The 226,687-nt window shown below is 61.3% G+C and carries 212 protein-coding genes and 1 riboswitch (2 of these 213 only partly in view); of the genes, 99 read left to right on the forward strand and 113 right to left on the reverse strand.

Annotated elements, in window-relative coordinates; translation table 11 throughout:
* A protein-coding gene (locus MUM_RS0104495) for an anti-sigma factor domain-containing protein (protein ID WP_010167486.1) crosses the window boundary here: on the forward strand, window positions 1–126 show its 3' end. It extends 333 nt beyond the left edge of the window; the window shows 126 of its 459 coding nt (coding positions 334–459); its start codon lies off the left edge, out of view; it ends in the stop codon at window positions 124–126.
* Window positions 127–192: 66 nt separating this feature from the next.
* Here MUM_RS0104495 and fdhA read toward each other — a convergent pair whose 3' ends face one another.
* The 8 genes from fdhA to MUM_RS0104535 form a co-directional block, all read right to left on the reverse strand.
* The gene (gene fdhA / locus MUM_RS0104500; protein WP_010167488.1) at window positions 193–1,392 is read right to left on the reverse strand and encodes a formaldehyde dehydrogenase, glutathione-independent; all 1,200 of its coding nucleotides are present in this window, start codon (window positions 1,390–1,392) and stop codon (window positions 193–195) included.
* A 183-nt stretch (window positions 1,393–1,575) separates the two neighbouring features.
* Window positions 1,576–2,433, reverse strand: a complete 858-nt coding sequence (gene purU, locus MUM_RS0104505; protein WP_003209192.1) for a formyltetrahydrofolate deformylase — start codon at window positions 2,431–2,433, stop codon at window positions 1,576–1,578.
* Between the two features lie 122 nt (window positions 2,434–2,555).
* A complete protein-coding gene (locus tag MUM_RS0104510) occupies window positions 2,556–3,188 on the reverse strand; it encodes a sarcosine oxidase subunit gamma (RefSeq protein WP_010167492.1) in 633 nt (210 codons plus the stop codon).
* Window positions 3,189–3,328: 140 nt separating this feature from the next.
* A complete protein-coding gene (locus MUM_RS0104515) occupies window positions 3,329–6,346 on the reverse strand; it encodes a sarcosine oxidase subunit alpha (RefSeq protein ID WP_010167493.1) in 3,018 nt (1,005 codons plus the stop codon).
* Window positions 6,343–6,645, reverse strand: coding sequence for a sarcosine oxidase subunit delta (locus tag MUM_RS0104520; protein ID WP_010167494.1), 303 nt, complete (start codon window positions 6,643–6,645; stop codon window positions 6,343–6,345). The genes MUM_RS0104515 and MUM_RS0104520 overlap by 4 nt, the downstream gene beginning before the upstream one ends.
* A gap of 15 nt (window positions 6,646–6,660) precedes the next feature.
* A complete protein-coding gene (locus MUM_RS0104525; RefSeq protein ID WP_003209185.1) occupies window positions 6,661–7,911 on the reverse strand; it encodes a sarcosine oxidase subunit beta in 1,251 nt (416 codons plus the stop codon).
* Window positions 7,912–7,933: 22 nt separating this feature from the next.
* On the reverse strand, window positions 7,934–9,187 hold the full coding sequence (locus MUM_RS0104530) for a serine hydroxymethyltransferase (protein ID WP_010167495.1): 1,254 nt from the start codon (window positions 9,185–9,187) through the stop codon (window positions 7,934–7,936).
* 256 nt (window positions 9,188–9,443) lie between these two features.
* On the reverse strand, window positions 9,444–10,172 hold the full coding sequence (locus tag MUM_RS0104535; RefSeq protein ID WP_010167497.1) for a TraX family protein: 729 nt from the start codon (window positions 10,170–10,172) through the stop codon (window positions 9,444–9,446).
* A 90-nt stretch (window positions 10,173–10,262) separates the two neighbouring features.
* On the opposite strand from MUM_RS0104535, the gene MUM_RS0104540 reads away from it, so the two are divergent.
* Window positions 10,263–11,303 (forward strand): threonine aldolase family protein, encoded by a 1,041-nt coding sequence (locus MUM_RS0104540; protein WP_010167499.1) that lies wholly within the window; start codon window positions 10,263–10,265, stop codon window positions 11,301–11,303.
* 194 nt (window positions 11,304–11,497) lie between these two features.
* Window positions 11,498–11,698, forward strand: a complete 201-nt coding sequence (locus MUM_RS0104545; RefSeq protein ID WP_010167501.1) for a hypothetical protein — start codon at window positions 11,498–11,500, stop codon at window positions 11,696–11,698.
* 47 nt (window positions 11,699–11,745) lie between these two features.
* Here MUM_RS0104545 and gbcB read toward each other — a convergent pair whose 3' ends face one another.
* Window positions 11,746–12,846, reverse strand: coding sequence for a glycine-betaine demethylase subunit GbcB (gbcB, locus tag MUM_RS0104550; RefSeq protein WP_010167504.1), 1,101 nt, complete (start codon window positions 12,844–12,846; stop codon window positions 11,746–11,748).
* A 283-nt stretch (window positions 12,847–13,129) separates the two neighbouring features.
* Here gbcB and gbcA point away from each other — a divergent pair, with 283 nt between their 5' ends.
* Complete coding sequence (gene gbcA / locus MUM_RS0104555; protein WP_003216945.1) at window positions 13,130–14,425, forward strand: glycine-betaine demethylase subunit GbcA; 1,296 nt, start codon at window positions 13,130–13,132, stop codon at window positions 14,423–14,425.
* Window positions 14,426–15,192: 767 nt separating this feature from the next.
* On the opposite strand, the gene etfB is transcribed toward gbcA, so the two are convergent.
* The 6 genes from etfB to MUM_RS0104585 all read right to left on the reverse strand — a co-directional run bounded on the left by etfB (window position 15,193) and on the right by MUM_RS0104585 (window position 22,983).
* Window positions 15,193–15,963, reverse strand: coding sequence for an electron transfer flavoprotein subunit beta (etfB, locus tag MUM_RS0104560; protein ID WP_010167509.1), 771 nt, complete (start codon window positions 15,961–15,963; stop codon window positions 15,193–15,195).
* A gap of 10 nt (window positions 15,964–15,973) precedes the next feature.
* The gene (gene etfA, locus MUM_RS0104565; protein WP_010167511.1) at window positions 15,974–17,194 is read right to left on the reverse strand and encodes an electron transfer flavoprotein subunit alpha; all 1,221 of its coding nucleotides are present in this window, start codon (window positions 17,192–17,194) and stop codon (window positions 15,974–15,976) included.
* Window positions 17,191–19,134 (reverse strand): dimethylglycine demethylation protein DgcB, encoded by a 1,944-nt coding sequence (gene dgcB / locus MUM_RS0104570; protein ID WP_010167513.1) that lies wholly within the window; start codon window positions 19,132–19,134, stop codon window positions 17,191–17,193. Before dgcB ends, etfA begins: the two co-directional genes overlap by 4 nt.
* Before the next feature lie 185 nt (window positions 19,135–19,319).
* Complete coding sequence (dgcA, locus tag MUM_RS0104575) at window positions 19,320–21,380, reverse strand: dimethylglycine demethylation protein DgcA (protein ID WP_010167515.1); 2,061 nt, start codon at window positions 21,378–21,380, stop codon at window positions 19,320–19,322.
* A gap of 15 nt (window positions 21,381–21,395) precedes the next feature.
* Window positions 21,396–21,926, reverse strand: a complete 531-nt coding sequence (locus tag MUM_RS0104580; RefSeq protein ID WP_005792152.1) for a DUF5943 domain-containing protein — start codon at window positions 21,924–21,926, stop codon at window positions 21,396–21,398.
* Window positions 21,927–22,005: 79 nt separating this feature from the next.
* Window positions 22,006–22,983, reverse strand: a complete 978-nt coding sequence (locus MUM_RS0104585) for a dipeptidase (protein ID WP_005792153.1) — start codon at window positions 22,981–22,983, stop codon at window positions 22,006–22,008.
* A gap of 219 nt (window positions 22,984–23,202) precedes the next feature.
* Here MUM_RS0104585 and MUM_RS0104590 point away from each other — a divergent pair, with 219 nt between their 5' ends.
* The 3 genes from MUM_RS0104590 (at window position 23,203) to MUM_RS1000000133980 (ending at window position 27,561) form a co-directional block, all read left to right on the forward strand.
* The gene (locus MUM_RS0104590) at window positions 23,203–23,604 is read left to right on the forward strand and encodes a lysozyme inhibitor LprI family protein (protein ID WP_010167522.1); all 402 of its coding nucleotides are present in this window, start codon (window positions 23,203–23,205) and stop codon (window positions 23,602–23,604) included.
* A gap of 42 nt (window positions 23,605–23,646) precedes the next feature.
* Window positions 23,647–24,063 (forward strand): DUF3010 family protein, encoded by a 417-nt coding sequence (locus MUM_RS0104595; protein ID WP_010167524.1) that lies wholly within the window; start codon window positions 23,647–23,649, stop codon window positions 24,061–24,063.
* A 765-nt stretch (window positions 24,064–24,828) separates the two neighbouring features.
* Window positions 24,829–27,561 (forward strand): hypothetical protein, encoded by a 2,733-nt coding sequence (locus tag MUM_RS1000000133980; protein ID WP_141629470.1) that lies wholly within the window; start codon window positions 24,829–24,831, stop codon window positions 27,559–27,561.
* A gap of 37 nt (window positions 27,562–27,598) precedes the next feature.
* On the opposite strand, the gene MUM_RS0104600 is transcribed toward MUM_RS1000000133980, so the two are convergent.
* On the reverse strand, window positions 27,599–28,588 hold the full coding sequence (locus MUM_RS0104600) for a GlxA family transcriptional regulator (RefSeq protein WP_010167528.1): 990 nt from the start codon (window positions 28,586–28,588) through the stop codon (window positions 27,599–27,601).
* Window positions 28,589–28,781: 193 nt separating this feature from the next.
* Here MUM_RS0104600 and MUM_RS0104605 point away from each other — a divergent pair, with 193 nt between their 5' ends.
* The 6 genes from MUM_RS0104605 to MUM_RS0104630 all read left to right on the forward strand — a co-directional run bounded on the left by MUM_RS0104605 (window position 28,782) and on the right by MUM_RS0104630 (window position 34,184).
* Entirely contained in the window at window positions 28,782–29,726 is a 945-nt protein-coding gene (locus MUM_RS0104605; RefSeq protein WP_010167531.1) for a choline ABC transporter substrate-binding protein, read from the forward strand.
* Between the two features lie 74 nt (window positions 29,727–29,800).
* Complete coding sequence (locus tag MUM_RS0104610) at window positions 29,801–30,688, forward strand: 3-keto-5-aminohexanoate cleavage protein (RefSeq protein ID WP_010167533.1); 888 nt, start codon at window positions 29,801–29,803, stop codon at window positions 30,686–30,688.
* 142 nt (window positions 30,689–30,830) lie between these two features.
* Entirely contained in the window at window positions 30,831–31,796 is a 966-nt protein-coding gene (locus tag MUM_RS0104615) for an L-carnitine dehydrogenase (protein WP_010167535.1), read from the forward strand.
* Window positions 31,797–31,914: 118 nt separating this feature from the next.
* Window positions 31,915–32,391 carry a thioesterase family protein gene (locus MUM_RS0104620; RefSeq protein ID WP_010167537.1) on the forward strand — a complete coding sequence of 159 codons (477 nt, stop codon included), beginning with the start codon at window positions 31,915–31,917 and terminating at the stop codon, window positions 32,389–32,391.
* Between the two features lie 9 nt (window positions 32,392–32,400).
* Window positions 32,401–33,561 (forward strand): gamma-butyrobetaine dioxygenase, encoded by a 1,161-nt coding sequence (locus tag MUM_RS0104625; protein ID WP_010167539.1) that lies wholly within the window; start codon window positions 32,401–32,403, stop codon window positions 33,559–33,561.
* 359 nt (window positions 33,562–33,920) lie between these two features.
* Window positions 33,921–34,184: a hypothetical protein gene (locus MUM_RS0104630; RefSeq protein ID WP_003216918.1), complete on the forward strand. Its 264-nt coding sequence runs from the start codon at window positions 33,921–33,923 to the stop codon at window positions 34,182–34,184.
* 135 nt (window positions 34,185–34,319) lie between these two features.
* Here MUM_RS0104630 and MUM_RS0104635 read toward each other — a convergent pair whose 3' ends face one another.
* Both MUM_RS0104635 and MUM_RS0104640 read right to left on the reverse strand, forming a co-directional pair.
* Window positions 34,320–35,423 carry a GlxA family transcriptional regulator gene (locus MUM_RS0104635; RefSeq protein ID WP_003216915.1) on the reverse strand — a complete coding sequence of 368 codons (1,104 nt, stop codon included), beginning with the start codon at window positions 35,421–35,423 and terminating at the stop codon, window positions 34,320–34,322.
* A gap of 547 nt (window positions 35,424–35,970) precedes the next feature.
* A complete protein-coding gene (locus MUM_RS0104640) occupies window positions 35,971–37,347 on the reverse strand; it encodes an L-serine ammonia-lyase (protein ID WP_010167542.1) in 1,377 nt (458 codons plus the stop codon).
* Window positions 37,348–37,784: 437 nt separating this feature from the next.
* On the opposite strand from MUM_RS0104640, the gene MUM_RS0104645 reads away from it, so the two are divergent.
* The 3 genes from MUM_RS0104645 (at window position 37,785) to choV (ending at window position 40,821) form a co-directional block, all read left to right on the forward strand.
* Window positions 37,785–38,732, forward strand: a complete 948-nt coding sequence (locus MUM_RS0104645; protein ID WP_010167544.1) for a choline ABC transporter substrate-binding protein — start codon at window positions 37,785–37,787, stop codon at window positions 38,730–38,732.
* A 68-nt stretch (window positions 38,733–38,800) separates the two neighbouring features.
* On the forward strand, window positions 38,801–39,646 hold the full coding sequence (gene choW / locus MUM_RS0104650; protein WP_010167546.1) for a choline ABC transporter permease subunit: 846 nt from the start codon (window positions 38,801–38,803) through the stop codon (window positions 39,644–39,646).
* Window positions 39,643–40,821, forward strand: coding sequence for a choline ABC transporter ATP-binding protein (gene choV / locus MUM_RS0104655; protein WP_010167547.1), 1,179 nt, complete (start codon window positions 39,643–39,645; stop codon window positions 40,819–40,821). Before choW ends, choV begins: the two co-directional genes overlap by 4 nt.
* A 156-nt stretch (window positions 40,822–40,977) precedes the next feature.
* Here choV and MUM_RS0104660 read toward each other — a convergent pair whose 3' ends face one another.
* Window positions 40,978–42,912: a BCCT family transporter gene (locus MUM_RS0104660; protein ID WP_238535520.1), complete on the reverse strand. Its 1,935-nt coding sequence runs from the start codon at window positions 42,910–42,912 to the stop codon at window positions 40,978–40,980.
* Window positions 42,913–43,288: 376 nt separating this feature from the next.
* Here MUM_RS0104660 and betI point away from each other — a divergent pair, with 376 nt between their 5' ends.
* The 9 genes from betI (at window position 43,289) to MUM_RS0104705 (ending at window position 55,741) form a co-directional block, all read left to right on the forward strand.
* Window positions 43,289–43,882, forward strand: a complete 594-nt coding sequence (gene betI, locus MUM_RS0104665) for a transcriptional regulator BetI (RefSeq protein ID WP_010167549.1) — start codon at window positions 43,289–43,291, stop codon at window positions 43,880–43,882.
* Between the two features lie 109 nt (window positions 43,883–43,991).
* A complete protein-coding gene (betB, locus tag MUM_RS0104670) occupies window positions 43,992–45,464 on the forward strand; it encodes a betaine-aldehyde dehydrogenase (RefSeq protein ID WP_010167550.1) in 1,473 nt (490 codons plus the stop codon).
* Window positions 45,465–45,594: 130 nt separating this feature from the next.
* Complete coding sequence (gene betA / locus MUM_RS0104675; protein ID WP_010167551.1) at window positions 45,595–47,298, forward strand: choline dehydrogenase; 1,704 nt, start codon at window positions 45,595–45,597, stop codon at window positions 47,296–47,298.
* Window positions 47,299–47,487: 189 nt separating this feature from the next.
* Window positions 47,488–48,930: a TldD/PmbA family protein gene (locus MUM_RS0104680; protein WP_010167552.1), complete on the forward strand. Its 1,443-nt coding sequence runs from the start codon at window positions 47,488–47,490 to the stop codon at window positions 48,928–48,930.
* Window positions 48,930–50,246, forward strand: coding sequence for a TldD/PmbA family protein (locus tag MUM_RS0104685; protein WP_010167553.1), 1,317 nt, complete (start codon window positions 48,930–48,932; stop codon window positions 50,244–50,246). Before MUM_RS0104680 ends, MUM_RS0104685 begins: the two co-directional genes overlap by 1 nt.
* A 329-nt stretch (window positions 50,247–50,575) precedes the next feature.
* Window positions 50,576–51,466 (forward strand): alpha/beta fold hydrolase, encoded by an 891-nt coding sequence (locus MUM_RS0104690; protein WP_010167556.1) that lies wholly within the window; start codon window positions 50,576–50,578, stop codon window positions 51,464–51,466.
* Between the two features lie 37 nt (window positions 51,467–51,503).
* Entirely contained in the window at window positions 51,504–52,931 is a 1,428-nt protein-coding gene (mdtD, locus tag MUM_RS0104695) for a multidrug transporter subunit MdtD (protein ID WP_003216894.1), read from the forward strand.
* 130 nt (window positions 52,932–53,061) lie between these two features.
* Window positions 53,062–54,399: an ATP-dependent RNA helicase DbpA gene (gene dbpA / locus MUM_RS0104700; RefSeq protein WP_237151081.1), complete on the forward strand. Its 1,338-nt coding sequence runs from the start codon at window positions 53,062–53,064 to the stop codon at window positions 54,397–54,399.
* A 163-nt stretch (window positions 54,400–54,562) separates the two neighbouring features.
* Entirely contained in the window at window positions 54,563–55,741 is a 1,179-nt protein-coding gene (locus tag MUM_RS0104705; protein ID WP_010167560.1) for an NAD(P)/FAD-dependent oxidoreductase, read from the forward strand.
* 17 nt (window positions 55,742–55,758) lie between these two features.
* On the opposite strand, the gene MUM_RS1000000134490 is transcribed toward MUM_RS0104705, so the two are convergent.
* Window positions 55,759–55,899, reverse strand: a complete 141-nt coding sequence (locus MUM_RS1000000134490) for a hypothetical protein (protein WP_158000312.1) — start codon at window positions 55,897–55,899, stop codon at window positions 55,759–55,761.
* Between MUM_RS1000000134490 and yccS the strand changes: the two genes are divergently transcribed.
* Window positions 55,898–58,081, forward strand: coding sequence for a YccS family putative transporter (gene yccS / locus MUM_RS0104715; RefSeq protein ID WP_010167562.1), 2,184 nt, complete (start codon window positions 55,898–55,900; stop codon window positions 58,079–58,081). The two genes, MUM_RS1000000134490 and yccS, sit on opposite strands and share 2 nt — an antisense overlap.
* A gap of 88 nt (window positions 58,082–58,169) precedes the next feature.
* Here the strand turns inward: yccS and MUM_RS0104720 are convergent, their stop codons facing one another.
* The gene (locus MUM_RS0104720; RefSeq protein ID WP_010167563.1) at window positions 58,170–58,907 is read right to left on the reverse strand and encodes a substrate-binding periplasmic protein; all 738 of its coding nucleotides are present in this window, start codon (window positions 58,905–58,907) and stop codon (window positions 58,170–58,172) included.
* 221 nt (window positions 58,908–59,128) lie between these two features.
* On the opposite strand from MUM_RS0104720, the gene MUM_RS0104725 reads away from it, so the two are divergent.
* Window positions 59,129–59,581, forward strand: a complete 453-nt coding sequence (locus tag MUM_RS0104725) for a GNAT family N-acetyltransferase (protein ID WP_010167565.1) — start codon at window positions 59,129–59,131, stop codon at window positions 59,579–59,581.
* A 129-nt stretch (window positions 59,582–59,710) separates the two neighbouring features.
* Here the strand turns inward: MUM_RS0104725 and MUM_RS0104730 are convergent, their stop codons facing one another.
* From MUM_RS0104730 to MUM_RS0104740, 3 genes are read right to left on the reverse strand one after another with little or no spacing between them, the layout of a single operon-like run.
* Window positions 59,711–60,007, reverse strand: coding sequence for a winged helix-turn-helix domain-containing protein (locus MUM_RS0104730; RefSeq protein WP_010167567.1), 297 nt, complete (start codon window positions 60,005–60,007; stop codon window positions 59,711–59,713).
* A gap of 19 nt (window positions 60,008–60,026) precedes the next feature.
* A complete protein-coding gene (locus tag MUM_RS0104735) occupies window positions 60,027–60,527 on the reverse strand; it encodes a M48 metallopeptidase family protein (protein WP_010167569.1) in 501 nt (166 codons plus the stop codon).
* A gap of 43 nt (window positions 60,528–60,570) precedes the next feature.
* Window positions 60,571–62,682 carry a putative bifunctional diguanylate cyclase/phosphodiesterase gene (locus tag MUM_RS0104740; RefSeq protein ID WP_010167571.1) on the reverse strand — a complete coding sequence of 704 codons (2,112 nt, stop codon included), beginning with the start codon at window positions 62,680–62,682 and terminating at the stop codon, window positions 60,571–60,573.
* Between the two features lie 308 nt (window positions 62,683–62,990).
* Here MUM_RS0104740 and MUM_RS0104745 point away from each other — a divergent pair, with 308 nt between their 5' ends.
* On the forward strand, window positions 62,991–63,656 hold the full coding sequence (locus MUM_RS0104745) for a polysaccharide lyase family 7 protein (protein ID WP_010167573.1): 666 nt from the start codon (window positions 62,991–62,993) through the stop codon (window positions 63,654–63,656).
* A 141-nt stretch (window positions 63,657–63,797) separates the two neighbouring features.
* The gene (gene alr / locus MUM_RS0104750; protein WP_010167575.1) at window positions 63,798–65,027 is read left to right on the forward strand and encodes an alanine racemase; all 1,230 of its coding nucleotides are present in this window, start codon (window positions 63,798–63,800) and stop codon (window positions 65,025–65,027) included.
* A 56-nt stretch (window positions 65,028–65,083) separates the two neighbouring features.
* Here alr and fba read toward each other — a convergent pair whose 3' ends face one another.
* The 6 genes from fba to tkt all read right to left on the reverse strand — a co-directional run bounded on the left by fba (window position 65,084) and on the right by tkt (window position 71,366).
* Window positions 65,084–66,148: a class II fructose-bisphosphate aldolase gene (fba, locus tag MUM_RS0104755; protein ID WP_003177554.1), complete on the reverse strand. Its 1,065-nt coding sequence runs from the start codon at window positions 66,146–66,148 to the stop codon at window positions 65,084–65,086.
* A gap of 197 nt (window positions 66,149–66,345) precedes the next feature.
* Entirely contained in the window at window positions 66,346–66,681 is a 336-nt protein-coding gene (locus tag MUM_RS0104760) for an MliC family protein (RefSeq protein ID WP_010167585.1), read from the reverse strand.
* A 60-nt stretch (window positions 66,682–66,741) separates the two neighbouring features.
* Window positions 66,742–66,969 (reverse strand): hypothetical protein, encoded by a 228-nt coding sequence (locus MUM_RS0104765; protein ID WP_010167587.1) that lies wholly within the window; start codon window positions 66,967–66,969, stop codon window positions 66,742–66,744.
* A gap of 29 nt (window positions 66,970–66,998) precedes the next feature.
* Window positions 66,999–68,162, reverse strand: coding sequence for a phosphoglycerate kinase (locus MUM_RS0104770; protein WP_010167588.1), 1,164 nt, complete (start codon window positions 68,160–68,162; stop codon window positions 66,999–67,001).
* A 19-nt stretch (window positions 68,163–68,181) separates the two neighbouring features.
* Window positions 68,182–69,231 carry an erythrose-4-phosphate dehydrogenase gene (gene epd, locus MUM_RS0104775; protein ID WP_010167590.1) on the reverse strand — a complete coding sequence of 350 codons (1,050 nt, stop codon included), beginning with the start codon at window positions 69,229–69,231 and terminating at the stop codon, window positions 68,182–68,184.
* Between the two features lie 137 nt (window positions 69,232–69,368).
* Complete coding sequence (gene tkt / locus MUM_RS0104780) at window positions 69,369–71,366, reverse strand: transketolase (protein WP_010167592.1); 1,998 nt, start codon at window positions 71,364–71,366, stop codon at window positions 69,369–69,371.
* A gap of 248 nt (window positions 71,367–71,614) precedes the next feature.
* Here tkt and MUM_RS0104785 point away from each other — a divergent pair, with 248 nt between their 5' ends.
* From MUM_RS0104785 to MUM_RS0104805, 5 genes are all read left to right on the forward strand, one after another.
* Complete coding sequence (locus tag MUM_RS0104785; RefSeq protein ID WP_010167593.1) at window positions 71,615–72,610, forward strand: ArsR/SmtB family transcription factor; 996 nt, start codon at window positions 71,615–71,617, stop codon at window positions 72,608–72,610.
* 19 nt (window positions 72,611–72,629) lie between these two features.
* Entirely contained in the window at window positions 72,630–73,820 is a 1,191-nt protein-coding gene (gene metK, locus MUM_RS0104790) for a methionine adenosyltransferase (protein ID WP_010167594.1), read from the forward strand.
* A 223-nt stretch (window positions 73,821–74,043) separates the two neighbouring features.
* Window positions 74,044–74,385, forward strand: coding sequence for a DUF1090 family protein (locus tag MUM_RS0104795; RefSeq protein ID WP_010167595.1), 342 nt, complete (start codon window positions 74,044–74,046; stop codon window positions 74,383–74,385).
* Between the two features lie 98 nt (window positions 74,386–74,483).
* Window positions 74,484–76,169 (forward strand): NAD-dependent DNA ligase LigB, encoded by a 1,686-nt coding sequence (ligB, locus tag MUM_RS0104800; RefSeq protein WP_010167596.1) that lies wholly within the window; start codon window positions 74,484–74,486, stop codon window positions 76,167–76,169.
* 81 nt (window positions 76,170–76,250) lie between these two features.
* Window positions 76,251–76,646: a DUF1090 domain-containing protein gene (locus tag MUM_RS0104805; protein ID WP_010167597.1), complete on the forward strand. Its 396-nt coding sequence runs from the start codon at window positions 76,251–76,253 to the stop codon at window positions 76,644–76,646.
* A 6-nt stretch (window positions 76,647–76,652) separates the two neighbouring features.
* Here the strand turns inward: MUM_RS0104805 and MUM_RS0104810 are convergent, their stop codons facing one another.
* Window positions 76,653–77,102, reverse strand: a complete 450-nt coding sequence (locus tag MUM_RS0104810; RefSeq protein ID WP_010167598.1) for a c-type cytochrome — start codon at window positions 77,100–77,102, stop codon at window positions 76,653–76,655.
* A gap of 128 nt (window positions 77,103–77,230) precedes the next feature.
* Between MUM_RS0104810 and mltA the strand changes: the two genes are divergently transcribed.
* A complete protein-coding gene (mltA, locus tag MUM_RS0104815) occupies window positions 77,231–78,403 on the forward strand; it encodes a murein transglycosylase A (protein WP_010167600.1) in 1,173 nt (390 codons plus the stop codon).
* A 94-nt stretch (window positions 78,404–78,497) separates the two neighbouring features.
* On the opposite strand, the gene MUM_RS0104820 is transcribed toward mltA, so the two are convergent.
* Both MUM_RS0104820 and MUM_RS0104825 read right to left on the reverse strand, forming a co-directional pair.
* Complete coding sequence (locus tag MUM_RS0104820; RefSeq protein ID WP_010167602.1) at window positions 78,498–78,884, reverse strand: MAPEG family protein; 387 nt, start codon at window positions 78,882–78,884, stop codon at window positions 78,498–78,500.
* A gap of 31 nt (window positions 78,885–78,915) precedes the next feature.
* On the reverse strand, window positions 78,916–79,749 hold the full coding sequence (locus tag MUM_RS0104825; protein ID WP_010167604.1) for an EamA family transporter: 834 nt from the start codon (window positions 79,747–79,749) through the stop codon (window positions 78,916–78,918).
* Window positions 79,750–79,948: 199 nt separating this feature from the next.
* Here MUM_RS0104825 and MUM_RS0104830 point away from each other — a divergent pair, with 199 nt between their 5' ends.
* Window positions 79,949–81,118 (forward strand): MFS transporter, encoded by a 1,170-nt coding sequence (locus MUM_RS0104830; protein ID WP_010167606.1) that lies wholly within the window; start codon window positions 79,949–79,951, stop codon window positions 81,116–81,118.
* Window positions 81,119–81,275: 157 nt separating this feature from the next.
* Window positions 81,276–82,541, forward strand: coding sequence for a cation:proton antiporter (locus MUM_RS0104835; RefSeq protein ID WP_010167608.1), 1,266 nt, complete (start codon window positions 81,276–81,278; stop codon window positions 82,539–82,541).
* Here MUM_RS0104835 and MUM_RS0104840 read toward each other — a convergent pair.
* The 3 genes from MUM_RS0104840 to MUM_RS0104850 all read right to left on the reverse strand — a co-directional run bounded on the left by MUM_RS0104840 (window position 82,535) and on the right by MUM_RS0104850 (window position 85,956).
* Window positions 82,535–83,422: a formate/nitrite transporter family protein gene (locus MUM_RS0104840; RefSeq protein WP_010167610.1), complete on the reverse strand. Its 888-nt coding sequence runs from the start codon at window positions 83,420–83,422 to the stop codon at window positions 82,535–82,537. The genes MUM_RS0104835 and MUM_RS0104840 overlap by 7 nt on opposite strands.
* A gap of 63 nt (window positions 83,423–83,485) precedes the next feature.
* The gene (locus MUM_RS0104845; protein ID WP_081480052.1) at window positions 83,486–85,453 is read right to left on the reverse strand and encodes a patatin-like phospholipase family protein; all 1,968 of its coding nucleotides are present in this window, start codon (window positions 85,451–85,453) and stop codon (window positions 83,486–83,488) included.
* A 98-nt stretch (window positions 85,454–85,551) separates the two neighbouring features.
* A complete protein-coding gene (locus tag MUM_RS0104850) occupies window positions 85,552–85,956 on the reverse strand; it encodes an acyl-CoA thioesterase (protein ID WP_010167614.1) in 405 nt (134 codons plus the stop codon).
* Window positions 85,957–86,154: 198 nt separating this feature from the next.
* Window positions 86,155–86,260: riboswitch (S-adenosyl-L-homocysteine riboswitch) on the forward strand.
* A 21-nt stretch (window positions 86,261–86,281) separates the two neighbouring features.
* Between MUM_RS0104850 and ahcY the strand changes: the two genes are divergently transcribed.
* From ahcY to MUM_RS0104880, 5 genes are all read left to right on the forward strand, one after another.
* Window positions 86,282–87,691: an adenosylhomocysteinase gene (gene ahcY, locus MUM_RS0104860; RefSeq protein ID WP_010167616.1), complete on the forward strand. Its 1,410-nt coding sequence runs from the start codon at window positions 86,282–86,284 to the stop codon at window positions 87,689–87,691.
* A 71-nt stretch (window positions 87,692–87,762) separates the two neighbouring features.
* Window positions 87,763–88,608, forward strand: coding sequence for a methylenetetrahydrofolate reductase [NAD(P)H] (metF, locus tag MUM_RS0104865; protein ID WP_010167618.1), 846 nt, complete (start codon window positions 87,763–87,765; stop codon window positions 88,606–88,608).
* A gap of 75 nt (window positions 88,609–88,683) precedes the next feature.
* Window positions 88,684–89,766: a hypothetical protein gene (locus MUM_RS0104870; RefSeq protein WP_010167620.1), complete on the forward strand. Its 1,083-nt coding sequence runs from the start codon at window positions 88,684–88,686 to the stop codon at window positions 89,764–89,766.
* A gap of 70 nt (window positions 89,767–89,836) precedes the next feature.
* Window positions 89,837–90,640, forward strand: a complete 804-nt coding sequence (locus MUM_RS0104875; protein WP_010167621.1) for a substrate-binding periplasmic protein — start codon at window positions 89,837–89,839, stop codon at window positions 90,638–90,640.
* 222 nt (window positions 90,641–90,862) lie between these two features.
* A complete protein-coding gene (locus MUM_RS0104880) occupies window positions 90,863–92,746 on the forward strand; it encodes a DEAD/DEAH box helicase (protein ID WP_010167623.1) in 1,884 nt (627 codons plus the stop codon).
* Between the two features lie 68 nt (window positions 92,747–92,814).
* Here MUM_RS0104880 and MUM_RS0104885 read toward each other — a convergent pair whose 3' ends face one another.
* Window positions 92,815–93,411, reverse strand: a complete 597-nt coding sequence (locus MUM_RS0104885; protein WP_010167625.1) for a YceI family protein — start codon at window positions 93,409–93,411, stop codon at window positions 92,815–92,817.
* Between the two features lie 32 nt (window positions 93,412–93,443).
* Window positions 93,444–93,995, reverse strand: coding sequence for a cytochrome b (locus tag MUM_RS0104890; RefSeq protein ID WP_010167627.1), 552 nt, complete (start codon window positions 93,993–93,995; stop codon window positions 93,444–93,446).
* A 280-nt stretch (window positions 93,996–94,275) separates the two neighbouring features.
* Here MUM_RS0104890 and MUM_RS0104895 point away from each other — a divergent pair, with 280 nt between their 5' ends.
* Window positions 94,276–95,682: an adenosylmethionine--8-amino-7-oxononanoate transaminase gene (locus MUM_RS0104895; protein ID WP_010167629.1), complete on the forward strand. Its 1,407-nt coding sequence runs from the start codon at window positions 94,276–94,278 to the stop codon at window positions 95,680–95,682.
* A 91-nt stretch (window positions 95,683–95,773) separates the two neighbouring features.
* On the forward strand, window positions 95,774–96,493 hold the full coding sequence (locus MUM_RS0104900) for a 16S rRNA (uracil(1498)-N(3))-methyltransferase (protein ID WP_010167631.1): 720 nt from the start codon (window positions 95,774–95,776) through the stop codon (window positions 96,491–96,493).
* 134 nt (window positions 96,494–96,627) lie between these two features.
* Here MUM_RS0104900 and MUM_RS0104905 read toward each other — a convergent pair whose 3' ends face one another.
* The 3 genes from MUM_RS0104905 to MUM_RS0104915 are packed head-to-tail and all read right to left on the reverse strand — an operon-like array spanning window position 96,628 to window position 99,193.
* Window positions 96,628–97,563 carry a transporter substrate-binding domain-containing protein gene (locus MUM_RS0104905; RefSeq protein ID WP_010167633.1) on the reverse strand — a complete coding sequence of 312 codons (936 nt, stop codon included), beginning with the start codon at window positions 97,561–97,563 and terminating at the stop codon, window positions 96,628–96,630.
* A gap of 24 nt (window positions 97,564–97,587) precedes the next feature.
* Complete coding sequence (locus tag MUM_RS0104910) at window positions 97,588–97,941, reverse strand: RidA family protein (RefSeq protein WP_010167635.1); 354 nt, start codon at window positions 97,939–97,941, stop codon at window positions 97,588–97,590.
* Between the two features lie 10 nt (window positions 97,942–97,951).
* Window positions 97,952–99,193, reverse strand: coding sequence for a D-amino acid dehydrogenase (locus MUM_RS0104915; RefSeq protein WP_010167637.1), 1,242 nt, complete (start codon window positions 99,191–99,193; stop codon window positions 97,952–97,954).
* Between the two features lie 108 nt (window positions 99,194–99,301).
* Between MUM_RS0104915 and MUM_RS0104920 the strand changes: the two genes are divergently transcribed.
* A complete protein-coding gene (locus tag MUM_RS0104920) occupies window positions 99,302–100,204 on the forward strand; it encodes a LysR family transcriptional regulator (protein ID WP_010167638.1) in 903 nt (300 codons plus the stop codon).
* Here MUM_RS0104920 and trhA read toward each other — a convergent pair.
* Window positions 100,199–100,816 carry a PAQR family membrane homeostasis protein TrhA gene (gene trhA / locus MUM_RS0104925; RefSeq protein WP_008434116.1) on the reverse strand — a complete coding sequence of 206 codons (618 nt, stop codon included), beginning with the start codon at window positions 100,814–100,816 and terminating at the stop codon, window positions 100,199–100,201. The two genes, MUM_RS0104920 and trhA, sit on opposite strands and share 6 nt — an antisense overlap.
* Window positions 100,817–100,979: 163 nt before the next feature.
* On the opposite strand from trhA, the gene MUM_RS0104930 reads away from it, so the two are divergent.
* The 3 genes from MUM_RS0104930 to MUM_RS0104940 are packed head-to-tail and all read left to right on the forward strand — an operon-like array spanning window position 100,980 to window position 103,040.
* Window positions 100,980–101,546, forward strand: coding sequence for a chromate transporter (locus tag MUM_RS0104930; RefSeq protein ID WP_003216826.1), 567 nt, complete (start codon window positions 100,980–100,982; stop codon window positions 101,544–101,546).
* Entirely contained in the window at window positions 101,546–102,088 is a 543-nt protein-coding gene (locus MUM_RS0104935; RefSeq protein ID WP_010167641.1) for a chromate transporter, read from the forward strand. Before MUM_RS0104930 ends, MUM_RS0104935 begins: the two co-directional genes overlap by 1 nt.
* Before the next feature lie 37 nt (window positions 102,089–102,125).
* Window positions 102,126–103,040, forward strand: coding sequence for a LysR family transcriptional regulator (locus tag MUM_RS0104940; protein ID WP_010167642.1), 915 nt, complete (start codon window positions 102,126–102,128; stop codon window positions 103,038–103,040).
* Between the two features lie 254 nt (window positions 103,041–103,294).
* On the opposite strand, the gene madM is transcribed toward MUM_RS0104940, so the two are convergent.
* From madM to MUM_RS0104990, 10 genes are all read right to left on the reverse strand, one after another.
* Window positions 103,295–104,059, reverse strand: coding sequence for a malonate transporter subunit MadM (madM, locus tag MUM_RS0104945; protein ID WP_003216820.1), 765 nt, complete (start codon window positions 104,057–104,059; stop codon window positions 103,295–103,297).
* Between the two features lies 1 nt (window position 104,060).
* A complete protein-coding gene (gene madL / locus MUM_RS0104950) occupies window positions 104,061–104,474 on the reverse strand; it encodes a malonate transporter subunit MadL (RefSeq protein ID WP_010167643.1) in 414 nt (137 codons plus the stop codon).
* A 67-nt stretch (window positions 104,475–104,541) separates the two neighbouring features.
* Window positions 104,542–105,447, reverse strand: a complete 906-nt coding sequence (gene mdcH, locus MUM_RS0104955) for a malonate decarboxylase subunit epsilon (protein WP_010167644.1) — start codon at window positions 105,445–105,447, stop codon at window positions 104,542–104,544.
* A complete protein-coding gene (locus MUM_RS0104960) occupies window positions 105,444–106,040 on the reverse strand; it encodes a malonate decarboxylase holo-ACP synthase (RefSeq protein ID WP_010167645.1) in 597 nt (198 codons plus the stop codon). The genes mdcH and MUM_RS0104960 overlap by 4 nt, the downstream gene beginning before the upstream one ends.
* On the reverse strand, window positions 106,034–106,810 hold the full coding sequence (gene mdcE / locus MUM_RS0104965) for a biotin-independent malonate decarboxylase subunit gamma (protein ID WP_010167647.1): 777 nt from the start codon (window positions 106,808–106,810) through the stop codon (window positions 106,034–106,036). Before mdcE ends, MUM_RS0104960 begins: the two co-directional genes overlap by 7 nt.
* On the reverse strand, window positions 106,807–107,649 hold the full coding sequence (locus tag MUM_RS0104970) for a biotin-independent malonate decarboxylase subunit beta (protein ID WP_010167649.1): 843 nt from the start codon (window positions 107,647–107,649) through the stop codon (window positions 106,807–106,809). The genes mdcE and MUM_RS0104970 overlap by 4 nt, the downstream gene beginning before the upstream one ends.
* Window positions 107,642–107,941, reverse strand: coding sequence for a malonate decarboxylase subunit delta (locus MUM_RS0104975; RefSeq protein WP_003216806.1), 300 nt, complete (start codon window positions 107,939–107,941; stop codon window positions 107,642–107,644). Before MUM_RS0104975 ends, MUM_RS0104970 begins: the two co-directional genes overlap by 8 nt.
* The gene (locus tag MUM_RS0104980; RefSeq protein ID WP_010167651.1) at window positions 107,941–108,789 is read right to left on the reverse strand and encodes a triphosphoribosyl-dephospho-CoA synthase; all 849 of its coding nucleotides are present in this window, start codon (window positions 108,787–108,789) and stop codon (window positions 107,941–107,943) included. Before MUM_RS0104980 ends, MUM_RS0104975 begins: the two co-directional genes overlap by 1 nt.
* Entirely contained in the window at window positions 108,790–110,460 is a 1,671-nt protein-coding gene (gene mdcA, locus MUM_RS0104985; protein ID WP_010167653.1) for a malonate decarboxylase subunit alpha, read from the reverse strand.
* 312 nt (window positions 110,461–110,772) lie between these two features.
* On the reverse strand, window positions 110,773–111,096 hold the full coding sequence (locus tag MUM_RS0104990) for a DUF6124 family protein (protein ID WP_008434138.1): 324 nt from the start codon (window positions 111,094–111,096) through the stop codon (window positions 110,773–110,775).
* A 489-nt stretch (window positions 111,097–111,585) separates the two neighbouring features.
* Here MUM_RS0104990 and MUM_RS0104995 point away from each other — a divergent pair, with 489 nt between their 5' ends.
* The gene (locus MUM_RS0104995; protein WP_010167656.1) at window positions 111,586–111,864 is read left to right on the forward strand and encodes a type II toxin-antitoxin system RelE/ParE family toxin; all 279 of its coding nucleotides are present in this window, start codon (window positions 111,586–111,588) and stop codon (window positions 111,862–111,864) included.
* 14 nt (window positions 111,865–111,878) lie between these two features.
* Window positions 111,879–112,166 (forward strand): HigA family addiction module antitoxin, encoded by a 288-nt coding sequence (locus tag MUM_RS0105000; RefSeq protein ID WP_010167658.1) that lies wholly within the window; start codon window positions 111,879–111,881, stop codon window positions 112,164–112,166.
* A 9-nt stretch (window positions 112,167–112,175) separates the two neighbouring features.
* On the opposite strand, the gene MUM_RS0105005 is transcribed toward MUM_RS0105000, so the two are convergent.
* The 6 genes from MUM_RS0105005 to pilG all read right to left on the reverse strand — a co-directional run bounded on the left by MUM_RS0105005 (window position 112,176) and on the right by pilG (window position 122,089).
* Window positions 112,176–112,631 (reverse strand): chemotaxis protein CheW, encoded by a 456-nt coding sequence (locus tag MUM_RS0105005; protein WP_010167660.1) that lies wholly within the window; start codon window positions 112,629–112,631, stop codon window positions 112,176–112,178.
* Window positions 112,624–118,464 carry an Hpt domain-containing protein gene (locus tag MUM_RS0105010; RefSeq protein WP_010167662.1) on the reverse strand — a complete coding sequence of 1,947 codons (5,841 nt, stop codon included), beginning with the start codon at window positions 118,462–118,464 and terminating at the stop codon, window positions 112,624–112,626. The genes MUM_RS0105005 and MUM_RS0105010 overlap by 8 nt, the downstream gene beginning before the upstream one ends.
* 219 nt (window positions 118,465–118,683) lie before the next feature.
* A complete protein-coding gene (locus MUM_RS0105015; RefSeq protein ID WP_010167664.1) occupies window positions 118,684–120,735 on the reverse strand; it encodes a methyl-accepting chemotaxis protein in 2,052 nt (683 codons plus the stop codon).
* On the reverse strand, window positions 120,732–121,256 hold the full coding sequence (locus MUM_RS0105020; protein ID WP_010167666.1) for a chemotaxis protein CheW: 525 nt from the start codon (window positions 121,254–121,256) through the stop codon (window positions 120,732–120,734). The genes MUM_RS0105015 and MUM_RS0105020 overlap by 4 nt, the downstream gene beginning before the upstream one ends.
* Before the next feature lie 12 nt (window positions 121,257–121,268).
* Complete coding sequence (pilH, locus tag MUM_RS0105025; RefSeq protein WP_010167668.1) at window positions 121,269–121,634, reverse strand: twitching motility response regulator PilH; 366 nt, start codon at window positions 121,632–121,634, stop codon at window positions 121,269–121,271.
* Window positions 121,635–121,681: 47 nt separating this feature from the next.
* Window positions 121,682–122,089 carry a twitching motility response regulator PilG gene (gene pilG / locus MUM_RS0105030; RefSeq protein WP_010167670.1) on the reverse strand — a complete coding sequence of 136 codons (408 nt, stop codon included), beginning with the start codon at window positions 122,087–122,089 and terminating at the stop codon, window positions 121,682–121,684.
* Window positions 122,090–122,328: 239 nt separating this feature from the next.
* Between pilG and gshB the strand changes: the two genes are divergently transcribed.
* The 7 genes from gshB to MUM_RS0105065 all read left to right on the forward strand — a co-directional run bounded on the left by gshB (window position 122,329) and on the right by MUM_RS0105065 (window position 128,209).
* A complete protein-coding gene (gshB, locus tag MUM_RS0105035) occupies window positions 122,329–123,282 on the forward strand; it encodes a glutathione synthase (protein ID WP_010167673.1) in 954 nt (317 codons plus the stop codon).
* 77 nt (window positions 123,283–123,359) lie between these two features.
* Window positions 123,360–124,259, forward strand: a complete 900-nt coding sequence (locus MUM_RS0105040; protein WP_010167674.1) for an energy transducer TonB — start codon at window positions 123,360–123,362, stop codon at window positions 124,257–124,259.
* A gap of 67 nt (window positions 124,260–124,326) precedes the next feature.
* Window positions 124,327–124,896 (forward strand): YqgE/AlgH family protein, encoded by a 570-nt coding sequence (locus MUM_RS0105045; protein ID WP_010167675.1) that lies wholly within the window; start codon window positions 124,327–124,329, stop codon window positions 124,894–124,896.
* Entirely contained in the window at window positions 124,896–125,333 is a 438-nt protein-coding gene (gene ruvX, locus MUM_RS0105050) for a Holliday junction resolvase RuvX (protein ID WP_003213744.1), read from the forward strand. Before MUM_RS0105045 ends, ruvX begins: the two co-directional genes overlap by 1 nt.
* Window positions 125,334–125,405: 72 nt before the next feature.
* Window positions 125,406–125,912, forward strand: a complete 507-nt coding sequence (gene pyrR, locus MUM_RS0105055; protein ID WP_010167678.1) for a bifunctional pyr operon transcriptional regulator/uracil phosphoribosyltransferase PyrR — start codon at window positions 125,406–125,408, stop codon at window positions 125,910–125,912.
* A gap of 24 nt (window positions 125,913–125,936) precedes the next feature.
* Window positions 125,937–126,941, forward strand: a complete 1,005-nt coding sequence (locus MUM_RS0105060; protein ID WP_010167680.1) for an aspartate carbamoyltransferase catalytic subunit — start codon at window positions 125,937–125,939, stop codon at window positions 126,939–126,941.
* Window positions 126,938–128,209 carry a dihydroorotase gene (locus MUM_RS0105065; protein WP_010167682.1) on the forward strand — a complete coding sequence of 424 codons (1,272 nt, stop codon included), beginning with the start codon at window positions 126,938–126,940 and terminating at the stop codon, window positions 128,207–128,209. Before MUM_RS0105060 ends, MUM_RS0105065 begins: the two co-directional genes overlap by 4 nt.
* Before the next feature lie 143 nt (window positions 128,210–128,352).
* Here the strand turns inward: MUM_RS0105065 and MUM_RS0105070 are convergent, their stop codons facing one another.
* A complete protein-coding gene (locus MUM_RS0105070; protein WP_010167684.1) occupies window positions 128,353–128,781 on the reverse strand; it encodes an NINE protein in 429 nt (142 codons plus the stop codon).
* 250 nt (window positions 128,782–129,031) lie between these two features.
* On the opposite strand from MUM_RS0105070, the gene MUM_RS0105075 reads away from it, so the two are divergent.
* A complete protein-coding gene (locus MUM_RS0105075; protein WP_032881810.1) occupies window positions 129,032–129,667 on the forward strand; it encodes a C40 family peptidase in 636 nt (211 codons plus the stop codon).
* A gap of 173 nt (window positions 129,668–129,840) precedes the next feature.
* On the opposite strand, the gene MUM_RS0105080 is transcribed toward MUM_RS0105075, so the two are convergent.
* Window positions 129,841–130,875, reverse strand: a complete 1,035-nt coding sequence (locus MUM_RS0105080) for a type IV pilus twitching motility protein PilT (RefSeq protein WP_010167688.1) — start codon at window positions 130,873–130,875, stop codon at window positions 129,841–129,843.
* 57 nt (window positions 130,876–130,932) lie between these two features.
* On the opposite strand from MUM_RS0105080, the gene MUM_RS0105085 reads away from it, so the two are divergent.
* The 9 genes from MUM_RS0105085 (at window position 130,933) to MUM_RS0105125 (ending at window position 137,591) form a co-directional block, all read left to right on the forward strand.
* Window positions 130,933–131,619, forward strand: a complete 687-nt coding sequence (locus MUM_RS0105085; protein ID WP_010167690.1) for a YggS family pyridoxal phosphate-dependent enzyme — start codon at window positions 130,933–130,935, stop codon at window positions 131,617–131,619.
* Between the two features lie 33 nt (window positions 131,620–131,652).
* Window positions 131,653–132,471, forward strand: coding sequence for a pyrroline-5-carboxylate reductase (gene proC / locus MUM_RS0105090; RefSeq protein WP_010167692.1), 819 nt, complete (start codon window positions 131,653–131,655; stop codon window positions 132,469–132,471).
* A 24-nt stretch (window positions 132,472–132,495) separates the two neighbouring features.
* On the forward strand, window positions 132,496–133,083 hold the full coding sequence (locus MUM_RS0105095; protein WP_003213764.1) for a YggT family protein: 588 nt from the start codon (window positions 132,496–132,498) through the stop codon (window positions 133,081–133,083).
* Window positions 133,084–133,211: 128 nt separating this feature from the next.
* Entirely contained in the window at window positions 133,212–134,354 is a 1,143-nt protein-coding gene (gene metX, locus MUM_RS0105100; RefSeq protein ID WP_010167696.1) for a homoserine O-succinyltransferase MetX, read from the forward strand.
* A gap of 25 nt (window positions 134,355–134,379) precedes the next feature.
* Window positions 134,380–135,000, forward strand: coding sequence for a methionine biosynthesis protein MetW (gene metW, locus MUM_RS0105105; RefSeq protein ID WP_010167698.1), 621 nt, complete (start codon window positions 134,380–134,382; stop codon window positions 134,998–135,000).
* A 21-nt stretch (window positions 135,001–135,021) separates the two neighbouring features.
* Window positions 135,022–135,456, forward strand: a complete 435-nt coding sequence (locus tag MUM_RS0105110) for a DUF4426 domain-containing protein (protein WP_010167700.1) — start codon at window positions 135,022–135,024, stop codon at window positions 135,454–135,456.
* Entirely contained in the window at window positions 135,453–136,049 is a 597-nt protein-coding gene (rdgB, locus tag MUM_RS0105115) for an RdgB/HAM1 family non-canonical purine NTP pyrophosphatase (protein ID WP_010167702.1), read from the forward strand. Before MUM_RS0105110 ends, rdgB begins: the two co-directional genes overlap by 4 nt.
* Window positions 136,046–137,248 carry a radical SAM family heme chaperone HemW gene (hemW, locus tag MUM_RS0105120; protein WP_010167704.1) on the forward strand — a complete coding sequence of 401 codons (1,203 nt, stop codon included), beginning with the start codon at window positions 136,046–136,048 and terminating at the stop codon, window positions 137,246–137,248. Before rdgB ends, hemW begins: the two co-directional genes overlap by 4 nt.
* Before the next feature lie 19 nt (window positions 137,249–137,267).
* Window positions 137,268–137,591, forward strand: a complete 324-nt coding sequence (locus tag MUM_RS0105125) for a DUF3392 domain-containing protein (protein WP_003213776.1) — start codon at window positions 137,268–137,270, stop codon at window positions 137,589–137,591.
* A 133-nt stretch (window positions 137,592–137,724) separates the two neighbouring features.
* Here the strand turns inward: MUM_RS0105125 and trmB are convergent, their stop codons facing one another.
* The 4 genes from trmB to MUM_RS0105145 form a co-directional block, all read right to left on the reverse strand.
* Complete coding sequence (gene trmB / locus MUM_RS0105130) at window positions 137,725–138,450, reverse strand: tRNA (guanosine(46)-N7)-methyltransferase TrmB (protein WP_010167706.1); 726 nt, start codon at window positions 138,448–138,450, stop codon at window positions 137,725–137,727.
* Window positions 138,451–138,459: 9 nt separating this feature from the next.
* On the reverse strand, window positions 138,460–139,254 hold the full coding sequence (locus MUM_RS0105135; protein ID WP_010167708.1) for a thiazole synthase: 795 nt from the start codon (window positions 139,252–139,254) through the stop codon (window positions 138,460–138,462).
* A gap of 65 nt (window positions 139,255–139,319) precedes the next feature.
* A complete protein-coding gene (thiS, locus tag MUM_RS0105140) occupies window positions 139,320–139,520 on the reverse strand; it encodes a sulfur carrier protein ThiS (protein ID WP_010167710.1) in 201 nt (66 codons plus the stop codon).
* Window positions 139,521–139,591: 71 nt separating this feature from the next.
* Entirely contained in the window at window positions 139,592–139,969 is a 378-nt protein-coding gene (locus MUM_RS0105145) for a DUF423 domain-containing protein (RefSeq protein WP_010167711.1), read from the reverse strand.
* A 74-nt stretch (window positions 139,970–140,043) separates the two neighbouring features.
* On the opposite strand from MUM_RS0105145, the gene mtgA reads away from it, so the two are divergent.
* On the forward strand, window positions 140,044–140,766 hold the full coding sequence (gene mtgA / locus MUM_RS0105150) for a monofunctional biosynthetic peptidoglycan transglycosylase (RefSeq protein WP_010167712.1): 723 nt from the start codon (window positions 140,044–140,046) through the stop codon (window positions 140,764–140,766).
* 182 nt (window positions 140,767–140,948) lie between these two features.
* Here the strand turns inward: mtgA and rpoH are convergent, their stop codons facing one another.
* The 4 genes from rpoH to ftsY form a co-directional block, all read right to left on the reverse strand.
* Complete coding sequence (gene rpoH, locus MUM_RS0105155) at window positions 140,949–141,803, reverse strand: RNA polymerase sigma factor RpoH (protein ID WP_003176698.1); 855 nt, start codon at window positions 141,801–141,803, stop codon at window positions 140,949–140,951.
* A gap of 129 nt (window positions 141,804–141,932) precedes the next feature.
* Window positions 141,933–142,955 carry a permease-like cell division protein FtsX gene (gene ftsX, locus MUM_RS0105160; protein ID WP_010167719.1) on the reverse strand — a complete coding sequence of 341 codons (1,023 nt, stop codon included), beginning with the start codon at window positions 142,953–142,955 and terminating at the stop codon, window positions 141,933–141,935.
* Window positions 142,952–143,623 (reverse strand): cell division ATP-binding protein FtsE, encoded by a 672-nt coding sequence (gene ftsE, locus MUM_RS0105165; RefSeq protein WP_003213784.1) that lies wholly within the window; start codon window positions 143,621–143,623, stop codon window positions 142,952–142,954. The genes ftsX and ftsE overlap by 4 nt, the downstream gene beginning before the upstream one ends.
* Window positions 143,620–145,053: a signal recognition particle-docking protein FtsY gene (gene ftsY / locus MUM_RS0105170; protein WP_010167721.1), complete on the reverse strand. Its 1,434-nt coding sequence runs from the start codon at window positions 145,051–145,053 to the stop codon at window positions 143,620–143,622. The genes ftsE and ftsY overlap by 4 nt, the downstream gene beginning before the upstream one ends.
* A 232-nt stretch (window positions 145,054–145,285) precedes the next feature.
* On the opposite strand from ftsY, the gene MUM_RS0105175 reads away from it, so the two are divergent.
* From MUM_RS0105175 to MUM_RS0105190, 4 genes are all read left to right on the forward strand, one after another.
* Window positions 145,286–146,641 carry a M16 family metallopeptidase gene (locus MUM_RS0105175; RefSeq protein ID WP_010167723.1) on the forward strand — a complete coding sequence of 452 codons (1,356 nt, stop codon included), beginning with the start codon at window positions 145,286–145,288 and terminating at the stop codon, window positions 146,639–146,641.
* The gene (locus MUM_RS0105180; RefSeq protein ID WP_010167724.1) at window positions 146,634–148,124 is read left to right on the forward strand and encodes a M16 family metallopeptidase; all 1,491 of its coding nucleotides are present in this window, start codon (window positions 146,634–146,636) and stop codon (window positions 148,122–148,124) included. Before MUM_RS0105175 ends, MUM_RS0105180 begins: the two co-directional genes overlap by 8 nt.
* Window positions 148,124–148,741, forward strand: a complete 618-nt coding sequence (rsmD, locus tag MUM_RS0105185) for a 16S rRNA (guanine(966)-N(2))-methyltransferase RsmD (RefSeq protein WP_010167726.1) — start codon at window positions 148,124–148,126, stop codon at window positions 148,739–148,741. Before MUM_RS0105180 ends, rsmD begins: the two co-directional genes overlap by 1 nt.
* 110 nt (window positions 148,742–148,851) lie before the next feature.
* Window positions 148,852–149,847, forward strand: coding sequence for a hydrolase (locus tag MUM_RS0105190; protein ID WP_010167728.1), 996 nt, complete (start codon window positions 148,852–148,854; stop codon window positions 149,845–149,847).
* A 58-nt stretch (window positions 149,848–149,905) separates the two neighbouring features.
* On the opposite strand, the gene MUM_RS0105195 is transcribed toward MUM_RS0105190, so the two are convergent.
* Entirely contained in the window at window positions 149,906–150,760 is an 855-nt protein-coding gene (locus tag MUM_RS0105195) for a sulfurtransferase (RefSeq protein ID WP_010167730.1), read from the reverse strand.
* A gap of 39 nt (window positions 150,761–150,799) precedes the next feature.
* Entirely contained in the window at window positions 150,800–151,471 is a 672-nt protein-coding gene (locus tag MUM_RS0105200; RefSeq protein ID WP_010167733.1) for a TetR/AcrR family transcriptional regulator, read from the reverse strand.
* A gap of 147 nt (window positions 151,472–151,618) precedes the next feature.
* On the opposite strand from MUM_RS0105200, the gene MUM_RS0105205 reads away from it, so the two are divergent.
* The 5 genes from MUM_RS0105205 (at window position 151,619) to MUM_RS0105225 (ending at window position 156,359) form a co-directional block, all read left to right on the forward strand.
* Window positions 151,619–153,046, forward strand: coding sequence for a coniferyl aldehyde dehydrogenase (locus tag MUM_RS0105205; RefSeq protein ID WP_010167735.1), 1,428 nt, complete (start codon window positions 151,619–151,621; stop codon window positions 153,044–153,046).
* Window positions 153,047–153,074: 28 nt separating this feature from the next.
* Entirely contained in the window at window positions 153,075–153,620 is a 546-nt protein-coding gene (locus MUM_RS0105210; RefSeq protein WP_010167737.1) for a hypothetical protein, read from the forward strand.
* A gap of 33 nt (window positions 153,621–153,653) precedes the next feature.
* The gene (locus MUM_RS0105215) at window positions 153,654–155,249 is read left to right on the forward strand and encodes a GMC family oxidoreductase (RefSeq protein WP_010167740.1); all 1,596 of its coding nucleotides are present in this window, start codon (window positions 153,654–153,656) and stop codon (window positions 155,247–155,249) included.
* A gap of 114 nt (window positions 155,250–155,363) precedes the next feature.
* Entirely contained in the window at window positions 155,364–155,843 is a 480-nt protein-coding gene (gene coaD / locus MUM_RS0105220; protein ID WP_003176711.1) for a pantetheine-phosphate adenylyltransferase, read from the forward strand.
* 264 nt (window positions 155,844–156,107) lie between these two features.
* Window positions 156,108–156,359: a YfhL family 4Fe-4S dicluster ferredoxin gene (locus MUM_RS0105225; protein ID WP_003213796.1), complete on the forward strand. Its 252-nt coding sequence runs from the start codon at window positions 156,108–156,110 to the stop codon at window positions 156,357–156,359.
* Here the strand turns inward: MUM_RS0105225 and mutM are convergent.
* Window positions 156,356–157,168 (reverse strand): bifunctional DNA-formamidopyrimidine glycosylase/DNA-(apurinic or apyrimidinic site) lyase, encoded by an 813-nt coding sequence (gene mutM / locus MUM_RS0105230; protein WP_010167752.1) that lies wholly within the window; start codon window positions 157,166–157,168, stop codon window positions 156,356–156,358. The two genes, MUM_RS0105225 and mutM, sit on opposite strands and share 4 nt — an antisense overlap.
* Before the next feature lie 21 nt (window positions 157,169–157,189).
* Window positions 157,190–158,002, reverse strand: a complete 813-nt coding sequence (locus tag MUM_RS0105235) for an HDOD domain-containing protein (protein ID WP_177324986.1) — start codon at window positions 158,000–158,002, stop codon at window positions 157,190–157,192.
* A 189-nt stretch (window positions 158,003–158,191) separates the two neighbouring features.
* Here MUM_RS0105235 and MUM_RS0105240 point away from each other — a divergent pair, with 189 nt between their 5' ends.
* From MUM_RS0105240 to ilvD, 3 genes are all read left to right on the forward strand, one after another.
* Entirely contained in the window at window positions 158,192–159,388 is a 1,197-nt protein-coding gene (locus MUM_RS0105240; RefSeq protein WP_010167754.1) for a class I SAM-dependent rRNA methyltransferase, read from the forward strand.
* A gap of 199 nt (window positions 159,389–159,587) precedes the next feature.
* Window positions 159,588–160,781, forward strand: coding sequence for an MFS transporter (locus MUM_RS0105245; RefSeq protein ID WP_010167755.1), 1,194 nt, complete (start codon window positions 159,588–159,590; stop codon window positions 160,779–160,781).
* A gap of 260 nt (window positions 160,782–161,041) precedes the next feature.
* Window positions 161,042–162,883 carry a dihydroxy-acid dehydratase gene (ilvD, locus tag MUM_RS0105250; protein ID WP_010167756.1) on the forward strand — a complete coding sequence of 614 codons (1,842 nt, stop codon included), beginning with the start codon at window positions 161,042–161,044 and terminating at the stop codon, window positions 162,881–162,883.
* Window positions 162,884–162,938: 55 nt separating this feature from the next.
* On the opposite strand, the gene MUM_RS0105255 is transcribed toward ilvD, so the two are convergent.
* The 4 genes from MUM_RS0105255 to MUM_RS0105270 all read right to left on the reverse strand — a co-directional run bounded on the left by MUM_RS0105255 (window position 162,939) and on the right by MUM_RS0105270 (window position 168,266).
* Window positions 162,939–165,386 (reverse strand): TonB-dependent siderophore receptor, encoded by a 2,448-nt coding sequence (locus tag MUM_RS0105255; RefSeq protein ID WP_010167757.1) that lies wholly within the window; start codon window positions 165,384–165,386, stop codon window positions 162,939–162,941.
* 132 nt (window positions 165,387–165,518) lie between these two features.
* On the reverse strand, window positions 165,519–166,466 hold the full coding sequence (locus MUM_RS0105260; RefSeq protein WP_010167758.1) for a FecR family protein: 948 nt from the start codon (window positions 166,464–166,466) through the stop codon (window positions 165,519–165,521).
* Complete coding sequence (locus MUM_RS0105265) at window positions 166,463–166,996, reverse strand: RNA polymerase sigma factor (RefSeq protein ID WP_010167759.1); 534 nt, start codon at window positions 166,994–166,996, stop codon at window positions 166,463–166,465. The genes MUM_RS0105260 and MUM_RS0105265 overlap by 4 nt, the downstream gene beginning before the upstream one ends.
* 211 nt (window positions 166,997–167,207) lie before the next feature.
* Window positions 167,208–168,266, reverse strand: a complete 1,059-nt coding sequence (locus MUM_RS0105270; RefSeq protein ID WP_010167760.1) for a phosphorylcholine phosphatase — start codon at window positions 168,264–168,266, stop codon at window positions 167,208–167,210.
* 241 nt (window positions 168,267–168,507) lie between these two features.
* Between MUM_RS0105270 and MUM_RS0105275 the strand changes: the two genes are divergently transcribed.
* A complete protein-coding gene (locus MUM_RS0105275) occupies window positions 168,508–169,899 on the forward strand; it encodes an L-cystine transporter (RefSeq protein ID WP_010167761.1) in 1,392 nt (463 codons plus the stop codon).
* A 95-nt stretch (window positions 169,900–169,994) separates the two neighbouring features.
* On the opposite strand, the gene MUM_RS0105280 is transcribed toward MUM_RS0105275, so the two are convergent.
* On the reverse strand, window positions 169,995–170,507 hold the full coding sequence (locus tag MUM_RS0105280; protein WP_010167763.1) for a dihydrofolate reductase: 513 nt from the start codon (window positions 170,505–170,507) through the stop codon (window positions 169,995–169,997).
* Window positions 170,508–170,597: 90 nt separating this feature from the next.
* Here MUM_RS0105280 and MUM_RS0105285 point away from each other — a divergent pair, with 90 nt between their 5' ends.
* Window positions 170,598–171,977: a DUF2868 domain-containing protein gene (locus MUM_RS0105285; RefSeq protein WP_010167765.1), complete on the forward strand. Its 1,380-nt coding sequence runs from the start codon at window positions 170,598–170,600 to the stop codon at window positions 171,975–171,977.
* Window positions 171,970–173,343, forward strand: a complete 1,374-nt coding sequence (locus tag MUM_RS0105290; protein ID WP_010167767.1) for a DUF3482 domain-containing protein — start codon at window positions 171,970–171,972, stop codon at window positions 173,341–173,343. Before MUM_RS0105285 ends, MUM_RS0105290 begins: the two co-directional genes overlap by 8 nt.
* On the opposite strand, the gene MUM_RS0105295 is transcribed toward MUM_RS0105290, so the two are convergent.
* The 7 genes from MUM_RS0105295 to MUM_RS0105325 all read right to left on the reverse strand — a co-directional run bounded on the left by MUM_RS0105295 (window position 173,340) and on the right by MUM_RS0105325 (window position 182,370).
* The gene (locus MUM_RS0105295; RefSeq protein ID WP_010167769.1) at window positions 173,340–173,894 is read right to left on the reverse strand and encodes a phosphonate degradation HD-domain oxygenase; all 555 of its coding nucleotides are present in this window, start codon (window positions 173,892–173,894) and stop codon (window positions 173,340–173,342) included. The genes MUM_RS0105290 and MUM_RS0105295 overlap by 4 nt on opposite strands.
* Window positions 173,894–175,018 carry a TIGR03364 family FAD-dependent oxidoreductase gene (locus tag MUM_RS0105300; RefSeq protein ID WP_010167771.1) on the reverse strand — a complete coding sequence of 375 codons (1,125 nt, stop codon included), beginning with the start codon at window positions 175,016–175,018 and terminating at the stop codon, window positions 173,894–173,896. The genes MUM_RS0105295 and MUM_RS0105300 overlap by 1 nt, the downstream gene beginning before the upstream one ends.
* A gap of 126 nt (window positions 175,019–175,144) precedes the next feature.
* Entirely contained in the window at window positions 175,145–176,170 is a 1,026-nt protein-coding gene (locus MUM_RS0105305; RefSeq protein WP_010167772.1) for a putative 2-aminoethylphosphonate ABC transporter substrate-binding protein, read from the reverse strand.
* A gap of 23 nt (window positions 176,171–176,193) precedes the next feature.
* Entirely contained in the window at window positions 176,194–177,918 is a 1,725-nt protein-coding gene (locus MUM_RS0105310) for a putative 2-aminoethylphosphonate ABC transporter permease subunit (protein WP_010167774.1), read from the reverse strand.
* A gap of 1 nt (window position 177,919) precedes the next feature.
* Window positions 177,920–178,984: a putative 2-aminoethylphosphonate ABC transporter ATP-binding protein gene (locus MUM_RS0105315; RefSeq protein ID WP_010167776.1), complete on the reverse strand. Its 1,065-nt coding sequence runs from the start codon at window positions 178,982–178,984 to the stop codon at window positions 177,920–177,922.
* Window positions 178,985–179,213: 229 nt separating this feature from the next.
* Window positions 179,214–180,077, reverse strand: coding sequence for a LysR family transcriptional regulator (locus MUM_RS0105320; protein WP_010167778.1), 864 nt, complete (start codon window positions 180,075–180,077; stop codon window positions 179,214–179,216).
* A 16-nt stretch (window positions 180,078–180,093) separates the two neighbouring features.
* Window positions 180,094–182,370 carry a heavy metal translocating P-type ATPase gene (locus MUM_RS0105325; RefSeq protein ID WP_010167780.1) on the reverse strand — a complete coding sequence of 759 codons (2,277 nt, stop codon included), beginning with the start codon at window positions 182,368–182,370 and terminating at the stop codon, window positions 180,094–180,096.
* Window positions 182,371–182,455: 85 nt separating this feature from the next.
* On the opposite strand from MUM_RS0105325, the gene cadR reads away from it, so the two are divergent.
* A complete protein-coding gene (gene cadR / locus MUM_RS0105330; protein ID WP_010167782.1) occupies window positions 182,456–182,905 on the forward strand; it encodes a Cd(II)/Pb(II)-responsive transcriptional regulator in 450 nt (149 codons plus the stop codon).
* 111 nt (window positions 182,906–183,016) lie between these two features.
* Here cadR and MUM_RS0105335 read toward each other — a convergent pair whose 3' ends face one another.
* From MUM_RS0105335 to MUM_RS0105345, 3 genes are all read right to left on the reverse strand, one after another.
* Window positions 183,017–183,850 carry a thymidylate synthase gene (locus MUM_RS0105335; protein WP_010167783.1) on the reverse strand — a complete coding sequence of 278 codons (834 nt, stop codon included), beginning with the start codon at window positions 183,848–183,850 and terminating at the stop codon, window positions 183,017–183,019.
* A gap of 51 nt (window positions 183,851–183,901) precedes the next feature.
* A complete protein-coding gene (lgt, locus tag MUM_RS0105340; protein ID WP_010167785.1) occupies window positions 183,902–184,714 on the reverse strand; it encodes a prolipoprotein diacylglyceryl transferase in 813 nt (270 codons plus the stop codon).
* Window positions 184,715–184,780: 66 nt separating this feature from the next.
* On the reverse strand, window positions 184,781–185,563 hold the full coding sequence (locus MUM_RS0105345; protein WP_010167787.1) for a sulfite exporter TauE/SafE family protein: 783 nt from the start codon (window positions 185,561–185,563) through the stop codon (window positions 184,781–184,783).
* A gap of 89 nt (window positions 185,564–185,652) precedes the next feature.
* Between MUM_RS0105345 and MUM_RS0105350 the strand changes: the two genes are divergently transcribed.
* Window positions 185,653–186,399, forward strand: a complete 747-nt coding sequence (locus MUM_RS0105350) for an NRDE family protein (RefSeq protein ID WP_010167789.1) — start codon at window positions 185,653–185,655, stop codon at window positions 186,397–186,399.
* A gap of 99 nt (window positions 186,400–186,498) precedes the next feature.
* Here the strand turns inward: MUM_RS0105350 and ptsP are convergent, their stop codons facing one another.
* On the reverse strand, window positions 186,499–188,778 hold the full coding sequence (gene ptsP, locus MUM_RS0105355; protein WP_010167790.1) for a phosphoenolpyruvate--protein phosphotransferase: 2,280 nt from the start codon (window positions 188,776–188,778) through the stop codon (window positions 186,499–186,501).
* Window positions 188,779–188,800: 22 nt separating this feature from the next.
* On the reverse strand, window positions 188,801–189,280 hold the full coding sequence (locus MUM_RS0105360) for an RNA pyrophosphohydrolase (protein ID WP_003176750.1): 480 nt from the start codon (window positions 189,278–189,280) through the stop codon (window positions 188,801–188,803).
* Between the two features lie 143 nt (window positions 189,281–189,423).
* On the opposite strand from MUM_RS0105360, the gene MUM_RS0105365 reads away from it, so the two are divergent.
* A complete protein-coding gene (locus tag MUM_RS0105365; protein ID WP_010167797.1) occupies window positions 189,424–190,080 on the forward strand; it encodes an HAD family hydrolase in 657 nt (218 codons plus the stop codon).
* A gap of 84 nt (window positions 190,081–190,164) precedes the next feature.
* Here the strand turns inward: MUM_RS0105365 and MUM_RS0105370 are convergent, their stop codons facing one another.
* Window positions 190,165–190,578 carry a DUF2269 family protein gene (locus MUM_RS0105370; protein ID WP_010167799.1) on the reverse strand — a complete coding sequence of 138 codons (414 nt, stop codon included), beginning with the start codon at window positions 190,576–190,578 and terminating at the stop codon, window positions 190,165–190,167.
* Window positions 190,579–190,618: 40 nt separating this feature from the next.
* A complete protein-coding gene (gene ilvA, locus MUM_RS0105375; RefSeq protein WP_010167801.1) occupies window positions 190,619–192,133 on the reverse strand; it encodes a threonine ammonia-lyase, biosynthetic in 1,515 nt (504 codons plus the stop codon).
* Between the two features lie 136 nt (window positions 192,134–192,269).
* On the opposite strand from ilvA, the gene rpiA reads away from it, so the two are divergent.
* Window positions 192,270–192,941: a ribose-5-phosphate isomerase RpiA gene (gene rpiA / locus MUM_RS0105380; protein WP_003213836.1), complete on the forward strand. Its 672-nt coding sequence runs from the start codon at window positions 192,270–192,272 to the stop codon at window positions 192,939–192,941.
* A 133-nt stretch (window positions 192,942–193,074) separates the two neighbouring features.
* Here rpiA and MUM_RS0105385 read toward each other — a convergent pair whose 3' ends face one another.
* The 4 genes from MUM_RS0105385 to MUM_RS0105400 all read right to left on the reverse strand — a co-directional run bounded on the left by MUM_RS0105385 (window position 193,075) and on the right by MUM_RS0105400 (window position 197,321).
* Window positions 193,075–193,980 carry an SdiA-regulated domain-containing protein gene (locus tag MUM_RS0105385; RefSeq protein WP_010167803.1) on the reverse strand — a complete coding sequence of 302 codons (906 nt, stop codon included), beginning with the start codon at window positions 193,978–193,980 and terminating at the stop codon, window positions 193,075–193,077.
* 118 nt (window positions 193,981–194,098) lie between these two features.
* Window positions 194,099–195,028, reverse strand: a complete 930-nt coding sequence (locus MUM_RS0105390; protein ID WP_010167804.1) for an SdiA-regulated domain-containing protein — start codon at window positions 195,026–195,028, stop codon at window positions 194,099–194,101.
* A 210-nt stretch (window positions 195,029–195,238) separates the two neighbouring features.
* A complete protein-coding gene (locus MUM_RS0105395; protein WP_010167806.1) occupies window positions 195,239–195,904 on the reverse strand; it encodes a fumarylacetoacetate hydrolase family protein in 666 nt (221 codons plus the stop codon).
* Window positions 195,905–195,926: 22 nt separating this feature from the next.
* A complete protein-coding gene (locus MUM_RS0105400; RefSeq protein ID WP_010167808.1) occupies window positions 195,927–197,321 on the reverse strand; it encodes an FAD-binding oxidoreductase in 1,395 nt (464 codons plus the stop codon).
* A 204-nt stretch (window positions 197,322–197,525) separates the two neighbouring features.
* Here MUM_RS0105400 and serA point away from each other — a divergent pair, with 204 nt between their 5' ends.
* Window positions 197,526–198,755, forward strand: coding sequence for a phosphoglycerate dehydrogenase (gene serA / locus MUM_RS0105405; protein WP_010167810.1), 1,230 nt, complete (start codon window positions 197,526–197,528; stop codon window positions 198,753–198,755).
* Between the two features lie 60 nt (window positions 198,756–198,815).
* Here the strand turns inward: serA and MUM_RS0105410 are convergent, their stop codons facing one another.
* Window positions 198,816–199,256, reverse strand: a complete 441-nt coding sequence (locus MUM_RS0105410) for a DUF4399 domain-containing protein (RefSeq protein WP_010167811.1) — start codon at window positions 199,254–199,256, stop codon at window positions 198,816–198,818.
* 134 nt (window positions 199,257–199,390) lie between these two features.
* Between MUM_RS0105410 and MUM_RS0105415 the strand changes: the two genes are divergently transcribed.
* On the forward strand, window positions 199,391–200,170 hold the full coding sequence (locus MUM_RS0105415) for a transporter substrate-binding domain-containing protein (protein WP_010167812.1): 780 nt from the start codon (window positions 199,391–199,393) through the stop codon (window positions 200,168–200,170).
* Window positions 200,171–200,279: 109 nt separating this feature from the next.
* Here the strand turns inward: MUM_RS0105415 and MUM_RS0105420 are convergent, their stop codons facing one another.
* Both MUM_RS0105420 and MUM_RS0105425 read right to left on the reverse strand, forming a co-directional pair.
* Window positions 200,280–200,774, reverse strand: a complete 495-nt coding sequence (locus MUM_RS0105420) for a DUF523 domain-containing protein (protein ID WP_010167813.1) — start codon at window positions 200,772–200,774, stop codon at window positions 200,280–200,282.
* Window positions 200,775–200,776: 2 nt separating this feature from the next.
* A complete protein-coding gene (locus MUM_RS0105425; RefSeq protein ID WP_010167814.1) occupies window positions 200,777–201,409 on the reverse strand; it encodes a 2OG-Fe(II) oxygenase in 633 nt (210 codons plus the stop codon).
* 131 nt (window positions 201,410–201,540) lie between these two features.
* Here MUM_RS0105425 and MUM_RS0105430 point away from each other — a divergent pair, with 131 nt between their 5' ends.
* On the forward strand, window positions 201,541–202,293 hold the full coding sequence (locus tag MUM_RS0105430; protein ID WP_010167815.1) for a DUF2059 domain-containing protein: 753 nt from the start codon (window positions 201,541–201,543) through the stop codon (window positions 202,291–202,293).
* A gap of 42 nt (window positions 202,294–202,335) precedes the next feature.
* Here MUM_RS0105430 and MUM_RS0105435 read toward each other — a convergent pair whose 3' ends face one another.
* On the reverse strand, window positions 202,336–203,277 hold the full coding sequence (locus tag MUM_RS0105435) for an alpha/beta hydrolase (protein WP_010167816.1): 942 nt from the start codon (window positions 203,275–203,277) through the stop codon (window positions 202,336–202,338).
* A gap of 111 nt (window positions 203,278–203,388) precedes the next feature.
* On the opposite strand from MUM_RS0105435, the gene MUM_RS0105440 reads away from it, so the two are divergent.
* From MUM_RS0105440 to MUM_RS0105455, 4 genes are all read left to right on the forward strand, one after another.
* Entirely contained in the window at window positions 203,389–203,973 is a 585-nt protein-coding gene (locus MUM_RS0105440) for a DUF6436 domain-containing protein (RefSeq protein ID WP_010167817.1), read from the forward strand.
* Window positions 203,974–204,082: 109 nt separating this feature from the next.
* A complete protein-coding gene (locus MUM_RS0105445; protein WP_010167818.1) occupies window positions 204,083–204,439 on the forward strand; it encodes an EamA family transporter in 357 nt (118 codons plus the stop codon).
* Window positions 204,439–204,852 (forward strand): DMT family transporter, encoded by a 414-nt coding sequence (locus MUM_RS0105450; RefSeq protein ID WP_008438917.1) that lies wholly within the window; start codon window positions 204,439–204,441, stop codon window positions 204,850–204,852. Before MUM_RS0105445 ends, MUM_RS0105450 begins: the two co-directional genes overlap by 1 nt.
* Window positions 204,849–206,075, forward strand: a complete 1,227-nt coding sequence (locus MUM_RS0105455) for a DegT/DnrJ/EryC1/StrS family aminotransferase (protein WP_010167822.1) — start codon at window positions 204,849–204,851, stop codon at window positions 206,073–206,075. The genes MUM_RS0105450 and MUM_RS0105455 overlap by 4 nt, the downstream gene beginning before the upstream one ends.
* Here the strand turns inward: MUM_RS0105455 and MUM_RS0105460 are convergent.
* On the reverse strand, window positions 206,065–206,946 hold the full coding sequence (locus tag MUM_RS0105460) for a hypothetical protein (protein ID WP_010167825.1): 882 nt from the start codon (window positions 206,944–206,946) through the stop codon (window positions 206,065–206,067). The two genes, MUM_RS0105455 and MUM_RS0105460, sit on opposite strands and share 11 nt — an antisense overlap.
* Entirely contained in the window at window positions 206,943–208,028 is a 1,086-nt protein-coding gene (locus tag MUM_RS0105465; protein WP_050543200.1) for a GNAT family N-acetyltransferase, read from the reverse strand. Before MUM_RS0105465 ends, MUM_RS0105460 begins: the two co-directional genes overlap by 4 nt.
* Window positions 208,029–208,254: 226 nt before the next feature.
* Here MUM_RS0105465 and MUM_RS0105470 point away from each other — a divergent pair, with 226 nt between their 5' ends.
* Complete coding sequence (locus MUM_RS0105470) at window positions 208,255–210,609, forward strand: penicillin acylase family protein (protein ID WP_010167829.1); 2,355 nt, start codon at window positions 208,255–208,257, stop codon at window positions 210,607–210,609.
* A 128-nt stretch (window positions 210,610–210,737) separates the two neighbouring features.
* On the opposite strand, the gene MUM_RS0105475 is transcribed toward MUM_RS0105470, so the two are convergent.
* Window positions 210,738–211,640, reverse strand: a complete 903-nt coding sequence (locus MUM_RS0105475; RefSeq protein WP_010167832.1) for an AraC family transcriptional regulator — start codon at window positions 211,638–211,640, stop codon at window positions 210,738–210,740.
* Window positions 211,641–211,740: 100 nt separating this feature from the next.
* Here MUM_RS0105475 and MUM_RS0105480 point away from each other — a divergent pair, with 100 nt between their 5' ends.
* Complete coding sequence (locus MUM_RS0105480; protein ID WP_010167834.1) at window positions 211,741–212,094, forward strand: carboxymuconolactone decarboxylase family protein; 354 nt, start codon at window positions 211,741–211,743, stop codon at window positions 212,092–212,094.
* Here the strand turns inward: MUM_RS0105480 and MUM_RS0105485 are convergent.
* The gene (locus MUM_RS0105485; RefSeq protein ID WP_010167836.1) at window positions 212,072–213,037 is read right to left on the reverse strand and encodes a GlxA family transcriptional regulator; all 966 of its coding nucleotides are present in this window, start codon (window positions 213,035–213,037) and stop codon (window positions 212,072–212,074) included. The genes MUM_RS0105480 and MUM_RS0105485 overlap by 23 nt on opposite strands.
* A gap of 265 nt (window positions 213,038–213,302) precedes the next feature.
* On the opposite strand from MUM_RS0105485, the gene MUM_RS0105495 reads away from it, so the two are divergent.
* Window positions 213,303–213,944 (forward strand): HD domain-containing protein, encoded by a 642-nt coding sequence (locus tag MUM_RS0105495; protein ID WP_010167840.1) that lies wholly within the window; start codon window positions 213,303–213,305, stop codon window positions 213,942–213,944.
* Between the two features lie 142 nt (window positions 213,945–214,086).
* On the opposite strand, the gene MUM_RS0105500 is transcribed toward MUM_RS0105495, so the two are convergent.
* From MUM_RS0105500 to MUM_RS0105535, 8 genes are all read right to left on the reverse strand, one after another.
* Window positions 214,087–214,974 (reverse strand): ABC transporter permease subunit, encoded by an 888-nt coding sequence (locus MUM_RS0105500; RefSeq protein WP_010167842.1) that lies wholly within the window; start codon window positions 214,972–214,974, stop codon window positions 214,087–214,089.
* Window positions 214,971–215,891, reverse strand: coding sequence for an ABC transporter permease subunit (locus MUM_RS0105505; RefSeq protein ID WP_003213882.1), 921 nt, complete (start codon window positions 215,889–215,891; stop codon window positions 214,971–214,973). The genes MUM_RS0105500 and MUM_RS0105505 overlap by 4 nt, the downstream gene beginning before the upstream one ends.
* The gene (locus MUM_RS0105510; RefSeq protein ID WP_010167845.1) at window positions 215,888–217,030 is read right to left on the reverse strand and encodes an ABC transporter ATP-binding protein; all 1,143 of its coding nucleotides are present in this window, start codon (window positions 217,028–217,030) and stop codon (window positions 215,888–215,890) included. The genes MUM_RS0105505 and MUM_RS0105510 overlap by 4 nt, the downstream gene beginning before the upstream one ends.
* A gap of 68 nt (window positions 217,031–217,098) precedes the next feature.
* Window positions 217,099–218,193 (reverse strand): polyamine ABC transporter substrate-binding protein, encoded by a 1,095-nt coding sequence (locus MUM_RS0105515; RefSeq protein ID WP_010167847.1) that lies wholly within the window; start codon window positions 218,191–218,193, stop codon window positions 217,099–217,101.
* Window positions 218,194–218,356: 163 nt separating this feature from the next.
* Complete coding sequence (locus MUM_RS0105520; RefSeq protein WP_010167848.1) at window positions 218,357–219,451, reverse strand: polyamine ABC transporter substrate-binding protein; 1,095 nt, start codon at window positions 219,449–219,451, stop codon at window positions 218,357–218,359.
* Between the two features lie 207 nt (window positions 219,452–219,658).
* A complete protein-coding gene (locus MUM_RS0105525) occupies window positions 219,659–221,023 on the reverse strand; it encodes an aspartate aminotransferase family protein (protein WP_010167849.1) in 1,365 nt (454 codons plus the stop codon).
* A gap of 58 nt (window positions 221,024–221,081) precedes the next feature.
* Window positions 221,082–222,440, reverse strand: a complete 1,359-nt coding sequence (locus tag MUM_RS0105530; protein WP_010167850.1) for a glutamine synthetase family protein — start codon at window positions 222,438–222,440, stop codon at window positions 221,082–221,084.
* Between the two features lie 39 nt (window positions 222,441–222,479).
* Window positions 222,480–223,259 carry a gamma-glutamyl-gamma-aminobutyrate hydrolase family protein gene (locus MUM_RS0105535; protein ID WP_010167851.1) on the reverse strand — a complete coding sequence of 260 codons (780 nt, stop codon included), beginning with the start codon at window positions 223,257–223,259 and terminating at the stop codon, window positions 222,480–222,482.
* A 278-nt stretch (window positions 223,260–223,537) separates the two neighbouring features.
* Between MUM_RS0105535 and MUM_RS0105540 the strand changes: the two genes are divergently transcribed.
* Both MUM_RS0105540 and MUM_RS0105545 read left to right on the forward strand, forming a co-directional pair.
* Window positions 223,538–224,914: a glutamine synthetase family protein gene (locus MUM_RS0105540; protein ID WP_003213894.1), complete on the forward strand. Its 1,377-nt coding sequence runs from the start codon at window positions 223,538–223,540 to the stop codon at window positions 224,912–224,914.
* Window positions 224,915–225,166: 252 nt separating this feature from the next.
* A complete protein-coding gene (locus MUM_RS0105545; RefSeq protein WP_010167852.1) occupies window positions 225,167–225,805 on the forward strand; it encodes a TetR/AcrR family transcriptional regulator in 639 nt (212 codons plus the stop codon).
* A gap of 117 nt (window positions 225,806–225,922) precedes the next feature.
* Here MUM_RS0105545 and MUM_RS0105550 read toward each other — a convergent pair whose 3' ends face one another.
* Window positions 225,923–226,138, reverse strand: coding sequence for a TOBE domain-containing protein (locus tag MUM_RS0105550; protein WP_003213899.1), 216 nt, complete (start codon window positions 226,136–226,138; stop codon window positions 225,923–225,925).
* A 29-nt stretch (window positions 226,139–226,167) separates the two neighbouring features.
* Window positions 226,168–226,687, reverse strand: partial view of an aliphatic sulfonates ABC transporter ATP-binding protein gene (gene ssuB / locus MUM_RS0105555; RefSeq protein ID WP_010167853.1) — the 3' portion only. Its footprint extends 287 nt past the window's final position; the window shows 520 of its 807 coding nt (coding positions 288–807); its start codon lies off the right edge, out of view; the stop codon is at window positions 226,168–226,170.

Below are 226,687 nucleotides of genomic sequence, written 5' to 3' on the forward strand. Positions count from 1 at the left end.
CCGCGCCAGCAAGAGTCGATCAGCAAGCCGGTGACGCTGATGGTCAGTTCGGAAACCAAGGGCGGCTCGGTGAGCAAGCAGCCGACGGGGCCAACGGTGTATCAGGGGGCGTTGGCGATTCGCTGATTCACCCACCCAACCCCAGATGCAAAAAAAGGCGACCCAAGGGTCGCCTTTTTATTGGCCCGCGACTTAAGCCGCGCTGAACAACTTGTGCGGATCAATCACAAACTTCTTCGGCACACCCGCATCGAACTCGCCATAACCGCGCGGCGCGTCATCCAGGCTGATGACTTCCACGCCGACGATGTCGGCAATATTGATACGGTCCCACATGATCGCCTGCATCAGTTGGCGGTTGTACTTCATCACCGGTGTTTGCCCGGTGTGGAAGCTGTGGGATTTGGCCCAGCCCAGGCCGAAACGAATGCTCAGGCTGCCCATTTTTGCAGCGGCGTCCACGGCACCCGGGTCTTCGGTCACGTACAGGCCCGGGATGCCGATTTTGCCGGCCACCCGCACCACGCCCATCAACGAGTTGAGCACGGTGGCTGGCGCCTCGTGCTTGACGCCGTCATGGCCATGGCCGCGCGCTTCGAAGCCTACCGCATCCACGGCGCAGTCAACCTCAGGCTCGCCCAGCAACGCGGCGATTTGTTCGTGCAGCGGGGTGTCCTTGGACAGGTCGGCAATTTCAAAACCCTGGGCCTTGGCGTGGGCCAGGCGGATCGGGTTGACGTCACCGATGATCACCACCGCAGCACCCAGCAGGCGAGCGGAAGCGGCAGCCGCCAGGCCCACCGGGCCGGCACCGGCAATGTAGACCGTGCTGCCCGGGCCAACGCCCGCCGTGACTGCACCGTGGTAGCCAGTGGGCAGGATGTCGGAGAGGCAGGTCAGGTCGCGGATTTTCTCCATGGCCTTGTCGCGGTCCGGCAGTTTCAGCAGGTTGAAGTCGGCGTAAGGCACCAGCACGTATTCGGCCTGGCCGCCGGTCCAGTCGCCCATGTCGACATAGCCGTAGGCGCCACCGGCACGGGCCGGGTTGACGGTCAGGCACACGCCGGTGTGCTGCTCTTTGCAGGAGCGGCAACGGCCACACGCCACGTTGAACGGCACCGACACCAGGTCGCCGATTTTAAGGTTCTCGACGTCGCTGCCTTTCTCGATCACTTCGCCGGTGATTTCGTGACCCAGCACCAGGCCGGTCTGGGCGGTGGTGCGGCCACGCACCATGTGTTGATCGGAGCCGCAGATGTTAGTGGAGACCACGCGCAGGATGACGCCGTGCTCAATCTTCCTGCCACGGGGGTCCTGCATTTTGGGATAGTCGATTTTCTGTACTTCGACCTTGCCGTTGCCGAGATACACGACACCACGATTACCAGACATGCTTTCACCTCGCTGTTGTTTTTATGGAACCGCGTTGCCCAGGCAGGCAGCGCGTTTAAGTGCTCGGGTACAGATGCTGTTTTTGCGTTGTTGCTGATGGCCTCATCGCGGGCAAGCCCGGCTCCCACATTTTGATTTGTGAACACATTCAAATGTGGGAGCTGGCTTGCCTGCGATAGCGATCTATAGAACGACCGTACGATTGGCGTTTAAAAACACCCTCCGCTCAATGTGATACCCCACGGCCCGGGCCAGGGTCAGACCCTCAATATCCCGCCCCTTGGCGATCAAATCTTCCGGGTAGTGACTGTGGTCCACCACCTCCACGCCCTGGGCGATGATCGGCCCTTCGTCCAGGTCGTTGTTGATGTAATGCGCGGTGGCGCCCACCAGTTTCACGCCCTTGTTGTAGGCCTGGTGATACGGCTTGGCGCCTTTAAAACCGGGCAACAGGGAGTGATGGATGTTGATGGCTTTGCCGTCGAGCTTGCGGCACAGCTCCGGCGACAGCACTTGCATGTAGCGCGCAAGGATCACCAGTTCGGCGCCCGACTCTTCGATCACCTGCCACACCTGGCGCTCCTGGGACGGTTTGTCGTTGGGGTCCAGGGGGAAGTGGTAATACGGAATCTGGTGCCAGTCGGCCAGGGGCTTGAGGTCGGGATGGTTGGAGACCACGGCGACCACGTCCATCGACAGTTGGCCGATGCGCTGGCGGTAGAGCAAATCGTTGAGGCAGTGATCGGCCTTGGAGACCATGATCACCACTTTTGGCCGGTAATTCGGCGCAGTCAGCTCGAAGATCATGCCGAACGCCTCGCCGCGAGTGGCCAGGCCATCGCGGAAGGCTTGCTCGTCAAAACCGTCGGGCTGGCGGAATTCCACACGGATGAAGAACCGGCCCGAGAGCCGGTCATCGAAGGAGTGGTGTTCGGTGACGTAGCAGCCCTGCTCGAACAGATAGCGGGTCACCGCGTCCACCGTGCCGAGCACGCTGGGGCAGTCGGCGGTCAAAATCCATGTGTCGGGTACGCGGCTCATTGCGGGTAACTCCTCAAACAACTTCAGGCAACGCGCCCTCTGCAGGAGCCCGGCTTGCCGGCCATGACGATCTCACCGACGCCATCGCCGGCAAGTCGGGCTCCTACAGGGTAAGCGTCATATCAGGCTTCGACGGCCAGGCCATACTCAGCCGCCGCGTCCTGCAACCACAGCCACCAGTAATCCGAGAAGCTGCGACGGATCACCAGCTCCCAGGTGTCTTCAGCGGTATGGCGAATCACCAGTTGTGACTTGGCGAACACCGTGCCCACCGCCTTGCCCACCGGAAAGCTGTTGGGGTGCACGTCGTAGCTGGTGGATTTCATCAGCACGTCGCGCACGTTCGGGCCGCTGAGTTCAAGGATCTGCTGGCCGCCGCTGACGTTGACGACCTGGATATGCAACTCACCCAGCGCCTCGCGCAAACTTTGCTCGGCGGCGAATTCTTCACCGCTCGGCACCACCAGCAACCACTCATCCGGGCCGAGCCATTGCAGGCTGGTTTCACCCTTGACGATGACTTGCAACGCGCCGGGCAACTCGATGCCCAGGGCCTTGTGCACGCCGGCAGCGAAGGCTGCGTCGTGGCCGTCGCCTCGAAGGGTCAGGTGGCCCAGCAATTTCTTTTCACGCACGGTCACGCCGGCGTTCTTGCGGCCCTTGCCCACCAGGCTGGCGAGGTCGGCATGGTGCAGCGACGACTCGGCCTTGGCGCCGGAGGTGGGGCGTTGTTGGTAAACATTGGCTGCTGTCATAAAGCACCTGTTTGAATTCTGTAGGTCTTGCAGTGACTGTTCCGGCCTCATCGCGGGCAAGCCCGGCTCCCACATTTTGCGGGGTGAACCCATTCAAAATGTGGGAGCTGGCTTGCCTGCGATGCAGGCGACTCGGTCTGTCAGATATTTTGACGCTCGCCTTTCGGGTCAAAGAACACCGAAGACACAATCTCCGCCTCGATCACGCTGCCATCTGCCAGCGGTGCAAACACCCGCTCGCCGATGCGCTTCAAGCCGCCCTTCACCACGCCCATGGCAAACGAATAACCCAGGGAGTTGTGGGCATAACTGGAGGTGACGTGGCCGACCATCTTCATCGGGATCGTCTGCTTGGCGTCGAACACCAGCTGCGCGCCTTCCGGCAGCCACACGTTCGGGTCAATCGGCTTCAAGCCCACCAGTTGCTTGCGGTCTTCACGCACGCAATCTTCGCGATTCATCCCGCGCCAGCCGATCCACGAGAACGGCTTGGTGCGGCCTACACACCAGCCCATGTTCAGGTCGTCCGGGGTCATCGAGCCGTCGGTGTCCTGGCCGACGATGATGAAACCCTTCTCGGCCCGCAGCACGTGCATGGTCTCGGTGCCGTAAGGGGTCAGGTTGTACTTTTTGCCGGCCTCGACGATTTTTTCGAGTACGCCCATGGCGTAGTCGGCCTGCACGTTGACTTCGTACGACAGCTCACCGGTAAACGAAATCCGGAACACCCGCGCCGGCACGCCGCCCACCAAACCTTCTTTCCAGGTCATGAACGGGAAGCCGTCCTTGTCCAAATCGATGTCGGTGACTTCGCTCAGCAGCTTGCGGCTGTTGGGGCCGGACAGGGTCATGGTCGCCCAGTGGTCGGTGACCGAGGTGAAGTACACCTTGAGGTCTGGCCATTCGGTCTGCTGGTAGATTTCCAGCCACTGAAGTACGCGCGCCGCGCCGCCGGTGGTGGTGGTCATCAGGAAGTGGTTGTCGGCGAGGCAAGCGGTGACGCCGTCGTCGAAGACCATGCCGTCTTCCTTGCACATCAGGCCGTAGCGGGCCTTGCCCACGTCGAGCTTGGTCCAGGCGTTGCTGTAGATGCGGTTGAGGAATTCGCGGGCATCCGGGCCTTGAATGTCGATCTTGCCGAGGGTGGACGCATCCAGCAGGCCGACGCTGTCGCGCACGGCCAGGCATTCGCGTTTGACCGCGGCGTGCAGGTCTTCACCGTTGCGCGGGAAGTACCACGGGCGTTTCCACTGGCCGACGTCTTCAAACTCGGCACCGTTTTTCACGTGCCAGGCGTGCAGCGCGGTGTAGCGCACCGGCTCGAAGATGTGCCCACAGTGGCGGCCCGCTACCGCGCCGAAGGTCACCGGCGTGTAGTTGGGACGGAACATGGTGGTGCCCATCTGCGGGATGGTCACGTTCAGCGAGCGGGCCGCGATGGCCAGGCCGTTGACGTTGCCGAGCTTGCCCTGATCGGTGCCGAAGCCCAGTGCGGTGTAGCGTTTGACGTGCTCCACCGACTCGAAACCTTCGCGGGTGGCGAGTTCGATGGCGGCGGCGGTGACGTCGTTTTGCAGGTCGACAAATTGCTTCGGCGCCCGTGCAGTGGCTTTTTCGTGGGGCACCTGGAACAGCGCAAGGGTCGGCTCTTCCAGACGGCTCAAGGCTTTTGGCAGCGTACCTTCCACCGGTGCAAAACCGGCTTCGCTGGCCGCGCGCACGCCGCCTTCAAAACCGTCTGCCAGGGAGTCGCCCAGGCCGTAGACGCCGTTGATACCACCAACGCACACGCGTTTCTGCGGTGCTTCGCCCGGTACAAAACCGAGGATGTCTTCACGCCAGGTCGGCTTGCCGCCCAGGTGCGAGGCCAGGTGAACCACCGGGCTGTAGCCACCGGAGCTGGCCACCAGGTCGCACTCCAGCCATTCTCCGGGGCTGGTGACTTTGTGGGCCTTGACGTCGATGGCGGCCACGCGCGCGCCGGTGACGTGCTTGCTGCCACGGGCTTCGATCACGGCGCTGCCGGTGAGGATGCGAATACCCTTGGCACGGGCCTCTTCAACCAGCGCGCCCCGTGGGTTGTGGCGAGCATCGGCTACGGCAACAACGGTAAGACCGGCGTCGAACCAGTCCAGCGCAACGCGGTAGGCATGATCGTTGTTGGTCGACAGCACCAGCTTCTTGCCCGGTGCCACGCCGTAGCGACGCACGTAAGTCGAGACCGCACCGGCCAGCATGTTGCCCGGCACGTCGTTGTTGCCGTACACCAGCGGACGCTCGCACGCACCGGTGGCCAACACGACACGCTTGGCACGCACACGGTGGATACGCTGACGCACCTGGCCGATCGGCGCGCGGTCACCGAGGTGATCGGTAAGGCGCTCGTGAATGGTCAGGAAGTTATGGTCGTGGTAGCCGTTGACGGTGGCGCGAGGCAGCAGCACTACATCGTGCAGGGCTTTCAATTCCGCGATCACGCTGGCAACCCATTCGGCGGCCGGCTTGCCGTCGAGGCTTTCACGGGAATCCAGCAAGGAGCCGCCGAATTCTTCCTGCTCGTCCGCGATGATCACCCGCGCGCCGCTGCGAGCAGCGGCCAGGGCCGCCGACAGACCGGCAGGGCCGGCGCCCACAATCAGCACGTCGCAGTGACGGTTCATGTAGTCGTAGGTGTCCGGGTCGTTCTCGGTCGGCGAGCGGCCTAAACCTGCAGCCTTACGGATGTACTTCTCGTACGTCATCCAGAACGATTGCGGGTACATGAAGGTTTTGTAGTAGAAACCCGGCGGCATCAGCTTGCCGCCGACCTTGCCGAGAATGCCCATCATGTCGTTGTTCACGCTCGGCCAGCCGTTGGTGCTGGTGGCGACCAAACCCTGGTACAGCGCCTGTTGCGTGGCGCGCACGTTGGGGATCTGCGTGGCTTCGGTGGCGCCAATCTGCAGCACCGCGTTCGGCTCTTCGGCACCGGCGGCGAAGATGCCGCGCGGGCGGGAATACTTGAAGCTGCGGCCGATGATGTCGACGCCGTTGGCCAGCAGTGCAGCGGCCAGGGTGTCGCCTTCAAAGCCTTTGTAGCTCTGGCCGTTGAAGCTGAAGCTGAGGACTTTGTTGCGGTCGATCCGGCCACCGTTGGACAGGCGATTGATCTGGCTCATACCTTCTCTCCAGAGGCCTTGGCGGTGAATTGTGGCTTCTCACCGATCTTGTAAGTTTCAAGAATTTCGTAGGTCACGGTGTCGCGGGTCGCGTTGAAATACTGGCGGCAACCGGCGGCGTGAATCCACAGCTCGTGGTGCAGGCCGCGCGGGTTGTCGCGGAAGAACATGTAGTCGCCCCACTGCTCGTCGGTGCAGGTATTCGGGTCCAGCGGGCGCGGGATGTGCGCTTGGCCGGACGCGTGGAATTCCTCTTCGGAGCGCAGTTCGCCACAGTGAGGACAGAAGATATGCAACATAGGAAATTTCTCCTGTTAGTGGGCGACGGCCGCAGCGCCGTGTTCGTCGATCAGCGCACCGTTGTGGAAACGGTCGATGGAGAAAGGAGCGGCCAACGGGTGCATTTCACCCTTGGCAAGGCTGGCGGCAAATACGTTGCCTGAGCCTGGAGTCGCTTTAAAACCACCGGTGCCCCAACCGCAGTTGAAGAACATGTTCGGGACCGGGGTCTTGGAGATGATCGGGCAGGCATCCGGCGTGGTGTCGACGATCCCGCCCCACTGGCGGTTCATGCGCACACGGGACAGCACCGGGAACATCTCGACGATGGCCTGGATGGTGTGTTCAATCACCGGGTAGGAGCCGCGCTGGCCGTAGCCGTTGTAGCCGTCAATGCCGGCGCCGATCACCAGGTCGCCCTTGTCGGACTGGCTGATGTAGCCGTGCACGGCGTTGGACATGATCACGCTGTCGATGATCGGCTTGATCGGCTCCGACACCAACGCTTGCAGCGGGTGGGATTCGATCGGCAGGCGGAAGCCCGCCAGCGACGCCATGTGCCCGGAGTTACCCGCCGTGACCACACCGACGCGCTTGGCGCCGATAAAGCCCTTGTTGGTTTCGACGCCGATGCACACGCCGTTTTCCTTGCGGAAACCGATGACTTCGGTCTGCTGGATCAGGTCCACGCCCAGTGCGTCGGCGGCGCGGGCAAAGCCCCAGGCCACGGCATCGTGACGGGCCACGCCGCCGCGACGTTGCACGGTGGCGCCCATGACCGGGTAGCGGGTGTTCTTTGAGCAGTCGAGGTACGGGATCTCGTCGGCCACTTGTTTGGCGTTGAGCAGTTCGCCGTCCACACCGTTGAGGCGGTTGGCGCTGACGCGACGCTCGGAATCACGGATGTCTTGCAGGGTGTGGCACAGGTTGTAGACACCACGCTGGGAGAACATCACGTTGTAGTTCAGGTCCTGGGACAAGCCTTCCCAGAGTTTCATCGCGTGTTCGTACAGGTGCGCCGACTCATCCCACAGGTAGTTGGAGCGCACGATGGTGGTGTTGCGCGCGGTGTTACCGCCGCCCAGCCAGCCTTTCTCGACCACGGCCACGTTGGTGATGCCGTGCTCTTTGGCCAAATAGTAAGCCGTCGCCAGACCATGCCCGCCGCCGCCGACGATGACCACGTCGTAGACCTTTTTGGGGGTCGGCGTGCGCCACATCTTCTGCCAGTTTTCGTGGTGGCTGAGTGAGTGCTTGAAGAGGCCGAAGCCCGAGTAGCGTTGCATAGTCATTACTCCAAAACCGCGCTCAGCGATAAACCGGGAAATCAGCGCACAGGGCGGCCACATGCTTGGCGACGTTGGCCTCCACATCGGCGTCGCCGAGGTTGTCGAGGATGTCGCAGATCCAGCCGGCCAACTCCAGGCATTGGGTCACTTTGAAGCCGCGTGTGGTCACCGCCGGGGTGCCGATACGCAGGCCCGAAGTCACGAACGGCGACTGCGGGTCGTTGGGCACGGCGTTCTTGTTGACGGTGATGTGGGCGCGGCCCAGGGCAGCGTCCGCGTCTTTGCCGGTGAGGCCCTGACGGATCAGGCTGACCAGGAACAGGTGGTTATCGGTGCCGCCGGACACGACATCGTAGCCGCGTTTGATAAACACGCCGGCCATGGCCTGGGCGTTGTCGATCACTTGCTGTTGATAAGCCTTGAAACCCGGTTCCTGGGCTTCCTTGAAGCACACCGCCTTGCCGGCGATCACGTGCATCAGCGGGCCGCCCTGGGCACCGGGGAACACCGCGGAGTTGAGTTTCTTTTCAATTTCTTCGTTGGCACGGGCCAGGATCAGGCCGCCACGTGGACCGCGCAGGGTCTTGTGGGTCGTGGTGGTGACCACATCGGCGTAGGGCAGCGGGTTCGGGTACAAGCCGGCGGCCACCAGGCCGGCGACGTGGGCCATGTCGACGAACAGCAGCGCACCGACCTTGTCGGCAATCTGGCGGAAGCGCGGGAAATCCAGGGTCTTGGAGTAGGCGGAGAAACCGGCCACGACCATCTTCGGCTTGTGCTCCACGGCCAGGCGCTCGACTTCGTCGTAGTCGATCAGGCCGGTGGCGGTGTCGATGCCGTATTGCACCGCGTTGTACAGCTTGCCCGAGGACGACACCTTGGCGCCGTGGGTCAGGTGGCCACCGTGGGCCAGGCTCATGCCGAGGATGGTGTCACCGGCGTTCAACAGCGCCAGGTACACCGCGCTGTTGGCGGACGAACCGGAGTGCGGCTGCACGTTGGCGTAGTCGGCGCCGAACAGTTGCTTGGCGCGCTCGATGGCCAGCGCTTCCACCTTATCGACGTGCTCGCAGCCACCGTAGTAGCGCTTGCCCGGATACCCTTCGGCGTATTTGTTGGTGAGGCCGCTGCCCTGGGCTTCCATGACGCGCTTGCTGGTGTAGTTCTCTGACGCGATCAGCTCGATATGATCTTCCTGGCGCTGCTCCTCGGCATTCATCGCCGCCAGCAGTGCATCGTCATAACCCTGGATCTGGTCTTGCTTGCTGAACATCGCGTCTCTCCCAGCATTTCGTCTTGTTGAGGCACGTGCACGCGGCAGCGCCCTTTGATGCGATGGTAGGGCTGGTACAGATAGACCAAATGCCTACGGACGCCACGCAAAGGTGCGTTTACGACATCGGATGAACGACGCAGAACAAATGTGGGAGCGGGCTTGTGTGGGAGCTGGCTTGCCTGCGATAGCATCCCCTCGGTGCAACGGGTACACCGAGGCGTCTGCATCGCAGGCAAGCCAGCTGCCACAAGGGTTAGGCGATGATCTTGCGGACCAGTAGCAGCAGCAGGAAATGCGCCGGATAGAGCGCATACGCCCAGCGCCGCATAGCCGGTGGCGACACCTGTCTGGCCTGTCGCAACAAGACCAATCCGGCCAGTGGCGCAATCAGGCATGTGGCCAATCCCAGCATGGCCACGAGCGTGCCGCTGTTGAGCAGAATCTGCCATTGATTGGCCGCCAGGCACACCACACCCGGTAACACGCTGAAATACCACGGCCGGCGAAACACCAGCAGCATCGCCAGCGGCAGCAGCACGCCAAAGAAACCGAACATCAGCTGCGCCGAAAACAACCCCGCCACAACCAGCGCGATCAACGCCAAACCTCGATCAATAGCCGCCTTCTGCTGCCATCCCCGGGCAACCAGCAAACCCAGCGCCAGGGTCGGCAGCACGTTCAGCGTGTCGGCGTCGTCAATGAACATCCGGTACGGCACTTCACTGATCACGCTGAACAGCAGCAACCAGCCCAGATAGCGCCACTGGCCGGTAACGGGCGCATCCTTGACCCGGTGCAGATTTGCCGCAATCGCCAGGCAAAACCACGGGAACGCCAGACGCCCCGGCACATACAGCCCGTCCAGGCTCAAACCGACATAGCGCAGGTGGTCCAGCACCATACTCAGCAGCGCCAGCCACTTGAGCAGATCCAGGGCGCCATCGCGGACGCGGCTTACAGGAAGGCGTTCAGAACCGTGCATAATTCCCCACTGACTTTGCATTAACAGTGCGTGCGCCCGCCCGACAATCTTCGGTAAAGTGCGCACCAACATCGACCACAGGACTGGGCCATGACCGACAAGAGCCAACAATTCGCCAGCGACAACTATTCCGGCATCTGCCCGGAAGCCTGGGCCGCCATGGAACTCGCCAACCAGGGCCATCAACGTGCCTATGGCGATGATGAATGGACCCACCGCGCCGCCGACGGTTTCCGCAAACTGTTCGAAACCGACTGCGAAGTGTTCTTCGCCTTCAACGGCACGGCCGCCAACTCCCTGGCCCTGTCTTCACTGTGCCAGAGCTACCATAGCGTGATTTGCTCGGAAACCGCCCACGTCGAAACCGACGAATGCGGCGCGCCGGAGTTTTTCTCCAACGGCTCCAAGCTGCTCACCGCGCGCACCGAAAACGGCAAGCTGACCCCGGAGTCGATCCGCGAGATCGCCCTCAAGCGCCAGGACATCCACTACCCGAAACCGCGCGTGGTCACCCTGACCCAGGCCACCGAAGTGGGCAGCGTGTACACCCCGGAAGAAATCCGCGCCATCAGCGTCACCTGCAAGGAACTGGGGCTGAACCTGCACATGGACGGCGCACGCTTCTCCAACGCCTGCGCATTCCTCGGCTGCTCGCCTGCCGACCTGACCTGGAAAGCCGGGGTCGACGTGCTGTGCTTTGGCGGCACCAAGAACGGCATGGCCGTGGGCGAGGCGATCCTGTTCTTCAACCACAAGCTGGCCGAAGACTTCGACTACCGCTGCAAACAGGCCGGGCAGCTTGCATCAAAGATGCGCTTCCTGTCCGCACCGTGGGTAGGCCTGCTGGAAAACGACGCGTGGCTCAAGCACGCCCGTCACGCCAACCACTGCGCACAATTGCTCAGCAGCCTGGTGGCGGACATTCCGGGGGTTGAGCTGATGTTCCCGGTGCAGGCCAACGGCGTGTTCCTGCAACTCTCGGAACCGGCCATTGCCGCGCTGACGGCCAAGGGCTGGCGGTTCTACACCTTCATCGGCAAAGGCGGCGCGCGCTTCATGTGTGCGTGGGATACCGAGGAAGAGCGCGTCAGAGAACTGGCCGCTGATATTCGGGAAGTGATGAGCGCCTGATGTAGGAATCAAGCCAACAGATACTGGCGGAATGCCGAGACTGTTTTTTGATATTTCTGACAGCAACCAACCCCACTTTCATTGACTAGCCTCTTGGAACCCGAAAGGAAACGGCAGATACATCTGCCACCTTTCGGGAACACCCGCCTGCCGAACCATCGGCCGGAAACGGAAATCCAGCAGAGGGCAACACCATGGAAGTCAATCGCTACGACAACAAACTGCAAGGCGACGGCACGATCCAGACCACAGTCATCGACTGGGACGAGTTCAGAAAAACCGTGAAAGTCGGTGACACCATCAGCGAACAGACGCGGACATTGACCGTCACCGACAAAGTCTATGAATTGACAGCATCAGGCCAGCATTTCGTCATCCACATCTACGCCCAATAACCCCTGACTGATCGTTCCCACGCTCTGCGTGGGAATGATCGCCGGAGTTAAAACTCGATACGCACATCCCCCTTCGGCACGCTGCAGCACGACAGGATGTAACCCTCGGCTTCATCTTCCTCGGTGATCCCGCCGTTGTGGTCCATCTCGACCTCCCCGCCCAGTTTCATCACCTTGCACGTCCCGCAGATCCCCATGCCGCAGGCTTTCGGAATCAGCAGGCCAAGCTTGGCCGCCGCTGCGTGGACGGTCTCGCCCGGTGCCACGCGGATGCTTTTGCCCGATGCAATGAATTCCACCTGGTGCAGATCCGCCAGGTCGATTTCCGGGGCGTCCGCCGCTTGCTCGGCTTGCTCCACCGCGTCGGCACGGGCTTCCGGTGGCGTGGCGCCGAAGGATTCCTCGTGATAGCGCGCCATGTCGAAACCGGAGGCTTCCAGCAGGCGTTTCACCGCGTTCATGTACGGCGTGGGGCCGCAGCAGAAGACTTCCCGCTCAAGGAAGTCCGGCACCATCAGTTCGAGCATCTTGTGGTTCAGGTAGCCGCGATAACCGGCCCATGGCTCGCCAAGGCCATGCTTCTCGCAGATCAGGTGCAGGCTGAAGTTATCGATCCGCGACGCCATGTGCTCGAGTTCGCGGTGGTAGATGATGTCTTTCGGCGAGCGGGCGCTGTGGATAAACGTCATGTCGACGTTGGCGTTGGTGTCGTAGAACCAGCGCGCCATGGACATCACCGGGGTGATACCGACACCGCCGCTGAGGTACAGCACTTTCGGGCTCGGGAAGTCGATGGCGTTGAACAGGCCCACCGGCCCGTGCACCGCCAGTTCCTGGCCTTCGTGCAGTGTGTCATGCAGCCAGTTGGACACCCTGCCGCCCGGCACGCGCTTGATGGTCACCGAGAAGCTGTACGGCACCGAGGGCGAGCTGGAAATGGTGTAGGAACGCATGATCGGCTGGCCTTCGATTTCCAGCTCCAGGGTGACGAACTGCCCGGGCTTGAAAAAGAACAGGATCGGCTGGTCGGCCATGAAGCAGAAAGTGCGCACGTCCCAGGTTTCCTGGATGACTTTGACGCAACGGACGATGTGCCGACCATTGGCCCAGGTCTGGGTAGTTACCGGATTCAGGAAGCTGTTGGACATGCTGTTCTCCACTGCCGTAGTTCGGCTTTATGGTGGCGATTCTGCGTAACGCGAGAACCACCCATTTACCTATCTGCGACATTCACATACTTATCGCGACCAGCCCCCATACCACGGGGGTTGCGCGTCGGGAACAGAGTGGGCCATGTCGCTCATGGATAAGGTTCTGGCCTGCGCCGGCCCCACACTCGCTCCCAACAACGACGCTTTCTTTACGCCTTGCTGCAAAACCTGATTAGCCACTTTTCGCCGGCCACACAGAATGGCCATGAGGACACACACGATGGACGTCACCGCAACCTTAAGCTTGGGCGATCCGCTGGAACCCGCACGCAAGGCCACCGCGCAAATGCTGCAAGAACGCGAGCGCACCTTTTCGCTGCCGCAGCCGTTTTACTCTGATGAGCGGCTGTTCGATATCGACATGCAGGAAATTTTCCAGAAAGAGTGGTTGATCGCCGGCATGACCTGCGAGATCCCCGCCAAGGGCAACTACATCACCCTGCAAGTGGGCAAGAACCCGATCATCGTGATCCGCGGCGCCGACGGCGTGGTGCATGCGTTCCATAACGTGTGCCGCCATCGCGGTTCGCGCTTGTGCACCAGCGACAAGGGCAAGGTCGCCAAGCTGGTCTGCCATTACCACCAATGGACGTACGAGCTGGACGGCCGCCTGCTGTTCGCCGGCACCGAGATGGGCGCCGACTTCGACATGAAGCAGTACGGCTTGAAGCCTGTGAACGTGAAGACCGCCGGTGGCTATATCTTCATCAGCCTGTCGGAGAACCCGCCGGCCATCGACGACTTCCTGTCGACGCTGAGCCACTACATGGAACCCTACGACATGGAGAACACCAAGGTGGCGATCCAGACCACCTTGTTCGAAAAAGCCAACTGGAAGCTGGTACTGGAAAACAACCGCGAGTGCTACCACTGCAACGCGTCGCACCCGGAACTGTTGAAAACCCTGCTGGAATGGGACGATGTCACAGACCCACGGGCCGACCAGGCCTTCAAGGATCACGTGGCCGCCTCCGCCGCCGCGTGGGACGCCGAGAAGATCCCTTACGCCCACGCCAGTTTCGGCCTGCGCAACCGCATCGTGCGCATGCCGCTGCTCAAGGGCACCGTGTCGATGACCCTCGACGGCAAGCAAGGCTGCAACAAGCTGATGGGCCGCATCAAGAACCCGGACCTGGGCTCGATGCGCATCCTGCACCTGCCACACTCGTGGAACCACTGCATGGGCGACCACATCATCGTGTTCACCGTGTGGCCGATCAGCGCCCAGGAAACCATGGTCACCACCAAATGGATCGTGCACAAGGACGCCGTGGAAGGCGTGGACTACGACGTCGAGCGCATGCGCAAAGTGTGGGACGCCACCAATGACCAGGACCGGCGCCTGGCCGAAGAAAACCAGCGCGGCATCAACTCCACGGCGTACCAGCCGGGGCCGTATTCCAAGACCTATGAGTTTGGCGTGGTCAACTTTGTGGATTGGTACAGCGAGCGGATGCTGAGCAACCTGGGGGCGGCACCGGCGCCGTATCTGAAAGGCGTTGCCGTACATGAGTAACCAGCTGACACGCTGCTGATCAAAATGTGGGAGCCGGGCTTGCCCGCGATAGCGATTTAACATTCAACCCCTCTGTTGGCTGTTACTCCGTCATCGCGGGCAAGCCCGGCTCCCACAATAATTTATGGCTGTACATAATTCATCCAACACCCTGACAGACCAATGGCGCCCTGGCTTCCAGCCATTGCCCAACAACTTATCCACAAAGCCACCCACAGCAATTGTGGGCAACTGCGCTTTCCTATCGAAATAAAATCAAGAAAATCCGTGACTTATTCAAAGAGACGGGTTTTATCCCGCATTGATCGTTTTTTGATCTAAAGCCTGAAAGCCACGCTCCGTATGGGCTACAGAGGAACGCAAACACCTTATCCACAGAAGCGCCAACAGACTTTGGGGGCAACTTTGGCCTGTCTGTGGAAAACCGCCTGTGACTGAGTGAAATCGCGGCTTTGAGAGGGAAAACCCGTCGAAAAGCCAATATTGATCATATTTTGATCAGACCACTGAAAGCCACGTTCTGCATGGCCTACAGCGGATAGCGAACATCTTATCCACAGAAGCACCAACAGACTTTGGGGGCAAGTGTGCGCCGCTGGTTTTCCTTATCCACAGAAAAACCCAAGGAAAAACCGTCAGTTAGGTTGATTGTTTTTCGTACAACGGGCTGGAGGGCTTGATTTGCATGGGGTGTGGACAGCCGCGAACAGGTTATCCACAGGCGGGTTAACAGGGATTGTGGGTAAAGCCACAATCCCTGGATAAGGTCAGCGAACCACGCCTTCTTCTATGAGCAACTTGAGAATGGCCTGGGCACCGTCTTGCGGGCTGACACCCTTGAGCACCTGCCCGCCACCGCCGCTGGCCTTGGCCGTGGCCGCTTTCATACGGTCGGCACCACTCTTGGCCTTGATCACCTTGAGGCGCTTGGGCCGTGGTTTGGCCGGTTGCAACACAGCGCCTGTGAATAACTCATCCTCCAACACCTCGACGTCATGGGCTTCCAGCACGCCGCGCTGAGCCGGCCCGTAGGCGCTTTGCCGGGGCTTGGGCGCCGCGTTATCCACCGTGGCCAGGAACGGCAAGCGCACCTTCAAGCGCCGCCGCTGGCCACGTGGCAGCGCTTGGAGTACATGGGCCACGCCGCCGTCGATGGATTCCACCTGGGCCAGGCCGACAATCAGCGGCCAGCCCAACTGCTCGGCCAGCAGGAACGGCAACATTCCCGAGCCTTCGCCGGTTTCCGCCTGGCTGCCGGTGAGTACCACGTGGGCGCCCGCGTCCCGCAGATAGTCACTGAGCGCCGGCAAAGCATCCGTCCCGGCCGGTTGTTCAAGCACATGCAACTGCGGCAAACCCATGCCCAGGTAAGCGCGCAGGGTCGGTTCGGCGATGTCGCCGGCGTGCAGCACTTGCAGGTTATCCCCAGCCAGTTGCAGGCCCAGTTCCACCGCACGGGCATCTTGCTCGGCACGGCGAGGCCGGCCGGAAGTCGGGTGGGCGCCGATGGACACCAGGCTGATTACGTTCGTCGTCATGGCCATTTCCTTAAGCCGCATCGCGCTTGGCGCCATTGCGGTAGGCCTCGACCGCAACGATCAAGGCTTGCAGAATCGCGGCGCTTTCGCCGATCACCGACAGGTCGGCACGCTTGATCATGTCGCAGCCCGGGTCGAGGTTGATCGCCACCACCTTGTCGCAGGCACCAATGCCTTGCAGGTGCTGGATCGCCCCGGAAATCCCCACCGCCACGTAGACCCGTGCGGTGACCCAGGTGCCGCTGGCGCCGACCTGCCGATCACGCGCCATAAAGCCATCGTCCACCGCCACCCGAGAGGCGCCTTCTGTTGCGCCCAACGCGGCGGCAGTCTGGTGGAACAGTGCCCAGTCCTTGACCCCGTTGCCGCCAGAGAAAATAAACTCCGCTTCGGCCATGGGAATCGCTGCCGGGTCCACGGCCACCGCGCCCAAATCTTCGATGCGCGGCAAGCTGCGGGCCAGGCTGGTGGATAACTCCACCGTCAGTACTTCATGACGGGTTTCACTGACGGGCTCCGCGCACTCCGCCGCGGCCAGGATCATTCGTGGCAGTGGCCGGGCCAAATCCTGCTGGCCAGCACCTGCGCGGCCAATACATTCCTGGCCCTTGATCTGCCAGACCCGCGTGGCCGGGCGTTCCTTGAGGCTGGCGGCAAAGCGCCGGCCCAATTCGCCGCCACCGCTGCGGCTGTCCGGCAGCAGCCAGTGGCGCGGGTTGAACTGGTTATCCACAGCCCGCAGGCCATGCACCCGTTGCTCCGGTGAATAACCGTCGAACTCGTGGCCGTCCAGCACCAGCAGCCGATCCACACCAGCAGTGGCAAAGGCGTTTTCCTTGTGCTCGCCGAATACCACGGCCAGCACGGCACCGTCGTTGCCGGCCAACTGCCGGGCCAGGCCCAGCAGGTCGCGGTCGTGGCTGCTCAGACGGCCGCCGACCATGTCCGGCACCACGTTGATGTAAAACGCCGGCGCGGCCACCTGATGCAACGGCAACTGCACTTCCACTGCCGCAGAACGCTTGACCGCGCCACCCTGTTGAGCACCGCTGCGGTCGATACGCTTGATGCCGTTGGGGCCGATAAAACCGACACCATGCACATTTTTGCGGATGACGCCGTTCGGTCCCATCCAGCTGTGTTGCACCGGCTGCATCGCCGCGTGCAGCGGGTGCAGGCGGTTGCGGGCGATCCATTCGGCCCGTGGGTCGCGGCGGATAATATCGCTCATATATGCACCTGCGCAGGTTCGCGTTTCGGGGTCTTGGCCGGGGCTGCGTCTTCGAGCAAGGCGTCGGCCACCAACTCGGCGATGTCCTTGATCAGCGGACGCGGCTCGACCACACCTTCAAGCATCGCTGTGCACTGTGGACACCCCACGGCCACCAGCTCGGCGCCGGTCTCGCGGATGTCTTCCATGCGCATGTCGGGAATCCGTTGCTTGCCGGGAATGTCGGTGATCGGCGCCCCGCCACCGCCGCCGCAGCAGCGTGAGCGGAAGCCGGAACGTTGCATCTCCTTGACCTCGATCCCCAGCGCCCGCAGCACGTGGCGCGGCGCTTCGTATTCGCCGTTGTAGCGGCCCAGGTAGCACGGGTCGTGATAGGTCACGCTGCTGCCTTTGTGCTGGCCCAGGTTCAGGGCGCCGGCGTCGATCAGTTCGGCCATGTAGGTGCTGTGGTGCTGCACGACGTAGTTGCCGTCAAAGGCGCCGTATTCGTTTTTCAGCACATGGAAACTATGAGGGTCGCAGGTGACGATGCGCTTGAAGCTGTACTTGGCCAGGGTCTGGATATTGCGTGAGGCCAACATCTGGAACGTTGCCTCATCGCCAAGGCGGCGGGCGACGTCACCGCTGTCACGCTCTTCAAGGCCCAGTACCGCGAAGTCGACCTTGGCCGCTTTCAGCACTTTGACGAAGGCGCGCAGGGTGCGCTGGTTGCGCATGTCGAAGGCGCCGTCGCCGACCCAGAACAGAACGTCGACGGTTTTTTTGTCGCTGAGCAATGGCAGGTTCAAGTCCGCCGCCCAGTTCATCCGCCCGCCCGGTGCGAAACCGCCCGGGTTGTCGGTGGCGATCAGGTTTTCCAGGACTTCGGCGCCCTTGTTCGGGGTCGCGCCTTTCTCCAGGGTGAGGTGGCGGCGCATGTCGACGATGGCGTCCACGTGCTCGATCATCATCGGGCACTCTTCCACGCAGGCGCGGCAGGTGGTGCACGACCACAGGGTCTCGGCGTCCACCAGGCCGTTGACGATTGGCTGGTGCGGGCTACCGGCATGTTCGCCAATGGCTTTGCCCGGATAGGGACTGCCAGCGAACTTGGCATCGGTGCCACCGGCCAGGCCGACGACCATGTCCTGAATCAGTTTTTTCGGGTTCAGCGGCTGGCCGGCGGCGAACGCCGGGCACGCGGCTTCGCACTTGCCGCACTGCACGCAGGCGTCGAAGCCGAGCAGTTGGTTCCAGGTGAAATCCACCGGCTTTTCCACGCCGAGGGGCGCGGTCTTATCGGCGAGATTCAGGGGCTTCAAACCGGTGGAACGGCCACCACCGAAGCGTTCGGCGCGGCGGTGCCAGGCCAGGTGCAAGGCACCCGCGAAGGCGTGCTTCATCGGGCCGCCCCAGGTCATGCCGAAGAACATTTCGGACACGCCCCACAGCACGCCCAGGCTGAGCAAGGCGGCGAGCAGCCAGCCGCCGAAGTCGGCAGGCAGAATCCCGGCCACCGGCAAGGTCACCAGGAAGAAGCTCACCGAGAACGCCATCAGGCTTTTCGGCAGGCGCATCCACGGGCCTTTCGACAGGCGCGCAGGCGGGTTGCGACGACGCAGGTAAACGAAGGTGGCGCCGACAAACATCAATACCGAGGCCAGCAGCAACGCGTAGCCGAGGATGCGGTTATGCAGGCCGAAACCATGCACCAGGATCGCCAGCAGCGCCGAAAGCACAAAGCCCAGGGCGGTGGCGACGTGGGTGTTGGCGATGTATTTGTCGCGGGCGACCACGTGGTGCAAGTCGACCATGTAGCGCTTGGGCATGGCCAAAAGGCCGCCGAGCAGGTCGACCTTGGAGGACCGGCCGCGGCGCCACATGTTCACCCGGCGCAGCGCGCCGAGGACCGCAAGGCCCAAGGCAGCAAAGAGCAGGATGGGAAGCAGGGTGTTCAACATGGTGAAGCTCCCAAAGACCACACAGGTCTTGTATGGAAACCGGCTCAATGTGGGAGCTGGCTTGCCTGCGATGGCAACAACTCGGTTTCACTTGAAACCGAGCCGCCTGCATCGCGGGCAAGCCCGGCTCCCACAGAAAAGCCGGCTCCCACATTGATCGGTTTCCACATTGGTTCGGTGTTGGGTCAGAAATCCTTGCACAGGCGCAGGGCGTCGTAGATGGCGGCGTGGGTATTACGCTGGGCCACACAGTCACCAATGCGGAACAGCAAGTACCCCTCGCCCGGCTCGCTCAGGCACGGTTGCGGCTTGATCGCGAACAGGGCTTCGATGTCCATCTGGCCCTTGTTGCGCGAGCCTTCCTTGAGCCCGTAATAGATCTCTTCGTCAGGACGCACGCCGTTCTCGACCACCACTTGATCGACCACCCGTTCCTCTTTGGCCCCGGTGTATTCGTTCTCCAGCACCGCCACCAGCTTGTCGCCCTCGCGGTAGACCTTTTCCAGCATCATGTCGCCGGTCATGATCACTTCCTTGGGGTACATGCTGCGGTAGTACGTCGGGAACGATGTACCGCCGATGGCCACGCCCGGCTTGATGTCGTCGGTGACGATCTCGACCTGGCTGCCCTTGTCCGCGAGGAAGTCCGCCACCGACATGCCGGTGAACTCGCAAATGGTGTCGTACACCAGCACGTTCTTGCCCGGTGCAACCTTGCCGTCGAGCACATCCCAGCTGCTGACCACCAGGCCTTCCGCCGCGCCCCAGTGTTCGTTCTGCTCCAGGAACGGATGACCGCCCACCGCCAGCACCACCACGTCCGGACGCAGGTCGAGGATGGTCGCCGCGTCCGCCGCCACGCCCAGGCGCAGGTCGACGTTCAGGCGTGCCAGTTCCAGCTGGAACCAGCGGGTGATCCCGGCAATCTGGTCGCGCTGCGGGGCCTTGGAAGCGGTGGTAATTTGGCCGCCGATAAATTCTTTCTTCTCGAACAGCGTCACGTCGTGGCCCCGTTCGGCGGCCACCCGTGCCGCTTCCATCCCGGCCGGGCCGGCACCCACCACCACGACTTTGCGTTTAGGCCCGGCGGATTTCTCGATGATGTGCGGCACGCCCATGTATTCACGGGAGGTGGCGGCGTTCTGGATGCACAGCACGTCCAGGCCCTGGTACTGCCGGTCGATGCAGTAGTTGGCGCCGACGCACTGTTTGATCTGGTCGATCTGGCCCATCTTGATCTTGGCGATCAGGTGCGGGTCGGCGATGTGGGCGCGGGTCATGCCGACCATGTCCACGTAGCCGCCTTCCAGAATACGGGTCGCCTGGTTCGGGTCCTTGATGTTCTGCGCGTGCAGCACCGGGGCCTTGACCACTTCCTTGATCCCGGCCGCCAAGTGCAGGAAGGGCTCCGGTGGATAACTCATGTTCGGGATGACGTTGGCCAGGGTGTTGTGGGTATCACAGCCCGAGCCGACCACGCCGATAAAGTCCAGCATGCCGGTGTCGTCGTAGTACTTGGCGATCTGTTTCATGTCCTCGTGGGACAAGCCGTCCGGGTGGAATTCATCGCCGCACAAACGGATGCCCACGCAGAAATCCGGGCCGACTTCCTTGCGCACCGCCTTCAATACTTCAAGGCCGAAACGCATGCGGTTTTCGAAGCTGCCGCCCCACTCGTCAGTACGTTTGTTAACCCGTGGGCTCCAGAACTGGTCGATCATGTGCTGGTGCACCGCCGACAGTTCCACGCCGTCCAGGCCACCGGCCTTGGCGCGTGCCGCCGCAGTGGCGTAGTTGCCGATCACCCGCCAGATTTCCTCCGGCTCGATGGTTTTGCAGGTCGCACGGTGCACCGGCTCGCGGATGCCCGACGGCGACAGCAACGTGGGCCAATGCTCGCCATCCCAGCGCGAACGACGGCCCATGTGGGTAATCTGGATCATGATCTTGGCGCCATGCTTGTGCATGGCATCGGCCAGGTTCTGGAAGTGCGGGATGATCCGGTCATCCGCCAGGTTCACCGATTTCCACCAGCCTTGGGGGCTGTCGATGGCGACACTGGAAGAACCGCCGCAGATCGCCAGGCCGATCCCGCCCTTGGCTTTCTCTTCGTAATACTTCACATAGCGGTCGGTGGTCATGCCGCCGTCGGTGGCATACACCTCGGCGTGGGCGGTACTGAGCACGCGGTTGCGGATGGTCAGTTTGCCGATCTGGATCGGCGCAAACATTGCTTCGAAAGCCATGGCAGGGTCCTCGACTTACAACGGCTTGACGGTGAACAGGCCGTCGTCGTGGCCCTCTTCGGAGCCGCCGTAGACTTGCTCGGCCACGGTGCGGATTTTGCTGCCGCGGGCTTCGAGGATCTGATCCATCGCGCCGGCAAACCAGCCGGTGAACATGTAGTCGACCTTGCGCCCGACCTTGCCGTACACATACACGAATGCCGAGTGTTCGAGCTTGACGCTGGCGGTGCCTTTGTCGAGGTCGATGTCCTGGATCTTGAACAGGCCCCAGCCGCGTTGCGACAGGCGCTTCATGTAGTGCTCGAACACCGCGACGCCTTCCAGGCCGTGGCATTCAGCTTCTTTTTCACACCAGTGCCAGGCGGATTTGTAACCGGCCTTGTAGAGGATTTCGGCGTAGGCGTCGGCCCCCAGGACTTCTTCGATACCCATGTGGTTGTTGACGAAGAAATGGCGCGGCACGTACAGCATCGGCAGGGCGTCGGAGGTCCAGACACCGGTTTCGCTGTCGACTTCGATAGGCAATTGAGGGGCGATCTTGGCCATGGAAACTTAACTCCAAACAATTCGGTTTATTGCCCGCTGCGCGGACGGCAGCGGGAAAGGATTCAGAAGATGCGGTGGCTTATTCGCCCCAGACGTCCTTCAGGACGTTGACCCAGTTTTCGCCCATGATCTTGCGCACCACGCGCTCAGGATGGCCGCGCTTGAGCAGGGTCTCGGTGAGGTTGGGGAACTCGCCCACGGTGCGGATGCCCAGCGGGTTGATGATCTTGCCGAAGCTGGTCAGGCGGCGGGCGTAGCCCTTGTCGTGGGTCAGCATTTCAAAGAAATCCTGGCCATGGCCCTGGGTGAAGTCGGTGCCGATGCCGATGGCGTCTTCGCCCACGATGTTCATGGTGTATTCGATGGCTTCGGCGTAGTCGTCGATGGTCGAATCGATGCCCTTGGCCAGGAACGGCGCGAACATGGTCACGCCGACAAAACCACCGTGGTCGGCGATGAACTTCAGTTCTTCATCGGACTTGTTGCGCGGGTGCTCTTTGAGACCCGACGGCAGGCAGTGGGAGTAGCACACCGGTTTTTTCGATTCGAGGATGACTTCTTCGGAGGTCTTGGAGCCCACGTGGGACAGGTCGCACATGATGCCGACGCGGTTCATCTCGGCGACGATCTCGCGACCGAAGCCCGACAGGCCGCCGTCGCGCTCGTAGCAGCCGGTGCCCACCAGGTTCTGGGTGTTGTAGCACATCTGCACCACGCCAACCCCGAGCTGCTTGAAGATCTCGACGTAGCCGAGCTGGTCTTCAAACGCATGGGCGTTCTGGAAGCCGAAAATGATACCGGTCTTGCCCTGCTCCTTGGCGCGACGGATATCGGCGGTGGTTTTCACCGGGATCACCAGGTCGCTGTTCTCGCGGATCAGGGTCTGGCTGGCCACGATGTTGTTAATGGTGGCCTGGAACCCTTCCCATACCGACACGGTGCAGTTGGCAGCGGTAAGGCCACCCTTGCGCATGTCTTCGAACAGGTCGCGGTTCCACTTGGCAATGATCAGCCCGTCGATAACGATGCTGTCGGCGTGCAATTCGGCTGGGCTCATCAGGCGTCCCCTTATTGGCGATTCATGCGCCGAATCGTCTGCCGGCGCTTTGGGGCCAGCATATGCCCCGGGGCAGAAGGAGCCGGGTGCAAAAACGACAAGGGAATTGCCGAAAGCGTCAATCCGCGACAAAGGCCAACATGACATCTCCGACGGGTATCTGTTCTTTGTCTTACGCTTGAGCCAGAATTTGCTCATCAACTGATATGAGACGGCGCAATGAAATCGATTTTCCTGGCTTTGGCACTCATCGCAACCGGCGTGCACGCGGCCGAAGACACCGACAACACGCCTTGCGATGGCATCGAGAACGACAAACAAACCCTGGAATGCGCTACCTATAACAAAACCACCGCCGAACAGCTGCTCAAGGATAACTACCAGGGGCTGCTGGAACGCATGGGGTCGACCTATGGCAGCAACAAGACGCAGCTGGCGGACATTACCGCTCGTCTGAAGGATGCCCAGCAGAAGTGGGAAAAGTTACGTGACGCGGATTGCGCCGTGGATACGTTCCCGGCGGTGGCGGGCAGCAAGGAGTATGCGATCCAGCAGAATGACTGTTTGGCGCGGATGAGTGATGAGCGGTCGGAGTTTTTGGAGTCGATTGGGCAGGAATAAGCGACAATCCCCTCCACTCTTTACTCAGAATCAAGGCTATTCATGACAATCTGCGGCATCGAAATCAAAGGCAGCGAAGCCATTATTGCTGTCGCCTCGCTCGACGGTCAGGCATTGAGCCATGCAGCCCTGACCACCAAGAAAATCGCCCTTGAAGACGATGATGAGGCGGCCAACGTCAAGGCCTTCGCCGCTCAGGTCAGCGCGTTTGTGCGGGAAAACGGCATCAGCCGCATCGCCATCAAGAAGCGCAGCAAGAAAGGCGAATTCGCCGGTGGCCCGACTACGTTCAAGATTGAAGGTGTGTTTCAGTTGCTGGAGGGCGTTGAAGTGACGCTGCTGTCGCCGCAGACCATCAATGCGCAGAACAAGAAACACGACTTTGCCCTGCCGGCGACGCTGAACAAGTATCAGCATGAGGCTTACAAGGCGGCATGTGCGGCGTTGGTGAAGAAGTAAGAGGCGTTTTATGCCCAATTATAGTCATCGGTATAACTGGCATAAATCAACCCTGCTCCCTCAGACATTTGGCAAACCTCGTCAGCTGCGGGTGAAAATATGACGCGATTCAATCCCACAGGCGATGATTACTGCCGGCACGCTGATCTCGGTCTAGCGTAATAACGGCCTAACCTTATCTAGACGCAATCCTAGGTAAAGTTGAGGGCTCTGGGTGAATCCGAAATACCAGCCCCATCTACAGTCATACGCCTTGCGTCCCCGAGTGGACATTCACGTCTCCGTATCCGCGCATCAAAAACGCCCCAACAACACGCCGCAGCTCCCTAAGTCGTCCGTCTAATACCACACCATTCATATAGAACCGCACGTTGATGCTGGCAAAATGACTTTATCGAGATTACTCTCAAAGATGCCGCGCATTGACATGCGAGGTCAACTCTATCTAAGACGCAGAGGGATTACTGTGACTGGACAGATATACAGCAGAATAAATGTGCTTCATCTTCCAAGATGCCTGTCATTTATTCAGTTAAAAAACTATTTCTATAGTCCGACTCTACCCACTTCCAGCATTGCGAAACCAAGGTATAAAAAACATGCATGCTACGATTCAAAGTTGTCCATCTCGATAACAGAACTATTAATCATCGTAAAAACACGATATATCCTTCGCACAAATCAAACCCTAAATACAGACCTATCCGCGTGTAAAAGCCAGCACTATTTCAAGCAACCAAAATAATTAAAATTAGAGACCTATTAATGAGTAAGACAGAAAAAACCATCTGGATTGACAGCATTCAACTCAAACAGATCAATGGTGAAACTTACATTCCCACAGTCATCACGTACAAAAGTGATGACAAGGTGCATATTGGAACTGAAGCAGAAGAAGAGGAAGCTAAAGGGCATATAGCCAACAAAAATTTCAAGGTCGATTTAGGCGATATTACTGCAGGATCGGCGCTACTAGAACGGAAAAAGTTTCAAACCAACATTGACGTAGAGAAAAGTGCATTTGAATTAACAAAAAATTTCTTTGACACCGTTCTAGCATATACAACGGCATTCAAAGCAAAAGATGATTATCACCGAATCAACGCAAAGATCATAGTTGCCGAACCTTTATCATTTCAGATTGAAACACCTGGGAAAAACTGGATAAAAAACTATCGAGACAATATCAAGCGGATACTTCATAACTTTGAATCCATTGACTTCTTACCGGAACCTTTCGCCGTATATCAGTATTATAGATACGGACTTCGCACGCCTCAGTTATCAGACAATATAAAGCATATTGCGTTGATAATTGACTTCGGAGGGGGAACATTTGATGCATGCATAATTGAGTCTACAAACAATGGCGATATTAGCCAAAGTGGAAAACATGCGAAACCTCTAGCCGCCGCTTCCATACCGATTGGTGGATTCTATATAAATACTATTTTGGCAGAGTATTTAATAAAACGAGACTTTGACGACCCCACAACAAAAAGCAAAATTGCGCAGCACATCACCACTGCCCAAAGATATCGTAAGGGCGAATTAAAATTCGACCAATTGAATGATGAAAAAAAATCTTTCATTCGAAATATTGAGCAAATAGAAAAAGAAATAGAAACGACGAAAAAAAACCTGACAAATCAAATAACCAACTGGTCAATTGGAAATACTGTATGTTATGAAAAGTCTCCTATAAAGCTTCCAAAAAACCCTTTCTCAAGTGAAACTCTATGGTATGAGTCCGAACTAATCGGCCATCAATTTAAAACAGTATTTGAACGTGAGGTCTGGGACAAGCAGATCAAAAAAACAATTGCACAAGTTATATCACGAGGTAGAGAAGCACTTCGAGGTCGACCTATCACCTCAACACTAATTTCCGGGGGATCATCAAATATTAGGATTCTAGAAAAGCTGCTAGAACGAGACTTTTCAGAAGAGTTAGGCCATGCAAGACCTTTACCTCTAAGCTCCTCATTTCAAGAGGTGGTAGCAAAAGGATTGGCAATTGAGTGCGCACGCCGCTATTTTGACCACGACAGCGAATTCATATCTGTAACTTACAACCCCATAAAATTAATACTGAATCCGGACGAAAAAGGTTTAGAGAGCAAGCGATTCACATCCATCCAAGATAAAATTGACATGACAAACACTAAAGAAGGGGATCTTATTCCATCCGCGCAATCATTGAAAAATTTTATTGATGAACCTTTATCTTGGAAAGTAAAGCTATCGTCCCCACCAAAGCGTATCTTGGAATACTACTTCTTGAGACCTCAAGCAGAGTCAAGTGAAATATCAATTGAGGAACGATACAACATAGAAAGCAGTAAAATTCATACTCGCGGCGATGCTTTTTTCGAAAGCAAAACTAAAGTAGAGCTTACAATCAAAGGCGACGGAACAACGACTCCAAGATTTATTTATTCCTCAGGAAATCCAGAAAAGCAGATACCGGAAGTATCATTTGAAGGAAAACCGTTTGTTATTGATATGACATCAGACTCTTCAAATGTCCAAAACAACCAATTCTTTATAGGCTTCGACTTCGGCACAAGCAACTCCTCTATATGTGAACTTACCGATCAAAATATAGTAACTATTACTAAAAGATCAAACGACGCTAGCTGGTCAGACCTTCGAAAAATTCTTCCAAATCTCCCATACCCGATTGCAATACCACTACGAAAATACTTGCAAGTTAACCATGAGAAAAATGCAATTGATTTAGCACGTGACGCATTTGAAGCAGCTCTCAGCTTCGCAGCATATACCGCAGCATCTGAAGCAAACGCTCATAACGTATTGGGTCGCGCTTTTAACGCATTTGCACATAGATCGATGGGCCCCCTGAAGGCGCTTCTAGAGTGCAGTCTTATCAATTTGAAATCAAAGTCTCACTTTTCAAAAGAATATGAAAAACTCTTCAGCGAACTTAAACCCGAGTTCGAATTAGCTATCAATCAATTCACAGACCACAAACACGCAAAATTAGAAAGCAGCAAAGTAGAGGCGCATCGTCATCTGACGTTAATAATGAATATCTGCAATCTTGCGCTACAAGATAAAATCTTCGGTTTTTTCGAGCGAATTTCGTCCTCAGGGATAAAAAGAAACCAATTTTCGGGTTTATTTAGATCGGCAATTGACAACCAACCTTTTGTAGATACGTTAATTTACAATGGAACCATTCCATTTAGCCAAAGCGAATGTCACATCTATGACACTGAAACTGGAAATTGCTTAACGCTATCCCCTCTTATCGTTTTTAGCGAACAAGCCAACACCACACACCAATATCAATGCAATATTTTTGACAAGCAAGAAGGCTACAACTATCTATTCAAACCAGTAGACACCGAGAATGTCTTCGACTCAGAATCTATTTGCATAGGATTAAAGGAGCAGATTGTGGAGCAACTGTATTCAGTAGAAAGTTCAATAGAAAACATAGTAAATATTCAACTTTCGAGCACTCCTGATTAGGCTCTTCATAAAGGTGCCTATTTAAATAATTAGGCACCTATTTAGGTTCTGCTGATACCAACGTCTCATGTGCAATTTGCACGCTAGCCCCAAGTCCTCTCCGATCTTCCCTTGGGCACTTGGCAAACCTCGCCCGGTAACTGCGTGTGAAATACGACGGCGACTCAAACCCGCAGGCGATGCTCACCTCCAGCACACTCATGTCGCTCTGGCGCAACAATTGCCGCGCCTTCTCCAGCCGCAAGCCGAGGTAGAAATTGCTCGGTGTGTCGTTCAGGTGCAGCCGAAACAGCCGCTCCAATTGCCGCCGCGTCACCTTGATCGTCTCCGCCAGTGCCAGTGTGCTCAGCGGCGGTTCGGTGTGCTGCTCCATCTCGCCAATCACCTGCACCAGCTTCTTGTTGTTGATGCCGTAGCGCGTGGCGATCTGCATGCGTTGGTGGTCTTTGCGCGGGCGGATGCGGCCGAGCACAAACTGTTCGGACACCTGGATCGCCAACTCCGGCCCATGGGCCTGGCTGATCAGGTCGAGCATCAGGTCGATGGACGCGGTGCCGCCCGCCGAGGTGATGCGCCGTCGATCGATCTCGAACAGCTCCTGGGTCACCGTCAGCTGTGGATAAGATTCCTTGAAGGCGTCGATGGCTTCCCAGTGCAGGGTCAGGCGGTGGCCGTCGAGCAGGCCCGCTTCGGCGAGCACGCAGGCGCCGGTGTCGATGGCGCCCAGGGTCACCCCGTCGTGGTCAAGGCGGCGCAGCCAGTGTTCCAGGGCCGGCGTGGCGAACTTTAGCGGTTCGAAGCCGGCCACCACCAATAGGGTCGCGCCCTTCTTCAATGGCTCCAGGGCGGCGTCGGCGTTGACCGACATGCCGTTGCTCGCCAGCACCGCGCCGCCGTCGGCGCTCAAGACGTGCCAGCGGTACAGTTCGCCACGAAAGCGATTGGCAACCCGCAGCGGTTCGATCGCGGAGATAAAGCCAATGGCGGAGAAACCCGGCATCAGCAGAAAGTAGAAATCCTGGGACATGGAGCGCTCTCGTAGGACGGACAGCGTGGTCACTGTGATACGCCAGTTCAATCGGTCATTCAAGGGGGCAGGTCGCTGCAGTGCAAGAGCTGGTCGCCGCCGTGCGTTTTGTCGCCTCTGAAGCTGCGTAACTTGGCTGCACGGCGCACAAAGACGCCGGAACCCACAATAACAACCTGCCGAGGGAACCACCATGAACCGACTGATCAGCCGCTGCGTGCTCGCACTCAGCGCCAGCGCCATTTTGAGCACTAACGTCATGGCAGCCGATGCGGCTTCTTGCCAGAACGTGCGCATGGGCGTGGTGAACTGGACCGACGTAATCGCGACCAGCGCCATGACTCAAGTGTTGCTCGACGGCCTCGGCTACAAGACCAAACAAACCAGCGCCTCCCAGCAAATCATCTTTGCCGGGATCCGCGACCAGCGCCTGGACCTGTTCCTGGGCTACTGGAACCCGTTGATGACCCAGACCATCACCCCGTTTGTCGACGCCAAGCAGGTCAAGGTGCTCGACAAGCCGTCGCTGGAAGACGCCCGCGCGACCTTGGCGGTGCCGACTTACCTGGCTGACAAGGGCCTGAAAACCTTCGCCGACATCGCCAGGTTTGAAAAGGAACTGGGTGGCAAGATCTACGGCATCGAACCGGGCTCGGGAGCCAACACCCAGATCAAGGCGATGATCGCCAAGAATCAATTTGGCCTCGGCAAATTCCAGCTGGTGGAATCCAGCGAGGCCGGCATGCTCGCCGCCGTCGACCGCGCCGTGCGCCGCAAGGAAGCCGTGGTGTTCTTCGGCTGGGCGCCGCACCCGATGAACGTCAATGTGGCCATGACTTACCTCACCGGCAGCGATGACGCCCTGGGCCCGAACGAAGGCATGGCCACCGTGTGGTCGGTCACTTCGCCGACCTACGCCGAGCAATGCCCCAACGTGCACAAGCTGCTCAGCAACCTGACCTTCACCGCCGCCGACGAGAGCCGAATGATGCAGCCGCTGCTGGATCACAAGGACGCTCTCGAATCGGCCAAGCAATGGCTCAAGGATCACCCGCAAGACCAGCAGCGCTGGCTGGAAGGCGTGACCACCTTTGACGGCAAACCGGCCGCCGCCAACCTGCAATTGACCAGCAAATAACCTTTTCTGAATCACCGTTTCGCAGCCGCTCCCGGCTGCGAACGGCATCACCACGCCTGTAAGGAACCTGCCTCATGAACCACGACGTCATCATCACCTGCGCACTCACCGGTGCTGGCGACACGACCGCCAGAAGCCCTCACGTGCCGGTCACTCCCAAACAAATCGCTGCCGCTGCGGTGGAAGCAGCCAAGGCCGGTGCCACCGTGGTGCATTGCCACGTACGTGACCCCCAAACCGGCAAGTTCAGCCGCGACGTGGCGCTGTACCGCGAAGTGATGGAGCGCATCCGCGAGGCGGACGTCGACATCATCGTCAACCTCACCGCCGGCATGGGTGGCGACCTGGAAATCGGTGGCGGCGAGAACCCCATGGAGTTCGGCCCCAACACCGATCTGGTCGGCCCGTTGACCCGCCTGGCCCATGTGGAAGAACTGTTGCCGGAAATCTGCACCCTCGATTGCGGCACCCTGAACTTCGGCGATGGCGACACCATTTACGTCTCCACCCCGGCCCAGCTGCGGGCGGGCGCCAAGCGTATCCAGGAGCTGGGCGTTAAAGCCGAGCTGGAAATTTTCGACACGGGTCACCTGTGGTTCGCCAAGCAGATGATCAAGGAAGGCTTGCTCGACAACCCGCTGTTCCAGCTGTGCCTGGGCATCCCATGGGGCGCGCCGGCCGACACCACCACCATGAAGGCCATGGTCGACAACCTGCCGGCTGATGCGGTGTGGGCCGGCTTCGGGATTGGGCGCATGCAGATGCCAATGGCGGCGCAAGCGGTGCTGCTGGGCGGCAACGTGCGGGTCGGCCTGGAAGACAACCTGTGGCTGGACAAGGGCGTACTGGCCACCAACGGCCAACTGGTGGAACGCGCCAGCGAAATCCTCAGCCGCCTCGGTGCACGGGTCATGACCCCTGCCGAAGGCCGCGTGAAGATGGGTTTGACCAAACGCGGCTGACTGTTCCGAACAGCACCGAACCTTGTGGGAGCCGGGCTTGCCCGCGATTGCGGCACACCTGCACCGAATACAGCTGCTGACACACCGCTATCGCAGGCAAGCCAGCTCCCACATTGATCACCGAACTCTTTAGGAATTTGCCATGAGCTTTATCACTGAAATCAAAACCTTCGCAGCGCTGGGCAGCGGTGTTATCGGCAGCGGCTGGGTGTCCCGCGCCCTGGCCCACGGCCTGGATGTGGTGGCCTGGGACCCGGCGCCCGGCGCCGAAGGGGCCCTGCGCAAACGTGTCGCCAATGCCTGGGGCGCCCTGGAAAAACAAGGCCTGGCACCCGGCGCATCGCAAGACCGTCTGCGCTTTGTGGCCACAATTGAAGAGTGCGTGAAAGACGCCGACTTCATCCAGGAAAGCGCCCCGGAACGCCTGGAGTTGAAGCTGGAATTGCACAGTAAGATCAGCGCGGCAGCCAAGCCGAATGCGTTGATTGGTTCGAGTACGTCGGGGCTGTTGCCGAGTGAGTTTTATGAAGGCTCCACGCACCCGGAACGCTGCGTGGTGGGTCACCCGTTCAACCCGGTTTACCTGTTGCCGCTGGTGGAAGTGGTAGGCGGTAAAAACACTGCACCCGAAGCCATTCAGGCGGCGATCAAGGTGTACGAATCCCTCGGCATGCGCCCTTTGCACGTGCGCAAAGAGGTGCCCGGTTTTATCGCCGATCGCTTGCTGGAAGCCTTGTGGCGTGAGGCGTTGCACCTGGTCAACGACGGGGTGGCAACCACCGGCGAGATCGACGATGCGATTCGCTTTGGCGCCGGTCTGCGCTGGTCATTCATGGGCACGTTCTTGACCTATACGCTGGCAGGCGGCGATGCCGGCATGCGGCACTTCATGGCGCAGTTCGGCCCGGCCTTGCAGTTGCCGTGGACCTATTTGCCGGCACCGGAATTGACCGACAAGTTGATCGACGATGTGGTGGACGGCACCAGCGATCAGTTGGGCAAACACAGCATTTCGGCGCTGGAGCGCTATCGTGATGATTGCCTGCTGGCGGTGCTGGAGGCGGTGAAGACCACCAAGGAAAAACACGGCATGACTTTCGCCGAATAACGGCTGTTGATTTCCTGTGGGAGCTGGCTTGCCTGCGATGGCGGTGGCGAATCTTGCACCGTCATCGCAGGCAAGCCAGCTCCCACATTTGACCGAGTACATACCCGGAACCCATGACATGCCCGCACTCACCACCTACACCACCAAAGTCCTCCCCGAGTGGGTCGACTACAACGGCCACCTGCGCGATGCGTTCTACCTGCTGATCTTCAGCTACGCCACCGATGCGCTGATGGACACCCTGGGCCTGGACAGCGAAAACCGCGAAGCCAGCGGTAACTCGCTGTTCACCCTGGAACTGCACCTCAACTACTTGCACGAAGTGAAGCTGGGCGCCGACGTCGAGGTGCACACCCAGCTCATCGCCCACGACCGCAAACGCCTGCACCTCTATCACAGCCTGCATCGGGTGGGCGACGAGAAGGAGTTGGCCGGCAACGAGCAAATGCTGCTCCACGTCGACCTCGCCGGCCCGCACTCGGCGCCATTCAGTGACGCGGTGCTGGGCAAACTTGCAAGCATCAGCGCCGAACAAACCGACCTGCCGAAGCCCGCCCTGCTCGGCCGCGTGATTGGACTGCCATCCCAAAAATAAGGAATCGCCATGCAAACCGCCGCCGCTGTTGCCGACTTCCGTACTTACCCGCTGATCAGTGACCTGGCCGACGTGCAGGTGCACGGCGATCACCTCAGCGTGCGATGGGCCGATGGGCGGGTCAGTCCGTTCCATCACCCGTGGCTGCGGGACAACTGCCCGTGCCCTGTTTGCGTCTACAGCGTGACCCGTGAACAAGTGCTGGAAATCGTCGATGTGGACGAAAACCTCACGGCCCTCAGTGCGTGTATCGACCAGGGTTTTCTGACGGTGGAATGGAGCGGCGGGCATCGCAGCCAATACGATCCCGGGTGGTTGCGGGCGCACGCCTACGACGATGAGTCCCGCGCCGAACGCCGGGCTGCCAAACCGAAATCCCTGCTGTGGGACCGTACGTTCGAGCTGCCCGTATTCGACTACTCGGCGCTGATGGAAGACCCGAAAGCCCTGCTGCAATGGCTGCTGGCTTTGCGTGACAGCGGCCTCACCCAAGTGCGCGGCGTGCCCACCGAACCTGGCTCACTGGCGCTGATCGCCAAGCGCATTTCGTTCATCCGCGAGAGCAATTTCGGCGTGCTGTTCAACGTGCAATCCAAGGCCGATGCCGACAGCAACGCCTACACCGCATTCAACCTGCCGCTGCACAGTGATTTGCCGACGCGAGAGCTGCAACCCGGGCTGCAATTCTTGCACTGCCTGGTGAACGACGCCGACGGTGGCGAGAGTATTTTTGTCGACGGTTTCGCCATTGCCCGAGCCTTGCGCGATGAAGACCCCGAAGCCTTTCACGCGCTGTGCGAGATCCCGGTAGAGTTCCGCAACAAGGACCGTCACAGCGACTATCGCCGGCTGGCGCCGATTATCGCGCTGGATACCTTGGGTGAAGTCGCCGAGATTCGCATGGCCAACTTTCTGCGCGGGCCGTTTGAAGCGCCAGCCGCGCAGATGCCGTTGCTGTATCGCGCCTATCGCCGGTTTATTGCGATGACCCGGGAAGAGCGTTTTCGGTTGGTCAAGCGTCTGAATCCGGGCGAGCTGTGGTGCTTTGATAATCGCCGGACGCTGCATGCGCGCAATGCGTTTGATCCGGCGTCCGGCGCGCGGCATTTCCAGGGCTGCTATATCGATCGGGATGAGTTGTTGTCCCGGATATTAGTGTTGCAAAGGTAGACCGCCATCGCAGGCAAGCCAGCTCCCACATTTGAAGGTATTCACAAATCAAAATGTGGGAGCTGGCTTGCCTGCGATGAGGCCAGTTGCAACCCCACAAATCCCAGCCAAAAAAAGCCCCGATCCAGCCGTGACAGGATCGGGGCAGAGTGCTTTGTGTGAGCGGTGCATCCCGAGGGTGACCAAACCTTCAAGCTGCTTGCTGGGTTCCAGTGTGCACATTCCGCGCGTTCATAAATGGCCCGAAAACGACCTGTTCATAGGTGTCCCGGACATTCGCGCATTCAGGCCTTGCCGACTCGGTGATGGCCTACCAGAATCGAACTCAATCCCCCGCTCCCCTAACAAGGATAAACGTCATGATGCACGCGGATTTGATTGACCAGGATGACCTGCTGGGCCAGCTGCGGTCGTTGGGTTTCGAAGTGTCCAGCGGCGCGACCGCCGAGCAGGCTTGTGAATGCGCGGTACGCGGTTTGAGTGCGGCGCGGGCCAAGGCACTCAAGGGTATGGTTGAGCAGATGTACACCGGCAGCGCGACGATTTTGCCGGCGGTGAGGCAAGCGATCGACAAGCAGTTGTTGCCGGCGTTGGTGCAGTTCAGGCAGAACTCTGGCGCCTGACAGACCTACTTTGTGGCGAGGGAGCTTGCTCCCGCTGGGCTGCGAAGCGGCCCCAAAATCCTGGGAGCGCTACGCACTGGAGCGCCAGCCCGGTCCAACGGGAGCAAGCTCCCTCGCCACAAAAGCCAGTTGGGGTTAGAGCCTTACACTCGCAAACGTCGACTCATTGCGCGCCTGGCTCAACGCCGACAACGGCCCGGACAACGGTGACAACACCAGCGCCTGGGGAATCGGCATCATCGCAACCTGTTGCGTGGTGTTGGAACCCACGCGCTCATCCCGCGGCGGAATGCCGAAGTATTCGCGATAGCACTTGGAGAAGTGCGGCGTGGAGACAAACCCGCACACCGACGCCACTTCGATGATCGACATCGGCGTTTGCTTGAGCAACTGCCGCGCACGAATCAAGCGCAACTTGAGGTAGTAGCGCGACGGCGAACAGTGCAGGTATTTCTGGAACAACCGCTCCAGCTGACGCCGGGAAACCGCGACGTACACCGCCAGCTCATCAAGGTCGATCGGCTCTTCCAGGTTGGCCTCCATCAGCGCGACGATTTCCTGCAGTTTCGGCTGGTTGGTGCCGAGCATGTGCTTGAGCGGCACACGCTGGTGATCCTGTTCGTTGCGGATGCGCTCGTACACAAACATCTCGGAGATCGCCGCCGACAATTCACGGCCGTGGTCGCGGCTGATCAGGTGCAGCATCATGTCCAGCGGCGCGGTGCCGCCCGAACTGGTGAAGCGGTTGCGGTCGAGGGTGAACAGGCGTGTGCTCATCGCCACGCGGGGGAAAGCCTCCTGCATCGACGCCAGGCATTCCCAGTGCACGCTGCAATCAAAGCCGTCCAGCAGGCCGGCGCAAGCCAGGGCCCAACTGCCGGTGCACACCGCGCCGAGGCGACGGGACTGGCGCGCCTGGCTTTGCAGCCACGACACATGTTCACGGGTCACGGTGCGCTGGATGCCCACGCCGCCGCAGACAATCACAGTGTCCAGGGCCGGGGCTTTGTGCATGGAAGCATCGGGGGTGATTTGCAGACCGTCGCTGGCCCACACCTGGTTTCCGTCGACACTCAACGTCGTCCAGCGATACAGCTCGCGGCCGGAAAGTTGGTTGGCCATACGCAGCGGTTCGACTGCGGAGGCCAGGGAAATCAGCGTGAAATTGTCCAGCAGCAAAAAGCCGATGGATTGAGGCGCACGGTTCTGGGGTTGAGCCCCTGAGTTGAACGACGTCATCGCGGTATCTCCTCACACAAAGCGGGTGATGGCCTCAGGCGAGGCTCTTGTTATTGCGCTCATCACCTTAAGGAAACTCCTGTGGCGAGAGGCTTTGTATTGATAGAGCAAATGCCATGCCTAAAGTTGAATGCGCATTCAATAACTCCTGAAAACGACCTCATGACGCGTCTATATAAGCCCGCGCATGGAGTGGGGGATATGACCCGGAAAAGACGTGAGAGAACGCAGGCTCAAGGGGTGTGAGCAGATCGGTAGCACTTGTGGGAAGGGAGAGAAACGACGTGGGAAAAGTCTGTCACCACAAGCACGGGTGACAGGTGGTCACGAGGGGAAATCGTTCGGGAGCTACTTATCTAATTGCGACGCGCTAAAAGGTGGCGCTTTTGGTTCGGGTGTTCACTTTATGAGCAGGCTGTTCTTCTGTGGCGAGGGAGCTTGCTCCCGCTGGAGTGCGAAGCGCTCCCAAGATTTTGGGGCTGCTGCGCAGCCCAGCGGGAGCAAGCTCCCTCGCCACAGCAAGCTCCCTCGTCACATAAAAGCTGGATCAACACTCGACAGCACTCACCGCCAACCCGCCCCGCGACGTTTCCTTGTACTTGTCATGCATATCCGCCCCGGTATCGCGCATGGTGCGGATCACCCGGTCCAGCGAGATAAAGTGTTGGCCATCACCCCGCAGCGCCATCTGCGCCGCGTTGATCGCCTTCACGGCGGCAATTGCATTGCGCTCGATGCACGGCACCTGCACCAGCCCGCCTACCGGGTCGCAGGTCAGGCCAAGGTTGTGTTCCAGGCCAATCTCCGCCGCGTTGCATAACTGCTCCGGCGTCGCACCGAGGATCTCCGCCAGCCCCGCCGCCGCCATGGCGCACGCCGAGCCGACTTCACCCTGGCAGCCGACTTCGGCACCCGAGATCGACGCGTTCTTTTTACACAGGATGCCCACCGCCGCCGCGCCGAGGAAATAGTCGACCACGTTGGCCTCGGTCACCTCTTCGCTGAATTTCATAAAGTAGTGCAGCACCGCCGGGATGATCCCCGCCGCGCCATTGGTGGGTGCCGTGACCATGCGCCCGCCGGCGGCGTTTTCTTCATTCACCGCCAGGGCAAACAGGTTGACCCACTCCATCGCGCTCAAGGTTGAGCCGATCACATTCGGCTTGCCCAACTCCTGCAAGCTGCGGTGCAACTTGGCCGCACGCCGCCGTACATTGAGCCCGCCGGGAAGAATGCCTTCGTGCTTGAGGCCCTGCTCCACACAATCCTGCATGGCACGCCAAAGCTTCATCAGGCCGCTGCGGATCTCGTCTTCCGAGCGCCAGGTTTTTTCATTCGCCAACATCAGTTCAGCGACCCGCAGGTTGTGGGTTTTGCACAGCTGGAGCAATTCCACCGCGCTGGAAAAGTCATAGGGCAACTCGGTACGGTCCATGTCTGCCACACCGCTGGCGGCCTGGGCTGCATCCACTACAAATCCACCGCCTACGGAGTAGTAGGTGTCGCGGTGCAACTCACCGTTATCACCAAACACCACCAGGGTCATGGCATTGGGGTGGAAGGGCAGGTTCTCGTCGATCAGGCGCATGTCTCGCGCCCATATGAAAGGCACCGGCAAACGTGCGTCCAGCAGCAGCGTATTGGTCTCGCGCAGGGTTTCGATGCGGATGCCGATTTGCGACGGATCAATCGCGTCCGGCCACTCACCCATCAGGCCCATGATCACCGCGTTATCGCTGCCATGCCCGATGCCGGTGGCCGACAAGGAGCCATACAGCTGAACTTCGACGCGCCTGACTTGTTCCAATACATCACGTTCACGCAGTCCTTGAACGAACAACGCCGCAGCGCGCATGGGGCCGACGGTGTGAGAACTCGAAGGCCCAATGCCGATCTTGAACAGGTCGAAAACGCTGATAGCCATTGCCGTGAAACTCCTCGATGAGCACAGGCCAGGCGTGAAAAAGCGCCTGGTGACGGAGCTGCTACGCTCATGTCGCAATCCGCCGAGATGCGGCCATCATCAAGCTTTTGCTGGTGCTCACGGCGTCTCACACCGACGTACCCATGCTCATCAGCGCCGCTGTTGTGGAAGGCGACGTTTTGGCCGTTTTTTGCGGTGCAGATCGGTAAAAAGTGCAGTTTTGCCGTGGAAAAAATCTGTAAGCGACGTCACCGACACTGGATACGACCATCCCTGTACTGGATACGACGCCCCCTGTAGGCGTCAGATTTTCACTGGTACATGATCAGTCTCGACTCGTTTGCACAGTTGCGTGGCAGAGCTGTGCCGCACGCCCAACCGCAACACCTATAAGCGCGGTGTGATCGCCGCCAGAAAAACACCAGGAGTCCACCCCCATGAAAGGTTCCCCGTCGTTGTTGTTGGCCGCCATGCTGAGTCTGCCAGCCCTGGCTCACGCTGCAGAACCGGCGCAATGCCAGACCGTCAACTTCTCCGATGTCGGCTGGACCGACATCACCGTCACCACCGCCACCACCAGCGAAGTCCTCAAGGGCCTCGGCTACAAACCCCGCACCACGATGATTTCCGTTCCGGTGACCTACAAGTCCCTGGCTGACGGCAAGAACATGGACATCTTCCTCGGCAACTGGATGCCGACCATGGAAAACGACATCAAGCAGTACCGTGATGCCGGCACCGTGGAAACCGTGCGCGCCAACCTGGAAAACGCCAAGTACACCCTGGCCGTACCGGAAGCGCTGTACAACAAGGGCCTGAAAGACTTCGCCGACATCGTCAAATTCAAGGATGAACTGGGCGGCAAGATCTACGGGATCGAGCCGGGCAACGACGGTAACCGCACCATCCAGACCCTCATCGACAAAGACGCCTTCGGCCTGAAAACCGCAGGCTTCAAAGTGGTCGAATCCAGCGAAGCCGGGATGCTCTCGCAGGTGGAACGCGCCACCAAACGCGACCAGGCCATCGTGTTCCTCGGCTGGGAACCGCACCCGATGAACACCCGCTTCAAGATGAAGTACCTGACCGGGGGTGATGATTCATTCGGCCCCAACTACGGCCAGGCCACCATCTACACCAACGTTCGCAAGGGCTACACCCAGGAATGCAGCAACGTGGGCCAGTTGCTGAAAAACCTGTCGTTCACCCTGAACATGGAAAGCACCCTGATGGGTAACGTCCTGGACGACAAGATGAAGCCTGACGCAGCCGCCAAGGCGTGGCTGAAGAAGAACCCGCAAGTGCTCGACACCTGGCTGGCCGGTGTGACCACTGTCGATGGCAAACCAGGACTGGAGGCCGTCAAAGCTTACCTCGCCAAGTAAACCGCTGACCCCGGGCCGGTACGCTGGCCCGGGATGTTTTTCCTCTTCGCATGTGGACATTCACTACCATGCTGACTGAACATAAAATCCCGCTAGGCCAGTACATCGCTGCCTTCGTTGAATGGTTGACCCAACACGGGGCCAGCTACTTCGACGCAATCGCATCGACCCTGGAAACGATGATCCACGGCGTGACGTTCGCGCTGACCTGGTTCAATCCGCTGGCATTGATCGGTCTGATTGCGCTGCTCGCTCATTTCATTCAACGCAAATGGGGCCTGACCGTTTTTGTCATCGCCTCCTTCCTGCTGATCCTGAACCTGGGGTACTGGCAGGAAACCATGGAGACCCTGGCGCAGGTGCTGTTCGCCACCCTGGTCTGCGTGGTGATCGGTGTGCCGCTGGGCATTGTTGCCGCGCACAAACCGATGTTCTACACCCTGATGCGGCCGGTGCTCGATCTGATGCAGACCGTACCGACCTTCGTCTACCTCATCCCTACCCTGACCCTCTTCGGGCTGGGTGTGGTGCCCGGGCTGATTTCCACGGTGGTGTTTGCGATTGCCGCGCCTATCCGTCTGACTTACCTGGGTATCCGTGATGTGCCGCAAGAGTTGATGGACGCCGGCAAGGCCTTTGGCTGCTCGCGCCGTCAGTTGCTCTCGCGGATTGAACTGCCCCACGCCATGCCGAGCATCGCCGCCGGCATTACCCAATGCATCATGCTGTCGTTGTCGATGGTGGTGATCGCGGCCCTGGTGGGCGCCGACGGCCTCGGCAAACCGGTGGTCAACGCGCTGAACACCGCCGACATCGCCCTGGGCTTTGAAGCGGGCCTGGCGATCGTATTGCTGGCCATCATGCTCGACCGCATCTGCAAACAACCCGACGCCAAAGTAGGGGGTGATGCATGAGCATTATCCGATTCGAAAATGTCGATGTGATCTTCTCCAAGGACCCTCGCGAGGCGCTCAAGCTGCTGGACCAGGGCATGACGCGCAACGAGATCCTGAAAAAGACCGGGCAGATCGTCGGCGTTGAAAACGCCAGCCTGGATGTGGAGAAAGGCGAGATCTGCGTGCTGATGGGCCTGTCCGGCTCGGGCAAGTCGAGCTTGCTGCGCTGCATCAACGGCTTGAACACCGTCAGCCGCGGCAAGCTGTTTGTGGAGCATGAAGGTCGGCAGATCGACATTGCTTCCTGCACCCCCGCCGAGCTGAAAATGATGCGCACCCAGCGCATCGCCATGGTGTTCCAGAAGTTCGCCCTGATGCCCTGGCTGACGGTGCGCGAAAACATCAGCTTCGGCCTGGAGATGCAGGGTCGTCCGGAAAAAGAACGGCGCAAGCTGGTGGACGACAAGCTGGAACTGGTGGGCCTGTCGCAGTGGCGCAACAAGAAGCCCGACGAGCTTTCCGGCGGCATGCAGCAGCGCGTCGGCCTGGCCCGCGCCTTGGCGATGGACGCCGATATCCTGCTGATGGACGAACCCTTCTCCGCACTCGACCCGCTGATCCGCCAGGGCTTGCAGGATGAGTTGCTGGAACTGCAACGCAAGCTGAGCAAGACCATCGTATTTGTGAGCCACGACCTGGATGAGGCGCTGAAACTCGGTAGCCGCATCGCGATCATGAAAGACGGCCGGATCATCCAGTACAGCGTGCCGGAAGAGATCGTGCTGAACCCGGCGGACGACTATGTGCGGACCTTCGTGGCCCACACCAATCCGCTGAATGTGTTGTGTGGCCGCAGCCTGATGCGCACGGTAGACAACTGCACCCACGTCAACGGTTCCATCAGCCTGGACCCGGGTGGCGACTCGTGGCTGGACCTTGCAGAAGGCAACACCATCAAGGGCGCGCGACAGAACGGCGCAGTGCTGAACTTGCAGAACTGGGCACCGGGGCAATCGGTGGAAGGTTTGGGCCGGATGCCGACGTTGGTGGATTCCAATATCGGGATGCGTGAAGCGTTGCAGATTCGCTATCAGACCGGGAACAAGCTGGTGCTGCAGGACAACAACAAGGTGGTGGGGATCCTGGGTGACAGCGAGCTCTACCACGCTCTCTTGGGCAAAAACCTGGGGTAAATCCTCCTGAAGGAACGGGGTCAATGTGGGAGCTGGCTTGCCTGCGATAGCTGCAGTGAATTCACCACTGCAATCGCAGGCAAGCCAGCTCCCACATTTGACCCCATTCCAACCCTGGAACAGCGGCGCCAGTGAAGGCACCGCTCCTTTCAACACTCAGCTATAGACACGGCCAAGGAGCTGCCGATGGCTTTCAAACTGATCGAGCACGTCCCGGGTGATCTGCTCCTGGGTGAAGCCCATCAGGTCGTATTCCTGAGGCCCGTTGTGCAGGTAAACCTCGGCGCGGTAGTAACGCGTGCGCTCTTCTTCGGGCAAATCGTTCGGTGCCGACGAATAAGCATCCAGGCTCACCTCGTAGACAAACGGATTCCCCTCTTCCATCTCGATGCGCACACCAATGCAGCGCTTGGATTTGCCCAGCAAGGTTTGCACTTCCAGCCCCTGATCACGCAACGCAGTCGCCGCTTCTTCCAGCGCCGGCGTGACGTGCTTGTCCATAAAGCGCTGCACGGTACCCTGGCTCGGTTGCAGGTCCAGGGCGGTCAGGCGCTCGCTGAAACCACGACGGCCTCGTTCGGCCAGTTGCGCCTGTTCCAGCTCGATGGCCACGTCCTGGCGCATCGCCTTGTGCAGGCCGAACATGAAGAAAATCAGCACCACCGAGAACGGCAGGCCCGCCAGCACCACCATGGTTTGCATGGCTTCAAAGTTACCGGCGAACAACAGGCCGATGGTCACCAGGGTGATCACGGCGGACCAGAAAATCCGCAGCCAGTGCGGCGCATCTTCGTCAACGTTGCCGCCCTTGCAGGAAAGGTTCGCCATCATCACCGCGCCGGAATCCGCCGGGGTCAGGAACAGCACGAAGCCCACAAAGATCGACACACCGATCACGATCTTCGACGCCGGGTAATGCTCCAGCAGTTGGTAGATCGCCATGGACGGCTGTTCCAGTGCCGTCTTGCCCAACTCCACCGCACCATGGTTGACCACCAGGTCCAGGGCCGAGTTGCCGAAGATCGACAGCCACGCCAGGGTGAAGCCCAGCGGAATCAGCAGCACGCCGGCCACCAGTTCACGCACCGTGCGACCACGGGAAATACGCGCGATGAACATGCCCACGAATGGCGCCCAGGAAATCCACCAGGCCCAGTAGAACAGAGTCCACAGGCCCATCCAGCGCTCGGTCTTGTCGGCGTCGCCTTCGTACACATACAGGTCGAAGGTTTTCAGCACGATGCCGTTCATGTAGTCGCCGATGTTCTGCACGAAGCCGTTGAGCAAGTGCAGGGTCGGGCCAAACAGCAGCACGAAAATCAGCAGGCCGCTGAACAGCACGATGTTCAGGTTGGACAGGCGGCGAATCCCGTTTTCCACACCCGACACGGCAGCGATGGTCGCCACGGTGCTCATCACGATGATCACAATCAGCAGGTTGGTGTTGCTGTGCTGCATGCCGAACAGGTTTTCCAACCCGGACGACACCTGCATCGAACCAATCCCCAGGTTTGTCACCAGGCCCAGCAGGGTCACGAACATGCCGAAGCCGTCCACTGCGTGACCGGCTGCGCCTTTCACCCAACGCTCGCCCACCAGCGGGTACAGCGCCGAGCGCAAGGCCAGCGGCTGGTTATGACGGTAGGCAAAGTACGCCACGGCCAGGCCCACCAGAGCGTAGATCGCCCAGCCGTGCAGGCCCCAGTGCAGGAACGTCAGCTGCAGCGCCTGGCGCGCGGCTTCGCCGGTGGCCGACGCGCCTTCCGGCGGGTTGAAGTAGTGGTCCAGCGGCTCGGACGCGCCGAAGTACAGCAGCGAGATGCCGATGCCCGACGAGAAGAGCATGCCGGCCCATGCGCCGTAGCTGAAGTCCGGGGTGTCGTCCTTGCTGCCCAGTTTCAATTTACCGTAGGACGAAAACGCCAGGCCCACCACAAACACCAGGTAGGCGGCGATCACGACCATGTAGTACCAGCCAAAGCTTTTCGACAACCAGGCTTGGGCTACACCGAGCATCCTGCCGGCTTCCTGCGGGGCGATGATCAGAATCGCGGTCAACAACAGAATCAGCGCGGTGGAGGTGTAGAACACCCAACCGTTGACCCGCACCTTTTCTGGCGGGGTCTTTATAAGAGAGGCAGAACTCATGGCACAGATGCTCCGGGCAGTGCAGAGAAACACAAGGCAACGCATGACCCGAGCCATCGATTTTTCGGCAGTCGACGGACGGGTGTATAAAGACACCCCGAAAAACCATGAACCCACGGCGAACCGCTGTGCCGGGCTGTTTCATGGGTTTTCCCGATGTCAGGTGGCGCCACATACACGTAGGAAATACCTGTAGGCAGCGACCATTTGTCGCAGATCTTATTCTTTGTTGATTGAACGTTCAATCAAAACAAAATAGACTGGCCCACAAGCCGACGGACGTTTATCGCCCGTTGGCAGGCCTAAGGAGAGGTGCACGATGCCCAAGGTCGGTATGCAACCCATACGCCGCCAGCAGTTGATCGAAGCCACATTGACTGCGGTCGATCAGGTCGGAATGGGGGATGCCAGCATTGCGCTGATCGCCCGTCTGGCCGGTGTCTCGAATGGCATCATCAGTCACTATTTTCAGGACAAGAATGGCCTGATCGCCGCCACGATGCGGTACCTGATGAACGTCCTGATCGAGAACGTCACCGAGCGCCGGTTGGCGCTGAAAGATGACAGCCCGCGGGCTCATCTTCAGGTGATCATCGAAGGCAACTTCGACGCCAGCCAGGTCAACGGCCCGGCTATGAAAACCTGGCTGGCCTTCTGGGCCACCAGCATGCACCACCCGTCATTGCACAGGCTGCAGCGGATCAACGATCACCGTCTGTATTCCAACCTGTGCTGCCAGTTCCGCCGAGCGTTGCCGTTGTCCGAGGCACGCAGCGCAGCCCGAGGCCTGGCGGCCCTGATCGACGGTTTGTGGTTGCGCGGCGCCCTGTCGGGAGACGCTTTCGACACGGAGCAGGCGCAACGGATCGCTTACGAATACATGGATTTCCAATTGGCCAAGCAGGTGAGTTAGAGCACACATAAACGCTCAACCCCTGAACGGCTGCCGGCCGGTGTTGCCAGAACCTTATGGCCCACCTTCGGCGGTTAACGCCAACCACTTATGCACTTGCGAGGACTTTATGGCCCGTTTCGAACTGCAAAAACTCTACATTGACGGCGGCTACTCCGACGCTGGCAGCGATGCCACTTTCGAAGCCATCAACCCGGCTAACGGTGAAGTTCTCGCCAACGTGCAACGCGCCACTAAAGAAGACGTTGAGCGCGCTGTGGTCAGCGCTGAAAAGGGCCAGAAAATCTGGGCCGCCATGACCGCCATGGAGCGTTCGCGCATCCTGCGTCGCGCCGTTGAAATCCTGCGTGAGCGCAACGACGAACTGGCCGCCCTGGAAACCCTGGACACCGGCAAGCCGTACTCCGAAACCCAATACGTCGACATCGTCACCGGCGCCGACGTGCTGGAATACTACGCAGGCCTGGTGCCCGCCATCGAAGGCGAGCAGATCCCACTGCGCACGACTTCGTTCGTCTACACCCGTCGCGAGCCGCTGGGCGTCGTCGCCGGTATCGGTGCGTGGAACTACCCGATCCAGATCGCCCTGTGGAAATCCGCACCGGCCCTGGCCGCGGGTAATGCGATGATCTTCAAGCCAAGTGAAGTCACCTCGCTGACCACCCTGAAACTGGCTGAAATCTACACCGCCGCCGGCGTTCCGGATGGCGTGTTCAACGTCCTGACCGGCAGCGGCCGTGAAGTCGGCACCTGGCTGACCGAGCACCCGCGCATCGAGAAAGTCTCCTTCACCGGCGGCACCGACACCGGCAAGAAAGTCATGGCCAGCGCTTCGAGCTCTTCGCTCAAAGAAGTCACCATGGAACTGGGCGGCAAGTCCCCGCTGATCATTTTCGACGACGCCGACCTCGATCGCGCCGCCGACATCGCGATGATGGCCAACTTCTACAGCTCGGGCCAGGTCTGCACCAACGGCACGCGCGTGTTCGTTCCGACCGCCCTCAAAGGCGCGTTCGAAGCCAAGATCGCCGAGCGCGTTGCGCGCATCCGCGTCGGCAACCCGGAAGATGAAAACACCAACTTCGGCCCGCTGGTCAGCTTCGCCCACATGGAAAGCGTGCTCGGCTACATCGCCAAGGGCAAGGAAGAAGGCGCCCGCCTGCTGTGCGGCGGCGACCGTCTGACCGACGGCGAATACGCCAAGGGTGCTTACGTTGCGCCGACCGTGTTCACCGACTGCACCGACGACATGACCATCGTCCGTGAAGAAATCTTCGGCCCTGTGATGAGCATCCTCACCTACGACACCGAAGAAGAAGTGATCCGCCGCGCCAACGACACCGACTTCGGCCTGGCTGCTGGCCTGGTGACCAAGGACCTGAACCGCGCTCACCGCGTGATTCATCAGTTGGAAGCCGGTATCTGCTGGATCAACGCCTGGGGCGAGTCCGACGCGAAGATGCCGGTTGGCGGCTACAAGCAGTCGGGTGTGGGCCGTGAGAACGGCATCAGCTCGCTGAACAACTTCACTCGCATCAAATCGGTACAGGTTGAGCTGGGCGACTACGCCTCGGTGTTCTAAGGCTGATACCGCCAATCGCCCGCAAGCGGGCTCCTACAAGGACTGCGCATGACCTGTAGGAGCCGGCTTGCCGGCGATCGAGTGCGACGCACTCGCCTGACCTGACCATATCTAAATGAGGGTGCATTTAATGTCCCAAGAATACGACTACATCATTGTGGGTGCCGGCTCCGCCGGTAATACCCTGGCGACCCGTCTGACCGAAGACGAAGGCGTCACCGTCCTGCTGCTGGAAGCCGGCGGCCCGGACTACCGTTTCGATTTCCGTACCCAGATGCCAGCCGCCCTGGCGTTCCCGCTGCAAGGCCGTCGCTATAACTGGGCCTACGAAACCGACCCAGAGCCACACATGGACGGCCGCCGGATGGAATGCGGTCGCGGCAAGGGCCTCGGCGGCTCCTCGCTGATCAACGGCATGTGCTATATCCGCGGCAACGCGATGGACTACGACAACTGGTCGAAACTGCCAGGCCTGGAAGACTGGACCTACCTGGACTGCCTGCCGTATTTCCGTAAAGCCGAAACCCGCGACATCGGCCCGAACGACTACCACGGTGGCGAAGGCCCGGTCAGCGTGACCACGCCAAAAGCCGGCAACAACCCGCTGTTCCATGCGATGGTTGAAGCAGGCGTACAGGCCGGTTACCCGCGCACAGAAGACTTGAACGGCTACCAGCAGGAAGGCTTCGGCCCGATGGACCGTACCGTGACGCCGAACGGCCGTCGCGCCAGCACCGCTCGCGGTTACCTGGACACGGCCAAGAAGCGCTCGACGCTGACCATCGTCACCCACGCACTGACCGACAAAGTACTGTTCGAAGGCAAGCGTGCCGTTGGCGTTCGCTACCTGATCGGTGCTGCCGAAGAACGCGTTGAAGCCCGCGCCCGCAAGGAAGTCCTGGTGTGCAGCGGCGCAATCGCTTCGCCGCAACTGCTGCAACGCTCCGGCGTTGGCCCGGCGAAACTGCTGGAAAGCCTCGACATCCCGGTGGTCCACGACCTGCCTGGCGTCGGCGAAAACCTGCAGGACCACCTTGAGCTGTACCTGCAATACGCCTGCACCCAACCGGTCTCGCTGTACCCGTCGTTGCTCTGGTACAACCAGCCGGCTATCGGTGCCGAGTGGCTGTTCAACGGTACCGGGATCGGCGCCAGCAACCAGTTCGAAGCGGGCGGTTTCATCCGTACCCGTGAAGAATTCGATTGGCCGAACATCCAGTACCACTTCCTGCCGGTAGCGATTAACTACAACGGCAGCAACGGTGTGAAAGAGCACGGTTTCCAGGCGCACATGGGCTCCATGCGTTCGCCGAGCCGTGGCCGTATCCAGCTGAAGTCGAAGAACCCGCGGGACTACCCGAGCATCCTCTTCAACTACATGGCCACCGAGCAGGACTGGCAGGAATTCCGCGACGGCATCCGCCTGACCCGTGAAATCATGCAACAGCCGGCACTCGACCAGTACCGTGGCCGCGAAATCAGCCCGGGCATCGACGTACAGACCGACGAGCAACTGGATAAATTTATCCGTGAGCACGCCGAGACCGCGTTCCACCCGTCCTGCTCGTGCAAGATGGGCACCGACGAGATGGCCGTGGTTGACGCTGAAGGCCGTGTGCATGGCATGCAGGGTCTGCGTGTGGTGGATGCGTCGATCATGCCGATCATCACTACCGGTAACCTGAACGCGCCGACGATCATGATCGCCGAGAAAATCGCCGACAAGATCCGTGGTCGTAAGCCACTGCCGCGCAGCACTGCGGATTACTACGTAGCCGGCGATGCGCCGGTGCGTGGCAAGCCGATGCGTGAAGTGGGTCCGACTGCGCAGTAACTGATAACACTGTGGCGAGGGAGCTTGCTCCCGCTGGAGTGCGAAGCGCTCCCAAGATTTTGGGGCTGCTACGCAGCCCAGCGGGAGCAAGCTCCCTCGCCACAGGTAATCACCTTTCCTTGATCAGCTCCCCGCCCCGGGCCTACTCTGTTTGCCTGCCCGCGCCGAGCCGCCCACAAGGAAGGCCCCATGTTCGACCACCACGCCACACTCAAAAAGCAGTTCAGTGCCCTGCGCACCACTGCCGAATTCTTCTCCCTGCGCTACGTCCGCGAGTCCGGCCGGTACCTGTCGGTACGCAAGAACGTCGCCGAGCCGCCGCACCTGAGCCAGGACGAAGGCGCGATGCTCACCGTGCGCCTCAACGGCGTCGAAGCCTACGCCGCCACCCACGACATTTCCCTGCCCGGCCTGCAAGCCGCCCTTGAGCGAGCCGAACAGCAAGCCCGGTTGATCAAGCCCCACGCCCTGCTCGACCTGCGTGACCAGCCGGTGTCCAGCGACATCGCCGATTACCTGTCGCCGAACCTCGACCAACCCTTCCCGTCCCTGAGCGACTGCTACCAACTGCTGGGCGCCGAATCGGCCGCCGTGCCCAAGGACGAGCGCCTGGTGAACTGGGAAGTCAGCCTGGGCACCACCCACGTCGAACAGATCTACCTCAACAGCGCCGGTGCCGAGCTGCGCCAGGCCCAGCGCTTTGTGTTCCCGGGCGTGAACGTCACGGCCTACGACGGCAACGACAGCCAGACCCGCACCCTGGGCGGCACCAACTTTGGCCAGCAAGGCGGGTTTGACGTGATCAGCCGCTTTGGCCTGGTAGGCGCCGCACCGCAGATTGCCGATCAAGCGCTGCAACTGTTACTGGCACCGAATACGCCGCAAGGGCCGCGTGACCTGCTGCTGATGCCTGACCAGATGATCCTGCAGATCCACGAATCCATTGGCCATCCGCTGGAACTGGACCGCATCCTCGGTGATGAACGCAATTACGCCGGCACCAGCTTCGTCAAGGCCAGCGACTTCGGCCACCTGCAATACGGCTCCAACCTGCTCAACGTGACCTTCGACCCGGACATTCCCGAGCAACTCGCCAGCTACGGGCACGACGACGACGGCACCCGCGCCAGCAAACAATTCCTGATCCGCGAAGGCCTGCTGCTCAAGCCATTGGGCGGTGCGTTGTCGCAATACCGCTCCGGCCTGGGCGGCGTCGCCAACAGCCGCGCTTGCAGCTGGAACCGCGCGCCCATCGACCGCATGGCCAACCTGAACATCGAGGCCGGCGACCAGAACATGGCGCAACTGATTGGCGGTATCGAGAACGGCATCCTGATGTCCACCAACCGTTCGTGGTCGATTGACGACGCGCGCAACAAATTCCAGTTCGGCTGCGAGTGGGGCCAGTTGATTGAAAACGGCGAACTCAAAGGCGTGGTGAAGAACCCCAACTACCGGGCGATCTCCGCACAGTTCTGGCGCAACCTCAGCGCCGTTGGCGACGCCAGTACCTTCAAGGTGCTGGGCACGCCGAACTGCGGCAAGGGCGAACCCAACCAGGTGATCCGCGTCGGCCATGCGTCGCCGGCCTGTGTGTTCAGCAACGTGGATGTATTCGGGGGAGACGCCTGATGAACAATTTCAAAACCCTGGTGGACTGGCTCAAACAGGCCATCACCGACAGCGAACAATTCCACCTCGGCTACGCCGACGAGTCTTCCGAGTTCGTGCGCTTCAACCACGGCAAAGTGCGCCAGGCCGGCCAGGTGCAACAGGCCAGCCTGAACCTGAAGCTGATCGATGACGGGCGCCACGCCGACCTCGGCATCACCCTGGCAGGCGAGCCTGAGCTGGACCGCCAGCGCCTGGCCGACGGCCTGCAACAACTGCGCGAGACCCTGCCGTTGTTGCCGCAGGACCCGTACCTGCTGCTCAATCACAACGCCTGGCAGAACAAGGATCAGCAAGACCGACCACTGCCGGACCTGGCTCAGGTACTGGAAGCAATCAGCCTGGCGGCTGAAGGCGTGGACATGGTTGGCTTTTACGCCGCCGGCCCTATCAGCCGTGGCTTTGCCAGTTCATCAGGCGCTTTCGGCTGGCACCAGGCCAACAGTTTCAACTTCGACTTCAGCCTGTTCCACACGAACGGTGAAGCGGTGAAAGCCAGCTACGCCGGTAACGATTGGGACAGCGCGGCCTTCGCCCAACGCTTCCAGCAGGCCCGCGAGCAACTGGAGTTCCTCGGTCGCCCGCTGCACCCACTGGCACCGGGGCAATACCGCGCCTACCTGGCCCCGGCGGCCATGGAAGAAATCATCAGCATGCTGACCTGGGGCGGTTTCTCCGCCCAAGCCATCGCCAGCAAGGGCAGCCCGTTGCAGCGCCTGTATGCCGGCGATCAAGCCTTGAGCCCGCTGGTGGCCGTGGACGAACAGGTCAGTGGCTCCCTGAGTTCGGCGTTTTCCCGCGATGGCTATCCACGCAGCGACGTGAAGCTGATCAGCGGCGGCAAGGCCGAAGGCCAACTGGTGAACTCCCGCAGCGCCGCCGAGTACGGCCTGAGCACCAACGGCGCCAGCAGCGATGAGTCCCCCAGCGCGTTGCAGATGGCGGCGGGCAGCCTGGCCCAGGCCGATATCCTCAAGCAATTGGGCACCGGCTTGTACATCAGCAACCTGTGGTACCTGAACTACTCCGACCAGCCCGCCGCGCGCCTGACCGGCATGACCCGCTTCGCCACGTTCTGGGTCGAAAACGGCGAGATCAAGGCGCCGGTCAGCACCATGCGTTTTGATGACAGCGTGTACAGCCTGCTGGGCTCGCAACTGGAAGCGTTGACCGCTGATCGGGAATTGCTGCTGTCGGCGAGTACGTACAGCCAGCGCAACACCTCGTCCAACCTATTACCGGGCGCATTGGTAAAACGGCTGACCCTGACCTTGTAAACAACGCAAAACCCATGTGGGAGCGGGCTTGCCCGCGATAACGGTGTATCAGTACCAGATGTGCTAAATGACACTGCGCTATCGCAGGCAAGCCCGCTCCCACATTTGATTGCGTTCCACATCTAGATTCGCTTCAGCCTCAAAAACCCACTCCAGACACCTGGCCGTCCGGCCAGTTGTCGCTCGCGAGAAACCTCGTTATAAAGGTTGGTGGCACCTAGCCACGTCCGCGCGGTAAAAAAACTCAAACAACACCCCGCCGTCCTCAACCCACTTGTACGCAAGTGATGCACGACCTTGCCCGGGATAGGGCAAGCTGGAGCGTTGACATGAACCATGGAAGTTTTGTCATTGAGAAGCTGTTCAAGCACTACAACGTTCACGTAGAGCAACTTGGTAACAACCCAGAGAAAAAAACCGTGCTGTTGGTCAATGGCGCGCTGTCCACCACCCGCTCGTTTGCCCGCACCAGCAAGTGCCTGTCCGAGCACTTCAATGTGCTGATGTTCGACTTGCCGTTCTCCGGCTATTCGCGCCCGCACAACACCGACCTCGACCTTGTGACCAAGGACGATGAAGTGCAGATCCTGCGGGCACTGGTAGAGCGCTTTCAGGTCAACCACCTGGTGTCTGCCTCGTGGGGCGGGATTTCCACGCTGCTGACCCTGGCCCATAACCCGCCGTCCATTGAAAGCTCGGTGGTGATGGCACTGGCGCCCAACCTCAACCAGGCGATGCTCGAATACGTAGAGCGGGTGCGGGTGCTGATCGAGGCCGATGACAAGTCCGCCGTCGGCCATCTACTGAATGAAACCGTGGGCAAATATCTGTCGCCGCGGCTCAAGCGCAACAACCACCGGCACCTCTCTACCATGGCCACCACCGAGTATCGCCAGGCGCGCTTCCATATCCATCAGGTGCTGGCGCTGGGTGACGGCAACTACCTGCCGCAATTGACCCGGATCGAGACCCCCGTGCACTTCCTCAACGGCGTCCTGGACGAGTACACCCCGGCAGACGAAGCCCAACTGTTCAAAAAATACGTGGGGCGCAGCAGCTTCGCCACCGCCGAACACACCGGCCATTTGCTCGATCTGGAATCCCGCGAGGCGGCACTGGCAGTGCACCGTGCGCTGCTCGATTTCCTGGTGGGCAAGCACGTGGCGTTGTCAGATATAGACGAAGCGCCAGTGGGAAAAGGAGCTGCCGATAGCGCATAATCGCCAACACATAGGCTGCTAACAAAAAAGGTAACTCATGCCGAATCGCGCCCCTCTCGATGCCAAGACCGCCCGCTGGCTACCCTGGGTGGTAGCGATTGCCTTCTTCATGCAGTCGCTGGATGGGACGATTCTCAACACCGCCTTGCCGGCCATGGCCCGGGACCTGGCGGAGAACCCCTTGCGCATGCAAGGCGTAGTGATCGCCTACATGCTCACGGTGGCCTTGCTGATTCCCGCCTCGGGTTGGGTGGCCGACCGCTTCGGCACCAAGAAGATTTTCTTCGGCGCGATCATGCTGTTCAGCATCGGTTCGTTGCTTTGCGCACTCTCCAGCACGCTGACCATGCTGGTGGGCGCGCGGGTGATCCAGGGCCTCGGTGGTGCCTTGATGTTGCCGGTGGGCAGGCTGGTGGTGCTGCGCGCCTACCCGCGTTCGGAGCTGGTGCGGATCATGGGCTTCATCACCATTCCCGGGCTGCTCGGCCCGTTGCTCGGCCCGACCATGGGCGGCTGGATGGTGCAATACCTGACCTGGCACTGGATCTTCCTGATCAACCTGCCGGTGGGCATCATCGGCTGCTACGCCGTGTGGAAATTCATTCCCGACCTGCGCGGCAGCGAACGCACGCGGTTCGACGGCGTGGGTTTCCTGCTGTTCGGCGCGGCGATGGTGCTGATCACCATCGCCATGGAAGGCCTCGGCGAATTGCACCTGCCGCACCTGCGGGTGATGTTGCTGCTGTTCGGCGGCCTCGCGTGCCTGGCGGCCTATTGGCTGCGGGCCGGGCATATCGACAATCCACTGTTTTCCCCAGTGCTGTTCAAGACCCGGACCTTCGCCGTGGGCATCCTCGGCAACCTGTTCGCCCGCCTAGGCAGCGGTGCGTTGCCATTCCTGGTGCCGCTGCTGTTGCAGGTGGCGTTGGGTTACTCACCGTCCGAAGCCGGGATGAGCATGCTGCCCCTGGCGGCGGCGGCGATGTTTGCCAAGTCCATCGCCCGGCCACTGATCGAGCGCCTGGGCTACCGCGTGGTGCTGACCGGCAACACCCTGGCGCTGGGCATCATGCTGGCAAGCATGGGCCTGGTCAGCGAACACACGCCCTACCCGCTGCTGCTGAGCATGCTGGCGATCCTCGGGGCGATCAACTCGCTGCAATTCACCGCGATGAACACCGTGACCCTGATCGACCTCGACGACGCCCAGGCCAGCAGCGGCAACAGTTTGCTGTCGGTGGTGGCGCAGTTGTCCCTGAGCCTCGGGGTGGCCTGCGCCGGTGCGCTGCTGGGTGGTTTCACCGCAGAAGTGGGCAACGACGGGGTCGACACCGTGCTCGGCGCGTTCCAGCTGACCTTCGTCACCGTGGGCATCATGGCGATGCTGGCGGCGGCGATCTTCCTGCAACTGTCGCCAAAAGACGGCAAACGCGTGGTCAGCCGCGAGCACGACATCGAGCATTAACAGGCTTCTCGTCTAGAACTTGCAGGGAAAATCCTTCGGGACTGGTACACTGCGCGACATTTTGTTTTGCAGAGCCAGTCCCGTGACTACCATCGCCACCGCTTTTAATACTTTGCCGCTCTCCGCCGCCATGCTGGCTAACCTCGACTCTCTGGGTTATGTCGAGATGACGCAGATCCAGGCGCAAAGCTTGCCGGTGATCCTCAAAGGGCTGGACCTGATCGCCCAGGCCAAGACCGGCAGCGGCAAGACCGCGGCCTTCGGCATCGGCCTGCTGAACCCGATCAACCCACGCTACTTCGGCTGCCAGGCCCTGGTGATGTGCCCGACCCGCGAACTGGCTGACCAGGTTGCCAAGGAAATCCGTCGCCTGGCCCGCGCCGAAGACAACATCAAGGTGCTGACCCTGTGCGGCGGCGTGTCCCTCGGCCCACAGATCGCTTCCCTGGAGCACGGCGCACACGTCATCGTCGGCACCCCGGGCCGCATCCAGCAGCACCTGCGCAAGGGTTCGCTGGTGCTGGACGGCTTGAACACGCTGATCCTCGATGAAGCCGACCGCATGCTCGACATGGGCTTCTACGACGCCATCGAAGACATCATCAGCAAGACCCCGGCCCGCCGCCAGACCCTGCTGTTCTCGGCCACCTACCCGGTGAGCATCAAGCAGTTGGCCTCGAAATTCATGCGCGCGCCGCAGCAGGTCAAGGCCGAAGCGTTCCACTCGGACGACCAGATCGAGCAGCGTTTCTACGAGATTTCCCCGGAAGAGCGCATGGACGCGGTGACCAAGGTCCTGGCGCATTTCCGTCCGGCGTCTTGCGTAGCGTTCTGCTTTACCAAGCAGCAAGTGCAGGAAACCGTCGACCACCTAACCGCCAAAGGCATTTCCGCCGTCGGCCTGCATGGCGACCTGGAACAGCGCGACCGTGACCAGGTGCTGGCGATGTTCGCCAACCGCAGTACTTCGGTACTGGTCGCCACCGACGTTGCCGCCCGTGGCCTGGACATTGATGCGCTGGACATGGTGATCAACGTCGAACTGGCCCGCGACTCGGAAATCCACATTCACCGCGTAGGCCGTACCGGCCGTGCCGGTGAGACCGGGATCGCGATCAGCCTGGTTGCACCGTCCGAAGCCCACCGCGCCCAGGCCATCGAGCAGTTGCAGAAGTCGCCGCTGAACTGGGACCAACTGGACAACCTCAAGCCTCAGAGCGGCGGCCCATTGCTGCCGGTGATGAGCACCCTGTGCATTGCCGCCGGCCGTAAAGACAAGGTCCGCCCGGGTGACATCCTTGGCGCATTGACCGGTGACGCCGGGATTCCCGGTGCCCAGGTTGGCAAGATCGCGATCTTTGATTTCCAGGCGTTCGTGGCCGTGGAACGCGGGATCGCCAAGCAGGCGCTGCAGCGCTTGAATGACGGCAAGATCAAAGGCCGTTCGTTGCGCGTGCGCATCCTGTAAAAACACCGCGTTCCTGTTGAAGGAACCGAATCAATGTGGGAGCTGGCTTGCCTGCGATAGCATCAACTCGATCTGACAGACAGACCGAGTCGGCTGCATCGCAGGCAAGCCAGCTCCCACATTTGATTGCATTTCAGATCAATATTTTTGTGAGGACATTGCTGTGCGCTCGACCGAAGTTGTGATCATTGGCGCCGGCGCCGCAGGCTTGATGTGTGCGCTGACCGCCGCCGGGCGTGGGCGCAAGGTGATGTTGATCGACCACGCGAACAAGGCCGGCAAAAAGATCCTGATGTCCGGCGGTGGCCGCTGCAATTTCACCAATATGTACACCGAGCCGGCCAACTTCCTGTCCCACAACGCGCACTTCTGCAAGTCCGCCCTGGCCCGCTACACCCAGTGGGATTTCATCGGGCTGGTGGCCAAGCACGGCGTGCCGTACCACGAGAAAAAACTCGGCCAACTGTTTTGCGACAACAAGTCCAGCGACATCCTCGGGATGCTGCTGGATGAGTGCATCCAGGTGGGCGTGAGCATGCACCTGGACACCTCGGTGCAGGAAATTGCCAAGGTCGACAGCGGCTATCAGTTGCAAACCACCCTCGGTGAGCTGCGTTGCGAGTCGCTGGTGATCGCCACCGGAGGGCTGTCGATTCCGACCCTGGGCGCCACCGGTTTTGGTTACCAGGTGGCCAGGCAGTTCGGCCACGAACTGCTGCCAACCCGCGCCGGGCTGGTACCGTTCACTATCACCGACCAGCTCAAGGAGTTGTGCGGCGAGCTGTCCGGTACTTCCGTGGACTGCCTGGTGAGCTGCAACGACCAGAGCTTTCGCGAGAACATCCTGTTTACCCACCGCGGCCTGAGCGGGCCGGCGATCCTGCAGATTTCCTCGTACTGGGAACCCGGCGACACCGTGGAAATCAACCTGCTGCCCGACCACGACGCCCACGCCTGGCTGCGGGAGCAACAGGTGGAGCGCCCGAACAGCGAGTTGAAAACCCTGCTGGGTGAGATCTTCACCAAGAAAATGGCCAACCTGCTGGCCGAAACCTGGTTCGTTTCCAAGCCGATGAAGCAGTACACCCATGCCGAGATTGCCGACATCGCCGGCAAACTGGGGAGCTGGCAGCTGGTACCGGCGGGCACTGAAGGCTATCGCACCGCCGAGGTCACCCTGGGTGGAGTAGACACGCGGGAAGTCTCGTCCAAGACCATGGAGTCCCTGAAAAGCCCCGGTTTGTACTTCATCGGGGAAGTGTTGGATGTGACCGGTCACCTGGGCGGGTTCAACTTCCAGTGGGCGTGGGCTTCCGGGTATGCAGCCGCTCAATTTGCCTGATTCAGGGATGTACTCGGTCAAACGGTGGGAGCTGGCTTGAGGTGTTCTTGAGAGAATGCCTGTAATAAATTTTGCTGTTGGATGTGATCGCCACGCTTGCCGTGGCGTCCTTGATAGCTCAATTTAGCGGCATCGTCCCGGAAGACCCCAGACTTCATGTCATCGACCTCCTTCAAGCAGTCCATGCGGCGCCTTTGGGCACTGGACAAGTTCAGTTACAGCGTACGGGTATTCATCGCCCTGACCGGTAGCATGGCGCTGTGCTGGTACCAAAATGAAATGGCGCTGCTGATCCCGTTGTTCCTGGGAATTATCGCCAGCGCCCTGGCCGAGACCGATGACAACTGGCAAGGCCGGCTCAACGCCCTGGCCGTGACACTGGTGTGCTTCAGCACCGCCGCACTCTCCGTCGAACTGCTGTTTCCCTATCCCTGGATCTTCGCGATTTTCCTCGCGCTCTCCAGCTTCGGCCTGACCATGCTCGGTGCGCTGGGCGAGCGTTATGGGGCAATTGCGTCGGCCACCCTGATTCTCTCGGTCTACACCATGATCGGGGTGGACCAGCGCGGTGGCGCGGTCACTGACTTCTGGCATGAGCCCTTGCTGCTGGTGGCCGGTGCCGCGTGGTACGGCGTGCTGTCGGTGTTGTGGCAGCTGCTGTTTTCCAACCAGCCGGTGCAGCAGAGCCTGGCTCGGCTGTTTCGCGAGCTGGGGCGCTACCTCAAGCTCAAGTCGTCGCTGTTCGAGCCGATCCGCCAGCTGGATGTGGAAGCGCGGCGCCTGGAACTGGCGCAGCAAAATGGCCGGGTGGTGGCGGCGCTGAACGCCGCCAAGGAAATCATCCTGCACCGGGTCGGCAACGGTCGCCCGGGCTCCAAGGTCAGCCGCTACCTCAAGCTGTACTTCCTGGCCCAGGACATCCACGAACGCGCCAGTTCCTCGCATTACCCTTACAACGCCCTCGCCGAAGCCTTCTTCCACAGCGACGTGCTGTTCCGCTGCCAGCGCCTGCTGCGCCAGCAAGGCAAGGCCTGCCAGACCCTCGCCGAATCGATCCAGATGCGCCAGCCCTTCGTCTATGACGACAGCTTCGCCGAAGCCCTGGGCGACCTGAATGCCTCCCTGGAACACCTGCGCATCCAGAGCAACCCGGCCTGGCGCGGCCTGCTGCGCTCCCTGCGCGCCCTGGCGGCCAACCTGTCGACCCTGGACCGCCTGCTGGGCGATGCCGCCAACCCCGACAGCCTGGCGGATGCCACCGACAGCAGCCTGCTGGACCGTGCACCGCGCAACCTCAAGGAAATGTGGACACGCCTGCGCACACAGCTGACGCCGACGTCTCTGCTGTTCCGCCACGCCCTGCGCCTGCCCCTGGCGCTGAGTATCGGCTACTGGATGGTGCACTTGATTCACCCGTCCCAGGGCTACTGGATCATCCTCACCACCTTGTTCGTGTGCCAGCCGAACTACGGCGCCACCCGTCGCAAGCTGGGCCAGCGGATCATCGGCACCGCCATCGGCCTGACCATCGCCTGGGCGCTGTTCGACCTGTTCCCCAACCCGCTGATCCAGTCGATGTTCGCCATCGCCGCCGGCCTGGTGTTCTTTATCAACCGCACCACCCGCTACACCCTGGCGACCGCGGCGATCACGCTGATGGTGCTGTTCTGCTTCAACCAGGTGGGCGACGGCTACGGGCTGTTCCTGCCGCGCTTGTTCGATACGTTGCTCGGCAGCCTGATCGCCGGGCTGGCGGTGTTCCTGTTCCTGCCGGACTGGCAGGGCCGACGCCTGAACAAGGTGCTGGCCAACACCCTGACCTGCAACAGCATCTACCTGCGCCAGATCATGCAGCAATACGCCGCCGGCAAAAGCGACGACCTGGCTTACCGCCTGGCCCGGCGCAACGCCCACAACGCCGACGCGGCGCTGTCCACCACCCTGGCCAACATGCTGATGGAGCCGGGGCATTTCCGTAAGGAAGCGGATGTGGGGTTCAGGTTCCTGGTGCTGTCCCACACCCTGCTCAGCTACCTCTCGGGCCTCGGTGCACACCGTGAAACCCAACTGCCGGCCGAAGTTCGCGAGCACCTGATCGACGGCGCCGGGAAGACGCTGGCTGCGAGCATTGACGAGATCGCCACGGGGCTGGCCAACAAGCAGCCGATCGCGATCCAGAGTGATGCGGAAGAAGCGTTGGCGGTGGACCTGGAGCAGATGCCGGATGAGATCGACGAGGGGCAGCGGCTGGTGCAGACGCAATTGGCGCTGATCTGCCGGCAACTGGGGCCGTTGCGTACGTTGGCGGCTCACCTGATCAAAGATACCGGCGCGGATTAAACCGCTATCGCGGGCAAGCCCGGCTCCCACAGTTGACCGAGTACTCCTGTGGGAGCCGGGCTTGCCCGCGATGGGGCCCTCCAAAACACTACATCCCGTGCTGCTTCATCAACCGCGCATAACTGCCATCCGCTTTCATTTTCGCGATCTCCCGATCAAACCCTGCGACGATCTGCTCGTGTTGCGGGTTTTTCAGGCTGACCAGAATGTGCAGGCTGTTTTCGCTCAGCGGCACCGGCAAAAACTCCACCGCGTTGCGTACGGTGGCGGACTCCCGGGCCAGGTAGTAACGGGCGACAAATTCATCCTCCACCGTCAGCCGTACCCGCTGTGCCGCCAGCATACGCACCGCCATGGCAAAGCTATGCACGGGGACTTTCTGCAACTGCGGATCGGCGTCGAACGCGGCCGAATAGGCATACCCGCGCACCACTGCGATGGGATAGTCGTGGAGTTGTTGCAGGTTCTGGAACTCGATGGGATCGTCACGCCGCTTTAGAAACAACACCCGATTGAGCAGGTATTCACCGGAAAACTGCCCCAACTGGGTACGCGCGTCGTCGTACCAGGCGTTGACCAGCACATCGTAACGCCCGTCACCCACGCCCATCAGCGCCCGGGCCCAGGGCACCTGTTCAAACTGACTGGCGTAGCCTGCACGGGCCAGGGCGGTGGTCACGATATCGGTGGCCAACCCGCCATTGATCAGGGTGGCGTCGGTAAACGGCGGCCAGGCATCCGCCACCAGGCGCAAACGCTCTGCCGCCGCCGTCTGGGCCAGCAACAACAAACCGATCAAAGCAACGGCACGAGAAAATCGCGGCATGCTCAAGTCCTTGGCGGGCGTTCTATGGCCTGACCTCAGGGGCAAACCCGAGGGTTTAACAGTAGCTCATCAATGAGCCTGTACTGCAGATTACACAAAGACGGCAGCCACGCCTGCACAGAATGATGGCAAATTGATCTCACTCACAAAAAATCCGCAATTTAGACACTCGCCTCCCGCGCGCTTACTATCCTGACCAGACAATTAGCCGAGAGAACACCATGACAGTCGAATGGGTCTGCAAACACCACAATGACCTGGGCAAAGAACAGCTGTACGCCGTCTTGCGCCTGCGTTCGGAGGTCTTCGTTGTCGAGCAGAAATGCGTATACCAGGACATCGATGGCCAGGACCTGGACGGTGATACCCATCACCTGATGGCCTGGGACGACGGTCAATTGCAGGCCTACCTGCGCCTGCTTGATCCTGAATCACAGGGCGGCGATGTGGTGATTGGCCGGGTGATCGTGGCGCCAGGCGCACGGGGCACCGGGTTGGGCCACCAAATGATGGATGAAGCCCTCAGGCAGGCAGAGAAACACTGGCCTGAGGTGCCGATCTATCTGTCGGCCCAGGCGCATTTGCAGGGGTATTACGGGCGGTATGGGTTCGTGGTGGCGGGCGAGGAATACCTTGAGGATGATATTCCACATATAGGCATGCGTCGGGCCTGAGCACTGGGCTTTTGTGGTGAGGGGGCTTGTCCTGTGGTGAGGGGGCTTGTCCCCCGTTGGAGTGCGCAGCGCTCCCGCTTTTTTGGGGCCGCTTCGCAGCCCAATGGGGGACAAGCCCACTCCACAGGGTCAGGGATAATCCAGTACGCGCTTGATCTGGCTTAGGTTCGCCTCGATCCAGCGCCGATCAATTGCGCCCCAATCACGAATCCGATAGCGCCCGGCATGGTTGCGGGCGCCGTCCTCCTGTTCAAACTCACACACAATGTCCAGGTCCGCCAAGGCCGCGATCGTGTCCTGGGCAGTGCGCCGGGGCATGCCCGTGACCTCGGTCAGCGCCGGGACGCTGCTGGCCCGTTGGCTGTCGATCAGATACGCCACGTAGAGGCGCCGGTAGAAGCTGCTTTTGGTCTTGCTCACATCCATGCTCGATCGCCTTTGAAGGTTAGGGCTTGCCTTGCAGGTCCCGCCAGGTCAGGTACACCCGCAGGTCGAATTCCACCTGATGGTAGCCCGGCAGCATGTACTCACAGAGTTTGTAGAACGCCTTGTTGTGGTCCGATTCCTTGAAGTGCGCCAGTTCGTGTACCACGATCATGCGCAGAAACTCCGGCGCGGCTTCCTTGAAGAGCGAAGCGATGCGGATTTCTTTCTTCGATTTGAGGTTGCCCCCCTGCACCCGGGAGATGGTGGTGTGCAGGCCAAGAGCGCGGTGGGTCAGGTCCAGGCGGTTATCGAACAACACTTTGTCGATGGCCGGCGCGTTGCGCAGGTGCTCCTGCTTCAGGGCCTGGGCGTAGCTGTACAGGGCTTTGTCGCTCTGCACGCCGTGGCGCTCGGGATAACGCTGGGTCAGGTAGTCGCCCAGTTGGTCCTTGGCAATCAACTGGCGCACTTGCTCCTGCAATGCTGCGGGGTAGGCCTGGAGGTATTTCAGCGCGGTCATGGGGTCAACAACGGGTATTTGAATGGCCGCCAGTGTAGCGAATTCAGTGGGGCGCTGCGCGCAGGTGCCAGTCGGCAATTTCATCGGCGATCAATGGCGGCGCTACCTGCGGCCCCTGGGCGAACTGGCAGCCGTTGGCCTTGAGCCACTCAACTTGCTCCTGAGTCTCGACGCCCTCAGCGATCACCAGCAGGTCGAAATGGCGGCACAGCTCGATAATGCTCCGGGCCATCGCCGCATCCCGGGATGAACCCGGAACACGGGCGACCAGCTTGGGGTCGAGCTTGAGGGTGTCGAATTCCAGGTCCCGCAGGTGCGCCAGGGAGCAGTTGCCTGCGCCGAAATCATCCAGAGCAATCCGCACACCCGCCCCGCGCAACAGCTTGAGTTGCTTGGTGGACTCTTCCAGGTTGTGCATCAGGCTTTCCTCACTGATCTCCACCTCCAGCTGCCGGCCTTGCAGCCCATGTCGCTCCAGCACCTGCTGCAGCTGGCTGGCCAGGTTCGGCATATTGAACTGGCTGCTGCTCAAGCTCACGCTCAGCACCAACTCATCGCTGAGCACCGCTGTCCAGGCCTGCCGCTGGGCGGCCACCTGTTGATAGATCCAGGTGCTCAACTGGCTGATCAGCCGTGCCTCTTCCAGCAACGGCAAGAACAGCCCCGGCGGCACATCGCCGACGCTCGGATGCTGCCAGCGCAGCAAGGCCTCGACACCGCGCAGGTGGCCGTCGTGCAGCGACACCTGCGGCTGGTACACCAGGGTGAAATCCTTACTCTCGATGGCGCTGCGCACGCTGTCTTCGAGCATCAGGCGCGAGCGGGCCCGGCCGTTCATTTCCTGGTCGTAGTAGCGATACTGCTGACGCCCGGCGCGCTTGGCTTCGTACATAGCGACGTCCGCCGCGCGCAGCAGGCCGTTAAGGTCCGAGCCGCAGTCCGGGAAGGTCGCGATGCCGATACTGACGCCGAGCATCACGTCCAGGCCGTCGACCTGCTGACAGATCGACACCCGTTCGATCAGTTTTTCCGCAATCTTGGCCGCCTGTTCCGGAAATTCCAGCTCCAGCAACGCGGTGAATTCGTCACCGCCCATGCGGCCAAGAATGTCGTAGGAGCGCAGGCACGCCTTCAACTGCTCCGAAACCCAGCGCAGCACCCGGTCGCCGGCGTCGTGCCCCAGGGAATCATTCACCCGCTTGAACCCGTCGAGGTCCAGGTACAGCAGCACCAGCGATTGCTCGTTACGCTCACTGCGCAACAGCACATTCTCCACCGACTGGTGAAACCCGCGCCGGTTAAGCAGGCCGGTCAGCGGGTCGGTGACAGCCTGGAACTCCAGTTGCTGATGCAAGTGGCGCACCTCGGACATGTCCAGCACCGTGACCACCATGGCTTTCTGCTCGGCCGGCAGCGGCGCGCACGACATGGCCACCGGCAGTTGCTGGCCCGGCGCGGTGCGCAGGATTGCATCGTGCAGGCGCCAGGTTTCGCCACGTTTGTAGCCTTCATACAAGGCAGAGTCAGACCAGCCAGGCACATGGGGCTTCTGCAAAAAACCGAGGAACTCGGCGCCCTGGATCTCGGCGACCGGCGCATTCAGCAACCGCGAAATCGCCGGGTTGGCGTAGCTGATCACCCCGTCTTCGCCCACCACCAGGATGCCTTCGGCGGCGTTGTCCAGCACCGAGGCATTGAAGGCCCGCGCCGACTCCAGGTCATGGCTCAGCCGCTGCAAGGCACGGCGGTTGCGCTGGTGCTCCAGCAGGGCATGGACCTTGGGCTTGAGGATATTCGGGTCGAAAGGTTTGAGCAGATAGTCAATGGCGCCACTGGCGTACCCTTCCAGCATTGCCGCCGGCGACTGGGCGTGGGCACTGAGAAAGATGATCGGGGTCATTTGCGTGCGCTGGCTGCCGCGCATCAGCCGGGCCACCTCGAACCCGTCCATGCCGGGCATCATCACGTCCAGCAGCACCAGGTCGACGTCATGTTCGAGCAGCAATCCCAAGGCTTCAACCCCGGACGCCGCCGTCACCACACACCAGTCGTCACGCTGCAATAGCGCACGCATGCTGATCAGGTTTTCGGGATAGTCATCGACCACCAAAAGCACTGAACAACCATCGCGGGGCTTGATTGGAGCGCATTCCATTGCTGCTTCTCTTCCGTCGGAGTCGTTCCGGTCATTTTTGCGAAAAACCCGGATAAACAATAAGGACTCACTCTAGACCTGGATCCCCCAAAGCAGAAGCCATGACGGTGCCATCATTGAGCCAAAGTCCGGACAACCGACTAACGGTCAGTGTCTACAGCCCCCGGTTTACGGGAAACATGGCTTTTTGACATTTAGCTGACGCCAATAAACCGCCACAAAATCATTAACAATCCATTTCCAGCCACCTATAAAGAAAGCGCCAGCTCTCGAGCCGCAACCTTCTCCCCCTGTTAAAGGCGCTTTCAATGATTGATCTGTCCACCTGGAACCTGAGCATCCCCGTCGGCTCCCCGCCCTCGACCATCGACACCCCGAAACTGCTCAGCGGGTTCAAGGACCAGTACTTCCAGGCCGAAGGCAGCAGCGTGCAATTCTGGACCCCGGTCACCGGCACACGCACCGAGAACGCTGTTTACCCCCGCAGCGAACTGCGGGAAACCTACGCCGATGGTCGCCTGCGCAACTGGCTGTATGGCGATGCCGACAACTTCCTGCGGGCCACGTTGGCGGTCAACCAGGTGCCGTCTTCCGGCAAGGTCGTCATCGGCCAAATCCACGCCTACGACAGCCAGAAGCCGCTGATCAAGGTCGAGTACCAGTACAAGGAAAAAACCCAGACCGGCAACATCGTCGCCAAGGTGCGCATGCGCCCCAATGAAGATGAAGGCCGGGTGATCATCGTTGCCGAAAACGTGCCGCTGGACCGCAACTTCACCTACGTCATCCACCTGAATAAAGCCGGCCTGTTGAGTGTCGACGCGGCCAGCGGGCAGTGGAACGAACGCATTGGCGCGGCGTGGGGCAAACAACCGCTGTACTTCAAGGCCGGCGCCTACGTGCAGGACAACAGTGGCAACAGCAAGGAAGGCGCCCGGGTGACCTTTGCCAAGCTGGACATTGACCACGACTGACGCTGATTCGCTTCAGCGACCGGTCCCACGACGCTTTAGGACAGAACCGCGACCCAGGGTCTCGACTTTCTTGTAGGACAATCCGAGTATGGCGCCGCACACGCGCACTACCCCCTATAAGAAAGTCATGGAGACTGCTCAATGCCCTTTTCCCGCACCCTGCTCGCCCTCTCCCTGGGCATGGCTCTGCTGCAAAACCCGGCCTTCGCCGCCCCGCCCCTCTCGATGGCCGACGGGGTGGCCCAGGTCAATATCCAGGACAGCAACGCCTGGGTCGAAATCAACAAAGTCGCCTTCGAAAACAACATCCGCACCCTGCAAGCCAGCCTCGCCGACAAATCGAAAATCTGCGCCGTGCTCAAGGCAGATGCCTACGGCCACGGCATCGGCTTGCTGATGCCGTCGGTGATCAAACTGGGCGTGCCCTGTGTCGGCATTGCCAGCAACGAAGAAGCCCGCGTGGTCCGTGAAAGCGGCTTCAAGGGCCAACTGATCCGCGTACGCACCGCCGCCCTGAGCGAGCTGGAGGCTGCGTTGCCGTATAACGTCGAAGAGCTGGTGGGCAATCTGGACTTCGCCGTGCGCGCCAGCCTGATCGCCGAAAACCACGGCCGCCCGCTGGTCGTGCACCTGGGTCTGAACTCCAGCGGCATGAGCCGCAACGGCGTGGAAATGACCACCGCCCAGGGCCGCCGCGACGCCGTAGCCATTACCAAGGTGCCGAACCTGCAGGTGAAGGCGATCATGACCCACTTCGCCGTCGAAGACGCCGCCGACGTACGCACCGGGCTCAAGGCGTTCAATGAACAGGCCAACTGGCTGATCAACGTCGCCCAGCTCGACCGCAGTAAAATCACCCTGCACGCCGCCAACTCCTTCGCCACCCTGGAAGTGCCCGAGTCGCGGCTGGACATGGTTCGTCCGGGCGGCCTGCTGTTTGGTGATACCGTGCCGGCGTTTACCGAATACAAGCGCGTGATGCAGTTCAAATCCCACGTGGCGTCGGTCAACAGCTACCCGAAGGGCAACACCGTGGGCTACGACCGCACCTACACCCTGGCGCGGGATTCGAAACTGGCGAACATCACCGTCGGCTATTCCGACGGCTACCGCCGGGCGTTTACCAACAAAGGCGTAGTGCTGATCAACGGCCATCGCGTGCCGGTGGTGGGCAAGGTGTCGATGAACACCCTGATGGTGGATGTCACCGACGTGCCGACCGTGAAGAGCGGCGACGAGGTGGTGTTGTTCGGCAAGCAGGGCGCGGTGGAGACCAGCCAGGCCGAAGTCGAAGACATTAACGGGGCGTTGCTGGCGGATCTGTATACGGTGTGGGGCAACTCGAATCCGAAGGTGTTGGTGGACAGGTAAATCACGGCCACAAAAAAGCCCGCATCGCTGCGGGCTTTTTCATTAACGCGTAGGGCTTAGTTGACCTTGGCGTTCAACTCACCTTTCAGGTAACGCTGGTACATCGCTTCCAGGGAGATCGGCTTGATCTTCGAAGCGTTGCCCGCCGTACCGAAGGCTTCGTAACGCGCGATGCACACGTCACGCATGGCAGTCACGGTAGCGCCGAAGAATTTACGTGGGTCAAATTCGCTCGGGTTGGTGGCCATCAGGCGACGCATCGCACCGGTGGACGCCAGACGCAGGTCGGTGTCGATGTTGACCTTGCGCACGCCGTACTTGATGCCTTCAACGATTTCTTCAACCGGCACGCCGTAGGTTTCTTTGATGTCGCCGCCGTACTGGTTGATGATCGCCAGCCACTCTTGCGGTACCGAGGAAGAACCGTGCATCACCAGGTGGGTGTTGGGGATGCGTTTGTGGATTTCCTTGATGCGGTCGATGGCCAGCACGTCGCCGGTAGGCGGCTTGGTGAACTTGTAGGCGCCGTGGCTGGTGCCGATGGCGATGGCCAGGGCATCAACCTGGGTCTTCTTGACGAAGTCGGCAGCTTCTTCCGGGTCGGTCAGCATTTGGCTGTGATCCAGTACGCCTTCGGCGCCGATACCGTCTTCTTCACCGGCCATGCCGGTTTCCAGGGAACCCAGGCAACCCAGCTCGCCTTCAACCGAAACGCCGCAGGCGTGAGCCATGGCGACGGTTTGTTGGGTAACGCGTACGTTGTATTCGTAGTCGGTCGGGGTCTTGCCGTCTTCACCCAGGGAACCGTCCATCATCACCGAGCTGAAGCCCAGCTGAATGGAGCGCTGGCACACGTCAGGGCTGGTGCCGTGATCCTGGTGCATGCACACCGGGATGTGCGGGAATTCTTCGATCGCGGCGAGGATCAGGTGACGCAGGAACGGGGCGCCGGCGTATTTACGCGCACCGGCCGAAGCCTGGACGATCACTGGAGAGTCAGTCTTGTCAGCGGCTTCCATGATGGCGCGCATCTGCTCAAGGTTGTTGACGTTGAAGGCTGGAACGCCATAGCCGAATTCGGCTGCGTGGTCCAACATCTGGCGCATGCTGATAAGTGCCATTGTGAGTCTCTCTCCCGGTCGAGGGTCGTTAATCGTGCAAGCCTGCCGTAGCGGCGGCTGCTATTCAAGTTATTGAAGGTCAGGCTTTCAATGCCTGCCCTGCTTAATCGTTAAACCTGTCTGTAGGAGCCGGCTTGCCGGCGATGGCGGCTGACGCTATCGCCAGCAAGCCGGCTCCTACAGGTGATCGCGGCGCGCTATTGAGCTTTACAGCCGCGCCCGATCAAATCATCGGTGGCAACCCAGTAAACCAGGCCTTCCTCACCTTTTGTGTGAAACGCCAACTGGCCGTCGCTGTACAGCACGCCCGACGCCGCCACGTCCTGCTTGAGGCGGTAAACCTGGTCCGAACCACCCAGGCGTACATCCACCTGGGTGTGGGCCTGGTCGGCGAAGCGCCAGTTGACTTGCGCCTGGCTGTCACACGTCCAGGTGGTCCACTTGTCTACCGGCTCTGCCTTCTTGTCGAACATGTTCAGGTTGGTGCATCCGGCCAATAAAGCCAGTGCTGCCAGGGCGAAAACGCCTTTCATTGCCAATCCTCAAGCGGCGACCTGCGGCCACCGCTGCTGTCGGTTATTGAATCAGACCCGTCAAGGGCAACCCTGTTCCTGACCTTTGGGCGGGGAGTCGTATTTCTCCAATCCGTCCGGCCCGATGCGCTTGTTGATCACCGGCATGGTTTCGGCTTGCCAGTCGGCCTGGTAGCAACTCTTTCGCGGCGCAGCCCCGGCCTTTTCAGGCTCGGCCTCCGCGTTCGGGGTGCTCCCGCAGCCGGCCAACAGGCCCGCTGCGATCACCAGTGCCAACGACTTGATCATCGGAATGCTCCTTTTCCTCAGCAAGTGCCTCAGCCCTTCGCCCGGCTTTCCAGCACTTCAACGGCCGGCAGTACCTTGCCTTCGACGAATTCGAGGAACGCACCACCACCGGTAGAAATGTAGGAGATCTGGTCAGCAACGCCATATTTATCGATGGCCGCCAGGGTGTCGCCACCACCGGCAATCGAGAATGCCGAGCTTTCAGCGATAGCGTGGGCCAGCACTTTGGTGCCGTTGCCGAACTGATCGAACTCGAACACACCGACCGGACCGTTCCACAGGATGGTCTGGGACGATTTCAGCAGTTCGGCGAAATTGGCCGCCGTTTGCGGGCCGATATCCAGAATCATGTCGTCGGCGGCAACGTCAGCGATCAGCTTGACGGTGGCTTCGGCGCTTTCAGCGAACTCCTTGGCAACCACCACGTCAACCGGCAGCGGTACGCTGACCTTGGCGGCGATGGCGCGGGCGGTGTCCAGCAGGTCCGGCTCGTACAGCGACTTGCCCACCGGGTGACCGGCAGCGGCCAGGAAGGTGTTGGCAATGCCGCCGCCGACGATCAGTTGATTGCAGATCTGGCTCAGGCTGTTCAATACGTCGAGCTTGGTGGACACCTTGGAGCCGGCAACGATGGCGGCCATCGGTTGGGCCGGAGCGCCCAGTGCCTTGCCCAAGGCTTCCAGTTCAGCGGCCAGCAACGGGCCAGCTGCAGCGACCTTGGCGAACTTGGCCACGCCATGGGTCGAGCCCTCGGCACGGTGAGCAGTGCCGAAAGCGTCCATCACGAACACGTCGCACAAGGCGGCGTATTGCTGGGCCAGTTCGTCGCTGTTCTTTTTCTCGCCCTTGTTGAAGCGCACGTTTTCGAACAACACGATGTCGCCGGCCTTCACGTCCACGCCGTTCAGGTAGTCGGCTACCAGCGGCACGTCGCGGCCCAGGGCCTTGCTCAGGTATTCGGCCACAGGCTTGAGGCTGTTTTCTGCCGAGAATTCACCTTCGGTCGGGCGACCCAGGTGGGAGCAGACCATCACGGCCGCGCCTTTTTCCAGGGCCAGCTTGATGGTCGGCAGCGAGGCCAGGATTCGCGCATCGCTGGTGACAACACCGTCCTTGACTGGGACGTTGAGGTCTTCGCGGATCAGTACGCGCTTACCTTGCAGATCGAGGTCGGTCATCTTCAACACGGTCATGGGGGGCAATTCCTGAGAGCTAAAGTTGTGGAGAGGCTGTTTGCAGATAGTGTTCTGCAACGTCCAGCATACGGTTGGCAAAACCCCATTCGTTGTCGAACCACGCCAGGATGTTCACCAGCCGTGGGCCGGAAACGCGGGTCTGGCTGGCATCGACGATGGCCGAATGCGGGTCGTGGTTGAAATCACAGCTGGCGTGCGGCAACTCGGTGTACGCCAACAAGCCTTTGAGCGGGCCACTGGTGGCGGCGTCGCGCAGGATCCGGTTGACTTCACCGGCGTCGGTGTCGCTGACGGTTTGCAGGGTGATGTCCAGGCAAGACACATTCACCGTCGGTACCCGTACGGCTTTGGCCTGGATTCGCCCGGCAAGTTCCGGCAACAGTCGCTCGATACCCCGCGCGAGCCCGGTGGACACCGGAATCACTGACTGAAACGCCGAACGCGTACGACGCAGGTCTTCATGGTGGTAGGCATCGATCACCGGCTGATCGTTCATCGCCGAGTGAATGGTGGTGATCGACACGTATTCCAGGCCAATGGCCTGGTCCAGCAGGCGCAACAGCGGCACGCCGCAGTTGGTGGTGCAGGAGGCGTTGGACACCAGCAGTTCGGCGCCGGTCAGGCAATCCTGGTTCACGCCGTAGACGATGGTGGCGTCGACATCCGCCTCGCTGGCCATCGGCTGGGAGAACAATACCCGTGGCGCACCGGCGTCGAGAAAACGCTGGCCATCGGCACGGGTGTGATAGGCACCGGAGCATTCCAGCACCAGGTCGACGTCCAGCGCCGCCCAGTCGATGCCCTCGGGGGTGGCACTGCGCAATACCTTCACGCAGTGGCCATTAATATGCAGACAGTCGTCCTCGACCCGCACTTCGCCGGGGAACCGGCCGTGGGTGGAGTCAAAGCGTGTCAGGTATTCGATGCTGGCCATGTCCGCCAGATCGTTGATCGCAACAATTTCAAACCCGGCCGCCGCCCCTCGCTCGACCAGAGCACGCAAGACGCAACGACCAATCCGGCCGTAGCCGTTGAGTGCAACTTTGTAAGGACGCGGTTGAGGCATGGGGTTCTCGATCAATGTTCGTTCAGTGTTGAATGTTCCATCGCCATCGCGGGCAAGCCCGCTCCCACATTAGACCGAGATCAAATGTGGGAGCGGGCTTGCCCGCGATAGCAACAGCACAGACAACGCAGACTTACTTAGTCTTCCAGCAGCTCTTCAGCCTGACCCAGGATATTTTCCAGGGTGAAACCGAACTCTTCGAACAACGCTGGCGCCGGCGCCGACTCACCGTAGGTGGTCATGCCGATTACGCGGCCTTCCAGGCCCACGTACTTGTACCAGTAGTCGGCGTGAGCCGCTTCGATGGCGATACGCGCGCTGACCTGCAACGGCAGCACCGATTGCTTGTAGTCCGCATCCTGAGCCTCGAAGACGCTGGTGCACGGCATGGAAACCACACGCACGTTGCGACCAGCAGCGGTCAGCTTGTCATACGCCTGAACCGCCAGGCCCACTTCGGAACCGGTGGAGATCAGGATCAGCTCCGGCTCGCCGATGCAGTCTTTCAGCACATAGCCACCACGGCTGATGCCTTCGATCTGCGCCGCGTCGCGGGTTTGGTGCTGCAGGTTCTGACGGGAGAAGATCAGCGCCGAAGGGCCATCTTTACGCTCGATCGCGTGCTTCCAGGCCACAGCCGATTCGACCGCGTCCGATGGGCGCCAGGTGTCCAGGTTCGGCGTGGTGCGCAGGCTGGTCAATTGCTCGACCGGCTGGTGCGTCGGGCCGTCTTCGCCCAGGCCGATGGAGTCGTGGGTGTAGACGAAGATCACACGCTTCTTCATCAGCGACGCCATGCGTACCGCGTTGCGCGCGTATTCCATGAACATCAGGAAGGTCGCGCCGTAAGGCACCAGGCCGCCGTGCAGGGCGACGCCGTTCATGATGGCGCTCATGCCGAATTCGCGCACGCCGTAGTACATGTAGTTGCCGCTGGCGTCTTCAGCCGAGACACCTTTGCAACCTTTCCACAGGGTCAGGTTGGAACCGGCCAGGTCAGCCGAGCCGCCGAGGAACTCGGGCAGCAGCGGGCCGAATGCGTTCAGGGTGTTCTGGCTGGCTTTACGGCTGGCGATGGTTTCGCCCTTGGCAGCCACTTCGGCGATGTAGGCCGAGGCTTTTTCCGAGAAGTCGGCAGGCAGGTCACCGGCGAGGCGACGTACCAGCTCGTTGGCCAGTTCCGGGAATTCGGCGGAGTAGGCAGCGAAACGCCGGTCCCACTCGGCTTCGGCAGCCCTGCCTGCTTCCTTGGCGTCCCATTCGGCGTAGATGTCGGCCGGGATTTCGAACGGGCCGTGGTTCCATTTCAGCGCAGCGCGGGTCAGGGCGATTTCCGCGTCACCCAGTGGGGCGCCGTGGCAGTCTTCTTTACCTTGCTTGTTCGGCGAACCGAAGCCGATGGTGGTCTTGCAGCAGATCAGGGTCGGCTGCTCGCTCTTGCGGGCGGTGTCGATGGCAGTCTTGATCTCTTCAGGATCGTGGCCGTCGACGTTGCGGATCACCTGCCAGTTGTAGGCTTCGAAACGCTTTGGCGTGTCGTCGGTGAACCAGCCTTCGACTTCGCCGTCGATGGAGATCCCGTTGTCATCGTAGAAGGCGATCAGCTTGCCCAGGCCCAGGGTACCGGCCAGGGAAGCGACTTCGTGGGAAATGCCTTCCATCATGCAGCCATCACCCAGGAACACGTAGGTGTGGTGATCGACAACGTTGTGGTTTGGACGGTTGAACTGTGCGCCCAGGACTTTTTCAGCCAGGGCAAAACCCACGGCGTTGGCCAGGCCCTGGCCCAGTGGGCCGGTGGTGGTCTCGACGCCTGGGGTGTAGCCGTATTCCGGGTGGCCCGGAGTGCGGCTGTGGATTTGGCGGAAGTTCTTCAGGTCGTCGATGGTGACGTCGTAGCCGGTCAGGTGCAGCAACGAGTAGATCAGCATCGAGCCATGGCCGTTGGACAGCACGAAGCGGTCACGGTCGGCGAACGACGGGTTGCTCGGGTTGTGTTTCAGGTAGTCACGCCAAAGTACCTCGGCGATATCCGCCATGCCCATCGGGGCACCGGGATGGCCGCTGTTGGCTTTTTGCACGGCATCCATGCTGAGGGCACGAATGGCGTTGGCACGCTCACGACGGCTGGGCATCGCTGATCTCCTGGAGTTGAATAAAAGAAACGGAAAAAAGGATCGGCATTTTCCCTCAGCCACGGCCCTCGGGGCAATGACAGATAGTCACTTGAGGGTGTTTTTCCTGCGGATTGGCTGGAGAAACCGTTTACCGGTTCGTCCATAGGTTATAGCGACTGCTTATAACCACCGATTATCGACCAATATCAAAACTTTTTGATATTGCCCTTGCGGGGTTTTCCCACCGTCTCTAGACTGCTGGCCTTATGAACGTAAGCGCACCTTCCATTCGCCCCGACGACAGCGAAGAGCTGGCAGCCCTGTGCAAGGCCGGCGGTGATCCGCTGCGCCTGAATGTCCTGCGTGCGCTGACCAACGACTCGTTCGGGGTGCTGGAGTTGGCGCAAATCTTCGCCATTGGCCAGTCCGGCATGAGCCATCACTTGAAGGTCCTGGCCCAGGCCGACCTGGTGGCCACCCGCCGTGAAGGCAATGCGATTTTTTACCGGCGCGCCCTGCCTCACACCGAACAGTTGGGCGGCAAGCTGCACGCCGCGCTGCTCGAAGAAGTCGACAACCTGAGCCTGCCGGTGGATGTTCAATCGCGCATCGGCCAGGTGCACGGGCAACGCGCTGCGGCCAGCCAGGACTTTTTCTCACGGGTAGCCGAGAAGTTTCGCGCCCAGCAAGACTTGATCGCCGGCTTGGCGCAATACCGCGAAAGCGTGTTGGCACTTTTGGACAAGCTGAGCTTCAGTAATGAAGCGACGGCACTGGAAGTCGGGCCTGGCGATGGTGGTTTCCTGCCAGAACTGGCGCGGCGCTTTCATCAGGTCACGGCGCTGGACAACAGCCCGGCCATGCTGGAGCTGGCCCGCCAACTGTGTGAGCGCGAGGCACTGGGCAATGTTCGCCTGCAGTTGGCCGACGCCCTGAATGACACCCGCCTGCGGGCCGACTGCGTGGTGCTGAACATGGTCCTGCACCATTTCGCCGCCCCGGCAGAAGCCCTCAAGCAGATGGCGAATTTGCTGCAACCCGGCGGCAGTCTGCTGATTACGGATTTATGCAGCCACAACCAGAGTTGGGCCAGGGAGGCCTGCGGTGATCTCTGGCTGGGTTTTGAACAGGACGATTTGGCCCGTTGGGCCACCGCTGCGGGACTCGTTCCCGGGGAAAGCCTCTATGTAGGTTTACGTAATGGTTTCCAGATTCAGGTCCGCCATTTTCAGCGGCCGGCTGGCGACACTCACCATCGGTAAATATCAGGAAAACATCGAGATGAGCGAATACTCCCTTTTCACCTCCGAGTCCGTGTCTGAAGGGCATCCGGACAAAATCGCCGACCAGATTTCTGATGCGGTGCTGGACGCCATCATTGCTGAAGACAAGTTCGCCCGAGTGGCGTGCGAGACTCTGGTGAAAACGGGCGTGGCGATCATCGCCGGTGAAGTCACCACCTCTGCCTGGGTCGACCTGGAACAGATCGTTCGTGACGTGATCACCGACATTGGCTACACCAGCTCCGACGTCGGCTTCGACGGTGCGACCTGCGGCGTGATGAACATCATCGGCAAGCAGTCCCCTGACATCAACCAGGGTGTCGACCGTGCCAAGCCTGAAGATCAGGGTGCTGGCGACCAGGGCCTGATGTTCGGCTACGCCAGCAACGAAACCGACGTACTGATGCCAGCACCGATCACCTTCTCCCACCAACTGGTGAAGCGCCAGGCCGAAGCCCGTAAATCCGGTGCATTGCCATGGCTGCGCCCGGACGCCAAGTCCCAGGTGACCTGCCGTTATGAAGGCGGCAAAGTGGTCGGCATCGACGCGGTGGTACTGTCGACCCAGCACAATCCGGACGTTTCCTACGCCGACCTGCGCGAAGGCGTCATGGAGCTGATCGTCAAGCACGTGCTGCCTGCCGAACTGCTGACCAAAGACACCCAGTTCCACATCAACCCGACCGGCCAGTTCATCATCGGTGGCCCGGTAGGCGACTGCGGTCTGACCGGCCGCAAGATCATCGTCGACAGCTACGGCGGCATGGCCCGTCACGGCGGTGGCGCTTTCTCCGGCAAGGATCCATCCAAGGTTGACCGTTCCGCGGCCTACGCCGGTCGTTATGTGGCCAAGAACATCGTGGCGGCCGGCCTGGCCGAGCGTTGCGAGATTCAGGTGTCCTACGCCATCGGTGTGGCCCAGCCTACGTCGATCTCGCTGAACACCTTCGGTACCGGCAAGATCAGCGACGACAAGATCGTCAAGCTGGTGCGTGAAATCTTCGACCTGCGTCCGTACGCAATCACCACCATGCTCGACCTGCTGCACCCGATGTACCAGGAAACCGCGGCCTACGGCCACTTCGGCCGTACTCCGGAGCAGAAGACTGTCGGCAACGACACCTTCACCACGTTCACCTGGGAAAAGACCGACCGCGCCAACGACCTGCGTACTGCCGCCGGCCTGTAATCGCTTTACGGTGCACCCAAAACCCTGCCGGGTTCTCCCGGCAGGGTTTTTTATTGCCGGATGATTTGCGGGCGATGTTCACGTTTTTTGGATCCAATGCTTGCAGGCTAAATGATGGCCCACTAGAATCCGCGCCCTCCCGGGCCCTCACCTTTTATTGGATATTGCACTGCGCCTGCCCGGGAACCATAAGCGCGCAGGCAATCGAACATTGAGGTTTTTCATGCGCATTTCCACACTCGCCCCGGCCGCCCTTCTGCTCAGCCTGTTTGCCCTGCCGGCGCACGCCGACTTGAGCGCACTCAGCGGCCTGACGTCCCAACTGGGTGTGTCTTCCGGCGACTGCGAAAAACAGAGCAAAGACCTGCAAGCCAAAGTCGACGCCGCCAAGGCCAATGGCGAGGACCTGAAAGTGAAAGCCATGCAGGCCGCTCTGGATCAAGTAAACAAAGGTTGCAAAAAAGTCAGCGAGTCCCAGGACAAGCTCGACGCAGGCCAGCAAAAGCAGCAGGCCAAGGCCGACAGCAACGACACCGTGAAAGCCCTGGGCGGTCTGTTCAAGTAAGCAGAAACATCGGGTAAACAGCCTCGCGATTGCGGGGCTTTTTTATGCCCTCAGGGATGGCATAGGCTGGGCGCCCTTTCAGAGCAAGGATGCTCATGATGACGTTGCCTATGCGCCTGCTGATTTTCTTTTTACTCAGTTTCTCGCCGCTCATGGCGTGGGCACGGGAGTGCCCCGACTGGGACACCGATCACGCGCAAGCCCAGATCACCACCCTGGCGCAGCAGGTCCGCCAATGGGATGACAGTTACCACCGGCTGGGCCAGTCACCTATCAGCGATGAGCTCTATGACCAGGCCCGCCAGCGCCTGACCCAATGGCGCAGTTGTTTTGCCCCCGGCGCTGCAGTCACGGATAACCCGCTGGGCACTGCACGCGGCACAATCTCCCACCCGACGCCTCACACCGGACTGGAAAAACTGCTGGACGATAACGCCGTTCGAAGCTGGTTGAGCACTCGTCAGGACGTGTGGATTCAGCCCAAGGTCGATGGCGTCGCCGTGACACTGGTTTATCGCAAGGGCCGACTGAGCCGGCTCATCAGTCGCGGCGATGGCCAACTGGGCCAGGACTGGTCAGCGTCCGCTCGCAGGATCCCCGGAATCGTCCAGCAACTGCCCGAGCCTATAGACCTGCTGTTGCAAGGCGAACTCTATTGGCGACTGACGGATCATGTGCAAGCCGTCAAAGGCGGCATCGGCGCCCGCAGCAAGGTAGCCGGGCTGATGAACCGCCGGCAGTTGAGCGAAGCCGACGCCGCCAATATCGGTCTGTTTGTGTGGGCATGGCCCAAAGGCCCCGGGGACTTTTCCGAAGCGCTGAACCAGCTTGCGCAATGGGGCTTCACCGACAGCGGGCGCTACAGTCAACCGATCAAGGACATCACTGAAGCCGCGCACTGGCGCAGTTACTGGTACAGCCACCCACTGCCCTTCGCCAGCGACGGGGTGGTGCTGCACCAAAGCCAGCGCGCGCCGGCAGAACGATGGCGGGTCAGCGCGCCCTATTGGGCGGTTGCCTGGAAGTACCCGGTGGTCAAGGCGCTGGCCCATGTACACAAGGTGCACTTCAAGATTGGCCGTACCGGGCGCATCACCTCCATCCTGGAGTTGGAGCCGGTACTGCTCGACGACCGTAACATCAGCCGAGTCAGTGTTGGCTCACTGAAACGTTGGCAGGAACTGGATATCCGCCCTGGCGACCAGGTTTCCATCAGCCTCGCAGGCCAGGTTATCCCGCGTCTTGACCGCGTCATCCTGCGCAGTCAGCCGCGGGTCGAGTTGCAGGTCCCGCAGGCCAAGGACTTTCACCCGTTGAGTTGTTGGCAACTGGCCCCCGGTTGTGAAGAGCAACTGCTCGCGCGGTTGACCTGGCTGAGTGGCGCCCAGGGGCTGGCCCTGCCACACATCGGCCGCGAAACCTGGAACAGCTTGATTCAGGCCGGTCTGATCGTTGACCTGCTCGATTGGTTAACCCTGGATGAGGCAGAGCTTGCTAACATTGATGGATTCGGTGAACGCAGCAGTGCGCGTTTACTCGACAGCTTGCGCAGCGCCCGGCAGCGACCGTTCGCACAATGGCTGATGGCCCTGGGAGTACCGCCCACCGCCCGCAACAATCTACAAGGCGGCTGGCAAACCCTGGCCGCCAAAGACACTCAAGCCTGGCTGGCAGAAGACGGCATAGGCCCGGGCCGCGCGGCGCAACTGAGCGCTTTTTTTCGCGACCCGCAGGTGCTGGCCTTGAGTGAAACATTACGGGCTGCCGGAATAGATGGTTTTTAACCGTTGCCCGGCGGCATTAACCGGTGCCGGCAGAATTCATCCTGCCCACCTGATTGCGACCTTGTTCCCCTTGGAGCGTTTATGAAATTTCTTGCACCTTTTGCCCTGTTGACCGTCGCGACCCTGATGGCCACGCCGCTGCTGGCAGCCGAAGAAACCACGCCACTCACCGGCTGCGCCGCCAAGCGCCAGGCCATCAGCACCCAGATCGAACAAGCCAAGGCCCACGGCAACAGCGAGCAGCAAGCCGGCCTCGAAAAAGCCCTGAGTGAAGTCACTGCCAACTGCACCGACGCCTCCTTGAAAAAGGAGCGCGAAAACAAGGTGCTCGACGCCAAGCACGAAGTCAGCCGCCGTCAGGCCGACCTCGACAAGGCAATGAAGAAGGGTGATTCCGACAAGATCAACAAGCGCAAGGACAAGCTGGCCCAGTCACGCAAGGACTTGCAGGACGCCCTGGACGAACTGGACAAGTAAGACGCCTCAGTGATCGCGGAACTGTTTGTGGCACGCGGTGCAGGCATCTTCGACTTTCTGCACCGCAGGCCCGAGATTGCTCGCCTTGTAAGGCTGGACCTGACTGGCGATCACCAATTCACCGGTGGCCGTTTCAAGGTTTCGGGCCATTTCCTGGAAGCGTGCCTGTTGCTGCCACACGTCGTCCTTGGCGCTGGTGTGGTCTTCTTCACGCACGCTCGGGAAATGTTTCCACGGTTCATGGGACAACGTATCGAGCTTGACCGCGCCTTCGGCAAATTTTGCGCCGTCGAACGGAATGCGCCCACGCAACATGCCGCCCAGGTCTTCGCCGGTCTTGAGCATCTGCTTGAAAATGGCCTTGCGCTGGCCCAGGGGCGAATTCGGATCAACCCCGCCGCAGGCGGACAGTGTCAGGCAGGCCAGCAATACAACGGTCAGTCTTTTAAAAGTCATGATGGCTCAAGGTCACGGGAAACGGCGGCCAGTATCCTCGCCCCGCCCGCAAAGACCAATACCCCTATTAATAATAAGGGTTGCTCGAACGCCGACCGGCACGGGCAATCGCTTCAGGAATCATGTGCATGAATACCCGTTTTAAACCCTGGAGCCGCCGCCTGGCGTGGGCTCTGCCAATGATCGCGTTGCTGGCCGGTTGCGACACCGGCAAAGATGAAAAAGCCAAGCCCCACGCCATCGCGACCTACGTCGGCGCTACCTGGGAAAACCTGCCGGCGGTGTCAGACAGCGACCTGCAGGCCGGCTTCGAATCCTGGCGCAGTGCCTGCCAACGGCTCAAGGCCGACCCGGTGTGGGGCACGACGTGCGCGGCGTCGGCCAGCGTGCCGTCCACCGCGATGGCGATTCGTGATTTCCTCAAGGCCAACCTCGATGTCTACGGCCTGCGTTCGGCAGACAACAGCCCCAACGGCCTGATCACCGGCTACTACGAACCGGTTTACCCCGGCAGCCTCACCGAAACCGCCACCGCCCATGTGCCGGTGTTCGGCGTGCCGGATGACCTGATCATCGTCAACCTGGAAAGCATCTACCCGGAACTCAAGGGCAAGCGCCTGCGCGGTCGCCTGGAAGGTCGGGTGCTCAAACCTTATGACGATGCCAGCGCCATCAACCAGCAAGGCTCCACCGCCAAGCCGATCGCCTGGCTGACCAACCCGATGGACCTGCAATTCCTGCAGATCCAGGGTTCGGGCCGTATCCAACTGGCCGACGGCCGCCAATTGCGTGTCGGTTACGGCGATCAGAACGGCTACCCGTACCGCCCCATCGGCCGCTGGCTGGTGGAGCAAGGCGAGTTGAAAAAAGAAGACGTGACCATGGGCGCCATCAGCGCCTGGGCCAAGGCTCATCCCCAGCGGATTCCTGAATTGCTGGCGAGCAACCCCAGCTACGTATTCTTCAGCGCCCGCCCCGACAGCAACGAAGGCCCGCGTGGCTCGCTGAACGTACCGCTGACTGCAGGTTATAGCGTGGCGGTGGATCGCAAGGTGATTCCGCTGGGCAGCCTGTTGTGGCTGTCGACTACGCGACCGGATGGCGCACCGATTGCCCGCCCGGTAGCCGCGCAGGACACCGGTGGTGCAATTACCGGAGAAGTGCGCGCCGACCTGTTCTGGGGAACGGGTGATGCCGCAGGGGAACTGGCGGGCAACATGAAGCAGCAGGGCCAGATCTGGATGCTGTGGCCTAAAGGTGCGGCGCTGCCGAAAGTGCCGGACGCACCGACAGGAACCTGAATAACACCACTGACCTATGTGGAAGCGGGCTTGTGTGGGAGCGGCGGTGCGACGATTCGACTTGCTCGCTCCCACATTTGAACAGTGCCAGGCTTTAGATCGAGACGAAGAAGAAACTCGCAATCAACGCCATCCCCAGCGCCCACACCACCGACCGCAGCATCGCCCAGTCCGCCAGGTAGCAGATGATGTAGAGCAACCGGCTGGTGATAAACAGTACCGCCAGTACGTTGATGGTCACCAGCGAAGCGCCGCCTGCCAAATGGGCAATGATCACTGCCGCCGCAAAGGCCGGGGTCACTTCAAAGCTGTTGAGTTGTGCACTGTGGGCCCGCTTGGCGAACCCCTCCAGAGTATCCAGGAAGGCACGCGGGTCATGGTTCTGCCGGGGCCCGAACTTGCCGCCGCTAAACTTGGCTACACCCGTGCACAGGTACGGCAGAAAGATTGCGATCAACACACACCAGAAAGCGACTGTCATAACCCATTCCTTTTTTAGTTTTATCCGACGGTTAGAGTTTCATCACGAACATGCCGATCAGCACCAACCCACAGGCTATGAGCCGCGGGCGGCCGAAAGGTTCTTTCAGGTAACGCATGCCGAACAGCACCACCAGAATCACGCTGACTTCCCGCAGCGCGGCAGCCTCGGCAATCGAGCCCAGTTGCATGGCCCAAAGCACCAGAGCGTAGCTCAACAACACGCACAACCCGACGCTCAGCCCCAGCCGCCACTGCGTGCGCCAGAACAAACCGAACGCCGCCCGCTTGCGCACCATCGCCAGTAACGGAAACGGCCAGGCGCTGATCAGCGTCAGCCACACCAGGTAATCCAGCGGGTGCGACCAACGGCGCAACGCCTGGCCGTCGAGGAAGGTGTAGCAACCGATGCACAGGCCAATCAACGCCACCACCGGCAGCATCGACCAGGGCAACCGGTCACCGCCGCCGCCCTGCCACAGCAGGCACAACATGCCGAACGGAATCAGCAGAATGCCGAGGATCTGCTGGGTGCTCAGCACCTCACCGGCAAACACCAGCGTCAGCGCGAGCACCACCAGGGGCGACAGCCCGCGCATCAGCGGGTACACCAACCCCAGGTCACCCACGCGATAGGCCTGGATCAGCAGGTAGCGGTAGAGCAGTTCAAACAGCGCCGAAGCGATGATCCACGGCCAGATGTCCAGCGGCGGCAGCGACACGAACCCCACCGCCAGCAAGACAAACAGCAACGCTACGCTGTCCATGCACGCGATCACCAACAGGCGCTCGCCGCTGAATTTGATCAAGGTGTTCCACGTCGCGTGCAACAGCGCCGCTACCAGTACCAGAGCCGTTGCAATCACCGGTGACTCCCCAGTCAGAAAACATAGAATTGATTCGCCATATGTCATCAGCTGTTTATACTAAAGCCGACCACGCCGCACTCAGTTGCGCAAAGACCTATACCAATAAATGTTTGTTGCTGCCCGATCCCTCCCGATCAGGGAGCCGGCATGCGTATGCCTGATCAGAGCGTCACGATTACCGACAGGAGATCCTCGCATGCCGCTCGCCTTGCTTGCACTGGCCGTTGCCGCCTTTGGCATCGGCACCACCGAATTTGTCATCATGGGCTTGCTGCCCGACGTTGCCCGTGACCTGTCCGTGAGCATTCCAAACGCCGGCCTGCTGATCACCGGCTACGCCCTGGGCGTGGTGTTCGGCGCACCGATCCTGGCCATCGGCACCGCCAACATGCCACGCAAGGCCACGCTGCTGGGCATGACCGTGATGTTTATCCTCGGCAATGTGCTGTGCGCCCTGGCGCCGAACTACGCGACGCTGATGGCCGCCCGCGTGGTCACCGCGCTGTGCCATGGTGCGTTCTTCGGCATCGGCTCGGTAGTGGCCGCCGGCCTGGTGGCGCCGAACAAACGGGCACAGGCGATTGCAATGATGTTCACCGGCCTGACCCTGGCCAACGTGCTCGGCGTGCCATTGGGCACTGCGCTGGGCCAATACGCCGGTTGGCGCTCGACGTTCTGGGCGGTGTCGGTCATCGGCGTGATTGCCGCCGTGGCCCAATGGCTGTGGCTGCCCAAGCACATTGCGATGGACAAGGCCAACCTCGCCAGCGAGTTCAGGGTGCTGACCAAACCCAACGTGCTGCTGGCCTTGAGCATGAGCGTCCTGGCCTCCATCAGCCTGTTCAGCGTTTTCACCTACATCGCGCCGATTTTGCAAGACATCACCGGCGTCAGCCCCCACGGCATTACGCTGATGTTGCTGCTGTTCGGCGTCGGCCTCACCGCGGGCAGCATGCTCGGCGGGCGCCTGGCCGACAGCCGCCTGCTGCCCTCGCTGGTGGGCATGGCCCTGGCGGTGGTGCTGATTTTGGCCGTGTTCTCCCACACCAGCCATTCGGTGATCCCGGCGGCGATTACCTTGCTGCTGTGGGGCGTATTCGCCTTCGCGTTGTGCCCGATCCTGCAACTGCTGATCATCGACCAGGCCCACGAAGCGCCGAACCTCGGCTCGACCCTGAACCAGAGCGCCTTCAACCTGGGCAACGCCGCCGGCGCCTGGATCGGCGGGCTGGTAGTGGCCAGCGGCGCCGACCTGTCGGACCTGCCCTGGACCGGTGCACTGCTGGGCTGCCTGACGGTACTGGCGGCACTTTTCTTCATTTACCTGCAACGTCGCAGTACAACTGCGGTCAACGTACCCAACTGATAAATGTGTTCCGTGTGGGAGCTGTCGAGCTTTAGCGAGGCTGCGATGCCGGCGCTGCGGTCTTGCAAGCACACCGAGGTGATGCCATCGCAGCCTCGCCGGGGCTCGACAGTTCCCACATTTGATCTTCACTCCCCCCTCTGTCCAAGGACCCCGGATGCTTGAACTTGTCGCTGCGTTTATTTGCCTGACCACCCTGCTCACGTATGTGAACTACCGCTTCATCGGCCTGCCGCCCACCATCGGTGTGATGGTGACGGCGCTGATGTTTTCCCTGCTGCTGCAAGGCTTGAGCTTTATCGGCTACCCCGGCCTTGAAGAGCGCATCCAGCAGTTGATCGGCCAGATCGACTTCGGCGATTTGCTGATGAACTGGATGCTCTCGTTCCTGCTGTTCGCCGGCGCCCTGCACGTCAACCTGAGCGACTTGCGCAGCTACCGCTGGCCCATCGGCCTGCTCGCCACGTTCGGCGTATTGATCGCCACGGTGGTGATCGGCAGCCTGGCCTTCTACATCTTTGCCCTGTTCGGCTGGCACGTGAGCTTTCTGTACTGCCTGCTGTTCGGCGCGCTGATTTCCCCCACCGACCCGATTGCCGTGCTCGGGGTACTGCGGACCGCCAACGCGTCCAAGCCGCTGAAAACCACGATCGTCGGCGAATCACTGTTCAACGACGGCACGGCCGTGGTGGTGTTCACCGTGTTGCTGGGCATCGCGCAGTTGGGCGAGACGCCCACCGTCGGCGCTACAGCCATGCTGTTCGCCCATGAGGCGATTGGCGGCGTGGTATTCGGTGGGCTGATCGGCTACATCGTGTACCTGATGATCAAGAGCATCGAGCAGTATCAGATCGAAGTGATGCTGACCCTCGCCCTGGTGATCGGCGGCTCGGCGATGGCCACCGAACTGCACGTCTCGGCACCGATCGCGATGGTGGTCGCGGGCCTGATCATCGGCAACCTGGGCCGCAAGCTGGCGATGAACGACATGACCCGGCGCTACCTCGACGGCTTCTGGGAACTGCTCGATGACATGCTCAACGCGCTGCTGTTTGCGCTGATCGGCATGGAGCTTCTGCTGTTGCCGTTCAACTGGCTGCACGTGCTGGCCGCCAGTTTGCTGGCGGTGGCGATCCTGCTGTCACGCCTGCTGACGGTGGCCCCGGCGATCCTGCTGTTGCGACGCTGGCGCACAGTACCCCGCGGCACCATCCGCATCCTCACGTGGGGCGGCCTGCGCGGCGGGGTTTCCGTGGCATTGGCCCTGGCCTTGCCGCTGGGCCCGGAGCGTGACTTGCTGCTGAGCATCACCTACATCGTGGTGCTGTCGTCGATCCTGTTGCAGGGCTTGAGCATCGGCAAGCTGGTCAAGCATGTGACCAAGGATGAGCCGGCGCCAGCCGCGACGCCCGACACTCACTGATCCTTGTTGATCTGCTGCGGATGCCTCGGGTCCGCAGCGGCTTTCCCCGGCAAACTGCTTTCGCTGCGAATCTGCGCATGGCTGATCAGCGCAAAGATAAAGCTGCCGCCGATGATATTGCCCGCCAGCGTCGGCCCGGCAAAGATCAGCCAAAAGTCTTTCCACGGCAGTTCGCCGGCAAACACCAAATACGACACTTCCGCCGAACCCACCACGATGTGGGTGAAGTCTCCCAGCGCCATCAGGTAGGTGATCAGGATGATGATCCAGAGCTTGGCGCTTTCCATGGACGGGATCATCCAGACCATGGTGGCGATCATCCAACCGGACACGATGCCCTTGGCGAACATCTGGGAGGTGTCGTTCTCCATGACCTTGCGGCCGATTTCCAGGAAGGCCAGGTCGGTCTTGGTGTCGAAGATCGGCAGGTGCAGCATCACGTACGCCACCAGCAGGGTGCCGCACAGGTTGCCCACCAGCACCACCGTCCATAAGCGCAGCAGCCGGCCGGCATTGCCCAGGGTGGGCTTGCTCATCACCGGCAACACTGCCGTCAGGGTGTTTTCAGTAAACAACTGCTGGCGCGCGAGGATGACCGCAAGAAAGCCCGCGCAGTAACCAAAACTGGCAATCACCTTGAACCCTTCACCGTCCGGCAACCGCGAGTTGAGCAAGCCCATGCCCATCAGCGACAGGCCCATGGTCAGGCCGGCGGCCAGCGCCGACCACCATAGGGCAGCCACGGTACGCTCCAGTTCCTGGTCGCCCTGGGTGCGGATGATTTCGTGCAGAACCGCCGCACGAGGCGGCTGGTTCTTGTCGACGTCGTGTTGCTCTTCCTGCGACAGGTTGGGGGTCTTGCCGTCTTTTTCAGTGGCCATGGCGTTCCTGAATTCGTTGTGTGCTTTTAGCTACGACACGCGGCGTTCAGGACTGTTCAGCCACTAAACCGCCAGGCGCCATGCCTTGGCCATTTCCACTGTCGTGGAGCGCCCTGGCTGCGACCAGGGTTTATTACGTGCCACGTAGTTTTCAACGATGTCATCGAGCGCCTGGTTGACCTGGGCCGGCGTCGTTGCCCGGCCCAGGTTGTGTTCAACCCGACGCAGCAGGGCGACATTCGAATCCGGCTGGCCCGGGCGAAACAACGAGGGATAGAGAACCTCCCGAGTGAAGTTGTCGGCGATCACCGCGATATTGCGCTTTTTCATTTCGCTGATGGCACTTGCCAGGACCCTTGACGCGTTCTGATGCGGCGCTTGCAGCAGCTGCTGAAAATTGGGCTTGTCCGCATCATTGAGGCGAACTCCAAGCCACTCGACGTATTCCGGGCGGCTGGCCAGGGCGTCCAGGTTGCGCAACGCCGACGCCAATTCAGGCGTCATTTGCAGCCGATCGCCGGTGTTGGCCGACGCGACAGCCTTATCAAGCATGGCAAGCCCCTGCCGGGCTTCGTTTCGAAAACGCAGCACGTCACTGGACGCTTCGTCCTGATCAAGTGCGTCCTTTACGCTGGCAAGCATGGAATCGCTCATGGCCAAAACAGCACCTTCAATCGAGCCGAATAAATACTGCTCCCGCACTTCAGAGCGCTTTTCCACATGGGCATTCACCGCAGCCCGTGCGAGTTGCTGCAGGTGATTCTTGACCTCCAGCGGCATGGTGAAATTGATCGTGCCGTTGAGAAAGCCGCTGAAGTCACCCATCCCGGTCTTCAGTGGCATAACGACCGTCTGATCCTTCATGGCGTTAAGTTTCGAGGCCATCAGCTCATGATTGGCCGCGTTCGGGATCCCGAGAAACCCGTCCTTGAAACCGTCAAGGCGACTGCCGCGCACTGCCGCGGGCTCATCACCGTCGAACTTCAAGATCAGTTGTTCAGTATCGGCGATTGCACTGGCGGGAAACGTGCGCTGGAAAAAGTCAGTGGCAGGAGTGTTGAGCAGCAGGCCGCCATCCTGAAAGAAGGTTTTCTCGCCGTTTTCCTGAAACCCATGCCCTTGCTCCTGCGGCGCCTTGAACACCACCGGCGGCGCCCCCGAAATATGCGCGGCGCGCGCGATGTCCATGTCCGGCGCGAGACTGGCATTGAACACCACCAATTGCGGTCGGCCCTCGAACAAGCCGGTACCCGTGATATTGAGCTCTTTGATTGCCGGGATATGCCGGCTCAACACCTGCAAATCACCGAACGTCGTCGCGCCGCCCGCACTTAATTTGTCCGCAATCGCCAGGATTTGTGGTGTGCGCTGGTCCCTGGGCAAATCGGCAATGTGCGCCAGCACCGTTTTTCGCGACTCGTCGCGCACCAATGCCTCGAGGGGTTCGGCCTTGGAGCCAAGGCGTGGCAACACGTTAAACAAAACCTCTGCCAGGCTGCTGACCTTGCCCGCCACCTTCCCGACACTCGAACTCGCGTCCTGCAGCCATGCAGGAATGGCGTGTTTGCTGTTCAGCAGCTTGGGCAATTCAAGGCGGTCCGACAGCGTGTCGAAGTCCTTGGCCCCCATCCCACTGGCAATCAGGGCTGCCGAAATACCGCCGGCAGATGAGCCTGAAATACTGCGGATATCCTTCAAGGCGTTTTTATCTTCAAGCGCCTGGACCACCCCCGGATAGGCGATGCCCTTGGCACCGCCGCCACTGAGTACCAGGTGGGTGATCGGCGGCGGGGACAGCGTCACTTCCACCACGCCATTCTGATAGCGACTCAACGCCAACGTACGTTCGCCAGCACCGTCTACCAGGGACGTTTTCGTACCTTGAGGCTGGACGGTGGCCGGACCACGCCTTTCGACGACAGGCGCCAAAACCGTGTCGGCCGCCGCTGCCAGACCACTTCCAACAACATCCCGGGCAACGGGTGACGATGATTGAGGGAATGAAGGCTGAGTAGGATTTAACAGTTCCATATGTCGACTCTCTCTACAGGTTGTAGTCCTGTGTGACGAGAGAGCCTGGGAAAGGTCCATCCGGAAGCGTCTTGTAAACAAGCCGCTCCCGGCCGAGATTATTCGCTGATGCCGTCTTCCTGGAACTGGTCCTTCACGTACTTGATCTCGGTACGCCCATGAGGCGCCGGCAAGCCGTCTTCACCCAGGTTGACGAAGACCATTTTTTCCACGGTCAGGATGCTCTTGCGGGTGATTTTGTTACGCACTTCGCAGGTCAGGGTGATGGAGGTGCGGCCAAACTCGGTGGCGGTGATGCCCAACTCGATGATGTCGCCCTGGCGCGAGGCGCTGACGAAGTTGATTTCAGAGATGTACTTGGTCACCACCCGCTGGTTGCCCAACTGGACAATCGCGTAGATGGCCGCTTCTTCGTCGATCCAGCGCAGCAGGCTGCCACCGAACAGGGTGCCGTTGGGGTTGAGGTCTTCGGGTTTTACCCATTTGCGGGTGTGGAAGTTCATGTTCACTCCAAAGCGTGTTGCGAAATGATGGACAACATCATGGCAGAGGCCGGGCCCAAGCTCTATGAGCCATTGCCTATCAGCCCCATGCGCGATCTTCATGCCGCCGACAGAAAGGCTTTAGAAGTCAGGCGCAGACGGCTATAATCGCCTCCGCTTCAAAACGGTCATCTTCGATTGATACCGTTCTCCCGCCACCTGTCCGAGGGGCGCTGCAGCAGGCTCGACCTGTCAGGCTCGGATGGGGCGTTGTCCGGCCTGGTTAGCCAGCTGGATACTAAACGCACAACGGCGCCCATTCGCACACTACGAATGGAGGCTCTTCATGAGCGCTGTAATCACGCCTGCAGGTTTTACCGACTACAAAGTCGCCGACATGTCCCTCGCTGCCTGGGGCCGTCGCGAAACCTTTATCGCCGAATCCGAAATGCCAGCCCTGATGGGCCTGCGTCGCAAGTACGCCGCTGAGCAGCCGCTCAAGGGCGCGAAGATTCTCGGCTGCATCCACATGACCATTCAGACTGCCGTGCTGATCGAAACCCTGGTTGCCCTGGGTGCCGAAGTACGTTGGTCGTCCTGCAACATTTTCTCGACTCAAGACCAGGCCGCTGCCGCTATCGCTGCTGCCGGTATCGCCGTGTTCGCCTGGAAAGGCGAGACCGAAGAAGAGTACGAGTGGTGCCTGGAGCAAACCATCCTCAAGGATGGCAAGCCATGGGACGCCAACATGATCCTCGACGACGGCGGTGACCTGACCGAGTTGCTGCACAAGAAGTACCCGCAGATCCTCGACCGAGTCCACGGCGTGACCGAAGAAACCACCACCGGCGTACACCGCCTGCTGGACATGCTGGCCAAGGGCGAGCTGAAAATCCCGGCCATCAACGTCAACGACTCGGTGACCAAGAGCAAGAACGACAACAAGTACGGCTGCCGTCACAGCCTGAACGATGCGATCAAGCGCGGTACCGACCACCTGCTGTCGGGTAAACAAGCCCTGGTGATCGGTTACGGTGACGTGGGCAAGGGTTCGTCCCAGTCCCTGCGTCAGGAAGGCATGATCGTCAAGGTTTCCGAAGTTGACCCGATCTGCGCCATGCAAGCCTGCATGGACGGTTTCGAAGTGGTTTCGCCGTTCATCGATGGCGTCAATGACGGCACCGAAGCAAGCATCGACAAGGCCCTGCTGGGCAAGATCGACCTGATCGTGACCACCACCGGTAACGTGAATGTGTGCGATTCGAACATGCTCAAGGCCCTGAAAAAGCGCGCCGTGGTGTGCAACATCGGTCACTTCGACAACGAAATCGACACCGCTTTCATGCGCAAGAACTGGGCATGGGAAGAAGTGAAGCCACAGGTACACAAGGTTCACCGTACCGGTGCTGGTGATTTCGACCCGCAGAACGACGACTACCTGATCCTGCTGGCCGAAGGCCGTCTGGTAAACCTGGGCAACGCCACTGGCCACCCAAGCCGCATCATGGATGGCTCGTTCGCCAACCAGGTACTGGCCCAGATCTTCCTGTTCGGCCAGAAATACGCCGACCTGTCGCCTGCCCAGAAAGCCGAGCGCCTGACCGTGGAAGTACTGCCGAAGAAACTCGACGAAGAAGTGGCCCTGGAAATGGTCCGCGGCTTCGGCGGCGTAGTGACTCAACTGACCAAGACCCAGGCCGACTACATCGGTGTGGGCGTTGAAGGTCCGTTCAAGCCGCACGCTTACCGCTACTGATCGGCTTGGCTGCCCGCCCCCTCAAGGGGCGGGTTTGCCTTACAGGCTTTCGAGTTCCCAAGGGTATGACCATGTCCCAAGACCGTCGCTACAGCTTCGAGTTCTTCCCGACCAAGACCGATGCTGGGCATGAAAAACTGATGGCGACAGCCAAGCAGTTGGCCAGCTACAACCCCGACTTTTTCTCCTGCACCTACGGTGCCGGTGGCTCCACCCGCGATCGCACGATCAATACCGTGTTGCAGCTGGAAAGCGAAGTCAACGTACCTGCTGCTCCGCATTTGTCCTGCGTGGGCGACAGCAAGGCCGACCTGCGCGGCCTGCTGACCCAATACAAGCAAGCCGGCATCAAGCGCATCGTCGCCCTGCGCGGTGACCTGCCGTCCGGCATGGGCATGGCCAGCGGCGAGCTGCGCTACGCCAATGACCTGGTGAGCTTCATCCGTGAAGAAACCGGCGATCACTTCCACATCGAAGTGGCCGCTTATCCGGAGATGCACCCCCAGGCACGCAATTTCGAAGACGATCTGCAGAACTTCGTGCGTAAGGCCAACGCCGGCGCCAATAGCGCGATCACCCAGTACTTCTTCAACGCCGAGAGCTACTTCTACTTCGTTGAACGTGTGCAGGCGATGGGCGTGAACATCCCGGTGGTGCCGGGCATCATGCCGATCACCAACTACAGCAAACTGGCGCGTTTCTCTGACGCCTGCGGCGCTGAAATCCCACGCTGGATCCGCAAACAACTGGAAGCTTACGGCGATGACGTCAAGAGCATCCAGGCGTTCGGCGAACAGGTCATCAGCGAAATGTGTGAACAATTGTTGCAAGGTGGCGCACCAGGGCTGCACTTCTATACCCTGAACCAGGCCGAGCCAAGCCTCGCTATCTGGAACAACCTCAAGCTGCCACGCTAAGGTCTGTTCCGAAATGCAAAGGCCCTCATAATGAGGGCCTTTGTCGTTCTAAACGTACACGGAATTCTGCAGTCCATGAATACAGCCGCCCCGACGTCCCGCCCGCAACTGGTCTACCTGGTGTTCGGCGCAGAGACTTACCATCAGGAAGCCGTATTCAGCATCGCCAGCGCCCTGTCGTTCCTGCGCGATGCGCCGGATACAGGCATCGATATCCAGGTTTTCAGCGACAACCCCGAGCCTTATCGCCTGCTGCCGGTACGGGTGCGCCCACTGGATGAGGCCACCCGCAAACGCTGGAGCGAGCCCCACGGCTACCACTTCCGCACCAAGCACGTGGTGCTGCGGCAAGTATTGCAAGAATCCGACGTGGCGCTGCTGATCGACACCGACACGTTTTTCCATCATTCGCCCCTGGCGCTGTTTGAACGCGTGCAGCCCGGCACCCTGCTGTGCAACGCCTTCTACACCAAGTATGGCGACAACCACGAAAGCATCCTGTACAGCGCCTTGTATCAGCGCCTGCTGGACATGGGCGTGGCCGACGACGACATGATGACCCTCAACTCCGGCGTCATGGGCCTCACGCAGCAGGACGCGCACATCCTCGACCGTTCGATCGAACTGATGGACGAACTGTTCCCCCATGCCCAGGGCGCCTACACCCTGGAAGAGTTCTGCCTGTCGATTGCCGCCTATCGCACCCTCAACGTGCGTGAATGCCCGGACCTGATCCATCACTACTGGAGCCGCAAGCAGTTGTTCCGGGCCAAGGTCAAGGCGTGGATCGCCAAGCATCGGGCGAACCCCACCAGCGCCACAGCCCTGGACGACACGCGCCAGGTTTCCGCCCACCTGCCCCGCCCGCCGCGCCTGCAACGCTTGATGTACAAGCTGATCACCCTGGCATTGCCCAAGCACCAACAGCAGTTCATCCGGGAAATCCTCTACGGCTGCTATGAACATGAAAACGAGTTCGACCAGGCGTGTGGCCCGGTTTGGTGGGACAAGGCCCGGCAAAACCAGGAAGAGCGCCAGGGCCAGCCGGTTGACGCTCACCTGTTGGAACACTGGTTTGCCAATCCTCTGGTACGGCTGATTCTGGGTGAGCGGCGCGAGGCGATCTACGAACACCTGATCAAATCTCCGGGCAAGTAAACCTCGCGAGCGCCCGCAGATCACTGTGCCAGAGCTTCTCTTTAGTCCGATACAGTCGTAATCTCAGGGCATGCCTGTCACTTTCCGGTTGTTGACTGCTGTTCTTTTTGCTTGCCTGAGCCTCGGCGCCCACGGCGAGAAACTGCGTATTGTCACCGAGCCCTGGGCGCCCTACGTGTATGACGACAACGGCACCATGCGCGGGCTCGACTACGAGACCACGGTGATCGTGTTCCAGCGCCTGGGCATCGATGTGGATTGGCAGTTTCTGCCCTGGAAACGCTGCCTGGCGATGCTCGACCAAGGCCAGGCCGATGGCGCACTGGATATTTTCCACAGCCATGAACGCGACGCGGTGCTGCTGTACCCCAGCGAGCCACTGTCCAGGGTCGAGTTCGTGCTGTTCTACGCCAATGACCGCCCGCACCCGTTCCAGACCTTCGACGACCTGCGTGGCCTGACCATCGGCACCTCGCCGGGCTACCTCTACGGCGCCGAATTCAGCGAATCCACCCTGTTCAAGCAGGAGCCGGCCGCCAGCCATGAGGCCAACTTCGGCAAACTGGCCCTTGGGCGGATCGACCTGGTGATTACCGACCGAAGGGTCGGCCAGCATGTGCTCAAGGCCCTCGGGCTTGAGGACCAGATCACCCAGGCGCCCCAAGTGGTGAGCAGCCAGCCACAATTCCTGGCCGTGCGCCGTGGTGCCGGCATGGATTTACTGGTGCAACGCTTTGCCGCCGAACTCAAACGCTTCAAGCAAGAGCCGGCCTACGCGGCCTTGAGCGCCAAATACGCCAGCACGAGTGCTCAAACCAGCGCGCTGGCCCTGCCCGCGAACACCGTTGAGCAGCAGGAAAGCAGCGCAGAGTGATTGCTCTGTTATACTCCGGCCTTTCCGCCAGGCTTACGCCCGGACGCTTCGGTCTTGCAAAAGGCACCCGACCCCGCTACAGCGCAGCTTTCAAGCCCGCGCGAGCCGTCTGAGTGCCCGCCAGCCCCAGCAGGACCGGACGGGATTGCGTTCATCTAAACGCCATTCACGCCAGGCAAGACTATCCCTCTGGGCCAAGCCCTAACTAAAACAGGATTACTCATGTCCTTTGCTTCCCTCGGTCTCTCCGAGGCTTTAGTCCGCGCCATCGAGGCAGCGGGCTATACCGAGCCTACTCCGGTGCAACAGCGGGCCATTCCCGCCGTGTTGCAAGGTCGCGACCTGATGGTTGCGGCTCAGACAGGTACTGGTAAAACCGGCGGCTTCGCCCTTCCGATCCTGGAGCGGTTGTTCCCCAACGGTCACCCGGACAAATCCCAGCGTCATGGCCCGCGCCAACCGCGCGTACTGGTCCTGACCCCTACCCGCGAACTCGCCGCCCAAGTGCATGACAGCTTCAAGCTGTATGCCCGCGACTTGAAGTTCGTCAGCGCCTGCATCTTCGGCGGCGTCGGCATGAACCCACAGGTTCAGGCCATGTCCCGCGGTGTCGACGTACTGGTTGCCTGCCCGGGTCGTTTGCTCGACCTGTGCGGCCAAGGCAGCGTCGATTTGTCCCACGTGGAAATCCTCGTGCTGGACGAAGCCGACCGCATGCTCGACATGGGCTTTGTCCATGACGTGAAAAAGGTCCTCGCGCGCCTGCCGGCCAAACGCCAGAACCTGCTGTTCTCGGCCACGTTCTCCAACGACATCACCGCGTTGGCGGGCAAGTTGTTGCACAACCCCGAGCGCATCGAAGTCACGCCGCCGAACACCACGGTCGAGCGTATCGAGCAGCGCGTGTTCCGCCTGCCCGCCGCTCACAAGCGTTCCCTGCTGGCCCACCTGATCACCGCCGGCGCGTGGGAACAGGTGCTGGTGTTCACCCGCACTAAGCACGGCGCCAACCGTCTGGCCGAGTACCTGGACAAGCACGGCCTCACCGCCGTCGCGATCCACGGCAACAAGAGCCAGAACGCCCGCACCAAAGCCCTGGCCGACTTCAAGGCCGGTGAAGTGCGCATCCTGGTGGCCACCGATATCGCCGCTCGCGGCCTGGACATCGACCAGTTGCCACACGTGGTCAACTTCGAGCTGCCAAACGTCGACGAAGACTACGTGCACCGCATCGGCCGTACTGGCCGGGCCGGTCGTTCGGGCGAGGCCATTTCCCTGGTCGCTCCCGACGAAGAAAAACTGCTGAAAAGCATCGAGCGCATGACCAAGCAGAAAATCGCCGACGGCGACCTGATGGGCTTCGACTCCAGCGCCGTTGAGGCTGAGAAGCCTGAAGTACGCGAGCGTCCGGACGTGCGTAACCCGCGCAACAACCCACGCGGTCCGAAGGGCGATGGCCCGAACGGCGGCGGCGGTGGTGGCGGTCGTAAAGACAAGGGCAAGGACAAGGGCGGCAAGGATAAGGCTGCGACCAATGGCCGTGGCGAACGCCCGGCCCGTGAGCAGAAGCCTCGTGAAGGTACCCCGGCCCGCGAACAGCGCCAGCCGAGCCAGCCGCCACGTGCCGCTGCCGACCGTGCGCCGGACGAGTTCCTCGACGATGACGTGGACAACTTCGGTAACCGCGTTGACTACGTGCCCCAGGCCAAGCCGGCCCAGGGTCGTGGTCGCCGTCCAGGTGCCCCGGCACAGGGTGCAGGCGCAGGTGCTCCGCGTACCGGCGGCCAGCCACAAGGCCGTCAGAACGGTCCGCGCAGCAGCAACGGCGCCACCACCGGCACCCCTCCGGCCAAGCGCAGCGGCCCGCGTAACGGCGCACCGCGTGACGGCCAGGCCCGTCGCGAAGAGTCGCGCAACCGTCGCCCGGCCCGTGATGATCAACCTCGTTTGTCTGAGCCTGCGGTGCAAAACCCGCGCGGCGGCCCGGCACCGAAGATCATCCACAAAGAGTCGAAAAGCGATCGCACGCTGACCCCCGAGCAGTTGGATCAACTGCCAGGCCGTCCACGTGGTGAAAAGCCGGCGTTGCTGACCCGCAACCGCTGATTTTCAGCGCTTCATAAAAAATGCCCCGGATCGCGAGATCCGGGGCATTTTTGTGTGGCTGGCGAAAATTACTTCGCTTTCACACCTTCAAACGTCACGTACAGCTCAACCGTGTTGGACGCTGGGCCCAGGTCCATCTGCTTGCCGAAGTCCTGGCGGTTGAAGGAAGTAGTACCTTCAAAGCCGGCACGGTAGCCGCCCCATGGATCCTTGCCTTCACCCAGGAAGGTGGCCTTGACCACGATAGGCTTGGTCACGCCATGGAAGGTCAGGTCGCCGGTGACGTCGGCAGTGACTTGGCCAGCAGCGTTTTTACCGGTGGTTTTAACACTGGTGGAAACGAACTTGGCATCGGCGAACTTGCCAACGTCCAGGAAGTCTTTGCTGGCGATGTGCTTGTCACGTTCGGCGTGGTTGGTGAATACGCTGGCGGTACGGACGTTGAACTCAATCTTGCTGTCTTCAGGCTTGGCAGCGTCGAAGCTGAATTTGCCGTCCAGGTCCTTGAAGGTACCGGTGATGAAGCTGTAGCCCAAGTGGCTGATCTTGAAGTCCACGAAGGCGTGCTGGCCTTCCTTGTCGACAACGTAGTCAGCTGCCATCGCCTGACCGGCAGTCAGCAGAGCAGAACCAATGGCCAGAGCGGCGAGAGTCTTTTTCAACATGCTTTCTATTCCTTGTGAGTCGAGGTTGAACATCAGGCTTTGCGCCCCAGCATACGAACCAGGGTCACATCACGATCAATGAAATGGTGTTTCAGCGCAGCCACACCATGGAGGCCGGCGAACACCACCAATACCCAGGCCAGGTACAAATGCACCACGCCTGCAGTGTCTGCCTGGTCCGGTAGCCCGGAAACCAGCGCAGGAATCTCAAACAGGCCAAACACCGGGATCCCGACACCGTCTGCGGTGGAAATCAGGTAACCGGCAATCATCACGGCAAACAACCCGAGATACAGGAATGCGTGGCCAAACGCAGCCCCCAGGCGTGTCATGCGGCTATAGCTGGCAAGCGGTGGCGGCGGCGGGCTGAGCAAACGCCAGACGATCCGCACGAGCATGATGGCGAACAGCGTGATGCCGATGCTCTTGTGCAGGTCCGGGGCGTCTTTGCGCCAGGTGCTGTAGTAGTCGAGACCGACCATCCACAGGCCCAACGCGAACAGACCGAACACCACCAGGGCCACGCCCCAGTGCAAAACAATACTGACCCAGCCGTAACGGGCCGATGAATTACGTAGTTGCATGTCCCAAATCCCGTAAGAGCTGTGCCAAGACTATCGATTTACCTATCGAATTAAAGCGGAAAATTTCGCTTTGAAATATCGAGAAATACGATCAAGAGCGTATGCAGAGTAAGTTAACAAGAGATTAAGGACTATCCAGAAGAAACGTGACGGACTGTCCTGTGTTTACCATCAATTTACGCTTCAAACCCGCAATGGGTTGTGGCACAGGCCGGCATTGCATAGGCTTGCGCGATTGTTTCGCCCGCGCCTGCCGCGAGCCGCTTCGAGGAGAATGAACATGGGTTTGAATAATCAGTGGATGCAACGCGACCTTGCGGTGCTCTGGCATCCCTGCACCCAGATGAAAGACCACCAGCAACTGCCACTGATCCCGATCAAGCGCGGTGAAGGCATCTGGCTGGAAGACTTCGAAGGCAAACGCTACCTCGACGCCGTCAGCTCCTGGTGGGTCAACGTGTTCGGCCACGCCAACCCGCGCATCAACCAGCGCATCAAGGACCAGGTTGATCAGCTGGAGCACGTGATCCTCGCCGGCTTCAGCCACCAGCCGGTGATCGAGCTGTCGGAGCGCCTGGTGAAGATGACCCCCGAGGGCCTCACCCGCTGCTTCTACGCCGACAACGGTTCGTCGTGCATCGAAGTCGCGCTGAAGATGAGCTTTCACTATTGGCTCAACCGCGGCCTGCCGAACAAGAAGCGCTTTGTCACCCTGACCAACAGCTACCACGGCGAAACCATCGCCGCGATGTCGGTGGGCGATGTGCCGTTGTTCACTGAAACCTACAAGGCGCTGCTGCTGGACACCATCAAGGTGCCGAGCCCGGATTGCTACCTGCGCCCCGAAGGCATGAGCTGGGAAGAACATTCACGCAATATGTTCCAGGCCATGGAGCAGACCCTCGCCGAAAACCACGACACCGTCGCTGCCGTGATCGTCGAGCCGCTGATCCAGGGCGCCGGCGGCATGCGCATGTACCACCCGGTGTACCTCAAGCTGCTGCGCGAGGCCTGTGACCGCTATGGCGTGCACCTGATCCACGACGAAATCGCCGTGGGCTTTGGCCGCACCGGCACGATGTTCGCCTGTGAGCAGGCCGGCATCCGCCCGGACTTCCTGTGCCTGTCCAAGGCCCTGACCGGCGGCTATCTGCCGCTCGCCGCCGTGGTCACCACCGACGACGTGTACGACGCCTTCTACGACGACTACCCGACCCTGCGCGCCTTCCTGCACTCCCACAGCTACACCGGCAACCCGCTGGCGTGTGCGGCGGCCCTGGCAACCCTGGATATCTTCGAAGAAGACAACGTCATCGAAAACAACAAGGCCCTGGCCCAGCGCATGGCGACCGCCACCGCGCACCTGGTGGACCACCCTCACGTGTCTGAGGTGCGCCAGACCGGTATGGTGCTGGCCATCGAGATGGTGCAGGACAAGGCCACCAAGACCGCCTACCCGTGGCAGGAACGCCGTGGCCTGAAGGTGTTTGAACATGCCCTGGAGCGCGGCGCGTTGCTGCGGCCGTTGGGCAGCGTGGTGTACTTCCTGCCGCCGTACGTGATTACTCCGGAGCAGATCGACTTCCTGGCAGAAGTGGCCAGCGAAGGGATCGATATCGCCACCAACAGCAAGGTCAGCGTGGCGGTGCCCAAGGATTTCCACCCGGGGTTTCGTGATCCGGGTTGATTGAGTTCACTTGATTAACCGGGTGCCAAGGCTTGCGTCATCGCGAGCAAGCTCGGCTCCCACAGGTTTTGTATTTCTTCCGAGAACAGAAATGAGACTGTCCCGCTTTTTTGTCGACGCCCCCCTGAGCCTTGGCGACCACGAGTTGCCGGAAGCCCAGGCGCACTACATCAGCCGCGTATTGCGCATGAGCGAAGGCGACGCCGTGCAACTGTTCGACGGCTCCGGCCAGGAGTTTCGCGCCAGCTTGCTGGAAGTCGGTAAAAAACGTGTGGTGGTGCAGGTCACCGAAACCTTCGCCGGGCAGATTGAGTCGCCGTTGCAGATCCACCTCGGCCAGGGCCTGTCCCGTGGCGAGCGGATGGACTGGGCGATCCAGAAAGCCACCGAGCTTGGGGTGAATGAAATCACCCCGATCTTCAGCGACCGCTGCGAAGTGCGCCTCAAGGACGAGCGCGCCGACAAGCGCTTGCAACACTGGCGCCAGGTGGCGATCAGCGCGTGCGAGCAGTGCGGCCGCTCGCGAGTGCCAGTGATTCACCCACCGCTGTTGCTGGCGGATTGGTTGAAGCAAGTCGAGGCAGATTTGAAGCTGGTGCTGCACCCGGTGGCCGAGCCGCTGGTGAGCCATGCCAAGCCTGGGAGCCTGGCCTTCCTGATCGGGCCGGAGGGTGGCTTGACCGATGGCGAAGTCGAGACGGCCCAGGGTGCAGGTTTCCATTCGGCACGCCTGGGCCCACGGGTACTGCGTACCGAAACAGCACCGGTTGTGGCGCTGGCCGTAGCCCAACAACTCTGGGGCGATTTCTAAACTCGCTTTGCAAACCCAATCAAATGTGGGAGCTGGCTTGCCTGCGATAGCGGTGGGTCAGCCCTACATCTGTTGCTGATACACCGCTATCGCAGGCAAGCCAGCTCCCACATTTTGATCGGGTTACCACTCCATTACTCCACCGGATCGCTCACCGGCTTGGCAATAATCGCCTTCAACTCACTGGTCATCGGGAATTCCAGGTTCAAGCCCTTGGGCGGGATCGGTTGTTCAAACCAGCGCTGGTAAATCCCGTTGATCTCCCCCGAGCTATACAGCCCGGCCAGGGTTTCGTTGACCACCGCGAGAAACTGCGGGTCGTCCTTGCGCACCATGCAGCTGTAGATTTCCCGCGACTGTTCTTCCCCGACCACCACCCACTTGTGCGGGTCCCTGGCCTTGGCGCGCTCGCCGTAGAGCAACGCGTCGTCCATGTAGAACGCCGCCGCCCGGCCGGATTGCAGCATCTGGAACGCTTCGCCATGGTCCTTGGCGCTGATCACTGACATGTTCAGTTTGTGATCAACGTTGTAGCTCTTGAGAAAACGCTCGTTGGTGGTGCCGGCGGTGGTCACCACGTTCTTGCCCTTAAGGTCGGCGAAGCTTTTGATGCCGCTGTCGTTGGCGGTCAGCAATTGGCCCTTCACGTAGATAAACCCGTAGGAAAACGCCACCTGTTTCTGCCGCTCGGCGGTCACGCCGGTGGAACCGCATTCCAGATCCACGGTGCCGTTCTGCACCAGGGCAATCCGGGTCTGGGAGGTCACCAGGTTGTACTTCACGTTGAGCTTCGGCACCCCGGTTTTCTGCTGGATGCGTTCGACGATCTTGTTCGCCAACTCCACCGAATAACCCATGGGCTTGCCGCTGTGGTTACCGACGTAGGAGAACGGCACCGAGGCATCGCGGTAGCCGAGGGTGATACTTTTGGTGGAGGCGATCTTGCTCAGCGTGCCTTCCAGGGGGGCCTCGGTTGCCTGGGCCTGAGCGCTCAATATCAGGGCCAGGAAGAGTATGGGGCTGCTGCACAGCCCAACGGGGGACAAGCCCCCTCGCCACAGTTTTTGCATTGGTATTCTCCGTTTTTGTTTTAGTTATGGACGACGGGCAGCAATGACACTGATCTCGACCAGCACATCCGGCCGGGCCAGTTGCGCCTGCAATGTGGTACGCGTCGGTGCCTGCCCCGGTGACAACCAGGCGGACCAGACTTCATTCATCGGCGCAAAACCCTGCTCGATGTTGTTGAGGTAGATCGTTGCGTTCAGCAGATGATCCTTGTCGCTGCCGGCCTCGGCCAACAACGCGTCAATCTTGGCCAGCACCTCCTGGGTCTGTGTCGTCACATCCCGGCCCTCCCCCGGCACCTGTCCGGACAGGAACACCAGATCCTGAAACACCACGGCGCCAGACAGGCGATTGTTGCTGTTGATTCGGGTGATGGTCATCGGAATATCCTCAAGCGGCACGGGGCGCGAAGCCCTGCATATCAATGGAAGTAGTGTGCTGGCCGATCAGCTCGGCCAGCACCTGCCCGCTGCCGCAGGCCAGGGTAAACCCGAGGGCACCGTGGCCAAGGTTAAGCCACAGGTTGCTGAAGGCGGTGGCACCAATCACCGGCACGCCGGTAGGTGTGGCCGGGCGCATGCCGGCCCATTCGACCGCATGCGGGTAATCACCGGCCAGCGGGAAAGTCTCAAGGGCCTGGCGTTTAATCAGCGCCAGGCGCTTGGGTTCAAGCCGGGTGTCGAAGCCGACGATATCCACCATCGCCGCCACCCGCAGTTGTTCACCGATGCGCGCGTAGACGATCTTGCGGTCGTAGTCGGTGATGCTGATATTCGGCGCCTGATGCTGCGCGCCAATCGGCACGCTCAGGCTGTAGCCCTTGAGGGGATAGAGCGGCAATGACATGCCGGGCAAGGCCAGCTCGGGGCTGCGGTGTCCGGCGGCCAATACCAGGTGCTCGACAGACAGCGCCTCGTCGCCCATTTCAATCGAATGCACACGGCCTGCGTGATGATGGATTCTCGTCACCTTGCGTCCCAGCAGAAATGTGCAGCGCCCCGACGCTTCGAGGCGCGCCGCCAGTTGCTGGCAGAAGGCATGACAGTCGCCCACCTCTTCGTTGGGCGTGTAGATGCCGCCAAAGAAACGGCCGCCGTCCAGGGTCGGTTCCAGCCGCTCGCAGTCCGCCGCCGAGAGCACTTGCTGTTGCAACGGGTCGGTGACTTTATTCAGTGCGCGCTCATAGCTGTCGAGGGTGCGAAAGGTCACCAGCTTGCCGTTGCGCCGCCAGTGGAAGTCGCCCAGTTGGTCTTCTTCACGCCAGCGTTGCAGGGTGTTCTGGCTCAGGGACGCCAGGCGCAGCAGATGAGCCGCATTGCGCTGGTTCACCGAGCCACGGCAGGCGCCCAGGAATGAAGCCATCCAGCGCCACTGGGCCGGGTCCATGCGCGGGCGCAGCTTCAGCGGCGAGTCACCGCGCAGCATCCAGCCGATGGCTTGCAGCGGCACGCCTTTATCTGCAAGGGGCGCGACATAGCGATAGGACAACTGCCCGCCGTTGGCGAAACTGGTCTCGCTGCCCAGGGTTTCCCGGGCCTCGACCACCGTCACTTGCATACCGGCACGCACCAGCGCATAGGCACTCGCCAGGCCGATAACCCCACCGCCGATGATGCAAACCTGCTGAGCCATGTCCGTTCCTTAACCCTGTGTTGTCCGGGTTGAAGGTTAGGGGCAGGTGACAGCGGCGGGACAATGAATAAAGATGGGTCACCCATAAACAAAGGTTATGGACTGCCCATGCGCTTGCGTCATATCGAAATCTTCCAGGCCATCCGCCAGACCGGCTCCATCAGCGCCGCCGCCCAGTTGCTGCACGTCTCGCAGCCGGCGGTGAGCAAGGTGCTGCAACACGCCGAGTTGCAGCTGGGCTTCCCGCTGTTCCTGCGTATCCGCGGCAAGCTGCAACCGACGCCGGAAGCGTTGGCGCTGGAGCGGGAGGTCGACAAAGTGACCGAGAGCCTGCAAGGCGTGCGGCGCCTGGCACAGAACCTGCGACGTGAGCCGGGCCAAAGCCTGCGTATCGGCGCGACACCAGCGCTGGCCTTGTCATTGCTGCCGCCGGCCATCCGCGAATGGACCCATCGCTACCCGGACATCGCCTGCGAGCTGTCCAGCGCCCACAGCCGCGAGCTGGTGCAAAACCTGTTGATGCGCGAAGTCGACGTGGCATTGACCCTGCAGCCGCCCGATCACCCGGGGCTGAGCGCCCAGGCGTTGGCCCACGGCGTCTTGGTGGCGCTGGCGCCACTGGGTTACTGGAAGGAAAACGAATTGGGCAAACCGCTGCCGCTGATGGCGCTGGCGGGCGCGCCGTTGATTGGCTTGTCCAGCGCCGACCCGTTGTCGGCCAAGCTGGACAGCTACCTGGAGGCGGTGGATCCGCCGCCCCGGGTCAGCATCGCGGTGCAGACCTATTCACTGGCCAGGGCCATGGTCGAGTCGGGCGCCGGGCTGGCTGTCATCGACCCGTTCACCGCCCTCGGCGCGTCACCGGCGACCACCTGCATTCGCCCGCTGGCACCGCCGCTGCCCATCACGCTGTACGCCTTGACCCGCACCGACGAACCGCCGCCGCACATGCTGGCGGGCCTGCTGGAGATCTTCGGCAGCCGCGCCCAGGAGCAACTGGACCGGCTATAACACATACCCCATGATCGCCACAAAATGCAGCAGGCTGCCGCCGATCACGAACAAATGCCAGATACCGTGGGAGTGCCGCAGGCGGTCCTCCAGGGCAAAGAAAATAATACCCACGGTGTACAGCACCCCGCCCGAGGCCAGCCAGGCAAACCCGGTGGGCCCCAGCGCCGCAATCAACGGCTTGACCGCCACCAGCACGATCCAGCCCATCACGGCGTAGATCACAATCGACAGGATCCGCGCCTCGGAGCGCGGCTTGATCTCTTGCAGGATGCCGATCACCGCCAGCCCCCACACAATCCCGAACAGCGTCCAGCCCCACGGCCCGCGCAGCGTCACCAGGCAAAACGGTGTGTAGCTGCCGGCAATCAACAGGTAGATCGAAAAGTGATCCACCTTCTGCATGATCGCTTTCTTGCGCCCGCGCACGCTGTGGTACACGGTCGACGCGCTGTACAGCACCAACAACGTGAAACCGTAGATCGCCACGCTGACAATCTTCCAGGGGCTGCCGTCCATACCGGCCACCACCAACATCCATACCGCGCCCACAAAAGCCGCAACCGCCCCGAGCAAGTGGCTCCAGGCGTTAAATCGTTCCCCGTGATACATGTGTCACTCACCTCGAATAACCGTTATCACCTAGTCCATTCTGACGTCACCCGGCCAATATCAGGTAACAACCTTTCTTCATTTGCCCAAATGCACACGCCGATAGATGATTCGCTTCATCCCACATAAAAGCACCTCGCTCCCGAACCCATCGGTAATCCCCATGCCTGACCTCGAACCTGCCCAGCCTCATCCCAGTCTGTGGCAGTTGTTTTACAACTTCGCCATGGTCGGCCTGTTTGGCTTCGGCGGCGTAATGCCCTGGGCGCGGCAGATGATGGTCGACCGCCGGCAGTGGGTCAGTGAGCAAGGTTTCAACGAGCTGCTGACCACCGGCCAATTCTTCCCCGGACCGAACATTGCCAACGTCGGCATCATCTACGGCCGGCGCCTGCACGGCTTGCCGGGTGCGGTTGTGACCGTGGTCGGGTTGTATCTGTTCCCCTCGCTGATCACCGTGCTGGCGGGCTTCGCCTATGCCAAATGGTGGAGCCATGACGTGGTGCAGCAGATCTTCGGCGCGGTGATGCCGATCGCCACCGGGCTGATGCTCGGCACCACCTTGCGCCTGCTCAAGGCCATGCCGCGCACGCTCGCCAACTACAGCGCGTTTGTCCTGACGTTTGTGTTGATGGCGGTGCTGGTGCTGCCGTTGTGGATGGTCTTGCTGATCTGCATTCCCAGTTCGTTGGCCTTGAGCTTCATGGGCAAACAGAAGGTGGCCGGCTGATGCAAAGCGTGCTGTTTCACCTGATGATCCAATGCGCGCTGTGGTCGCTGATGGCGATTGGCGGCAACACCGTGGCCCTGAGCGATATCCATCGCTACACCGTCACCGACATGAACTGGATCACCGACGCCCAATTCGTCGCGTTCTTCGCCCTGTCCCAGGCCTTGCCGGGGCCCAATGGCATGTTCCTGGTATTTATCGGCCAGCAAGCCGCCGGATTGCCGGGCGCACTGGTGGCGCTGACCGCCAAACTGGTGCCCTGCTCGGTACTGACCTACGTCGGCGCCGGCTGGCTGGAAAAACACACCGACACCCCGTGGGTGCAGCGGGTCAAAGGCAGCCTGTTGCCGATCTCCATCGGGCTGATCCTGGCCGCCAGCTACATCCTGATGAACAGCCTGGAAAACAACGCCACCAGCCTGGTGCTGACCCTGGCCAGCGCCGGCGTGGTGTATTACACGCGGCTCAATGCGATCTGGCTGATCATCCTCGGCGTGGTCCTGGGCCTGTGCAGTGCATGGCTGGGAGTGAACTGGTTTTAGGGGCACAATCGACGGCATTCGAACAAGAGTCACGGCCATGCTGATCGACGAAGAATTCACCCTCAAGAAGCTGGAAATCTTCCTGGCGTTCATGCGCACCGGCAACCTGGCGCGGGCGGCGGCTGAATTGCAGACCAGCAACGTCAGCGTGCACCGGGCGATCCACTCCCTGGAAAACGCCCTGCGCTGCCCGCTGTTCAAGCACGAAGGGCGCAACCTCACGCCGCTGGAAAGCGCCTATGTGCTGGAGGAGCGTGCGCAAAAGCTGGTGCAGGATGTGGTCGACAGCGTGCGGGTGACCCGCGAGGCCGCCGGTTTCTCCGCCGAGCGCTTCAAGCTGGGTTCGCTGTATTCGTTGACGGTGAAGACTGTGCCGCAGTTGATCATGGGGCTGAAGATTCGCCGCAGCGAACTCAACATCGACCTGATCCTCGGCTCCAATTTCGACTTGCTGTACAAGCTGAAGAACATGGAAGTCGATGCGATCCTGATCTCCCTCGACGAGCACGCCAACGACCCGGACTGCGAACAGATCGCCCTGTTTTCCGACGACATCTTCCTCGCCACCCCGGCCGACTCCCCCTTCGACCGCGAGCAGGAAATCGACCTGGCGGATGTACGCGACGCTACCTTCATCACCCTCACCCAAGGCTTCGCCACCCATCAGGACGGCAACCGCGTGTTCAAGCAGGCAGGGTTCGAGCCAAAGGTGGCGATGCAGGTCAACGACATCTTCACCCTGCTGAGCATGGTCAGCTCGGGCGTGGGCTATGCGCTGCTGCCGGGGCGGATCGCGGCGGTGTACGAGAACCGGGTAAAGCTGATTCCCCTGCAACCGCGCTACCGCTTGCAGCAGCACATCGGCGTGGTGTTTCTGAAAGCCAAGGAGCGCGACCCGAACTTGCTCGCGCTGTTGGCAGAGTGCCGGATGTATGCCAACCGGCAGGCCTGACACCACAACACTCTCTGACTGATGCAAAACCTGTATGAGTGGGTTTCTGTGGTGAGCGGGCTTGCCCCGCGCTGGCCTGCGAAGCAGGCCCAATAAGGCAGCAGTGTTCTTTCAGGCAGACTGAGCGGGCAGGTTTTTGGGGCCGCTTCGCAGCCCAGCGCGGGGCAAGCCCGCTCACCACAGAAGCCCCCTCACCACAGAAGCCCGATCACCACAGAGGCCCGCTCAACACAGAAAAGCCCCTGGCCATCTCTCTAGCCGACAATCCCGCGCACGATGAAGTAGAGCACCGACGGCCCCAGCAAGCAGCCAAGCCCGGTGTGGAAGGTGGCGGTCAACGCGCCATACGGTACCAGCCGACGATCCGTTGCGGCCAGGCCGGCCGTCACGCCGCTCACGGTACCGGCCAGGCCACCGAACACCATGGCCGAGCGCGGGTTATCCAGGCCCATCCAGCGGGCCGCCATGGGCGTACCGACCATCACCAGGATCGCCTTGATCAACCCGGTGGCAATGGACAGCGCCACCACATCCGAGCTTGCACCCAATGCCGCCCCGGTCACCGGCCCGACGATGTAAGTCACCGCGCCCGCGCCGATGGTGGTCATGCTGATCGCATCGCGATAACCAAACGCCCAGGCAATGCTCGCGCCCACAATAAACGGCAACACCGTGCCCAACAGCAAGGCAATCGCACCAATCAACCCGGCCTTGCGCGCCTCGGTGGCCTGCACTTCAAACGCCGTGGCCACGATGGCAAAGTCCCGCAGCATGGCGCCGCCCATCAAGCCGATCCCGGAAAACAACGCCACGTCCGCCAGGCCTTTCTGCCCGCCGGTCAGCGTGCCGCCCACCCAGGCCAGCACCAGCCCGATCACAATCGCGATGGCCGAGCCGTGGATGCGTCCGAACGTCAGGCGCTTGGACAGCACCACCGAAATCCACATCACCACGCCGACAAACGCAAAGGCAGTCACCAAGCCGTTATTGGCCAGGCCTTTCTCGATGAGTTCCCACATATCAGCGACCTCCCGCGACAGGTGCAGCCGCGATCAACGGCTCTTCATCGGGCAGCGGTTCGCCTTTGTGCGTACGGCTGATCAAGGCAATCGTGCAACCACACACCACCACCGAACCAATCGCCGCCAGCACCGCCACCGGGCCGCCGTGCAGCGCGGTCACCACGTTTTGTTGCGCCGCCATCGCCACCACCACCGGGATGTACATGGCACCCCAGAAGCCGACGCCCATCTCGCATTCCTTGGTCATGCCGCCGTGCCTGTGCATCCACAACCGCGCGCAGATCAGCAGGATCATCGCGATCCCCACCCCGCCCACGTTGGATTTGACCCCCAGCAGCACGCCGAGCATGTCGCCCAGAATCACGCCGGCCAACATACAGATCGCCAGCAACGCCACACCGTAAATAATCATGATGGTTGTCCTCAAAGTGCTTCATCGAAATTGTTGTTTTTGTGCTTCGAAAGCCTTGGGTGGTGCTTTATCGGTGGCGGCGGCCCTCCTCTCGCAGCAAGGCCTGCAAGGTGTCCAGGCGGGCGCCTTCGAAGGCGATGACGGTGCCTTGCTCGAACACCCGGCGCGCGAGGCCCGTGAGCACGGCGCCGGGAGGCAGCTCGATGTGCAGGCGCACGCCACGCTCATAGGCGCTTTGCACGGTGCCGCGCCAGTCGACGATGCGACACATGTTGAAGGCGAGGTCGTCGCGCAGGTGTTCGGTGTTGTGGATCGGCCGGGCGCGGGTGCTGCTCAGGTAGGTGATGGCCGGCGTTTTCAGCGTCACTTCAGCGAAGGCTTGAGCCAGCGCCTCGGCGGGTTTTTCCAGCAGCGCGCAATGGGACGGCACGCTGACGGCCAGGCGTTTGGCGACGCCGTTGCCGCGAACCAGATGGGCGACTGCATTCATTGCTTCGTCGCTGCCGGCGATCACCGTCTGGTTATCGGCATTGATATTCGCCAGGTACACCGGGGTTTGCGGGCTGTGGACCTGGGCGAGCAAGGCTTCGACGGTGGACAGGTCCGGACCGATGAGGGCGGTCATGCCGTAGCCGTGGGGATACGCCCGCTGCATCAATTCGCCGCGCAGGCTGACGAGTTTCAGCGCATCGGCAAAGTCCAGGGAGCCGGCAATCACGGCGGCCGGATAGGCGCCGATGGACAGGCCGGCGACGTAATCGGGGGTGTGTTCCAGCCAGCGTGCACTGGCCACGCCGGCAATCAGCAAGCACAGCTGCACGGCGCGGGTCGAGGCCAGCGCTTGGGCAGAATCAAGCGTCAGAACGTCCTCGTTCAAGGCTGCACTGGCTTCTTCCAGCACCGCGCGCGGCAGTTGCTGGAGCATGCCGGGACGTTGGGCGCCCTGCCCCGGGAACGCCAGGAGGCTGCTCATGCCACGGCCTGCCAAGGGTCGATCACCAACTGCGCGCCGCTGGCATTTTTCAGCAGTACGCGACGTGAGCTGCCGGCCCACTCACGCAAGGCGACCGCGCCGAAAGGCGTTTGCAGTTGCAGGTCCACGGCGCACACCGCGGTGTCCAGTATCGCCAGCAGGTCCTCTGCATCGCCGCGATCAAGCGGCTCGGGCGTGCGCAAAATCAAATCCAGATCACTCTTGGCGTGCAGCGCTTCGATGCCGCTGGCCAGTTCGAAACCGGCACTGCCGGTGACGCCCCAGTTTTCCTGCGCCAGCACCGGGCGCAACTGAGCGAGGGCCTGCAACGCCGGTAAATCCCGTGGCGAAATCACACCGCGCAGGTCTTCCGGCACAACGCATCTTTGCACGGCTGCCATCGGCATCACGGCGGCGAAGCGCTGCTCGCGCAAGCGCCCGCGTACACCAACCGCCACTTGGCCCGGCGGCGCAAGCGCACGCCGTACCACCACCGGATGCCCGGCGGCCAACGCTTCCAGCACCCAGGCCGGCGCATCAGCGGGCGCATGCGCCGGGGTCATGCCCCAGAGCAAATCGTGAGCGTTCACCATTGCTCCCGCAGCAGTTGACGCACGTGGCTGGAGGCGGCGCGATTGGTGGCGCCCAGGCGACCGCTCAGGTCACGGCCGCCCGCCTCTACGTCCTTGATCGCGTGCACCAGGCAATCGCTGACTCGCGCGACATCTTCAGGAGTGGGCTGCTCAATCTGGCTGACCGACAAGGTCTCCCACAGCAAACCGAGGCTGGCATAGTTGTCGATGTCATAGGCCATCGGCGGCACGCTGGCGGCCAGGGCTTCCAGCTCTTCGACACTGCGCAGGGTCACCCGCGCCGCCGAGGCCTTGCCCATGGCATGCACCATCACGCCGGGGTCGCGCAGGGCAATCAGGCGGTTGGCCTGGTAACCATGGGCGAGGAAGGCGCCGGACATCGCCTTGCCGACCAGCAGCGCGATCACCGGGTGACCGGCCAAGCGGGCGCGGGCATAGCTGTCGGCGGCGGCGGCCAGAGCCTGGTGAATGCCAAGGGCTTCTTCGCGACGGCCATAAGCCTGGCTCGGCACATCGACGATCGCAATCAGCGGACGCTTGTCGCCGGTGTTGATCGCTTCGTCCACCGCCTTGGCCAAGCCCCAGCCTTCGAGCAAACCGACTTCACCGTTGCGAGCGCGGGGGAAGCGGTTTTCCGGGTCAGTGACCACCGCGATAAACCGCACGGATTGATCACCGAGCACACCGTCGGCGACCTTCAGCGAGTTCGGCAAACCGCCCACCGGCGTTGCATCGCTGCTCAATGCGTTGAACCACTGCAAACCTCTCATGAGCGTTCTCCCTGATACAGATCGCGAACCGCCGCCGGGTCGATTTGGGGTTCGGCGTTCAGTGCGGCCAGGCGGTCCAGATAGTGTTCGACCTGACGGCTGCGCTGCTTTTCCGGCAAGCCTTGGTGCAGCAGTTCGGAGACTTGCTGCTGAATCTGCGCCACATCGTCGGCCACATAACGGTCGGCCAAGCCGCTGTTAAAGCGTTGCTCGCCACCGGTCAGGCTCCAGATGAAGGGCCGGTCGCGGGAGTCATATTCCTCAAGCCCGGCTTCCTGTTCGATCACCTGCGGGCCGTTCAGACCAAGGCGCGCCTCACGGGTCACCAGCAGGTAACTGCACAGGCCGGCCGCGATGGACATGCCGCCAAAACAACCGACGCTGCCCGCCACCACACCGATCACCGGCTGGTACTGGCGCAGGTCGACAATCGCCGCGTGGATATCGGCAATCGCGGCCAGGCCCAGATTGGCCTCCTGCAAGCGCACGCCGCCGGTTTCCAACAGCAGGATGGCGCGCGTCGGGATGCCCTTGCGGTTGTCTTCAGCGGCCAACTCCAGCGCGCCGGCCATCTTTGCGCCGCCGACTTCACCGAGGCTGCCGCCCTGGAAATTGCCTTCGATGGCGGCGATGACCACCGGCAAACCGGCGATGCTGCCCTTGGCGATCACCACACCGTCATCCGCTTGAGGCACCACGCCCTGACGGCTCAGCCACGGCGACATGACGCGCTGGAACGGGTCGATCAGTTCGCGATAGCTACCCGCATCGAGCAAGGCCTTGGCCCGCTGCCGGGCGCCGAGTTCGACGAAGCTGTGTGTGTTCAGCAAGTCAGTCATGACCGATCTCCTCGAAGCCTTGCTCCAGGCGCAAACGCACCACGCCGGGGGTGGCGCCGAAGTCGTGGATATCGATGTTCAACGCGGGAGGCGTCTGCTCCTGGAAGATCCGTTCAAACAAGTGCTGCCAACGCAGCTGCGCACCGTTGACCGAAGTCTGCACTTGAATCGTCAGGGTGCCGGCAGTGCCCGGTTCCAGCAGCACTTCCAGGTCGCCGGAGCCGACGCAACCCACCAGCGCGCGGCCCTTGGCGGGCTGCCCGGCGGGGAATTCAAAGGATAAGGTTTCCATCACAGCGCTCCGTCGAGGCGGTCGATAAACAGGCAGGCGGCCAACAGGTCGGCGGCGCCACCGGGGGAGGCATTCAGCGCCAGCAGTTGCTGGTCCAGCTCGTGCAGTTGGCGGCGGCCGGCGAGGCTCGCACTGCCGCCGGCGTCCAGCACCGCTTGGGCTCCTTGTTGCATGGCCTGCAAGCCTTCAGGGCCGGCGCGGTAGAGCACGCAGGTGTCGGCCAGGTCCGTCATGATCGCCAGCAAGGCATCGAGGCGAGCGTTCTGTTCGCCGTGTTGGTGCAGGCGGCTTTTTTTCAGCTGTGGCAGGCCGCGTTGCAGCACCGAGGGGAAGCCCAGTTGCGCTTCTTCACGGGCACCGCGAGCGCCATAACGTTGTGCGACTTGGGCGCCGTGGCTCAGTGGTTGTGGTGCGTAGCGGTCGTTGAGCAGGGCCAGGCGGGCGGCGCGTAACGTCAGTGCGTTGGCGGTGCTGGATTCGGGTTGCAGCGCGGCGGCGGCGACTAACAAGCCGAGCGCCCAGATCGCGCCGCGATGGGTGTTCACGCCATCGGTGGTGACGAGCATCGCCTGTTCGCCTTCGCGACCAATTCGCCCGAGGGCTTCGCGCAGGGGTAAACCGACTTCGCCAAATTCGATAGCGGCCTCGGCCATTTCCCTGAACGCCGGCCACAGCGACAGCGCAGAAGCGTGCATCAAGCCGAGGTGCAAATCGGTATGGGCGCCATTGCCGCGACGGTCCACCAGTGCAGGTTTGGGCGACAGGTCGGCTTCATCAATCAGCGCATCGACGGCCATATCCGCCAAGCGTTCCGCCAGGGTCAGGTCGTGCAGTTTGAGTGCGTGCATTTACCAGCTCCTGAACTTGGCGGGCGGGTTGTACAAACCACCGGACCACTCCACCAGATCGGCCACGCTCTTGGCGGCCAGCAGCTCACGGGTGGCGTCGGTGCGGCGGATGCCGAGGTCTTCGGGCAAGGCGATCAAGCCTTCGCGGCGCATGCGCGCGGTGTCCTTGGGGTTGTGGCGCATGCCGATGGCAGTCACCCCGGCGACGGCGGCGATCATCGCCTGGCGCTCTTCCAGGGAGCGGGCCTTGTACAGGTAGGCGATGCCTTCTTCAGTGAGCAGGTGAGTGACGTCGTCGCCGTAGATCATGATCGGCGCCAGGGGCATGCCGCTTTTGCGTGCGACTTCTACCGCGTCGAGGGTTTCGACGAAGGTCGGTTTGCCGCCTTCCTGGAAGGTCTCGACCATTTGCACCACCAGCTTCTTGCCGCGTTCGAGCAAGGCTTCCGGGGCATCGTCGTGGCGCATGTCGAGCCAGGCGGGTGTGCCATGGCGGCGACCGCGCGGGTCGTGGCCCATGTTGGGCGCCCCGCCAAAACCGGCAAGGCGGCCACGCGTGACCGTGGAGGAATGCCCGTCGCCGTCGACTTGCAGAGTGGCGCCGATAAACAGGTCCACCGCGTATTGGCCAGCCAGTTGGCAGAACATCCGGTTGGAACGCAGCGAGCCATCGCGGCCGGTAAAGAACACATCCGGCCGGGCGGCGATGTAGTTTTCCATGCCCAGTTCGGTGCCGAAGCAATGCACGCTTTCGACCCAGCCGCTTTCGATGGCCGGGATCAGGGTTGGGTGCGGATTGAGGGTCCAGTTGCGGCAGATCTTGCCCTTCAAACCCAGGGATTCGCCGTAGGTCGGCAGGATCAATTCGATGGCGGCAGTGTTGAAACCGATGCCGTGGTTCAGGGACTGGACGTTGTGTTTTTCATAGATGCCACGGATCGCCATCATCGCCATCAACACATGCACCGGCTTGATGTGCCGTGGGTCGCGGGTGAACAGCGGTTCGATGTAGAAAGGCTTGTCGGCGACCACCACGAAGTCGACCCAGCTGGCGGGAATGTCGACGCGCGGCAGGTCGGTGACGTCATCCACCAGTTGGTTGACCTGGACGATAACAATGCCATCGCTGAAGGCCGCCGGCTCAATCAGCGCGGGCGTGTCTTCAGTGCTGGGGCCGGTGTAGATATTCCCGGCGCGGTCGGCCATGAAACCGGCGGACAGGACCACGTTGGGAATCAGGTCCACCACCAGCCGCGCGTAGAGTTCGATGTAGGTGTGAATCGCGCCGATTTCCAGCAGGCCGTCTTCCAGCAACTGGCTAATGCGCAGGGATTGAGTGCCGGCGAAGGAAAAATCCAGCTTGCGGGCGATGCCCTTTTCAAACAGGTCCAGGTGCTCAGAGCGCCCGACGCTGGGCATGATCATGTGCAGATCGTGAAGCTTGGCGGGATCGGCCTTGGCCAGGGAGCGGGAGAGGAAATCCGCCTGCTTCTGGTTGTTGCCTTCCAGCACCACACGGTCGCCGGGGAGGATCAGGGCTTCCAGGGCTTCGACGATACGGTCGCTGGGGAGCACGGCGCCATCGGCGAAGGATCGCACTAACGCCAGCCGACGCTGCTTCTCGTCGCGCCGCCGCGTCCAGCGCGAGTCGGGGGAAGTTGTTGTTGTCATGGTCGCTCCACGGGATGTGCTGTCGTGGGCTGTACCTTAGGAGGGTATTGGGGGGGCATCAATCAAGCTGGGCGGTGGATCGTTACGACTGGAGTAATGGTTCGCCAGCAAACACTGGATTGGGACCAACAGAGATCAAATGTGGGAGCTGGCTTGCCTGCGATGGCATCGCTGCGGTGAGCCTAACTCACTGAGTCGCCCGCATCGCAGGCAAGCCAGCTCCCACATTTTGATCGGCTGTGTTCTTAAGAATGGACACATGAGTCCCAAAATGGGAACGATCAGTCCCTTTTTGGGACTGATCCCGCTTCGTCACATAGCCGCTGGGCTTACCTGCTCCAACGCCTGATCAACCAGTAACTGCCCCAGTTCACTCATTTGTTGAATGGCCAGTACCACGCCGCGCTGCGAACCTTCCAATTCGAAGGCCAGGTTGGAGGTCAGGGCGTTGAGTGAGGCAAAGGTTTCAGAAGCGTTGGCCAGCAGGGCTTCGGTGGATTGAGAGGGAGTGACGGTAAAGAGTGAAGATGAAGCGGAAGTCGGAAAGTAATGATCCATTGCACGCTCGGCGGCGGCCTGGAGTTTGCGGTGTTCGATTTCGGTGTTGTGCGGCGGATTGGGGGTAGGTTTGAACATGATGTGCAGCTCCGATATGTATTAGGAAAGCTGACACCGTCCGCTTGCACGCGAATAAGGTGGCAGCTGTGCGCAGGTGTGCAAGACCGGGCATATCGGACCCCGGCAGACCCCAAGGGATCTCCCACGCACAGCCGCCATAAGAAATACAGCAGGCATAAAAAACGCCCGTTGAATGGCTATGGGCGTTGGTGCGCCGATATGTAACCGGACTTGCACGTCCGTGTCACCGTTTTTTGCGATGACGGACGAAGACTAGGCGCGATCGCAGGGCACAACAAGTTCATGCACAGCGCGAGAGGTTGCAGGAAAAATCCGACCGTAAATCACAAGCTGATTGTTCCTACGAACTTTTCGGGTTGTTGCTCGGAACCTGCCTCTCTAGCCTTTTCGGTCCGAATCATGTCACCGACTGGGCGTTATGAATCTGATACCCAAACCCGATACAAGGCCATTGCACAGCGTGATGTATCACATCACAATCTCGCCATGATCGTTAGCTGGAAACATAAAGGCCTCAAGGTCTTTTTTGAGACTGGCTCTACCAAAGGCATCAACGCAAACCATGCAAAACGCTTGCGTCGTGTGTTGCTGGTTCTGAATAGAGCCAAACACCGTGATGAACTGGACCTGCCCGGCTGGCGGTTTCACCGATTGAAAGGCGATCTGATCGACTACTGGTCCGTCAGTATCAGCGGTAACTGGCGCATTATTTTTCGGATGTTCAATGACCAGGTAGAACTGGTTGATTATCTGGACTACCACTGAGTAAAGGCATCGATATGGACATGCATAACCCTCCCCACCCTGGCGAAATCCTGCTTGAGGACGTGATCCCGGCCTTGGGCATCACCATTACTGAGATGGCACGGCGTCTTGGCTTCGCCAGGGAGACATTCTCTAGAATCCTCCACGGACATGCGCCCATCAGCCCGGATCTTGCCGTAAGGCTTGAACGGGCAGGTATCAGCAAAGCTCGGTTGTGGCTATCGATGCAAAGTGCGTATGACCTATGGCAAGCAGAACATCGGGAGCAACCGAGAATCGAGCGGTTTGCACGGATTGACTGACGGTTACACTCAGGCCAATCCGGCCTCGACCAACAACGCTTCCAACCCCATCAGGTCCGGCACCCTGGCCACATGCTCCCCCACCTGCACCGCCGCCAGTTCCAGGGGGCACAACGGCACGTCCACATAACTCAGTTGGCTATCGAGCTTGTACGAACGCGGAATCCCCTGGATCACCAACGCAATAAACTTCAACGTCGGCCGTCCTCCAAGGGCGTTCAGCACCACAATCCGTGCCCGTTCGCCCACCACACCCGACTCGCCACACGCGGCCTCAAAGCTGATCAGCGGCAACTGCCGATCCCGCCAGGTGACTTGCCGCAGGTACCACGGCGGCGCGTCGCTGGCCGGTTCGCCGCGCTGGAAGTCGATCAGTTCGGCCACGGCGACGTTGGGCAATAAAAGGTGGCGGTCGGCCAACGGCAGCAGCAAGCCGGTGAGTTGGGTAGCGCGGTGATCAAGCACGGGACTTGCTCCAGTAAGCGATGCTTTCCAGCAGCACCGACTCTTGATAAGGCTTGCCGAGGTAGTCGTTGACGCCTATCGCCATGGCGCGGTCGCGGTGTTTTTGCCCGGTGCGCGACGTGATCATGATGATGGGCATGCGCATCAGCCGTGGGTCGTCGCGCACCTGGATGGCCACTTCGAAGCCGTCCATGCGCGGCATTTCGATGTCGAGCAGCATCAGGTCCGGGGTGTGTTCTTCCAGCACGGCCATGGCGTCGATGCCGTCCTTGGCGGTGAGCACGTTCATGCCGTTGCGCTCCAGCAGGCGGCTGGTGACTTTGCGCACGGTGACCGAGTCGTCCACCACCAGCACCAGCAGCGGGCGCTTTTTCAGGGGGTCGTTGAGGATCAACGGTGCGTCGGCCGCCTGGGCCGGCAAGGCCGGTGGGCGCGCGCGGATGTGCGCCAGCAGGTCGATGATCAGTACCACGCGGCCATCGCCCAGGATGGTTGCGCCCGACAAGCCCTTCACCCCGGCAAATTGCGGCCCCAGGCCCTTGACCACGATCTCGCGGGTACCGGCCATGGCGTCCACTTGCACCGCCACGCGCCGCTCGTTGCACTGCACCAGCAGCACCGGCAGCGGCTGGTACTGGCCCAGCAGGTTCGGGCGGCCGACGGTGTGCAGCAGGTCGCCGAGGTAGAACAGTTCGTAGCGTTGGCCGGCGTATTCGTAACGCGGCGGATCCTGCTGATAGTGCCCTTCCAGCTCGTGGGGCATGACCCGCACCAGGCCTTCGATGGTGTTCAGCGGGATCGCGTATTGATCGTCCGCACATTGCACCATCAGCGCCTGGTTGACCGACACGGTGAACGGCAGGCGAATGCGAAAGTGCACGCCCTCCCCCGGCGTCGAATCGATGACCATCGAACCGCCCAGCTGGCGCACTTCTTCATGCACCACGTCCATGCCGACGCCACGCCCGGAAATCTGGGTGATTTTTTCGGCAGTGGAAAACCCCGGTTGCAGGATGAACTGCAACACGTCGCGGTCGCTGATTTCCAGGTTGGGGTCGAGCAAGCCGCGCTTGATCGCCTTGCGCCGTACGGCTTCAAGCGGCACGCCGGCGCCGTCGTCGCGCATGTCGAAAACGATGTCGCCGCCTTCGTGGGTCAGGTCCAGGGTGATGCGGCCTTTTTCAGGCTTGCCCGCCAGCAACCGCGCATCGCGGGATTCCAGGCCATGGTCGACGGCGTTGCGCAGCATATGCTCCAACGGCGCAACCATGCGCTCCAGCACGTTTCGGTCCATCTCGCCTTCGGCATTGCCGACGATAAATTCCACGTCCTTGCCCAGCTCTCCGGCCACCTGCCGCACGATGCGTTTAAGGCGCGGCAGCATGCGTTCGAAGGGCACCATGCGCGTGCGCATCAGGCCTTCCTGCAACTCGGTGTTGATACGTGCCTGTTGCTGCAGCAGGTTGTGGGCGTCCTGGTTGCGACGGTCGAGGGTTTCCTTGAGGTCGAGCAGGTCAGAGGCCGATTCGAACAAGGCCCGGGACAGTTGCTGCAGCTGGGAATGGCGGTCCATTTCCAGTGGGTCGAATTCCTCGTAGCCCAGGCGTTCGGCCTCAGCCTGCTGGCGGCTGAGGATGCGGCCCTGGGTTTCGGTGTCGAGCCGGCGCAGTTGATCGCGCATGCGCTCGATGGTGGTTTCCACTTCATGCAGGGCGATGCTCGCATCGTTGACCTGTTGCTCGATGCGCCCACGGAAGATCGAGGTTTCACCGGCCAGGTTGACCAGATCGTCCAGCAAGTCGGCGGATATTTTCACCATGTCGGCGGCCGGATCACTGGCCGGCGCCGCTTCGGTTTTGGTCGCCGCCAACGCCACCGGTGCGGCGGTCACTTCAGCCGGATGCACCAGGCTTTTGATCCGCTCGATCAGCAGGTCCACCGAGCCCACCGGCAGCCCGGCCGCCACCGCATCGATCATCTGCGCCAGACGGTCGTGGCAACCTTGCAGCAACGCAAACAGCTCCGCCGAGGGCGCCAGCAAACCTGCCGACAAGCCTTCGTAGAGAAATTCCAGCTCATGGGCCAGGTCGCCAATCGGGCCGATCTCGACCATGCGCGCGCCACCCTTGAGGGTGTGCAGGTCGCGCAGCAGGGTCTCGACTTCCTGGCGACTTTTCGGCTCGGCCTGCCAGCGCAACAGCGCGGCACCGGAGCTGTCGAGGATGTCGGCGGCTTCTTCGAGAAAGATATCCAGCAGCTCGGGATCAGTGCCCGGCGTCTCGACTTCGGCTGCCGCTACGGGCGCCGCTTGCCCGGTACTTTGGCGTAACTCACGCAAGTGGCTGATCAGGTCGCTGGAGTCGCTCAGTGGTTGCTGGTGTTGCAGCTGTTCAAGCAGCAGCGCCAGTCGCTCATGACTGGCCATCAATACGTTCCCCAGCTCGCCGGAATAGCTGTAGCGACGGTCTACCAGACCTTCGTAAAGGTTTTCCAACTCGAGTGCCAGGTCGCCCACCGCGCCGATCTCGGCCATACGCGCGCCACCCTTGAGGGTGTGCAAATCCCGCTGCAAGGATGAGAGCGGCGCGGCGTTATCCGGGTCCAGCAGCCAGCGTTTGAGGGACTGGCCGGCGCTGTCGAGGATGTCTACCGCTTCCTCAAGGAAGATCTCGACGATCTCGTCATCCACCGCAAAGCCCTGGTCCAGCTTCGCCGTGGCGGCGCCCAGTTCGGAGATGCTCAGGGCGCGGCTGCCATCGCTTTTGATCAGGCCGGTGGCAGACGGGTCGAGGCCTTCATCCAGCAACTCGCGCAGGGCTCGCACCCGTGCCGGGGCCGGGCTGATTTCCTGGCCGGCGGCCAGTTGGTCGAGCATGTTGATCAGGGCTTCGTGGGCCTGTTCGGCCTCGTGGAAGAAGCGCTCGCTGACCGCCAGGCTGCTTTCTTCCACCGCGCCGTAGAGGTCGAGCAGGGCTTCGCACAGTTCGTCCATCGGGTGCAGGTCGGCCAGGTGCGCGCCTTCGCCGAGGGTGGTCAGTTCGTCCAGCAGCGCACTCAGTTCCTGGCGCTCGCCGGGGTGCTGTTGCCAGCGGCGCAGCAGGCTTTCGGCGTCCAGCAGAATGTCCATGCCCTGGGCCAGGAAGTTATTGATCAACTGCGGGTCGCGCTTGATCCGCAGGCCGGTGTTGGGCGCATTCAGCAAGGCTTCAAGCTGGCTGTTCAGCAGGTTCTGCGTGCGTTCGATCAACCCTGCCGCACCGGTGATGGGCGCATGGGGATCGCTGTCCAGCTGGCGCACGCCGCGCTGGAACAGTGCCTCGGCCTCCAGCAGCAATTCGATTTCATCCAGGTCCAGCGGCAGGCGGTGGGCCTTGTATTCGCGGGTCAGATGGTCGAGCGGGCGCGCCAGCTCGGCGATGGGCAACACGCCGGCCATGTAAGCACTGCCCTTGAGGGTGTGCAGCGCGCGTTGCAGTTCATCGCTGACTTGCAGCGGCAGGTGCTCGGTGGCCTGTTGCAGGAAATGGTTGAGGCTGTCGAGGTGACTCTGGGCTTCGTTGCGGAAGATTTCCAGCAGTTGCGGGTCCAGGGTGGCCGGGTCTGTGGCCGACGGTTCGACACCGCTGGCCAAGGCATGCGCCCGTGCTGCCAGCTCGTCTACGTCATCGCGCTGGCGCTGGGCATCGGCGGCGAAATCGGTGATCAGCTCAGGCAGCAATTCCACCACATCATCCAGCACCGCTTGCACATCCGGGCCCGGCGCGACGCTGCGTTCCAGCACGCGATTGAGCAGGTTTTCCACTGCCCAGGCCAGCTCCGCCAACACCAAGGCACGGACCATGCGGCCGCTGCCCTTCAAGGTGTGGAAGGCGCGGCGCATTTCGGTCAGGGTGGGCTTGTCTTCAAGGCTCGCGGTGCCGGCAGGTACGTAGCGGTGCAGCACGTCGAGGACTTCGGCGGTTTCTTCGAGGAAGACTTCCCGCAATTCATCGTCGATGGCTTCTTCGCCGGCAGGCGGCGGCAGCAGGCTGCCGGGACGCTGGAGAGCCGGCGGGTTGAGGCGCGAGGTGGGGCTGGCCAGCGCATCCGCGAGAAACGGGGTTTGCTCCGAAGGCGAGTCGTCCTGAGCGAGCAGTGCCTGGCGCCAGGGTTTTTCGGCCGGCAAATAGCCGAGCGCAGCCAGGCCTTCGGCGGCGACTTCCAGCACACGTTCGCCCGGGGCGTCATGGTCCTGGAGCATGCGTTCCAGGTAGTACTCGAGGCTGGTGAGCACATCGGCAAAATGCTCAAGCTGCGCCTCGGAAGGCGCGGCGTCACTGACCATCAACTGCTCGTTGACGTAATCATTGCAGCCACGCATCAGGCTCGCCGCGCGGGGCAGCGGAATCATCGCCAGCGCGCCGCGTACCTGGGTCAACAACTCGGGCAGCGACTCCAGGCGCTGGCGGTCCCAGTGGGCCTCGATGCAGTCGATCACCAGCTCTTTGGCCTGGGTCAGGCACTGGCAGGATTCGCGGATCACCAGGTGGTGGATCTGCGTCAGGTCGGTGGTAGGCAGGCGACTTTCTTCACGGCGCTCCGGCTCGACAGTGCCGACCATCCCGGCCAGCGTGGCTTCGACGTAGAGCAACGCACCGGCGACGTCCATCAACACCGCGTCGTTGGGCTCGCGCTGCCCCTGGGCTAGGCCGAGCACCACCGCCAGTTGGTCGATGATCACTTTGCGCGGCTGACCGAAACCCAGTACGGCCAGGGTGTCGGCGATCTGCCGCAAGGGCGCCAGCAAGGCCTCAAGGTCCGAGGCGTGTTGACGGTCGCTGCGCACGAACAGGTCCAGGCGTTCCTTGACCCGCACCAGTTCCTCGCACAGCGCGCCGAGCACCGAGCCCATGGCGTCGCGGTCCGGACCGGCCAGGCGGGCGCGTTCGGCATCCACCACGGCGCTGTCGGGCAGGGCTTCATCGAGGCCATAGCGTTCTTTCAAACTTTGCATCCGTGGAGTCGGTCGGGTGACTTTGGCGACGTAGAACAACAGGCTCTTGAGCAACTCATCCGGGGCCGGGGTGTTGATCCCGTTGATGCCCTGGATCAGCAGGCGCTTGAGTTCCTTGTCGCTGGCCTTGAGCAAACTGCGCAACGCCGGGCTGTTGGCGACCACGCCAATGAGCATGCCTTCCACCAGCGCCGAGGTCACCTGCCACAACGGTAACAGCGGCGCACCATGGCACAGGGCTTCGAGGCGGGCGAATACCCGCGCCATGTCTTCCAGGTTGCTGGGGCCGTGGTCTTCGCGCAGCAAGCCGACCAGCGCCTGTTGCAGCATCTGCCGCCACTGGCGCAGCAACCCGGGGAAATCCTCCGGCGTGCGCTGGGCCAGCGCTTCCTCGGGCAGTGGCGGGATCACCAACAGTTGCGGGCTGAACAGGCTGGTTTCCGAGAGCAGGCTTTCGCCGCGCACGCTGCGCAGGTCGTTGAGCAGCGGCAGTACCACCAAGGGCAAATCGCGCCGGGCGCTGTGCACGCGGTCGAGGTACAGCGGCAATTGGCCGAGGCCCTGTTGCAACAAGCGAATGCCTTCATCGCGCTGGCTGACGCGCGCGCCTTGCAGGGCAAGCGCCAGTTGTTCCATTTCTTCAGCGAACAGCGCCGCGCCGTAGAACTCGACCATCAGCAGGCTGCCATGGACCTGATGGATGCATTCCAGGCACTGGCCGATAGCCTCGCTGCTGCCGTCTTCCACATAGGCGTCCAGCGCCGAACGGGCCTGTTTCAGGGTTTCGGCAATTTCGCCCTTGACCCATTCGAGGGCCACGTAGTCGTGCCGATCAACCATAACCGCTCCCGTCTGAATTCATGAGTTGCTGTGTGACCACCGATTCCAGAATCAATGGAGGTCAAATGTGAGAGCGGGCTTGTTGTGGTGAGCGGGCTTGCCCCGCGTTGGGCTGCGAAGCAGCCCCATCAATCAGTGGTGAACCCGACGGGGGACAAGCCCCCTCACCACAACAAGCCAGCTCCCACAGGGGTTCGGTGGTGCCTGACAGATAGCATTTCACTCATCCACCTGCTTCGCCGCCGGCAACGTGAAGCCCGATACCGACCGCCGCAACTGACTGGCCATTTTCGCCAGGTTGCCGATGCTCTCGGCAGTGGCCGTGGAGCCCGACGATGTCTGAGTGGTGATCTGCTGAATCACGTTCATCGTCAGGGAAATCTGCCCCGCCGACGACGTCTGCTGCTGCGCCGCGTTGGAAATACTCTGGATCAACGCCGCCAGGGTTTTCGACACACCTTCGATCTCTTCCAGCGCCACGCCGGCGTCCTGGGCCAGCCGCGCACCGCGCACCACTTCGGTGGTGGTCTGCTCCATGGAAATCACGGCTTCGTTGGTGTCTGTCTGAATCGCCCGCACCAGGGTTTCGATCTGCCGGGTCGCCGCCGAAGAACGCTCCGCCAGCCGCTGCACCTCATCGGCCACCACCGCAAAACCACGCCCGGCATCACCGGCCATGCTCGCCTGGATCGCGGCGTTGAGGGCGAGGATGTTGGTCTGCTCGGCGATGTCGTCGATCAGGCTGACGATGTCGCCAATCTCCTGGGACGATTCCCCCAGGCGCTTGATGCGCTTGGCAGTGTCCTGGATCTGTTCGCGGATGTTGTCCATGCCATGGATGGTGTTGTGCACCACCTCGTTACCCTTGTTGGCGATCTCCACCGAGCGCTCGGCCACTGCCGAAGATTCGGCGGCGTTGGCCGACACCTGGTCGATGGACTGGGCCATCTGGTTGATCGCCGTGGAAGCCTCGGCAATCTGCTGCGCCTGATGCTCCGAAGCCTGGGCCAGGTGCATGGCGGTGGCCTGGGTGTCCTGCACCGCGCCCGCGACCTGGCCGGCGGTGAGGTTGATGGTTGCCACCAGGTCGCGAAGTTGGTCCACGGAATAGTTGATGGAGTCGGCGATGGTGCCGGTGAAGTCTTCGGTGACCGAGGCGGTGACAGTCAGGTCGCCGTCGGCCAGGTCTTCGATTTCATCCAGCAGGCGCATGATCGCGTTCTGGTTGCGCTCGTTCTTCTCGGCGGTTTCCCGCAGTTGGCGGTTGGTCTCGCGGACCATCACCAGGCCGATCAGGATGATCGAGGCCAAGGCCAGCAAGCCCAGTACGTAGCCGCCGATGGTGTCGAAGGTGCGCCCGTCGGCCAGGTTCTCAAAACCGGTGGCCAGGTGCGAGGCTTCGTCCAGCAGGGTTTGCGACAGGTTGAAGATATTGCTCGCCGAGGCGCGCACCTGGAACAGCTGCGGCGAGGTTTCGAGGATTTCGTCCACCGAGCCGGACACGAATTCGAACAGCTCGGAAATTTCCGCCAATCGGGCACGGGCGTCGTGGTCTTCGACCTGGCTGATGCGCAGCCCGGCATTGCCCTGGAGCATGCCGTTGAGCACCAGGCCGAAACGGTTGGCATCGCGACCAAAGGCATCGGCGGCCTGCACTGCGGTCTCGTCGCCCGCCAACACGGTGTTCACTGCCCCCAGAATACGTTCGGCCAGTAACGACTGGCGCTGGGCCAACGCCACCTGACTGGCCGGTGCGCCGCGTTGCAGGAGGATGTCGACGACCTTTTCCGACTCCATCTGCAACTGTGGAACGGTTTCCGCCAGGGTCGCGGCCACTTGATGCAACGACAGCACGGTTTGCTCACTGGCCAGAATCGCATCGGCGTTTTTCAGCAGCGCTTCCCAGTCGGTCTGCACGGCGCGCATTTCTGCGCGCACGGCGGTGGGTGCGGCGGGCAGGCCGGTGGCCGGGTCGCCTTTTTTCAGGTAACCCCAGCGCTGGGCAAAGTCGTTGCGCGCATCCCCCAGCAACTTGAACGCAGCGGCCTTGCCGGCGGCGGCCTCGGTGGCGTTCTTGGCGATGCGCTGGGATAGCACCCGCAGTTCACCGGCATGACCGATGTACTGTTTATCGTAGGTGGACTGGGTATTGAGGTACGCGAAGTTGGCGAACAGCAGCATGATGAACACGATCAGCGCGATAAACAGCACGATGATCTGCGAGCGGCTGCGGGACGCTTCCTGAGGTTTGACGGGTGTGACGGTACTCATGCGGCAACATCCATGAAGCCTGGAGCCTGGGCCAGGGCGAAGGGGCTGAAGACCTGCCACAGCTGGTCGCCGTCAAACTGGCCCTGGATAAACGGCGCGCCGGCCACGGTGCTCGTCGACAATGCGTCTTGTGCGAAATGCTGCATGCCCACCACCTCGTCCACCAACAGGCCGACAAACACGTCCTGATATTCCACCACCAGCACCCGCCGTTGTTTGCGCGCCACCGATCGCTCAAGGCCGAGGAAAGCGCCCAGGTCCATCACCGGCAGCAGGCGCCCGCGCAGGTTAGCCACGCCCTTGACCCACGGCTTGACCCCGGGCATCAAGGTGCAGCGTGGTTCGTGCAGCACTTCGGCGACTTCGCCCATGGGCGCCACGTACCAGTGCTCGCCCAGGCGAAACCCGATCCCGCTCCAGCTGTGCAGCCGGGTTTCCTGGGACGGCAGGTCGGCGGCCAGCAAGCGGCAGCGGCGGTCGATGTCCAGCAGCAGCTCGAAGGCGGTTTGCGACTCGGTCATGGGAACGTGCCGTCAGCCAGCCAGCACCTTGTTCAGGGTGGCGATCAGGGTTTCTTCGTCCACGGGCTTGGTCAGGTAGTCCTTGGCGCCCTGGCGCTCGCCCCAGATCTTGTCGGTTTCCTGGTCCTTGGTGGTGATGATGATCACCGGGATGTGCCCGGTGTCAGGGTCCTTGGTCAACTGGCGGGTGGCCTGGAAACCATTGAGCCCGGGCATGACGATGTCCATCAGGACCGCGTCGGGCTTTTCCTGGCGGGCCAGCGCAACGCCGTCGCCGCCGTTCTGGGCCTTGAGGACAGTGTGACCGTGCTTTTCGAGCATTTCGGTCAGTTTGTACATTTCAGTCGGCGAATCGTCGACGATCAGAACACGTGCCATGGTTTTCCCCACTTCTTTAGTAGACGCAAGCCCTCGTGGGGCCCCCGTCAGTGTGCTTGTTCTACTGCGGCGAAGCCCGGCACATAGGCCTTGATCGCGCTCAGCAGTTCTTCCTTGCTGAAAGGCTTGGTCAAAAACTGATCAGAACCGACGATACGCCCCTTGGCCTTGTCGAACAGACCATCCTTGGACGACAGCATGATCACCGGGGTCGACTTGAACGCCGGGTTGTTCTTCACCAGCGCGCAGGTCTGATAGCCATCCAGGCGCGGCATCATGATGTCGACAAAGATAATGTGCGGGTGGTGGTCAACAATCTTGGCCAGGGCATCGAAACCGTCGATGGCCGTGATGACGTCGCACCCTACGTTCTTCAACAGTGTTTCGGCCGTGCGGCGAATCGTTTTCGAATCGTCGATCACCATCACTTTCAAGGCGTTGGAATGCTGTTCCATATCTGCTCTACCATCGCCACAGCGAATAGGTTTTCGGTGTGTACTGCCTGATGTTGCACAGGATGAGCGCCAGAAGCCTTGGAATTCAAGGGCTGATACGCCATGGCAGCCTTTTTAGCACAGTCTCAGAACGCAATCTATCGGCCGACCCGCGCGGTGGTTTTTCCTTGACCCACAACAGCCGCAGCGCCACTCTGACGCCACTTTTATGCGCCCTTATTTGCTAGAGGAAATCCCCCATGAGCGTTCGCGTCGGCATTGTCATGGACCCTATCGCCAGCATCTCCTATAAAAAGGATAGCTCGCTGGCCATGCTGCTGGCCGCCCAGGCCCGCGGCTGGAGCCTGTTCTATATGGAACAGCCGGACCTTTACCAGGGTGACGGTGAAGCGCGGGCACGGATGCGCCCCCTGCAGGTGTTTGCCAACCCCGAGAAGTGGTTCGAACTGCAAGACGAAATCGACAGCCCCCTGAGCGACCTCGACGTGATCCTGATGCGCAAGGATCCGCCATTCGACATGGAGTTCGTCTACTCCACCTACCTGCTGGAGCAGGCCGAGCGCGCGGGTGTGCTGATCGTCAACAAGCCCCAGAGCCTGCGCGACTGCAATGAAAAGCTGTTCGCCACGCTGTTCCCACAGTGCACGCCGCCGACCGTGGTCAGCCGCCGGGCCGACGTGCTGCGTGAATTCGCCGCCAAGCACGGTGACGTGATCCTCAAGCCGCTGGACGGCATGGGCGGCACGTCGATCTTCCGCCACCGCGCCGGCGACCCGAACCTGTCGGTGATCCTCGAAACCCTGACCGCGCTGGGCACCCAGCAGATCATGGGCCAGGCCTACATTCCGGCGATCAAGGACGGCGACAAACGTATCCTGATGATCGATGGCGAGCCGGTGCCTTACTGCCTGGCGCGTATTCCGGCCGCCGGCGAGACCCGCGGCAACCTGGCGGCCGGTGGCCGGGGTGAAGCCCGACCGCTGACAGACAAGGATCGCTGGATTGCAGCCCAAGTGGGCCCAACCCTGCGCGAAAAAGGCCTGCTATTTGTAGGACTTGACGTTATCGGCGAGAACCTCACCGAAATCAACGTCACCAGCCCGACCTGTATTCGCGAGATCGACAATGCATTTGGCACGAACATCGGCGAAATGCTGATGGCGGCGATTGCCTCCAAGCTACAAGCCAAGTGACATAGAACAGCCGGACACAAACCAACATTGCGCTATCATGCCCCACCTGTGAAATGCGCGATGTTGGTTTTCTTGTCATGACGCTCCCGTCCGATCTGCCCCCCGAACTCTCCCACAGCGGCGTGCGCCCGGCTGATCGGCTCGGATTTACCCTGTTTCTGGCGGCGTTGATTCACCTGGCATTGATCCTCGGCCTGGGTTTCACGTTTGCCGAACCCAAGCAGATCACCAAGACCCTGGAAATCACCCTCGCCACCTTCAAAAGCGAAAAGAAGCCCGAAAAGGCTGACTTTCTCGCTCAGGACAATCAGCAAGGCAGCGGCACCCTCGACAAGAAGGCGGTGCCCAAGACCACCGAAGTGGCGCCGTTCCAGGACAACAAGGTCAATAAGGTCACGCCACCACCGACGCCCAAGCCGGAGGTGAAACAGGCTGCACCCAAGGCCGCCGTCACGACCGTGGCGCCCAAACCGCAAAAAGCCCCGACCCAGCGCGAAAAGGCCAAGACCGAACCCGCGCCGACTACGCCGGCCCCCACGTTTGACAGCTCGCAACTCTCCAGTGAAATCTCCAGCCTGGAAGCCGAACTGGCCCACGAACAACAGCTGTACGCCAAGCGCCCGCGCATCTACCGCCTGAATGCCGCCTCCACCATGCGCGACAAAGGCGCCTGGTATAAGGACGAGTGGCGCAAGAAGGTCGAACGCATCGGCAACCTGAACTACCCGGACGAAGCCCGCCGCCAGCAGATCTACGGTAATTTGCGACTGCTGGTATCGATCAACCGCGATGGCACCTTGTACGAAGTGCAGGTACTGGAGTCCTCCGGCCAGCCGCTGCTGGACCAGGCGGCGCAACGTATCGTGCGCCTGGCGGCGCCCTTTGCACCGTTTACCGGGGACTTGAACGACATCGACCGCCTGGAAATCATTCGCACCTGGCGCTTTGCCAAGGGTGATCGGCTTTCCAGTAATTGAGTGCGTCACTGATTTCCTGCACATCCTCAGCTTGTCAGTTTGCCCCTCCAACGCCACACTAGCGGACATGAAAAATGTCAGCCCGACCTACCTCAAGCACCAATTCCTGATCGCCATGCCCCATATGGCCGACCCGAACTTTGCGCAGACCTTGACCTACATCGTCGAGCACACCGCCAATGGTGCGATGGGGCTGGTGGTCAACCGCCCGCAAGACCTGAACCTGGCCGATATCCTCGAGCAACTGCGCCCGGACATCGACCCGCCCGCCAGTTGCCAGCACGTACCGATCTACATCGGCGGGCCGGTGCAGACGGACCGGGGTTTTGTGCTGCACCCCACCGGGCCGAAATTCCAGGCGACCGTGGACCTTGAAGGGTTGTCCCTGTCCACGTCCCAGGACGTGTTGTTCGCCATTGCGGACGGCATCGGGCCTGATCAAAGTGTGATCACCCTGGGTTACGCCGGTTGGGAAGCCGGGCAACTGGAGGCGGAGCTGGCGAGCAATGCCTGGCTGACCTGCCCGTTTGACGCCGACATCCTGTTCAACACCCCCAGCGAACTGCGCCTGGAAGCCGCCGCGGCCAAGCTGCGGATCAACCTCAGCCTGCTGACCAGCCAGGCGGGGCACGCCTGATGGCCTTGCGTCTGATCCTCGGTTTTGACTACGGCACCAAACAGATTGGCGTCGCTGTCGGCCAGGTCATCACCGGCCAGGCCCGCGAGCTGTGCACCCTGAAAGCCCAAAACGGCGTGCCCGACTGGAACCAGGTCGAAGCCCTGATCAAGGAATGGAAGCCCGACGCCGTAGTCGTCGGCCTGCCCTTGAACATGGACGGCACCCCGAGCGAGATGTGCCTGCGGGCCGAAAAATTCGCCCGCCGCCTGAATGGCCGCTACAACCTGCCCTTCTATACCCACGACGAACGCCTGACCACGTTCGAAGCCAAGGGCGAGCGTCGCGACCGTGGCGGGCAGAAAGGCAGCTACCGCGACAACCCGGTGGATGCCATCGCCGCGGCCTTGCTGTTGCAGGGCTGGCTGGATGAAAACACCGCTTTATTTGAATCCTGACTGACGCGGCTTGCCGCGTCTTCTTACGTTTGAGCCCGGACCTTGCCTGCGCGAGGCCTAGAAGGAGCACCCATGAGCCTGCCCAATCCCGCCGATCTGATCAGCCAGATGGCGATCCGCCTCAAGGCGCACCTGGAACACCGCGCCATCAGCGAACCGCGCTTTATCGGCATTCGCACCGGTGGCGTGTGGGTGGCCCAGGCGCTGCTGGAAGAACTGGGCAGCAACTCGCCCCTCGGCACCCTGGACGTGTCCTTCTACCGCGACGACTTCAGCCAGAACGGCCTGCACCCGCAAGTGCGCCCTTCGGCCCTGCCGTTCGAGATTGAAGGCCAGCACCTGGTGCTGATCGATGACGTACTGATGAGCGGTCGCACCATCCGCGCCGCCATGAACGAACTGTTCGACTACGGCCGCCCGGCCAGCGTGACCCTGGTCTGCCTGCTGGACCTGGACGCCGGCGAATTGCCGATCAGCCCGGACGTGGTCGGCGCCACACTGTCCCTCGAAGCCCACCAGCGGGTAAAATTGTCCGGTCCCACGCCGCTCGAACTCGAACTGCAAGACCTTGCCCTTTAAACCGCCTTGTAAAGAGTCCCCGCGATGACGCCTCTAGATGCCAAGCGCCCGCTGCAGCTCAATGCTCAGGGCCAGCTGCAACACTTCCTGTCCCTCGACGGCTTGCCCCGCGAACTGCTCACCGAAATCCTCGACACGGCCGACTCGTTCCTCGAAGTCGGCGGCCGGGCGGTGAAAAAAGTCCCGTTGTTGCGCGGCAAGACCATCTGCAACGTGTTCTTCGAGAACTCGACCCGCACCCGCACCACCTTTGAGCTGGCGGCCCAGCGCCTGTCGGCTGACGTGATCACACTGAACGTGTCCACCTCGTCGGCGAGCAAGGGCGAAACCCTGCTCGACACCCTGCGCAACCTGGAAGCCATGGCCGCCGACATGTTCGTGGTGCGCCACGGCGACTCCGGCGCCGCGCACTTCATCGCCGAACACGTGTGCCCGAACGTGGCAATCATCAACGGCGGCGACGGCCGCCACGCCCACCCGACCCAGGGCATGCTCGACATGCTGACGATTCGTCGGCACAAGGGCAGCTTTGAAAACCTCTCGGTGGCCATCGTCGGCGACATCCTGCACTCGCGGGTTGCACGCTCGAACATGCTGGCCCTGAAAGCCCTGGGTTGCCCGGACATCCGCGTGATCGCGCCAAAAACCCTGCTGCCGATCGGCATCGAGCAATACGGCGTGAAGGTCTACACCGACATGGCCGAGGGCCTGAAGGATGTGGACGTGGTGATCATGCTGCGCCTGCAACGCGAGCGCATGGCCGGCGGCCTGCTGCCGAGCGAGGGCGAATTCTATCGCCTGTTCGGCCTGACCACCGCACGCCTGGCCGGCGCCAAGCCGGATGCCATCGTGATGCACCCGGGGCCGATCAACCGTGGCGTGGAGATTGAGTCGGCGGTGGCCGACGGCCCGCAGTCGGTGATTCTCAACCAGGTGACCTACGGCATCGCCATCCGCATGGCCGTGCTGTCCATGGCCATGAGCGGGCAAACCGCGCAACGTCAATTCGAGCAGGAGAACGCCCAGTGAAGCTCAGCATTCTCGGCGCCCGAGTCATCGATCCGGCCAGCGGCCTGGATCAAGTCACCGATCTGCACCTGGAAGCCGGCAAGATCATTGCCATCGGCACCGCACCCGCAGGCTTCAGCGCCAGCGAAACCATTAACGCCAAAGGCCTGATCGCCGCGCCCGGCCTGGTAGACCTGAACGTCGCCCTGCGCGAGCCGGGTTACAGCCGCAAGGGCAACATCACCAGCGAAACCCGCGCCGCCGCGGCCGGTGGCGTCACCAGCCTGTGCTGCCCGCCCCACACCAAACCGGTGCTGGACACCTCGGCCGTGACCGAGCTGATCCTGGACCGCGCCCGCGAAGCCGGTAACTGCAAAGTGTTCCCCATCGGCGCCCTGAGCAAAGGCCTGGACGGCGAACAGCTGGCCGAGCTGATCGCCTTGCGCGACGCCGGCTGCGTGGCCTTTGGCAACGGCCTGGAGAGCTTTCGCAGCACCCGTACCCTGTGCCGTGCGCTGGAATACGCAGCGACCTTCGACCTGACGGTGATTTTCCACTCCCAGGACCGTGACCTGGCCGAAGGTGGCCTGGCCCACGAAGGCGCTACGGCGAGCTTCCTCGGCCTGCCGGGCATCCCGGAAACCGCTGAAACCGTGGCCCTGGCCCGGGACCTGCTGCTGGTGGAGCAAAGCGGCGTACGCGCGCACTTCAGCCAGCTGACCAGCGCTCGTGGCGTGGCCCTGATCGCTCAGGCGCAAGCCCGCGGTTTGCCGGTGACGGCGGATGTGGCGCTGTATCAGCTGATTTTGACGGATGAGGCACTGATCGACTTCTCCAGTCTGTATCACGTGCAGCCGCCCCTGCGTACCCGCGCTGACCGTGACGGTTTGCGCGCGGCGGTGAAGTCCGGGGTGGTTTCGGCGATTTCCAGCCATCACCAGCCTCACGAGCGGGATGCCAAGCTGGCGCCGTTCGGTGCGACAGAGCCGGGCATCAGCAGTGTCGAGCTGTTGCTGCCGCTGGCGATGACGCTGGTGGAGGATGGCTTGCTGGACCTGCCGACCCTGCTGGCACGCCTCAGTGCGGGCCCTGCCGAGGCGCTGCGCCTGCCGGCGGGCAAGCTGGCGGTGGGTTCGGCGGCGGACCTGGTGCTGTTTGATCCGGCCAGCTCCACGATTGCCGGGGAACACTGGCTGTCCAAGGGCGAGAACTGCCCGTTCATCGGCCATAGCCTGCCGGCGACTGTGCGGTACACGCTGGTGGATGGGCGGATCAGCTACCAGGCTTAAACCCGATCCAAAGTGGGCACGGTAAATGTGGGAGCTGGCTTGCCTGCGATAGCATCACCTCGGTACATCAGATACACCGAGGTGCCCGCATCGCAGGCAAGCCAGCTCCTACACTTGACCGCGCCCACATTGGTTTAGAGTGCTTAACGACCGCCGTTACGCTCGGCATTGCGGATCGAAATCTGCGTATTCAACGTCCAGAAGTCGTACAGCACGCCAATCAGGAACAAACCACCCGTCAGCAGGTAAATGATCCCGCTGATCCATTTGCCCTGATACATGCGGTGCAACCCGAACACACCCAGGAACGCCAACAGGATCCAGGCCACGTTGTACTCAATGGGCCCGGCGGTGAATCGCAGGTCCGCTTCCCGGTCCATCGCCGGAATCAGGAACAAGTCGATCAGCCAACCAATCCCGAGTAACCCGAAGGTGAAAAACCAGATCGTTCCGGTCACTGGCTTGCCGTAATAAAAGCGGTGAGCACCGGTAAAACCGAAAATCCAAAGCAGGTAACCGATCACCTTGCTGTGGGTGTCTTGTTGCGAAACATCCTGTCGATAGGTGTTCATGGAGTACCCCTTTTGCCTCGATAGATAAATATTTCTGGTTTCTTTGTGACTTTTTTACGGGCGCCCGACATGCGGCAAATGGTATCTTCGCTTCCCTCAAAGCCTTATACCGCCTGACTTGTGTAGGACAATCGCGGCAATTCGTCACGGTTTTCCTGAATTTGACCCCAGGGTTCAGTCGACAAACGGCCTTAGAACGACACAAAAAGCTGTTATAAAGTTGCGCGCAAACCAAAAAGAGCCACGCCTAATGCGACCATTTTTCAAGACATGGCTAACCATTTGCCTATTAATGCCACTGGCCGCCCACGCCACCAATCGTGAGCAACGTCTTCCAGAAGTTAACGGTTTCACCCCTAAAGTTCACGCTGCCACCAGCTCCGCCAAATCGGTAAAGCTGACCGTGAAGCGCCCGACTCAACTGAGCAAGGCCCACGGTAAAACAGCTCCAGGGCTGATGGCCGTCAACACCAAACAAAGCAGCAACGTCCTCAGCCGCGCCGTTAACGTGCTCGGTACCCCTTATCGTTGGGGCGGCAGCAGCCCAAGTAAAGGGTTCGACTGCAGTGGTTTGGTGAAATATGCGTTTAACGACGTAAAAGCCGTGGATTTACCGCGCACTTCCAACGCCATGGCCGCTGGCCATGGGCTGAAGGTTGAGCGCAAGGATTTGAAACCGGGTGACCTGCTGTTCTTCAAACTGAAGAGCCGCCAGGTGAACCACGTTGCCATCTACCTGGGCAACGACCGTTTCATCCACGCACCGCGTCGTGGCAAGTCCGTGAGCATCGATACGCTGAAGAAGCCGTTCTGGGACAAGAACTACGTGATTGCCAAGCGTGTCCTGCCTAAAGAACAGAACAATCTGCGGATTGTGCAGCGCTGATCTGAGGCTGATGTGGGAGCTGGCTTGCTGTGGTGAGCGGGCTTGTGTGGGAGCTTGCTTGCCTGCGATAGCATCACCGCGGTGTGACTGATACACCGGGGTGCCTGCATCGCGGGCAAGCCCGGCTCCCACATAAGCCAGTCCTGCATTAAATGTTCATCGTCCAAGCGATCTCAAATATCCCCAGGCACCCTCGCCTTCTCCCGGGCATGTTCCCGGCTGATCAGCCCTTGGCTGACCAATGCCTTCAAGCTCATGTCCAGCGTCGTCATCCCCAGCGCCCCGCCGGTCTGGATCGCCGAGTACATCTGCGCCACCTTGTCCTCGCGGATCAGGTTCCGAATCGCCGGCGTGCCGAGCATGATTTCGTGCGCCGCCACCCGCCCGCCGCCGACTTTCTTCACCAGCACCTGGGACACCACCGCCTGCAATGACTCCGAGAGCATCGAGCGGACCATGGCCTTTTCACCGGCCGGAAATACATCCACCACCCGATCCACGGTTTTTGCCGCCGACGTTGTGTGCAACGTGCCAAACACCAGATGCCCGGTTTCTGCCGCTGTCAGCGCCAGGCGGATAGTTTCGAGGTCCCGCAACTCCCCCACCAGAATCACATCCGGGTCTTCCCGCAATGCCGAACGCAGGGCGGCCGAGAAACTGTGAGTGTCGCGATGCACCTGCCGTTGGTTGATCAGGGCGTTTTTCGGTTGATGGATAAACTCGATCGGGTCTTCAAGGGTGAGGATGTGCTGGCGGCGATGGATGTTGAGGTAATCAATCATCGCCGCCAGGGTCGTGGACTTGCCGGAACCGGTCGGCCCGGTGACCAATACCAGTCCTCGGGGCAGGTCCGCGATGCGCCTGAACACCTCGCCCAACCCCAGGCCCTCCAGGCTCTGCACCGTCGACGGGATGGTACGAAACACCGCGCCCATGCCCCGGTGTTGCTGGAACACATTCACCCGAAACCGCGCCACCTCGGGCAACTCGAAGGCAAAATCCGTTTCAAGAGATGTTTCGAAATCCTTTTGCTGGTGATTGTTGAGTAAAGGGCTGAGTAAATCCGCCACTTGCGCAGGCTCGAGCACCGGCCAATCGAGGGGCCAGACTTCGCCATCCACTCGCAACATCGGCACCAGCCCGGCCGACAGATGCAGGTCCGAGGCCCGCAGGCGCACGCCGGCGGCCAGCAGTTCAGTGATATCCATAGGGCTTTCCATTTCCAGTAGAATGCCGCGGACTCCATATCCACGGGCGCAACTTGAATGTCGACCATAGCAGACAACATCAGCCTGGTTTCCGAGCGGATCCGGGCAGCGGCCGAGGCCTCGCAGCGCGATGCCAGCAGCGTGCACCTGCTGGCCGTGAGCAAGACCAAACCGGCACACGCCGTGCGCGAAGCCCATGCCGCCGGGATGCGGGACTTTGGCGAGAATTATCTGCAGGAAGCCTTGGGCAAACAGGCCGAATTAACCGACCTGCCCTTGAGTTGGCACTTCATCGGCCCCATTCAATCGAACAAGACTCGTGCGATCGCCGAGAACTTCGCCTGGGTGCATTCCGTGGACCGCCTGAAAATCGCACAACGCCTGTCCGAGCAACGCCCGGCTGACCTGCCACCGCTGAATATCTGCATCCAGGTCAATGTCAGTGGCGAAGCCAGCAAGTCCGGCTGTACACCCGCCGACCTGCCCGCCCTGGCCGAAGCCATCAGCGCCCTGCCGCGCCTGAAGCTGCGCGGTTTGATGGCGATCCCCGAGCCGACCGACGACCGTGCCGAGCAGGACGCCGCCTTCGCCACCGTGCGAGACCTGCAGGCGAGCCTGAACCTGCCGCTCGACACACTTTCCATGGGCATGAGCCATGACCTTGAGTCGGCCATCGCCCAAGGGGCCACCTGGGTGCGGATCGGTACCGCCCTGTTTGGTGCCCGCGACTACGGCCAGCCGTGAAATGGCTGACATCCATCTGAGTAAGGACCTGTCATGAGCAACACGCGTATTGCCTTTATCGGCGCCGGTAACATGGCGGCCAGCCTGATCGGCGGCCTGCGGGCCAAGGGCCTGGAAGCACAACAGATTCGCGCCAGCGACCCGGGCGCCGACACCCGTGCCCGCGTCAGCGCCGAGCACGGTATCGAAACCTTCGCCGACAACGCACAAGCGATTGAAGGCGTTGATGTGGTGGTGCTGGCGGTCAAGCCACAAGCCATGAAAGCCGTGTGCGAAAGCCTGCGCCCCAGCCTCAAGCCCCATCAACTGGTGGTGTCCATCGCCGCCGGCATCACCTGCGCCAGCATGAATAACTGGCTCGGTGCCCAGCCGATCGTGCGCTGCATGCCCAACACCCCGGCGCTGCTGCGCAAGGGCGTGAGCGGTCTGTACGCCACCCGCGAAGTGACCGCTGCCCAGCGCGATCAGGCACAAGAGCTGTTGTCCGCCGTGGGTATCGCGCTGTGGCTGGAGCAAGAGCAGCAACTGGATGCGGTCACCGCCGTGTCCGGCAGCGGCCCGGCCTACTTCTTCCTGCTGATCGAAGCCATGACCGCCGCCGGCGTGAAGCTGGGCTTGCCCCACGAAATCGCTGAGCAACTGGCCGAGCAAACCGCCCTCGGCGCCGCGAACATGGCGGTCGGCAGCGATGTGGATGCCGCCGAGTTGCGTCGACGCGTGACCTCGCCGGGTGGCACCACGCAGGCTGCCATCGAATCATTCCAGGCCGGGGGCTTTGAAGCCCTGGTGGAAAAAGCACTGGGTGCCGCAGCACATCGTTCGGCCGAAATGGCCGAGCAGCTGGGCAAATAGTCGTCCCCCACATAGGAATCAAACATGCTCGGAATCAATGACGCTGCCATTTTCATCATCCAGACCCTGGGCAGCCTGTACCTGCTGATCGTGCTGATGCGTTTTATCCTGCAACTGGTGCGGGCGAACTTCTACAACCCGCTGTGCCAATTCGTGGTGAAGGCCACGCAGCCGCTGCTCAAGCCATTGCGCCGGGTGATCCCGAGCCTGTTCGGCCTGGACATGTCGTCGCTGGTATTGGCGCTGCTGCTGCAGATCCTGCTGTTCGCGGTGATCCTGCTGCTCAATGGCTATCAGGCCACCACATTGCTGTTGCTGCCGTGGGCCTTGATCGGGATTTTCTCGCTGTTTTTGAAGATCATTTTCTGGTCGATGATCATCAGCGTGATCCTGTCCTGGGTTGCCCCGGGCAGCCGCAGCCCTGGCGCCGAGCTGGTGGCCCAGATCACCGAGCCGGTGCTGGCGCCGTTCCGTCGCCTGGTGCCTAACCTGGGTGGCCTGGATATCTCGCCGATCTTCGCGTTTATCGCGATTCAGTTGCTGCAAAGCTGGGTGATTCCACGCTTGGCGTTCTACGCATTCATGCCCAAAGAACTGTTCGGTCTGATCTGATAGCTGGATGGCAAGGGAGCTTGCTCCCTTGCCCCAAAAAACCCTAAAAACACCTGCCGCCGGCCTTTGCTTGCCGCTGGGTGCAGCGGTCTTTAGACTTACGCCTCATTTAAACGAGAGCAGGGTCGATGCCAGCTGCCTTCCCCCCCGATTCTGTTGGACTGGTCGTGCCCCAAGTGGCGCACTTCAGCGAACCGTTGGCCCTGGCCTGCGGCCGTTCGCTACCCGCCTACGACCTGATCTATGAAACCTACGGCCAACTGAACGCCACGGGCAGCAATGCCGTGCTGATCTGCCACGCCCTGTCCGGCCATCACCACGCTGCGGGCTTCCACAGCGTCGACGAGCGCAAGCCCGGCTGGTGGGACAGCTGCATCGGCCCCGGCAAGCCCATCGACACCAACAAGTTCTTTGTGGTCAGCCTGAACAACCTCGGCGGCTGCAACGGCTCCACCGGCCCCAGCAGCCTCAACCCGGAAACCGGCAAGCCGTTTGGCGCCGATTTCCCGGTGCTGACCGTGGAAGACTGGGTGCACAGCCAGGCGCGCCTGGCCGACGTACTGGGCATCGCCCAATGGGCCGCCGTGATCGGCGGCAGCCTGGGGGGCATGCAGGCCCTGCAATGGACCATCACTTACCCGGACCGCGTGCGCCATTGCCTGGCAATCGCCTCGGCCCCAAAATTGTCGGCGCAGAACATCGCTTTCAACGAAGTGGCGCGCCAAGCGATCCTCACTGACCCCGAGTTCCACGGCGGTTCGTTCCAGGAAGCGGGCGTGATCCCCAAGCGCGGGCTGATGCTCGCGCGGATGGTCGGCCACATCACCTACCTGTCGGATGACTCCATGGGCGAGAAATTCGGCCGTGGGCTCAAGAGCGAAAAGCTCAACTACGACTTCCACAGCGTCGAGTTCCAGGTCGAGAGCTACCTGCGTTATCAGGGCGAGGAGTTTTCCGGACGTTTCGACGCCAACACCTACCTGCTGATGACCAAGGCCCTGGACTACTTCGATCCGGCGGCGAACTTTGACGATGACCTGGCGAAAACCTTCGAAAACGCCACATCGAAGTTCTGCGTGATGTCGTTCACCACCGACTGGCGCTTCTCGCCGGCCCGCTCGCGGGAACTGGTGGATGCCCTGATGGCGGCCAAGAAAGACGTCTGCTACCTGGAGATCGATGCACCGCAGGGCCACGATGCCTTCCTGATCCCGATCCCACGCTACCTGCAGGCCTTTCGCAACTACATGAACCGAATAGCGCTTATATGAATTGCTTACGCTTTGGGAGAACGCCATGAGAGCCGACCTGGAAATCATCCAAGACTGGATCCCCGCCGGCAGCCGCGTGCTCGACCTGGGTTGCGGCGATGGCGAACTGCTGAGCTGGCTGCGCGACAACAAGCAAGTCACCGGCTATGGCCTGGAAAACGACCCGGACAACATCGCCCAGTGCGTGGCCAAGGGCATCAACGTGATCGAGCAGGACCTGGACAAGGGCCTCGGTAACTTCGCCAGCAACAGTTTCGACATCGTGGTCATGACCCAGGCGCTGCAAGCCGTGCACTACCCGGACCGGATCCTCGACGAAATGTTGCGCGTCGGCCGCCAGTGCATCATCACCTTCCCTAATTTCGGTCACTGGCGCTGCCGCTGGTACCTGGCCACCAAGGGCCGCATGCCGGTGTCGGACTTCCTGCCGTACACCTGGTACAACACGCCAAACATCCACTTCTGCACCTTCGAAGACTTCGAAGCGCTGTGTGGCGAGCGTGATGCCAAAGTCATCAACCGCCTTGCCGTCGATCAACAGCACCGTCACGGCTGGGCGAGTAAGCTATGGCCTAACCTGTTGGGTGAGATCGGGATCTACCGGGTCAGCAGCCCGGGCCTGACGGACCACCAGATTGCCGTCTAACCATATTCAAGGAGGACGATCATGAGTCGCCTGGCTGTTTTTCTACTCACTGCCTGCCTGGGCGTCAGCGCCATGGCGGCGGACGTTATCGACCCCAATCGCCAGAAAGATTTCGGCGACATCACTGTGCACTACAACACTTTCACCTCCAGTTTCCTGCAGCCCGACGTGGCCCAGGCCGTTGAACTGGTGCGCAGCAAGAACAAGGGCGTGATCAATGTGTCGGTGATCAAGGGCGTCACGCCCGTGGTGGCCCAGGTGACAGGTACCGTCAAGGACCTGAGCGGCAAGAGTGAGATGCTGACCTTCAAGCAAATCACCGAGAAAGGTGCGATTTACTACCTCGCCCAGTACTCCGTGCCGCAGCAGGAAGTACGAATTTTCACGATCAACGTTGAAACCGGCGGCAAAGCCCACGGTTTCAGTTTCAACCAGGAACTGTTTCCGGCCGAATGATGAACCTCACACAACTCGTACTGGCCAGCCATAACGCTGGCAAGCTCAAAGAACTCCAGGCCATGCTCGGCCAGTCGGTGCAACTGCGCTCGATTGGCGAGTTCAGCCAGGTAGAGCCGGAAGAGACCGGCCTGTCGTTCGTCGAGAACGCCATCCTCAAGGCCCGCAATGCCGCGCGCATTTCCGGCCTGCCGGCACTGGCCGACGATTCGGGGCTGGCGGTGGACTTCCTGGGCGGCGCGCCAGGCATCTATTCGGCGCGTTATGCCGATGGCAAAGGCGACGCGGCCAACAACGCCAAGCTGCTGGACGCCCTCAAGGACGTGCCGGACGCCGAGCGTGGCGCACAGTTCGTCTGCGTGCTGGCCCTGGTGCGTCACGCCGATGATCCATTGCCGATTCTCTGCGAAGGCCTGTGGCACGGGCGCATCCTGCATGCCGCCAGCGGTGAACACGGTTTCGGTTATGACCCGTTGTTCTGGGTGCCGGAGCGCAATGTGTCCAGCGCCGAACTGAGCCCGGCCGACAAGAACCAGATCAGCCACCGCGCCCGCGCAATGGATTTGCTGCGCCAGCGTCTGGGCCTGAAATGACCCAGAACACCTCCGCGCAGCCACTGATTCACGGTGGCGCGCAAACCCCTCGGGCGGCCCTGCCTCACCTGCCGCCCTTGGCGCTGTACATCCACATCCCGTGGTGCGTGCGCAAATGCCCTTATTGCGACTTCAACTCCCACACCGCCAGCAAGGTGCTGCCGGAGGAGGAGTACGTCGACGCGTTGCTGGCCGACCTCGACCAGGACCTGCACGCGGTGTATGGCCGTGAGCTGAGTTCGATCTTCTTCGGCGGCGGCACCCCGAGCCTGTTCAGCGCCGCCGCACTGGGCCGGCTGCTCAAGGGTGTGGAAGCGCGTATCCCGTTTGCCAGCGACATCGAAATCACCCTGGAAGCCAACCCGGGAACCTTCGAGCAAGAGAAGTTCGTGGCGTATCGCAAGCTGGGGATCAATCGCCTGTCGATTGGCATCCAGAGTTTCCAGCAGGAAAAACTCGAAGCCCTGGGCCGCATCCACAACGGTGACGAAGCCGTGCGTGCCGCCGGCATGGCGCGCCAGGCCGGGTTCGACAACTTCAACCTGGACCTGATGCACGGCTTGCCCGATCAGTCCCTGGAGGACGCCCTGGGCGACCTGCGCCAGGCCATCGCCCTCAAGCCCACGCATTTATCCTGGTACCAACTGACCCTGGAACCCAACACCGTGTTCTGGAACCAGCCGCCCGTGCTGCCGGAAGACGACACCCTGTGGGATATTCAGGAAGCCGGCCAGGCGTTGCTCGCCGAACACGGTTACGCCCAGTACGAAGTCTCGGCCTACGCTCAACCGGGCCGGCCGGCGCGGCATAACCTGAACTACTGGAGCTTTGGCGACTTCATCGGCATCGGTGCCGGCGCTCACGGCAAGCTCAGTCACCCGGACGGGCGCATCGTGCGCACCTGGAAAACCCGGGCGCCGAAGGACTACCTCAACCCGGCGAAAAACTACCAGGCCGGTGCGAAAGAACTGACCAACGAAGAGTTACCGTTCGAGTTCCTGATGAACGCCCTGCGCCTGACCGACGGTGTCGAAGCGAAGCTTTACGCAGAGCGTACCGGCCTGGACCTGGCCAGCCTCGATGAAGCCCGCAAGGATGCCGAACAAAGTGGCTTAATGCAGGTCGAACCGTCACGCCTGGCGGCCACCGACCGCGGGCAACTCTTTCTCAATGACCTGCTGCAGAAGTTTTTGAGCTGATTGCTCTTAAGGAAATCGAATGGATTTGGTACTCGATCTACTCGCCACCGTGTCCCGCTGGAGCCGTAGCAACCTGTCGGAAATCTCCCTGGCGCTCGTCGGCTGCCTGCTGGTGCTGTTTGGCGCCGACATCAAGGGCTGGGTCGAGGCACGCTTGGGCAGCATCGCGGGTGCGCTGCGCGTACCGCTGATGGCGTTGGTGTGCATGATCGGCAGCGGCGCTGCGTTGATCTATGCCACGCCGTGGATTGTTCGCGGGTTGAGCCAGTTCAACAACTACAGCCTGGCGCCGGTGTTGTTGGTGGTGCTGGTGTTGATTGGGGTGGTGGCGGATCGCCGCTGACGCCAACACAAAACAAAATGTGGGAGCTGGCTTGCCTGCGATGCAGACACCTCGGCGTATCAGTGATACCGGGGTGATGCTATCGCAGGCAAGCCAGCTCCCACAGTTGATTGTGTTATTGGCTTCTAGCTAATCAGTCCACTTTCTCGAACTTCAAATCCCAAACCCCATGCCCGAGTCGCTCGCCGCGACGTTCGAACTTGGTGATCGGCCGCTCGGCCGGACGCGGGACGCATTTGCCGTCTTCGGCCAGGTTGCGGTAGCCAGGGGCGACGTTCATCACTTCCAGCATGTATTCGGCATACGGTTCCCAGTCGGTGGCCATGTGCAGGATACCGCCCACTTTCAGCTTGCTGCGTACCAGTTCCGCGAAGGAAGCCTGGACGATGCGGCGCTTGTGGTGGCGGCTCTTGTGCCATGGGTCCGGGAAGAACAGCATCAGGCGATCGAGGCTGTTGTCGGCGATGCAGCGGTTGAGCACTTCGATCGCGTCGCAGTCGTAGACCCGCAGGTTGGTCAGGCCCTGAGTCAGCACGCCATTAAGCAGCGCGCCGACACCCGGACGGTGTACTTCAACCCCGATAAAATCCTGCTCCGGCGAAGCCGCAGCCATTTCCAGCAGGGAATGGCCCATGCCGAAGCCGATTTCCAGGGAGCGTGGCGCCGAGCGGCCGAACACCTGGTCATAATCCACCGGGGCATCCACCAGCGGCAGGACGAACAGCGGCGTGCCCTGCTCCAGGCCCTTTTGCTGGCCTTCGGTCATGCGACCGGCGCGCATCACAAAACTCTTGATGCGGCGGTGCTTGGACTCGTCGCCTTCTTCCAGGGTGTTCGGCGTTTCGTTTGATTCAGTCATCAATGGCTCTTACTTGATCAGACCATCCAGCGGCGAGGAGGCGCTGGCATAAAGTTTTTTCGGCATGCGCCCGGCAAGGTACGCCAGGCGGCCCGCGACAATCGCGTGATTCATGGCTTCAGCCATCATGATCGGTTGCTGCGCATGGGCGATGGCCGAGTTCATCAGCACCGCATCACACCCCAGCTCCATGGCGATGGTGGCGTCGGAGGCAGTGCCTACGCCCGCATCCACCAACACCGGAATCCTGGCTTCTTCGAGGATGATCTGCAGGTTGTACGGATTGCAGATGCCCAGACCGGAACCGATCAGGCCGGCCAGCGGCATTACCGCGATGCAGCCGATTTCGGCCAGTTGGCGGGCAATGATCGGGTCATCGCTGGTGTAGACCATCACGTCGAAGCCTTCCTTGACCAGCGTTTCGGCGGCCTTGAGGGTTTCAATCACGTTGGGGAACAGGGTTTTCTGGTCGGCCAGTACTTCCAGCTTTACCAGGTTGTGGCCATCGAGCAGCTCACGGGCCAGGCGGCAGGTGCGCACGGCCTCGATCGCGTCATAGCAACCGGCAGTGTTGGGCAAGAAGGTGTAGCGATCCGGCGACAGCACTTCGAGCAGGTTCGGCTCGCCTTCGATCTGGCCGAGGTTGGTGCGGCGCACGGCGAAGGTGACGATCTCGGCACCCGAGGCTTCGATGGCCAGGCGGGTTTCTTCCATGTCGCGGTACTTGCCGGTGCCGACCAGTAGACGGGACTGGAAGGTCCGACCGGCCAGGACGAAAGGCTTGTCGCTACGAACGATGCTCATGGGAAATCCTCGAAATGGGGTGAGGTTCTGCAGAATGCGGGTTGGCGCCCTTGAGCGCTGGGCGGCTAGCCGCCGCCGATGGCGTGGACCACTTCGACCTGGTCACCTTCGGTGAGCGCGGTCTCGGCGTGCTGGCTACGCGGGACGATATCCTGGTTGAGCTCCACTGCGACGCGGCGTCCGGTCAGGTCCAGACGGGTCAGCAGGGCCGCAACGGTTTCACCGTCGGGCAGTTCAAAGGATTCGCCGTTCAACTGAATGCGCATGCCACGGGCCGCCATCGTTTTTAGGGGCCAGCATTCTAGCGTGATTGACGTTGCTGGCCCAAGCCCCTTGGTCAGGCAGCCTGTAGACGCCACGCCGCCAAACCGAGGAAGAACCAGCCCAACAGGAAGGCCAAGCCACCCAACGGCGTGATGATGCCAAGCTTGCTGATGCCGGTCATGGTCAGCACATACAGGCTGCCGGAGAACAGCAGGATGCCGACGGCAAAGGACACGCCCGCCCACGTCACCAGGCGCCCCGGAATGTGCGCCGCCAGCAGGGCCACGCCGAACAGCGCGAGGGTGTGCACCAGTTGGTAAGTCACGCCGGTATGGAAAATCGCCAGGTACTCGGCACTCAGGCGGTTTTTCAGGCCGTGGGCGGCAAACGCGCCCAGGGCGACACCGGTGAAACCGAAAAAGGCAGCCAGTATCAGAAAGCCACGCAACATGAGGAACTCCAGTCAGACTCAGTGGGCAGGGTCTGTATAATGGCCCGCTCAACGGGTTCGGCCAAGCCATCTCTATGCTGCGTCTCCTCTTCAAGCGTTTTCTCAAAGCCCTCAAGTGGTTTGCCATCGGCAGTGTGTTGCTGGTGCTGCTGTTTCGTTTCGTGCCGCCACCGGGGACTGCGCTGATGGTCGAGCGCAAGGTCGAATCCTGGGTCGACGGCGAGCCGATTGACGTACAACGCACGTGGGTGCCGTGGGATCAGATCTCCGACGATTTGAAAGTGGCAGTGATGGCCGGCGAAGACCAGCGCTTCCCGCAGCATTGGGGTTTTGATTTCGACGCGATCCAGGCGGCACTCCTGCATAACGAGCGCGGCGGTTCGATTCGCGGCGCCAGCACCTTGAGCCAGCAGGTGTCGAAGAACCTGTTCCTGTGGACCGGCCGCAGCTATTTCCGCAAAGGCCTGGAAGCCTGGTTTACCGGGTTGATCGAGATCTTCTGGTCGAAACAGCGAATTCTTGAGGTGTACCTCAATAGCGTGGAGTGGGATGAGGGCGTGTTCGGCGCTGAAGCGGCGGCGCGGCATCATTTTGGGGTGAGTGCCAAGGCGCTGAGCCGCCAGCAGGCCAGCTACCTGGCGGCGGTGTTGCCTAATCCACGGGTGTGGAGTGCCAGCCATCCAACGTCGTATGTCGCGCGACGGGCCGCGTGGATTCGGCAGCAGATGAGTCAGTTGGGTGGCGACGGTTACCTGAATGAGCTGAACAACTCGCGCAAAGCTCCCTGGTCCGACTGACGCCACAGGAGCTGGCTTGCCTGCGATAGCGGTGTGCCGGCCTGCAGATGTGTTGGCTGGCAGGCCCTCATCGCAGGCAAGCCAGCTCCCACAGTGGACCGAGCTGAATTCGAGTTGTGCGAACACAAACAAAAATGCCCCGATCTCTCGATCGGGGCATTTTTTTGTCACTTCGCAGCTGTTTAGGCGGCGATCGACAGTTTCAGCTTGTTCATCGCACTCTTCTCGAGCTGACGAATCCGCTCAGCCGACACGTTGTACTTCTGCGCCAGGTCGTGCAGCGTGGCTTTTTCTTCTGCCAACCAGCGTTGGTAGAGGATGTCACGGCTGCGGTCGTCCAGCACTTCCAGCGCTTCGTGCAGGTTGTGATTGGAGTTGTCGCTCCAGTCGGCGTCTTCCAGTTGACGCGCCGGGTCGTACCGGTGGTCTTCCAGGTAGTTGGCCGGCGACTGGAAGGCGCTGTCGTCGTCCGCTTCAGCGGCCGGGTCGAAGGCCATGTCGTGGCCGGTCAGGCGGCTTTCCATCTCGCGCACTTCACGGGGCTCAACGCCAAGGCTTTCGGCCACGCGATGCACTTCTTCGTTGTTCAGCCACGCCAGGCGTTTCTTCTGGCTGCGCAGATTGAAGAACAGCTTGCGCTGGGCCTTGGTGGTCGCGACTTTCACGATGCGCCAGTTGCGCAGGATGAACTCGTGAATTTCCGCCTTGATCCAGTGCACAGCAAACGACACCAGGCGCACACCCATTTCCGGGTTGAAGCGCTTTACAGCTTTCATCAGGCCAACGTTGCCTTCCTGAATCAGGTCAGCCTGGGCCAGACCGTAGCCGGAATAGCTACGGGCGATATGTACGACAAAACGCAGGTGGGCGAGCACCATCTGCCGAGCCGCCCCCAAATCCTGCTCATAGTAGAGACTCTCGGCCAGTTCACGCTCCTGCTCGGGCGTCAGCAATGGAATGCTGTTGACCGTGTGCACATAGGCCTCCAGGTTCGCACCCGGGACCAGAGCATAAGCAGGTTGCAAAGAAGTGGTCATACGAAAAAACCTCCGACTCACATAACTCGTGCAGTTCAGCACTGCGAAAATTGACCGGAAACCGTAGGACAAGTTCCCTAAACCACTGATACGGTCAATACAAACGAAACTACATTACCTTGACATTAACTACTTCGGTGCCAGCTCACGTAAATGCCGTGCGACCGCAATCCAAGCACCGATATACCCCAAGAGCACCGCCCCAAGCAACAATGACAGACCGTCGGCTACCGGCACGCCGGCCAGGGCAAAATCACTGCCGTACAAGCCGGCGAGCCCTACCACCGCGTCGTTCAGCCAGTTCAGGCCAAAAGCCAGCACGCCCCAGGACAAAATCCCCGCACCGAAGCCATAAAGCGCGCCCATGTACAGAAATGGACGACGCACATAGCTGTCCGTGCCGCCGACGAGTTTAATCACTTCTATCTCGGTGCGGCGGTTTTCAATATGAAGACGAATGGTATTGCCTATCACCAAAAGTAATGCAGACACCAGCAACACCGTCAGACCGAACACAAAGCGGTCGCCCAGCTTGAGAATCGCCGCCAGCCGCTCTACCCAGACTAGATCAAGTTGTGCCTGCTGGACCTTGGGCAGCTCTGCGAGTTTTTGTCGCAGGGCTTCCAGGGTCGCCTTGTCGACTTCGTTCGGCGTCACCAGCACCACGCCCGGCAGCGGGTTTTGCGGCAACTCCTTGAGCGCCTCGCCCAGGCCGGACTGTTGCTGGAACTCTTCCAGGGCCTGATCGCGACTGATGTACTCAGCCTCGGCCACACCCGGAAGGCCTTTGATCTCGTCCCGCAGGGCTTCGCCGTCTTTGGTGCTGGCATCCAGGTTCAGGTACAGGGAAATCTGCGCCGCCCGCTGCCACGAGCCACCCAGGCGCTCGACGTTATTCAGCAGCAACGACAACCCCATCGGCAGGCTCAAGGCCACGGCCATCACCAGGCAGGTGAAGAAGCTGCCGATCGGCTGCTTGCCCAGGCGGCGCAGGCTGTCTACCAGGCTGGCACGGTGGCTTTCGATCCAGGCGTGCACCAGGGTGCCAAAGTCCGGGCCATCGTCTTCGTCGCGTTTTTTCTTCTGCGGTTGCGGGTCGGCCGGTTTTGGCGCAACGCGCTCGGAAACCTTCGGGCTGCGTGTCGCACTCATACCCCTGCCTCCCCGTCACCGATCAGGCGGCCGCGTTGCAGGGTGAGCATGCGGTGGCGCATGCGGGCGATCAGTGCCAGGTCGTGACTGGCGATCAGCACGCTGGTGCCCAGGCGGTTGATGTCTTCGAACACGCCCATGATTTCTGCGGCCAGGCGCGGGTCGAGGTTACCGGTGGGTTCGTCCGCCAGCAGCAAGGCTGGGCGGTGCACGATGGCGCGGGCGATGCCGACGCGCTGTTGCTGGCCGGTGGACAGGTCGCCGGGGTAGAGGTCGGTCTTGTCCGACAGCGCAACGCGCTCCAGCGCCGAATCCACGCGCTTGACGATTTCGGCCTTGGACAGCCCGAGAATCTGCAACGGCAAGGCGATGTTGTTGAACACCGTGCGGTCGAACAGCAACTGGTGATTCTGGAACACCACACCGATCTGGCGGCGCAAAAACGGAATCTGCGCATTGCTGATGGTGGCCAGGTCCTGGCCCGCCAGCAGCAGTTTGCCGGTGGTGGGGCGTTCCATGGCCAGCAGCAGGCGCAACAAGGTACTTTTACCGGCACCCGAATGGCCGGTCACAAACAAGAATTCGCCGCGACGCACCCGGAAACTCAGCTCATGCAAGCCGACATGCCCGTTGGCGTAGCGTTTACCGACCTGTTCGAAACGAATCATGAACGCTCCCGCTCGGCAAACAGTGCCTGTACAAAGGGTTCGGCTTCAAAAGTGCGCAGGTCGTCGATGCCTTCACCGACGCCGATGTAACGAATCGGCAACCCGAACTGCTTGGCCAGGGCGAAGATCACACCGCCCTTGGCCGTGCCGTCGAGCTTAGTCAATGCCAGGCCGGTCAGTTGGACCGTCTGGTGGAATTGTTTGGCCTGGCTGATGGCGTTCTGGCCGGTACCGGCGTCCAGCACCAGCAACACCTCGTGGGGCGCGTCGGCGTCGAGCTTGCCGATCACACGGCGAACTTTCTTCAGCTCTTCCATCAGGTTGTCTTTGGTGTGCAGGCGACCGGCGGTATCAGCGATCAGCACATCAATGTTGCGCGCCTTGGCGGCCTGCACCGCATCGAAGATCACCGAAGCCGAATCGGCGCCGGTGTGCTGGGCGATGACCGGGATCTTGTTGCGCTCGCCCCAGACCTGCAGTTGCTCTACGGCGGCGGCACGGAAGGTGTCACCGGCGGCGAGCATGACTTTCTTGCCTTCCAGTTGCAGCTTCTTGGCCAGCTTGCCGATGGTGGTGGTCTTGCCGGCGCCGTTGACGCCCACCACCAGGATCACAAACGGCTTTTTCTGCGTATCGATAACCAGCGGCGCTTCCACCGGCTTGAGCATGTTGGCCAGTTCGGCCTGCAGCGATTTGTAGAGCGCATCGGCGTCGGTCAGTTGCTTGCGCGCGACCTTCTGGGTCAGGCTCTGGATGATCACGGCAGTGGCTTCGACCCCCACGTCGGCGGTCAGCAGCCGGGTCTCGATGTCTTCCAGCAACTCGTCATCGATGGTCTTTTTGCCGAGGAACAGGCTGGCCATGCCTTCGCCAATGCTGGCGCTGGTCTTGCTCAGGCCTTGCTTGAGGCGGGCAAAGAAGCCGGTCTTGCCGGTTTCGGCGGGGGCAGCAGGTGCTTCGATAACCGCGGGTGCTGCGACTACGACCGGAACGGGCTCGGCAACTGCCGGTGCAGGCACCTCAACCACTGGCGGCGCTTGCACCACGACGGCCACGGGCTCCACGACAGCCGGAATCGGCGGCGCCACGTGCTCGGCTTGCTCGTCTTCAACCAATGCCACGGGTTCTTCCGCCACCGGCAATACCAGCCACGGTTTGTGCTCAGGCTCGGGCGCAGGTTCTGGTTCCAGCTCTGGCTCTGGCTCTGGCTCAACCACCGGCTGCAGCACCGGCTCGGCCATCGGCAACACCACCGGGGCCGGCGTTTCGACAACCGGTTCGGCTTCTACCAGGGATTCAGGGATCGGTTCTGCTTGAACCTGCGGCTGTTCGACGACGGTTTCCTGCGGCTTTTTGCGCAGCCATCCGAACAGGCCTTTTTTCTCGCCAGCCGCAGCTGGGGTCTTCTTGTCGTCGTTGGAACCAAACATGGAGACGGCTATCTCAAGGTAGCGACGCGCCAAGGGGCGCGTCGGTAAATAAAATTCGATGCGTAACAGACTGTTTTTTAGCCAGCTCGTTCATGCGCAACATTTTGTAAGGCCTAAATGGGGCCTCAACAAGACAGCCGTAGTGGCCGTCCCTAGGTCGGATCAGTATCCTAGCACCTCCTCGCCCGCCGACGCTAAGACCAAGCGGGCAGCTCAACAGGTTTAAAAACGAATGAATGCTCTAGCCCGCCGCGCCGCAGGCCTGCTGCTCAGCACAGTCTGTCTGCCCCTTTCAGCTTTGGCTGCCGACCCACAACCCACCCACGAATTCACCCTGGACAACGGCCTCAAGGTCGTCGTGCGCGAAGACCATCGCGCCCCGGTGGTGGTTTCCCAGGTCTGGTACAAGGTTGGTTCGAGCTACGAAACCCCGGGCCAGACCGGTTTGTCCCACGCCCTGGAGCACATGATGTTCAAGGGCAGCGCCAAAGTCGGCCCCGGCGAAGCCTCGTTGATCCTGCGGGACCTGGGCGCCGAGGAAAACGCCTTCACCAGCGATGACTACACCGCCTATTACCAGGTACTCGCCCGCGACCGCCTGGGCGTTGCCTTCGAGCTGGAAGCCGACCGCATGGCCAGCCTGCGCCTGCCGGCCGACGAGTTCAGCCGCGAGATCGAGGTGATCAAGGAAGAGCGCCGCATGCGCACCGACGACAACCCGATGTCCAAGGCCTACGAGCGCTTCAAGGCCATGGCCTACCCGGCCAGCGGTTACCACACGCCGACCATCGGCTGGATGGCCGACCTGGACCGCATGAAGGTGGAAGAACTGCGCCACTGGTACCAATCCTGGTACGTGCCGAACAACGCCACCCTGGTGGTGGTCGGCGACGTGACCCCGGACGAAGTCAAAGCCCTGGCCCAGCGTTACTTCGGCCCGATCCCCAAGCGCGACGTGCCACCGGCGAAAATTCCCCTGGAGCTGGCCGAGCCCGGCGAACGCCTGCTGACCCTGCATGTCCAGACCAAACTGCCGAGCGTGATCCTCGGATTCAACGTGCCGAGCCTCGCCACCACTGAAGACAAACGCTCGGTCAATGCCCTGCGCCTGATCTCGGCCCTGTTGGACGGCGGCTACAGCGCGCGCATTTCGACGCAACTGGAGCGCGGTGAAGAACTGGTGTCCGGCGGTTCGTCGAGCTACGACGCCTACACCCGTGGTGACAGCCTGTTTACCCTGACCGCCACACCGAACCTGCAAAAGAAAAAGACCGTCGCCCAGGCTGAAGCCGGCCTGTGGCGCCTGCTGGACGAACTGAAGGCCAAGCCACCGAGCGCTGAAGAACTGGAGCGGATTCGCGCCCAGGTCATCGCCGGCGTGGTTTACCAGCGCGACTCGATCACCAGCCAGGCCACCGCCATCGGCTCCCTGGAGACGGTCGGCCTGTCCTGGAAACTCATGGACACGGAGCTGGCCGAGTTGCAAAGCGTCACCGCCGAAGACATCCAGAAAGCTGCACGCACCTACTTCACCCGCGAACGTCTCAGCGTCGCCCATGTTTTGCCTGAGGAGACCGCTCATGAGTGAACGTAAAAACAACCGCCTGGTGCTGCCCGGCCTGATCGTGGTCACCCTGGCTGCCGCGTGCGCGGTGTATTTCCTGCGCCCCAGCGAATCGGTCGCCAGCCAGGCGCTGGAACAGGCCAAGTCGGCCAACAAACTGCAGTCTTTGGCTGAACTGGACGACAAGGCACCGACCAACCGCAAGCTCGACGTGCAAACCTGGACCACCGCCGAAGGCGCCAAGGTGCTGTTCGTCGAAGCCCATGAGCTGCCGATGTTCGACATGCGCATCCTGTTTGCCGCCGGCAGCAGCCAGGACGGCAACACCCCGGGCCTCGCGTTGTTGACCAACGCCATGCTCAACGAAGGCGTGCCGGGCAAGGACGTCAGCCAGATTGCCGCCGGTTTCGACGGCCTGGGCGCTGATTTCAGCAACGGTGCTTACCGCGACATGGCGCTGGTTTCCCTGCGCAGCCTGAGTGCCAGCGACAAGCGCGATGCGGCCCTTTCCCTATTCGACGACGTGATCGGCAAGCCGACCTTCCCGGCCGACTCCCTGGCGCGGATCAAGAACCAGCTGCTGGCCGGCTTTGAATACCAGAAGCAAAACCCCGGCAAACTGGCGAGCATCGAGCTGTTCAAACAGCTCTATGGCGACCACCCTTACGCCCATTCGAGCGAAGGCAACGCCGAGAGCGTGCCGAAGGTGACCCTCGCGCAGTTGAAGGACTTCCACGCCAAGGCCTACGCCGCCGGCAACGCCGTGATTTCTGTGGTCGGCGATCTGACCCGCGCCGAAGCCGAAGCCATGACCGCCAAGGTGTCCGCGTCCCTGCCTAAAGGCCCGGCGCTGGCGAAGATCGCCCAACCGGTGGAACCAAAGGCTGGGACGACGCATATCGAGTTCCCGTCCAAGCAGACAACGCTGCTGCTGGCGCAACTGGGCATCGACCGCGCCGACCCGGACTACGCCGCGCTGTCCCTGGGCAACCAGATCCTCGGCGGCGGTGGCTTCGGTACCCGCTTGATGAGCGAAGTCCGCGAGAAACGCGGCCTGACCTACGGCGTATACTCCGGCTTTTCGCCGATGCAAGTGCGTGGCCCGTTCATGATCAACCTGCAAACCCGCGCCGAAATGAGCGCCGGTACGCTGCGATTGGTGCAGGACGTGCTGGCCGACTACCTCAAGACCGGCCCGACACAAAAGGAGCTCGACGACGCCAAGCGTGAGCTGGCCGGCAGCTTCCCGCTTTCCACCGCGAGCAACGCCGATATCGTCGGGCAGCTGGGCGCCATGGGTTTCTACAACCTGCCGCTGAGCTACCTGGAAGATTTCATGAAACAATCCCAGGCGCTGACCGTAGATCAGGTCAAAGCTGCTTTGAACAAACATTTGAGTGCCGACAAGATGGTCATCGTGACCGCCGGCCCGACGATTGCGCAAAAGCCACTACCGCCCCCCACTGATAAACCCGCCGAGCAGCCGCTCGGGGTTCCGGAGCATTAATGGCCCGTCCATCCCGTCCCAAAAAACCTGTCCACAACGTTCATAACGGTGTAGGCCAACTGCGCATCATTGGTGGTGAATGGGGCAGCCGCAAACTGAGCTTCCCCGACGTCGTGGGCCTGCGCCCGACGCCGGACCGCGTGCGTGAAACCCTGTTCAACTGGCTCGCGCCGTACATCGCCGGGGCCAAGGTGCTTGACCCGTTCGCGGGCAGCGGCGCGCTGTTCCTGGAGTCGTTGTCCCGTGGCGCCGCATTGGGCCAGGCGCTGGATGCGAGCAACGTTGCGGTGGCCAGCCTCAAGGAGCACCTGGGCACCCTGCGTTGTACCACCGGGCAAGTGCAGACGGCCGACGCCCTGCGCTACCTGGAAACCCAGGAAGCCCGTGAGTTTGACGTGGTATTCCTCGATCCGCCGTTTAACCAGAACCTGCTGCCGACTGTATGTGCGCTGCTGGAAGAGCGTCAGTGGCTGGCGCCGGATGCCTGGATCTACACTGAAAGCGAAACGGCGCCTTCAACGCTGGGCCTGCCGGGCACGTGGCGCCTGCACCGGGAGCAGAAATCCGGGCGGGTGTATTACGCGTTGTGGCAACGTACGACGTCGGGCGCCGTATAAACACCTGAACTTGCGCAGCCCAATGTGGCGAGGGAGCTTGCTGTGGCGAGGGAGCTTGCTCCCTCGCCACAGGTTGCTCACCCGCCCTGCCACCCGCCGCGAGAACCATCTTGTCAAAAACGCCCGACCGCTTCACCCCCGCCTTCGGCCTCGGCAACCCGCACCTGCAAACGCTGTGGGGGCCGCTGTGGCGCAAAACCACGCACATCGAACGCCAGCGCGAACGGCTGTGGCTGGCCGACGGCGACTTTCTCGACCTCGACTGGCATGGGCCGCATGACGCGACCACCCCGTTGGTGCTGGTCCTGCATGGTCTGACCGGCTCCTCCAACTCACCTTACGTGGCCGGCCTGCAAAAAGCCCTGGCGGCTCAGGGATGGGCCAGCGTCGCACTGAACTGGCGTGGCTGTTCCGGCGAGCCCAACCTGCTCGCCCGCAGCTACCATTCCGGCGCCAGTGAAGACCTGGCCGAAACCATCGCTCACTTGCGGGCCAGGCGCCCGCTGGCGCCGCTGTATGCGGTGGGTTATTCACTGGGCGGCAATGTGCTGCTCAAGCACTTGGGGGAAACCGGCGAAGCCTCCGGGCTGCAAGGCGCGGCAGCGGTGTCGGTGCCGTTTCGTCTGGACCAGTGCGCCGATCGCATTGGTCTCGGCTTTTCACGGGTTTACCAGAAGCATTTCATGCGCGAAATGCTGGCTTATATCCGCGTCAAACAGAGCCGGTTTCTAAAGGATGGCCACGAAGCCGGCCTGAAAGCCCTGGCCGACCTGGGCTCGCTGGAGAAGATGCGTACATTCTGGGACTTTGACGGCCGGGTCACCGCGCCGCTGAATGGTTTCCTCAACGCCGAGGACTACTACCGCCGCGCCTCCAGCCGCTATTACCTGGGGACCATTCGCACGCCAACCCTGATCATCCAGGCCGCGGACGATCCGTTCGTGTTCGCCCACAGCCTGCCCGAGGCCAGCGAACTGTCGGATTGCACCGAGTTCGAATTGCTGGCCAAGGGCGGGCATGTCGGGTTTGTCGATGGCACGTTGAAGCAGCCAACTTACTACCTGGAGCGGCGAATCCCAGAGTGGCTACTGACACAACGCCGATAAAACTGTGGGAGCGGGCTTGCTCGCTCCCACAATTTGATTGGGCTGGGTCAGGTAGACCTCAGTCGCCGGTTGCAACTTCCCGCGTTGGATCAGTAATCCACTCGCTCCACGACCCCGCGTACAACTTGCCCAACGGGTAACCCGCCAGGCACAGGGCGAACAGGTTATGGCAGGCCGTCACGCCCGAACCGCAGTACGCCACCAGGTGATCCGGCGAGCGGTCCTGCAGCTTGGCGGCGAAGCGTTGCTTGAGTTGCTCGGCCGGCAGAAAACGACCGTCGCTGCCGAGGTTTTCATTGAACGCCGCACATTGGGCGCCTGGAATATGCCCGGCAACCGGGTCAATCGGCTCGACTTCACCGCGAAAGCGCGGCTGGGCGCGGGCGTCGATCAGGGTCAGGCCGGGCTGGCCGAGGCGTTTTTGCAGGTGTTCGGCGTCCAGTAGCAAGTGGTTGTCCGGCGTGCCGCTGAAGGTCCCGGGCTCAATCACCGGCGCGTCCAGGCTCAGGGGGAAGCCCGCCGCGTGCCAGGCTTTCAGGCCTCCATCGAGGATGAACACCCCGTCGCGCTTGCCCAGCCAGGCCAGCAGCCACCAGGCGCGGGCGGCGTAGGCACCGGGGCCGTCGTCATATAAAACGATATCGCTGTCGGCGTTAACGCCCCATGCCCGCAGTTGCTGGATAAACGCATCCGGCGCCGGCAGCGGATGGCGACCGGTCACGCCCTTGGTGACCGGCCCGCTGAGGTGGCGCTCCAAATCCGCATACTGCGCCCCTTCGATATGCCCTTCGGCGTAGCTGCACAGGCCGTAATCCGGGTCTTCCAGGGCAAAGCGGCAATCAAGGATCACCAGCCCGCCGGCCTTCTGGCGCTCGGCCAGTTGCTGGGGGCTGATCAGTTGGGCAAGCGGCATGACAGACTCCTGTGGCTAGGTTAGCGTTCGGGAAACATCCTACTTCACTTCTTCCAGCGCCTGATTCAACGGCACGTAAAACTCTTTGAACAGCGCATCCACTGCGTCCCTGGCCTTGGGCGTGATAAACCCGGCCTCCAGCACCAGCACCTGGTACACACCGCGCTTGATCGCCTCGGCGCTCAGGTGGGTGGACTTCTCATTGGTGGTGCACAGGAAACGCACCCACGAGGTGAGGATGATCCAGGCGTTGAGGGTCAGGGCTTCGGTTTGCACCGGGTCCATGTTCAGGATGCCCGCATCGACAAAACCCTGGTAGATGGCGGCGCCCTGGATCAGGCAGCGCTGGGAAAACCGCCGGTAGCCGGTGGCCAGTTCCGGGTCGCTTTCCAGCAGGTGTTCGAGGTCGCGGTGCAGAAAACGGTAGCGCCACATGCCGGCGAGCACCGCCTGCAGGTAGAAGCGCTTGTCTTCCACCGTCACCGCGCGGCCCTGGGGCGGGCGCAGGAAGCTGTCCACCAACGCTTCGTACTCACGAAACAGCACCGCGATAATCGCCTGCTTGTTGGGGAAGTGGTAGTACAGGTTGCCCGGGGAAATCTCCATATGGGCAGCGATATGGTTGGTGCTGACACTGCGCTCGCCCTGCTGGTTAAACAGCTCCAGGCTGGTTTGCACAATGCGCTCGCTGGTCTTGACTCGTGGTGCCATGGGAAATCAACTTCTAGACCCGTGATGGCGGCATCTTACGGACTATCCTTGTCCGGATAAATCGGCACGTTCGTGCAATGTTATTTGACAATTTAGAGCAATGACTCTAAAAACTGAAGCATTCCAATAAAAATCGGGAACTTCGCCATGTCTGCCAACGTTGCCTACCTGCAAGATTCCCAGGCGCTGGACCAGCTCCAGGACCTGTTCGACGCTCAAAGCCGGGCCTACGCGGCCAACCCGATGCCGCCGGCGGCCCAGCGCCAGCAATGGCTCAAGGCCTTGCGCGACCTGCTGAGCGATGAGCGCCAGGCGCTGATCAACGCCATCAGCAGTGACTTCAGCCACCGCAGCGCCGACGAAACCCTGTTCGCCGAGCTGATGCCCAGCCTGCATGGCATTCACTACGCCAGCAAACACCTCAAGGGCTGGATGAAACCTTCCCGTCGCGCTGTAGGCATTGCCTTCCAACCCGCGTCCGCCAAGGTCATCTATCAACCGCTGGGGGTGGTCGGGGTGATCGTGCCCTGGAACTACCCGTTGTACCTGGCCATCGGCCCGCTGGTGGGCGCCTTGGCGGCCGGCAATCGGGTGATGCTCAAGCTCAGCGAATCCACTCCCGCCACCGGTCAACTGCTCAAGGCGCTGCTGGCGAAAATCTTCCCGGAAGACCTGGTGTGCGTGGTGCTCGGTGAGGCGGAAGTGGGCATGGCGTTCTCCAAACTGCGCTTCGACCACCTGCTGTTCACCGGCGCCACCAGCATCGGCAAGCACGTGATGCGCGCGGCGGCTGAACACCTGACGCCAGTGACCCTGGAACTGGGCGGCAAATCACCGGCGATTGTTTCCGCCGACGTGCCGCTCAAGGACGCCGCCGAACGTATCGCCTTTGGCAAGGCGCTGAATGCCGGACAGACCTGCGTAGCGCCGGACTACGTGCTGGTGCCGGAAGACCGGGTCGACGGTTTCGTCGAGGCCTACAGCAAGGCGGTCCGGGGGTTTTATCCCACCTTGGCAGATAACCCTGACTACACCGCGATCATCAACGAACGACAACTGGCCCGGCTCAACGGCTACGTGAAAGACGCCACCGACAAGGGCGCCACCCTGATCCCACTGTACGACCAGGGCCAGGACCGGCGCATGGCCCACAGCCTGCTGCTGAATGTCAGCGACGACATGACCGTGATGCAGGACGAAATCTTTGGCCCGGTGCTGCCGATCGTTCCGTATCGCGGCCTCGACCAGGCTTTCGCCTACATCAATGAGCGTCCTCGCCCACTGGCGCTGTATTACTTCGGCTACAACAAGGGCGAACAGAATCGCGTACTGCACGAGACCCATTCCGGCGGCGTGTGCCTGAACGACACCCTGCTGCACGTGGCCCAGGACGACATGCCGTTCGGTGGCATTGGCCCGTCGGGCATGGGCCACTACCACGGCCATGAAGGCTTCCTGACCTTCAGCAAGGCCAAGGGTGTGCTGATCAAGCAGCGCCTGAACGCGGCCAAGCTGATTTACCCGCCTTACGGCAAATCCATCCAGAAGCTGATCCAGAAGCTGTTCGTCCGCTAACAAACCCATCACCGGGATAACAATAAGAATGAACCCTAGCCTGACTGAATCACCCGCGCTGTCACGGCGCGGCGTACTGAAAATCGGCCTGTGCGCCAGCGCCTTCCTGGCCACCGCCGGGCTGGGCGCCAGCCTCAGCGGCTGCTCCAGCAGCACCCCGGCCAGCGGCTTTGCGATGTTGCGCAGCAGCGACCTGCCGTTTTTGCGGGCGGTGATCCCGGTGCTGCTGGAAGGCGTGGCCAGCGCCGACGTGGTGGTGGCCGGCATCGACGACACCCTGAAAAAACTCGATTTCAGCCTGCAACACCTGTCGCCGGAGATGTTCAAGCTCACCCAGCAACTGTTCGACGTGTTGGGCATGGCCATCACCCGCGGGCCGCTGACCGGCGTGTGGGGAAGCTGGGAAAACGCCAGCAGCGAGCAGATCCGCACCTTCCTGCACCGCTGGGAAAACAGCTACCTGAACCTGCTGCGCATGGGCCAGGGCTCGTTGCTCAAGCTGGTGATCATGGCCTGGTATTTCCGCCCCGAGTCCTGGGCGCATTGCGGTTACCCCGGCCCACCGAAAATCTGATTCGCATCCCGATAAAAACAAGAGAAGACCCTGATGCCTGTACCTGACGTATTCCGCGATGGCATGGCCCGCGGCTGGAAGACCCACAATGGCGCCGCCCTCGACCAGGACCTGACGCTGGAAGCCGACGTCGCGATCATCGGCAGCGGCGCCGGCGGCGGCACCACCGCCGAGATCCTCAGCGCCGCCGGCTACAAGGTGCTGTTGATCGAAGAAGGCCCGCTGAAAACCAGCAACGACTTCAAGCTGCTGGAGGACGAGGCCTACGCCAGCCTCTACCAGGAAGGCATCGGCCGCATGAGCAAGGACGGCGCAATCACCATTCTGCAGGGCCGCGCCGTCGGCGGTACCACGCTGATCAACTGGACCTCCAGCTTCCGCACCCCGGACCCGACCCTCGCCCACTGGGCCAGCGAGTACGCGGTGAAGGGCCACAGCAGCGCCGAGATGGCGCCCTGGTTCGAAAAAATGGAACAGCGCCTGGGCATCGCGCCCTGGGCCGTGCCACCGAATGCCAACAACGACGTGATCCGCAAAGGCTGCGAAAAGCTCGGCTACAGCTGGCACGTGATCCCGCGCAACGTGCGCGGCTGTTTCAACCTGGGGTATTGCGGCATGGGCTGCCCGGTCAATGCCAAGCAATCGATGTTGGTGACGACCATCCCGTCCACCCTGGAGAAAGGCGGCGAGTTGTTGTACCTGGCCCGCGCCGAACGCCTGAAATTCAGCGGTGACACCATCACCAGCCTCGAATGCGTGGCCATGGATCAGTACTGCGTGGCCCCCACCGGCCGCAAGATCACGGTCAAAGCCAAGCACTACGTACTGGCCGGCGGCGGTATCAACAGCCCGGCGCTGCTGATGCGCTCGGATGCGCCCGATCCCCATTCACGCCTGGGCAAACGCACCTTTTTGCACCTGGTGAATTTTTCCGCCGGGCTGTTCGACGAGGTGATCAACCCGTTCTACGGGGCGCCACAGTCGATCTACTCCGATCACTTCCAATGGCAGGACGGCACCACCGGCAAAATGTCCTACAAGCTCGAAGTGCCGCCGCTGCACCCGGGCCTGGCCAGCACCTTGCTCGGCGGCTACGGCACGCAGAACGCGCTGGACATGGGCCAGTTGCCCAAGACCCACGCCATGCTTGCCCTGTTGCGGGACGGCTTCCACCCCGACAGCCCGGGCGGCAGTGTTGAACTACGTGGCGATGGCACGCCGGTGCTCGACTATCAAGTCTCGCCCTACGCCTGGGACGGCCTGCGCCGGGCGTTTCACAGCATGGCGGAGATTCAGTTTGCCGGTGGCGCCAAGTCGGTGATGCCGCTGCACGGCGATGCGCGCTACGTGAACACCCTGGCCGAAGCCCGCAGCATGATTGACGGCCTGAACCTGGAATTGCACCGCACGCGGCTCGGCAGTGCCCATGTGATGGGCGGTTGTGCCATGGGTGAAGAACCGAAAAACGCCGTGGCGGACAGCCTGGGTCGTCATCACCAACTGCGCAATCTGTCGATTCACGATGGCTCGCTGTTCCCTACCAGCATTGGGGCAAACCCGCAGTTGTCGGTGTACGGATTGACGGCGCAACTGGCGACAGCGTTGGCCGAACGTCTGAAAACAGCGTGAAAAAACAGGGTATTCGTCATGTCTATAGTGCTTTCTTCTGAATAAGTCGACTTGGCCCACCGGTAATGCTGCGATACCATCCGGTTCCCCAACGGACTCCGCCAGGACGACGCGATGAACCGAGTGTTGTACCCAGGTACCTTCGACCCAATCACCAAGGGCCATGGAGATCTGGTCGAACGCGCCTCGCGCTTGTTCGACCATGTGATTATCGCGGTCGCTGCCAGCCCCAAGAAAAACCCGCTGTTTCCCCTGGAACAGCGTGTGGAGCTGGCCCGTGAGGTCACCAAGCATCTGCCCAACGTTGAAGTGGTCGGCTTCTCGACGCTGCTGGCGCATTTCGCCAAGGAACAGAACGCCAATGTGTTCCTGCGTGGCCTGCGGGCGGTGTCGGACTTCGAATACGAATTCCAGCTGGCCAACATGAACCGCCAACTGGCGCCGGACGTAGAAAGCCTGTTTCTTACGCCGTCGGAGCGTTATTCGTTCATTTCTTCGACGCTGGTGCGGGAAATCGCCGCGCTGGGCGGGGATATCACCAAGTTTGTGCACCCGGCTGTGGCGGATGCTCTAACCCTGCGATTCAAGAAATAATTCTGGTCTTTGGGCTTATTGTGGCGAGGGGGCTTGTCTGTGGTGAGCGGGCTTGCCCCGCGCTGGGCCGCGAAGCGGCCCCAATAAAGACGCCGCGTAGCTTCAGGTAAAATCCCGTCGCCTGGGTTGGGGCCGCTGCGCGCCCCAGCGCGGGGCAAGCCCGCTCACCACAACAAGCCCCCCTCGCCACAGGGGCGCCAATGCGGCACAATTGCGCGCATTAGTTTTCAGATGCCTTGGCTGACAGCCCTGGCAGGAGTTTCCATGTCCCTGATCATCACCGACGATTGCATCAACTGCGACGTCTGCGAACCCGAGTGCCCGAACGCTGCCATTTCCCAGGGTGAGGAGATCTACGTGATCGACCCCAACCTGTGCACCCAGTGTGTCGGCCACTACGACGAACCCCAGTGCCAGCAGGTCTGCCCGGTGGATTGCATCCCGCTGGACGAGGCTCATCCGGAGACGGAAGAGCAACTGATGGAGAAGTACCGGTTGATTACCGGGAAGGCCTAAGTCTGGCACCGCGGGCAAAACACACTTGCCCGCTGCCCCAGCGTCACACTGCGCAATTCGGTCCCACAGACCTTGCACGCCTCGCCACCGCGGCCATAGACGAACAATTCCTGCTGGAAATACCCCGGCTGCCCGTCGCCGCCGATAAAGTCCCGCAGCGTGGTGCCGCCGCGTTCGATCGCCGCGGCCAGGATGCGCTTGATCTCGATCGCCAGCTTCAGGTAACGCCCACGGGAGATGCCCTTGGCTTCCCGACGCGGGTCAATCCCGGCGGCAAACAACGCTTCCGTCGCGTAGATATTGCCCACGCCCACCACCACCGCGTTGTCCATGATGAACGGCTTCACCGCCATCGACCGCCCGCGAGACAGCTGAAACAGCCGCTCGCCGTCAAACAGGTCGGTCAACGGCTCCGGCCCCAGGCGAATCAGCAGCTCATGGTTCAGCGGGTCGAGGCTCCAGAGCATCGCGCCAAAGCGCCGCGGGTCGGTGTAGCGCAGGGCCAGGCCCGACTCCAGCTCGATGTCCACGTGTTCATGCTTGGCCGCCGGGCTGCCGGCTTCCACCAGCCGCAGGTTGCCCGACATGCCCAAGTGGCTGATCAAGGTGCCGACTTCGGCATTGATCAACAGGTACTTGGCCCGCCGCTCCACCAGCACGATACGCTGCCCGGACAGCCGCACATCCAGGTCTTCCGGGATCGGCCAGCGCAGGCGCCGCTCACGCACCACCACACGGCTGACCCGCTGGCCTTCCAGGTGCGGCGCAATACCGCGCCGGGTGGTTTCGACTTCCGGTAACTCGGGCATGTGTACCTCTTGGGGAAAGGATCAGTGCGCGCCCAGCTCGCGGATCGACAACTTCAAACTCTCGAAGTCGTAGTCCGACAGGCCGATATGGTCCAACACCAGCGGGCCGATGGCGTTCCACTCATGGTCATCCGCCTGGTTGCCCAGCACGCGATAGGACGCGCAAATGTGCTCGGCCATTTTCAGGATCGCCAGCAGGTTTTTCAGCTGCGGCTTGTGGTTGGACTCGTCGCTGAAAATCGCCAGGGCATTGTGGTGATTGGCAATGGCGTCGGTCACATGCTCCGGCAGGCGCCAGGATTTGGCGGTGTAGTAACCCACCACGGCATGGTTGGTGTTGAACACCCGGTTCTCGGTATCAACCACGCGGCATTCAGGGCCGGCGCTGGCATAGGCCTCTTCCAGCACGCTCATGTAATTGGGGAAACGCTTGAGCATCAACGGCACGCCGCAATCGTGGAACAGCCCCAATGCGTAGGCTTCATCAACGGCCTGGCTGCCGGTGCGCTTGGCCAGGGCCAGGCACGTCATGGCCACGTCCTGGGCGGTGTCCCAGAAACGGTTGAGGGTGACGATGGTGTCGTCGCTCATCTCGCCCTTGATCGACTGGGCGTTGATCAGGTTGACGATCGAACGGCTACCCAGCAGGTTCACCGCGCGCTGGATCGAGACAATCTTGTTGCTCAGCCCGTAATACGGCGAGTTGACGATTTTCAGCAGCGAGCCGGAGAGGCCCGGGTCCTGGCCGATCAACCGGGCAATCACTTCCAGGTCCGGGTCGGGCATGTACTGCTCCATCTGCAAATCCACCATGATTTGCGGTTGAGGCGGCACACTGATGCCTTGGAGGCTCTGTTGGATCTGTTCGGCGGATAGCTCTTGGGACATAGGGGGCACACTCTGGACTAGGCGGCGATTCTAACCTTTATAAAGCATTGGCCGACACCTCCCCCGCACATCCGGCGGCGCGGTCATTTCCTACGCAACACGGTATACTCCCGCTCTTTTTTCCGGAGCGACGTCATGTCCCTGCCAAGCCTGCGTCTCAAAGCCAACGCCGATCGTCGTTTGCGCAACGGCCACCTGTGGGTCTACAGCAACGAAATCGACGTGGCCGCCACACCTCTTCACGGCTTCCAGGCAGGCGACCAGGCGATCCTGGAAGCCGCCGGCGGCAAGACCCTCGGCATCGTGGCCATGAGCCCGAACAACCTGATCTGCGCCCGCCTGCTGTCGCGCGACATTAAGCTGGCGCTGGACAAATCGCTGCTGGTGCACCGTATCAACGTGGCCCTGTCCCTGCGTGACCGTCTGTTCGACAAGCCGTTCTACCGTCTGGTGTACGGCGATTCCGACCTGTTGCCGGGCCTGGTAGTCGACCGTTTCGGCGACATTCTGGTGGTGCAGATCGCTTCGGCGACCATGGAAGCCCATAAAGAAGACGTGATCGCCGCACTGACCCAAGTGCTCAAGCCAAGCGGCATCCTGTTCAAGAACGACTCTGCCGCCCGTGATGCCGAAGGCCTCAACCGCTACGTCGAAACCGTATTCGGCCTGGTGCCGGAGTGGGTTGCCCTCGAAGAAAACGGCGTGAAGTTCGAAGCCCCGGTCATCCAGGGCCAGAAAACCGGCTGGTTCTACGACCACCGCATGAACCGCGCCCGCCTGGCCCCGTATGCCAAAGGCAAGCGCGTACTCGACCTGTACAGCTACATCGGCGGCTGGGGCGTGCAAGCCGCGGCCTTCGGCGCCAGTGAAGTGTTCTGCGTCGACGCCTCCGCCTTCGCCCTCGACGGTGTTGAGCGCAACGCGGCACTGAACGGTGTTGCCGAGAAGATGACCTGCATCGAAGGCGACGTGTTCGAAGCCCTCAAAGAGCTGAAAGCCAGCGAAGAGCGCTTCGACGTGATCGTGGCCGACCCACCGGCCTTCATCAAGCGCAAGAAAGACATGAAGAACGGCGAAGGCGCCTACCGCCGCCTGAACGAGCAAGCCATGCGCCTGCTCAGCAAGGACGGCATCCTGGTCAGCGCTTCGTGCTCCATGCACTTGCCGGAAGATGACCTGCAAAACATCCTGCTGACCAGCGCCCGTCACCTGGACCGCAATATCCAGATGCTGGAACGCGGAGGCCAGGGCCCGGATCACCCGGTGCACCCGGCGATTGCCGAGACCCGGTATATCAAGAGCATTACTTGCCGGTTGTTGCCGAATAGCTAAGTAACATCGCGGACCAAATGTGGGAGCTGGCTTGCCTGCGATAGCATCACCGCGGGGTATCTGACATACCGAGGTGCTTGCATCGCGGGCAAGCCCGGCTCCCACACAAGTCCATATAGCTTCCCGCAACGGTTTTGATTGAATTCCATTTTTCGCAGACTAGTATCGGTTTCTGGTTTAACTCCGGAAAACAACAACAATGTCTGAGTCCTACGCCCAGCCCAACGGCGATGTAAAACGCCAACAATTCTCGCGCTTCGTCCTCATCACCTGCATCTCCCTGATCAGCTTTTTCCCGATCAATATCCTGCTGCCCTCCTTTCCTGCCCTGGCCGTGAAGTTCGACACTTCAACCGCCGAGGTCGCCTTATCCATCAGTTTGTTCACTCTGGTATTTGCGATTTCCCAACTGATCGCCGGCCCGCTTTCCGACAAATTCGGACGCAAGGAAGTCCTGCTGGGATGCATCGTTGTTTCCACCCTCGGCTCGATCGGCTGCGCACTCGCAACCAGCTACCCGAGCTTCCTGCTGTTTCGCGCCGTCCAAGCCATTGGTTGTGGCTTTTTTGTACTCGGCCATGCGCTGGTGGAAGACCTGTTCGAAGAACAGGACCGCGCCCGCATCCGTATCTATTACATGACCTTGAGCGGATCGTTTGTTGCGCTGTCGCCGCTCTTGGGTTCGTGGCTGCAAACCACATTCGATTGGCAGGGCAGCTTCTACGGGTTTGCGGTAATGGCGCTGGGCATGTTTATCCACGCCTGGCTGATATTGCCGTCCAAGGCAGCCAGCCCTGAAAGAGCGCCCGTCTCGATCATCGCCACGCTGAAATCCATCGCCGGGAATCGGGACTTCATCCGCTATTGGTGGATCGCCGCGTTGGTATTCGCCTGTTACTTCGCCTTGATCAGCGTGACGCCGCTGATATTCATGGATGAGTTGAAGCTGTCCGAATACCAGTACGCGGCGGTACTGATGGTGTACGGCATCGCCTATCTGCTGGGTGGCGTTGCGGCGAGCGCCTTGCAAAAACATATCTCCCTCACGCGGCAAATCAACATTGGCCTGGTCCTGCTCGGCGTCGCCGGCGTGCTGCTGGCGCTGATCATCCGCTATGAGGCCATGACCACCATCAGCCTGCTCATCCCGATGCTGATCAGCGCCCTGGCCGTGACTCTGGTCCGCCCCGCCGCGATTTCTGCGGCGATGTTGCTGTTCTCCAGCAGCGCCGGCACCGCAGCCTCGGCCGGCAACAGCATCATGTTCATCACCGCCGCCATCAGCAGCGCCGCGCTCGCCCAAGCGGGAAGCAACCTGCTGATGACCATCGCCATCAGCTTCATCGTGTTCAGCGTCTGGGGTGTGGTGACGAACGCCCGAGTCGGTCGCTGACCGTGAAACTTGCACACCCACACGTCTCGTAAGCGCTATCTACACGCTCGCGGCCATTCCCTCCGGCCGCCAGCGGTGTAGAATCGGACCTATTCATCGCCAGTCATCCCCCGGCGGGTTTATGAGCTCAAGGCCAATGCGCACGGCGATCCCGCAGCGTTTGAGGCAACTTCCGGACACACGGCCATTTTCTGAGTGTTCCAGACGTCAATAGAAGCTCACTTCCCCTTTAGCACCTGATTAGCCGCCCGGAGTGTTCCATGCCCGATTACCGCTCGAAAACATCCACCCACGGCCGCAACATGGCCGGCGCCCGCGCTCTGTGGCGCGCCACGGGGATGAAAGATGACGACTTCAAGAAGCCGATCATCGCGATTGCCAACTCGTTCACCCAGTTCGTACCCGGCCACGTCCACCTCAAGGATCTGGGCCAACTGGTCGCCCGCGAGATCGAACGCGCCGGCGGTGTAGCCAAGGAATTCAACACCATCGCCGTGGACGACGGCATCGCCATGGGCCATGACGGCATGCTGTATTCCCTGCCGAGCCGCGAGATCATCGCCGACTCCGTGGAATACATGGTCAACGCCCACTGCGCCGACGCCATTGTGTGCATTTCCAACTGCGACAAGATCACCCCCGGCATGCTGATGGCCGCCCTGCGCCTGAACATCCCGGTGATCTTCGTCTCCGGTGGCCCGATGGAAGCCGGCAAGACCAAGCTCGCCTCCCACGGCCTCGACTTGGTCGACGCCATGGTCATCGCCGCCGATTCCAGCGCTTCTGACGAGAAGGTCGCGGAATACGAGCGCAGCGCCTGCCCGACCTGCGGTTCGTGCTCCGGCATGTTCACCGCCAACTCGATGAACTGCCTGGTGGAAGCCCTGGGCCTGGCCTTGCCGGGCAACGGCTCGACACTGGCCACCCACAGCGACCGCGAGCAACTGTTCCTGCAGGCCGGCCGTACCATCGTCGAGCTGTGCAAGCGTTACTACACCGAGAACGATGAGTCGGTGCTGCCGCGCAACATCGCCAACTTCAAGGCGTTCGAGAACGCCATGACCCTGGACATCGCCATGGGCGGTTCCACCAACACCATCCTGCACTTGCTGGCCGCCGCACAGGAAGCCGAGATCGACTTCGACCTGCGGGACATCGACCGTCTGTCCCGTCACGTGCCGCAACTGTGCAAAGTCGCGCCGAACATCCAGAAGTACCACATGGAAGACGTGCACCGCGCCGGCGGGATCTTCTCGATCCTGGGTTCCCTGGCCCGTGGCGGCCTGTTGCACACCGACCTGCCGACCGTGCACAGCAAATCCATCGCCGAAGGCATCGCCAAGTGGGACATCACCCAGACTGACGACGAAGCCGTGCATACCTTCTTCAAGGCGGGCCCGGCCGGCATCCCGACGCAGACCGCGTTCAGCCAGTCGACCCGTTGGGACACCCTCGACGACGACCGTGAAAACGGCTGTATCCGCAGCGTCGAGCACGCCTACTCCCAAGAGGGCGGCCTGGCCGTGCTGTACGGCAACATCGCCCTCGATGGCTGCGTGGTGAAAACCGCCGGCGTGGACGAGTCGATCCACGTGTTCGAAGGCCGCGCCAAGATCTACGAAAGCCAGGACAGCTCGGTACGCGGCATCCTCGCGGACGAAGTGAAAGAAGGCGACATCGTCATCATCCGCTACGAAGGCCCGAAAGGCGGCCCGGGCATGCAAGAGATGCTCTACCCGACGTCGTACCTGAAATCCAAAGGCCTGGGCAAAGCCTGCGCCTTGCTCACCGACGGCCGTTTCTCGGGCGGTACTTCGGGCCTGTCCATCGGCCACGCTTCGCCGGAAGCCGCTGCGGGCGGTGCCATCGGCCTGGTGCAGGATGGCGACAAAGTGCTGATCGACATTCCGAACCGTTCGATCAACCTGTTGATCAGCGATGAAGAACTGGCGGCCCGCCGGGTTGAGCAGGACAAGAAAGGCTGGAAGCCGGTGGAAAAGCGTCCGCGCAAAGTCACCACCGCGCTGAAGGCTTACGCCCTGCTGGCCACCAGCGCCGACAAGGGTGCTGTGCGTAACAAGGCGATGCTGGACGGCCTGTAAGCCTCGCCCATAAAAATGCCCCGCCAGGTGCGGGGCATTTTTTTGCCTGCTCGAATCAGAATTGCGGCGTGTAGGTCATGGTGAACATCACGTTGCGCGGATCGCCATAGTAGTTGCTGCCCCAGTTCGCGTTGTACGCAGGGATGTAGTACTTCTTGTCGAACATATTGTTCAGGTTCGCCGCCACGGTGAACTCCTGGTTGATCTTGTAGGCCACCCGCGAATCCCACAGCGCGTTGCCCGGCACACTGAACGTGCGGTCATAGGCGACGGTGCTGCTTTGCGCGGTGACGCCGGCGCCGACGCTGACTTTCTCCCAATCGCCCGGCAACTGGTAATCGCCCCACACCTTGAGCAGGTGTTTAGGGGTCCAGGTGCTGAAGATCTTGCCTTCGTAGGTGTCGTCCTTGAGGAATTTGGTGGTGTTGTAGGTGTAGCTGGAGACCAGTTGCAGGCCAGGCAACACTTCACCGCTCAAGGTCGCTTCAAAGCCCTGGCTGCGGACCTTGCCGGACGCGAGCGAGCAGTACCAGCCGCCACAGGCTTTGCCGCCTTGCAGGTCTTGAGCCGCACGATTTTCCTGGTCATAGCGGAAGATAGCGAACGACGTATTGAGCCGGCCGTCAGCCAGTTCGCCCTTCAGGCCCAGTTCGTAGTTCTGGCCCTCAATGGGCTTGAGCACAGTCAATGAAGTGGTCAGGTTGGTTTGGGGCTCAAAGGCGTCGGTATAGCTGGCATAGGCCGACCATTGGTCGTTGAGCGCATAAACCAGGCCGGCGTAGGGCGTGACGTGGCCATTGCTTTGCGTGGTGCTGCTGGTCGGGTCACCGTACACACCTTTGGCACCGCTCTCGTCCTTGTAGGAATAGTCATACCAACTGGTGCGCGCACCGAGGATCAACGTCAGCGGGTCCACTACTTGGAGGCGCCAGGTGCCATAGATCCCCTTCTGGCGAATGTCATACCAGCTCTTTGTCGCGTTCCCGGCCTGGAACAACTGGTTCCTGTCGCGCTGCGGCCGGTTGTGGTCGATGTTGAAGATGTCCGCACCCGGGGTTGCCGCGCGCGCCCAGAAATCATCCGTGGTGAGTTTGGAATAGTTGGCGCCCAGTACCATCTCCTGGCGCAAACCCAGGCCTTCGAACTTGCCGTCGACATACACGTCCACACCGCGACTCTTGGTGTTGAAGTCAGTGACCCAGTCCACGTAACGCACGGTGCCGCTGTCACCGGGGTTGGGGATGGTGTCCCACGTCGCCTGGTAGGTCGCGTCGTTGTGTTCATCCATGGCCACGAGGGCGGCCTTCACTTTCCAGTCATCGTTGAAGCGATGCTCGATATCGGCAAACACCTGGGTCTGGTTATTGACGTTGCGGTTCCAGCTGGCCCCCACAAACGTCGAGCGTGGCAAGCCGATATCGCTGCCATTGGCATAGCGTGGCAGCGACATGAAATTCGGGCGGGCGTGGCCTTTCTGGTTGCTGATGCCCACGCCGACGGTGGTGTCAGGGGTGAAGTCATAGTCGACGGCGGCATAGACCGTCTGGTTCCAGCTGCCCGCGTAGTCGACGAAGGAATTAGTGGTGTCGTAATCCGCCACAAACCGGCCGCGCAAGGTGCCCTCGGCATTCAGCGGGCCACCGGCGTCAACCTGGGTGCCGTAGTGATCCCAGGAGCCTGCCTTGGCGGTGATGGTAACCGTCGGCGCCGCCTGCCCGCGCTTGCGCACCAGGTTCATGGTGCCGCCGGGGCTGTTGGCGCCCTGTAGCAAGGCAGCCGGGCCGCGCAGGGTCTCTACCCGGTCGTAGATCGCCATGTTTTCAGTGAGGTAGCTGCCCAGCGCGTAGGTGTTACGCGGGATGCCCACACCGTCGTATTGCAGGGTGCCCACCTCGAAGCCTCGGGAGAAGATGAACATGCCGGGGCCGGGAGATTTGGTCGCTGTCAGGCCCGGGGTGCGCTTGACCACTTCGGAGAGCTTGGTGGTGTTCTGGTCATCCATCTGCTTGCGGGTCATGACACTGACCGATTGCGGGATGTCCTTGAGTTTCTGTTCGCCCTTGCCGAGGGTCACCGCGCCGGTGGTGTAGGAGCCGGTGCCTTCGGTTGTAGCGCCAAGGTGCTCGGCGCTGATGGTGGTGGCACCCACCTCAAGGGCTGTGCCTGATGACACACGCTTTTCCAGGGTCACGGTATCTGCGTTGATAAAGGCCGCACTCAACCCCGTCCCCGCAAGCAACCTCGCCAGGGCATCCCGTTGCCCCAGATTGCCACTCACCCCGGGCGACAGCAGCCCCTGCGTCAACTCGCTGGGCACCAACACCTGAAGCCGCGTCACCGCCGAAAACGCCGCCAACGCGCCGTCCAGGCTTTGCTCCTGGATATCGAAGCGGTAGGTCTGGGCCTGCGTGGTCTCGGCGGCCTGCAGGTACAACGGCGCAGTGCCGCAAGCCAAGGAAATGGCCAGCGTCAGCAAGGGCCGTGCGGCAAATCGGTGTGCCATGGGTGGTGCTCCCCGGTGCAAAAAGTCAGTGAACGGGCGCCGCACTATTTGAGAGTGCTTATTATTTACGCCTCAGTGATCAAGGACGACGGCTTGGGGAGAAACCCTGAAAGTTTTTTGAAAAAGATTCAGCTAGGACGCTTTGCCTTCGCGCAACACCAATAAATACGGGGTGTAATGCTCGGCGCTCAGGTTAAGGGTGTATTCCAGCGCCTTGATGACGGCGTCCGGCTTGTCGATCTCGAATACGCCGGACACCACGCGATCACGCAACGCGTCGCCGAGCACCAGCGTCTTGCCGGGCCAGTAGCGATTCAATTCGGCAACCACGTCAGACAGTGGCTGCTGGCGAAACACCAGTTGCCGCTGGCGCCAGGCAAAACCGCTGGCGGGGTCGAATGGGTGGACTACGGTCAGGCGTTGATCCTGATATTCCACCGCACGACCTGGCTCCAGGTACACCGGCTCACCCACGCCGGAACTGACCTGAACCTTGCCTTGGGCGACCAGCACCTGAGTCTGCGCCTCACGGCGGGCAACACTGAATTGCGTACCCACCACCTTCACCCAGCCATCGCCGGACTGCACCACGAAGGGCCGTGAGGGATCCTTGGTCACGCTGAAAAAACCTTCGCCTCGCAGCAGACGAATCTGACGCTCACCGGCACTCATGCGGACCTGCACAGCGCTGTCCGTGTTGAGCTGCAGTTGCGAGCCGTCCGCCAGTTCGACCGTGCGCGATTCACCAGTACCGGTGGAATAGTCGGCCCGCAGGCGATCCAGCCATGGCGTGTTTTGCAACGTCAGGCCGACCGCCAAAAGCATCGCGGCAGCATATGCCCAACGCCGTACCGGCTTGCGCCAGGCGGCTTGCTCGGCCCGGCGAATCAGCCGCGCCGGTTCGCGCAGGCCGCCCAGCATCGCCTGGACTTCCTGCCACGCATCATCCTGGGCGGCGCCCTGCCCCAGCCACGCGGAAAAGGCCTCGATTTCGGCCGCCGTAACGTCGTCGGCCTGGAGCCGGAAATACCAGCCGGACGCTTCGGCAAACAACTCGTCGGCAGTGGGTGCGGCGATCATGACCGGCGTCCTTGTTCATCACAGGCCAGTCGCGCCTTGATAAAGGCACGGCATTCGATCAAGGCCCGACGCAATTGGTATTCCACACTGCGCGGGGTGATCGACAGACGTTCGCCAATCTCGCGGTAGGAAAGTTCGTCGACATGATAGAGCAGGAAGATCTGCCGAGTCGCTTCGGGCAGCGCCAGGATCGCATCCTGCATCAGTTGCTCCTGTTGATAGGCGGCCAATTGCTCGTCGGCACCTGGGCTGCTGCAGGGCAGTTCTTCACTGGGCTCGCCGGCATCCAGGCGCTCACGGCGGATGGCCTGGCGCTGATGGTCGCGCACCAGGTTGCTGGCGATGGTGAAGAGGAACGCCGGGAGGTTGTCGATCTTCTCGCCGGAGTCCAGCCGGGCCAGGCGCAGGAACGATTCCTGGGTCAGGTCGGCGGCCACCTGGGCGCTGCCGGTGCGGCGGGTGACAAAGGCTTCGAGGGCCTTCTTCTGCTCCGCAAACAGGCGCGCGATCTGAGAATTCCAGGAGAGCACAGCACTACCTTGAGAAGAACGGGATGTTCAGGAAGTGCGCACGCTAGCAGAGGATGAGATTGGTTCGCAATTGATATCTATTTTTGCTGGGGTTTTGCTGTGCTGCTGATGGCCTCATCGCGGGCAAGCCCGGCTCCCACATCGACCGAGTTGCCTGAGCGAACTCGGTCGATGTGGGAGCTGGCTTGCCTGCGATGGCCACGCCTCGGTATTACTGAATTTCGTCCGGCTTGACGATCACCCAGTTTTTATCCGCGGTCACCGGCAACCCTTCCTTGGCCTGGGCCGCAGCGTGCTTGGCCATCATGCCGTTAAGCTGGGTCATGTATTTGTCCTTGCGGTTGACCCACAGGTGAATGCCGCCCTTGGCCACGTCCACGTCATGGAACAGCATGTAGCCGTCACTGCTTGGCGTGTCGCCACCGACGATCACCGGTTTTTTCCACTCGTCGATATAGGTCAGGATCGCCGCGTGCTTGCCGGCCATCCAGGTCGCCGGGGTCCACAGGTACGGGGTCAGTTCCAGGCCGAGGTTGGCCTTCTCGTCATACTTGCCGGCGGCAATCTGTTTGCGTGCGGTGGTCAGCTCGCCGGTCTTGCGGTCTTTCAGCAGGGTGGTCACGCCGATGACGTTCTCGGGTTTGACGTTGTAGCCGTACTTCGGATCGGCCGCGACCATGCGCACCAGTTCCTCGGACGCGGCGGTCATCACGTAGACCTCAATGCCGTTTTCCATCAGCTTGTTGAACAGTTCAGCCTGGCCGGTAAAGACTTTCGGCGGCTGCACTTCCATGTTCTTGACCACGTCACCTTCGTAGTAGGTGACCGGTACCGGCTTGCCCGACGCCATCATCTCGTCGACGTAGCCCTTGAGTTCCTTGAGGGTGAAGCCGGAGAAAATCTGCGCGACCCATGGGTAGCACACCATGTCGTCGACTTCGCACAGGCGGTAGTAGTAGCTGAACAGGCTTTCCTTGTGGTCGGCGGTATCTTTGAACGGGATCAGCTTCAGGGAAGGGTCCATGGTGTCGCGGGTGATCAGGCCCTTGTTTTCCAGGTACGGCAGCAACGATTCTTCAAGGTCGTAGCGGTAACTGGTGTTGTCCATGTCGAACACCGCGAAGTTGCCCTTGTTGGCATTGGCGGCAATCATCGTGTCCAGTTGCTTGGCGGCAGCCGCCGGCCAATGTTTCAACTCGGTGGCGGCAAAGGCCTGGCTCGCAAGGCCCAGGCACAGCGCGGCGGCAAACAGTTTCGGCGCTAGCTTCATGTGCGTTTTCTCCCTGAGTGAAAGACATCGACGCTAACAAATCTGTGTGACAGTTATCGCCCGAGCGCGACCGCTTTCGTCGTGATCGCGCCAACGCCATACGTCTGGGCGTCACTCGCTTATTCCAAAAACGACAGTCGACATGCGATAACGTTATTAAATCAATATATTTCAAGCTGTTAGGCTTGCCGGTTCGCAATCGCAGGCTCACGCGATTGGCTGTCTTCTCAACGGAGCTTCAATGAATCTGCCCCTGATTCTCAACTTACTGGTGTTCGTGGCCCTGTTGCTGGGCCTGGCACAAACCCGCCGAACCCACTGGAGCCTCGCCAAGAAGGTGTTGTTTGCGTTGGTACTCGGCGTGATCTTCGGTGTGGTGCTGCACGCGATTTACGGTGCTGGCAACCCGGTACTCAAGGCCTCGATCGGCTGGTTCGACCTGGTCGGCAACGGTTACGTGCAGTTGCTGCAAATGATCGTGATCCCGCTGGTGTTCGCCTCGATCCTCAGCGCCGTGGCTCGCCTGCATAACGCCTCGTCCCTGGGCAAGATCAGCTTCCTGACCATCGGCACGCTGCTGTTCACCACAGCGATCGCGGCGCTGATCGGTATCGGCCTGACCAACCTGTTCGGCCTCACTGCCGAAGGCCTGGTGGCCGGCACTCAGGAAATGGCGCGCCTGCAAGTGATCCAGAGTGATTACGCGGGCAAGGTCGCCGACCTGAATATCCCGCAACTGCTGCTGTCGTTCATCCCGCAGAACCCGTTCGCCGACCTGGCCCGGGCCAAGCCGACATCGATTATCAGTGTGGTGATCTTTGCTGCATTCCTCGGGGTCGCCGCGCTGCAACTGCTCAAGGATGACGTGGAAAAAGGCCAGAAGGTCCTCAACGCCATCGACACCCTGCAAGCCTGGGTAATGCGCCTGGTGCGCCTGGTGATGAAGCTGACCCCGTACGGCGTATTGGCGCTGATGACCAAGGTGGTCGCCAGTTCCAACCTGCAAGACATCATCAAGCTCGGCAGTTTTGTAGTGGTCTCGTACCTGGCCCTGGGGCTGATGTTTGTGGTGCATGGCCTGCTGCTGTCCCTGGCCGGGATCAACCCGCTGCGGTTTTTCCGCAAGGTCTGGCCGGTGCTGACGTTTGCCTTCACCAGCCGCTCCAGCGCCGCGAGCATCCCGCTGAGCATTGAAGCGCAGACCCGTCGTTTGGGGATTCCGCAATCCATCGCCGGTTTTGCCGCCTCGTTTGGCGCGACGATTGGCCAGAACGGTTGCGCAGGGCTTTACCCGGCGATGCTGGCGGTGATGGTTGCGCCGACGGTGGGCATCAACCCGCTGGATCCGCTGTGGATCGCGACGCTGGTGGCGATTGTGACCTTGAGTTCTGCCGGCGTGGCGGGTGTGGGCGGCGGTGCGACGTTTGCCGCGCTGATCGTGCTGCCAGCGATGGGCTTGCCGGTGTCACTGGTGGCGTTGCTGATTTCGGTAGAGCCGCTGATCGACATGGGCCGTACGGCGTTGAACGTGAACGGTTCGATGACGGCGGGGGCGATTACCAGCCAGATCATGCAGCAGACGGATAAAGAGCTGTTGAATGCGGATGAGCATGCGGAGTTGGCGCAGGCCTGACAGACCGCTATCGCCGGCAAGCCGGCTCCTACATTTGGACCGTGTTCTTTAAAACAACCCGGTTAACTGTAGGAGCCGGCTTGCCGGCGATGCTTTTAGGCTTTTTCCCAAACCTCAAAGTTGTACGCCGGCTTGTCACCCTCAGCCGCATTCTCGACGTTCGACACCAGCTTCCACTGGTTCAAATCAAACTCGGGAAACCACGCATCGCCTTCCGGGCTCAACGCCACGCGCGTCAAATACAGGCGATCCGCCTGCGCAAGCCCCTGCGCATACAACTGCGCGCCGCCGATCAGCATCAGCTCATCCACGCCCTGCGCCTTGGCCCATTCCTCAGCCCGCTCCACTGCTGCGTCCAGTGACGGAAAAACTTCCGCACCTTCCAGCGCCAGATCGGTCTGACGGCTGACCACAATGTTCAACCGGCCCGGCAACGGTCGACCCAGGGAATCCCAGGTCTTGCGCCCCATGATGATCGGCTTGCCCAAGGTGGTGGCCTTGAAATATTTGAAATCCCCCGGCAAATGCCAGGGCATGCTGTTGTCGACGCCGATCACACGGTTTTCACCGAGGGCTGCGATCAGGCTTAAAGGGAGAGTTTTTTTCATGGCGACGAGAATACCAGAGCCGCGCGCGGCATACCCCAACCGGCGTTTCAGCGGTTATGCTCCAGGCTCACTGGCTCAACAGGACGACGCGTGACAGCTCTGAACCCCCTGCAAAGACTCTGGCTGACCGAAACCGTGCGCCTGCGCGAGGAACACGCGGGCGCGCTGGAAGACCAGGAAGCCAATCGCCTGGCCCGCAGCACCGGCGGTGACTTGCCCACGCGCATCCAAAACCGTGCGCTGTGGCTGGCCGAGCGCGATGGCCTCACCGCTGCCCTGCTCCGCTGGCTGCAAGGCGCGCGCCTGGCGCTGATCCTGCTGGCAGTGGTCGCCATTCTCAGCGGCGCCGGGCTGGCCTTTGCCGCGCTGGGCAACGGCCTCGTGCCGGTGAATGTGTTCTGGGCCCTGGGCAGCCTGCTGGGTTTGAACCTGATCCTGCTGTTGAGCTGGGCCCTGGGCCTGCTGTTTGCCGGTGAACACAGCGCCAGCCTTGGCCGCCTGTGGTTATGGCTCAGCGAAAAACTTGCCCGCGACGCCAAGGCCGCGCAACTGGCGCCCGCCCTGCTGCTGATGCTGCAACGGCGCAAACTCAATCGCTGGGCGGTGGGTGTGCTGGTCAACAGCCTGTGGTTGCTGGCCCTGCTCAGCGCCATGGTGATCCTGCTGACGCTGCTGGCCACCCGGCGCTACGGCTTCGTCTGGGAAACCACCATTCTGCAGGCCGACACCTTTGTCGCCGTCACCCAAACCCTCGGCGCCCTGCCCGCCTTGCTGGGCTTCAACGTACCCACTGTCGAGATGATCCGCGCCAGCGGCGATGCCGCCCTGAATATCGAAAGCGCCCGCCAGGCCTGGGCCGCCTGGCTGGTGGGCGTGCTGCTGGTGTACGGTATCCTGCCGCGGCTGATCCTCGCGCTGCTGTGCCTGTGGCGCTGGAAACGCGGGCGCGCAGGCTTGAGCCTCGACCTTAACCTGCCCGGTTACAGCCAACTGCGTGAACGGCTGATGCCCAGCAGCGAACGGCTTGGGGTCAACGATGCGGCGCCCGAACAGTTGCACCACGTGACCGGCGGCGTCAGTGAACTGGAAAGCGATGGCGCCCTGTTGGTGGCCATCGAACTCGACGACCAACGCCCGTGGCCGCCGAAGCTCCCGACCAGCGTCAAGGACGCGGGCATCCTTGACAGCCGCGAATCCCGCAACAAGCTGCTGGAACAGCTCACTCGCTTCCCGCCCGCACGCCTGGCCATCGCCTGCGACCCACGCCGCTCGCCGGATCGCGGCAGCCTCGCGCTGATCGCCGAACTGGCCCGCAGCGCCACGGCTACCCGGGTCTGGCTGCTGCAAGCGCCGGCCGGCCAAGCCCTGGACGCAGAACGCCTGGGTGATTGGCACACAGCACTGCAACAGCTGGAGATTCCATTCGCCGATTGCGCGCCGCTCACTTGGCTGGAGACCGGTCATGACTAAGCCCCTGAAACTTGCGGTGGTCGGCCACACCAACGTCGGCAAGACCTCGTTGCTGCGCACCCTGACGCGAGACGTCGGCTTTGGTGAAGTCTCCCATCGGCCCAGCACCACCCGGCATGTCGAGGGCGCACGCCTGTCGGTGGACGGCGAAGCGTTGCTGGAGCTGTACGACACGCCCGGCCTGGAAGACGCCATCGCCCTGCTCGACTACCTCGAACGCCTGGATCGCCCCGGCGAACGCCTCGACGGCCCGGCACGACTCGCGCGCTTCCTGGAGGGCAGTGAAGCCCGGCAGCGTTTCGAACAGGAAGCCAAGGTGCTGCGCCAACTGCTGGCGTCCGACGCCGGGCTGTATGTGATTGATGCCCGGGAGCCGGTGCTGGCCAAGTACCGCGATGAGCTGCAAGTGCTGGCCAGTTGCGGGAAACCGCTGCTGCCGGTGCTCAATTTTGTCAGCAGCGCCGACCACCGCGAGCCAGACTGGCGCGAAGCCTTGGCCCGCCTCGGCCTGCACGCACTGGTGCGTTTCGACAGCGTCGCGCCACCGGAAGACGGCGAGCGCCGCCTGTATGAGAGCCTCGCTCTGCTGCTGGAAAACGCCCGTGGGCAACTGGAGCGGCTGATCCTCGACCAGGAAGCCCAGCGCCAGGCACGCCAGCAAAGCGCGGCGCGGCTGATTGCCGAACTGCTGATCGACTGCGCCGCCTGCCGCCGCAGCGTGGTCAGCGAAGCCGACGTGGAACAACACGCCATCAGTGAACTGCGCAAAGCCGTGCGCCAGCGCGAACAGCGTTGCGTGGAAGCCTTGCTCAAGCTGTTCGGCTTCCGCCCGCAAGATGCCGCCGCCAGCGACTTGCCGCTGCTGGACGGCCGTTGGGGCGATGACCTGTTCAACCCCGAAACCCTCAAGCAACTGGGCGTGCGGGTCGGTGGCGGCATCGCGGCCGGCGCCGCAGCCGGTGCAGGCGTGGACTTACTCGTGGGCGGCCTGACCCTCGGCGCCGCCGCCCTCGCCGGAGCCATCGCCGGTGGCGCCCTGCAAACCGCCCGCAGTTACGGCAGCCGCCTGCTGGGCAAGATCAAGGGCCAACGCGAGCTGACCGTTGACGACAGCGTGCTGCGCCTGTTGGCCCTGCGCCAGCGGCAACTGCTCAAGGCCCTGAACCTGCGAGGCCATGCGGCAATCCACAGCATCAAGGTCGACACGCCTCAAGACAAGACCTGGCGCGAAGGCAAGCTACCGGAAGCCCTGAACAAGGCCCGCGCCCATCCGCAATGGTCGTCCCTCAACCCTCATCCCAAATTGAGCCAGGCTGAGCGCCAGGAACAGATCGAAGCCCTGGCCCAGCGCCTCGACGAGACTTAAGCCGCCAACAGCTGCCGGGCCTTGGACTTCAACACTTCAAGGTCCAGCACCGGCACGTGCATTTCCTTGGCCTGTTCATCCCAGTGACGCATGCGCAAACTCACGGCGCACAGCGGGTCCTGCTCAAACGCCCGGGCTTCTTCGGCCGTCATCACACCGCCCTGGTAGCCCAGGGTGCGACGGCTGGCTTCGCTCAGGCGCGCGTAGTAGTCCGGCTGGCTGAAGGTCAGGTAACGCTTGGCCTGCACGTGGTACTCCACGAGTTTGGCCATGCGTTCGCTGAAGCCTGCCCGGCGCAGAAAGTCGGCGCCCAGCCGTTCATGGCTGACCACGCCATAACCGCCCATGTTCTCGCCACCTTGACCGCAGATGTGCCCGATATCGTGGAAGAACGCTGCCAACACCACTTCATCATCGAAGCCTTCAGCCATGGCCAACTGCGCGGCCTGGGACATGTGCTCGATCTGCGACACCGGTTCACCGATGTAGTCGGCGGTGCCATGTTGTTCGTATAAGCCAAAGACTTCGGTGATTGCCTGTTCAGCGTTCATCACGCATTCCCCCACAGCTCTGTGATATTGCGCTCGGCCATCGCCGGCCCGACGCTCATGCCCACACCGGTGTGCATCAACGCCGCACTCACCCCCGGCGCCGCCCGCAGGAATGAAAACGGCCCCGGCCCACGGGAACCATAGACGCCCTGCCAGCGCTCCACGACCTGGATCTTGCAGCCCAGGGTGTGTTCGGCCAGTTCGATCATCCAGTTGTCCACCTGTTCGGCGTTGAATGGCGATGGATCGCTGCCGTAATGGTGGGAATCACCGATGATCAGCTCGCCATAAGGCGTTGGGCTGATCAGCAGGTGGATGCCGTTTTCATGCAGGTGCGGGACGTCCCGCAGGATCTCGGCCTGCACCGGCACGGCTTCCGGCAAGTCGGCGAAGGCACCGTAGTGCACGCAACTGAGCCCGGTCAGCAGGGCGTGTTGCAGGTTCAACTCCACCTGTGGCCGGGCGCGCAGCATTTGCAGGCGGCAGATTTGCGGGTTGAGTTCGGCGATCTGCTCGGCCAGCAACGTCTGGTAGTCGTGGCCGGAGCAGACAATGATCTGCTCGCCGCGAAAGGAACCGGCAGTGGTGTGCACCTGGCCGGGCTCGATGTCGCGCACCAGGGTGGAGAAGTGAAACTCCACGTTGAGTTCGCGGCTCAGGTAGTTGATCAGCGCCGGGAGGGCTTCGCGGGAATACAGTTGTTGATCGTCCAGGCCATGGAGGGCGGCGCGGTGATGTTTGAACTGGCCACCGTACAGGTCGCCCAGGGCGGCGCCTTGCAGCAACTCGACACGATAACCGTGCTCCTGGGCACGCCCGGCGCAGAAGGCTTCAAGCAGGTGCTCTTCGGCTTCGGTGCGGGCGAACAGGTAGGAGCCGTTGCGCTTGAGCTGAATACCCGCCAGTTGTGCCCATTGGCCCCAGATATCGTGGCTTTCCCGCGCCAGGTCGAGCATCGGACCGGGCGGCTGGCCGGTGACCAGGGCTTGGCCGAAGTTGCGCACCGAAGCACCCAGTGGCGTGGCGCTCCGCTCGAAGACCTTGACCTTGAGGCCGCGTTTGGCGGCCGCGTAGGCGTGGGACAGGCCTAGGATGCCGGCGCCGATGATCAGCAGTTGTGTCATGAAGTGATGTCCTGAATTTGAGACCGCTATCGCAGGCAAGCCAGCTCCCACATTGGAAGGTATTCACAATCCAAAATGTGGGAGCCGGGCTTGCCCGCGATGAGGCCGTCAGCCCCAATGAAATGCTTACTGGCCGGCAACCTTTTCCGACTTGCCGTCATAGCGCTTGCGCCATTCGGTCAGGATGCTGTCGCGGTTTTTCGAGGCCCAGGCGAAGTCGTTCTTGATCAACCGCTGCTCGTAATCCGCCGGCAATTCGGTCTGCGGCTTGGCAATACCCGGCTGGGCCAGTACCGCGAAGTTTTCTTTGTACAACTCCATCGCCGCCGGGCTTGCGGAGAAGTCGGCGAGTTTCTGTGCCGCGTCCGCGTGGGCGGTGCCTTTGATTACGGCGGTGGCTTCGATGTCCCAGCCCAGGCCTTCTTTCGGCAGGATGATGTCCAGCGGTGCGCCCTGGCGTTTCAACTGCACGGCCGGGTATTCGAAGGAAATGCCGATCGGGAATTCACCCGATGCCGCCAGCTTGCACGGCTTGGAACCGGAGTGAACGTACTGGCCGATATTCTGGTGCAGGTCGTCCATGTACTGCCAGCCCTGCTTCTCGCCGAAGGTCTGCAGCCAGGCGCTGACGTCGAGGAAACCGGTGCCGGACGAGGCCGGGTTGGGCATCACGATCTTGCCTTTGTACTCGGGCTTGGTCAGGTCTTGCCAGCTCACCGGCTTGCTCAGGCCCTGCTTTTCGGCTTCGACGGTGTTGAAGCAGATGGTCGCCGCCCACACGTCCATACCCACCCAGGCCGGTGGATTGGCGGCGTCACGGTAGTTCGCGCCGATCTTGCCCAAGTCCTTCGGTGCGTAGTTTTGCAGCATGCCCTGCTGGTCGAGAATCGCCAGGCTGGAAGCCGCCAGGCCCCACACCACGTCAGCCTGCGGGCGGGCTTTTTCGGCCAGCAGCTTGGCGGTGATGATGCCGGTGGAGTCGCGTACCCATTTGATATCGATGTCCGGGTTAGCCTTTTCGAAGGCCTGTTTGTAGGTCTTCAGCTGCTCGGCTTCGAGGGCCGTGTACACGGTCAACTCGGTCTTGGCGGCAAAGGCATTCAGGCTGAACGCAGTGAGCACAGCAGCGGCTAACGCCAGGGGCTTGAACATGGTGCAGTTCCTTTATGGGTGAATTATTGGCCGGGCGCGGTTTGGCGCCAGGCCTGGGAGCGGCGCAACAAGCCGCGTGAGGCCCACGCCAGCAGCAAGGACACGCCCGCCGAGGTGAACAGAATCAGGGTCGACATGGCCGCCGCACCGCCCACGTTGCCGGCGTCGTCCATGTTCAACACGGCGACGGCGGCGAGGATGGTGTCGGGGCTGTAGAGGAAGATCGCGGCGGAAACGGTGGTCATCGCCGACACGAACAGGTAGCGCACGATATCCAACAGCGCCGGCAGGCAGATCGGCACGGTGACGCGCAGGTAATGGCGGTACAGCGGCGCCTTCAGCGACAGCGCGGCGGCTTCGAATTCCGCATCCAGCTGGCGCAGGGCCGTGGTGGCGGTCATTTGTGCGGTGGTCAAATAGTGAGCAATGGTGCACACCACCAACAGGGTCATGGTGCCGTAGAACACATGCAGCGAGTTGCCGTTGAGGTTGAAAAAGAACACGTAGCCCAGGCCCAGCACCAACCCCGGCACCGCCATCGGCACGAAGCTGAGCATGCGCAACGCCAGGTTCAGGCCCTTCTGGCCCTTGGTTTTTTCCATCAGGTAGGCGCCGGTGAAGATCAGCACGCTGCCGATCAATGCAGTGCACAGGGCCATGGTGATGCTGTTGCGATAGGCCAGCCAACCGCCGCCGGCCGTGTCCTCGAACTGGTAGTGGGCCAGCGACAGCGACAGGTTGTAGGGCCAGAACTTCACCAGCGATGAGTAGACCGCCATGCCGAACACCAGCAGCAGGCTCGCGCAGATCAGCAGGACGATGGCCAGGTAGCAGCCATCCCGCAGCTTCGACGGCGCCGGCTGGAACACCTGGGCGCGGCCGCTCATGGAGTCGCCATGACGACGGCGCAGCCAGGCGTCAACGCCGAAGCTGAACAGCGCCGGCAGCAGCAGGACCATGCCGATCAAGGCACCGCGGCCAAATTGCTGCTGGCCGACCACCGCCTTGTAGGCTTCCAGTGCCAGCACTTGGTAGTCGCCGCCCACTACCACAGGCACGCCAAAGTCGGTGATGGTCAGGGTAAACACCAGGCAAAACGCGGCAAAGACCGCCTGACGCGTCGCGGGCCAGGTGATGCTGCGAAATGCCCGGGACGGGCTGGCGCCCATGCTCGATGCCGCATCGAATAATCGTGCGTCCGCCAGGGAAAGCGCCGACAACAAAATCATCAAGGCATGGGGAAAGGTGTAGATCACTTCACCGAGCACGATGCCCCAGAAGCCGTAGATGTTGTCCGACAGCAGGCCGCGCAGCATGCCCTGGTTACCGAACAGGTAGACCAGTGCAATCCCCGGCAGCATCGACGGCGCCATCAACGGCAGCAACGACATCCCGCGCCAGATCGCCTTGCCGGGAATCAACGTGCGTTGCAGGGCGTAGGCAAACAGGTAAGCCAGCGGTACGACGATGGCCGCCACGCTGACGGAAACCTTCAGGCTGTTACCCAGCAACCAGTGGAAGTTATCGCTGGTGACCAACTCCCGCGCCGCCACCAGGCCACCGCCCTGCCCGGCTTCACTGCTGAAACCGCGCCAGAAGATCGCCAGCAGCGGCATCAGTACCGCCACGCCCAACAGGCACAGCCAGAGCAGTTTGCCGCCAATAACAAAAATACGGTCGCCGAGTTCGGCACGGGAAACCTGTCGAGCCACGTTATCGGGTATCGGCAGAGTCATATCACGGGCCATCTCAGGCAAACACCTGCAGGCTACGCGGGGGCAGCGCGACCCAGATGTCCTGGGCGCCAAGGCGCGGCATGGCTTCCGGCGCGAGTTCGGCCAGCAGCGGATGGCCGGGCAGTTGGTCCAGTTCGAAGCTCATGCGGCAGCGGTTGCCGAGGAAGGTGATCTCGCGGACCTTGGCCGGGAACAGGTTTTCTTCATGCACCGGCGGGTTGACGCTGATGGCTTCCGGGCGGCAGAACAGACGACCCGATTTGGCAACGCCGGCGTTGTCCGCCAGGCGCATATTCATCCCGCCGACCTGAGCGTGGCTGGCGCTGTTGCGGCTGAACGGCAGCCAGTTGCCCTGGCCGACGAACTCGGCCACAAACGGTGTGGCCGGGCGGTCGTAGATTTCCTGGGGCGTGGCGTATTGCTCGACCTTGCCGTTGTTCATCACGGCGATGCGGTCGGCCATCAACATGGCCTCGTCCTGGTTGTGGGTGACCATCAACGTGGTGATACCCAGGCGGCGTTGCAGTTGGCGCAGCTCGGTGCACAGATGCTCGCGCACCCGGGCGTCGAGGGCCGACATGGGTTCGTCCAGCAGCAGCAAGGACGGCGCCGGTGCCAGGGCGCGGGCCAGGGCTACACGTTGTTGCTGGCCGCCGGAGAGTTGGCCGGGGTATTTCTTTTCGCTGCCCACCAGGCCGACCAGTTCCAGCATCTGCCCGACGCGCTTGCGCACTTCATCGCGACCACTGCCGGTGAGGCCGTAGCCGATGTTCGCTTCGACAGTGAGATTGGGAAACAGCGCGTAGGACTGGAACAGAATGCCGTAGTCCCGCGCCTGCGGTGCCAGCAGGGAAACGTCGCGTTCGCCGAGGTACAACTCGCCGCTGTCCTGGCGTTCCAGGCCCGCAATGCAGCGCAGCAAGGTGGTCTTGCCGCAGCCCGACGGGCCCAGCAGGCACACCAGTTCGCCGGCGGCGACGTCCAAAGAGACGTTATCCAGCGCGGTAAAGGCGCCGAAGCGCTTCTGCACACCGCGCACCTTCATTGGCGCGCCGGGGTTGGTCATGGCTGTGTTCATGGAGGCACCTCATCAAACTGATGAAGGTCATCCTAGGGAGGCAATGCGTCCCTCATGTGGCAGAAAGGCAAAACGTGGCGATAGTGGTATTGGTGGATTTGGGTAGGGCTTGAGGAAGGTTTTGCCTGGACTGGCGCCATCGCGGGCAAGCCCGGCTCCCACAGTTGATCGAGTTGGGCCAGAGAAATGCATTCCAACTGTGGGAGCTGGCTTGCCTGCGATGGCGCCTTCAGATCGGGGACATTTCCTGCGCCAACCCCAGAAAAGCCGCCGGCAACCGCGCGCCCTTTCGCTCTTTCAGGCAGTAGAGGTACTCGGGAATCTGCGGGGCATTCTCGATGGTCAGCACCCGCAATTGCGGGTCGTGGGGCACTTCCTGGCGGGCGATGATGCTGATGCCGATATTGCGCAGCACCGCCTCACGGATCGATTCCCGGCTGCCGATCTCCAGCAGCGGCCCGTAACTCACACCGGCGCCCTGCAACATTTCTTCGGTCAATCGGCGGGTGGTGGAGCCCGGTTCGCGCATCAGCAAGGTGTGCCCGGCCAGCGCGGTCAGCGGTACATGGTCGAGCACCGCCAGCGGATGGTTGCGGTGCACCGCCAGCACCAGCGGGTCCATGCCCAGCACCCGGCGAATCAGGCGTGGGTCTTCAAGCAATTGGGAGGAGGCGGCGACGTCAACGCGGTAATCATCCAGCGCTTCCAGCACTTGCTGGGAGTTGCCGATTTCCACCGAGACCTCAACCTGTGGCAGCCGCTCGCGGAAGGTTTTGACCAGGTCGAGGATGTAATACGGCGCCGTCGCGGCAATCCTCAACGCGCCCTGCACCTGGCCACTGTTGCGCAGGAAAAACTCGATATCCGCTTCCTGCTGCAACAGCGCCTTGACCATCGGCAACAGCCGCGCGCCTTCGTCGCTGACCGTCAAGCGTCGCCCGCCGCGGTAGAACAACTCCACCGAGTACTGGCTTTCCAGGTGACGAATCTGGGTGGTCACCGTGGGCTGGCTCAGCCCGAGCTTTTTCGCCGCCTGGGTAATGCTGCCCAGGCGGGCGACCATGTAAAACGCCTTCAGCTCGGCACTCAGCACACCACCCTCTCATCGACTATTTGCGCAACAGGCGCAGACCATTGAACACCACCAGCAGGCTCACGCCCATGTCGGCGAACACCGCCATCCACATGGTGGCCATTCCGAGGAAGGTCACCGCCAGGAAGATCGCCTTGATCACCAGGGCCAGGGCGATGTTCTGCTTGAGGATACTCGACGTTTGCCGCGACAGCCGAATGAATGCCGGAATCTTGCGCAGGTCATCGTCCATCAGCGCGACGTCGGCGGTCTCGATGGCGGTGTCGGTACCGGCGGCGGCCATGGCAAAACCGATCTCGGAACGGGCCAGCGCCGGGGCGTCGTTGATGCCGTCGCCGACCATGCCGACCCGGTGGCCCTTGGCGTAGAGCGCTTCGATGGCTTGCAGCTTGTCGGTGGGCAACAGGTCGCCCTGGGCCTGGTCGATGCCGACCTGATCGGCAATCGCCTTGGCGGTGTGGGTGTTGTCGCCGGTGAGCATCAGGGTCTTGATGCCCAGGTCATGCAGTTGCTGGATGGCTTCGCGGCTGGTGTCCTTCACGGTGTCGGCCACGGCGAACAGCGCCAGCGGGCCGGACTTGTCCAGCAACAGGACCACGGACTTGCCTTGTTTTTCCAGGGCGAAGAGCTTCTTCTCCAGGGCCGGCGAACACAGGTTCAGCTCTTCCACCAGGCGGTGGTTGCCCAGGTAATAGACTTCGCCGTTGATTTCGCCCTTCACACCGCGACCGGTCAGGGCCTCGAAGTTATCCACAGTGTGCACGCTGAGATTCTTATCCACAGCCGCATTGGCGATCGCCAGGGACACCGGGTGATCGGAACGCCCGGCCAGGCTCGCGGCCAAAGCCGGCGCGCTGTCTTCCATATTAGGGAACAGCGCCAGGTAATCGGTTTGCACCGGTTTGCCGTGGGTGATGGTGCCGGTCTTGTCGAGGGCCAGGTAGTCGAGCTTGTAACCGCCCTCCAGGTACACGCCGCCCTTGATCAGGATGCCTTTGCGCGCCGCGGCAGCCAGGCCGCTGACGATGGTCACCGGGGTGGAAATCACCAGTGCACACGGGCATGCGACCACCAGCAACACCAGTGCGCGGTAGACCCATTCAAACCACACGCCGCCCATGAACAGTGGCGGAATCAGGGCCACGCCCAAGGCAAAGATGAACACCGCCGGGGTGTAGACCTTGGCGAAGGTGTCGACAAAACGCTGGGTTGGCGCGCGGGCGCCCTGGGCCTGTTCCACCGCGTGGATAATCCGCGCCAGGGTGGAGTTGTTGGCGGCGGCGGTGACTTTGTACTCCAGGGAACCGGCCTGATTGATGGTGCCCGCGAAGACTTTATCGCCCACGGTCTTTTCAATCGGCAGGCTTTCACCGGTAATCGGCGCCTGGTCAATGGTGGACTGGCCGGAGGTGACTTCACCGTCCAGGCCAATGCGCTCGCCGGGGCGAACCCGCACGATCGCGCCCAACTCGATGACTTTGACGTCCTGTTCAACCCAACTGCCATCAGCCTGACGCACCGTGGCCTGCTCCGGCGTCATCTGCATCAAGCCGCTGATGGCGTTGCGGGCGCGGTCGAGGGACTTGGCTTCGATCAGTTCGGCCACGGTGAACAGGAACATCACCATCGCGGCTTCTGGCCACTGGCCGATCAGGATCGCGCCGGTCACGGCGATGCTCATCAGGGCGTTGATGTTCAGGTTGAGGTTTTTCAGGGCGATCCAGCCCTTTTTATAGGTGGTGAGGCCGCCGCTGAAGATCGAGATCAATGCGACCAGGGCAATCACCCACGTCGGGGCGGCGTTGGTGAAGTGCAGCACTTCGGCGCCCAAGGCACCGACGCCGGACAGCGCCAGCGGCCACCAGTGTTTCTTCGCGGGCGGCTCGGCCGGCGCTACGCCTTCTTCGATGGGATCGGCCTGCATGCCCAGGGATTTGATGGCCTCGACGATCGGCGCAGTGCTCGGCAGGTCGTGAGTTACGCCCAGGATGCGGTTGATCAGGTTGAATTCCAGCTGCTGCACGCCGGCGAGCTTGCCCAGTTTGTTCTGGATCAGCGTCTGCTCGGTGGGGCAGTCCATGGCTTCGATGCGGAAGGTGCTCAGCCGCGAGCCCGCTGTCGGGGCTTCGGTCAGCTTCACCAGCGCAGGCGCGGCCTTGCTGGAGCAGCAGGAATCGCCATGGCTGCCATGGTCGTGCTTCTGCACAGGCTTGAGCTTCGGGCCGTGATCGTGCGCGTGGTCATGATCATGGTCGTGGTCGTGCTTGTGCGGGGTGTGGATGGAATCGCTCATTCTGTCGCGTCCGTAAAGGTGCCTGTTGCCAAGTAAAGACCCTGTAGCCACTATAGGGTCAAGCACCCTTTTGGAGATTGCTGCGATGAAGATCGGCGAATTGGCAAAATTGACGGATTGCCAGGTGGAAACCATCCGTTATTACGAGAAGGAAGGCCTGCTGCCGCCGCCTGCGCGCAGCGATGGTAATTACCGCCTGTACACCCAGGCGCACACCGAGCGGCTGGTGTTTATCCGTAACTGCCGCAGCCTGGACATGACCCTTGAGGAAATTCGCAGCCTGCTGGGCTTGCGGGACAGCCCCCAGGACCAGTGCGAAAACGTGAATGCGTTGATCGACGAGCACATCCACCACGTCAAGGCACGGATCGACGGGCTGCTGGCGTTGCAGGAACAGTTGCTCGACCTGCGCCAACGCTGTGGCGGCGGGCCGGACCTGGATCAGTGCGGGATTTTGCAGCGGCTGGAAGTCAGCGGAAGTGTCGCGGCCAGCGAGGCGGAGCACTCGCATGTGGGCAGAAGCCACGGCCATTGAATGTGTACACACAACAAATGTGGGAGCGGGCTTGCTCGCGAAGGCGGTAGATCAGTCATATTTCCGGCGACTGACACACCGCTTTCGGGAGCAAGCCCCCTCCCACATTGATCAGATGGCTACATCGGCCTTGATGCTTGGGTCGGCGTCGTAGCCCACGATTTCAAAGTCTTCGAATTTGTAATCGTAGATCGACTCGGGTTTACGCTTGATCACCAGCTCCGGCAGTTTCTTCGGCGTGCGCGCCAGCTGGGTCTGGATCTGTTCCATATGGTTGCTGTAGGCGTGGGTATCGCCCGTGGTGACGATGATCTCGTGAGGGATCAGGTCGCATTGCTGGGCCAGCATATGGGTCAGCAAGGCCAGCGCAGCGGTGTTGTACGGCAGGCCGAGGAATACGTCGGAGCTGCGGATGTACAACTGCATCGACAGATGACCGTCATGCACGAAGGCCTGGTACAGCAGGTGGCAAGGCGGCAGGGCCTGCTTGCCGTCGCGGGCGTTTTGCTGCGGGCTTTTGGTCTCGTCCGGCAGGTACTCGACGTTCCAGCCGTGGAACAGGATGCGGCGGCTGTTGGGGTTGGTCTTCAACGTCTCGACCATGTAGTCGATCTGGTTGATCTTGCCGCCGTCCTTGGTTGGCCAGGCGGTCCACTGCTCGCCGTACACCGGGCCCAGGTCGCCGTCTTCGGTGGCCCATTCGTCCCAGATCCGCACGCCGTTTTCGTTCAGCCACTTGATGTTGGTGTTGCCGCTCAACATCCAGATCAATTCATTGGCGATGCTTTTGAAGTGAAGCTTCTTGGTGGTCAGCAGCGGGAAGCCGTCGGCCAAGCTATGCCGAAACTGACGGGCAAACACGGCCTTGGTGCCGGTGCCGGTGCGATCGCCCTTGGTCAGGCCATTGGTCACGACATCGTTCAGTAGTTCGAGATATTGCTTCATGTGTATACCTGTATCGTTGAAGCCGGGACCCTCGGGCCCCGGCGTTCGAATTTAAAGCGCGGTGTTCTTGATGCCTTGCGGGCGATTGTAAGCCCACCACAGCAGGCCCAGGCCGGCGATGATCATCGGCAGGCTGAGAATCTGACCCATGGTCACCCAGCCCCACGCCAGGTAGCCCAGCTGCGCATCCGGCACGCGCACGAACTCGACGATAAAGCGGAAGATCCCGTAGAACAACGCGAACATGCCCGACACGGCCATGGTTGGGCGTGGCTTACGCGAGAAGATATAAAGGATCAGGAACAGCGCCACACCTTCCAGGGCGAACTGGTACAGCTGCGACGGGTGACGCGGCAATTGCGCCGGGTCGCTGAACGGCGGGAACACCATGGCCCACGGCACATCGCTCGGCTTGCCCCACAATTCGGCGTTGATGAAGTTACCAATGCGCCCGGCACCCAGGCCAATCGGCACAAACGGGGCGACGAAGTCCATCAGCTGGAAGAACGACTTGCCGTTACGCCGGCCAAACCACCACGCCGCGATCATCACGCCCACAAACCCGCCGTGAAACGCCATGCCGCCCTTCCACACCTCGAAGATCAGGGTCGGGTTGGCGATGTAGGCTGGCAGGTCGTAGAACAGCACATACCCCAGGCGTCCGCCGACGATTACCCCCATCGACATCCAGAACACCATGTCGGAGAGTTTCTCCTTGGTCCAGGTCGGGTCGAAACGGTTCAGGCGCCGGGAAGCCAGCAACCAGGCACCGCCAATGCCGATCAGGTACATCAACCCGTACCAGTGGATTTGCAGCGGACCGATGGCCACGGCCACCGGGTTGATCTGCGGGTAAGGCAGCATTGCGACTCCTCGTTAAATCAATAGTCTTGGCGCATCGGACCATGCCGGTGCGCGATTAAGTCTGCGTTACAGCAAAAAATTCAGCCCCACACAAAACAGCAGCCCGGCGAACAGCCGCTTGAGCAAGCGCGGCGACAACCGGTGCGCCAGGCGCGCGCCGAAACGGGCGGCCACCATGCTGGTCAGGGCAATGCCCAGCAGCGCCGGCAAGTACACAAAGCCGAGACTATGATCGGGCAGCAGCGGATCATGCCAGCCCAAAATCATGAAACTTAACGCACTGGCCAGGGCAATCGGCAAGCCGCAGGCCGATGAAGTGGCCACCGCCTGCTGCATCGGAACGCTGCGCCAGGTCAGGAACGGCACGGTCAACGAACCGCCGCCGGTGCCGAAAATCGCCGAAGACCAGCCAATCACGCCGCCCGCCAGGGTCAGGCCAAGCTTGCCCGGTACCTGGCGGCTGGCCTTGGGCTTGAGCTCCAGGGTCATCTGCACGGCGATCACCAGGGCGAATACACCGATGATCTTCTGCAAGTGCGGCCCGGAAATCGCCTCGGCGGTCAGCGCGCCAAGACCCGCGCCCAGCAGGATGCCCACGGCCATCCACACAAAGATCGGCCAGCGCACGGCACCCCGCCGGTGATGCTCGCGCACCGCATTCACCGACGTGAAGATAATAGACGCCAGCGACGTGCCCACAGCGAGATGGGTCAGCACCGAGGGATCGAAGCCCTGCAAGGTGAAACTGAACACCAGCACCGGCACAATAATGATCCCGCCGCCCACGCCAAACAGCCCGGCGAGCATGCCCGCACAGGAACCCAGCAGCAAATACAGGAGAAATTCCATGGGAGCCCCCGAAAACAGACCGGCATGTTAACGGATGCAAAGCACAGGGTTCTATGGGTAGAGTGGGCAAAACACAAAGGGATCGCCTTATGTGCCTGATTGTTTTCGCCTGGCGGCCGGGCCACGCCCAACCGCTGATCGTCGCGGCCAACCGTGATGAGTTTTATGCCCGGCCCAGCCTGCCGTTGGCCCAGTGGCTGGATGCGCCCCATGTTTACGCAGGCAGGGACCAGGAAGCGGGCGGGACCTGGCTGGGGGTTGGGGCCGATGGGCGCTTTGCGGCGCTGACCAATATTCGGGATCCGCACCAGCCGCCGGCGCGCAAGTCGCGGGGCGAGCTGGTGGCGCGGTTTCTCAGTGGTTCGCTGCCGATTGACGACTATTTGGCCGACGTTAACGGCCGATCGATTGAATATGCCGGGTTTAACCTGTTGGTCGGGACGCTGGATGCGTTGTGGCATTACAACGCCAATGAATCTGCACCGACGCGGCTGGAAGCTGGGGTTTATGGGTTATCCAATGCAGGGCTGGATACACCGTGGCCGAAGTTGTTGAAGGCCAAGGCGGCGCTGACAGAAGTGCTGGACGATCCGCAGCCTGAAGCCTTGCTGGGAATTTTGAGCGACCCGCAGACGGCGCCGTTTGCTGACTTGCCGGACACCGGCGTGGGCTTGGCGACGGAGAGCTTGCTGTCGAGTGTGTTTATTGCCAGCCCCAGTTACGGGACGCGGGCGAGTACGGCGCTGATTGTGAGTGCCGACGGGACGCGGCATATCGTGGAGCGCAGTTTTGGGCCCCATGGTGGCAGGCTGGGCGAGGTGGAACTGAAGCTTTAGCAGTGACTGGACTGGCCTCATCGCGGGCAAGCCCGGCTCCCACAGGGAAATGCATTCCAAATGTGGGAGCTGGCTTGCCTGCGATGAAGGCGCCTCGGTTTAGAGGGTTTTTGCAGACGCCGGATTGATCATCCGCGCCAACCCAAGGTTCTTCAGCGCCAATTGCAGCGAGCTGTGGATAACTTGCGGGTTGTCGATGGTCATCAACTCTGCCAGCAGTTCCTTGGCCCGGCTCAAATTGATCTGGCGCAGCATCCATTTCACCTTCGGCAAGTTGGTGGCGTTCATCGACAGGCTGTCAAAGCCCATCGCCATCAACAGCACCGCCGCCGCCGGGTCACCCGCCATCTCGCCGCAGATGCTCACTTGCTTGCCTTCGGCATGGGCGTCACGCACCACGTTCTGCAGGGCTTGCAGCACCGCCGGGTGCAGGTAGTCGTAGAGGTCGGCCACCCGCGGGTTGTTGCGGTCCACGGCCAGCAGGTACTGGGTCAGGTCGTTGGAGCCCACCGACAGGAAGTCCACCTGCCGCGCCAGCTCCTTGGCCTGGTACACCGCCGCCGGAATCTCGATCATCACGCCAATCGGCGGCATCGGCACGTCGGCGCCTTCGTCGCGCACTTCGCCCCAGGCTCGGTGGATCAGGTGCAGGGCTTCTTCCAGCTCGTGGGTGCCGGAGATCATCGGCAGCAAAATGCGCAGGTTGTTCAGGCCTTCGCTGGCCTTGAGCATGGCGCGGGTCTGGACGAGGAAGATTTCAGGGTGGTCAAGGGTAACGCGAATACCGCGCCAGCCAAGGAAGGGGTTGTCTTCCTTGATCGGGAAATACGACAGTGACTTGTCGCCGCCAATGTCCAGGCTGCGCATGGTCACCGGTAACGGATGGAAGGCAGACAGTTGCTCGCGATAAATCGCCAGCTGCTCCTTCTCACTCGGAAAACGCTGATTGATCATGAACGGCACTTCGGTGCGGTACAGGCCCACCCCTTCTGCGCCGCGCTGTTGCGCACGGGCCACGTCCGCCAGCAGGCCGGTGTTGACCAGCAGTGGTACACGGTGGCCGTCGAGGGTCACGCACGGCAATTCCCGCAGGGCGTCGAGGCCCTGGGACAGCTGGCGTTCTTCTTCCACCACTTCGGCGTATTGCTTGCGCAGCACTTCGCTGGGGTTGGTGTAGACCTCGCCGTGGTAGCCGTCGACGATCATTTCGATGCCGTCGACCTTGGAATACGGCAGGTCCACCAGGCCCATCACCGTCGGAATGCCCATGGCCCGGGCCAGGATCGCGACGTGGGAGTTGCCCGAACCCAGTACCGAGACCAGGCCCACCAGTTTGCCTTCCGGCACTTCGCCGAGCATGGTGGCGGTCAGTTCTTCACTGATCAGGATGGTGTTGTCGGGGTACACCAGGGTGGTCGAGCGCTCTTCCTGCAGGTAGGCCAGCAGACGGCGACCGAGGTCTTTCACGTCGGAGGCGCGTTCGCGCAGGTAGGCGTCGTCCATCAATTCGAAACGGTTGACGTGATCGGTGACCACCTGGCGCAGCGCGCCCTGGGCCCACTGGCCGGTCTTGATCACGTCCTTGACTTCGCTGCCCAGGGACGCGTCGTCGAGCATCATCAGGTACACGTCGAACAGCGCCCGCTCTTCAGGCCGCAACTGGGTGGCCAGCTTGGTCGACAGGGTGCGCATGTCATTGCGCACGCCTTCGAGGGCGGTCTTGAACAGGATGATTTCAGCGTCGATGTCGGTGACGGTCTTGTCCGGCACCACGTCCAGGTCGGCCGGCGGCAGCATGACCACGGCAGTACCGACGGCAGCACCAGGCGAACCCGGCACGCCGACGAACTTGGCTTCCTGGATGCCTTTGCCCTGGCGCCCCAGGCCGCGAATCGAACCGGTGGCCTCGGCGTGGGCGATAACCCCGGCGAGCTGCGCGCTCATGGTCACGAGGAAGGCTTCTTCACCTTCGTCGAACTGGCGGCGTTCTTTTTGCTGGATGACCAACACGCCGACAACGCGGCGGTGGTGAATGATCGGCGCACCGAGGAACGAGGCGTAACGCTCTTCGCCGGTTTCGGCAAAGTAGCGATAACGCGGGTGATCGGCCGCGTTTTCGAGGTTCAGGGGTTCTTCACGCGTCCCCACCAGGCCCACCAGACCTTCATTGGGCGCCATGCTGACCTTGCCGATGGAGCGCTTGTTCAAGCCCTCGGTGGCCATCAGGACAAAACGGTTGGTCTCGGGGTCCAGCAGGTAAACCGAGCAGACCTGGCTGCCCATGGCTTCCTTGACGCGCAACACAATAATCCCCAACGCCGCCTTGAGATCCTTGGCGGAGTTAACTTCCTGGACGATCTTGCGCAGCGTATTGAGCATGGCTCGGGGTCGAACTCCGTCGTCAGTCGCGCGCTAAAAGGCGCGGGGCAAGCTCTTTAAGAGCGCGACGATAAACCTCGCGCTTGAATGTCACCACCTGGCCCAACGGATACCAATAACTGACCCAGCGCCAGCCATCGAACTCCGGTTTACCGGTCAAATCCATCCGCACCCGCTGCTCGTTGGAGATCAGGCGCAGGAGAAACCATTTCTGTTTCTGGCCGATGCACAGCGGTTGGCTGTGGGTGCGGACCAGACGTTGCGGCAAACGATAGCGCAACCAGCCTCGGGTGCAGGCCAAAATTTGTACATCTTCGCGTTCCAGGCCTACTTCTTCGTTCAACTCACGATACAAGGCGTCTTCAGGGGTTTCGTCGGGGTTGATTCCGCCTTGAGGAAACTGCCAGGCATCTTGGTTGATACGGCGAGCCCATAGCACCTGTCCGGCATCATTCGTAAGAATAATCCCGACATTAGGACGGAAACCATCGGGGTCGATCACGGCAACAACCTCGCAAACGCATGTCACCGCATTGTTCCACAAAGATTGATACAGCGGCAACGAGGCTGCTTACCTTATGTGCACTCTTGTGAAAAGACCGTATTCTGGACGCCTTTTTACAGACTTTTCAGCGAGTAACTGCAATGCGCCTGGCTTTATTCGACTTGGACAACACGCTTTTGGGGGGTGACAGCGATCACGCCTGGGGCGATTACCTCTGTGAACGCGGGATTCTCGACGCGGTGGCCTACAAGGCCCGCAACGATGAGTTCTACCAGGATTACCTGGCCGGCAAGCTGGATAACGCCGAGTACCTGAACTTCTGCCTGGAAATCCTCGGCCGCACCGAAATGGCCCAGCTGGATGAATGGCACCGCGACTACATGCGCGACTGCATCGAGCCGATCCTGCTGCCCCAGGCGGTTGAATTGCTGGCCAAGCACCGGGCGGCGGGCGACAAGCTGGTGATCATCACCGCGACCAACCGCTTTGTGACCGCACCGATTGCCGAGCGGTTGGGGGTTGAAACCCTGATTGCCACGGAATGCGAGATGCAGGATGGCCGTTACACCGGGCGCAGTACGGATATCCCGTGCTTTCGCGAGGGCAAGGTGACGCGCTTGAATCGTTGGCTGGAAGAGACCGGGTACAACCTGGAGGACAGCTACTTCTATAGCGACTCGATGAATGACCTGCCGCTGCTGGAGCAGGTGACGCATGCGGTGGCGGTGGATCCGGATCCGAATCTGCGCGCTGAAGCCGAGAAGCGTGGCTGGCCGGTGATCAGCCTGCGCGGCTGATAACCTGCATTGATCGGGCTTTTGTGGTGAGCGGGCTTGCCCCGCGCGAGGCAAGCTCGCTCACCACAAGTGTTTTGCCAGCCCTTAAACCGGCTTGGCGCCCATCAACCCGGCAATCGCCACAAACCCCACCAGGCTCACCACCGCCAGCGCCACGGTGAAGTTCACACTCCCCGCCCCTCCCAACCGCAGTCGATTAAGCCGCGCCACCAGCCAGAACCAGCTCAGTGCCGCCACGGTGTAGATCACGCTGGAGCCCAGAATCCACGTTTGCCCCAGCGGCCAGCCGATCAAGTGCACCAGCCACCAGCCGGTGAACGGCATGCTCACCACGCAAATGCCCATCAACAGCCACACAAACACCCACGGCCGCTGCACGGTATAGGCAGGCCCTGCGCTGCGTTTGCGCCAGGCCAGCACCGCCAGCGCAATGCCGCTGAGCAGCAGCAACACCGTGGCCGCGATGTGGATAACTTTAAGGGTGGTCAGCGTTTCCATGTTCTCGATTCCTTGAAGGCCGCCCAGTCAGCGTAGTCGCTCAACCGAGGAACAGCTGGTAGGCCGGGTTATCACTTTCATCCCAGTATGGGTAGCCAATGGCCTCCAGCGCCGCTGGCACCAGGTGACGCTCGTCCGCCGGCACTTGCAGGCCCGCCACTACACGCCCGTCGGCGGCGCCGTGGTTGCGATAGTGGAACATCGAGATGTTCCAGCGCCCGCCCAATTTGTTAAGAAAGTTGAACAGCGCCCCCGGACGCTCCGGGAATTCGAAGCGGAACACCACTTCATCGCTGACGTGCGCCGCATGGCCACCGACCATATGACGGATGTGCAGCTTGGCCAGTTCGTTTTCCGTCAGGTCCAGCACCGGGAAACCCTGGCGGGTGAGGCTGGCGATCAGCGCGCTGCGCGGGTCGTTTTCCGGGTGGGTCTGCACGCCGACAAAAATGTGCGCCTCGCGACCGGAGTGGTAGCGGTAGTTGAATTCGGTGATCTGGCGCTTGCCCACGGCTTCGCAGAAGGCCTTGAAGCTGCCCGGCTTCTCGGGGATGGTCACGGCGATGATGGCTTCGCGGCCTTCACCCAGCTCGGCGCGCTCGGCCACGTGGCGCAGGCGGTCGAAGTTGACGTTGGCCCCGGAATCGATGGCCACCAGGGTTTGCCCGGTGATACCACGGGTCTCGACGTATTTCTTGATACCCGCCACGCCCAGGGCGCCGGCAGGTTCTGTGATCGAGCGGGTGTCGTCGTAGATATCCTTGATCGCCGCGCAGATTTCATCGGTGCTGACGGTGATCACTTCATCCACATAATCCTTGCAGATGTCGAAGGTGTGCTGGCCGATCTGCGCCACCGCCACGCCGTCGGCGAAGATGCCCACGGTCGGCAATACCACGCGTTCGCCCGCGGCCATGGCGGCTTGCAGGCAGTTGGAGTCGTCCGGCTCGACGCCGATGATCTTGATTTCGGGCCGCAGGTACTTCACGTACGCCGCGATACCGGCGATCAGGCCGCCGCCGCCCACCGGGACGAAAATCGCGTCCAGCGGCCCCGGGTGCTGGCGCAGGATCTCCATCGCCACGGTGCCCTGCCCGGCAATGGTGTGCGGATCATCGTAGGGGTGAATGTAGACGTAGCCTTTTTCGTCGACCAGCTTCAGCGAATAAGCCAGGGCTTCCGGGAAAGAATCACCGTGCAGCACCACTTTGCCGCCACGGGAGCGCACGCCTTCGACCTTGATCTCGGGGGTGGTCTTGGGCATCACGATGGTGGCCTTGACCCCCAGCACCTTGGCGGCCAGGGCCAGGCCCTGGGCGTGGTTGCCCGCTGAGGCGGTGACCACGCCGCGCGCACGTTCTTCGGCGCTCAGTTGGGTCAACTTGTTGTAGGCGCCGCGAATCTTGAACGAGAACACCGGCTGCAAGTCTTCGCGCTTGAGCCAGACCGTGTTGCCCAGCCGCTCGGAGAGCTGGCGGGCGGTCTGCAGCGGGGTTTCTACGGCAACGTCGTAAACGCGCGAGGTGAGGATCTTTTTGACGTACTGTTCAAGCATCGGAAAGCATCACTGGGCGGGTTGGGCAGGGCCAAGGAGTCTAACCCAGCGTTTGGCCGGGCGACCACACGAAAACCGAGGTTTTGTTGGGTTATACTCGCGCCCCTCTTTACTCCCCGCCCGTTCCGGAGCCCGCATGACCCAGGATCAACTCAAACAGGCAGTGGCCCAGGCCGCCGTCGATTTAATCCTTCCTAAACTCGACGATAAAAGCATCGTCGGTGTCGGCACCGGTTCCACCGCCAATTGCTTTATCGATGCGCTGGCCCTGCACAAGGGCGCGTTCGACGGCGCGGTCGCCAGCTCCGAAGCCACGGCTGCACGGCTCAAGGGCCACGGTATTCCGGTGTATGAGCTGAACACCGTCAGCGACCTGGAGTTCTACGTCGACGGCGCCGATGAAAGCGATGCCCACCTGAACCTGATCAAGGGCGGCGGCGCGGCCCTGACCCGCGAGAAGATCGTCGCGGCCGTGGCCAAGACCTTCATCTGCATCGCCGACGCCAGCAAGCTGGTGCCGGTACTCGGCGCGTTCCCGCTGCCCGTGGAAGTGATCCCGATGGCCCGCAGCCACGTGGCCCGCGAGCTGGTGAAGCTGGGCGGCGACCCGGTGTACCGCGAAGGTGTGCTGACCGACAACGGCAACATCATCATCGACGTGTTCAACATGCAGATCACCAACCCGGTGGAACTGGAGCGCCAGATCAACGCGATCGTCGGCGTCGTCACCAACGGTTTGTTTGCGGCCCGTCCGGCTGACGTATTGCTGCTGGGCACCGCGGAAGGCGTGAAAACCCTCAAGGCATAAAAGCACCACAGGCCCAGTGTGGGAGCTGGCTTGCCTGCGATGGCATCGCCCCGGTACTACTGAAAGACCGCGTCGCCTGCATCGCAGGCAAGCCAGCTCCCACATTCGATCCTCGCCATGGCTGGGATCGGGTTCATTTCTTGAACACATAGAACAAGTTCGGCTCACTGACCATGTACAACGTGCCGTCGTTGTCCATGGCAATCCCTTCGGCCTGAGGCACGCGCTGCTTCAGGCCATGGCGCCCCTTGAGCAGCGACAGACTGCTCAGGGGACGACCGTCGATATCCAGTTCCAGCACCAGGAATGACTCATCCGACAGCGCCAGCAGATGGCCGCTGCGCTCATCGTATTGCAGGCTCGACAGGTCGCGCACAAACAACCCGGCATCACGCTTGGGGTTGTTGATCACGTGCACCGAATAGGTTTTTTCCGGTTTGAAATGGGGAAAGCCGTGGACCTCGTAGATCAGCATCGGGTCGCGTTCCTTGGCCACAAACAGGCGCTTGCCCACCGAGTCATAGGCCAGGCCTTCGAAACCCTTGTTGCCGCCCAGGTGCACGCCGAGGGTCATCTGCTCGGCGTCGGCGGCGTCGAGGAACCGGGTGTCGTCATCCACGTGGACCTTGATCAGCCGCTGTTGGCGCTCGTCGCTGATGACGTAGGTGTTGTCGCTGATGTACTCCACGGCCTCGGCATCGCCAAAGCCTACCAGCGCAATACGCCGCAGGATTTTGCCGTCCAGGGACAGCTCGACCAGCTCGGCGTTTTTGTTGGTGACGGTAAACAGGCTGTTGCGCACCGGATCAAAAGTCAGGGCCGAGACATCATCGTTGAGGCCGTCGATCACCTGTGCTTCCAGGCTCACCTGATAATCCCCCAGGCCAATGGAATGCTCACCGGCGGGATGGCGCCACGACTGCCAGTTGAACCAGGCACGCTCGAACAGGCGCAGTTGCTGAGCGACCACGCCGACAGCCACCAGGGCGATCAGGATCAGAATGAAAAAAGCGGGTTTGGGACGGGCAAGTCGACGCATCAGGGCGGGGCTCAAAGTGAAAACTGGCGAATGAATATCACGGTCGCCTGAATTTAAACTTAAACGCCCCGGGTGTCTGGCGAATGCCGCAGATAGAGAAAAATCTGACGTAATCGAACTACTGTGCCTGCTTCTCGAATCGATAGAACAGATTCGGCTCGCTGACGATGTACAGCGTGCCGTTCTCGTCCATCGTCACGCCTTCGGCACGGGGAATGGTGTTCTTCAAGCCATTGAAGCCGCCGAGCAAGGTCATGAAGCTGACTTGCTCGCCCTTCTCGTCCAACTCCAGCAGCAGGTGGGAATCGGCCGACAGCGCCAGCAGATGGCCGGTACGCGGGTCGACCGTCAGCGCCGAGAGGTTGCGCATGTCCAACTCACTGTTGGCGAGCTTTTGCTTGTCGCCGGTGAGCGTCTGGCTGCCGTCGCTTTTCCAGGTGAACAGCGCCGGTGGCCGCTCTTCGCCGAGAATCAGCTGTTGGTTGCGCTTGTCCCAGGTGATCGCCTCAAAGGCTTTGTTCTGGTCTTTCGAGGGGCCGAGGTCATAGGACGGGAAGTCGGCTTTGTTCAACTGCTGAGTCTGGGGGTCGACCTTGATAATGGTCAGGCTGTGCTGGCGCTCATCGACCACGGCCATCAGGCCGTTTTCCATCATGGTCACGCCTTCCGGGTTGTTCCAGCCGTTGAGCGGCATCTTGCGCAGCACGTCGCCTTGCAGGGTCAATTCAACCAGGAACGGGTTCTTGCCCATCACCGAAAACAGGGTTTTGGTCTGCGGGTTATAGGCCAGGTCCGAGGCTTCGTCTTTCTCCATGCCGGGTAACAGCTTGGCGTCGATCACCGCGTGATAGTCCGGGAGCCAGACGCTTTCCAGGCGCTCGGTCGGGGTCTCGAAGCGCTCCGCCACCCACAACAAGCCGCGGTCGTCCCAGTGCATCGCCCAGGCCACGCCATAGATGATCGCGCCAGCCAGGAACAACCAGGAATACCAGCGCATGGCGAGGCGGGAACGCAGCGTAGGTTTTACGGATGGGAGAGGCACGGCCATTACGCTTTCCAGAAAGTCAGCTTTAGGGGATAGCACAGGATCAGAGGGTCCGCGCGCAGGAGGCTGAGGATTATCCGGATGGGGTGTGAAAAAAATGCAAAAACAGATAACACCCGTAGGAGCCGGCTTGCCGGCGATAGGATCACTGCAGTGCAACAGGTACACCGAGTCGATGCCATCGCCGGCAAGCCGGCTCCTACAAAGGCATGTTTAGCGCACGCTGCTTTCGAAGCGGCTCACACCCGGCAATTCCAGCACCAGCTCATCCCCCACATTCAGCGGGCCCACGCCTGCCGGTGTACCGGTGAGGATCACATCCCCGGCCTGCAGCGAGAAGCAGCCGGCCATGTACTGGATCATCGGGATGATCGGGTTGAGCATGATCGCGCTGTTGCCGTCCTGGCGCACTTCGCCATTGATGGTCAGGCGAATGCCGATGTCGGTCACGTCCGGGAAGGTGCTGCCGACGACGAACGGGGCAATCACCGCCGCGCCATCAAACGACTTGGCGATTTCCCACGGCAGGCCCTTGGCTTTCAGCTCGGCCTGTTTGTCCCGCAGGGTCAGGTCCAGGGCCGGGGCAAAACCGGAGATGGCGTCCAGCACTTCCTCACGGCTGGGCTTGGTCGACAACGGCTTGCCGATCAACACCGCGATTTCCGCTTCGTAATGCACTGAACCGCGCTCGGTAGGGATGGCGAAACCGCCTTCCAGCGCCACTACGCAGCTGCCTGGCTTGATAAACAGCAGCGGCTCGGTCGGTACCGGGTTATCCAGTTCCTTGGCGTGTTCGGCGTAGTTACGCCCGATGCACACCACTTTTCCCAGGGGAAAGTGAATATTGGTGCCGTCGACATACTTGTGCTGGTAGCTCATGGACCGACTCCTTCAGGGACTGTTAAACAGCGAAAATCTTGCCCGGGTTCATGATCCCGTTAGGGTCGAACACCGCTTTCACTGCCTTCATGTATTCAATTTCAACCGGCGAACGGCTGTAGGTCAGGTAATCGCGCTTGGTCATGCCCACGCCGTGTTCGGCGGAGATCGAGCCGTTGTACTTCTGCACGGTCTCGAACACCCACTTGTTGACGGTGGCGCACTTGGCGAAGAACTCGTCCTTGCTCAGGTTTTCCGGCTTGAGGATGTTCAAGTGCAGGTTGCCGTCGCCGATGTGACCGAACCAGACAATTTCGAAGTCCGGGTAGTGTTCGCCGACGATCGCGTCGATTTCCTTCAGGAATGCCGGCACTTTCGACACAGTCACCGAAATGTCGTTCTTGTACGGGGTCCAGTGGGAAATGGTCTCGGAGATGTACTCGCGCAGCTTCCACAGGTTGTGCAGTTGGGTTTCGCTCTGGCTCATCACGCCGTCCAGCACCCAGCCCTGCTCGACGCAGTGCTCGAAGGTTTCCAGGGCCTGGTTGGCCACCTCTTCGGTGGTCGCTTCAAATTCCAGCAGCGCGTAGAACGGGCAGTCGGACTCGAACGGCGCCGGCACATCGCCACGGCCGAGGACTTTGGCCAGGGCCTTGTCGGAGAAGAACTCGAAGGCCGTCAGGTCCAGCTTGCTCTGGAAGGCGTGCAGCACCGGCATGATCGAGTCGAAATCGGTGGTGCCCAGCACCATGGCGGTGAGGTTTTTCGGCGCACGGTCCAGGCGCATGGTCGCTTCGACCACAAAGCCCAGGGTGCCTTCAGCACCAATGAACAGCTGGCGCATGTCGTAGCCGGTGGCGTTCTTGATCAGGTCTTTGTTCAGCTCCAGCAGGTCGCCCTTGCCGGTGACGACCTTCATGCCGGCTACCCAGTTACGGGTCATGCCGTAGCGAATGACCTTGATCCCGCCGGCATTGGTGCCGATATTGCCGCCAATCTGGCTGGAACCGGACGAAGCGAAGTCCACCGGGTAATACAGGCCTTTTTCTTCGGCGACGTTCTGCAATTGCTTGGTGACCACGCCCGGCTGGCACACGGCGGTGCGGTCGGTGAGGTTCACGTCGAGGATCTGGTTCATATAGTCGAAGGACACAACCACTTCGCCATTCGCTGCAACGGCAGCGGCCGACAGGCCGGTGCGGCCACCGGACGGCACCAGCGCCACCTTGTGTTCATTGGCCCAACGGACGATGGCCTGCACCTGTTCGGTGGTCTTCGGGAAGACGATGGCGACCGGGGCCGGCGCGAAATGCTTGGTCCAGTCCTTGCCGTAAGCCTCAAGGGAGTCAGCATCGGTCAGGACCTTGCCAGGCTCAACCAGGGTCTTCAGCTCATCAATCAGGGCAGGATGGGTCATCGACAGAACTCTCGAACAATTCATGGTCATCCTGAGAACGCTTCACGTCGCAGGAATGGGTGTTTAGCGGGGCACGTATGCTAGCATACCGCCCCCGCAGGATAGTGCCCAAGGGCGTTCTGCGGTGACGGCTTTCCTGCCGTCCGGGTCAGCTCGCGCTGCTCGATTCCCTGCCATTTTTCTCCGGGATACAGGTTTACGCAGATGAGCAAGACTTCTCTCGATAAGAGCAAGATCAAGTTCCTTCTTCTGGAAGGCGTCCACCCATCGGCTGTCGACGTTCTGAAAGCCGCTGGGTACTCCAGCATTGAGTACATCACCAGTTCTCTGCCGGAAGCCCAGTTAAAGGAAAAGATCGCCGACGCGCACTTTATCGGCATTCGCTCCCGTACTCAGCTGACCGAAGAGATCTTCGATCACGCCAAGAAGTTGGTGGCTGTCGGCTGTTTCTGCATCGGCACCAACCAGGTCGACCTCAACGCAGCGCGCGAGCGCGGCATCGCGGTGTTCAACGCACCGTACTCCAACACCCGTTCCGTAGCCGAACTGGTATTGGCCGAGGCGATCCTGCTGTTGCGCGGCATTCCCGAGAAGAACGCTTCCTGCCACCGTGGCGGCTGGATCAAGAGCGCAGCCAACTCCTTCGAAATCCGCGGCAAGAAGCTGGGTATCGTCGGTTACGGCTCGATCGGCACTCAACTGTCGGTATTGGCCGAAGGCCTGGGCATGCAGGTGTTCTTCTACGACACCCTGACCAAGCTGCCGCTGGGCAACGCCACTCAGGTGTCGAGCCTGACCGAGCTGCTGGGTATGTCCGACATCGTAACCCTGCACGTACCGGAAACCGCTGAGACCCAGTGGATGATCGGCGAGAAGGAAATCCGCGCCATCAAGAAGGGCGGGATCCTGATCAACGCCGCACGCGGCACCGTGGTCGAGTTGGACGCCCTGGCCGACGCGATCAAGGACAAGCACCTGATCGGCGCCGCCATCGACGTGTTCCCGGTAGAGCCACGCTCTAACGACGACATCTTCGAAAGCCCGCTGCGTGGCCTGGACAACGTGATCCTGACCCCGCACATCGGCGGTTCCACCGCTGAAGCCCAAGCCAACATCGGCCTGGAAGTGTCGGAGAAATTGGTCAAGTACAGCGACAACGGTACGTCGGTGTCCTCGGTCAACTTCCCGGAAGTAGCGCTGCCGGCTCACCCTGGCAAGCACCGTCTGCTGCACATCCACCAGAACATCCCTGGCGTGATGATGGAGATCAACAAGGTCTTCGCGGAAAACGGCATCAACATTTCCGGTCAGTTCCTGCAGACCAACGAGAAAGTCGGCTACGTAGTGATCGACGTAGACGCCGAGTACTCGGACCTGGCGCAAGAGAAGCTGCAACACATCAACGGCACTATCCGTAGCCGCGTGTTGTTCTAATCGTTAAACGCGCACAAAAAAGGGAGACCCTCGGGTCTCCCTTTTTTGTCTGAACAAATCTTACTTGACGTTAACCGTGATGACTTTCGAGGCTACAGTCGGGTTGAACTGCATGTGCAGTTTGTCGCCGGCAACCAGTTGCAGGGTGTGCTTGCCTGGGGCGAGGGTCAGCTCGGTTTCGGTCTGGGCCTTGCCGTAGTGGATCACGGTGTCGGTGGCCGGGATCGGCACACTGGCGTCAGGCAATTCTTTCTGGTCGATCAGCAGATGGTGGTGGCCGGTGCCCGGGTCCTGACTGGTGGCCGGTGCCAGTTTCAGGCCTTCCATGCCGAATTTCACGGTGAAGGTCTTGTCGACGGTGGCGCCATCTTTCGGCGACACGATAAACACCTTGGCACCTTCAGGCGGCGCGCTACGCGGGATGCCATCGGCGGCGGTTGCCAGCATCGAAGCGCCCAATAGCAGGCTGGCCAGGGTTGCACGAGACAAAAGAGCTTTCATTCACTTCTCCAGTTTTTCCGGGAAATCTGTAGGGTTATGACAACTTCGCGACAAATTGCTGTCCAAGGCACTCAACACCATAGCAAAGCGAGCTTGAACAACGCCTCGCTCATTCGAATTCTTTAGGAGAGACCATGCGTTTCCTGCCTGGCCTGTTACTTTTACTGCCCCTTATGAGCCCCTTGGCCCATGCCGAACTGATCGACGATGTGTTTGACCGTGGTGAACTGCGCATCGCCCTGGAAGCCAATACCCCGCCATTCAACTTCAAGGAAGGCGACAAACTCACCGGCTTTGAAGTGGAGCTGGGTGAATTACTGGCCAAGGAAATGGACGTACGCCCCTCCTTTATCACCGTCGATGCCGCCGACTTGCTGCCCGGCGTGGAAAGCGCCAAGTACGACGTGGCAATCAACCATATCGCTATGACTCCTGAACTGGCGGATCGTTTCGACTTCAGCGAGCCCTACAGCTACTCCAGCGCGCAGCTGATCGTGCGCAAGCAGGAACAACGCCCGTTGGGCAGCTTTGCAGCGCTCAAGGGCAAGGCATTGGGCGTGGCCCAGGGCAGTCAGTTTGTCGAGCAGGCGCGCACCGCCGAAGGCGTTGATTTGCGCAGTTATGCCGATGCCAAACAGCCGATCAAGGACGTCGCCGACCAACAGATCGACGCGGCCATCAGTGACCGGTTGCTGATTCCCTACGCGATTCGCGACAGCGAGTTACCGGTGAAGGGAGGCGCAGATGTGGGCCCGACGTTGAGCCTGGCGATTCCGTTCCAGAAAGGTAACCCGGCGTTCAAGGCCAGCCTGGACAAGGCCCTGCAACGGGTGAAGGCCGATGGCCGGCTGACGGCGCTGTCGGAGAAATGGTTCGGGATGGATGCGAGCAAGCCAGTGGCCAAGGCCGAATAAACGACTCGGTCAGTGTAGGAGCTGGCTTGCCTGCGATAGCGGTGGGTCAGCACCAAAAATGTAGGCTGATACACTGCTATCGCAGGCAAGCCAGCTCCCACATTTTGATCTATGTCGGGCTTGAGAGTTTTGCCAGGGCCGCCGCCGCTTCAGGCAACTCCAGCTCACTGAACACCAGCACCCCATGGCGCTTGAGCAGCGCCGCCGTCACGCCTTCGCCGGTCACCTTCACGCCGGTAAACGTGCCGTCATAGGTCAGCAGGTTGCCGCAGGACGGGCTGTTGGCCTTGAGCACGGCGATACGGATGTCGTGGCGTTGCACCAACGCCAGCGCCTGGCGGGCACCCTCGAGAAAGGCTTCGCTGAAGTCTTCGCCCAGGGCCGTCAGCACCTGGGCGCGGCCCTCCCAGACATCAACCCCCTGCCCGCCCGGAATCTCGGCAGACGGGCGCGGCGTCGGCAAGCCACCCGCCACTTCCGGGCACACGGCAACCACTCGCCCTTCGGCCTGCCACGCGGCCAATTGGTCGAAAGGCCCGCTGGCCCCTCCGTCGTAGCGTACCCGGTGCCCCAGCAGGCAGCGGCTGACCAGAATCTTTTGCATCATCAGAACGGCTCGTTACCCCGCCGGCGAAACCAGCCGGTGAGGGACAGGCGTTCGCGGGTGGCGGGCAGGACTTCATGGGGGATTTCCCCCGACAGGAACACCACCAGGCAACCGCCGGTGGGCACCACATCGTATTCGACGTCGCCCTTGAGGTACATGCGCAACTGGCCACCGTGCTCCGGCAGCCAGGCGTTGTTCAAGTAGATCACCGCCGACACCATGCGCCGGTCGTCATCGCGAAAGCGGTCCACATGCCTGAGGTAAAACGCCCCCGGCGGGTACATCGCGAAGTGGCTTTCGAAGTCTTCCAGGCCCAGGAACAGGCCCCGGTTCATCGCCACCCGCAGGCTATCCATTAACTCCAGGTAGTTGTCGCAGGCCACCACTTCGCCCGGCTCCAGCCACTGGATATGGTCACCCCGAATGCCCTCGCGAATCTCCTGGGACGGCCCGCGTCCGACGGCTGCCGGTGCCAATTCACCTTCAGCGGCGCGTTTATGGCACTCAGCCGCGAGTTCGAGGGTCAGAGCCTCGGGCAGGAAGATATTCTGCTGCGACCAGCCTTGTGCGGCCAGGTCATCGACAATGCGTAACAGCAGCGGGTGATCGGAGGGTATGGGCATGGCGCGCATAGTATCCATACGCCTGTGAATCCGACAGAGCCGCCGAGCGTCTGAATACACTTTAGTCAGGTGACCGATAGGATTTCTCGACAAATCCTACGCCCGACACGGACAATAGTGGCCGACTGACAGGAGTCCCTATGCGTCGTTTGTTTTTTTCCCTGCTGATGTTCTGCGTTTTGCCCGCTTGGGCAGACGGCCATGACCAGTTGTACAAGGTCGCCGGCTGGGCAGACCAGCGCGCGCATTTTAATGACGCCCTCAGTGCCGCCCAGCAACGCTACCGCAACAGCTTGCCGCCGGCCGTGTATCAGGCGCTGGTGGATAACAGCAATAAACGCTTTGCGCCCCAGTCGGTAGACCAGCGGGCCGAGGCACAGCTGCGCAAGAACCTGGCAGACCCAAAGCCGGCCCTGGCCTTTTTCCAGTCGCCCCTTGGCCGCAAGATTGTCGCCGCCGAGCTGCTGGCGACCCGTCGCGATCAACTGGCGAAGAATGCCCAGGGCTTGCCGCATATGGAAGCCGACGCCACCCGCAGCCTGATCATCGGCCACCTGGCCCAGGCCCTGCCCGCGCGGGAAGCCGGGGCCGAAGTCAGCCTGGCGATCGCCGGTGTGGCCGCTGACAGTTTGAGCCAGATGATCCCCGGCCTGTTGGGCGGCGGTCAGGCCCAAGGCATGCTGAACGGTCAGCGCGAGCGGCTGATGCAGCAGATTGGCAATGACCTGAACAACACGCTGCTGTACGTCTACCGGGATTTGTCCGACCCGGAGCTGGAAGAGTTCGCGACGTTCGCGGAGTCGCCAGATGGCAAGGCTTACTACAAGGCGGCATTGGCGGCGATCCGGGCCGGGCTGGCGGTTGGGCAAAGTACTTCAAGCCTGGCACCGTAAACGATGTGGGAGCTGGCTTGCCTGCTCCCACAGGGAACAGCGTTATTTCAGGTGGTCGGTGAGAAACCTGAAGTATTGCTGCCGAATCTCTGGAATCTCATTCGCCAAATGATGCCTGCCGCGCGGCAGCATCAACACTTCCGGCTGGTCGAATTTGCTGCGCAGCACCTTCAGGTTGTGCTGCCAGTCCACCGTCATGTCTTCCTCGCCCTGCACGATCAACGGCCGTCGCGTACTGCGTGGCGCCGCTTCGATGCGCTTGATCCAGCGCGCCAGGGCGCCCACCCAGGCGGTCGGCAGCTGCCGAGGCTGCAGCGGGTCGGCCTCCAGGAACGGCTTGAACTGCGGGTCGTTGGTGTTATCGCTGAAGCGCCGGGCGATACCTTTGACGAACGGCCGGAGCAGGTAATAACTGAGCTGCGACCAACCCCAGGCGCGAGGCCGCACCAAGGGTGACAGCAGGAAGGTGTTGCCCTGGGCCGGGCTGTCGGCGCCGTGATTCAGCAGGTGATCCACCACGATAGCGCCGCCGGTGCTTTGCCCGAACAAATGCCACGGCTGCGGCAATTGCAGGGCCCTGGCCTGTTCAAACAGCGCCTGCACCACGTCCTGGTACACCGCAAAGTCATCGATGCTGGCCCGCTCGCCGCTGGACAGGCCATGGCCCGGCAAGTCGCAGGCGATCACCACAAAGCCCTGGTCCAGCGCCCAATCCACGGCGTTGCGGTACAGGCCCATATGGTCGTAGAAGCCATGGAACAGGAACATCGTTGCCACCGGAACGGGCGGCCACCAGACCTGGCAGACCACCTCGAACCCGTCCACCGCAAAGCGCCCCAGGCGGCTTGTTGCCGGCACCTTGCGGGCCGCCAGGTCGAGGCCGTAGAAGCGCTGGTAGACCCGGGCCTCGGCAGAAAGCGGCTGCGCGTCCACCAGGGGCTGCAAGCTTTCGCGTAGATGATCAGGGTCAAACGTAACGGGCATAAGAACTTCCAGACTGTGGCTTCAACGCGTTGAACAGATGAATATCGAGCCGCGATATTCATCTGTCAGGGCAAGCATGGCAAGCTACGCGTCCTCCGAGGATTGATCCAGATGCGACAGCCCTACCGCACCACCCTCTTCGCCAGCCTGATCGTGATTATTTGCGCCGGCGTGTTATGGGCGGCGTATGACTGGTTCCAGGGGCGCTACCTGCGGGCGTTCAGTGAGCATACGGCGGTGTTTTCCGGTGACAGCCTGAGCCTGCCCGCCGAGCTTGCCGGCCCCGGCCCCATCCGCCTGGTGCACTTCTGGGACCCGGCCTGCCCGTGCAACGTCGGCAACCAGCAGCACCTCGGCGAGCTGATCGAGCAGTACGCGCCCCAGGGCGTGGAGTTCTACTCCCTGCAAAAAGCCGGCAGCCACGGCCAACTGCCCGCCACCCTCGGCGCGATGAAGCCCCTCAAGGCCGTGCCCGGCGCCCAACACCTGCCTGCCAGCCCCGCCGTGGGCATCTGGGACCGCAGCGGCAAGCTCGCGTATTTCGGGCCGTACAGCGAAGGGCTGACGTGTAATTCGAGCAACAGCTTTATCGAACCCATCCTGCAAGCCCTCGAAGGCGGGCGCGAGGTCAATGCGACCCACACCCTGGCGGTAGGCTGCTATTGCGAGTGGAACGGGGAAACCTCTCCACCCTGACCGGGCGCAAGCTGAACAGACGCTGTTCGTTCGGCAAACTCGAGCAACTGTATCGGCATGCTCCTGTATCGTAAGCGACTAGCCGTACCAGCAGACGACACGGGAACACATGAGCCAATTAACCATCATCCTCTGGATCCTCAACGTTATCGTTGATACGTCCGGCCAGTTGGCGTTCAAAGCCGCAGCCTCCGCCAGCGCCGAGCATGACGGCATGGCCCACTGGCGCCATATGCTCAAGCGCCCGTGGATCTGGCTTGGCATCATCTGCTATGTATTCGAATTCGTGCTGTGGCTGGCCTTCCTGACGCTGGTACCGCTGTCGGTGGGCGTGATGCTGGGCTCCATCAATATTGTGGTGATCATGATTGCGGGCCGTTTCCTGTTCAAGGAAAGCCTGAGCAAGTGGCGGTTGATCGGCATCCTGCTGATCGCCTGTGGCGTGACCGTCGTGGGGTTTGAGTAATGAAACGGTTTTATATCCTGGGTTTTCTGTCGCTGATCATTTTCGATACGTTGGCGCAGGTCAGTTTCAAATTCGCCTCGATTCATGCCGAGCCACTGACGATGGACGCCGCCTGGCTGATACGCGTGTTCGGTGCGCCATGGATCTACGGCGCATTTGTGGGCTACATCGGCGCATTTTTCACCTGGATGACGTTATTGAAATACGCGCCAGTCGGCCCGGCGTTTGCGGCCTCACACCTTGAGCTGATCAGCGTGACGCTGATCTCTGTCTGGCTGTTCAACGACACGTTGACCCTGCCGAAAATCGTCGGTGGCGCGCTGATCATTGCGGGCATCCTGTGCCTGGCGCGCAGTGAAGACAAAGAGAGCAAGACCGTCGAGGCCGAACCCTCGCAGACGCTGGCGTCATGACCCGCGTGGCCGGCCAACGGGAGATCCCGCCGACGGCGGGGCTTCCCCTGCGCTGGCAGGATCTATTCAGCACTTCAGGTGACCTGGCCCGCGACCTGGCCCACCAACTCGATATTCCGCCGCCGGCCCTGCCCTGCTCCGGCACCGCCGCCCTGATCATGGCGCTGCGCGTGCTGCAGCAGCGCATGCCCGGGCGCACCGAACTGATCGTGCCGGCCTATACCTGCCCGCTGGTGGCCCTGGCGGCCCATCACTGCCCGCCTTTGCGCGTGGTGCCGTGCGATTTAAAGCCGGGTAGCATCGACCTCGACGAACAACAGTTGGCGCAGTTGTGCAACGAAAACACCCTGGCGATCGTCGTCACTCACCTGGCCGGGCGCGTGGCGGATGTGGATGCCGCCAATCGCATTGCCGCGCCGTTCGGCGTGGCGGTGATCGAAGACGCGGCCCAAGCCATGGGTGCGCTGGATGACGGTAAAAGCGTCGGGCTAAAAGGTGACATCGGCTTTTTCAGCATGGCACTGGGCAAAGGCCTGACCACGGCGGAAGGCGGTGTACTGTTCAGCCGCAATCCGGAATTACACCAGGCGTTGCACCGGCAATGCCGCCAGGACTTGCCCTTCAGCCTGCGCTGGGAGCTGCAACGCAGCGCCGAACTGTGGGGCTATGCCGTGGCGTATCAGCCGCGCGGCCTGAAGTACGTGTATGGCAAGCCACTGCGGGCGGCGTTGGCGCGGGGCGATGAAGTGGCGGCGGTGGGCGACGATTTTTCCGTCAACGATATTCCGTTGCACCGGCTGGGCGGCTATCGCCAGAAGGTCGGCGCCGCCGCGCTGGCACGTTTGCCCGAGCATTTGCAGCAAGGCCGCCTGCGCGCCTTGCGCCGCGTGGCGCAGCTCAACTGCTTGCCCGGCGTGTCGGTGTTGACCGACGGCCCAAGCCAGCAAGGCACCTGGCCGTTCCTGATGGTGGTGATGCCCAGCGCACAAACCCGCGATACCGCCATGGCGCAGCTGTGGACGGCAGGCCTGGGCGTCACCCGCCTGTTTATCCACGTATTGCCGGGCTACCCGGCACTCACTTCACTGCTACAGCCAGGCGCCGCTATCCCCTGCGCGCAAAGCTTCGCCGCCCAGACGCTCTCGATCAGCAACAGCCACTGGCTGACCGATGAGCTGTTTGAGCAGGTGCTGGACCATCTACGGCGGATTCTTAAGCGCTGACCCAGCTCTGATCGATACGGGTCAACAAGCGCGCATTCAACTCATTCTGCTGCTGTTGCCAGATGACCACCTGGTTCTCCGGCAACTCTTCCTGGCCATCCGACGCACTCAGCCAACGCTTGAACTTGCTCTGGTAGTGGTAGGCCGACACGTCGCCGGTAATGTCGGCGCCAATAATGCTGCCATGGCATGCATCGATCAGCGCATTCAAATGCTTCTCCAGAAACTCGCCCTGGTCCCAGTTGGTATTCACCACCTCCGGGCTCAGCACGTCTTTATCGATGGAGAGATACACCGGCAGCGAACGGTCGAGCTGCGCCAGGAACGCGCTCATCAACTCGTCGGCATTGCTGAAGGCCCGATTGCTGCGGCCTGCGCCGATCCAGTTCAACCAGCGGGTATCGACGTTGGTGTTCCAGTAGGTCAGCTTGCGTTTCACCAGCGGTGACCAGTGATTCTCCCAGGCGTGCTTGAGGGAAATGTCCGGCGAGCCAATGCCCAGCACGTGAACATGCTCGACCTGCGGCAGGCGGCTGGCCCAGTAAACCCAGGACCCACAATGGATACCAAACGGATAGCGCATGTTGTCCGGGTGGTTGTCGCAAATGATCAGCTGGATTTTTTGCTGGGTGGGCAGGCGGTTCAACAGCAACTGGCTGAGGTGGTGATAGTCACCGCTGCCGGTAAACACACAGCCGTAGTCGCTGGGCATCTGCGCGTGCAGGGCGCGCTCCAGCTCCTTGAACTGCGCCCAGCGGCAGCCGAAACGGATCTTCTCCTGCCAGGCTTGCAGCGGCAGGGTAAGGGCGCCGGGAATGTTATTCACGGCGCCATCAAAATCGAGGATCAATGCGGGGCGGGCCTGACTCATGCGGTTTGCTCCTGCTGCCACTGCATGTCGCTTTCAAAATGGTGTCGGAAACGGTTCAACACCTTGCGCAACAGCGGGTTGCGCACCCAGACCAAATGGCGGGTGAAGGTGAACCTGGCGCCGAGGCTGGACTTGACCTGTGGGTCGGTCCAGCCCGCCACATAAAACTCCAGGCCCTTTTCCAGCGCGTACTCCAGGTTCACAAACCAGCTGACGAAGTACAGGTTGTGCTCCAGCGCCAGCGGGTAATTCAGGCCGATGTACTTGTCGAGCAACTTGCCGTCTTGCTGGTAGCACAGGTTATAGCCCACCAGCTCATCCCCATCCCAATAGCAGAACACATGCCCACCGCTGTCGGCATCGGTCAGCAACTGGATGAAGAATTCAGGCGTGAGCAAATCGAAATGGATTTCGCTCTGTTCGTACACTGCCTTGTAGAGCCGATACAGTTCCTGCTGCCATTGCTCATCGCTGAACCGCGCGTCGCCAGTGCCCAGGATCTCGATGCGCAACGCCTCGCGGCTGCGCAACTTGCGGCGGATATTGCGCCGGCGGCTGTGGGACAACCGCGACAGATACTCGTCAACCGAGGTGAAGTCGATGGGCACATAGGCCAGCGCCTGGCCCTCGACACTGATGAACCCGCGCTGGGTGCAGGCCTCGATCAGCGCCTGTGCGTAGCGATTGTCCTCGACGCTGAGCAGCGGAGAATCCAGCGGCACATCTTTGACGATGGTGAGTGCGCGTTGTGGCGCCAACGCCTGTTGCAGCCATTGCGCCATGTCCTGGGGCGGCACGTCCTGCGGGAACGGCGAATATTCGCTGACCGTGGTGCCGACAAAGCAGCTGTCGACCTGCAGCCAAGACTGCCACAAACGGTACCCCGGCCAACCGCGCAGGCGGGCACGCAACTCGTCGTCGGCGGTGGTTTGCAGGTCAAACCGGGTGAAAAAGTACGGCAGTCCCTGTGCTGACAGCTGGGCGTTGAAGCCAACCGGCGGGTATCGCAAAAAGCTGCTGATCAGCGATGGCGTTTCCATGCAGCAGGCATAAGGCACCTGTGCACGGCTGGGATCTGTCATAAATTGCATTCCGAAAGTGATAGCAAAGGCGCGCCCGGATGGCCTGGTTGATCACGGCGCCGCTGGTTTCATGTAACAGAGTAAACATAATAACCCGCCCATCCGCGTCGAACTTCAGAACCCCCACTTCATGCAGGTGAGGTTCAGGGAACACGAAGCCAACAGCTTCTTCCTCACCGCTCGCCAAACCCACTAAACTGCCCGGATCACTCATAAGGGACACCCCATGAAACGCATCCTGACCGCGCTGGCCATCCTGCTCGTCGCCCTTATGGTGGGTGCCGGCTGGTACGTGTACAGCAAGCAGCCGACCCGCCAGGGCACGGTGGAGCTGGCCCACCTGCAAGGCTCGGTCACCGTGCGTTACGACGACCGTGGCGTGCCGCATATCCGCGCCGAGAACGAGACCGACCTGTACCGCGCCCTCGGCTATGTGCACGCCCAGGACCGGCTGTTCCAGATGGAGATCATGCGGCGCCTGTCCCGTGGCGAACTGGCCGAAGTGCTGGGCCCCAAGCTGCTGGAGACCGACAAACTGTTCCGCAGCCTGCGCATTCGCGAACGCGCCCTGAGCTACGTGGAGCACATGGACCATGAGTCGGCCTCCTGGAAGGCTCTGCAAGCCTACCTGGACGGCGTCAACCAGTATCAGGACAGCCACGCCAGGCCGATGGAGTTCGACGTACTGGGCATCCCCAAGCGCCCGTTTACCGCCGAAGACACCATCAGCGTCGCCGGCTACCTGGCCTACAGCTTTGCCGCCGCCTTTCGCACCGAACCCTTGCTGACGTACGTACGCGATCAACTGGGCAACGATTACCTGAAGGTCTTCGACCTCGACTGGCAGCCCAAGGGCGCGCTGAACCTGGCCGCCGGTGACTGGAAAGACCTCGGCGCCATCGCCCAATTGAGCGAGCAGGCCCTGGCCGACAACGGCCTGCCGCAGTTCGAAGGCAGTAACGCCTGGGCCATCAGCGGCAGCCGCACCAAGAGTGGCAAGCCATTGCTGGCGGGCGACCCGCACATCCGCTTCTCGGTGCCGTCGGTGTGGTACGAGGCGCAGCTGTCGGCACCTGGCTTCGAGCTTTACGGGTATCACAACGCGCTGGTGCCGGTGGCGTTCCTGGGCCACAACAAGGATTTCGGCTGGAGCCTGACCATGTTCCAGAACGATGACCTCGACCTGATCGCCGAGAAGGTCAACCCGGACAATCCCAACCAGGTCTGGTACCACGATAAATGGGTGGACATGACCAGCAGCGAGCAGCAGATCGCGGTCAAGGGCCAGGACCCGGTGACCTTGACCCTGCGCAGCTCGCCCCACGGCCCGATCATCAATGACGTACTCGGCGAGAATGCCGGCAAGACGCCGATCGCCATGTGGTGGGCGTTCCTGGATACCGAGAACCCGATCCTCGAAGGCTTCTACCAGCTCAACCGTGCCGACACGCTGGCCAAGGCCCGGGCCGCAGCCGCCAAGGTCCAGGCCCCCGGCTTGAACATCGTGTGGGCCAATGCCAAGGGGGATATCGGCTGGTGGGCGGCGGCGCAATTGCCGATCCGCCCGGCCGGGGTCAACCCGGGCTTTATCCTCGACGGCAGCACCGCACAGGCGGACAAACTCGGGTTCTACCCGTTCAGCGCCAACCCCCAGGAAGAAAACCCGACACGGGGTTATGTGGTGTCCGCCAACGCCCAGCCGGCGTCGCCTACCGGCATGCCGATCCCCGGGTATTACAACCTGGCTGACCGTGGCCAGCAGTTGAACGCCCAACTGAGCGACAACAGCGTGAAATGGGACGTGAACAACAGCCAGGCCTTGCAGCTCGGCACCACCACCGCCTACGGCCCACGGCTGCTGGCGCCGCTGCTGCCGGTGCTGCGTGAAGTGGTCAAGGACCCGGCGCAGTTGAAACTGGTGGAGCAATTGGCAACCTGGAAAGGCGATTACCCGCTGGACTCCACCAGTGCCACGCTGTTCAACCAGTTCCTGTTCAACCTCACCGATGCGGCGTTCCGTCCGAAACTGGGCGACGCGATGTTCAAGACATTGCTCACCACCCGCGTGGTGGACGCCGCCTTGCCGCGCCTGGCCGCGTCGCCGGACTCGCCATGGTGGGACGGCCACCGCGCCGACACCGTCAAGCTCGCCTGGGACAACAGCCTGCAACACCTCAAGGCGACCTTCGGCGATGACCCGGCGCAATGGCAATGGGGCAAGGCCCACACCCTGACCCACGGCCATCCGCTGGGCTCGCAGAAGCCGTTGGACAAGATCGTCAACGTCGGCCCGTTTGCCGCTCCCGGCACCCATGAAGTGCCCAACAACCAATCCGCCCAGATCGGCCCGGCGCCATGGCCAGTCACCTACGGCCCATCGACCCGGCGCCTGATCGACTTCGCCGATGCTGCGCATGCGCTGACCATCAACCCGGTCGGACAGAGTGGCGTGCCGTTCGACAAGCACTACGCCGACCAGGCGGAAACGTACATCGAAGGCGGGTATGAGCAGGCGCATTTCAATGATGAGGAAGTGACGGCGAATACTCGCAGTACGCTGAAGCTGTTGCCGGCCAGGTAGGTGGTTGAAATACGGACTGTGTGGGAGCTGGCTTGCCTGCGATACAGACGCCTCGGTGTCTCAGTTAAACCGAGGTGATGCCATCGCGGGCAAGCCCGGCTCCCACATTTCGACCTGTGTTGTTGCGTCTACCGGGCGCGCATGCGCCCCGGCGCCTCACCGTAGGTTTCCTTGAATTTCTTGCTGAACGCCGCCTGGGATTGATACCCCGCCTGGGCGGCAATATCCGTCAGGCTCAACCGCGATTGATGCAGCAGGTTGAACGCCAACTCCATGCGCAACTGCGTCAACAACACCCACGGCGACACACCCGCCACTTTGACAAACGCCCGCATGAACGTCGCCCGGGACATCGACGCGGCGCTGGCCAGGCTGTCGATGGTCCACTCATGGCCAGGCTCGGCCAGCATCGCCTGCCAGGCCTTGCCCAGGCGCTTGTCGGCCAGCAAGGCAAAGGTGCCCGCCGCCGGCGCTTGCTGTGTGAGCCAGGCCCGCAAAATCAGGGTGAACAACGCCGATGACAGCGCATCGATAAAAAACCGCGCGCCCAACTGCTGACCGTCCGCCTCGCTGCGCAGCAAGGCGATCAGTGCCGCCAACTGCCCATCGGCCTGCCACTGCCGGCTGGACACCACCAGGTAGTCCGGCAACGCACTGAACAACAACGACTGGCGGTTGTAGCGAAAGCTGCCGCAGAGCATGTCCACGTCCGGCTGATCGCTCCCCAGGCGATGGATCGGCAGCAAACCGCCCTCGATCACGGTCTGCGCCACCGGCTTCACCCGCGCGCCCTGGCTGCGCACCAGGTGCGTCGCGCCGCCGGGCATCAACAGGATGTCGCCCTCCTCCAGTGTCACCTGCTGGCCGCCGGACAATTCGGCGCGGCAGGTGCCCGCCAGCACAATGTGATACGGCGCCACGCCCAGCGGCTCGGGCTCGTGGTCCATGGCCCAGGCGCCCTGGAACTGGCAACGCAGGTCCAGGCTGCCCCGCAGGTTGGCCAAGGCGATCAGGGTGTCGATGGAGTTCATTTGCGAGCATCGGTCAAAAAGGTGAGTGGATCGAACAAAAGCGCCAAACCTGAACCGCGCAGACTGGCGTCACACCCAAACCCGCTGAGGAGTTAACGCAATGTTCAATAACTGGTCCGACTTGCTGCCTACCGTGAAGAAAGCCTTTGGCGCACTGGGCAAGAGCAACCCGAAGATGGTCAAAGCCTACATGGCGCTGGGGGAAGCTGCCGAGGAAAACAACGTCCTCGATGCCAAGACCCGTGAGCTGATTTCCATCGCCGTGGCCATCACCACCCGCTGCGACGGTTGCATCGGCGTGCATGCCGATGCGGCGATCAAGGCCGGCGCCACCCGCGAAGAAGTGGCCGCGACCCTGGCCACGGCAATCTCGCTGAATGCCGGCGCGGCGTACATCTACTCGCTGCGCGCCCTGGAAGCCTACGACACGCTCACACCGGCGCCGCAAAGTTAAGCCGGAATTGTTGCGGCGTCACGCCCAGCCGGCGATTGAACACACTGCGCATGTGCTGGGCATCGCGAAAGCCGCATTGATACGCCACGGTCTTGAGCGGCGCGTGGGTGCTTTCCAGCATCACCCGCGCCGCGTCCACCCGCGCACGCTCGACGAACTCCGCCGGGGTGATCTGCGCTTCCCGGGCAAATACCCGGGAGAAGTTGCGCGCGCTCATGTTCGCCGCCTTGGCCAGATCGGCGATGGTCAGGTCCCCCGTCAGGTTCGCCAATACATACAGCTGCACCAATGCCACCGCCGAGGTGGCTTCGGCGTGGGGCGTAAGAAACGGGCTGAACTGCGACTGCCCACCCGAACGCTGGGTGAATACCACCAGACGCTTGGCCACGCTGAGGGCCACTTCCGGGCCGTGATCCTGGGCCAGCAGGTACAGCGACAGGTCGATGCCCGCCGTCACCCCGGCGGAGGTGTAGAGGTTGCCGTCCTGCACGTAGAGGCGGTCGGCTTCCACCTGGGCCGACGGGCACAAACCGGCCAGACCGGCGGCGTCGCCCCAGTGAGTGGTGACGGTGCGCCCGTCCAGCAAACCGGCGCGGGCGAGCAGGAAGGCACCGTTGCAGATGGAGCCGAAGCGCTTGGCGCGGGCGCTGGCGTCACGCAGCCATTGATTGAAGGCCGGGCCGAAATCCTCGAAGGGCAACTGCGGCCCGCCGGCCATCAACAGCAAATCGTAGGGCTCGAGGGCCTCGCTGAAATGCCGGTGAGCCTGCAACGACAAGCCGTTGGAGCACGCCATGTTGCCGTGGCCCAGGCCAATCACGTCCAGCTGGTAATGCTCCCCGGGCGGCAGAAAACGGTTGGCCTCGCAGAACACATCCAGGGGCCCGGTCACGTCCAGTGACTGAACGCCGGGGAAGATCAGGATGGCAACGGTTTTGCCCATGAGCAGGAACACCTTTTTCTAACTGAATAAACACAACCCTTGTAGGAGCTGGCTTGCCGGCGATGCAGACACCTCGGTGTAGCAGGTATACCGAGGTGATGCTATCGCAGGCAAGCCAGCTCCTACAGTTGATCGCGCATAGCCTTGGCGCGATATCGCGGCACATTGGCCGGGATCGCGCCCTCGCCACGGTAGCCCCCCCGCGGGCGCGCGACCAGACTGGACTCATCGGCGCCAACCCGGCGCTTTCTTGAGGAGAACGACCATGAGCACCACCATCGCCGGCATCAAGATCCCGGACAGCGCCCTGGCCAAGGCCACCACCGAATACATCCGCGACATCGAATCCGACCTGCTGTACCACCACTCCCGCCGGGTGTTTCTGTTCGGCGCCCTGAGCGGTGAGCGCCAGCAGTTGGCGTATAACCCGGAGCTGCTGTACGTCGGCGCCATGTTCCACGACCTGGGCCTGGTGGAAGGCCACCGCAGTGACGACGAACGTTTTGAAGTGGACGGCGCCAACGCAGCGGCGGACTTCCTCAAGCCGTACGGGCTGAGCGATGACGATATCGAGCAGGTATGGCTGTCGATTGCCCTGCACACTACGCCGGGCGTGCCCAAGCATCTGCGTCCGACCGTGGCACTGGTGACGGCCGGCGTGGAAATGGACGTGCTGGGGATGGAGTACGCGGCGTTCAGCAGCGTGCAGCGCGAAGCCGTAGTGCATGCGCACCCACGGGGTGAAGGGTTCAAGGAATGCATCATCTGCGCGTTTGCCGACGGCTTGCGCCATCGTCCGCAGACCACGTTTGGCAACGTGAAGACCGATGTACTGGTGGATCAGGAGCCTGGGTTCAAGCCGATGAACTTTGTCGAGGTGATTCGCAAGTCGCCTTGGGTGGCCTGAAACACAATCTTATAAACACCCCAAAACTACTGTGGGAGCTGGCTTGCCTGCGATGGCGGTGTGACAGTCGACTAATTTGTTGACTGATACACCGCCATCGCAGGCAAGCCAGCTCCCACATTTTTTAAGCCGGTTCCGTCAGTTAGACCGGTGCCGGTGCGCGACGCGAGTCCGCCGGTTTCTCCCAACCATCCGCAGCCGCTTCTTCAATCGCCTGCTGGATGGCTTTCTTGCGGTGCTCTTCGGCACGGCGGCTGAAGAACCACACCAGGAAGGTCACGATCGACACCGCCAACAGAATCAAGCTGGCCACGGCGTTGATCTCGGGTTTAACCCCCAGGCGCACCGCCGAGAACACTTCCATCGGCAACGTGGTCGAACCCGGCCCCGACACGAAGCTGGCCAACACCAGGTCATCCAGGGACAACGCGAACGACATCATGCCACCCGCCGCCAGCGACGGCGCGATCATCGGGATGGTGATCAGGAAGAACACCTTCCACGGCCGCGCCCCCAGATCCATGGCGGCCTCTTCAATCGACAGGTCCAGCTCACGCAAGCGCGCCGACACCACCACCGCCACATACGCCGAACAGAACGTGGTGTGGGCGATCCAGATGGTCACCAGGCCACGTTCCTGGGGCCAGCCGATCATCTGCGCCATGGCCACGAACAGCAGCAACAGCGACAGACCGGTGATCACCTCCGGCATTACCAGCGGCGCCGTTACCAGGCCGCCAAACAGCGTGCGGCCCTTGAACTGGCTGATACGCGTCAGCACGAAGGCCGCGAGCGTACCGAGTGCCACTGCCGCAATCGCCGTGTAGCAGGCAATTTCCAGCGAGCGACCCACCGAGCCCATCAACTGGGTGTTGTCCAACAGGCCGACGTACCACTTCACCGACCAACCGCCCCACACCGTCACCAGTTTGGATTCGTTGAACGAGTAGATCACCAGGATCAGCATCGGCAGGTAGATGAACAGCAACCCCGCCACCAGCATGAAGCTTGAGAAACTGACGCGCTTCATATCTTGCCCTCCATCTCTTTGGCTTGGCTGCGGTTGAACAGGATGATCGGCACGATCAGGATCGCCAGCATCACCACCGCCAGGGCAGACGCCACCGGCCAGTCACGGTTGTTGAAGAATTCTTGCCACAACACTTTACCGATCATCAGGGTTTCCGGGCCGCCCAGCAGTTCCGGGATCACGAACTCGCCCACCACCGGGATAAACACCAGCATGCAACCGGCGATGATGCCGTTCTTGGACAGCGGGACGGTGATTTTCCAGAAGCTGTTGAAGGTGCTCGAGCCCAGGTCCGAGGCGGCTTCCAGCAGGCTCTGGTCGTGCTTCACCAGGTTGGCGTACAGCGGCAGGATCATGAACGGCAGGTACGAATAGACCACGCCGATATACACCGCGATGTTGGTGTTGAGGATCTGCAGCGGTTCGTTGATCAGCCCGATGGACATCAAAAAGCCGTTGAGCAAACCGTTGTTGCTGAGGATGCCCATCCACGCATACACCCGGATCAGGATCGCGGTCCAGGTCGGCATCATGATCAGCAGCACCAGCACGGTCTGGATTTCCTTGCGCGCGCTGGCAATGGCGTAGGCCATCGGGTAGCCGATCAACAGGCAGAGGATGGTGCTGAAAAACGCCATCTTCAGCGAGCCCAGGTATGCCGCGATGTACAACTCGTCATCGCCGAGCATCCCGTAGTTGGCCAGGTTCAGCACCAACTGCAGTTTCTGTTCAACGAAGGTGTAGATCTCGGTGTACGGCGGGATCGCCACGTCGGCTTCGGCAAAGCTGATCTTCAAGACGATGAAGAACGGCAGCATGAAGAACAGGAACAACCAGAGGAAAGGGATCCCGATGACCACGTGCCGGCCACCGGGCGTTATTCGTTGCAGCTGGCGTTTGAACTTCTTCATGTTCATGAGCGAAGTACCACGCCGCTGTCGTCTTCCCACCACACGTACACCTGGTCACCCCAGGTAGGACGCTGGCCACGGCGCTCGGCGTTGGCCACGAAGGATTGCACCAGCTTGCCGCTCGGCAATTCGACGTAGAACACCGAGTGGCCGCCGAGGTAGGCGATGTCGTGCACCTTGCCGCTGGACCAGTTGTGCTCGCAGGTCGGCATTTCGGTGGTCACCAGCAGCTTTTCAGGGCGGATGGCGTAGGTCACCGACTTGTCTTCCACCGAAGTGGCGATGCCGTAGCCGACGTAGATGTCGCGGTCCAGGTCCGGGCACTTGAGTACTGCGTGGCCTTCGGCGTCGTCCACCACCTGGGTGTCGAAGATGTTGACGTTGCCGATGAACTCGCACACCAGGCGGCTGGTAGGCGTTTCATAGATGTCGATCGGGCTGCCGATCTGGGCGATCCAGCCCAGGTGCATGATCGCGATGCGCTCGGCCATGGTCATGGCCTCTTCCTGGTCGTGGGTCACCATCACGCAGGTCACGCCCACGCGCTCGATGATCTCCACCAGCTCCAGTTGCATCTGCGAACGCAGCTTCTTGTCCAGTGCGCCCATCGGCTCATCGAGCAGCAGCAGTTTCGGACGCTTGGCCAGGGAGCGTGCCAGGGCCACCCGTTGACGCTGGCCGCCAGACAGCTGGTGCGGCTTGCGCTTGGCGTACTGGCTCATCTGCACCAGCTTGAGCATCTCGGCCACACGGGCGTCGACCTCGGCCTTGGGGATCTTATCCTGTTGCAGGCCAAACGCGATGTTCTGGGCCACGGTCATGTGGGGGAACAGGGCGTAGGACTGGAACATCATGTTGATCGGCCGCTCGTACGGCGGCATGTCGGTGATGTCCACACCGTCGAGGTAAATGCGTCCTTCCGTTGGGCGCTCGAAGCCTGCGAGCATGCGCAGCAAAGTGGATTTGCCCGAACCCGATCCGCCGAGCAAGGCGAAGATCTCGCCTTTCTTGATTTCCAGGGACACATCGTCCACGGCAATCGTCTCGTCGAACTTCTTCGTGACCCGGTCGATTTTGACCAGCACCTTTTTAGGTGACTGGTCGCCCTCGAGGGCTTTCTTATAGGCGCCGGAGGCAACTGCCATTTACGAAACTCCCAGAAAAAAAAGAGTGCAGCGTGCCCAAAATGGGCCAGCCTTGGATAGTTTGAGCCTTACTTGCCCGTCTTGACCTTGGTCCAGCTACGGGTCATCAAACGTTGCACTTTCGGGGGTAGCTCGAAGTTGACAAAAGTCCGGTCGAGAACCGCCTGCGGTGGGTAAACCGCTTCGTCAGTGCGTATCGATTGCTCCATCAGTTTGTCCGCCCCTGGGTTAGGGTTGGCGTAACCGACGTAATCACTGACCTGAGCGATCACCTCAGGTTTCAGCAAATAGTTGATGAAGGCGAGGGCCTCTTTGACGTTGGTGGCATCCTTGGGGATGGCCAGCACGTCGAACCACAGGTTGCCGCCTTCTTTCGGAATCACGTAGGCGATGTTCACGCCTTTGCCCGCCTCGGCCGCGCGGGCCTTGGCCTGGAACACATCACCGGAGAAGCCTGCCGCCACGCAGATGTTGCCGTTGGCCAGGTCGGAGATGTACTTGGAAGAATGGAAGTAGGTCACGTAGGGACGCACTTTCAGCAGTTTCTCTTCGGCCTTCTTGTAGTCTTCAGGGTTGGTGCTGTTGGGGTTCAGGCCCATGTAGTTGAGCACCGCCGGCAGCATTTCGTCCGCCGAGTCCATGAACGACACGCCGCAGCTCGCCAGCTTCTTCATGTTTTCCGGCTCGAACAGCACGGCCCAGGAGTCAATCTTGTCGACGCCCAGCACTTCTTTGACTTTATCTACGTTGTAACCAATACCGTTGGTGCCCCACAGATACGGCACGGCGTACTGGTTGCCCGGGTCGTTCTTTTCCAGACGCTTGAGCAGCGCCGGGTCGAGGTTGGCGTAGTGGGTCAGTTGCGACTTGTCGATTTTCTGAAACGCCCCGGCCTTGATCTGCTTGCCGAGGAAGTGGTTGGACGGCACGACCACGTCATACCCGGTACGACCAGCAAGCAGCTTGCCTTCCAGGGTTTCGTTGGAGTCGAACACGTCGTAGACCGGCTTGATGCCGGTGGCTTTTTCAAAGTTGGCCAGGGTGTCCGGGCCAATGTAGTCCGACCAGTTATAAATATGCACCGTCGGCGCGGCCTGCACGCTGACAGCCAGCGTGATACCTGCACCCACCAGCATGGCTTTGCGAAATAAAGAAATTGGCAAGTGGAGGTCCTCTTAATAGTTGGGCCCGAAGTTGTTGCCCGGCAACAAAACCGGCGCGCAACTTACCCTCGATAAACCGATCCGGCAAAACTTTCTGTCATTTAATTGTTTCGCTAACCACCGCGCGCATCGCGGCAGTTAGCAAAACAGCTATCAAAGCGGCTTACTTGCCCGATTTGATCTTGGTCCAGCTGCGGGTCATTTCCCGCTGAGTAGCAGCCGGCAAGTCAGCAATGGCATACAGCTTGGCTTGCACGTCCGCTGGCGGATAAATGCCTGGGTCGCTGGTGATGTCTTTGTCGACCAATGCGGTGGCTTTCTCGTTACCGTTCGGGAAGCGCACGCTGTTGGTAATGCCCGCCATGACTTCCGGCTTGAGCAGGTAGTTCATGAACTTGTAGGCAGCGTCGACGTTTTCGGCATCTTTAGGGATGGCGACCATGTCATAGAAACTGCCGGCACCTTCTTTCGGAATGTCGTAGGCAACCTTGACCTTGCCACCGGCTTCAGCCGCGCGGGACTTGGCCTGTTGCACGTCACCCGAGTAACCCACGGCGACGCAGATGTTGCCGTTGGCGAGGTCGGAGATGTACTTGGACGAATGGAAGTAACCGATCGAAGGACGCAGCTTGAGGAACAGGGCCTCGGCTTGCTTGAGGTCTTCTTTCTTCTGGGTGTCGGTCGGCAGGCCCAGGTAATGCAGCGCTACCGGCAGCATTTCGGTTGGCGAATCGAGGAAGCTCACACCGCAGCCTTTGAGCTTAGCGAGGTTTTCCGGCTTGAGGATAACGTCCCACGAGTCGATCTTGTCGATGCCCAGTGCGGCCTTGACCTTCTCGGGGTTGTAGCCGATGCCGATCGAGCCCCACATGTACGGGAAGGCGTGCTTGTTGTCCGGGTCACTGACGGACACGGCCTTAAGCAGCGACTTGTTCAGGTTGTCGTAGTTCGACAACTTGGACTTGTCCAGCTCCTGGTAAACACCGGCCTTGATCTGCTTGGCGAGGAAGTTGTTCGACGGCACGACAATGTCGTAACCGGACTTGCCTGCCAGCAACTTGGCTTCCAGGGTTTCGTTGGAGTCGAACACGTCATAGACCACCTTGATCCCGGACTCTTTTTCAAAGTTCGCGATGGTGTCCGGTGCGATGTAGTCGGACCAGTTATAAACGTGCAGCACTTTATCGTCGGCGTGCGCCGCGCCTGCCATGGCCCCCATCAGGGACAAGGCCAGGAGGGTCTTGCCAGCGTTCTTCAAACCTAATGCCTTCATTCGGTCATGCTCCAATTTTTTCTTTTTTGGGCCACGTTCGTTCTTTAAGTACAACGTGTTTCGCAGCCCGTCTAAGGGCAACAAAACAGGGCGACAGTCTGGCAAGTTCAAGGGCCGGCTTTCAACCAATGCCCCGCTTTTCTAACATCCCGGAAGCAGCGCCCAGCAGGCGCTGCGTTCTGAGCCTAGCATTTAGCCCTGCAATGCCGCCAAAGTCAGGTCCAGGCAGTGCCGCGCCTTGGTCACCAACTCGTCTATCTCGGCCTTGCTGATCACCAACGGCGGCGAAATGATCATGGTGTCGCCCACGGCGCGCATGATCAGGCCATTCTCGAAGCAGAACGTGCGGCAGATCATGCCAACGCCCTTGCCTTCGTAACGCTTGCGCGTTGCCTTGTCCTGAACCAGCTCAATCGCACCGAGCATGCCCACACCGCGAACTTCACCCACCAACGGGTGATCAGCCAGTTCCCTCAGACGCTTTTGCAAATAGGGTGCCGTTTCGTCATGAACGCGCTTAACAATTTGTTCATCGCGCATGATGCGGATGTTTTCCAGGGCAACCGCTGCCGCCACCGGGTGACCGGAATAGGTGAAGCCGTGGTTGAAATCACCGCCTTCGTTCAGCACCGCGACCACTTCGTCGCGCACGATCAGGCCGCCCATCGGGATGTAGCCCGAGGTCAGGCCCTTGGCGATGGTCATCATGTCGGGCTTGAGGCCGAAGAAGTCGCTACCGAACCACTCACCGGTGCGGCCAAAGCCGCAGATCACTTCGTCGGCCACGAACAGGATGTCGTACTTGGCGAGGATTTCCTTGATGCGCGGCCAGTAGCTGTCTGGCGGCACGATCACGCCACCGGCACCCTGGATCGGCTCGGCAATAAAGGCACCGACGTTGTCCACGCCCAGCTCCAGGATCTTCTCTTCCAGCTGGTTCGCGGCCCACACGCCGAACTCTTCCGGGCTCATGTCGCCGCCTTCGCCGAACCAGTAAGGCTGGGCGATGTGGACGATGCCCGGGATCGGCAAGTCGCCCTGCTCATGCATATAGGTCATGCCGCCCAGGCTGGCGCCGGCCACGGTGGAGCCGTGGTAGCCATTCTTGCGGCTGATGATGGTTTTCTTGTTCGGCTGGCCTTTGATCGCCCAGTAGTGGCGGACCATACGCAGCATGGTGTCGTTGCCTTCGGAGCCGGAACCGGTGAAGAACACGTGGTTCATGCCTTGCGGGGCGATATCGGAGATGGCTTTGGCCAGTTCCAGCACCGGCGGGTGGGCGGTCTGGAAGAACAGGTTGTAGTAAGGCAACTCTTTCATCTGCTTGGCGGCCGCATCAGCCAGTTCATCACGACCGTAACCGATCGCCACGCACCACAGGCCGGCCATGCCGTCGAGAATCTTGTTGCCTTCGCTGTCCCACAGGTAGACGCCGTGGGCTTTGGTGATGATCCGTGGGCCTTTCTCTTTCAATTGCTTGAAGTCGCTGAACGGCGCCAGGTGGTGATCGCTGCTCAAGGCTTGCCATTCACGGGTTTGCGGGTTGTTGCTGGACATACCAATCTCCTAGATGTTTCAGGTGAGGACGCGCCGTTTAAAGGGCGCGCCCGGCGCATCAGACGGCGAAGAGCAGGAATTCCCGCTCCCACGAACTGATCACGCGCTTGAAGTTTTCATGCTCGGCCCGCTTGACCGCGACGTAGCCTGTGATGAATTTGTGACCCAGGTATTTCTCGATGGTCTTGCTGTTTTCCATGCGTTCCAGGGCGTCTTCGATGGTCAGCGGCAGGCGCAGGTTGCGGCGCTCGTAACCCCGGCCAACCACCGGCGCGCTTGGGCTGATGCCTTCGACCATGCCGATGTAGCCACACAGCAAGCTGGCGGCAATCGCCAGGTACGGGTTGGCGTCGGCGCCCGGCAGGCGGTTTTCCACCCGGCGGTTTTGTGGGCCCGCGTCCGGTACCCGCAGGCCAACGGTGCGGTTTTCTTCGCCCCATTCCACGTTGACCGGCGCCGAGGTGTCGGGCAGGAAGCGGCGGAACGAGTTGACGTTAGGCGCGAACAACGGCAACAGCTCGGGGATGAATTTCTGCAGGCCACCGATGTGGTGCAGGAACAGCTCACTTTTAGTCCCGTCTTCATTGGAGAACACGTTCTTGCCGGTGGCGATGTCGATGATGCTCTGGTGCAGGTGCATCGCGCTGCCGGGCTCGCCGGTCATGGGCTTGGCCATAAAGGTGGCCGCCACGTTGTGCTTGAGCGCCGCTTCGCGCATGGTGCGCTTGAACACTAGGATCTGGTCGGCCAGGGACAGTGCGTCGCCGTGACGGAAGTTGATCTCCATCTGCGCCGTGCCGTCTTCGTGGATCAGCGTGTCGAGGTCCAGTTCCTGCAGCTCGCACCAGTCGTAGACGTCTTCGAACAACGGGTCGAATTCGTTGGCTGCTTCTATAGAGAAGGACTGGCGACCGGTTTCCGGGCGACCGGAACGGCCAATCGGCGGTTGCAGCGGGAAGTCCGGGTCTTCGCAGCGCTTGGTCAGGTAGAACTCCATCTCCGGCGCCACGATGGGCTGCCAGCCTTTGTCGGCGTAGAGCTTGAGGACTTTCTTGAGCACGTTGCGCGGCGACAGCTCGATCGGGTTGCCTTGCTTGTCGTAGGTGTCGTGGATCACCTGGGCGGTAGGCTCGATGGCCCAGGGCACCAGGTACACCGCGTTCTCGTCCGGGCGGCAGATCATGTCGATGTCGGCCGGGTCGAGCAATTCGTAATAGATGTCGTCTTCGACATAGTCGCCGGTCACGGTCTGCAACAGAACGCTTTCGGGCAGGCGCATGCCTTTTTCGGCGATGAACTTGTTGGTCGGCGAGATCTTGCCCCGGGTGATGCCGGTGAGGTCGCCAATCATGCATTCGACTTCTGTGATCTTGTGGTCTTTCAACCAATCGGTGAGCTGGTCGAGGTTGTTACTCATAAATGCCTCTGGGCTGTGTTTCCTGACATCCATTAAAGGTCAGGCGTAAGTTGACGCAGCATCCGCGTCGCGTTGCATCACCCGCTTTCGACAGGCATTGCCAAATGCCTGGAAGATTGCGAGGTAGTGCGGGTTAGAGCTTACCTGCCATTCGGGGTGCCATTGCACTCCTAAAGCAAAAGCCTTGCCCGCGGGGATCGAAAAGCCTTCGATCAGGCCATCCGGGGCGGTGGCCTCGACCTGAAAACCCGGCGCCAGGCGATCGATGCCCTGGGAATGAATCGAGTTGACCTGGATCGTCGGCGGCAAGCCCAGGCCTGCCAATACCCCATTCGGGGAGATCGTCACCGGGTGCGCCGGGCCATACTGGATGTCCAGCGGCTGGGTATCGTCTTCGCGGTGATCCATCATGCCCGGCACTTCGTGAACCTTCTGGTGCAGGCTGCCGCCAAACGCAACGTTCATTTCCTGGAAGCCACGGCAAATCCCCAGCACCGGAACGCCTGCCGCGATGGCGGCACGCAGCAGCGGCAGGGTGGTTTGGTCCCGTGCAGAATCATGAGCAGTCCCGGGCGCGCTGGCCGGACCGTCGTAGTGAAAGGGTTCGATATTGGAAGGTGAGCCGGTAAAAAGAATGCCGTCCAGGCCGTCAAGAATATTGGCCGGGTCGAGCAGGTCCGCCAGGGACGGAATGATCAATGGCAAGCCCTTGGCAGCGGTGGCCACTGCACGGACGTATTTGTCGCCACTGATGTGATAAGCATGCAGACCGACCTGTTTGGAGCAGGCGGTGACGCCGATTAACGGCAGGCGAGACATGAAGCACCCCGGTATTATTGCTGTTATGGGTTTGAATCGAGCTTAGCCTTGTTCATTTTTTTACACAACACCCCCGTAAAAAATACAACACGGCCCGCTCAAACGTGCTGGTTCCAAGAGCACCAAACCCAAAAAACTGCCCCAAAAAGCCCCAAAAAAGCCCTCAAGGCGCTTTTTTAGGGCAAAAAAGGCCTCGCTTGACTTCGGCATGCCGTTCGGGTTGACTGAAACCCGAAGAGATCAATGATTGATATTTTTAACAACAAAGGTGTTGCATCATGTCGGTACCCCCGCGTGCCGTTCAGCTTAACGAAGCGAACGCGTTCCTTAAGGATCATCCTGAGGTTCTGTACGTAGACCTTCTAATTGCGGATATGAATGGTGTGGTGCGCGGCAAGCGCATCGAACGCACCAGCCTCCACAAGGTTTACGAGAAGGGCATTAACCTGCCTGCCTCTCTATTTGCCCTGGATATCAACGGCTCAACGGTGGAAAGCACCGGCCTGGGTCTGGACATCGGTGATGCTGACCGAATCTGTTATCCAATCCCCGACACCCTGTGCAATGAACCCTGGCAAAAGCGCCCAACCGCGCAACTGCTGATGACCATGCACGAACTCGAAGGTGAACCTTTCTTCGCCGATCCTCGCGAAGTCCTCCGCCAAGTTGTAAGCAAATTTGACGACCTCGGTCTGACCATCTGCGCCGCATTCGAGCTGGAGTTCTACCTGATTGACCAGGAGAACGTGAATGGCCGGCCACAACCGCCCCGCTCGCCGATCTCCGGCAAACGCCCGCACTCGACACAGGTCTACCTGATCGACGACCTCGACGAATACGTCGACTGCCTCCAGGACATTCTGGAAGGTGCAAAAGAGCAAGGCATCCCTGCCGACGCCATCGTCAAGGAAAGTGCCCCGGCGCAGTTCGAAGTGAACCTGCACCACGTTGCCGACCCTATAAAGGCCTGCGACTACGCGGTACTGCTCAAGCGCCTGATCAAGAACATCGCCTACGACCATGAGATGGACACCACCTTCATGGCCAAGCCTTACCCGGGCCAGGCAGGCAACGGTTTACACGTGCACATTTCGATCCTGGACAAGGACGGCAAGAACATCTTTGCCAGCGAGGATCCCGAGCAGAACGCCGCATTGCGTCACGCGATCGGCGGTGTGCTGGAGACCCTACCCGCCCAAATGGCGTTCCTGTGCCCTAACGTCAACTCCTACCGTCGTTTCGGCGCACAGTTCTACGTGCCGAACTCGCCGTGCTGGGGCCTGGATAACCGCACCGTGGCGATTCGCGTACCGACCGGCTCGTCCGACGCCGTACGTATCGAACACCGTGTGGCCGGCGCCGACGCCAACCCTTACCTGCTGATGGCTTCGGTATTGGCGGGCGTGCATCACGGCCTGACCAACAAGATCGAGCCTGGCGCACCGGTGGAAGGCAACAGCTACGAGCAGAACGAACAGAGCCTGCCGAACAACCTGCGCGATGCCCTGCGCGAGTTGGACGACAGCGAGGTGATGGCCAAGTACATCGATCCTAAATACATCGATATCTTCGTCGCCTGTAAGGAAAGTGAGCTGGAAGAGTTCGAACACTCCATCTCCGACCTTGAGTACAACTGGTACCTGCATACCGTGTAAGCGGTTGCCGGGTTAAAAAGAACGCCGCAGGCTTTTGGCTTGCGGCGTTTTTTTATGCCTGTGGTGGCGAGGGAGCTTGCTCCCGCTGGGCTGCGAAGCGGCCCCAATAAGAACACCGGGTTCTTTCAGGCGGAACCGAGGTGCAGGTCTTGGGCCTGCTGCGCAGTCCAGCGGGAGCAAGCTCCCTCGCCACAGGGTATGGATCATCCAGTGGCTCTGCGTACAATGCCCGCTACCCTGTAGGAGACTTCAATGAATCGCCCCGTCGCCCCTCGCAAACCCCGCGCCCGCAGCCAGGCCCGGATCGACGCGATCCTCGACGCCGCCCGCACCTTGCTGGCCGCCGAAGGCGTGGCGAGCCTGTCGATCTACAGCGTGGCCGAACGGGCGCAGATTCCGCCGTCATCGGTGTACCACTTCTTCGCCAGCGTGCCGGCGCTGCTGGAGGCGTTGACCGCCGACGTCCATGCAGCCTTCCGCGCAGCCATTCAGGCGCCCATCGATCATGATTCACTCAAGCACTGGCGCGACCTGTCCTGCGTGGTCGAGCAGCGCATGCTCAGCATCTACAGCAACGACGCCGCCGCCCGGCAATTGATCCTGGCCCAGCACGGGCTGACCGAAGTGACACAGGCCGACCGCCAGCACGATCTGGAGTTGGGAAACCTGATGTATGAGGTATTCAACCGGCACTTCGAAGTGCCGAGCCTGCCCGCCGATGTCGACGTGTTTGCCCTGGCCCTGGAGCTGAGCGACCGGGTCTATGCGCGCTCGGTGCATCAGCACGGGCAGATCACCCCGCGCATGGCCGAGGAAGGCATGCGGGTATTTGATGCGTATGTGGGGCTTTACCTGCCGGCGTTCTTGCCCAAGCGGGTAGTCACTGCCTGATTGATGTGTTGCCCACAAAGGCCTTATCGCAGGCAAGCCAGCTCCCACATTTGACTGCGTTCACAGATCAAAATGTGGGAGCTGGCTTGCCTGCGATGGCGGTTTCAAGAACGCCAATCACAACTTGGCGATCGACACCTCGGTGGACTTAACGAAGGCAATCACTTCGCTGCCAATCACCAGTTCCAGCTCTTTCACCGAGCGCGTGGTGATCACGGAAGTGACGATGCCGGACGCGGTCTGTACGTCGATTTCCGACAGCACGTCGCCTTCGACGATTTCCTTGATGGTGCCTTTGAACTGGTTACGTACGTTGATGGCTTTAATAGTCATGGTCGTTCTTCCTGTGTAAGACAAGTGAGTTATTGAGCCCAACGCAATTGCGTAGGCAGCGGTGAAACAGGTTCGGGTTCCGGCGGGGTGCCGGGCAGCGACAACACACGGTTAAGCACTTCGGTTTCCAGCGCCGCCAGGCGGTGGGAGCCACGTACCCGCGGACGTGGGAGTTCCACGTGCAGGTCGAGGCCGATTTCGCCGTCTTCGATCAAAATCACCCGGTCGGCAATGGCCACGGCTTCGCTGACGTCGTGGGTCACCAGCAGCACGGTGAAGCCGTGCTTCTGCCAGAGGTTCTCGATCAGTTGCTGCATCTCGATCCGGGTCAGGGCATCCAGGGCTCCCAGCGGTTCGTCCAGCAGCAACAGACGTGGTTGGTGGATCAAGGCGCGGGCCAGGGCCACGCGCTGCTTCTGGCCACCGGACAACGCCGCCGGCCACTCATTGGCGCGCTCGGCCAGGCCGACCGCTTCCAGCGCTTCCAACGCCTGCGGGCGCCAGTTGCCCTTGAGGCCCAGGCCCACGTTGTCGATGATCTTTTTCCAC

It is taken from the genome of Pseudomonas sp. PAMC 25886, assembly GCF_000242655.1.
Classification (GTDB): domain Bacteria; phylum Pseudomonadota; class Gammaproteobacteria; order Pseudomonadales; family Pseudomonadaceae; genus Aquipseudomonas.

Coding starts and splice junctions, on each gene's coding strand:
- fdhA (WP_010167488.1), bottom strand. CDS start 1,392: ATGTCTGGTAATCGTGGTGTCGTGTATCTCGGCAACGGCAAGGTCGAA.
- purU (WP_003209192.1), bottom strand. CDS start 2,433: ATGAGCCGCGTACCCGACACATGGATTTTGACCGCCGACTGCCCCAGC.
- MUM_RS0104510 (WP_010167492.1), bottom strand. CDS start 3,188: ATGACAGCAGCCAATGTTTACCAACAACGCCCCACCTCCGGCGCCAAG.
- MUM_RS0104515 (WP_010167493.1), bottom strand. CDS start 6,346: ATGAGCCAGATCAATCGCCTGTCCAACGGTGGCCGGATCGACCGCAAC.
- MUM_RS0104520 (WP_010167494.1), bottom strand. CDS start 6,645: ATGTTGCATATCTTCTGTCCTCACTGTGGCGAACTGCGCTCCGAAGAG.
- MUM_RS0104525 (WP_003209185.1), bottom strand. CDS start 7,911: ATGCAACGCTACTCGGGCTTCGGCCTCTTCAAGCACTCACTCAGCCAC.
- MUM_RS0104530 (WP_010167495.1), bottom strand. CDS start 9,187: ATGTTCAGCAAGCAAGACCAGATCCAGGGTTATGACGATGCACTGCTG.
- MUM_RS0104535 (WP_010167497.1), bottom strand. CDS start 10,172: ATGCACGGTTCTGAACGCCTTCCTGTAAGCCGCGTCCGCGATGGCGCC.
- MUM_RS0104540 (WP_010167499.1), top strand. CDS start 10,263: ATGACCGACAAGAGCCAACAATTCGCCAGCGACAACTATTCCGGCATC.
- MUM_RS0104545 (WP_010167501.1), top strand. CDS start 11,498: ATGGAAGTCAATCGCTACGACAACAAACTGCAAGGCGACGGCACGATC.
- gbcB (WP_010167504.1), bottom strand. CDS start 12,846: ATGTCCAACAGCTTCCTGAATCCGGTAACTACCCAGACCTGGGCCAAT.
- gbcA (WP_003216945.1), top strand. CDS start 13,130: ATGGACGTCACCGCAACCTTAAGCTTGGGCGATCCGCTGGAACCCGCA.
- etfB (WP_010167509.1), bottom strand. CDS start 15,963: ATGACGACGAACGTAATCAGCCTGGTGTCCATCGGCGCCCACCCGACT.
- etfA (WP_010167511.1), bottom strand. CDS start 17,194: ATGAGCGATATTATCCGCCGCGACCCACGGGCCGAATGGATCGCCCGC.
- dgcB (WP_010167513.1), bottom strand. CDS start 19,134: ATGTTGAACACCCTGCTTCCCATCCTGCTCTTTGCTGCCTTGGGCCTT.
- dgcA (WP_010167515.1), bottom strand. CDS start 21,380: ATGGCTTTCGAAGCAATGTTTGCGCCGATCCAGATCGGCAAACTGACC.
- MUM_RS0104580 (WP_005792152.1), bottom strand. CDS start 21,926: ATGGCCAAGATCGCCCCTCAATTGCCTATCGAAGTCGACAGCGAAACC.
- MUM_RS0104585 (WP_005792153.1), bottom strand. CDS start 22,983: ATGAGCCCAGCCGAATTGCACGCCGACAGCATCGTTATCGACGGGCTG.
- MUM_RS0104590 (WP_010167522.1), top strand. CDS start 23,203: ATGAAATCGATTTTCCTGGCTTTGGCACTCATCGCAACCGGCGTGCAC.
- MUM_RS0104595 (WP_010167524.1), top strand. CDS start 23,647: ATGACAATCTGCGGCATCGAAATCAAAGGCAGCGAAGCCATTATTGCT.
- MUM_RS1000000133980 (WP_141629470.1), top strand. CDS start 24,829: ATGAGTAAGACAGAAAAAACCATCTGGATTGACAGCATTCAACTCAAA.
- MUM_RS0104600 (WP_010167528.1), bottom strand. CDS start 28,588: ATGTCCCAGGATTTCTACTTTCTGCTGATGCCGGGTTTCTCCGCCATT.
- MUM_RS0104605 (WP_010167531.1), top strand. CDS start 28,782: ATGAACCGACTGATCAGCCGCTGCGTGCTCGCACTCAGCGCCAGCGCC.
- MUM_RS0104610 (WP_010167533.1), top strand. CDS start 29,801: ATGAACCACGACGTCATCATCACCTGCGCACTCACCGGTGCTGGCGAC.
- MUM_RS0104615 (WP_010167535.1), top strand. CDS start 30,831: ATGAGCTTTATCACTGAAATCAAAACCTTCGCAGCGCTGGGCAGCGGT.
- MUM_RS0104620 (WP_010167537.1), top strand. CDS start 31,915: ATGCCCGCACTCACCACCTACACCACCAAAGTCCTCCCCGAGTGGGTC.
- MUM_RS0104625 (WP_010167539.1), top strand. CDS start 32,401: ATGCAAACCGCCGCCGCTGTTGCCGACTTCCGTACTTACCCGCTGATC.
- MUM_RS0104630 (WP_003216918.1), top strand. CDS start 33,921: ATGATGCACGCGGATTTGATTGACCAGGATGACCTGCTGGGCCAGCTG.
- MUM_RS0104635 (WP_003216915.1), bottom strand. CDS start 35,423: ATGACGTCGTTCAACTCAGGGGCTCAACCCCAGAACCGTGCGCCTCAA.
- MUM_RS0104640 (WP_010167542.1), bottom strand. CDS start 37,347: ATGGCTATCAGCGTTTTCGACCTGTTCAAGATCGGCATTGGGCCTTCG.
- MUM_RS0104645 (WP_010167544.1), top strand. CDS start 37,785: ATGAAAGGTTCCCCGTCGTTGTTGTTGGCCGCCATGCTGAGTCTGCCA.
- choW (WP_010167546.1), top strand. CDS start 38,801: ATGCTGACTGAACATAAAATCCCGCTAGGCCAGTACATCGCTGCCTTC.
- choV (WP_010167547.1), top strand. CDS start 39,643: ATGAGCATTATCCGATTCGAAAATGTCGATGTGATCTTCTCCAAGGAC.
- betI (WP_010167549.1), top strand. CDS start 43,289: ATGCCCAAGGTCGGTATGCAACCCATACGCCGCCAGCAGTTGATCGAA.
- betB (WP_010167550.1), top strand. CDS start 43,992: ATGGCCCGTTTCGAACTGCAAAAACTCTACATTGACGGCGGCTACTCC.
- betA (WP_010167551.1), top strand. CDS start 45,595: ATGTCCCAAGAATACGACTACATCATTGTGGGTGCCGGCTCCGCCGGT.
- MUM_RS0104680 (WP_010167552.1), top strand. CDS start 47,488: ATGTTCGACCACCACGCCACACTCAAAAAGCAGTTCAGTGCCCTGCGC.
- MUM_RS0104685 (WP_010167553.1), top strand. CDS start 48,930: ATGAACAATTTCAAAACCCTGGTGGACTGGCTCAAACAGGCCATCACC.
- MUM_RS0104690 (WP_010167556.1), top strand. CDS start 50,576: ATGAACCATGGAAGTTTTGTCATTGAGAAGCTGTTCAAGCACTACAAC.
- mdtD (WP_003216894.1), top strand. CDS start 51,504: ATGCCGAATCGCGCCCCTCTCGATGCCAAGACCGCCCGCTGGCTACCC.
- dbpA (WP_237151081.1), top strand. CDS start 53,062: ATGCTGGCTAACCTCGACTCTCTGGGTTATGTCGAGATGACGCAGATC.
- yccS (WP_010167562.1), top strand. CDS start 55,898: ATGTCATCGACCTCCTTCAAGCAGTCCATGCGGCGCCTTTGGGCACTG.
- MUM_RS1000000134490 (WP_158000312.1), bottom strand. CDS start 55,899: ATGAAGTCTGGGGTCTTCCGGGACGATGCCGCTAAATTGAGCTATCAA.
- MUM_RS0104720 (WP_010167563.1), bottom strand. CDS start 58,907: ATGCCGCGATTTTCTCGTGCCGTTGCTTTGATCGGTTTGTTGTTGCTG.
- MUM_RS0104725 (WP_010167565.1), top strand. CDS start 59,129: ATGACAGTCGAATGGGTCTGCAAACACCACAATGACCTGGGCAAAGAA.
- MUM_RS0104730 (WP_010167567.1), bottom strand. CDS start 60,007: ATGGATGTGAGCAAGACCAAAAGCAGCTTCTACCGGCGCCTCTACGTG.
- MUM_RS0104735 (WP_010167569.1), bottom strand. CDS start 60,527: ATGACCGCGCTGAAATACCTCCAGGCCTACCCCGCAGCATTGCAGGAG.
- MUM_RS0104740 (WP_010167571.1), bottom strand. CDS start 62,682: ATGGAATGCGCTCCAATCAAGCCCCGCGATGGTTGTTCAGTGCTTTTG.
- MUM_RS0104745 (WP_010167573.1), top strand. CDS start 62,991: ATGATTGATCTGTCCACCTGGAACCTGAGCATCCCCGTCGGCTCCCCG.
- alr (WP_010167575.1), top strand. CDS start 63,798: ATGCCCTTTTCCCGCACCCTGCTCGCCCTCTCCCTGGGCATGGCTCTG.
- fba (WP_003177554.1), bottom strand. CDS start 66,148: ATGGCACTTATCAGCATGCGCCAGATGTTGGACCACGCAGCCGAATTC.
- MUM_RS0104760 (WP_010167585.1), bottom strand. CDS start 66,681: ATGAAAGGCGTTTTCGCCCTGGCAGCACTGGCTTTATTGGCCGGATGC.
- MUM_RS0104765 (WP_010167587.1), bottom strand. CDS start 66,969: ATGATCAAGTCGTTGGCACTGGTGATCGCAGCGGGCCTGTTGGCCGGC.
- MUM_RS0104770 (WP_010167588.1), bottom strand. CDS start 68,162: ATGACCGTGTTGAAGATGACCGACCTCGATCTGCAAGGTAAGCGCGTA.
- epd (WP_010167590.1), bottom strand. CDS start 69,231: ATGCCTCAACCGCGTCCTTACAAAGTTGCACTCAACGGCTACGGCCGG.
- tkt (WP_010167592.1), bottom strand. CDS start 71,366: ATGCCCAGCCGTCGTGAGCGTGCCAACGCCATTCGTGCCCTCAGCATG.
- MUM_RS0104785 (WP_010167593.1), top strand. CDS start 71,615: ATGAACGTAAGCGCACCTTCCATTCGCCCCGACGACAGCGAAGAGCTG.
- metK (WP_010167594.1), top strand. CDS start 72,630: ATGAGCGAATACTCCCTTTTCACCTCCGAGTCCGTGTCTGAAGGGCAT.
- MUM_RS0104795 (WP_010167595.1), top strand. CDS start 74,044: ATGCGCATTTCCACACTCGCCCCGGCCGCCCTTCTGCTCAGCCTGTTT.
- ligB (WP_010167596.1), top strand. CDS start 74,484: ATGACGTTGCCTATGCGCCTGCTGATTTTCTTTTTACTCAGTTTCTCG.
- MUM_RS0104805 (WP_010167597.1), top strand. CDS start 76,251: ATGAAATTTCTTGCACCTTTTGCCCTGTTGACCGTCGCGACCCTGATG.
- MUM_RS0104810 (WP_010167598.1), bottom strand. CDS start 77,102: ATGACTTTTAAAAGACTGACCGTTGTATTGCTGGCCTGCCTGACACTG.
- mltA (WP_010167600.1), top strand. CDS start 77,231: ATGAATACCCGTTTTAAACCCTGGAGCCGCCGCCTGGCGTGGGCTCTG.
- MUM_RS0104820 (WP_010167602.1), bottom strand. CDS start 78,884: ATGACAGTCGCTTTCTGGTGTGTGTTGATCGCAATCTTTCTGCCGTAC.
- MUM_RS0104830 (WP_010167606.1), top strand. CDS start 79,949: ATGCCGCTCGCCTTGCTTGCACTGGCCGTTGCCGCCTTTGGCATCGGC.
- MUM_RS0104835 (WP_010167608.1), top strand. CDS start 81,276: ATGCTTGAACTTGTCGCTGCGTTTATTTGCCTGACCACCCTGCTCACG.
- MUM_RS0104840 (WP_010167610.1), bottom strand. CDS start 83,422: ATGGCCACTGAAAAAGACGGCAAGACCCCCAACCTGTCGCAGGAAGAG.
- MUM_RS0104845 (WP_081480052.1), bottom strand. CDS start 85,453: ATGGAACTGTTAAATCCTACTCAGCCTTCATTCCCTCAATCATCGTCA.
- MUM_RS0104850 (WP_010167614.1), bottom strand. CDS start 85,956: ATGAACTTCCACACCCGCAAATGGGTAAAACCCGAAGACCTCAACCCC.
- ahcY (WP_010167616.1), top strand. CDS start 86,282: ATGAGCGCTGTAATCACGCCTGCAGGTTTTACCGACTACAAAGTCGCC.
- metF (WP_010167618.1), top strand. CDS start 87,763: ATGTCCCAAGACCGTCGCTACAGCTTCGAGTTCTTCCCGACCAAGACC.
- MUM_RS0104870 (WP_010167620.1), top strand. CDS start 88,684: ATGAATACAGCCGCCCCGACGTCCCGCCCGCAACTGGTCTACCTGGTG.
- MUM_RS0104875 (WP_010167621.1), top strand. CDS start 89,837: ATGCCTGTCACTTTCCGGTTGTTGACTGCTGTTCTTTTTGCTTGCCTG.
- MUM_RS0104880 (WP_010167623.1), top strand. CDS start 90,863: ATGTCCTTTGCTTCCCTCGGTCTCTCCGAGGCTTTAGTCCGCGCCATC.
- MUM_RS0104885 (WP_010167625.1), bottom strand. CDS start 93,411: ATGTTGAAAAAGACTCTCGCCGCTCTGGCCATTGGTTCTGCTCTGCTG.
- MUM_RS0104890 (WP_010167627.1), bottom strand. CDS start 93,995: ATGCAACTACGTAATTCATCGGCCCGTTACGGCTGGGTCAGTATTGTT.
- MUM_RS0104895 (WP_010167629.1), top strand. CDS start 94,276: ATGGGTTTGAATAATCAGTGGATGCAACGCGACCTTGCGGTGCTCTGG.
- MUM_RS0104900 (WP_010167631.1), top strand. CDS start 95,774: ATGAGACTGTCCCGCTTTTTTGTCGACGCCCCCCTGAGCCTTGGCGAC.
- MUM_RS0104905 (WP_010167633.1), bottom strand. CDS start 97,563: ATGCAAAAACTGTGGCGAGGGGGCTTGTCCCCCGTTGGGCTGTGCAGC.
- MUM_RS0104910 (WP_010167635.1), bottom strand. CDS start 97,941: ATGACCATCACCCGAATCAACAGCAACAATCGCCTGTCTGGCGCCGTG.
- MUM_RS0104915 (WP_010167637.1), bottom strand. CDS start 99,193: ATGGCTCAGCAGGTTTGCATCATCGGCGGTGGGGTTATCGGCCTGGCG.
- MUM_RS0104920 (WP_010167638.1), top strand. CDS start 99,302: ATGCGCTTGCGTCATATCGAAATCTTCCAGGCCATCCGCCAGACCGGC.
- trhA (WP_008434116.1), bottom strand. CDS start 100,816: ATGTATCACGGGGAACGATTTAACGCCTGGAGCCACTTGCTCGGGGCG.
- MUM_RS0104930 (WP_003216826.1), top strand. CDS start 100,980: ATGCCTGACCTCGAACCTGCCCAGCCTCATCCCAGTCTGTGGCAGTTG.
- MUM_RS0104935 (WP_010167641.1), top strand. CDS start 101,546: ATGCAAAGCGTGCTGTTTCACCTGATGATCCAATGCGCGCTGTGGTCG.
- MUM_RS0104940 (WP_010167642.1), top strand. CDS start 102,126: ATGCTGATCGACGAAGAATTCACCCTCAAGAAGCTGGAAATCTTCCTG.
- madM (WP_003216820.1), bottom strand. CDS start 104,059: ATGTGGGAACTCATCGAGAAAGGCCTGGCCAATAACGGCTTGGTGACT.
- madL (WP_010167643.1), bottom strand. CDS start 104,474: ATGATTATTTACGGTGTGGCGTTGCTGGCGATCTGTATGTTGGCCGGC.
- mdcH (WP_010167644.1), bottom strand. CDS start 105,447: ATGAGCAGCCTCCTGGCGTTCCCGGGGCAGGGCGCCCAACGTCCCGGC.
- MUM_RS0104960 (WP_010167645.1), bottom strand. CDS start 106,040: ATGGTGAACGCTCACGATTTGCTCTGGGGCATGACCCCGGCGCATGCG.
- mdcE (WP_010167647.1), bottom strand. CDS start 106,810: ATGAGAGGTTTGCAGTGGTTCAACGCATTGAGCAGCGATGCAACGCCG.
- MUM_RS0104970 (WP_010167649.1), bottom strand. CDS start 107,649: ATGACTGACTTGCTGAACACACACAGCTTCGTCGAACTCGGCGCCCGG.
- MUM_RS0104975 (WP_003216806.1), bottom strand. CDS start 107,941: ATGGAAACCTTATCCTTTGAATTCCCCGCCGGGCAGCCCGCCAAGGGC.
- MUM_RS0104980 (WP_010167651.1), bottom strand. CDS start 108,789: ATGCACGCACTCAAACTGCACGACCTGACCCTGGCGGAACGCTTGGCG.
- mdcA (WP_010167653.1), bottom strand. CDS start 110,460: ATGACAACAACAACTTCCCCCGACTCGCGCTGGACGCGGCGGCGCGAC.
- MUM_RS0104990 (WP_008434138.1), bottom strand. CDS start 111,096: ATGTTCAAACCTACCCCCAATCCGCCGCACAACACCGAAATCGAACAC.
- MUM_RS0104995 (WP_010167656.1), top strand. CDS start 111,586: ATGATCGTTAGCTGGAAACATAAAGGCCTCAAGGTCTTTTTTGAGACT.
- MUM_RS0105000 (WP_010167658.1), top strand. CDS start 111,879: ATGGACATGCATAACCCTCCCCACCCTGGCGAAATCCTGCTTGAGGAC.
- MUM_RS0105010 (WP_010167662.1), bottom strand. CDS start 118,464: ATGGTTGATCGGCACGACTACGTGGCCCTCGAATGGGTCAAGGGCGAA.
- MUM_RS0105015 (WP_010167664.1), bottom strand. CDS start 120,735: ATGAGTACCGTCACACCCGTCAAACCTCAGGAAGCGTCCCGCAGCCGC.
- MUM_RS0105020 (WP_010167666.1), bottom strand. CDS start 121,256: ATGACCGAGTCGCAAACCGCCTTCGAGCTGCTGCTGGACATCGACCGC.
- pilH (WP_010167668.1), bottom strand. CDS start 121,634: ATGGCACGTGTTCTGATCGTCGACGATTCGCCGACTGAAATGTACAAA.
- pilG (WP_010167670.1), bottom strand. CDS start 122,089: ATGGAACAGCATTCCAACGCCTTGAAAGTGATGGTGATCGACGATTCG.
- gshB (WP_010167673.1), top strand. CDS start 122,329: ATGAGCGTTCGCGTCGGCATTGTCATGGACCCTATCGCCAGCATCTCC.
- MUM_RS0105040 (WP_010167674.1), top strand. CDS start 123,360: ATGACGCTCCCGTCCGATCTGCCCCCCGAACTCTCCCACAGCGGCGTG.
- MUM_RS0105045 (WP_010167675.1), top strand. CDS start 124,327: ATGAAAAATGTCAGCCCGACCTACCTCAAGCACCAATTCCTGATCGCC.
- ruvX (WP_003213744.1), top strand. CDS start 124,896: ATGGCCTTGCGTCTGATCCTCGGTTTTGACTACGGCACCAAACAGATT.
- pyrR (WP_010167678.1), top strand. CDS start 125,406: ATGAGCCTGCCCAATCCCGCCGATCTGATCAGCCAGATGGCGATCCGC.
- MUM_RS0105060 (WP_010167680.1), top strand. CDS start 125,937: ATGACGCCTCTAGATGCCAAGCGCCCGCTGCAGCTCAATGCTCAGGGC.
- MUM_RS0105070 (WP_010167684.1), bottom strand. CDS start 128,781: ATGAACACCTATCGACAGGATGTTTCGCAACAAGACACCCACAGCAAG.
- MUM_RS0105075 (WP_032881810.1), top strand. CDS start 129,032: ATGCGACCATTTTTCAAGACATGGCTAACCATTTGCCTATTAATGCCA.
- MUM_RS0105080 (WP_010167688.1), bottom strand. CDS start 130,875: ATGGATATCACTGAACTGCTGGCCGCCGGCGTGCGCCTGCGGGCCTCG.
- MUM_RS0105085 (WP_010167690.1), top strand. CDS start 130,933: ATGTCGACCATAGCAGACAACATCAGCCTGGTTTCCGAGCGGATCCGG.
- proC (WP_010167692.1), top strand. CDS start 131,653: ATGAGCAACACGCGTATTGCCTTTATCGGCGCCGGTAACATGGCGGCC.
- MUM_RS0105095 (WP_003213764.1), top strand. CDS start 132,496: ATGCTCGGAATCAATGACGCTGCCATTTTCATCATCCAGACCCTGGGC.
- metX (WP_010167696.1), top strand. CDS start 133,212: ATGCCAGCTGCCTTCCCCCCCGATTCTGTTGGACTGGTCGTGCCCCAA.
- metW (WP_010167698.1), top strand. CDS start 134,380: ATGAGAGCCGACCTGGAAATCATCCAAGACTGGATCCCCGCCGGCAGC.
- MUM_RS0105110 (WP_010167700.1), top strand. CDS start 135,022: ATGAGTCGCCTGGCTGTTTTTCTACTCACTGCCTGCCTGGGCGTCAGC.
- rdgB (WP_010167702.1), top strand. CDS start 135,453: ATGATGAACCTCACACAACTCGTACTGGCCAGCCATAACGCTGGCAAG.
- hemW (WP_010167704.1), top strand. CDS start 136,046: ATGACCCAGAACACCTCCGCGCAGCCACTGATTCACGGTGGCGCGCAA.
- MUM_RS0105125 (WP_003213776.1), top strand. CDS start 137,268: ATGGATTTGGTACTCGATCTACTCGCCACCGTGTCCCGCTGGAGCCGT.
- trmB (WP_010167706.1), bottom strand. CDS start 138,450: ATGACTGAATCAAACGAAACGCCGAACACCCTGGAAGAAGGCGACGAG.
- MUM_RS0105135 (WP_010167708.1), bottom strand. CDS start 139,254: ATGAGCATCGTTCGTAGCGACAAGCCTTTCGTCCTGGCCGGTCGGACC.
- thiS (WP_010167710.1), bottom strand. CDS start 139,520: ATGCGCATTCAGTTGAACGGCGAATCCTTTGAACTGCCCGACGGTGAA.
- MUM_RS0105145 (WP_010167711.1), bottom strand. CDS start 139,969: ATGTTGCGTGGCTTTCTGATACTGGCTGCCTTTTTCGGTTTCACCGGT.
- mtgA (WP_010167712.1), top strand. CDS start 140,044: ATGCTGCGTCTCCTCTTCAAGCGTTTTCTCAAAGCCCTCAAGTGGTTT.
- rpoH (WP_003176698.1), bottom strand. CDS start 141,803: ATGACCACTTCTTTGCAACCTGCTTATGCTCTGGTCCCGGGTGCGAAC.
- ftsX (WP_010167719.1), bottom strand. CDS start 142,955: ATGAGTGCGACACGCAGCCCGAAGGTTTCCGAGCGCGTTGCGCCAAAA.
- ftsE (WP_003213784.1), bottom strand. CDS start 143,623: ATGATTCGTTTCGAACAGGTCGGTAAACGCTACGCCAACGGGCATGTC.
- ftsY (WP_010167721.1), bottom strand. CDS start 145,053: ATGTTTGGTTCCAACGACGACAAGAAGACCCCAGCTGCGGCTGGCGAG.
- MUM_RS0105175 (WP_010167723.1), top strand. CDS start 145,286: ATGAATGCTCTAGCCCGCCGCGCCGCAGGCCTGCTGCTCAGCACAGTC.
- MUM_RS0105180 (WP_010167724.1), top strand. CDS start 146,634: ATGAGTGAACGTAAAAACAACCGCCTGGTGCTGCCCGGCCTGATCGTG.
- rsmD (WP_010167726.1), top strand. CDS start 148,124: ATGGCCCGTCCATCCCGTCCCAAAAAACCTGTCCACAACGTTCATAAC.
- MUM_RS0105195 (WP_010167730.1), bottom strand. CDS start 150,760: ATGCCGCTTGCCCAACTGATCAGCCCCCAGCAACTGGCCGAGCGCCAG.
- MUM_RS0105200 (WP_010167733.1), bottom strand. CDS start 151,471: ATGGCACCACGAGTCAAGACCAGCGAGCGCATTGTGCAAACCAGCCTG.
- MUM_RS0105205 (WP_010167735.1), top strand. CDS start 151,619: ATGTCTGCCAACGTTGCCTACCTGCAAGATTCCCAGGCGCTGGACCAG.
- MUM_RS0105210 (WP_010167737.1), top strand. CDS start 153,075: ATGAACCCTAGCCTGACTGAATCACCCGCGCTGTCACGGCGCGGCGTA.
- MUM_RS0105215 (WP_010167740.1), top strand. CDS start 153,654: ATGCCTGTACCTGACGTATTCCGCGATGGCATGGCCCGCGGCTGGAAG.
- coaD (WP_003176711.1), top strand. CDS start 155,364: ATGAACCGAGTGTTGTACCCAGGTACCTTCGACCCAATCACCAAGGGC.
- MUM_RS0105225 (WP_003213796.1), top strand. CDS start 156,108: ATGTCCCTGATCATCACCGACGATTGCATCAACTGCGACGTCTGCGAA.
- mutM (WP_010167752.1), bottom strand. CDS start 157,168: ATGCCCGAGTTACCGGAAGTCGAAACCACCCGGCGCGGTATTGCGCCG.
- MUM_RS0105240 (WP_010167754.1), top strand. CDS start 158,192: ATGTCCCTGCCAAGCCTGCGTCTCAAAGCCAACGCCGATCGTCGTTTG.
- MUM_RS0105245 (WP_010167755.1), top strand. CDS start 159,588: ATGTCTGAGTCCTACGCCCAGCCCAACGGCGATGTAAAACGCCAACAA.
- ilvD (WP_010167756.1), top strand. CDS start 161,042: ATGCCCGATTACCGCTCGAAAACATCCACCCACGGCCGCAACATGGCC.
- MUM_RS0105255 (WP_010167757.1), bottom strand. CDS start 165,386: ATGGCACACCGATTTGCCGCACGGCCCTTGCTGACGCTGGCCATTTCC.
- MUM_RS0105260 (WP_010167758.1), bottom strand. CDS start 166,466: ATGATCGCCGCACCCACTGCCGACGAGTTGTTTGCCGAAGCGTCCGGC.
- MUM_RS0105270 (WP_010167760.1), bottom strand. CDS start 168,266: ATGAAGCTAGCGCCGAAACTGTTTGCCGCCGCGCTGTGCCTGGGCCTT.
- MUM_RS0105275 (WP_010167761.1), top strand. CDS start 168,508: ATGAATCTGCCCCTGATTCTCAACTTACTGGTGTTCGTGGCCCTGTTG.
- MUM_RS0105280 (WP_010167763.1), bottom strand. CDS start 170,507: ATGAAAAAAACTCTCCCTTTAAGCCTGATCGCAGCCCTCGGTGAAAAC.
- MUM_RS0105290 (WP_010167767.1), top strand. CDS start 171,970: ATGACTAAGCCCCTGAAACTTGCGGTGGTCGGCCACACCAACGTCGGC.
- MUM_RS0105295 (WP_010167769.1), bottom strand. CDS start 173,894: ATGAACGCTGAACAGGCAATCACCGAAGTCTTTGGCTTATACGAACAA.
- MUM_RS0105300 (WP_010167771.1), bottom strand. CDS start 175,018: ATGACACAACTGCTGATCATCGGCGCCGGCATCCTAGGCCTGTCCCAC.
- MUM_RS0105305 (WP_010167772.1), bottom strand. CDS start 176,170: ATGTTCAAGCCCCTGGCGTTAGCCGCTGCTGTGCTCACTGCGTTCAGC.
- MUM_RS0105310 (WP_010167774.1), bottom strand. CDS start 177,918: ATGGCCCGTGATATGACTCTGCCGATACCCGATAACGTGGCTCGACAG.
- MUM_RS0105315 (WP_010167776.1), bottom strand. CDS start 178,984: ATGAACACAGCCATGACCAACCCCGGCGCGCCAATGAAGGTGCGCGGT.
- MUM_RS0105325 (WP_010167780.1), bottom strand. CDS start 182,370: ATGAGCGATTCCATCCACACCCCGCACAAGCACGACCACGACCATGAT.
- cadR (WP_010167782.1), top strand. CDS start 182,456: ATGAAGATCGGCGAATTGGCAAAATTGACGGATTGCCAGGTGGAAACC.
- MUM_RS0105335 (WP_010167783.1), bottom strand. CDS start 183,850: ATGAAGCAATATCTCGAACTACTGAACGATGTCGTGACCAATGGCCTG.
- lgt (WP_010167785.1), bottom strand. CDS start 184,714: ATGCTGCCTTACCCGCAGATCAACCCGGTGGCCGTGGCCATCGGTCCG.
- MUM_RS0105345 (WP_010167787.1), bottom strand. CDS start 185,563: ATGGAATTTCTCCTGTATTTGCTGCTGGGTTCCTGTGCGGGCATGCTC.
- MUM_RS0105350 (WP_010167789.1), top strand. CDS start 185,653: ATGTGCCTGATTGTTTTCGCCTGGCGGCCGGGCCACGCCCAACCGCTG.
- ptsP (WP_010167790.1), bottom strand. CDS start 188,778: ATGCTCAATACGCTGCGCAAGATCGTCCAGGAAGTTAACTCCGCCAAG.
- MUM_RS0105365 (WP_010167797.1), top strand. CDS start 189,424: ATGCGCCTGGCTTTATTCGACTTGGACAACACGCTTTTGGGGGGTGAC.
- MUM_RS0105370 (WP_010167799.1), bottom strand. CDS start 190,578: ATGGAAACGCTGACCACCCTTAAAGTTATCCACATCGCGGCCACGGTG.
- ilvA (WP_010167801.1), bottom strand. CDS start 192,133: ATGCTTGAACAGTACGTCAAAAAGATCCTCACCTCGCGCGTTTACGAC.
- rpiA (WP_003213836.1), top strand. CDS start 192,270: ATGACCCAGGATCAACTCAAACAGGCAGTGGCCCAGGCCGCCGTCGAT.
- MUM_RS0105385 (WP_010167803.1), bottom strand. CDS start 193,980: ATGCGTCGACTTGCCCGTCCCAAACCCGCTTTTTTCATTCTGATCCTG.
- MUM_RS0105390 (WP_010167804.1), bottom strand. CDS start 195,028: ATGGCCGTGCCTCTCCCATCCGTAAAACCTACGCTGCGTTCCCGCCTC.
- MUM_RS0105395 (WP_010167806.1), bottom strand. CDS start 195,904: ATGAGCTACCAGCACAAGTATGTCGACGGCACCAATATTCACTTTCCC.
- MUM_RS0105400 (WP_010167808.1), bottom strand. CDS start 197,321: ATGACCCATCCTGCCCTGATTGATGAGCTGAAGACCCTGGTTGAGCCT.
- serA (WP_010167810.1), top strand. CDS start 197,526: ATGAGCAAGACTTCTCTCGATAAGAGCAAGATCAAGTTCCTTCTTCTG.
- MUM_RS0105410 (WP_010167811.1), bottom strand. CDS start 199,256: ATGAAAGCTCTTTTGTCTCGTGCAACCCTGGCCAGCCTGCTATTGGGC.
- MUM_RS0105415 (WP_010167812.1), top strand. CDS start 199,391: ATGCGTTTCCTGCCTGGCCTGTTACTTTTACTGCCCCTTATGAGCCCC.
- MUM_RS0105420 (WP_010167813.1), bottom strand. CDS start 200,774: ATGCAAAAGATTCTGGTCAGCCGCTGCCTGCTGGGGCACCGGGTACGC.
- MUM_RS0105425 (WP_010167814.1), bottom strand. CDS start 201,409: ATGCGCGCCATGCCCATACCCTCCGATCACCCGCTGCTGTTACGCATT.
- MUM_RS0105430 (WP_010167815.1), top strand. CDS start 201,541: ATGCGTCGTTTGTTTTTTTCCCTGCTGATGTTCTGCGTTTTGCCCGCT.
- MUM_RS0105435 (WP_010167816.1), bottom strand. CDS start 203,277: ATGCCCGTTACGTTTGACCCTGATCATCTACGCGAAAGCTTGCAGCCC.
- MUM_RS0105440 (WP_010167817.1), top strand. CDS start 203,389: ATGCGACAGCCCTACCGCACCACCCTCTTCGCCAGCCTGATCGTGATT.
- MUM_RS0105445 (WP_010167818.1), top strand. CDS start 204,083: ATGAGCCAATTAACCATCATCCTCTGGATCCTCAACGTTATCGTTGAT.
- MUM_RS0105450 (WP_008438917.1), top strand. CDS start 204,439: ATGAAACGGTTTTATATCCTGGGTTTTCTGTCGCTGATCATTTTCGAT.
- MUM_RS0105455 (WP_010167822.1), top strand. CDS start 204,849: ATGACCCGCGTGGCCGGCCAACGGGAGATCCCGCCGACGGCGGGGCTT.
- MUM_RS0105460 (WP_010167825.1), bottom strand. CDS start 206,946: ATGAGTCAGGCCCGCCCCGCATTGATCCTCGATTTTGATGGCGCCGTG.
- MUM_RS0105465 (WP_050543200.1), bottom strand. CDS start 208,028: ATGACAGATCCCAGCCGTGCACAGGTGCCTTATGCCTGCTGCATGGAA.
- MUM_RS0105470 (WP_010167829.1), top strand. CDS start 208,255: ATGAAACGCATCCTGACCGCGCTGGCCATCCTGCTCGTCGCCCTTATG.
- MUM_RS0105475 (WP_010167832.1), bottom strand. CDS start 211,640: ATGAACTCCATCGACACCCTGATCGCCTTGGCCAACCTGCGGGGCAGC.
- MUM_RS0105480 (WP_010167834.1), top strand. CDS start 211,741: ATGTTCAATAACTGGTCCGACTTGCTGCCTACCGTGAAGAAAGCCTTT.
- MUM_RS0105485 (WP_010167836.1), bottom strand. CDS start 213,037: ATGGGCAAAACCGTTGCCATCCTGATCTTCCCCGGCGTTCAGTCACTG.
- MUM_RS0105495 (WP_010167840.1), top strand. CDS start 213,303: ATGAGCACCACCATCGCCGGCATCAAGATCCCGGACAGCGCCCTGGCC.
- MUM_RS0105500 (WP_010167842.1), bottom strand. CDS start 214,974: ATGAAGCGCGTCAGTTTCTCAAGCTTCATGCTGGTGGCGGGGTTGCTG.
- MUM_RS0105505 (WP_003213882.1), bottom strand. CDS start 215,891: ATGAACATGAAGAAGTTCAAACGCCAGCTGCAACGAATAACGCCCGGT.
- MUM_RS0105510 (WP_010167845.1), bottom strand. CDS start 217,030: ATGGCAGTTGCCTCCGGCGCCTATAAGAAAGCCCTCGAGGGCGACCAG.
- MUM_RS0105525 (WP_010167849.1), bottom strand. CDS start 221,023: ATGTCCAGCAACAACCCGCAAACCCGTGAATGGCAAGCCTTGAGCAGC.
- MUM_RS0105530 (WP_010167850.1), bottom strand. CDS start 222,440: ATGAGTAACAACCTCGACCAGCTCACCGATTGGTTGAAAGACCACAAG.
- MUM_RS0105535 (WP_010167851.1), bottom strand. CDS start 223,259: ATGTCTCGCCTGCCGTTAATCGGCGTCACCGCCTGCTCCAAACAGGTC.
- MUM_RS0105540 (WP_003213894.1), top strand. CDS start 223,538: ATGTCGGTACCCCCGCGTGCCGTTCAGCTTAACGAAGCGAACGCGTTC.
- MUM_RS0105545 (WP_010167852.1), top strand. CDS start 225,167: ATGAATCGCCCCGTCGCCCCTCGCAAACCCCGCGCCCGCAGCCAGGCC.
- MUM_RS0105550 (WP_003213899.1), bottom strand. CDS start 226,138: ATGACTATTAAAGCCATCAACGTACGTAACCAGTTCAAAGGCACCATC.